The sequence below is a fragment of the Mesorhizobium sp. B3-1-9 genome (assembly GCF_006439595.1).
Taxonomy (GTDB): Bacteria; Pseudomonadota; Alphaproteobacteria; order Rhizobiales; family Rhizobiaceae; genus Mesorhizobium.
The window spans coordinates 110,289-338,011 of the sequence record NZ_VFTJ01000005.1; the positions used below are offsets into that span (position 1 = coordinate 110,289).

Annotated in this window: 210 protein-coding genes, 2 tRNA genes, 1 other RNA gene, 3 pseudogenes and 1 riboswitch (2 of these 217 cut by a window edge); of the genes and pseudogenes, 79 read left to right on the forward strand and 137 right to left on the reverse strand. The window is 64.3% G+C overall.

Annotated features, from left to right (window positions below; genetic code table 11):
• The 16 genes from FJW07_RS11035 to FJW07_RS11110 all read right to left on the reverse strand — a co-directional run.
• Positions 1–293: the 5' portion of an ABC transporter ATP-binding protein gene (locus FJW07_RS11035; protein WP_140856359.1), read on the reverse strand. The gene continues 496 nt to the left of window position 1, outside the view; the window shows 293 of its 789 coding nt (coding positions 1–293); its start codon is at positions 291–293; the stop codon falls past the left edge of the window.
• Positions 290–1,066 (reverse strand): ABC transporter permease, encoded by a 777-nt coding sequence (locus tag FJW07_RS11040; protein ID WP_181182611.1) that lies wholly within the window; start codon positions 1,064–1,066, stop codon positions 290–292. The genes FJW07_RS11035 and FJW07_RS11040 overlap by 4 nt, the downstream gene beginning before the upstream one ends.
• Before the next feature lie 64 nt (positions 1,067–1,130).
• Positions 1,131–2,081: an ABC transporter substrate-binding protein gene (locus tag FJW07_RS11045; protein WP_140856361.1), complete on the reverse strand. Its 951-nt coding sequence runs from the start codon at positions 2,079–2,081 to the stop codon at positions 1,131–1,133.
• A gap of 222 nt (positions 2,082–2,303) precedes the next feature.
• Positions 2,304–3,146, reverse strand: a complete 843-nt coding sequence (locus tag FJW07_RS11050; protein ID WP_140856363.1) for a DUF1194 domain-containing protein — start codon at positions 3,144–3,146, stop codon at positions 2,304–2,306.
• 79 nt (positions 3,147–3,225) lie between these two features.
• Complete coding sequence (locus tag FJW07_RS11055; RefSeq protein ID WP_140856365.1) at positions 3,226–4,167, reverse strand: phosphoribosylaminoimidazolesuccinocarboxamide synthase; 942 nt, start codon at positions 4,165–4,167, stop codon at positions 3,226–3,228.
• A 59-nt stretch (positions 4,168–4,226) separates the two neighbouring features.
• Entirely contained in the window at positions 4,227–4,991 is a 765-nt protein-coding gene (locus FJW07_RS11060; RefSeq protein WP_140856367.1) for a site-2 protease family protein, read from the reverse strand.
• A 107-nt stretch (positions 4,992–5,098) separates the two neighbouring features.
• A complete protein-coding gene (locus FJW07_RS11065; RefSeq protein ID WP_140856369.1) occupies positions 5,099–7,660 on the reverse strand; it encodes an FAD-dependent oxidoreductase in 2,562 nt (853 codons plus the stop codon).
• 156 nt (positions 7,661–7,816) lie between these two features.
• The gene (locus FJW07_RS11070; RefSeq protein WP_140856371.1) at positions 7,817–8,569 is read right to left on the reverse strand and encodes an FkbM family methyltransferase; all 753 of its coding nucleotides are present in this window, start codon (positions 8,567–8,569) and stop codon (positions 7,817–7,819) included.
• Positions 8,566–9,798 carry a hypothetical protein gene (locus FJW07_RS11075; RefSeq protein WP_140856373.1) on the reverse strand — a complete coding sequence of 411 codons (1,233 nt, stop codon included), beginning with the start codon at positions 9,796–9,798 and terminating at the stop codon, positions 8,566–8,568. Before FJW07_RS11075 ends, FJW07_RS11070 begins: the two co-directional genes overlap by 4 nt.
• A 12-nt stretch (positions 9,799–9,810) precedes the next feature.
• The gene (locus FJW07_RS11080; RefSeq protein WP_140856375.1) at positions 9,811–11,286 is read right to left on the reverse strand and encodes an aspartate aminotransferase family protein; all 1,476 of its coding nucleotides are present in this window, start codon (positions 11,284–11,286) and stop codon (positions 9,811–9,813) included.
• A gap of 23 nt (positions 11,287–11,309) precedes the next feature.
• Entirely contained in the window at positions 11,310–12,317 is a 1,008-nt protein-coding gene (locus FJW07_RS11085) for an NAD(P)-dependent oxidoreductase (RefSeq protein ID WP_140856377.1), read from the reverse strand.
• The gene (locus tag FJW07_RS11090) at positions 12,314–12,748 is read right to left on the reverse strand and encodes an EamA family transporter (protein ID WP_140856379.1); all 435 of its coding nucleotides are present in this window, start codon (positions 12,746–12,748) and stop codon (positions 12,314–12,316) included. The genes FJW07_RS11085 and FJW07_RS11090 overlap by 4 nt, the downstream gene beginning before the upstream one ends.
• Positions 12,749–12,870: 122 nt before the next feature.
• On the reverse strand, positions 12,871–14,223 hold the full coding sequence (locus tag FJW07_RS11095) for an FAD-binding oxidoreductase (RefSeq protein WP_140856381.1): 1,353 nt from the start codon (positions 14,221–14,223) through the stop codon (positions 12,871–12,873).
• Positions 14,223–15,656, reverse strand: coding sequence for a UbiA family prenyltransferase (locus tag FJW07_RS11100; protein ID WP_140856383.1), 1,434 nt, complete (start codon positions 15,654–15,656; stop codon positions 14,223–14,225). The genes FJW07_RS11095 and FJW07_RS11100 overlap by 1 nt, the downstream gene beginning before the upstream one ends.
• Before the next feature lie 249 nt (positions 15,657–15,905).
• Positions 15,906–16,169 (reverse strand): hypothetical protein, encoded by a 264-nt coding sequence (locus tag FJW07_RS11105; RefSeq protein WP_027167119.1) that lies wholly within the window; start codon positions 16,167–16,169, stop codon positions 15,906–15,908.
• Positions 16,170–16,359: 190 nt separating this feature from the next.
• The gene (locus FJW07_RS11110) at positions 16,360–18,849 is read right to left on the reverse strand and encodes a mechanosensitive ion channel family protein (protein WP_140856384.1); all 2,490 of its coding nucleotides are present in this window, start codon (positions 18,847–18,849) and stop codon (positions 16,360–16,362) included.
• A gap of 193 nt (positions 18,850–19,042) precedes the next feature.
• On the opposite strand from FJW07_RS11110, the gene FJW07_RS11115 reads away from it, so the two are divergent.
• The 5 genes from FJW07_RS11115 (at position 19,043) to FJW07_RS11135 (ending at position 25,799) form a co-directional block, all read left to right on the forward strand.
• Positions 19,043–20,302, forward strand: a complete 1,260-nt coding sequence (locus FJW07_RS11115; protein WP_140646632.1) for a sarcosine oxidase subunit beta — start codon at positions 19,043–19,045, stop codon at positions 20,300–20,302.
• Between the two features lie 14 nt (positions 20,303–20,316).
• Positions 20,317–20,595 (forward strand): sarcosine oxidase subunit delta, encoded by a 279-nt coding sequence (locus FJW07_RS11120; RefSeq protein WP_140646633.1) that lies wholly within the window; start codon positions 20,317–20,319, stop codon positions 20,593–20,595.
• Complete coding sequence (locus FJW07_RS11125) at positions 20,592–23,600, forward strand: sarcosine oxidase subunit alpha (protein ID WP_140856386.1); 3,009 nt, start codon at positions 20,592–20,594, stop codon at positions 23,598–23,600. The genes FJW07_RS11120 and FJW07_RS11125 overlap by 4 nt, the downstream gene beginning before the upstream one ends.
• Before the next feature lie 7 nt (positions 23,601–23,607).
• Positions 23,608–24,195 (forward strand): sarcosine oxidase subunit gamma, encoded by a 588-nt coding sequence (locus FJW07_RS11130; protein WP_140646683.1) that lies wholly within the window; start codon positions 23,608–23,610, stop codon positions 24,193–24,195.
• A gap of 161 nt (positions 24,196–24,356) precedes the next feature.
• A complete protein-coding gene (locus FJW07_RS11135; protein WP_140856388.1) occupies positions 24,357–25,799 on the forward strand; it encodes an MFS transporter in 1,443 nt (480 codons plus the stop codon).
• Between the two features lie 22 nt (positions 25,800–25,821).
• Here the strand turns inward: FJW07_RS11135 and FJW07_RS11140 are convergent, their stop codons facing one another.
• Entirely contained in the window at positions 25,822–26,526 is a 705-nt protein-coding gene (locus tag FJW07_RS11140; protein ID WP_140646639.1) for a nitroreductase, read from the reverse strand.
• A 236-nt stretch (positions 26,527–26,762) separates the two neighbouring features.
• Here FJW07_RS11140 and FJW07_RS11145 point away from each other — a divergent pair, with 236 nt between their 5' ends.
• The 5 genes from FJW07_RS11145 to FJW07_RS11165 all read left to right on the forward strand — a co-directional run bounded on the left by FJW07_RS11145 (position 26,763) and on the right by FJW07_RS11165 (position 34,426).
• The gene (locus FJW07_RS11145) at positions 26,763–27,350 is read left to right on the forward strand and encodes an XRE family transcriptional regulator (protein WP_246672481.1); all 588 of its coding nucleotides are present in this window, start codon (positions 26,763–26,765) and stop codon (positions 27,348–27,350) included.
• Positions 27,351–27,451: 101 nt separating this feature from the next.
• On the forward strand, positions 27,452–29,905 hold the full coding sequence (locus FJW07_RS11150) for an FAD-dependent oxidoreductase (protein WP_140646640.1): 2,454 nt from the start codon (positions 27,452–27,454) through the stop codon (positions 29,903–29,905).
• Positions 29,902–30,801: a homocysteine S-methyltransferase family protein gene (locus tag FJW07_RS11155; protein ID WP_140646641.1), complete on the forward strand. Its 900-nt coding sequence runs from the start codon at positions 29,902–29,904 to the stop codon at positions 30,799–30,801. The genes FJW07_RS11150 and FJW07_RS11155 overlap by 4 nt, the downstream gene beginning before the upstream one ends.
• The gene (locus FJW07_RS11160) at positions 30,801–31,982 is read left to right on the forward strand and encodes a pyridoxal phosphate-dependent aminotransferase (RefSeq protein WP_140856390.1); all 1,182 of its coding nucleotides are present in this window, start codon (positions 30,801–30,803) and stop codon (positions 31,980–31,982) included. The genes FJW07_RS11155 and FJW07_RS11160 overlap by 1 nt, the downstream gene beginning before the upstream one ends.
• Complete coding sequence (locus FJW07_RS11165; RefSeq protein ID WP_140856392.1) at positions 31,979–34,426, forward strand: FAD-dependent oxidoreductase; 2,448 nt, start codon at positions 31,979–31,981, stop codon at positions 34,424–34,426. Before FJW07_RS11160 ends, FJW07_RS11165 begins: the two co-directional genes overlap by 4 nt.
• A 56-nt stretch (positions 34,427–34,482) precedes the next feature.
• Here the strand turns inward: FJW07_RS11165 and FJW07_RS11170 are convergent, their stop codons facing one another.
• From FJW07_RS11170 to FJW07_RS11210, 9 genes are all read right to left on the reverse strand, one after another.
• Positions 34,483–34,791: a type II toxin-antitoxin system RelE/ParE family toxin gene (locus tag FJW07_RS11170; RefSeq protein WP_246680736.1), complete on the reverse strand. Its 309-nt coding sequence runs from the start codon at positions 34,789–34,791 to the stop codon at positions 34,483–34,485.
• Positions 34,770–35,003, reverse strand: a complete 234-nt coding sequence (locus tag FJW07_RS11175; protein WP_140856395.1) for a hypothetical protein — start codon at positions 35,001–35,003, stop codon at positions 34,770–34,772. Before FJW07_RS11175 ends, FJW07_RS11170 begins: the two co-directional genes overlap by 22 nt.
• Positions 35,004–35,081: 78 nt before the next feature.
• Positions 35,082–35,669, reverse strand: a complete 588-nt coding sequence (locus tag FJW07_RS11180) for an NAD(P)H-dependent oxidoreductase (RefSeq protein ID WP_140856396.1) — start codon at positions 35,667–35,669, stop codon at positions 35,082–35,084.
• Complete coding sequence (locus tag FJW07_RS11185) at positions 35,669–36,250, reverse strand: NAD(P)H-dependent oxidoreductase (RefSeq protein ID WP_140856398.1); 582 nt, start codon at positions 36,248–36,250, stop codon at positions 35,669–35,671. Before FJW07_RS11185 ends, FJW07_RS11180 begins: the two co-directional genes overlap by 1 nt.
• 205 nt (positions 36,251–36,455) lie before the next feature.
• On the reverse strand, positions 36,456–37,853 hold the full coding sequence (locus FJW07_RS11190) for an FAD-binding oxidoreductase (RefSeq protein ID WP_140856710.1): 1,398 nt from the start codon (positions 37,851–37,853) through the stop codon (positions 36,456–36,458).
• Entirely contained in the window at positions 37,853–39,154 is a 1,302-nt protein-coding gene (locus FJW07_RS11195; RefSeq protein ID WP_140856400.1) for a cytosine deaminase, read from the reverse strand. Before FJW07_RS11195 ends, FJW07_RS11190 begins: the two co-directional genes overlap by 1 nt.
• Positions 39,155–39,187: 33 nt before the next feature.
• Entirely contained in the window at positions 39,188–40,039 is an 852-nt protein-coding gene (locus tag FJW07_RS11200) for an ABC transporter permease (RefSeq protein ID WP_140646649.1), read from the reverse strand.
• The gene (locus tag FJW07_RS11205; protein WP_140856402.1) at positions 40,026–40,847 is read right to left on the reverse strand and encodes an ABC transporter ATP-binding protein; all 822 of its coding nucleotides are present in this window, start codon (positions 40,845–40,847) and stop codon (positions 40,026–40,028) included. Before FJW07_RS11205 ends, FJW07_RS11200 begins: the two co-directional genes overlap by 14 nt.
• Before the next feature lie 15 nt (positions 40,848–40,862).
• The gene (locus FJW07_RS11210) at positions 40,863–41,867 is read right to left on the reverse strand and encodes an ABC transporter substrate-binding protein (protein WP_140646651.1); all 1,005 of its coding nucleotides are present in this window, start codon (positions 41,865–41,867) and stop codon (positions 40,863–40,865) included.
• 252 nt (positions 41,868–42,119) lie between these two features.
• Between FJW07_RS11210 and FJW07_RS11215 the strand changes: the two genes are divergently transcribed.
• Both FJW07_RS11215 and FJW07_RS11220 read left to right on the forward strand, forming a co-directional pair.
• Entirely contained in the window at positions 42,120–42,503 is a 384-nt protein-coding gene (locus FJW07_RS11215) for a RidA family protein (protein WP_140653585.1), read from the forward strand.
• 61 nt (positions 42,504–42,564) lie between these two features.
• The gene (locus FJW07_RS11220) at positions 42,565–43,362 is read left to right on the forward strand and encodes a creatininase family protein (RefSeq protein ID WP_140856403.1); all 798 of its coding nucleotides are present in this window, start codon (positions 42,565–42,567) and stop codon (positions 43,360–43,362) included.
• A 12-nt stretch (positions 43,363–43,374) separates the two neighbouring features.
• On the opposite strand, the gene FJW07_RS11225 is transcribed toward FJW07_RS11220, so the two are convergent.
• Entirely contained in the window at positions 43,375–43,884 is a 510-nt protein-coding gene (locus FJW07_RS11225) for a tyrosine phosphatase family protein (RefSeq protein ID WP_140646654.1), read from the reverse strand.
• A complete protein-coding gene (gene cobD / locus FJW07_RS11230; protein WP_140856405.1) occupies positions 43,881–44,936 on the reverse strand; it encodes a threonine-phosphate decarboxylase CobD in 1,056 nt (351 codons plus the stop codon). Before cobD ends, FJW07_RS11225 begins: the two co-directional genes overlap by 4 nt.
• Here cobD and cbiB point away from each other — a divergent pair.
• Complete coding sequence (gene cbiB, locus FJW07_RS11235) at positions 44,935–45,942, forward strand: adenosylcobinamide-phosphate synthase CbiB (RefSeq protein ID WP_140646656.1); 1,008 nt, start codon at positions 44,935–44,937, stop codon at positions 45,940–45,942. The genes cobD and cbiB overlap by 2 nt on opposite strands.
• Here cbiB and cobO read toward each other — a convergent pair.
• The 3 genes from cobO to FJW07_RS11250 all read right to left on the reverse strand — a co-directional run bounded on the left by cobO (position 45,939) and on the right by FJW07_RS11250 (position 47,928).
• Positions 45,939–46,568 (reverse strand): cob(I)yrinic acid a,c-diamide adenosyltransferase, encoded by a 630-nt coding sequence (cobO, locus tag FJW07_RS11240; RefSeq protein ID WP_140646657.1) that lies wholly within the window; start codon positions 46,566–46,568, stop codon positions 45,939–45,941. The two genes, cbiB and cobO, sit on opposite strands and share 4 nt — an antisense overlap.
• 1 nt (position 46,569) lies before the next feature.
• Positions 46,570–47,109, reverse strand: a complete 540-nt coding sequence (gene cobU, locus FJW07_RS11245) for a bifunctional adenosylcobinamide kinase/adenosylcobinamide-phosphate guanylyltransferase (RefSeq protein WP_140856407.1) — start codon at positions 47,107–47,109, stop codon at positions 46,570–46,572.
• Between the two features lie 132 nt (positions 47,110–47,241).
• Positions 47,242–47,928 carry a gamma-glutamylcyclotransferase gene (locus FJW07_RS11250; RefSeq protein WP_140653664.1) on the reverse strand — a complete coding sequence of 229 codons (687 nt, stop codon included), beginning with the start codon at positions 47,926–47,928 and terminating at the stop codon, positions 47,242–47,244.
• Between the two features lie 196 nt (positions 47,929–48,124).
• Here FJW07_RS11250 and FJW07_RS11255 point away from each other — a divergent pair, with 196 nt between their 5' ends.
• Entirely contained in the window at positions 48,125–49,315 is a 1,191-nt protein-coding gene (locus FJW07_RS11255; protein ID WP_140856409.1) for an aromatic ring-hydroxylating dioxygenase subunit alpha, read from the forward strand.
• On the opposite strand, the gene FJW07_RS11260 is transcribed toward FJW07_RS11255, so the two are convergent.
• Positions 49,284–50,483, reverse strand: coding sequence for an MFS transporter (locus tag FJW07_RS11260; protein WP_140856410.1), 1,200 nt, complete (start codon positions 50,481–50,483; stop codon positions 49,284–49,286). The genes FJW07_RS11255 and FJW07_RS11260 overlap by 32 nt on opposite strands.
• A gap of 229 nt (positions 50,484–50,712) precedes the next feature.
• On the opposite strand from FJW07_RS11260, the gene FJW07_RS11265 reads away from it, so the two are divergent.
• Together FJW07_RS11265 and FJW07_RS11270 are read left to right on the forward strand one after the other, a co-directional pair.
• Positions 50,713–51,714, forward strand: coding sequence for a DUF1624 domain-containing protein (locus FJW07_RS11265; protein ID WP_140856412.1), 1,002 nt, complete (start codon positions 50,713–50,715; stop codon positions 51,712–51,714).
• Positions 51,711–52,190: an isoprenylcysteine carboxylmethyltransferase family protein gene (locus FJW07_RS11270; RefSeq protein WP_140856414.1), complete on the forward strand. Its 480-nt coding sequence runs from the start codon at positions 51,711–51,713 to the stop codon at positions 52,188–52,190. Before FJW07_RS11265 ends, FJW07_RS11270 begins: the two co-directional genes overlap by 4 nt.
• A 326-nt stretch (positions 52,191–52,516) precedes the next feature.
• Here the strand turns inward: FJW07_RS11270 and FJW07_RS11275 are convergent, their stop codons facing one another.
• Both FJW07_RS11275 and mgtE read right to left on the reverse strand, forming a co-directional pair.
• Positions 52,517–52,903: a MerR family DNA-binding transcriptional regulator gene (locus FJW07_RS11275; RefSeq protein WP_140856416.1), complete on the reverse strand. Its 387-nt coding sequence runs from the start codon at positions 52,901–52,903 to the stop codon at positions 52,517–52,519.
• Between the two features lie 143 nt (positions 52,904–53,046).
• Positions 53,047–54,465: a magnesium transporter gene (gene mgtE / locus FJW07_RS11280; protein ID WP_140646666.1), complete on the reverse strand. Its 1,419-nt coding sequence runs from the start codon at positions 54,463–54,465 to the stop codon at positions 53,047–53,049.
• Between the two features lie 361 nt (positions 54,466–54,826).
• Here mgtE and FJW07_RS11285 point away from each other — a divergent pair, with 361 nt between their 5' ends.
• The 5 genes from FJW07_RS11285 to sucD all read left to right on the forward strand — a co-directional run bounded on the left by FJW07_RS11285 (position 54,827) and on the right by sucD (position 59,919).
• On the forward strand, positions 54,827–55,498 hold the full coding sequence (locus FJW07_RS11285) for a response regulator transcription factor (protein WP_140705667.1): 672 nt from the start codon (positions 54,827–54,829) through the stop codon (positions 55,496–55,498).
• Positions 55,499–55,633: 135 nt separating this feature from the next.
• Positions 55,634–56,824 carry an aminotransferase class V-fold PLP-dependent enzyme gene (locus FJW07_RS11290; protein ID WP_140856418.1) on the forward strand — a complete coding sequence of 397 codons (1,191 nt, stop codon included), beginning with the start codon at positions 55,634–55,636 and terminating at the stop codon, positions 56,822–56,824.
• A 10-nt stretch (positions 56,825–56,834) separates the two neighbouring features.
• Complete coding sequence (locus tag FJW07_RS11295; RefSeq protein ID WP_140856420.1) at positions 56,835–57,797, forward strand: CoA ester lyase; 963 nt, start codon at positions 56,835–56,837, stop codon at positions 57,795–57,797.
• Between the two features lie 21 nt (positions 57,798–57,818).
• The gene (locus tag FJW07_RS11300) at positions 57,819–59,006 is read left to right on the forward strand and encodes a malate--CoA ligase subunit beta (RefSeq protein WP_140856422.1); all 1,188 of its coding nucleotides are present in this window, start codon (positions 57,819–57,821) and stop codon (positions 59,004–59,006) included.
• Positions 59,007–59,019: 13 nt separating this feature from the next.
• Positions 59,020–59,919 carry a succinate--CoA ligase subunit alpha gene (gene sucD / locus FJW07_RS11305; RefSeq protein WP_140856424.1) on the forward strand — a complete coding sequence of 300 codons (900 nt, stop codon included), beginning with the start codon at positions 59,020–59,022 and terminating at the stop codon, positions 59,917–59,919.
• Positions 59,920–60,073: 154 nt separating this feature from the next.
• Here sucD and FJW07_RS11310 read toward each other — a convergent pair.
• A tRNA-Leu gene (locus tag FJW07_RS11310) sits at positions 60,074–60,158 on the reverse strand.
• A 227-nt stretch (positions 60,159–60,385) separates the two neighbouring features.
• Between FJW07_RS11310 and lipB the strand changes: the two genes are divergently transcribed.
• Positions 60,386–61,129, forward strand: a complete 744-nt coding sequence (gene lipB / locus FJW07_RS11315; protein WP_140856426.1) for a lipoyl(octanoyl) transferase LipB — start codon at positions 60,386–60,388, stop codon at positions 61,127–61,129.
• A gap of 155 nt (positions 61,130–61,284) precedes the next feature.
• On the opposite strand, the gene FJW07_RS11320 is transcribed toward lipB, so the two are convergent.
• The 24 genes from FJW07_RS11320 to FJW07_RS11435 form a co-directional block, all read right to left on the reverse strand.
• Positions 61,285–62,535 carry an SRPBCC family protein gene (locus FJW07_RS11320; protein WP_140856427.1) on the reverse strand — a complete coding sequence of 417 codons (1,251 nt, stop codon included), beginning with the start codon at positions 62,533–62,535 and terminating at the stop codon, positions 61,285–61,287.
• A gap of 579 nt (positions 62,536–63,114) precedes the next feature.
• Entirely contained in the window at positions 63,115–63,795 is a 681-nt protein-coding gene (locus FJW07_RS11325; protein ID WP_140856429.1) for an ABC transporter ATP-binding protein, read from the reverse strand.
• Positions 63,795–65,081, reverse strand: a complete 1,287-nt coding sequence (locus tag FJW07_RS11330; RefSeq protein ID WP_140653614.1) for a lipoprotein-releasing ABC transporter permease subunit — start codon at positions 65,079–65,081, stop codon at positions 63,795–63,797. Before FJW07_RS11330 ends, FJW07_RS11325 begins: the two co-directional genes overlap by 1 nt.
• Positions 65,078–66,406 carry a proline--tRNA ligase gene (gene proS, locus FJW07_RS11335; RefSeq protein ID WP_140856431.1) on the reverse strand — a complete coding sequence of 443 codons (1,329 nt, stop codon included), beginning with the start codon at positions 66,404–66,406 and terminating at the stop codon, positions 65,078–65,080. Before proS ends, FJW07_RS11330 begins: the two co-directional genes overlap by 4 nt.
• Positions 66,407–66,979: 573 nt before the next feature.
• On the reverse strand, positions 66,980–67,264 hold the full coding sequence (locus FJW07_RS11340) for a DUF1467 family protein (protein ID WP_140856433.1): 285 nt from the start codon (positions 67,262–67,264) through the stop codon (positions 66,980–66,982).
• Positions 67,261–67,665: a methylmalonyl-CoA epimerase gene (gene mce, locus FJW07_RS11345; protein WP_140856435.1), complete on the reverse strand. Its 405-nt coding sequence runs from the start codon at positions 67,663–67,665 to the stop codon at positions 67,261–67,263. The genes FJW07_RS11340 and mce overlap by 4 nt, the downstream gene beginning before the upstream one ends.
• Positions 67,666–67,811: 146 nt before the next feature.
• The gene (locus FJW07_RS11350; RefSeq protein ID WP_140856437.1) at positions 67,812–69,482 is read right to left on the reverse strand and encodes a ribonuclease J; all 1,671 of its coding nucleotides are present in this window, start codon (positions 69,480–69,482) and stop codon (positions 67,812–67,814) included.
• Between the two features lie 93 nt (positions 69,483–69,575).
• Positions 69,576–70,397 (reverse strand): biotin--[acetyl-CoA-carboxylase] ligase, encoded by an 822-nt coding sequence (locus FJW07_RS11355; RefSeq protein WP_140856439.1) that lies wholly within the window; start codon positions 70,395–70,397, stop codon positions 69,576–69,578.
• 4 nt (positions 70,398–70,401) lie between these two features.
• A complete protein-coding gene (nuoN, locus tag FJW07_RS11360) occupies positions 70,402–71,838 on the reverse strand; it encodes an NADH-quinone oxidoreductase subunit NuoN (RefSeq protein WP_140856441.1) in 1,437 nt (478 codons plus the stop codon).
• Between the two features lie 14 nt (positions 71,839–71,852).
• A complete protein-coding gene (locus FJW07_RS11365) occupies positions 71,853–73,358 on the reverse strand; it encodes an NADH-quinone oxidoreductase subunit M (RefSeq protein WP_140653623.1) in 1,506 nt (501 codons plus the stop codon).
• The gene (gene nuoL / locus FJW07_RS11370; protein ID WP_140856443.1) at positions 73,358–75,331 is read right to left on the reverse strand and encodes an NADH-quinone oxidoreductase subunit L; all 1,974 of its coding nucleotides are present in this window, start codon (positions 75,329–75,331) and stop codon (positions 73,358–73,360) included. Before nuoL ends, FJW07_RS11365 begins: the two co-directional genes overlap by 1 nt.
• Positions 75,332–75,342: 11 nt before the next feature.
• The gene (gene nuoK / locus FJW07_RS11375) at positions 75,343–75,651 is read right to left on the reverse strand and encodes an NADH-quinone oxidoreductase subunit NuoK (protein WP_027168992.1); all 309 of its coding nucleotides are present in this window, start codon (positions 75,649–75,651) and stop codon (positions 75,343–75,345) included.
• A 1-nt stretch (position 75,652) separates the two neighbouring features.
• A complete protein-coding gene (locus tag FJW07_RS11380) occupies positions 75,653–76,273 on the reverse strand; it encodes an NADH-quinone oxidoreductase subunit J (protein WP_041007645.1) in 621 nt (206 codons plus the stop codon).
• Positions 76,274–76,400: 127 nt separating this feature from the next.
• Positions 76,401–76,892, reverse strand: a complete 492-nt coding sequence (nuoI, locus tag FJW07_RS11385) for an NADH-quinone oxidoreductase subunit NuoI (protein WP_140856445.1) — start codon at positions 76,890–76,892, stop codon at positions 76,401–76,403.
• On the reverse strand, positions 76,889–77,146 hold the full coding sequence (locus FJW07_RS11390; protein WP_140653627.1) for a hypothetical protein: 258 nt from the start codon (positions 77,144–77,146) through the stop codon (positions 76,889–76,891). The genes nuoI and FJW07_RS11390 overlap by 4 nt, the downstream gene beginning before the upstream one ends.
• Positions 77,146–78,189 (reverse strand): NADH-quinone oxidoreductase subunit NuoH, encoded by a 1,044-nt coding sequence (nuoH, locus tag FJW07_RS11395; RefSeq protein WP_140801721.1) that lies wholly within the window; start codon positions 78,187–78,189, stop codon positions 77,146–77,148. The genes FJW07_RS11390 and nuoH overlap by 1 nt, the downstream gene beginning before the upstream one ends.
• A gap of 2 nt (positions 78,190–78,191) precedes the next feature.
• Positions 78,192–80,273: an NADH-quinone oxidoreductase subunit NuoG gene (gene nuoG / locus FJW07_RS11400; RefSeq protein ID WP_140856447.1), complete on the reverse strand. Its 2,082-nt coding sequence runs from the start codon at positions 80,271–80,273 to the stop codon at positions 78,192–78,194.
• A gap of 73 nt (positions 80,274–80,346) precedes the next feature.
• A complete protein-coding gene (locus FJW07_RS11405) occupies positions 80,347–81,027 on the reverse strand; it encodes an NADH-ubiquinone dehydrogenase (RefSeq protein ID WP_140856449.1) in 681 nt (226 codons plus the stop codon).
• A gap of 75 nt (positions 81,028–81,102) precedes the next feature.
• Complete coding sequence (nuoF, locus tag FJW07_RS11410) at positions 81,103–82,407, reverse strand: NADH-quinone oxidoreductase subunit NuoF (RefSeq protein ID WP_140856451.1); 1,305 nt, start codon at positions 82,405–82,407, stop codon at positions 81,103–81,105.
• Positions 82,408–82,417: 10 nt separating this feature from the next.
• Entirely contained in the window at positions 82,418–83,734 is a 1,317-nt protein-coding gene (locus tag FJW07_RS11415) for an NADH-quinone oxidoreductase subunit E (RefSeq protein WP_140856453.1), read from the reverse strand.
• Positions 83,735–84,925 carry an NADH-quinone oxidoreductase subunit D gene (locus FJW07_RS11420; RefSeq protein WP_140856455.1) on the reverse strand — a complete coding sequence of 397 codons (1,191 nt, stop codon included), beginning with the start codon at positions 84,923–84,925 and terminating at the stop codon, positions 83,735–83,737.
• Positions 84,926–84,934: 9 nt separating this feature from the next.
• Positions 84,935–85,540: an NADH-quinone oxidoreductase subunit C gene (locus FJW07_RS11425; RefSeq protein WP_140856457.1), complete on the reverse strand. Its 606-nt coding sequence runs from the start codon at positions 85,538–85,540 to the stop codon at positions 84,935–84,937.
• A gap of 4 nt (positions 85,541–85,544) precedes the next feature.
• Entirely contained in the window at positions 85,545–86,126 is a 582-nt protein-coding gene (locus tag FJW07_RS11430; protein WP_015317338.1) for an NADH-quinone oxidoreductase subunit B, read from the reverse strand.
• Complete coding sequence (locus tag FJW07_RS11435) at positions 86,117–86,482, reverse strand: NADH-quinone oxidoreductase subunit A (protein ID WP_140644309.1); 366 nt, start codon at positions 86,480–86,482, stop codon at positions 86,117–86,119. Before FJW07_RS11435 ends, FJW07_RS11430 begins: the two co-directional genes overlap by 10 nt.
• A 333-nt stretch (positions 86,483–86,815) precedes the next feature.
• Here FJW07_RS11435 and FJW07_RS11440 point away from each other — a divergent pair, with 333 nt between their 5' ends.
• The 8 genes from FJW07_RS11440 (at position 86,816) to FJW07_RS11475 (ending at position 97,139) form a co-directional block, all read left to right on the forward strand.
• Complete coding sequence (locus tag FJW07_RS11440) at positions 86,816–88,015, forward strand: winged helix-turn-helix domain-containing protein (protein ID WP_140856459.1); 1,200 nt, start codon at positions 86,816–86,818, stop codon at positions 88,013–88,015.
• 29 nt (positions 88,016–88,044) lie between these two features.
• A riboswitch (cobalamin riboswitch) is annotated at positions 88,045–88,248 on the forward strand.
• Between the two features lie 39 nt (positions 88,249–88,287).
• Positions 88,288–88,713 (forward strand): DUF1636 family protein, encoded by a 426-nt coding sequence (locus FJW07_RS11445; RefSeq protein ID WP_140856460.1) that lies wholly within the window; start codon positions 88,288–88,290, stop codon positions 88,711–88,713.
• A 2-nt stretch (positions 88,714–88,715) separates the two neighbouring features.
• Positions 88,716–89,753 (forward strand): cobalamin biosynthesis protein CobW, encoded by a 1,038-nt coding sequence (cobW, locus tag FJW07_RS11450; RefSeq protein ID WP_140856462.1) that lies wholly within the window; start codon positions 88,716–88,718, stop codon positions 89,751–89,753.
• A 16-nt stretch (positions 89,754–89,769) separates the two neighbouring features.
• A complete protein-coding gene (locus tag FJW07_RS11455; protein ID WP_140856464.1) occupies positions 89,770–93,528 on the forward strand; it encodes a cobaltochelatase subunit CobN in 3,759 nt (1,252 codons plus the stop codon).
• Positions 93,525–94,997, forward strand: coding sequence for a precorrin-3B synthase (cobG, locus tag FJW07_RS11460; protein WP_140856466.1), 1,473 nt, complete (start codon positions 93,525–93,527; stop codon positions 94,995–94,997). The genes FJW07_RS11455 and cobG overlap by 4 nt, the downstream gene beginning before the upstream one ends.
• A gap of 2 nt (positions 94,998–94,999) precedes the next feature.
• Positions 95,000–95,632, forward strand: coding sequence for a precorrin-8X methylmutase (locus tag FJW07_RS11465; RefSeq protein ID WP_140856468.1), 633 nt, complete (start codon positions 95,000–95,002; stop codon positions 95,630–95,632).
• Positions 95,629–96,378, forward strand: a complete 750-nt coding sequence (locus FJW07_RS11470; RefSeq protein ID WP_140856470.1) for a precorrin-2 C(20)-methyltransferase — start codon at positions 95,629–95,631, stop codon at positions 96,376–96,378. The genes FJW07_RS11465 and FJW07_RS11470 overlap by 4 nt, the downstream gene beginning before the upstream one ends.
• Positions 96,375–97,139, forward strand: coding sequence for a precorrin-3B C(17)-methyltransferase (locus FJW07_RS11475; protein ID WP_140644293.1), 765 nt, complete (start codon positions 96,375–96,377; stop codon positions 97,137–97,139). The genes FJW07_RS11470 and FJW07_RS11475 overlap by 4 nt, the downstream gene beginning before the upstream one ends.
• On the opposite strand, the gene FJW07_RS11480 is transcribed toward FJW07_RS11475, so the two are convergent.
• A complete protein-coding gene (locus FJW07_RS11480; protein ID WP_140856472.1) occupies positions 97,103–97,870 on the reverse strand; it encodes a cobalt-precorrin-6A reductase in 768 nt (255 codons plus the stop codon). The two genes, FJW07_RS11475 and FJW07_RS11480, sit on opposite strands and share 37 nt — an antisense overlap.
• A 1-nt stretch (position 97,871) precedes the next feature.
• Here FJW07_RS11480 and cbiE point away from each other — a divergent pair, with 1 nt between their 5' ends.
• The 7 genes from cbiE to cobT are packed head-to-tail and all read left to right on the forward strand — an operon-like array spanning position 97,872 to position 104,196.
• Entirely contained in the window at positions 97,872–99,113 is a 1,242-nt protein-coding gene (gene cbiE, locus FJW07_RS11485) for a precorrin-6y C5,15-methyltransferase (decarboxylating) subunit CbiE (RefSeq protein WP_140856474.1), read from the forward strand.
• Positions 99,110–99,496 (forward strand): cobalamin biosynthesis protein, encoded by a 387-nt coding sequence (locus FJW07_RS11490; RefSeq protein WP_140856476.1) that lies wholly within the window; start codon positions 99,110–99,112, stop codon positions 99,494–99,496. Before cbiE ends, FJW07_RS11490 begins: the two co-directional genes overlap by 4 nt.
• Positions 99,493–100,257 (forward strand): precorrin-4 C(11)-methyltransferase, encoded by a 765-nt coding sequence (gene cobM / locus FJW07_RS11495; RefSeq protein WP_140856478.1) that lies wholly within the window; start codon positions 99,493–99,495, stop codon positions 100,255–100,257. The genes FJW07_RS11490 and cobM overlap by 4 nt, the downstream gene beginning before the upstream one ends.
• Positions 100,254–101,069 (forward strand): uroporphyrinogen-III C-methyltransferase, encoded by an 816-nt coding sequence (cobA, locus tag FJW07_RS11500; protein WP_140856480.1) that lies wholly within the window; start codon positions 100,254–100,256, stop codon positions 101,067–101,069. The genes cobM and cobA overlap by 4 nt, the downstream gene beginning before the upstream one ends.
• Positions 101,066–102,382 carry a cobyrinate a,c-diamide synthase gene (locus tag FJW07_RS11505; RefSeq protein WP_140856482.1) on the forward strand — a complete coding sequence of 439 codons (1,317 nt, stop codon included), beginning with the start codon at positions 101,066–101,068 and terminating at the stop codon, positions 102,380–102,382. Before cobA ends, FJW07_RS11505 begins: the two co-directional genes overlap by 4 nt.
• The gene (gene cobS, locus FJW07_RS11510) at positions 102,379–103,146 is read left to right on the forward strand and encodes an adenosylcobinamide-GDP ribazoletransferase (RefSeq protein WP_140856484.1); all 768 of its coding nucleotides are present in this window, start codon (positions 102,379–102,381) and stop codon (positions 103,144–103,146) included. Before FJW07_RS11505 ends, cobS begins: the two co-directional genes overlap by 4 nt.
• Positions 103,147–103,170: 24 nt before the next feature.
• Complete coding sequence (cobT, locus tag FJW07_RS11515) at positions 103,171–104,196, forward strand: nicotinate-nucleotide--dimethylbenzimidazole phosphoribosyltransferase (RefSeq protein ID WP_140856486.1); 1,026 nt, start codon at positions 103,171–103,173, stop codon at positions 104,194–104,196.
• A gap of 203 nt (positions 104,197–104,399) precedes the next feature.
• On the opposite strand, the gene FJW07_RS11520 is transcribed toward cobT, so the two are convergent.
• The 3 genes from FJW07_RS11520 to FJW07_RS11530 form a co-directional block, all read right to left on the reverse strand.
• On the reverse strand, positions 104,400–105,236 hold the full coding sequence (locus tag FJW07_RS11520) for a hypothetical protein (RefSeq protein WP_140655244.1): 837 nt from the start codon (positions 105,234–105,236) through the stop codon (positions 104,400–104,402).
• Positions 105,237–105,627: 391 nt separating this feature from the next.
• A tRNA-Lys gene (locus FJW07_RS11525) sits at positions 105,628–105,703 on the reverse strand.
• Positions 105,704–105,863: 160 nt separating this feature from the next.
• Positions 105,864–106,766, reverse strand: coding sequence for a PhzF family phenazine biosynthesis protein (locus FJW07_RS11530; RefSeq protein ID WP_140705783.1), 903 nt, complete (start codon positions 106,764–106,766; stop codon positions 105,864–105,866).
• Positions 106,767–106,898: 132 nt separating this feature from the next.
• On the opposite strand from FJW07_RS11530, the gene FJW07_RS11535 reads away from it, so the two are divergent.
• From FJW07_RS11535 to FJW07_RS11545, 3 genes are read left to right on the forward strand one after another with little or no spacing between them, the layout of a single operon-like run.
• Positions 106,899–108,185 carry an efflux RND transporter periplasmic adaptor subunit gene (locus FJW07_RS11535; protein ID WP_140856488.1) on the forward strand — a complete coding sequence of 429 codons (1,287 nt, stop codon included), beginning with the start codon at positions 106,899–106,901 and terminating at the stop codon, positions 108,183–108,185.
• A 4-nt stretch (positions 108,186–108,189) separates the two neighbouring features.
• The gene (locus FJW07_RS11540) at positions 108,190–108,897 is read left to right on the forward strand and encodes an ABC transporter ATP-binding protein (RefSeq protein ID WP_140655236.1); all 708 of its coding nucleotides are present in this window, start codon (positions 108,190–108,192) and stop codon (positions 108,895–108,897) included.
• Positions 108,894–110,114 (forward strand): ABC transporter permease, encoded by a 1,221-nt coding sequence (locus FJW07_RS11545; RefSeq protein ID WP_140655232.1) that lies wholly within the window; start codon positions 108,894–108,896, stop codon positions 110,112–110,114. Before FJW07_RS11540 ends, FJW07_RS11545 begins: the two co-directional genes overlap by 4 nt.
• Before the next feature lie 41 nt (positions 110,115–110,155).
• Here the strand turns inward: FJW07_RS11545 and FJW07_RS11550 are convergent, their stop codons facing one another.
• Together FJW07_RS11550 and FJW07_RS11555 are read right to left on the reverse strand one after the other, a co-directional pair.
• On the reverse strand, positions 110,156–110,872 hold the full coding sequence (locus tag FJW07_RS11550; protein ID WP_140655291.1) for a hypothetical protein: 717 nt from the start codon (positions 110,870–110,872) through the stop codon (positions 110,156–110,158).
• Between the two features lie 5 nt (positions 110,873–110,877).
• On the reverse strand, positions 110,878–111,990 hold the full coding sequence (locus tag FJW07_RS11555) for an endonuclease/exonuclease/phosphatase family protein (protein ID WP_140705791.1): 1,113 nt from the start codon (positions 111,988–111,990) through the stop codon (positions 110,878–110,880).
• A 166-nt stretch (positions 111,991–112,156) separates the two neighbouring features.
• Here FJW07_RS11555 and FJW07_RS11560 point away from each other — a divergent pair, with 166 nt between their 5' ends.
• Both FJW07_RS11560 and FJW07_RS11565 read left to right on the forward strand, forming a co-directional pair.
• Positions 112,157–112,723, forward strand: coding sequence for a BA14K family protein (locus FJW07_RS11560; RefSeq protein WP_140856490.1), 567 nt, complete (start codon positions 112,157–112,159; stop codon positions 112,721–112,723).
• Between the two features lie 184 nt (positions 112,724–112,907).
• Entirely contained in the window at positions 112,908–113,192 is a 285-nt protein-coding gene (locus tag FJW07_RS11565) for a PilZ domain-containing protein (protein WP_140644262.1), read from the forward strand.
• 126 nt (positions 113,193–113,318) lie between these two features.
• Here the strand turns inward: FJW07_RS11565 and ilvC are convergent, their stop codons facing one another.
• On the reverse strand, positions 113,319–114,338 hold the full coding sequence (gene ilvC / locus FJW07_RS11570) for a ketol-acid reductoisomerase (RefSeq protein WP_140856492.1): 1,020 nt from the start codon (positions 114,336–114,338) through the stop codon (positions 113,319–113,321).
• Between the two features lie 25 nt (positions 114,339–114,363).
• Positions 114,364–115,017 carry a TetR/AcrR family transcriptional regulator gene (locus FJW07_RS11575; protein ID WP_140705797.1) on the reverse strand — a complete coding sequence of 218 codons (654 nt, stop codon included), beginning with the start codon at positions 115,015–115,017 and terminating at the stop codon, positions 114,364–114,366.
• 122 nt (positions 115,018–115,139) lie between these two features.
• Here FJW07_RS11575 and FJW07_RS11580 point away from each other — a divergent pair, with 122 nt between their 5' ends.
• On the forward strand, positions 115,140–115,571 hold the full coding sequence (locus tag FJW07_RS11580) for a DUF1772 domain-containing protein (protein WP_181182619.1): 432 nt from the start codon (positions 115,140–115,142) through the stop codon (positions 115,569–115,571).
• Positions 115,572–115,592: 21 nt separating this feature from the next.
• Here the strand turns inward: FJW07_RS11580 and FJW07_RS11585 are convergent, their stop codons facing one another.
• On the reverse strand, positions 115,593–116,048 hold the full coding sequence (locus FJW07_RS11585) for a MarR family winged helix-turn-helix transcriptional regulator (RefSeq protein ID WP_140856496.1): 456 nt from the start codon (positions 116,046–116,048) through the stop codon (positions 115,593–115,595).
• A 96-nt stretch (positions 116,049–116,144) separates the two neighbouring features.
• On the opposite strand from FJW07_RS11585, the gene FJW07_RS11590 reads away from it, so the two are divergent.
• Positions 116,145–116,450 carry a Rieske (2Fe-2S) protein gene (locus tag FJW07_RS11590; RefSeq protein WP_140856498.1) on the forward strand — a complete coding sequence of 102 codons (306 nt, stop codon included), beginning with the start codon at positions 116,145–116,147 and terminating at the stop codon, positions 116,448–116,450.
• 1 nt (position 116,451) lies between these two features.
• Positions 116,452–117,171: a glutathione S-transferase family protein gene (locus FJW07_RS11595; protein ID WP_181182612.1), complete on the forward strand. Its 720-nt coding sequence runs from the start codon at positions 116,452–116,454 to the stop codon at positions 117,169–117,171.
• Here the strand turns inward: FJW07_RS11595 and FJW07_RS11600 are convergent.
• Both FJW07_RS11600 and FJW07_RS11605 read right to left on the reverse strand, forming a co-directional pair.
• Positions 117,125–118,354 (reverse strand): NAD(P)/FAD-dependent oxidoreductase, encoded by a 1,230-nt coding sequence (locus FJW07_RS11600; RefSeq protein ID WP_140856501.1) that lies wholly within the window; start codon positions 118,352–118,354, stop codon positions 117,125–117,127. The two genes, FJW07_RS11595 and FJW07_RS11600, sit on opposite strands and share 47 nt — an antisense overlap.
• Before the next feature lie 73 nt (positions 118,355–118,427).
• A complete protein-coding gene (locus FJW07_RS11605) occupies positions 118,428–118,835 on the reverse strand; it encodes a helix-turn-helix domain-containing protein (RefSeq protein WP_140705807.1) in 408 nt (135 codons plus the stop codon).
• A gap of 168 nt (positions 118,836–119,003) precedes the next feature.
• Between FJW07_RS11605 and FJW07_RS11610 the strand changes: the two genes are divergently transcribed.
• A complete protein-coding gene (locus FJW07_RS11610; protein WP_140856503.1) occupies positions 119,004–119,897 on the forward strand; it encodes an SDR family oxidoreductase in 894 nt (297 codons plus the stop codon).
• A 38-nt stretch (positions 119,898–119,935) separates the two neighbouring features.
• Here FJW07_RS11610 and FJW07_RS11615 read toward each other — a convergent pair whose 3' ends face one another.
• From FJW07_RS11615 to FJW07_RS11630, 4 genes are all read right to left on the reverse strand, one after another.
• A complete protein-coding gene (locus FJW07_RS11615) occupies positions 119,936–120,976 on the reverse strand; it encodes an aldehyde reductase (protein WP_140856505.1) in 1,041 nt (346 codons plus the stop codon).
• Between the two features lie 73 nt (positions 120,977–121,049).
• Complete coding sequence (locus tag FJW07_RS11620) at positions 121,050–122,966, reverse strand: potassium transporter Kup (RefSeq protein WP_140644240.1); 1,917 nt, start codon at positions 122,964–122,966, stop codon at positions 121,050–121,052.
• 147 nt (positions 122,967–123,113) lie between these two features.
• A complete protein-coding gene (locus FJW07_RS11625; protein ID WP_246680743.1) occupies positions 123,114–124,940 on the reverse strand; it encodes a potassium transporter Kup in 1,827 nt (608 codons plus the stop codon).
• A 173-nt stretch (positions 124,941–125,113) separates the two neighbouring features.
• Entirely contained in the window at positions 125,114–125,854 is a 741-nt protein-coding gene (locus FJW07_RS11630; protein WP_140856509.1) for a pyridoxine 5'-phosphate synthase, read from the reverse strand.
• A 108-nt stretch (positions 125,855–125,962) separates the two neighbouring features.
• Here FJW07_RS11630 and FJW07_RS11635 point away from each other — a divergent pair, with 108 nt between their 5' ends.
• Complete coding sequence (locus tag FJW07_RS11635; RefSeq protein WP_140655184.1) at positions 125,963–126,358, forward strand: STAS/SEC14 domain-containing protein; 396 nt, start codon at positions 125,963–125,965, stop codon at positions 126,356–126,358.
• A gap of 12 nt (positions 126,359–126,370) precedes the next feature.
• On the opposite strand, the gene FJW07_RS11640 is transcribed toward FJW07_RS11635, so the two are convergent.
• The 10 genes and pseudogenes from FJW07_RS11640 to FJW07_RS11685 form a co-directional block, all read right to left on the reverse strand.
• Complete coding sequence (locus FJW07_RS11640) at positions 126,371–127,498, reverse strand: ATP-dependent RecD-like DNA helicase (protein ID WP_140856511.1); 1,128 nt, start codon at positions 127,496–127,498, stop codon at positions 126,371–126,373.
• A 170-nt stretch (positions 127,499–127,668) separates the two neighbouring features.
• A pseudogene (gene fusA, locus FJW07_RS11645) lies at positions 127,669–128,577 on the reverse strand (elongation factor G); the annotation flags it as partial.
• Between the two features lie 97 nt (positions 128,578–128,674).
• Positions 128,675–129,019, reverse strand: a complete 345-nt coding sequence (locus FJW07_RS11650; RefSeq protein WP_140856515.1) for a nitrile hydratase accessory protein — start codon at positions 129,017–129,019, stop codon at positions 128,675–128,677.
• Entirely contained in the window at positions 129,006–129,665 is a 660-nt protein-coding gene (gene nthB / locus FJW07_RS11655) for a nitrile hydratase subunit beta (RefSeq protein ID WP_140856517.1), read from the reverse strand. Before nthB ends, FJW07_RS11650 begins: the two co-directional genes overlap by 14 nt.
• Complete coding sequence (gene nthA / locus FJW07_RS11660) at positions 129,662–130,267, reverse strand: nitrile hydratase subunit alpha (protein ID WP_140856519.1); 606 nt, start codon at positions 130,265–130,267, stop codon at positions 129,662–129,664. Before nthA ends, nthB begins: the two co-directional genes overlap by 4 nt.
• 63 nt (positions 130,268–130,330) lie before the next feature.
• Positions 130,331–133,486, reverse strand: a complete 3,156-nt coding sequence (locus FJW07_RS11665; protein ID WP_140856521.1) for an efflux RND transporter permease subunit — start codon at positions 133,484–133,486, stop codon at positions 130,331–130,333.
• Positions 133,483–134,772: an efflux RND transporter periplasmic adaptor subunit gene (locus tag FJW07_RS11670; protein ID WP_140856523.1), complete on the reverse strand. Its 1,290-nt coding sequence runs from the start codon at positions 134,770–134,772 to the stop codon at positions 133,483–133,485. The genes FJW07_RS11665 and FJW07_RS11670 overlap by 4 nt, the downstream gene beginning before the upstream one ends.
• A 323-nt stretch (positions 134,773–135,095) precedes the next feature.
• On the reverse strand, positions 135,096–135,692 hold the full coding sequence (locus tag FJW07_RS11675) for a LysE family translocator (protein ID WP_140856525.1): 597 nt from the start codon (positions 135,690–135,692) through the stop codon (positions 135,096–135,098).
• Positions 135,693–135,798: 106 nt separating this feature from the next.
• Positions 135,799–136,374, reverse strand: coding sequence for an acetolactate synthase small subunit (gene ilvN / locus FJW07_RS11680; protein WP_140644219.1), 576 nt, complete (start codon positions 136,372–136,374; stop codon positions 135,799–135,801).
• An 84-nt stretch (positions 136,375–136,458) separates the two neighbouring features.
• Complete coding sequence (locus FJW07_RS11685) at positions 136,459–138,240, reverse strand: acetolactate synthase 3 large subunit (RefSeq protein WP_140856527.1); 1,782 nt, start codon at positions 138,238–138,240, stop codon at positions 136,459–136,461.
• 346 nt (positions 138,241–138,586) lie between these two features.
• Here FJW07_RS11685 and FJW07_RS31715 point away from each other — a divergent pair, with 346 nt between their 5' ends.
• Together FJW07_RS31715 and FJW07_RS11690 are read left to right on the forward strand one after the other, a co-directional pair.
• The gene (locus tag FJW07_RS31715; RefSeq protein ID WP_181182613.1) at positions 138,587–138,748 is read left to right on the forward strand and encodes a hypothetical protein; all 162 of its coding nucleotides are present in this window, start codon (positions 138,587–138,589) and stop codon (positions 138,746–138,748) included.
• An 82-nt stretch (positions 138,749–138,830) separates the two neighbouring features.
• Positions 138,831–140,639 carry an NAD(P)/FAD-dependent oxidoreductase gene (locus FJW07_RS11690; protein ID WP_140856529.1) on the forward strand — a complete coding sequence of 603 codons (1,809 nt, stop codon included), beginning with the start codon at positions 138,831–138,833 and terminating at the stop codon, positions 140,637–140,639.
• A 204-nt stretch (positions 140,640–140,843) separates the two neighbouring features.
• On the opposite strand, the gene FJW07_RS11695 is transcribed toward FJW07_RS11690, so the two are convergent.
• Both FJW07_RS11695 and FJW07_RS11700 read right to left on the reverse strand, forming a co-directional pair.
• Positions 140,844–141,434, reverse strand: coding sequence for an HD domain-containing protein (locus FJW07_RS11695; RefSeq protein WP_140856531.1), 591 nt, complete (start codon positions 141,432–141,434; stop codon positions 140,844–140,846).
• The gene (locus FJW07_RS11700) at positions 141,431–142,582 is read right to left on the reverse strand and encodes a gamma-butyrobetaine dioxygenase (protein WP_140856532.1); all 1,152 of its coding nucleotides are present in this window, start codon (positions 142,580–142,582) and stop codon (positions 141,431–141,433) included. The genes FJW07_RS11695 and FJW07_RS11700 overlap by 4 nt, the downstream gene beginning before the upstream one ends.
• A 111-nt stretch (positions 142,583–142,693) precedes the next feature.
• Between FJW07_RS11700 and FJW07_RS11705 the strand changes: the two genes are divergently transcribed.
• The gene (locus FJW07_RS11705) at positions 142,694–143,578 is read left to right on the forward strand and encodes a LysR family transcriptional regulator (protein WP_246680737.1); all 885 of its coding nucleotides are present in this window, start codon (positions 142,694–142,696) and stop codon (positions 143,576–143,578) included.
• Here the strand turns inward: FJW07_RS11705 and FJW07_RS11710 are convergent.
• The 3 genes from FJW07_RS11710 to FJW07_RS11720 are packed head-to-tail and all read right to left on the reverse strand — an operon-like array spanning position 143,501 to position 145,022.
• Positions 143,501–144,109 carry a GNAT family N-acetyltransferase gene (locus FJW07_RS11710; RefSeq protein WP_140856534.1) on the reverse strand — a complete coding sequence of 203 codons (609 nt, stop codon included), beginning with the start codon at positions 144,107–144,109 and terminating at the stop codon, positions 143,501–143,503. The genes FJW07_RS11705 and FJW07_RS11710 overlap by 78 nt on opposite strands.
• A 32-nt stretch (positions 144,110–144,141) precedes the next feature.
• Positions 144,142–144,450, reverse strand: a complete 309-nt coding sequence (locus tag FJW07_RS11715) for a hypothetical protein (protein ID WP_140856536.1) — start codon at positions 144,448–144,450, stop codon at positions 144,142–144,144.
• 5 nt (positions 144,451–144,455) lie between these two features.
• On the reverse strand, positions 144,456–145,022 hold the full coding sequence (locus FJW07_RS11720) for an XRE family transcriptional regulator (protein WP_140856538.1): 567 nt from the start codon (positions 145,020–145,022) through the stop codon (positions 144,456–144,458).
• A gap of 152 nt (positions 145,023–145,174) precedes the next feature.
• Between FJW07_RS11720 and FJW07_RS11725 the strand changes: the two genes are divergently transcribed.
• Positions 145,175–147,007 (forward strand): ATP-binding protein, encoded by a 1,833-nt coding sequence (locus FJW07_RS11725; RefSeq protein ID WP_140856539.1) that lies wholly within the window; start codon positions 145,175–145,177, stop codon positions 147,005–147,007.
• Positions 147,008–147,185: 178 nt separating this feature from the next.
• On the opposite strand, the gene FJW07_RS11730 is transcribed toward FJW07_RS11725, so the two are convergent.
• Together FJW07_RS11730 and miaA are read right to left on the reverse strand one after the other, a co-directional pair.
• The gene (locus FJW07_RS11730) at positions 147,186–147,977 is read right to left on the reverse strand and encodes a GGDEF domain-containing protein (protein ID WP_140655136.1); all 792 of its coding nucleotides are present in this window, start codon (positions 147,975–147,977) and stop codon (positions 147,186–147,188) included.
• Positions 147,978–148,102: 125 nt separating this feature from the next.
• A complete protein-coding gene (gene miaA / locus FJW07_RS11735) occupies positions 148,103–149,047 on the reverse strand; it encodes a tRNA (adenosine(37)-N6)-dimethylallyltransferase MiaA (RefSeq protein ID WP_140856713.1) in 945 nt (314 codons plus the stop codon).
• Here miaA and serB point away from each other — a divergent pair.
• Positions 149,037–149,924 (forward strand): phosphoserine phosphatase SerB, encoded by an 888-nt coding sequence (serB, locus tag FJW07_RS11740; protein ID WP_140785561.1) that lies wholly within the window; start codon positions 149,037–149,039, stop codon positions 149,922–149,924. The two genes, miaA and serB, sit on opposite strands and share 11 nt — an antisense overlap.
• An 8-nt stretch (positions 149,925–149,932) precedes the next feature.
• The gene (locus FJW07_RS11745; protein ID WP_140785560.1) at positions 149,933–150,496 is read left to right on the forward strand and encodes a GNAT family N-acetyltransferase; all 564 of its coding nucleotides are present in this window, start codon (positions 149,933–149,935) and stop codon (positions 150,494–150,496) included.
• Positions 150,497–150,800: 304 nt separating this feature from the next.
• Here the strand turns inward: FJW07_RS11745 and FJW07_RS11755 are convergent, their stop codons facing one another.
• The 6 genes from FJW07_RS11755 to FJW07_RS11780 form a co-directional block, all read right to left on the reverse strand.
• Positions 150,801–152,318: a DegQ family serine endoprotease gene (locus tag FJW07_RS11755; RefSeq protein WP_140856541.1), complete on the reverse strand. Its 1,518-nt coding sequence runs from the start codon at positions 152,316–152,318 to the stop codon at positions 150,801–150,803.
• Positions 152,319–152,463: 145 nt separating this feature from the next.
• Positions 152,464–152,649 carry a DUF2065 domain-containing protein gene (locus tag FJW07_RS11760; protein ID WP_140644189.1) on the reverse strand — a complete coding sequence of 62 codons (186 nt, stop codon included), beginning with the start codon at positions 152,647–152,649 and terminating at the stop codon, positions 152,464–152,466.
• A gap of 6 nt (positions 152,650–152,655) precedes the next feature.
• Complete coding sequence (locus FJW07_RS11765) at positions 152,656–153,597, reverse strand: protease modulator HflC (protein WP_140655123.1); 942 nt, start codon at positions 153,595–153,597, stop codon at positions 152,656–152,658.
• Positions 153,597–154,712: an FtsH protease activity modulator HflK gene (gene hflK / locus FJW07_RS11770; protein ID WP_140644185.1), complete on the reverse strand. Its 1,116-nt coding sequence runs from the start codon at positions 154,710–154,712 to the stop codon at positions 153,597–153,599. Before hflK ends, FJW07_RS11765 begins: the two co-directional genes overlap by 1 nt.
• A 248-nt stretch (positions 154,713–154,960) precedes the next feature.
• Positions 154,961–155,479 (reverse strand): dihydrofolate reductase, encoded by a 519-nt coding sequence (locus tag FJW07_RS11775; protein ID WP_140856543.1) that lies wholly within the window; start codon positions 155,477–155,479, stop codon positions 154,961–154,963.
• On the reverse strand, positions 155,479–156,492 hold the full coding sequence (locus tag FJW07_RS11780; RefSeq protein ID WP_140856545.1) for a DUF4424 domain-containing protein: 1,014 nt from the start codon (positions 156,490–156,492) through the stop codon (positions 155,479–155,481). The genes FJW07_RS11775 and FJW07_RS11780 overlap by 1 nt, the downstream gene beginning before the upstream one ends.
• A 119-nt stretch (positions 156,493–156,611) precedes the next feature.
• Here FJW07_RS11780 and cobF point away from each other — a divergent pair, with 119 nt between their 5' ends.
• Complete coding sequence (gene cobF, locus FJW07_RS11785) at positions 156,612–157,376, forward strand: precorrin-6A synthase (deacetylating) (RefSeq protein ID WP_140856547.1); 765 nt, start codon at positions 156,612–156,614, stop codon at positions 157,374–157,376.
• A gap of 136 nt (positions 157,377–157,512) precedes the next feature.
• Here the strand turns inward: cobF and FJW07_RS11790 are convergent, their stop codons facing one another.
• From FJW07_RS11790 to modA, 4 genes are all read right to left on the reverse strand, one after another.
• On the reverse strand, positions 157,513–157,854 hold the full coding sequence (locus tag FJW07_RS11790) for a winged helix-turn-helix domain-containing protein (RefSeq protein ID WP_140755223.1): 342 nt from the start codon (positions 157,852–157,854) through the stop codon (positions 157,513–157,515).
• Positions 157,855–157,942: 88 nt separating this feature from the next.
• The gene (modC, locus tag FJW07_RS11795) at positions 157,943–159,055 is read right to left on the reverse strand and encodes a molybdenum ABC transporter ATP-binding protein (protein ID WP_140856549.1); all 1,113 of its coding nucleotides are present in this window, start codon (positions 159,053–159,055) and stop codon (positions 157,943–157,945) included.
• Positions 159,052–159,756, reverse strand: a complete 705-nt coding sequence (gene modB, locus FJW07_RS11800; protein ID WP_140644173.1) for a molybdate ABC transporter permease subunit — start codon at positions 159,754–159,756, stop codon at positions 159,052–159,054. Before modB ends, modC begins: the two co-directional genes overlap by 4 nt.
• Before the next feature lie 22 nt (positions 159,757–159,778).
• Complete coding sequence (gene modA, locus FJW07_RS11805; RefSeq protein WP_140856550.1) at positions 159,779–160,573, reverse strand: molybdate ABC transporter substrate-binding protein; 795 nt, start codon at positions 160,571–160,573, stop codon at positions 159,779–159,781.
• A gap of 165 nt (positions 160,574–160,738) precedes the next feature.
• On the opposite strand from modA, the pseudogene FJW07_RS11810 reads away from it, so the two are divergent.
• Positions 160,739–160,947, forward strand: a pseudogene (locus tag FJW07_RS11810) (molybdopterin-binding protein).
• A gap of 13 nt (positions 160,948–160,960) precedes the next feature.
• Here the strand turns inward: FJW07_RS11810 and FJW07_RS11815 are convergent.
• On the reverse strand, positions 160,961–161,755 hold the full coding sequence (locus tag FJW07_RS11815; RefSeq protein WP_140856552.1) for a thymidylate synthase: 795 nt from the start codon (positions 161,753–161,755) through the stop codon (positions 160,961–160,963).
• A gap of 141 nt (positions 161,756–161,896) precedes the next feature.
• Entirely contained in the window at positions 161,897–162,208 is a 312-nt protein-coding gene (locus FJW07_RS11820) for a DUF2853 family protein (protein ID WP_140644165.1), read from the reverse strand.
• 168 nt (positions 162,209–162,376) lie between these two features.
• Here FJW07_RS11820 and ssrA point away from each other — a divergent pair.
• Both ssrA and FJW07_RS11830 read left to right on the forward strand, forming a co-directional pair.
• Positions 162,377–162,737: a transfer-messenger RNA gene (gene ssrA, locus FJW07_RS11825) on the forward strand.
• 100 nt (positions 162,738–162,837) lie between these two features.
• On the forward strand, positions 162,838–163,398 hold the full coding sequence (locus FJW07_RS11830) for an AAA family ATPase (protein ID WP_140856553.1): 561 nt from the start codon (positions 162,838–162,840) through the stop codon (positions 163,396–163,398).
• 45 nt (positions 163,399–163,443) lie between these two features.
• Here FJW07_RS11830 and FJW07_RS11835 read toward each other — a convergent pair whose 3' ends face one another.
• Positions 163,444–164,649 carry a multidrug effflux MFS transporter gene (locus FJW07_RS11835; RefSeq protein WP_140655092.1) on the reverse strand — a complete coding sequence of 402 codons (1,206 nt, stop codon included), beginning with the start codon at positions 164,647–164,649 and terminating at the stop codon, positions 163,444–163,446.
• 209 nt (positions 164,650–164,858) lie between these two features.
• Between FJW07_RS11835 and FJW07_RS11840 the strand changes: the two genes are divergently transcribed.
• From FJW07_RS11840 to FJW07_RS11855, 4 genes are all read left to right on the forward strand, one after another.
• The gene (locus tag FJW07_RS11840) at positions 164,859–165,542 is read left to right on the forward strand and encodes a TetR/AcrR family transcriptional regulator (protein WP_140856555.1); all 684 of its coding nucleotides are present in this window, start codon (positions 164,859–164,861) and stop codon (positions 165,540–165,542) included.
• A gap of 116 nt (positions 165,543–165,658) precedes the next feature.
• The gene (locus FJW07_RS11845; protein ID WP_140644157.1) at positions 165,659–166,189 is read left to right on the forward strand and encodes an SspB family protein; all 531 of its coding nucleotides are present in this window, start codon (positions 165,659–165,661) and stop codon (positions 166,187–166,189) included.
• A gap of 8 nt (positions 166,190–166,197) precedes the next feature.
• Positions 166,198–166,395 (forward strand): DUF4169 family protein, encoded by a 198-nt coding sequence (locus tag FJW07_RS11850; RefSeq protein ID WP_140674572.1) that lies wholly within the window; start codon positions 166,198–166,200, stop codon positions 166,393–166,395.
• Between the two features lie 9 nt (positions 166,396–166,404).
• The gene (locus FJW07_RS11855; RefSeq protein WP_140655086.1) at positions 166,405–166,632 is read left to right on the forward strand and encodes a ribbon-helix-helix domain-containing protein; all 228 of its coding nucleotides are present in this window, start codon (positions 166,405–166,407) and stop codon (positions 166,630–166,632) included.
• 3 nt (positions 166,633–166,635) lie between these two features.
• On the opposite strand, the gene FJW07_RS11860 is transcribed toward FJW07_RS11855, so the two are convergent.
• On the reverse strand, positions 166,636–168,438 hold the full coding sequence (locus FJW07_RS11860; protein WP_140856557.1) for a chloride channel protein: 1,803 nt from the start codon (positions 168,436–168,438) through the stop codon (positions 166,636–166,638).
• Positions 168,439–168,609: 171 nt separating this feature from the next.
• On the opposite strand from FJW07_RS11860, the gene FJW07_RS11865 reads away from it, so the two are divergent.
• Positions 168,610–169,038, forward strand: coding sequence for a helix-turn-helix domain-containing protein (locus FJW07_RS11865; RefSeq protein WP_140644149.1), 429 nt, complete (start codon positions 168,610–168,612; stop codon positions 169,036–169,038).
• A gap of 37 nt (positions 169,039–169,075) precedes the next feature.
• Here FJW07_RS11865 and FJW07_RS11870 read toward each other — a convergent pair whose 3' ends face one another.
• Positions 169,076–173,020 carry an AsmA family protein gene (locus tag FJW07_RS11870; RefSeq protein WP_140856559.1) on the reverse strand — a complete coding sequence of 1,315 codons (3,945 nt, stop codon included), beginning with the start codon at positions 173,018–173,020 and terminating at the stop codon, positions 169,076–169,078.
• Positions 173,021–173,215: 195 nt separating this feature from the next.
• Between FJW07_RS11870 and FJW07_RS11875 the strand changes: the two genes are divergently transcribed.
• Complete coding sequence (locus tag FJW07_RS11875) at positions 173,216–174,184, forward strand: Dyp-type peroxidase (RefSeq protein ID WP_140856561.1); 969 nt, start codon at positions 173,216–173,218, stop codon at positions 174,182–174,184.
• 26 nt (positions 174,185–174,210) lie between these two features.
• Here FJW07_RS11875 and FJW07_RS11880 read toward each other — a convergent pair whose 3' ends face one another.
• Positions 174,211–174,708 (reverse strand): hypothetical protein, encoded by a 498-nt coding sequence (locus FJW07_RS11880; RefSeq protein WP_140856562.1) that lies wholly within the window; start codon positions 174,706–174,708, stop codon positions 174,211–174,213.
• Positions 174,709–174,710: 2 nt separating this feature from the next.
• On the reverse strand, positions 174,711–176,129 hold the full coding sequence (locus FJW07_RS11885; protein ID WP_140856564.1) for an FAD-linked oxidase C-terminal domain-containing protein: 1,419 nt from the start codon (positions 176,127–176,129) through the stop codon (positions 174,711–174,713).
• Between the two features lie 163 nt (positions 176,130–176,292).
• Here FJW07_RS11885 and FJW07_RS11890 point away from each other — a divergent pair, with 163 nt between their 5' ends.
• Complete coding sequence (locus tag FJW07_RS11890; RefSeq protein WP_140856566.1) at positions 176,293–176,778, forward strand: thioesterase family protein; 486 nt, start codon at positions 176,293–176,295, stop codon at positions 176,776–176,778.
• 145 nt (positions 176,779–176,923) lie between these two features.
• Complete coding sequence (locus tag FJW07_RS11895; protein WP_027168755.1) at positions 176,924–177,121, forward strand: hypothetical protein; 198 nt, start codon at positions 176,924–176,926, stop codon at positions 177,119–177,121.
• 32 nt (positions 177,122–177,153) lie between these two features.
• Here FJW07_RS11895 and FJW07_RS11900 read toward each other — a convergent pair whose 3' ends face one another.
• On the reverse strand, positions 177,154–177,630 hold the full coding sequence (locus FJW07_RS11900; RefSeq protein ID WP_140655065.1) for an Lrp/AsnC family transcriptional regulator: 477 nt from the start codon (positions 177,628–177,630) through the stop codon (positions 177,154–177,156).
• 89 nt (positions 177,631–177,719) lie between these two features.
• Here FJW07_RS11900 and FJW07_RS11905 point away from each other — a divergent pair, with 89 nt between their 5' ends.
• Positions 177,720–178,649, forward strand: coding sequence for a DMT family transporter (locus tag FJW07_RS11905; protein ID WP_140856568.1), 930 nt, complete (start codon positions 177,720–177,722; stop codon positions 178,647–178,649).
• 59 nt (positions 178,650–178,708) lie between these two features.
• On the opposite strand, the gene FJW07_RS11910 is transcribed toward FJW07_RS11905, so the two are convergent.
• A complete protein-coding gene (locus tag FJW07_RS11910) occupies positions 178,709–179,611 on the reverse strand; it encodes a dienelactone hydrolase family protein (protein WP_140856571.1) in 903 nt (300 codons plus the stop codon).
• Positions 179,612–179,841: 230 nt separating this feature from the next.
• On the opposite strand from FJW07_RS11910, the gene FJW07_RS11915 reads away from it, so the two are divergent.
• Positions 179,842–180,279, forward strand: coding sequence for a hypothetical protein (locus FJW07_RS11915; protein ID WP_140856573.1), 438 nt, complete (start codon positions 179,842–179,844; stop codon positions 180,277–180,279).
• Between the two features lie 367 nt (positions 180,280–180,646).
• Here the strand turns inward: FJW07_RS11915 and FJW07_RS11925 are convergent, their stop codons facing one another.
• Both FJW07_RS11925 and FJW07_RS11930 read right to left on the reverse strand, forming a co-directional pair.
• Positions 180,647–180,847: a hypothetical protein gene (locus FJW07_RS11925; RefSeq protein WP_140705889.1), complete on the reverse strand. Its 201-nt coding sequence runs from the start codon at positions 180,845–180,847 to the stop codon at positions 180,647–180,649.
• A gap of 616 nt (positions 180,848–181,463) precedes the next feature.
• Entirely contained in the window at positions 181,464–183,779 is a 2,316-nt protein-coding gene (locus FJW07_RS11930; RefSeq protein WP_140856576.1) for a glucose/quinate/shikimate family membrane-bound PQQ-dependent dehydrogenase, read from the reverse strand.
• A gap of 234 nt (positions 183,780–184,013) precedes the next feature.
• Here FJW07_RS11930 and FJW07_RS11935 point away from each other — a divergent pair, with 234 nt between their 5' ends.
• The 3 genes from FJW07_RS11935 (at position 184,014) to FJW07_RS11945 (ending at position 189,974) form a co-directional block, all read left to right on the forward strand.
• A complete protein-coding gene (locus FJW07_RS11935; RefSeq protein WP_140856715.1) occupies positions 184,014–185,654 on the forward strand; it encodes a helix-turn-helix transcriptional regulator in 1,641 nt (546 codons plus the stop codon).
• A 230-nt stretch (positions 185,655–185,884) separates the two neighbouring features.
• A complete protein-coding gene (locus FJW07_RS11940) occupies positions 185,885–187,165 on the forward strand; it encodes an FAD-dependent oxidoreductase (RefSeq protein ID WP_246680738.1) in 1,281 nt (426 codons plus the stop codon).
• A 55-nt stretch (positions 187,166–187,220) separates the two neighbouring features.
• Positions 187,221–189,974 carry a UvrD-helicase domain-containing protein gene (locus FJW07_RS11945; protein WP_140856578.1) on the forward strand — a complete coding sequence of 918 codons (2,754 nt, stop codon included), beginning with the start codon at positions 187,221–187,223 and terminating at the stop codon, positions 189,972–189,974.
• Positions 189,975–189,978: 4 nt separating this feature from the next.
• On the opposite strand, the gene FJW07_RS11950 is transcribed toward FJW07_RS11945, so the two are convergent.
• From FJW07_RS11950 to FJW07_RS11975, 6 genes and pseudogenes are all read right to left on the reverse strand, one after another.
• Positions 189,979–191,310: a P-loop NTPase fold protein gene (locus tag FJW07_RS11950; RefSeq protein ID WP_140856579.1), complete on the reverse strand. Its 1,332-nt coding sequence runs from the start codon at positions 191,308–191,310 to the stop codon at positions 189,979–189,981.
• 145 nt (positions 191,311–191,455) lie between these two features.
• A complete protein-coding gene (locus FJW07_RS11955) occupies positions 191,456–192,478 on the reverse strand; it encodes an ABC transporter permease (RefSeq protein WP_246680739.1) in 1,023 nt (340 codons plus the stop codon).
• On the reverse strand, positions 192,475–193,272 hold the full coding sequence (locus tag FJW07_RS11960; protein WP_140856581.1) for an ATP-binding cassette domain-containing protein: 798 nt from the start codon (positions 193,270–193,272) through the stop codon (positions 192,475–192,477). Before FJW07_RS11960 ends, FJW07_RS11955 begins: the two co-directional genes overlap by 4 nt.
• 87 nt (positions 193,273–193,359) lie before the next feature.
• Entirely contained in the window at positions 193,360–194,373 is a 1,014-nt protein-coding gene (locus FJW07_RS11965; RefSeq protein WP_140705897.1) for a substrate-binding domain-containing protein, read from the reverse strand.
• 116 nt (positions 194,374–194,489) lie between these two features.
• A pseudogene (locus FJW07_RS11970) lies at positions 194,490–195,395 on the reverse strand (sugar phosphate isomerase/epimerase).
• Positions 195,395–196,426, reverse strand: coding sequence for a Gfo/Idh/MocA family oxidoreductase (locus FJW07_RS11975; RefSeq protein ID WP_140856583.1), 1,032 nt, complete (start codon positions 196,424–196,426; stop codon positions 195,395–195,397). Before FJW07_RS11975 ends, FJW07_RS11970 begins: the two are co-directional and overlap by 1 nt.
• 198 nt (positions 196,427–196,624) lie before the next feature.
• On the opposite strand from FJW07_RS11975, the gene FJW07_RS11980 reads away from it, so the two are divergent.
• The 3 genes from FJW07_RS11980 to FJW07_RS11990 all read left to right on the forward strand — a co-directional run bounded on the left by FJW07_RS11980 (position 196,625) and on the right by FJW07_RS11990 (position 200,867).
• The gene (locus FJW07_RS11980; protein WP_140655036.1) at positions 196,625–197,650 is read left to right on the forward strand and encodes a LacI family DNA-binding transcriptional regulator; all 1,026 of its coding nucleotides are present in this window, start codon (positions 196,625–196,627) and stop codon (positions 197,648–197,650) included.
• A 166-nt stretch (positions 197,651–197,816) separates the two neighbouring features.
• Entirely contained in the window at positions 197,817–199,298 is a 1,482-nt protein-coding gene (locus FJW07_RS11985) for an esterase-like activity of phytase family protein (protein WP_140856585.1), read from the forward strand.
• Positions 199,299–199,400: 102 nt separating this feature from the next.
• Positions 199,401–200,867, forward strand: a complete 1,467-nt coding sequence (locus tag FJW07_RS11990) for an MATE family efflux transporter (protein ID WP_140655030.1) — start codon at positions 199,401–199,403, stop codon at positions 200,865–200,867.
• A 7-nt stretch (positions 200,868–200,874) separates the two neighbouring features.
• Here the strand turns inward: FJW07_RS11990 and FJW07_RS11995 are convergent, their stop codons facing one another.
• On the reverse strand, positions 200,875–202,083 hold the full coding sequence (locus FJW07_RS11995) for an MFS transporter (protein WP_140856587.1): 1,209 nt from the start codon (positions 202,081–202,083) through the stop codon (positions 200,875–200,877).
• Between the two features lie 138 nt (positions 202,084–202,221).
• Between FJW07_RS11995 and FJW07_RS12000 the strand changes: the two genes are divergently transcribed.
• Positions 202,222–202,797: a TMEM175 family protein gene (locus FJW07_RS12000; RefSeq protein ID WP_140644099.1), complete on the forward strand. Its 576-nt coding sequence runs from the start codon at positions 202,222–202,224 to the stop codon at positions 202,795–202,797.
• Between the two features lie 3 nt (positions 202,798–202,800).
• On the opposite strand, the gene FJW07_RS12005 is transcribed toward FJW07_RS12000, so the two are convergent.
• The gene (locus FJW07_RS12005; RefSeq protein WP_140644096.1) at positions 202,801–203,082 is read right to left on the reverse strand and encodes a hypothetical protein; all 282 of its coding nucleotides are present in this window, start codon (positions 203,080–203,082) and stop codon (positions 202,801–202,803) included.
• 198 nt (positions 203,083–203,280) lie between these two features.
• On the opposite strand from FJW07_RS12005, the gene FJW07_RS12010 reads away from it, so the two are divergent.
• A complete protein-coding gene (locus FJW07_RS12010; protein WP_140856589.1) occupies positions 203,281–204,147 on the forward strand; it encodes an SDR family NAD(P)-dependent oxidoreductase in 867 nt (288 codons plus the stop codon).
• Positions 204,148–204,250: 103 nt separating this feature from the next.
• On the opposite strand, the gene FJW07_RS12015 is transcribed toward FJW07_RS12010, so the two are convergent.
• The 3 genes from FJW07_RS12015 to FJW07_RS12025 all read right to left on the reverse strand — a co-directional run bounded on the left by FJW07_RS12015 (position 204,251) and on the right by FJW07_RS12025 (position 206,156).
• The gene (locus FJW07_RS12015; protein WP_181182615.1) at positions 204,251–204,682 is read right to left on the reverse strand and encodes a low affinity iron permease family protein; all 432 of its coding nucleotides are present in this window, start codon (positions 204,680–204,682) and stop codon (positions 204,251–204,253) included.
• A gap of 334 nt (positions 204,683–205,016) precedes the next feature.
• The gene (locus tag FJW07_RS12020; RefSeq protein WP_140856591.1) at positions 205,017–205,658 is read right to left on the reverse strand and encodes a DapH/DapD/GlmU-related protein; all 642 of its coding nucleotides are present in this window, start codon (positions 205,656–205,658) and stop codon (positions 205,017–205,019) included.
• A 69-nt stretch (positions 205,659–205,727) separates the two neighbouring features.
• Positions 205,728–206,156: a CreA family protein gene (locus FJW07_RS12025; RefSeq protein WP_140644341.1), complete on the reverse strand. Its 429-nt coding sequence runs from the start codon at positions 206,154–206,156 to the stop codon at positions 205,728–205,730.
• 232 nt (positions 206,157–206,388) lie between these two features.
• Between FJW07_RS12025 and FJW07_RS12030 the strand changes: the two genes are divergently transcribed.
• From FJW07_RS12030 to FJW07_RS12040, 3 genes are all read left to right on the forward strand, one after another.
• Positions 206,389–206,973, forward strand: a complete 585-nt coding sequence (locus FJW07_RS12030; protein ID WP_140644089.1) for an SCO family protein — start codon at positions 206,389–206,391, stop codon at positions 206,971–206,973.
• Positions 206,973–207,845: a 50S ribosomal protein L11 methyltransferase gene (locus FJW07_RS12035; RefSeq protein WP_140856719.1), complete on the forward strand. Its 873-nt coding sequence runs from the start codon at positions 206,973–206,975 to the stop codon at positions 207,843–207,845. Before FJW07_RS12030 ends, FJW07_RS12035 begins: the two co-directional genes overlap by 1 nt.
• 99 nt (positions 207,846–207,944) lie before the next feature.
• On the forward strand, positions 207,945–209,789 hold the full coding sequence (locus tag FJW07_RS12040; RefSeq protein WP_140856593.1) for an aminopeptidase P family protein: 1,845 nt from the start codon (positions 207,945–207,947) through the stop codon (positions 209,787–209,789).
• Between the two features lie 125 nt (positions 209,790–209,914).
• On the opposite strand, the gene FJW07_RS12045 is transcribed toward FJW07_RS12040, so the two are convergent.
• Positions 209,915–210,211, reverse strand: a complete 297-nt coding sequence (locus tag FJW07_RS12045; RefSeq protein WP_140806929.1) for an AzlD family protein — start codon at positions 210,209–210,211, stop codon at positions 209,915–209,917.
• Positions 210,208–210,936, reverse strand: coding sequence for an AzlC family ABC transporter permease (locus FJW07_RS12050; protein WP_140856595.1), 729 nt, complete (start codon positions 210,934–210,936; stop codon positions 210,208–210,210). The genes FJW07_RS12045 and FJW07_RS12050 overlap by 4 nt, the downstream gene beginning before the upstream one ends.
• Before the next feature lie 369 nt (positions 210,937–211,305).
• Between FJW07_RS12050 and FJW07_RS12055 the strand changes: the two genes are divergently transcribed.
• Positions 211,306–212,064 carry an SDR family oxidoreductase gene (locus FJW07_RS12055; RefSeq protein WP_140856597.1) on the forward strand — a complete coding sequence of 253 codons (759 nt, stop codon included), beginning with the start codon at positions 211,306–211,308 and terminating at the stop codon, positions 212,062–212,064.
• A gap of 26 nt (positions 212,065–212,090) precedes the next feature.
• On the opposite strand, the gene FJW07_RS12060 is transcribed toward FJW07_RS12055, so the two are convergent.
• From FJW07_RS12060 to murG, 12 genes are all read right to left on the reverse strand, one after another.
• Positions 212,091–212,783, reverse strand: a complete 693-nt coding sequence (locus FJW07_RS12060; RefSeq protein WP_140856599.1) for a TIGR02453 family protein — start codon at positions 212,781–212,783, stop codon at positions 212,091–212,093.
• A complete protein-coding gene (gene ligA, locus FJW07_RS12065) occupies positions 212,783–214,990 on the reverse strand; it encodes an NAD-dependent DNA ligase LigA (protein ID WP_140856601.1) in 2,208 nt (735 codons plus the stop codon). Before ligA ends, FJW07_RS12060 begins: the two co-directional genes overlap by 1 nt.
• A gap of 132 nt (positions 214,991–215,122) precedes the next feature.
• Complete coding sequence (recN, locus tag FJW07_RS12070; protein ID WP_140856603.1) at positions 215,123–216,796, reverse strand: DNA repair protein RecN; 1,674 nt, start codon at positions 216,794–216,796, stop codon at positions 215,123–215,125.
• An 8-nt stretch (positions 216,797–216,804) separates the two neighbouring features.
• Positions 216,805–217,674, reverse strand: a complete 870-nt coding sequence (locus FJW07_RS12075) for an outer membrane protein assembly factor BamD (protein ID WP_140705943.1) — start codon at positions 217,672–217,674, stop codon at positions 216,805–216,807.
• Positions 217,675–217,875: 201 nt separating this feature from the next.
• Complete coding sequence (lpxC, locus tag FJW07_RS12080) at positions 217,876–218,823, reverse strand: UDP-3-O-acyl-N-acetylglucosamine deacetylase (RefSeq protein ID WP_140644063.1); 948 nt, start codon at positions 218,821–218,823, stop codon at positions 217,876–217,878.
• 374 nt (positions 218,824–219,197) lie between these two features.
• Positions 219,198–220,859: a cell division protein FtsZ gene (gene ftsZ / locus FJW07_RS12085; RefSeq protein WP_140856605.1), complete on the reverse strand. Its 1,662-nt coding sequence runs from the start codon at positions 220,857–220,859 to the stop codon at positions 219,198–219,200.
• Positions 220,860–220,926: 67 nt separating this feature from the next.
• A complete protein-coding gene (gene ftsA / locus FJW07_RS12090) occupies positions 220,927–222,234 on the reverse strand; it encodes a cell division protein FtsA (RefSeq protein ID WP_140856606.1) in 1,308 nt (435 codons plus the stop codon).
• On the reverse strand, positions 222,231–223,175 hold the full coding sequence (locus tag FJW07_RS12095) for a cell division protein FtsQ/DivIB (protein ID WP_140856608.1): 945 nt from the start codon (positions 223,173–223,175) through the stop codon (positions 222,231–222,233). Before FJW07_RS12095 ends, ftsA begins: the two co-directional genes overlap by 4 nt.
• A complete protein-coding gene (locus FJW07_RS12100) occupies positions 223,163–224,089 on the reverse strand; it encodes a D-alanine--D-alanine ligase (RefSeq protein ID WP_140644055.1) in 927 nt (308 codons plus the stop codon). Before FJW07_RS12100 ends, FJW07_RS12095 begins: the two co-directional genes overlap by 13 nt.
• Positions 224,090–224,399: 310 nt before the next feature.
• Entirely contained in the window at positions 224,400–225,365 is a 966-nt protein-coding gene (gene murB, locus FJW07_RS12105; protein ID WP_140856610.1) for a UDP-N-acetylmuramate dehydrogenase, read from the reverse strand.
• Complete coding sequence (gene murC / locus FJW07_RS12110; protein WP_140856612.1) at positions 225,362–226,768, reverse strand: UDP-N-acetylmuramate--L-alanine ligase; 1,407 nt, start codon at positions 226,766–226,768, stop codon at positions 225,362–225,364. The genes murB and murC overlap by 4 nt, the downstream gene beginning before the upstream one ends.
• Positions 226,765–227,723, reverse strand: partial view of an undecaprenyldiphospho-muramoylpentapeptide beta-N-acetylglucosaminyltransferase gene (gene murG, locus FJW07_RS12115; RefSeq protein ID WP_140856614.1) — the 3' portion only. Its footprint extends 166 nt past the window's final position; the window shows 959 of its 1,125 coding nt (coding positions 167–1,125); its start codon lies off the right edge, out of view — the gene reads right to left on this strand; its stop codon occupies positions 226,765–226,767. Before murG ends, murC begins: the two co-directional genes overlap by 4 nt.

The window sequence follows — 227,723 nt, forward strand, 5'->3', positions numbered from 1 at the left end:
TTCTCGGCGACCGTCAGCCAGGGAAACAGCGTATAGGACTGGAACACCATGCCGCGGTCCGGTCCCGGCCTTGTAACCGCCTTGCCGTCGAGCAGCACGCGGCCGGTGCTCGGCGCCTCCAGCCCGGCGACGATTCTGAGCAGGGTAGATTTCCCACAACCGGACGGCCCCAGGATGGTGATGAAGTCATTGGCCGCGACCGCGAGGTCGACCGGCTGCAGCGCCCGCACCGGCTCTCCGCCCCCGACCCCGGCAAAGGTCCGCGAAACGCCTTCGATGAGAAGCTTGCTCACGCCAGGCTCCATGGATAGAGCCAGCGGTTGAGCGCCTTGAAGGCGAAGTCGGACAAAAGCCCGATCAGCCCGATGACGATGATGCCGAAGATGATCTGCCCCGTCGCCAGCCGCGACTGGCTGTTGATGATCATGTAACCAATGCCCGACGACGAGCCGATCAGCTCGGCGACGATCACATAGGTCCAGGCCCAGCCAAGCACCAGCCGCAGCGTCTCGGCGATCTCTGGCGCGTTGGCCGGCACGATGACGCGCTTGACGATGCCGTTGTCGGTCGCGCCAAGCGTATAGGCGGCCTCGACAAGGTCCCGCCTCGTGCTGCCGACCTTGACCGCCACGATCAGAATGATCTGGAACACCGAGCCGACGAAGATAACCAGAAGCTTCTCCAGCTCGCCGATGCCGGCCCACAGGATAAGCAGCGGGATGAAGGCGGACGCCGGCAGGTAGCGGGCGAAGGAGACGAACGGTTCGAGGAAGGCTTCGACCGGTTTCCAGGCGCCCATGGCGATGCCGATCGGCACCGCGACGATGGAGGCCAGCACAAAGCCGCCGAAGACGCGCCAGATGGTGATCAGGATGTCGAGCCAGAAACGATCCTCGACGAGCAGCCGCCAGCCATCCTTCAGCATCGACAGCGGATCGGCGAGGAAGATCCGGTTCACATGGCCGCCAAGCGTGATCCATGCCCAGAAGGCCACGAACAGCACGAAGAAGGCGATGCCGAGCACGGTTCGCGTGCCCGGCGCAACGGGGTGCAAGGGACGCAGCATCAGGCCCTGTCCTTGAAGAGGAAGAACGGCGGCTTGTCGCCGCCGTCGATCGAAAAATGCGCGATCAGTTGGCGACCGCGCTGGTGTCGGCTAGCGTCGACACATCTGGCGCTTCCTTGATCAACCCCATCTGCAGCAGGAGCTCTGCTGCGGTCTTGGAAAAATCCTGGAAATCCTTGGTGAAGAACTGCTTGTTCTCCGCCTTGTCGGCCCATTTCAGGTACTTGGCCGAATCCTCGAACTCCTTGGCCGACTGCTTCACGTCGGCGCCCATGATCTCATAGGATTTCTGCGGGTCCTTCTTGATCATGTCGAGCGCGTCGAAATAGCTGTCGGCGAGCGCCTTGGCTGCGTCAGGATTGGCCTTGAGGAAGTCCGGCGTGCAGCCGACCGTATCCATCACCATCGGGTAGTCGAGCGTGGTCGCCAGGATATGGCCCTGGTCGGCCTTGTCGCGCACGGCGGAGATGAAGGGCTCGTAAGTGACCGCGGCATCGTTCTGGCCGGCGAGAAAGGCCTGCGCCGCCGCATCCGGCTCCAGATTAACCACCGTCACGTCCTTGGTCGACATGCCGTTCTTGTTGAGCACCCAGGCGAGCAGGAAGTAGGGCGAGGTTCCGGGCGCGGACGAGGCGACATTCTTGCCCTTGAGATCGGCGACGGTCTTGATGTCGTTGCGCACGACGATGCCGTCGGCGCCATAGGATTTGTCGAGCTGGAAGATCTGCTTGGTGGTGACGCCGCTGGCGTTCCACACCATCCAGGTCTCGACCGTGGTCGCCGCGCATTGCAGGTCGCCGCTGGCGATGGCCAGCGGGCGGCTCGCCTGCGGCACTTTCTTGAGCGTGACATCGAGCCCGTGCTTTTCGAAAAGCCCGGCCTGCTTTGCCAAGGTCAGCGGCGCGAAGCCGGTCCAGCCGCTGATGCCGATGGTGAGCGACGTAGCGGCCATCGCCGGCGCGCTGAGCACGGCGACCGCCGTCAGCGCCGCCGCGAAGATGGAGGTTCTGTTCATTGTGGTTCCCCTTTTTGTGGTGAGCGCAAATTGTCTCACAGACGCCAAAAGGCTTGTCAATGAAGCAGAAGCCGCACTCGACCTTGGTCCAAGCTGGAGCTTGATCCCGAAAAGTGGATCCGGTTTTCGGAAGAGATCATGCTCCAAAGAGTTAGATCGGGATGACGATTCGTCATTCTGATCTAATGCCGGGCGGCGCGCCTGGAGCCGCTTCTCGATCCGTCACGGCATGCCCCAGCCGCGATTGCGCCACATCTTCTCGCCCGCCATGCAGTCCGCTGCCGGCGCATCGTCGGCGAGCACGACCGGCGGATGCGCGGCCTCTTCCGCCGCCCATCGCGGCGAGGCGGGACCAGCAAGCTCGAGCACCAGCTTGCGGCGGATCGCTTCGGGGAACTGCGTCCAGTCATTGACCGGGATCATGAAAGCGCCCGGTCCGCCGATGACGCAGTCGCTGTAATAGCGGTCGAGATTTTCCACATCGAAGGCGCCGCTGAACCCGCCGCGCGTCATCAGCGGCAAGCCGTTGATGGTGATGCCTTGCTTGACCACCGCGTCGCGCGTGAGGTCGACCGGCGCGCCCTGGTTGTTGGGTCCGTCGCCCGAAACGTCGATGACGCGCTTCGTGCCCTGGAAACCGCTCTCGGCGAACAGGTCGCTGCCGAAGCTCAGCGCGCCGGAGATCGAGGTCCGCCGGGCGCTGTCCGGCGGCCGCGCATTGAGTTGCGCCACCACCTTCTCGGCATCGGCGCGGTTGGCGATCACCGTCCACGGCACGATCACGCGCTGCCAGGTGGTACCCGCCCATTCCACATAGGTGACGGCGATCTTGCCATAGGCGCCGTCGGCGATGGCCTTCAGCACATTCTCATGGGTCAGCGCCGCCGCGTAGCCGTGGCGCTGGATCTCGAGCTCGGCCGGCGACATCGAAAGCGAAACATCGACCGCGAGCACCAGTTCGACATCGACCGGTTCTGCGGGAGAAGCTGGCGGCGTCAGCCAGAGCGCCAGCGCCAGCGCGGCACTGCCTGAAAAGATATGCCTTGCGCGGGCATAAGCAGACATGAAGCAAGGTTAGGCGAAAATCGCCGCGCGCAAAAGCCGGGAATCCGGGGCATCGGATTCTGCCGGCGGCGGAACCTTCCTAAAAATACCGCGCGAGGTTCGAACGGATGCGCTCCAGCACCGTATCGCCGGAAAGGTCGGGCGCGAATTTCGCGCCGGTGATCGCCTCGTAGGCCTGGATATAGACCGCCGAGGCCTGGTTGACGATCTCGTCCGGAATGTTGGGGATCGGATCCTTGTAGGGATCGCAACGCGCCGACACCCATGACCGGATGAAATCCTTGTCGAAACTCTGCGGCCGCCCGCGGCCTTCGAACGCCTCGTCGTAGCTCGCCGCGATCCAGTAGCGGCTGCTGTCGGGCGTGTGGATTTCGTCCGCAAGCACGATGGCGCCGTCCGGCGCCGTGCCGAACTCATATTTGGTATCGGCCAGGATCAGGCCGCGTTCGGCCGCGCGCTGCTGGCCGCGAGCGAACAGCTGCAGCGCATAGCGCGATACGGTGTCCCACTGCGCCTGCGTCAGCAGCCGCTCTGCGATGATCTCGGCTTCCGATAACGGCTCGTCATGGCCGCCATGGGCGGCCTTGCTGGTCGGCGTGATGATCGCTTCCGGCAATTTTTCGTTGTCGCGCAGCCCGTCCGGAAAACTGTGGCCGTAGAAGCTCCGCTCGCCCTTTCTGTACTTGGTCAGGATCGAGGTGCTGGTGGCTCCCGCCAGATAGCCGCGCACCACGATCTCGACCGGCAGCATGTCGAGCCGCGTGCCGACGACGACGTTGGGGTCGGGATATTCCAGCACATGGTTGGGACAGATGTCGGCGGTTTCCTCGAACCAGTAGCGCGCCGTCTGGGTGAGCACTTCTCCCTTGAACGGGATCGAGGCCAGGATCGTGTCGAATGCGCTCAGACGATCGGTGGCGATGATGATGCGGCGCCCGTCCGGCAGATCGTAGTTTTCGCGCACCTTGCCATTGTAGCGGTTGGGCAGCTCGGGAATGAAGGCGTCGGACAGGATGCGCATGGGCGTGTTGCTTTCGCGGGCTTCTGATGCGGCCACATAAGCCGCTGGCCCCTTGCACATCAAGCCGGATGCTGCGGAGCGGGCTTCTTATTGCCGGCAGCGCGAAACGCTCTCCAGTTCGGCCTGAAAGACGGCGGAATCCAGATCAGGATACCGGCTGTGGCCGCGGGCACAATGACCGCAAAACGCAGGATCGAAAGCACGACGCCGCAGAAGCCGACGATCCGCGTGGCGGTCTCCGCGCCGAAGCGCGGCGCGAGCAGATGCCTGGCGATCGCGCCACCATCGAGCGGATAGGCCGGAAGGAGGTTGAGAATGGCCAGAACCGCGTTCACCAGGGCGCCAAGCCAAAGCGTCCACTCAAGAAGCGTGTCCGGTCTCGGCGGCGGCCAATTGAAAAGACCGTCTGGCTCGGCCGGCAACAAGGGCCGGGCAAAAAGGCAATAGGCAGCGGCAAGGCCCGCCGCCAGGACGATGTTCACCAGCGGCCCGGCGAAGGAGATCCACGCCCAGCCGTAAGGCGAAGCCGCGCCGGGCTTGAACCAGGCGATCCCGCCGAAGAGGTACAGATCTATCCGTTGGGTGCCGATGCCTTGTCGCCGCGCTGCCCAGACATGGGCGAGTTCATGCAGAAACACCGACAGGAACAGCAGCGCGGCAAAGATGACCGTATGAGTCAGCGCGCTGCTGGGATGCCTCGACCATTCATGCAGGAACGGCAAGGCGGCGGGAATGGCAAAGGTCCAGCTGACACGAACGGGAATGTTCCCCTTAATCGTGAAGACGAATGCGTTGTTCTTCCTGTCCCAGCCGAACCGTTGCAAGCTTGCCTACTCCGCCCGGCGCAACGCTATGCGAGAATGCCGGCATACAAAAGAGAAAAGCCCGGTCGAAGCCGGGCTTTCGCATCCGTGCTTCAACGTCCACGATCTCAACTGCGCGGCTTGAGGTTCTCCGGGTCGTAGAGCGGTTTGTAGCCGACGCCAGCGACCTCGACCGGATAGGTCTCACCAAAATACTCGACCTGCAGCTTGCGGCCCTCCTGGGCGAAAGCCCAGGGCAGGTAAGCGAGTGCGATGTTCTTGCCGATCGTCGGGCCGTAGGCGACCGAGGTGGTGAAGGAGCGGCGGCCGAGCTCGTCGACCAGCGTCTCGCCGGTCGCAGGATCCTGCACCGGCATGATGCCGACCGGATAGCGCGCAACGCCCTTGGCGTCCTTGTTCTCGGTCATCACCAGCGTGCACAGCATCGCCGGCTGGTGCTCGCGGGCGCGATACTCCAGGTGCTTGGCCTTGCCGCAGAAGTCGTTCTCCTTGACCTTCGGGCGGGCAAGGTCGGCCTCGAGCAAATTGTACTCGGTGAGCAGATCGGCGTTCTGCAGCCTGAGGCTCTTTTCCATGCGGCGCGTGTTGGCGTAGGTCTCGACGCCGAAAGGCATGACGCCGGTCGAGCGCAGCGCGTCCCAGACGGCGAGACCATCCTCGTAGCGCATATGCAGTTCCCAGCCCTGCTCGCCGACATAGGAAATGCGGAAGGCGGTGACGTCCTTGCCGCCGATCCTGATCGGCTTGATCGCCGCGAACGGGAAATTCTCGAGCGAGAGGCCGTCCGGATTCTCGACCACCTTCTGCAGGGTCGCCCGTGCGTTCGGCCCCCAGATGCCGATGGTGACGTATTTTTCCGTCACGTCGGTGACGGTGGCGTCGAAGCCTTTGTCCTGCGCGGTGCGCTGCATGTAGCGGAAGTCGCGCGGACCGGCATCGGCGCCGTCGATCACCCGGCAGCGGTCCGCCATGCGGATGACCGTGAAGTCCGCGCGCACCATGCCTTCCTCGTCGAGGAAGTGCGTGTAGATGCCCTTGCCGATATTGTTGTCGCCGCCGATCTTGGCCGCGCACAGCCATTCCAGCAACGCGACATGGTCAGGCCCCTCGACGTCGTACATGGAAAAATGCGACAGGTTGACGATGCCGCAATCCTCGCTCATCGCCAGATGCTCGGCATTGGAGACGCGCCAGAAATGGCGGTTGTCCCACTCGTTCTCGCGCACGGGAACCCGGTTGGCGTACTTTTCCAGGAGATGCTCGTTGGCAGCGTAGCCATGCGCGCGCTCCCAGCCGCCCAGTTCCATGAAATAGCCGCCGAGCTCCTTCTCGCGCTCCCAGAACGGCGAGCGGCGGATGTTGCGGCCCTTGGAGAAGGGTTCGCGCGGATGCACCGCCGGATTGTAGACCTTCATCGCCGTCTCGGTGCAGCGATCCCAGATGAACTGTTCCTGCGTCTGGTGCGGATAGAAGCGCGAATAGTCGATCGCATGATGGTCGACCTCGGTCCTGCCGTCGGTCATCCAGTCGGCGATCAGCTTGCCCATGCCCGGGCCGTCCTTGACCCAGATGGCGACGGCGTACCACAGGCCCCTCACCTTCTGGCTTTCGCCCATCGACGGGCCGCCATCGGTGGTCACCTGCAGCAACCCGTTGAAGGAATGGCCTTCATTGTAACCCAATTCGCCGAGGATCGGCGTCAGTTCCATGGCGCGCTCCAGCGGCGCCATGATCTGCTCCATGTCGAGGTCGCGCTGCGACGGCGACAGCCGCGCCTGGTCCTTTTCGAGAAGGTCGCGCGGGTGGCACAGACGCGGATTGGTTTCCTCGTAATAACCCCACTCGATCTGGCCGCCCTCGGCGGTCTTCGGATCGCCGGTGTCGCGCATATAGGCCGAGTTGCCCTGGTCGCGCAGCAGTGGCCAGCCGATCTCCTTGCCGGTTCCGGCGAACTCGTTGTAGGGGCCGAAGAAGGTGAGCGGATGGTCGATCGGCATCACCGGCAGGTCCTCGCCGACCAGCGCGGCGGTGAGCCGGCCCCAGATGCCGGTGCAGACCACCACGTAATCGGCCTCGATCGTGCCGCGCTCGGTCACCACGCCCTTGATGCGGCCGTTCTCGACGATCAGCGACTTGGCCGAAGTGTTCGCGAAAGCCTGAAGCTTGCCGGAACCGACGCCCTGATCGACAAGCTTGCCGGCGACCGTCTGCGAGCGCGGGATGACGAGACCGGCATCCGGGTCCCACAGGCCGCCCTGCACCAGATGCTCCTCGATCAGCGGGAATTTTTCCTTGATCTCGGCCGGCTCGATCAGCCGCGCGCGGGTGCCGAAGGATTTGGCCGAGGCGATCTTGCGCTTGATCTCGTCCATGCGGGCATCGTCGCCGACGCGCGCTACTTCGAGGCCGCCGACGCGCGCGTAGTGGCCCATCTTCTCGTAGAAATCGATGGAATAGAGCGTCGTCCAGCACGAGAGGAAATCGTGGCTGGTCGTGTAGCAGAAGTCCGAGGCGTGCGCTGTCGAGCCGATATCGGTCGGGATGCCCGACTTGTCGATGCCGACGATGTCGTCCCAGCCGCGCTCGATCAGGTGATGTGCGACCGATGCGCCGACAATACCGCCCAAACCGACGATGACGACCTTCGCCTTTTTCGGAAACTCTGCCATTGCCCGCGACTCCAAAGGTATAGACGGGCGCGTTTGCGCGCCCTTCGAATGGCGCACAATATGCAGAGGACGCGGATTGAGCTACCGCCTGTTTGCGACACGTCGCAGGTGCGGCGCGACCCTGCGCGCCGGCGGGCCGTCATCGGCAATTTTCGTTCAGGCGAAGGCCCAGATGTCCTCGGCCTGGAAGCCGACCTGGTAGCCGGCGGTCTTCAGCTTGACCACGACCTGGCCGATCTCGGCCGCCGGCAGCGCGCCGATCTCGACCTTGACCATGCCGGGGCGGTAGCGTTTGAGGTCGAGCTGCTCGAACACCATCCAGTCGGCGCCTTCGCAGTCGACCAGGAAGGCGTCGATGTGGGTGATGCCGTTGCGGTCGAGCAGCGTCTGCAACGTCTCCGACGGCACCTCGATATCCTTCAGATGCGGCGCGAACTTGTTGAAGTTGGCATCCGCCTCGCCCCAGGCGTTCTTGCCCGACATCAGATTGGTGTCGGTGACCGACGAGCAGCCGATGAACTCGATCGGCAGCGTGCCGGCCTCGAGCGCGGCGGCATCGAAAGTGTGCACGGTGATCGTGCCCTTGGTCCTCGTCACCGCAACCGGCTCGATGACGAAGCGTTCGGCATCCGGGTAATTGGCGCGCAGCCGCTTCTGGTTATACGGGATCGGTTCCACCAGCATGGCGCGGGCGCCGCGAATGCGGTGCAGCCACGGCGTCACGTCGTCGAACAGCGCGCCGTCGCAGGCGCCGACATTGACCATCTGGAACGGCCGGCCGACGAAGCGGGCCTGCAACGCCGCCTTGGCGAGAAATTTCGTGCCGTGGAGCGAGGGGCTGCGGTCGAGAAGTCCGGCGGGCAGGCCGAGCGACAGGAAGATGCGCGCCAGGTTGGAAAGCGAGCTCATGACTTGTCTCCGGAAATGACCTGCGGCGCGGCGTGGCGGCCGCTTTGGCTTGCCGATGCCCACAGCGCCATGAGCGGCGCGACAAGCAGGAGGAAGGGCGGCAGAAGGTTGGGGAAATAGATGCGGGTGTCGTGGATCGGGAAGACGGCGAACTTCGCCAGCACGCCAAGCACCAGCGCCGCCAGCAGGATGCCGGCGCGGCGGTCGAGCCGGAAGCCGGCACGCTCGAGCCCGAACCAGCCAGCCAGCGCCAGCACCGAAACGCCGACCCAGTTGTTGACGCTGACGGCGCGCACCACCGACGCCGCGAAGGCCTTCAGATAAGCGGCCACCGAGAGCGGCGGCTCGAACCCGTCCATGTTATAGTGCTGCTCGATGCTGGAAAACCAAAGATGCGGCCACCAGCCGGGATGCTGGGCCCAGTGCGAAATGGCGAAATAGGCGGCGAAGGAGGCGGCAAAGCCGGCTAACGCGCCCCACGCCCTCTCGCGGAAAGCGACGAGCAGCACCGCGAAAATGGCAAGGAAGACGATGTTGTCGGGCCTGGCCATGAACGCCAGGAAAAGCAGGACCGCCGTCGCCGCCTCGCGCTTGCGCATATAGGCGAAGAGCCCGCCGAGGAACAGTGCCGAGCAAAACAGGTCCGGCGTCGAAGCGCGTGCCGCGTCGCCGAAATCGGCCATGATCAGGATCGCGCCGACCACGGGCGCCAGCGCCAGCGCGCCTTGCGCTCGCAGCCAGACGAGCGTGACGGCGCCGAACAGCAGCACAGAGAAGACCTGAACCAGCCGCATCGCCTCGACCGGCGACACGACATGGCTGAGACCGGACAGTATCTCGGCATAGAGGAACTTGATGCGGTACATGCCGAGCAGCGAATGGAAGTCGGCGGCGTTCTCCGTCATGTGGCTGCGGAAGCCGCCGCCATCGTCGGTCAGCGTCTTGTAATCGCCTGCCGATACGCCCGCCTTGACCGTGCTATAGGCATAGTCATGCAGCGCCTGCGGATTGGGATAGGCGCCCTCCTCGGCGATCGCCAGATAAGGCAGCATGTCCCAGTTGGCATCGGGCATGAACCAGGCGGTCGCGGCGGTCAGCAGTATATAGAGCGAGAAGGCGATCGCGCCGATCGATGCCGCCCATTTCGCGTAAGCCCCCTCGCCCCACGCCAGGCCGGCGCCGGTTAGCCATTCCAGCGGATTGGTCGGAGCGGACGGCTTGGTCAGCATGCTCAGCGGCCTCTATTTGCCGACCTGGCTTTTCACGAAATCCTTCACGATCGCCACGATGCCGCGCGACAACAGGCTGTCGAAAGCATCGACGAAGCGGTCGACATGCTCGGGCTGGCAGATCAGCGGCGGCTCGAGCCGGATGACGTTGCGGTTGTATTCGGTGAAGGCGACGAGCACGTCGTAGTCGCGCAACAAAAGCGAACCGACGAAGCCCGACAGCGAGCCCTTCAGCTTGTCGTCGAGCACGCTCACCACCGGGCGCAGCACCATCGGCAGGGTCTGCGAGAAATCGTGGAACTCGAGCCCGATCATGAAACCCTTGCCGCGCACGTCCTTGATGATCTTGGGGTATTTCTCCTTGAGCGCCCGCAACCGCTGCAGAAGGTACTCGCCCGTCGACGCAGCATTGTCGATCAGGCCTTCGTCATAAAGCACGTTGATGCCCTCGATCGCGGTGACGCAGGCCTCGCCCATGCCGCCGAACGTCGCCATGGCATGGATCATCGCCGTCTTCGGCGTGCCATAGGCCTTCATGTAGACGTCGCGCTTGGCGATCATGGCGCCGACCGCCGCCTTGCCGGCGCCCAGCGATTTCGCCAGCGCCGTCACGTCCGGCACCACGCCGTAATGCTCGAAGGCATAGAAGCGGCCCGAGCGGCCATAACCGCACTGCACTTCGTCGGCGACCCACAGCACGCCGTGTCGGTCGCAAAGCGCGCGCAGCCTCTGCCAGTATTCTGACGGAGCCTGGATGATGCCGCCGCCGCCCTGGATGGTTTCGAGCACGATGACGCCGATCTCGGGATCGCTCTTGAACAGGCGCTCGACGGCGTCGATGTCGGCAAAGGGAACGCGCACGACATTGTCCGCCACCTTGAAGTCGGCGCGGTAGAGCTGGCCGTCGGTGATCGCCAGCACGCCCTTCGTCTTGCCGTGGAAGGAATTCTCGGCATAGACCACCTTCGGCCGCTTAGGGCCGGCGGAGCGCTCGGCGAGCTTCACCGCCGCTTCCATCACTTCCGAGCCGGAGGAGCCAAGGAACACCATGTCGAGCTCGCCCGGCGAGCACTTGGCGATGTTGTGCGCCAGCGCCCCCGCATATTGCGACATGAAGGCGATGGCTATTTCCTGGCGCTTCTCCTCCTGGAACTTTTTCCGCGCTTCCAGAATGCGCGGATGGTTGTGGCCGAAGGCGAGCGAGCCGAAGCCACCGAAGAAGTCGAGGATCTTGCGGCCGTTCTGGTCGATGTAGAACATGCCCTCGGCGCGCTCGATCTTGATCTTGTGGAAGCCGAGCAGCTTCATGAAATGCAGCTGTCCGGGATTGAGATGCGCCTTGAACAGGTCGGTGATGCGGGCGACATCCAGCGCCTTGGCCTGCTCGACGCTGATCAGGTCGGGCTTGGCGATGGTCGCTGGTGATAGCGCCGGCGCATCGACCAGCTTGCGCGTTCCGGTATGTTCCGGCTTGGCCATGACGGTCATCTGAAAAATCTCCCTTCGTCGCCTTATTCGGCGGGAACGTGTCTGGTGGCGACGGCGTGGCCGTCCTGCTTGGCGCGATATTCGCTGTAGGCGGCGATCAGCATGTCCTCGTCGCGATATTGCGGCACCCAGCCGAGCTGGCGCTCGGCCTTGGACACGTCGAGCACGCATTCCTCGTCGGCGATCAGATACTGTTCCGGATCCATGATCGGCATATTCAATAGGTCGAGCAGGTCGAGCGTGCGCTTGACCGCCCAGCCAGGCGTCGGCAACAGGATCGATCTCGAGCCGGCATGGCGGATCAGGTCGCCGAGCAGTTTTTTGACTGGTGGCGGACTGAGCGAGCCGAGATTGTAGGCCTCGTTCGGCACGCCGGCCTTCCAGGCCGCGCGGGCGGCTTCCGCGCAGTCGAACACCGAGATGAACTGGTAAGGATTCCTGCCCGAGCCGATCATCGGCACAGGCAGGTTCCAGTCGATCAGCTTGAACAGCTTTTCCAGGATGCCGAGGCGTCCAGGGCCGATGATCAGGCGCGGCCTGAACAGCGAGATCGACATGCCGCGCTTGCGCCATTCGCCGGCAAGTTCCTCGGTCTTCAGCTTCGACAGACCGTACTCGCCGAGCGGCGAGACCGGATGGTCCTCGGTCATCGGCAGCACCACCGTGTGGCCGTAGATCATGTCGGTCGTGTAGTGGACGAGCTTCGAGGCGCCGGCCTTGTCCATCGCCTGCATGATGTGCTCGGTGCCGTGGAAATTCACCGGGAAGAAGAAATCATGCCGCTTGGCGCGCACCTGGATCGGCGACAGCATCTTGGCCGACAGATTGTAGACCACGTCGTCGGCCTTGAGCCCGACCGCCGCGACCGAGGCCGGATCGGTGACGTCGCATGTGATGAAGCGCACCGAGCGGTAATGCGGCAGGTCGCTCTTGACGATGTCGGCGACGACGACGGTCTCGCCGTCCGCGACAAGCTTTGGGGCAAGGTGACGGCCGACGAAGCCGTCGCCGCCGAAAATCACATGTCTCATCGAACGATCTCGCTTGCTTGGGTTCTGTCAGGCGCGATGGAAGCCGTCCGGTCCTCATGGCCTCGGCCACTTTGCGCGATCAGTATCGTGCCGACGCAGATGCAGGCGATGCCGGCGATGCGCCAGCCGTTGAGGTCCTCGCGGAAGACGAAATAGGCAAAGATCGCCACGGCGACATAGGCGAGGCTGAGGAACGGATAGGCGAAGCTGAGCTCGACCTTGGACAGCACATAAAGATGCGATGCCATCGAGATGACGAAGGTGCAGAGGCCCAGGAACACCCAGGGGCTGAACACGATCTGCAGGAGCTTGACGAGCGGATTGGCGCCTTCGAAGGAGATCGGGCCTATCGACATCATGCCCTGCTTCAGCATCAGCTGCGCCGCGGCATTGGTCATGACCGTGAAGAGTATGAAGATTATGTATTTCATTGTTGCCACCTGCCCCGTGGGCGGTCCTATTACAAACCCGCAAATATTTCGTGAAGCCCAGATGGTATTTTGCGTAAATCACGGCGTAACGCTTCGTTTACCATGATTTATTTGATTTTTATCTATTCCGCGGCTTCCGAAACTCCACTCCTTACATCCAGTCTTTTCGCCGTCCGCGCCCAGAAGCTCGACAGGAAGGCCGGATCGCGAAGTGCCTCCAGGCGTTGCCATTGCGGAAACGACGCGGCGAACGTCTCTGGACCCATCCGGGCGTCCTTGTAGGGGTTCACCGCCCCACCCGCCTCGACGGCGATGCGGTCGAGTTCGGCAAGCAATCGCAACGTCCTTTCGCCCCGGTTGGGGAAATCGAGCGTCAGCGTGTAGCCCGGCCGCGCGAACGACAGCAGCGCCGGCGAGCGGACATCGCCGAAGCGCTTGAGCACGGTCAGGAACGATCCCTCGCCCGCCCGCCGGGCCGCCTCGAGCAGCGCCGGGACGATGCGGCGCGCATTGGCCTCCGGCACCACGCTCTGGTGCTGGAAAAGCCCGCGCGGTCCGTAGAGCCGGTTCCAGTCGCGGATGCCGTCGAGCGGAAAGAAGAAACCCTGATAGCCCGCCTGGCGCGGAGCCGCGGACCTGCCCTTTTTCCAGCGGTAGGCCGCGTTGAAGACGGTGAGGAAAGGCCGGTTGAGGACATTGAAGGGCGGCTGCATCGGCACGGAAAGCCGGCTGCCGGCACGCGCGGCGGCGTGCGAGCCGTGCTCGGCATGGTTGCCGATGAACAAGAGGCCGCGCCCGCGCCTTTTGCCCCCGGCAAGCTGATCGATCCAGGCGACGGCATATTCGTTGGCCTGGTCGGCAGCCTCGGCAAGATCGAAGAATTCGCCGAGATCGCGAAACCGCGTCGCCTTTTCCGTTATGTCGAGCGAGGGCACCCGCATCAGCTTGATCGATGCCGAAAGGATAAGCCCGGTCAGCCCCATGCCGCCGATCGTTGCCGCGAACAGACGGACATTGTCGGTTTGCGAACAGCGATAGGTTCGGCCGTCGGACCGAAGCAGTGTCAAGGCCTCGACGTGGCAGCCGAAGCTGCCGCGCCGATGGTGGTTCTTGCCGTGGACGTCATTGGCGATCGCGCCGCCCAGCGTGACGAACTGCGTGCCTGGAACCACAGCCGGAAAGAAGCCGTAGGGCGCGGCGTGCGCGATGATGTCGCAAAGCAGCGTACCGGCATCCGCTTCGAGCACGCCGGTCTCGGCGTTGAAGGAACGGATGCGGTTGAGCGGCCGCATGTCGACCACCATGCCGGCATCGTTTTGGCAACTGTCGCCATAGGAGCGGCCATTGCCGTAACCGAGCAGCGATCCGGCTTTCGCCTCGCCACGCTTCAGCAAGGCGATCGCCTCGTCCGCCGGGATCGCCTTGCGCGCCGGCGCCGTCGCCAGTCCGAAGCTGCCGAAGCGCTCGTTCCTCATCACCAGCCTCCGGCGACGAGGAAGACCGCGCCGATGGCGACGACGATCTGGCTGCGCCAGTCGCGGATGATGAAGACGACCGGATCGTCATGCATCTCGTCGCGCCGGGCGAGGATCCAGACGCGCATCGTGAGGTAGAGCACGATCGGCGCCAGCGGCCATATCAGCCAGGGATGCGGATAGAGCTCGCGCACCGCCGGGCTGTCCATATAGAGCGCCAGGACCAGCGCCGAGGAAAAGGCAGAGGCCATGCCGGCCTGGGCGACGATTTCCTGGTCCTCGGTGCGGTAGCCACGACCGGCGATGCGCTCGCCCGGAGGAATGGCCGTGGTGCGCAATTCGACAAACCGCTTCACCAGCGCCAGCGACAGGAAGAAGAAGATCGAAAAGGCGAGCAGCCAGAAGGAGACGTCGACGCCGGTGGCCGCCGCGCCCGCCAGCACGCGGATCGTGTAGAGGCCCGCAAGCGTCAGCACATCGACCAGAAGCATGCGCTTGAACGACAGCGAGTAGGCGGTGGTGACCGCCATATAGCCGGCAAGCACGCCAAGGAATTCGATCGGCAGGAACAATCCGACGGCGATGCCGATCGCGAGCAGCGCGACGATCGCGCCGAGACCGAACGGAATGGACAATGCACCGCTGGCGAAGGGCCGGTTGCGCTTTGTCGGATGCTTGCGGTCGAGCGCCAGGTCGAAGAAATCGTTGAGGATATAGATGGCGGACGCCACGGCGCTGAAGGAGACGAACGCCAGCAGGCACTGCCAGATCATGTTTGGGTTGAAATATTCGTGCGACAGCACCATCGGCACGGCGATCAGCGAGTTCTTCAGCCACTGATGCATGCGCAGCATCTTGACGTAGGTCCTCAGCGTCGGCTTCGGCGCCGGCATGGCCTCGGCGCTATGCGCGGCCTGCCAGCGCCGGGCGCTGCGGTCGGGTGCGACCACGAGCGCGTTGCGCGCGGCGTCGAACACTTTGAGGTCGTGACGGCTGTTGCCGGCATAGTCGAAGCCCGCGTCGCCATAGGCGGCGACAAGTGCCGCGCATTTCCTGCCTGACGTCATGTTGTGCGGGCCATCGGTCGCCAGCACCTGATCAAAGATGCCGAGATGCGCCGCGATCGCCTCCGCGAACTTGTGCGGCGTTCCCGTCGCCAGCACGATCACGCGACCCTCCCGGTGCTCGGCGCGCAACCGGTCGAGCAGGTCTTGGCGGTAGGGCAGCGAGGCCGGATCGATGTCGACGCGCCTGGCGATCTCCTGCTTCAGCCGTGCGGGACCGCCGGTCAGCCAGAGCGGCACAAGAAAGAGATAGAGCGGGTTCTTCTTGAGCAGGATGAACAGCCCTTCCCATAGAAGGTCCGTCGCAATCAGGGTGCCGTCGAGATCGACCGCAAGCGGGATTGCGTTCCTGTCCGACCTCGCGTCCATTGTCCTGCCCCGATCGACCGCAAGATCCCGGAAAGGGACCACGCGCCAACTCAACCCACGCCGCGTGCCGGCGTCCTCGGGTCGGATATAGCGGGTGATGACGCAGCGAACGTTAAAACGCCCGGTTGCAGCGCGTGGTCATACCGGTTTTCGGGCGTCATCGTTAAGCTACGGCTACCGAAAACGATAAAAGGCCGGACATCGGTCCGGCCTTTGCCAAATCTTGCTGCGCCAATCTTGCGGCGACGGTTACTTGATGCGGGCCGCACCGCCCGAAATTTCGACCGTTTCCGAGCCGGTCAGGGCTTCGAGGTCGCCATTGGGCAGGGTGACGAAGCAGCCGTTCGAGCAGAATTCCACCGTCTCGCCGGCGGCAAGCGTCAGCTCGCTCTTGGCGCCGCCTTCGGTCACGACCAGGGTCCGCGTCTGAGCGTCCCTGTTGATCGCGCTGGCGGCGAAAGCCGAACCGCCCAGAGCCAGCAAAGCGATGGCGGCAACGACAGACTTCCACATTGCATTTCCGGTGTTCACACACCGCCTCTGTTCAAATTTGCAAGGCATTCTCGCCCTTTGCATCGAAGCTTATATGAGATGTTACCTGAACCGCAACTGAATGCCGCATTCATGCCACAATCGGTTTCGGCGTCGGATGAGCGCAGCTTGCGTAGTCTGCAGGCCGGCCCCACCCGAATATCGGTGCACCTTAACTAGGATCCGGCTTGCGGCCCTTGCGCTTCATCTTTGCCAGCCGCTCCCGCTCTGCCGCGGCTTCCGCCTCCAGCCTCTGGCGCTCGGCGAATTCGGCCTCGATCTTGTCGTCGTCGATCGGCCAGGCCTCGTGCTTCTTCGTTTCGACCACGGCGCGCGGCGTCGAGGGTATCTCGATCTGCTCCTCCTCGAAGATATCGAAGATGGCGAAGCGAATGTCGTTCTGCACGACGCTGCCGTTCATGATGTCGGCGACGAACACGCGGATTTCGAATTCGAGCGCGGCCGCCCCGAAATTGGCGAAGAGAACGAACGGCTCGGGGTTCTTCAGCACCATCGGATGGGCGCGCGCAATGTCCATCAGGATGGCATGGACGCGCTTGACGTCGCTGCCATAGGCGACGCCGACCTTGATGTCGATGCGCCCGAGCTTGTTGCGATGCGTCCAGTTGCCGACCGCATTGTTGATCAGGTTCGAGTTGGGCAGGATCACCGCCTGGCGCTGGAAGGTCTCGATCTCGGTGGCGCGCACGCTGATCTTGCGTACCGTGCCGCTGACGTCGCCCGCGACGATCCAGTCGCCGACCTTGAACGGACGCTCGGCAAGCAGGATCAGGCCCGAAACGAAATTCGACACGACGTTCTGCAGGCCGAAGCCGATACCCAGCGAAAGCGCGCCGGCAACCAGCGCGAGATTGGAAAGATCGATGCCCGCGGCCGAGATGCCGACCAGGCCGGCAATCGCCACGCCGGCATAGCCGACGCCAAGCCGGATCGAGTTGCGCACGCCGGCATCGACCTTGCCGCGCGCCATCACCGAGCCATCCAGCCAGCCCTGGAACCAGCGCGTCAGGAAATAGCCGATGACGAAGACCACGATACCGCTGAGGATGCCGAGGAAGGAGATGGTCACCGAACCGATCGAGACCCCTGTCGCGAGCTTGTAGGCCCAGGCCTCGATATCGCCGGGCTGGAAGCCCCACATCAAAAGGATCAGCGGCAGGAACACCAGCACGATCATCAGGTTGATGGCGATGCTGACCACCAGGCCGAGCTGGTCGAGGGCGGTATCCTCGTAGCTGGAATTTTCCGAAAGCCATCGCCCGACCGAAGTGTCGGCGAAGCCACCCTCCTCCCCGATCGCACGTGCCGACAGGAAGCCGATATAGGCCGTTACCAGAACGGTGCCGGTCACCACGACCTGGAACGAGACGAAAAGTGCCAGGCCGATATAGCCGAGCAGTGCCGCCGCGATGGTGAACAGGCCGAGCCCGATGGCGATGAAACGAAGCCACGCCGGCCAGGGGCGCCATGAGCCGTCGGCGGCCCTGAAAGGCCGCAGCAACCCCATCAGGATGAGGATGACGCCGACGATGATGGTGGCGACAAAGCCCCTGGCGATCGTCAGCGAAAGCGGCGAACCCATCTTCTCGTTGACGACCGACAGGAAGTAGTTGAACCCGAGCACCAGCGCCATGGCCGTCGTCAGCCCGACGAGCCAGCGCGCGGGACCGGTCGCGACCGGGATCAGCCGCCAGTTGGGCAGGCGCGGTTCGAGCGCCGCGTTGGTCAGCCGGTTGACGCAGAACACCATGCCGATCACCGTCAGCAAGGCATTGAGGAACGTGCCGATATCGCCCCGCAGCACATTGTAATAATTGAAGAAGAACACCGCCGAGGCGAAGAAGACGCCGAGCGCCAGGGTCGGCAGCAGCGTCGACCAGAAGGCCACCGACAGGCGGCTGAGATAGGACGGATCCTCGACGGTCGGGTCGGCCTCGAATATGCGGCCGAACAGGCGCCTGCCGCCGATCAACAGCACCGCCGCCAGCGCCAGGGCCATCAGCGTCGCCGCGAGGATCGCCTGGAACTTGAACCTGACGGCGAAGCTCAGCCACGACGACACCGACTTGTAGAGGCCCGAGAACTGGTCGTGCGCGTCGGAAAAGGCCTGCGGGCTCAGCGCCTCGGTCAGGTCATAGTGCTTGGTGATGACGCTGCGGAAAAGCTCGCTGCGCATGACGGCGATCTTGTCGACCAGCCCGTTGACGCGGATCGACAGGTTTTGCGCGCTGGCGACGACCGCGTTGATCTGAGCCTTTTCCGAGGAGAGCGCGCTGCGCTCGTTGTTGACGATCGCCGGCTCGGCAGGTTGCCCCTGTGCCGGTGGCAAGCCGAGCACCTCGACGCGGTTGTTGATGTCGGTGAGGCGCTGCCGGAATGCCAGCGCGCTGTTCAGCGCCGCCCGCGAAATATCCTCGAGCTGCAACCGGATGTCGACCAGCCCCGCATCGTCCTCATCGGGGTCGCCTAATTTCTTCTCCAGGCCGTCGGTCTTGGCCGTCAGGTCCTGGATGGCCTTGGTCTGGTCGGCGATGAGCTGCGATGAGCCATGGCCGATCGCCTGCGCCGACGCCTCCAGCGCCGGCTGCCCGAAGACAGCGACGACGACGACCAGGATCAGGCGCAGCAGGCGGAAGAACATGAGTTTGTTGGCGACTCGCGGTCGAAAAATCCTCGAAATTTCCGCCCTTGATAAAGACCGACATATCGGGCGGCAAGCCGTCCCGACCGCATCGGCGGAAGTCGGCCTGTCGAAAAGCGATGGCGCAATCTTGGCTTTGCGCTTCCCGCCTGCTCTATAGTCTGCCGCTCGCATCATAAGGACGATAGGAAGAATGGCGGAATATTCAGCCTTCTCGCTGCTCAAGAACGCGCTGACCGGCAACAAGGATTGGAAGCCCGCCTGGCGCAAGCCGGACCCCAAGGCTTCCTATGACGTGATCGTCATCGGCGGCGGCGGCCATGGTCTTTCGACCGCCTATTATCTCGCCAAGGAACACGGCATCACCAACGTCGCGGTGCTGGAAAAGGGCTGGCTCGGCTCCGGCAATGTCGGCCGCAACACCACGGCGGTGCGCTCCAACTATCTCCTGCCGCAAAACACCCGCTTCTACGAACATTCGATGAAGCTGTGGGAGAATCTCTCGCACGACCTCAACTACAACGTCATGTTCTCGCAGCGCGGCTGCCTCAACCTCGCGCATACGCCCGCCCAGCTCGACGATTATGCCAGGCGCGGCAACGCCATGCGGCATCTCGGCGTCGACGCTGAACTGATGAGCGTCGACCGGATCAAGCGGCTTGTGCCGGCGCTGGACGTCTCGGGTTCGGCGCGCTTCCCGGTTCTTGGCGGGCTGATGCAGCCGCGCGCCGGCACCGCCCGGCACGACGCGGTCGCGTGGGGCTATGCGCGCGGCGCCGACCGGCGCGGCGTCGACATCATCGAAAATTGCGAGGTTACCGGCTTCCTGCGCGACGGCGGCCGCATCACCGGCGTTTCGACGACGCGCGGCGAAATCCGCGCCAAGAAGGTCGCGCTTGCGGTTGCCGGCAGCACCGGCCAGGTCATGCAGCTTGCCGGCATTTCGCACATGCCGATCGAAAGCCACGTGCTCCAGGCCTTCGTCTCGGAATCGCTGAAGCCCATCGTCGACACCGTTCTCACCTTCGGCATGGGCCATTTCTACATTTCGCAATCCGACAAGGGCGGCCTCGTCTATGGCGGCGACCTCGACGGCTACAACAGCTACGCCCAGCGCGGCAGCCTGCCGATTGTCGACGAGGTGATGAGCGAGATGCTGGCGCTGTTCCCCGGCCTGGCCCGCGTGCGCATGCTGCGCTCCTGGGGCGGGCTGTGCGACATGACGATGGACGGCTCGCCGATCATCACCACCGGTCCGCTGCCGGGCATGTATCTCAATTGCGGCTGGTGCTACGGCGGCTTCAAGGCGACGCCCGCATCGGGCTGGTGCTTTGCCTACACGATTGCCAAGGACGAGCCGCACGAGTTCAACGCGTCCTTCACGCTCGACCGCTTCTATCGTGGCCTGATCATCGACGACAAAGGCCAGGGCGCGAACCCGCGGCTGCATTAGGGTTTTGAAAGAGAATGCTTATCACCTGTCCCTATTGCGGGCCGCGCGACGTCATCGAATTCACCTACCAGGGCGACGGTAACCGCGAGCGGCCGCAGCCGGCCTCGCAGAACCTCGACGCCTGGAACGCCTATGTCTACGACCGGCTGAACCCGGCCGGCGATCACAACGAGATCTGGCAGCATTCCGGCGGCTGCCGCGCGCATCTGAGGGTCGTGCGCAACACCATCACGCATGAGATCCTGAGCACAGCCTTCGCTCGTGGCGGCCACAAGGCGGGGGGCCGCTCGTGAGGCCTCGCCGCACGGAGACCGGCGGCCGGATCGACCGGCTGCGCACCATCCGCTTCACCTTCGACGGCGCGCCTTACACCGGCCATGCAGGCGACACGCTGGCCTCGGCGCTGCTCGCCAACGGCGTGACGCTGTTCGGCCGCTCCTTCAAATATCACCGCCCGCGCGGTCTGCTTGCCGCCGGCGTCGAGGAGCCGAACGCGCTGGTGACGGTGCTGCGCGGCGAAGTGCGCGAGCCGAACATCCCGGCCACCATGGTCGAGATCTATGACGGTCTCGTCGCCGTCAGCCAGAACCGCACGCCTTCGCTTGCCTGGGATGTAAGCGCGATCAACCAGCTCGGCGGCAAGATCCTGTCGGCCGGCTTCTACTACAAGACCTTCATGGGGCCGGTGATCGGCCCGCTGAAGGGCACGCGCTTCTGGATGTTCTGCGAGCATTTCATCCGTCGCGCCGCCGGCCTCGGCAAGGCTGGCACCGCGCCCGATCCGGCGCGCTACGAGCGCATGAACGCTTTTTGCGACGTGCTGGTCGTCGGCTCCGGTCCGGCCGGCCTGATGGCGGCAAAGGCCGCCGCCGACCAGGGCGCCCGCGTCATCCTCGCCGATCTCGAAGCCAACTTCGGCGGCTCCGCCAATTGGTCGGGCGAAACCATCGACGACATGCCTGCCGCCGACTGGGCCCAGCGCACCGTTGGCCAGCTCGAAGGCAACGACAATGTCCGCCTTTTGCCGCGCACGACGGTGTGGGGTTATTACGACGGCAACACGCTGGCCGCGCTCGAACGCGTGACCGATCACAAGGAAGTGGCCGCCAAGGGTGAGCCGCGCCAGCGCTACTGGGCGATCCGCGCGGGCACCGTGGTTCTCGCCACCGGCTCCTTCGAGCGGCCGCTGGTGTTCCCGGGCAACGACCGTCCCGGCGTCATGCTGGCGCATGCGGCAGAACGCTACGCAGTTGAATATGGCGTGCTGCCGGGACAGCGCATCGCGCTCTTCACCAACAACGACAGCGCCTACCGCTCGGCCCTCGCCTTGAAGAAGGCCGGCGCCGCGATCGTTGCCATCGTCGATGTCCGAAGCGACGTCTCGAACGACATGCGCCGGCTGGCGAGCGAAGCCGAGGCCGAGCTGCTGGACGGCCATGCCGTGATTGCGACCGAGGGCAGCAAGGGCCTCACCGGCGTCAAGGTGCAGCGCTTCGACGCCACGAGCGGTGCGCTGAGCGGAGACGAACGCAGCATTCATGCCGACAGCCTTCTGATGTCCGGCGGCTGGTCGCCGACCATCCATCTTGCCAGCCAGGCCGGAGCGAAGGCCGAATGGAACCTGGCCCGGCAGGCCTTCCTGCCACCGAAGCCGACGCAGCGCTGGCCAAATCAGCAATGGATTGGCGCCGGCGCCTTCACCGGCAGTTTTTCGACTGCTGAAGCCATCGCCGAAGGTCGCGCGGCCGGCCTTCAGGCGGCTGGCGGTGCAGCGTCATCCGCCCCCCTGCCCGTCGTCGAGGCGGCCCCCGGCGATCCCGACCCGGCGCCGGTCTTCGAGATCAAGGCCAAGGGCAAGAGCTTTGTCGACTACCAGCACGATGTCACCGCCGAGGACGTGCGGCTGGCGCATCGCGAAGGCTTCGTCTCGGTCGAGCATCTGAAGCGCTACACCACGCTCGGCATGGCAACCGACCAGGGCAAGAACTCCAATGTGCCTGGCCTTGCCATCATGGCCGAGGCGCTCGGCAAGCCGATCCCCGAAGTCGGCACGACGCGCTTCCGCCCGCCTTACACGGCGGTGTCGATCGGCTCCTTGGCCGCCGAACGCTTCGGCGACCTCAAGCCCGAACGGCTGACGCCGATGCATGACTGGCACCTCGCCAATGGCGCGAGGATGTATTCGGCCGGCCTCTGGTACCGCCCGATGATCTACGGCCTTGCCGGCGAGACGGTCGAGCAGGCCTATGTCCGCGAAGCGAAAGCGACACGCGAAAGCGCCGGCATCGTCGACGTCTCGACACTGGGCAAGATCGCAGTGCAAGGGCCCGACGCGGCCGAGTTCCTCGACCGCGTCTACACCAACATGTTTTCCACACTCGCGGTCGGCAAGGCCCGCTACGGCCTGATGCTGCGCGAGGACGGGCTTGCCTTCGACGACGGCACCACCTGGCGGCTTGGCGAGCAGGAATTCCTGATGACCACCACCACCGCCAATGCCGGCAAGGTGATGCAGCATCTGGAATATTTCCTCGACGTCATCTGGCCGGAGCTGAAGGTCACCGTCACCTCCGTCACCGACGAATGGGCGGGCGCAGCGATCGGCGGACCGAACGCGCGCGCCATCCTTGCCTCCTGCGTCACCGGCACCGCCGTCGACAACGCCAGCCTGCCCTTCATGGGCATCGTCCATGGCCGGATCGCCGGCGTTCCGGTGATGATCTGCCGGCTGTCCTTCTCCGGCGAAATGGCGTTCGAGGTCTATTCCGGCGCCGGCCACGGCACCCGCGTCTGGGAAGCCTTGATCGAGGCCGGCAAGCCTTTCGGCCTGGTCACCTACGGGCTCGAGGCGCTGGGCACGATGCGCATCGAGAAGGGCCATGTCACCGGCGCCGAGATCGACGGCCGCACTACGGCGCGCGATCTCCACCTCGACTGGATGCTGTCGAAGAAGAAGCCCTTCATCGGCTCTGCCATGATGGACCGTGAAGGCCTGATCGCGCCTGACCGGCACGAACTGGTCGGCCTGATCGCCCTCGACAACCGGCCGCTCAACGGCGGCGGACACATCGTCGAGGAACTGGACGAAGCCAATCCGCACGACTCGCTTGGTCACATCACCGCCTGCTGCTATTCGCCGGCGCTGGGCAAATATGTCGCGCTGGCTTTGGTCAAGGGCGGCAAGGCGCGTCACGGAACCCGCGCGTTCGTCTCGGATCCGCTGCGCAACCGGTTCGGGCCGATCGAGATCGTCTCCAACCACTTCTACGATCCGGACGGGAGCCGCATGCATGGCTGAGCACCAGTTGCCCGAACGCCAATCGCCGCTCGAGCCGGACTATCATCCGGGGTCGCACGGCAATTTCGAACATGGCGTCGATGTCATCCTGTCTGAGACGCGGCCGGGCTCGATCCTGCAGCTCGCCGCATGGCCGGGCGAAGAGAAGCGGCTGATCGAAATTGTCCGCAAGGTCACCGGGCTCGCGCTGCCCGACGGCGCCGGCGGTGGCGCGAGCAACGGCGCCCGCGCCGTTTTCGGCTTCGCGCCGGGGAAATTCACCGTGGTGGACGAGGCCGAAGGCCTGGCTCAAGCCTTTGCCGGATCGATCACGCCGGCCATCGGCACACTGACGGACCTTTCGCACGGCCGCACCGCGATCCGCATCGCCGGCCCGAAGGCCGAATGGGTAATGGCGAAATTCTTCGCCATCGACTTCGCCTTGCCGGCCTTCCCGCTCGGCGCTGGACGTTCGACCAACCATCACGACGTCTTCGCGCAGATCCAGCGCACAGGCGCCGACCAGTTCGACATCTACGTCTTTCGCTCCTTCGCGCGCTCGTTCTGGAAGGCTTTGTGCCACGCCTCGGAGGAGGTCGGTTACGAAGTGCAATAGCCCGGCGCGACAAGATCAGGAATTGGTCCAGCCGGCATCTGGCACTACGGACGATTACAACTGCTGCTTGAGTGTTGGGCCAGCAGGGACGATAGATAGGAATCATCGGCGTTTGCCAGGGCAAACGTCCGCTCAGGCAACCAGTTCGACCATACTCTTCCATGACTGTTGAGACTTCGGCGACGGCCACGACCCGCTTTGCTCCGGCGGGCGGTCCGTCGATGCTGTTGCCGGCGACCGTCGCCTGCGGCGTGTTCATGACCAGCCTCGACCAGAATGTCGTGGTTACCGCGCTGCCCGGCATCGGCGAGAGCCTCGATCGCCCGCCAAGCCAGCTTGGCCTGCTGATCACGGTCTACGTCGCGAGCCTCATCGTCACCATGCCGCTCGGCGGCTGGTTGGCCGACCGCTTCGGCCTGCGCAACGTCTATTGCTTCGCGCTGCTCGTCTTTGCTGGCGCCTCGGCCCTGTGTGGCCTTTCGGAAAACATCTGGATGCTGGTCGGCTCGCGCGCCTTGCAAGGCTGCGGCGGCGCGTTGATGGGCACGCTTGGCCAGGTCGTGATCCTGTCCAGCTTCCCGCGCGACCGCACGCTGAAGATCAACATGTATATCTCGCTGGCCGGCCAATCCGGGCCGCTTGTCGGCCCGCTCGTCGGCGGCGCGCTCACCACTTACGTCTCCTGGCGCTGGATCTTCTACATCAACATCCCGATCGCGCTGACCGCCGCGATGCTGGCCGCCTCCATGTTTCCCACGACGACCAAGCCGGTCCGCACGCCGTTCGATTTTCCGGGCTTCCTGCTCGTCGGCAGCGGCATGGGGCTGCTGGTCTTCGGCATGGATTCGCTTGCCGCCAAGGATGCCGCAAGCAGTCTCATCGGCATCGAGCTTGGCCTGGCGATCGTCATCCTGGCGGTTGCCGCCTTCTATTGCCTGCGCGCCCGCAACCCGCTGCTCGATCTCAACCTGCTGCGCATCCGCACCTTCCGCATCTCCTTCCTCACCGGCGGCGCCCTCGACACGATTGGCCTGAGCTCGGTGGTTTTCCTGCTGCCGCTGATGTTCCAGCTCGGCTTCGGCATGAGCGCCGTGCAGGCCGGATCGCTGACCTTCGTCGCCGCGATCGGGTCGTTGATGATGCGCTTCTTCATGCCGCGCCTGTTGAACCGCTTCGGTTTCAGGCGCGTGCTGGTCACCAACACGCCGATCGTCGCTTTGCTGGTCGCAGGCTTTGCCCTGATGCAGGAGGGCCTGCCGGCCTGGATCGTCCTGGCCTACATCTTCGCCTTCGGCGTCTTCCGTTCCGTGCAATGGGCCTCGACCGGCAACCTTTCCTATTCGGATATCGCGCCGGAGCAGCTCGCGCGCTTCAGCGCGCTCTATTACATCTTGTGGCAGCTTGCGGTGGCGATCAGTGTCGGCCTCGCCGCTGCGCTGCTGTCGCTGCTTGCCGGCGGCGGCAAGGCCAGCGTCAACGACTATCGCATCCTGTTCGTCATCGAAGGGCTGATCACGCTTTGCGCGCTGTCGGCTTATCTCAGGCTGACGCCGCAGGACGGCGCCCATGTCAGCGGGCACGGCGCGCATATGAGCACCGATTAGCCGACCGAGAAACTCGGCGCCATTATTCCGCGAAGCTTACCCAGTCCTCGAGCGGCGCGCGGTCGGTGCGGAACTCGTTTTCGGGCTTCGACGTGTCCTCATAGCCGAGCGCCATGCCGCAGACGACGATCTCCTCGTCGGGAATACCGAGCACCGGCCTGATCTGGCGGTGATAGGGCGCGAAGGCCGCCTGCGGGCAGGTATGCAGCCCCCTGCCCCGCGCCGCCACCATGATGTTCTGCAGGAACATGCCGTAGTCGATCCACGACCCCTGGTTCAATCTCCGGTCGATCGTGAAGATCATGCCGACCGGCGCGTCGAAGAAGATGAAGTTGCGGTCGTGCTGGGCGCGCATCCTGTCGACCTCGCGGCGGCCGATGCCCAGCACGCCATAGAGCCCGAAGCCGTTGGCACGGCGGCGCGTGAGGTATGGTTCGAAGAACTGGTCGGGATAGTAGCGGTACTCGTCCCACTCCGCCTTTTCGGCGCGGATGCCGGAATTGAGGATGGCGTCGCTGATGCGCTGCTTGACCTCGCCCTTGGTCACATAGACGCGCCAGGGCTGCATGTTGGTGCCGGACGGCGCGCGCGCGGCGACGGCCAGGATCGCGCGGATCGTGTCATCATCGACCATATCGGGCAGGAAGGCGCGCACCGACCGGCGCGACATGATCGCCTCATCGACGATCTCCGCATCCGACGCGATCCGGATGTTCTTCTCAAGCATGGGTCGTCCCTTTCGGCATGGCCAGAAACCCGCAACCCGGTTTCCTTAACGACCATCCGCAGACTATAAGCTAAAACTGGTCCCCGACCGGACGCCCCACTCGCCGCTCGTGCGCGAGCCTTTGCATCAACCGCCGAAAACGCGCAAGCAAATCTTGTGGCCTATGAAAATCTCCTTGATTTTTTCATGATTTTACCCTCTCATGAAATTTATCCAGATTTTTTCACGAGCAACCTTTGACCCCGACCGCGACCAAATCGGAGCAGGACAATGGCGACCGGCTGCTGGCCGGCGACATCCGTGCGCTCCGCAAGGCGCGCGGCCTCACGCTCGCTGAAATTGCGCTCAAGTTAGGCCGTTCGGTCGGCTGGGTCAGCCAGGTCGAGCGCGGCCTCTCGGTTCCTTCGCTCGGTGACTTGAGGGCATTCGCCAGCCTCTTCGATGTTCCGATCAGCTTGTTCTTCAGCCATGATGTCCCTATCGAGCAGGAGCGCGGCGTGGTCGTGCGCGCCGGCAGCCGCCGTTCGCTTGGCACAAGTGAATCCGGCCTGGTGGAGGAGCTTCTGTCGCCCGATCTCGGCGGTAGCTTCGAGATGCTGCGCTCGGTCTTCGCGCCGGGCGCGGAGCTGAAGACCAAAGCGCGCCGCCCGACGGAAGAAGCAGGCTATGTCGCGTCGGGCACGTTCGAGATCGAGATCGACGGCGTCTGGCATCGTCTCGGCGAAGGCGATTCGTTCCGCTTCGAGGGCAAGCCGTTCCGCTGGCGCAATCCTGGGGTCGAGGCAGCGGTCGTCATTTGGGTGGTTTCACCGCCTGTCTATTGAACACTGCATGCCGCCCAAAAGTGCCCAGCGGTTTTGGGACAACGGCAAGCATCAACAGGAAGCAAAGCGCGACGTGTCGCGCTTTGAGTTGGAGGAAGAACATGGCGGGTTTGCCGACCACGGCACGCGTGGTGATCATCGGAGGCGGTGTCGTCGGCTGCTCATCGCTCTACCACCTTTGCAAGGCCGGCTGGGCCGATTGCGTGCTTCTGGAAAAGAACGAGCTGACTTCCGGCTCGACCTGGCATGCCGCCGGCAACGTGCCGACCTTTTCCTCGTCGTGGTCGCTGATGAACATGCAGCGCTATTCGACCGAGCTTTACCGGGGTCTGGCCGAAGCGGTCGACTATCCGATGAACTACCATGTCACCGGCTCGCTCCGGCTTGCCCATAGCAATGAGCGCATGCAGGAATTCCAGCGCGCCAAGGGCATGGGCAGATACCAGGGCATGGACATCGACGTCGTCGGCCTCGACGAGATCAAGCGCCGCTACCACTTTATCGAGACGCATGAGCTGAAGGGTGCGCTCTACGATCCGAGCGACGGCGACATCGACCCGGCGCAGCTGACCCAGGCGCTTGCCAAGGGCGCGCGCGACATGGGCGCGAAAATCATCCGCTTCTGCCCGGTCACCGGCGTGCGCCGCGAGAATGGCGAATGGGTGGTTACTACCCCACAGGGCGAAATCCGTTGCGAGATCGTCATCAACGCGGCCGGCTATCGCGCCGCCGAGGTTGGAAAAATGTTCGGCCGCGAAGTGCCGATGATGGTGATGAGCCACCAGTACATATTGTTCGAGGAAATCCCCGAACTCGCCGCATGGTCGAAGGAACAGGGCAAGAAACTGCCGTTGCTGCGCGACGTCGACACCTCCTACTACCTGCGCCAGGAAAAGACCGGCATGAATCTCGGCCCCTATGAGCGCGATTGCCGCGCGCATTGGGCGACCCACAACGATCCGATGCCGGAGGATTTTTCTTTCCAGCTTTTCCCCGACGATCTCGACCGCCTCGAGCACTACCTCGCCGATGCCGTCGCCCGCGTGCCGATCCTCGGCACCGCCGGCCTCTCCAAGGTGATCAACGGGCCGATCCCCTACGCGCCGGACGGCAACCCGCTGATCGGGCCGATGCCCGGCGTGCCGAATGCCTTCGAGGCCTGCGTCTTCACCTTCGGCATCGCGCAAGGCGGCGGCGCCGGCAAGGTGCTGGCCGAGTGGGTCACCGAGGGCCAGACCGAATGGGACATGTGGTCCTGCGATCCGCGCCGGTTCACGAGCTTTGCCTCGGCCCCCGACTATTGCGTCGCCAAGGGCATGGAAATCTATGGCAACGAATACGCCATCCAGTTCCCGCGTCATGCCTGGCCCGAAGGGCGCAACCGCAAGCTTTCGCCGCTGCATGAGCGCATCAAGGCGCTGGGCGGCCAGTTCGACGCCTATAATGGCTGGGAGCGCGCCACCTGGTATGCCGGGCCGGGCGACGACACGTCCGAGGAAGCGACGCTGACTTTCCGCCGCGAAGGTCCGTGGCACCGCGCGGTGCGCGAAGAATGCCTCGCCGTACGCGACGCCGCCGGCATCCTCGACCTGCCTGGCTTCTCGCGTTTCAACCTCGAAGGTCCGGGCGCGACCGACTGGCTGGCAAGGCAGGTCACAGGCCTGGTGCCGAAGCCCGGCCGCATCGGCCTCGTCTATTTCGCCGATGACAAGGGCCGCATCGTCACCGAAATGTCGGTGGTACGCCACGGCGAGGACAAGATGACGCTGATCACCGCCGCGGTGGCGCAATGGCACGATTTCGAATGGCTGAAGTCGCGCATGCCCGCCGACGCAGCTTTCACGCTGACCGACCGGACGGAGGAATACTCGACCCAGATCCTCGCCGGTCCGAATTCGCGAAAGATTCTGGGCGAGGTTTGCGAGGCCGACCTGACGCTGCCCTGGCTGACGCATCAGGACACGACCATCGCCGGACGCTGGGCGAAACTGGTACGCGTCTCCTTCGCCGGCGAGCTCGGCTGGGAGATCCACACCAAGGTCGCCGACACGACGGCAGTCTTCGATGCCGTCTGGGCCGCCGGCCAGAGGCACGGGCTGAAACCCTTCGGCATGTATGCGCTGGATTCGCTGCGGCTGGAGAAAGGCTACCGCGCCTGGAAGGGCGATCTCTCGACCGACTATTCGATCCTGCAGGGCGGCTTGGAGCGCTTCGTCAAATGGGACAAGCCCGACTTTTGCGGCAAGGCGGCTTTGCTCAATGAAAAGCAGCAGGGCGTGACGAAGCGTTTCGTCACGCTGGTCGTCGAAAATCCCAGCGATTGCGACGCGCCCTATATGTCGACGCTCTGGCACGGCGGCAGCATCGTCGGCGAGACGACGTCGGGCGGCTGGGGCCACCGCGTCGGCAAGTCGATTGCGCTTGGCATGCTGCGCGCCGATCTCACGCAACCGGGCACGGCCATCGAAATCGAGATTTTTGGCGATCGCTTCAAGGCCGTCGTCCAGAACGACGAGCCGCTGTGGGATCCGAAGAATGAGAGGTTGCGGGCATGACCTCCGTCATCCTCACCGATGGCGGCATGGGCCAGGAACTGGTTCGGCGCAGCAGGTCCGAGCCGACGCCGTTGTGGTCGGCCAGGGTGCTGATCGACGAACCGGACCTGGTGCGCGACCTGCACGCGGAATTCATCCGTGCCGGCGCACGTGTCATCACCATCAACACCTATTCGGCAACGCCGGAACGCCTGGCGCGCGAGGGCGCCGAAGATCTGTTCAAGCCGTTGCAGAAGCGCGGCATCGAACTGGCGAGGCAGGCTCGCGACGAAGCGGGCGACGCAGCCATAGCCGGCTGCCTGTCGCCTCTGTTCGGAAGCTACGCGCCGGCGCTGACCATCTCCTTCGAAGAGACGCTCGATATCTATCGCCGCATCGTCGCCGAGCAGGCCGACAGCGTCGATCTGTTCCTGTGCGAGACGATGGCTTCCGCCGAGGAGGCCCGCGCAGCGGTCATCGCCACCTCGGAAAGCGGCAAGCCCGTATGGGTGTCCTGGACGCTCGCCGACCACGGCACGCCCCGCCTGCGCAGCGGCGAAACCATTGCTGCCGCCGTCAACGCTCTCGACGACCTGCCGGTCGCGGCCCGGCTGCTCAACTGCTGCCGGCCCGAAGCCATCGCCGCCGCCTTGCCCGAACTCGTTGCCCTGGGGGGACAGGTGGGTGCCTATGCCAACGGCTTCACTTCGGTCGAGGCATTGAAGCATGGCGGGACGGTGGACGTGCTGCACGCCCGCCATGATCTCGATCCGCAAGCCTATGCCGACCAGGCCATCGGCTGGGTCGATGCCGGCGCCGGCATTGTCGGCGGCTGCTGCGAGGTCGGCCCCGCCCATATCGCCGCCCTGCGTGACAAGCTCACGCGGGCCGGCCACCAGATTTCGGGAGTTTCCTGATGCCAAAGCCGTCAAAGCGCATTACTGCCATCGTGCCTTCCGGCAAGGATGGTTGGGAGGTCCATTTCGCCGCCTGGAGTCGCAAGCAGGCCGGCGAAGACATCATCGTTCTCTCGGTCGGCGACCATGATTTCGACACGCCGTCTGAAACGATCGAGGCTTGCGTGAGCGCCGTGCGCGGCAGCAACCATCACTACACGCCGCTGCCTGGCCTGCCGCGCCTGCGCAAGGCGATGGCCGCCGCCGCGACCGCTTGCGCCGGCATCCTCACGGAACCCGACGAGGTCATCGCCACGCCTGGCGGCCAGGCAGCGCTTTACGCTGCCGTGCAGGGCGTGCTCGACCCTGGCGACCACGCCATCGTCGTCGCGCCCTATTACGCCACCTATCCCAACACCTTCAGCGCCGCGGGCGCCAGCTTCACCGTGGTCGAGACGCCTGCCGAAGATGGATTTCAACCCCGCGCGGAGATGATCCGCGCCGCGCTCAAGCCCAACACCCGCGCCATCCTGATCAACACGCCGAACAATCCGACGGGCGCCGTCTACTCGCGCGAACGGCTCGAGCAACTGGCCGAAATCTGCAAGGAGCATGATCTCTGGCTGCTGTCGGACGAGGTCTATTGGACGCTTGGCGGCGGCGAGCATATCTCGCCGCGTTCGCTGCCCGGCATGGCCGAGCGCACGCTGGTCATAAACTCCATGTCGAAAAGCCACGGCATGACCGGTTGGCGCATGGGCTGGCTGACTGGGCCGAAAGCGATGATCGCGCTGATGACCGACCTCAATCTGGTCACGACCTATGGCCTGCCGGCCTTCATTTCGATCGCCTGCGCCGAGGCGTTGGAGAACCACTATGGCGTGAAGGACATCGCCGAACGCTATGCCGCGCGACGCACCGTCTTCCTCGATGCCATACGCGGCGCCAACGAAGTCACCGTGCGCGGCTCCGAAGGCGGCATGTACATCATGCTCGATGTCTCTGCCGTCGAGCCCGACGATGAGAAATTCGCCTGGGCACTGCTCGACAAGGAAAAGGTCGGCGTCATGCCCGGATCGAGCTTCGGCGAGGCCGCGGCCGGGCACATCCGCATCAGCCTCTGCCAGCCCGAGCCCATCCTCAAGGAAGCAGCGCTTCGCGTGCGCCGCTTCGCCTCCAACTACGGCCGCGAGGCAGCATGACCAAGGCCATCCCCAGTAAGGCCCGCGCCGTCATCATCGGCGGCGGCGTCTCCGGCTGCTCGGTCGCCTATCACCTAGCCAAGCTCGGCTGGACCGACATTGTACTCTTGGAGCGCAAGCAGCTCACCAGCGGCACCACCTGGCATGCGGCCGGACTGATCGGCCAGTTGCGCGGCTCGCAGAACATGACGCGGCTGGCGAAATACTCGGCCGACCTCTACGTCAAGCTCGAGGCCGAGACCGAGGTCGGCACCGGCATGCGCCAGGTCGGCTCGATCACCGTCGCGCTGACCGAAGAGCGCAAGCACGAGATCTATCGGCAGGCATCGCTCGCCCGCGCCTTCGATGTCGACGTGCGCGAGATTTCGCCGAGCGAAGTCAAGGAGATGTACCCGCATCTCAATGTCTCGGACGTGGTCGGCGCGGTGCATTTGCCGCTCGACGGCCAGTGCGATCCGGCCAACATCGCCATGGCGCTGGCCAAGGGCGCGCGCCAGCGCGGCGCGACGATCATGGAGAACGTCAAGGTCACCAAGGTCCACACCAGGAATGGCCGCGTCTCCGGCGTCTCCTGGGCGCAGGGCGAAGAACAAGGCACGATCGAAACCGACATCGTCGTCAACTGCGGCGGCATGTGGGCGCGCGAGCTTGGCCGGCAGAACGGCGTCACCATCCCGCTGCATGCCTGCGAGCATTTCTATCTCGTCACCGAGCCGATCCCCGGCCTGTCGCGCCTGCCGGTGCTGCGCGTGCCGGACGAGTGCGCCTACTACAAGGAGGACGCCGGCAAGATGATGCTCGGCGCCTTCGAGCCGGTGGCGAAGCCCTGGGGCATGGACGGCATCCGCGAGGATTTCTGCTTCGATCAGTTGCCCGAGGACATGGATCATTTCGAGCCGATCCTCGAAATGGGCGTCAACCGCATGCCGATGCTGGGCACTGCCGGCATCCACACCTTCTTCAACGGTCCGGAGAGTTTTACCCCCGACGATCGCTACTATCTCGGCGAGGCGCCGGAACTTGCCGGCTACTGGATGGCGACCGGCTACAATTCGATCGGCATCGTCTCCTCGGGCGGCGCCGGCATGGCGCTGGCGCAATGGATCAACGACGGCGAGGCGCCCTTCGACCTGTGGGAAGTCGACATCCGCCGCGCCCAGCCCTTCCAGAAGAACCGCCGCTATCTCAAGGAGCGCGTGTCGGAAACGCTCGGCCTGCTCTACGCCGACCATTTCCCCTATCGCCAGATGGCGACCTCGCGCGGTGTGCGCCGCTCGCCTTTGCATGAGCATCTCAAGGCGCGCGGCGCCGTCTTCGGCGAGGTGGCGGGCTGGGAGCGCGCCAACTGGTTCGCGCGTGACGGCCAGGAGCGCGAATACCGCTATTCCTGGAAGCGGCAGAACTGGTTCGACAACCAGCGCGACGAGCATCAGGCCGTGCGCAACGGCGTCGGCCTGTTCGACATGACCTCCTTCGGCAAGATCCGCGTCGAGGGCCGCGATGCCTGTACCTTCCTGCAGCGTCTCTGCGCCAACGATTTGGACGTGGCTCCGGGCAAGATCGTCTACACGCAGATGCTCAATACCAAGGGCGGCATCGAGAGCGACCTCACCGTGACGCGACTTTCCGAAACAGCTTATTTCCTCGTCGTGCCGGGCGCCACCTTGCAGCGCGACCTTGCCTGGCTGCGCAAGCATGTCGCCGACGAATTCGTCGTCATCACCGACGTGACCACCGCCGAAGCCGTCATCTGCCTGATGGGACCGGAAGCGCGAAACCTGATCCGGAGGGTCAGCCCGAACAATTTTTCCAACGAAGCCAATCCGTTCGGCACTTTCCAGGAGATCGAGATCGGCATGGGCCTCGCCCGAGCGCATCGCGTCACCTATGTCGGCGAGCTCGGCTGGGAACTCTACGTCTCGACGGAGCAGGCCGCCCATGTCTTCGAGGCGATCGCTGAAGCCGGCGCCGATGTCGGCCTGAAGCTTTGCGGCTTGCATACGCTCGATTCCTGTCGCATCGAAAAGGCCTTCCGCCATTTCGGCCACGACATCACCGACGAGGACAATGTGCTGGAGGCCGGCCTGGGCTTTGCCGTCAAGACGAGCAAAGCCGGCTTTATCGGCCGCGACGCGGTGCTCAGGAAGAAGGAAGCCGGCCTGTCACGCCGGCTGGTGCAGTTCCGCCTGAAAGACCCTCAGCCCTTGCTCTTCCACAACGAGGCGATCCTGCGCGATGGCAAGATCGTCGGCCCGATCACCTCCGGCAATTACGGTCACCATCTCGGCGGCGCGATCGGCCTGGGTTACGTGCCGTGCGAGGGCGAAAGCGAGGCGGACGTGCTTGCCTCATCCTACGAGGTCGAGATCGCCGGCGAGCGCTTCGCGGCGGAAGCCTCGCTGAAGCCGATGTATGATCCTAAGGCGGAACGGGTAAGGATGTAGCCTTTCTTCTGTTCACTTCGGACAGGATTGCCGCAGGCGTGACCAGGCGACCGTTGTTACTTGTCCGGCATGGTTGAGGGATCGCGAGCACCATGACGAATACCGATAATCACGATTTCGTCGGCGGAAGGCTCGTAGTAGATCAGATAGGGATAAGGTCTCACGACGATCCGGCGCATCGGCCTTTCGTCTGTAGCGACGCCGCTTAGCGGATGTTCAAGCAATAAATCGATGACCGCATGGAGCCTAGCTTGGATCCGCTTCGCTCCTTTGGGTGACTGCAATGCGATATTGCCGAGAACTTCATCTAACTCGGCTAGCGCCGCCAGCGTATAACGAAGCTTCACAGGCCGTGCTTCGCCCAAATAGCACGGACTTCCTCGTCGGTTGCAAATTCACCGCGCGCAGCCTGCGCCCGGGACATTGCGAGCGAGGCTTTTTCCTCTCGGCCCAGTTGATGAACAGGTTCGTCCCCCTCATCACCCGCGAGCCGCAAGAGGACACGCGCATACTCGTCCTGCAATTCAGGAGGCAAGGTGCGGACACGTTGGACAGCATGTTCGAAGAGCTTGGTCATGCTTCTAATATGCACTTCATTTCCGCATAAAAAAAGGCAAGCTCGTTCGGCGCGATCCCGCAGGAAAGTCGAAGTCCCCTAAAACCGCTCCAGCGTCCTTTGAACCTTGACCAGAAACGCCGTCCGGCTCCTGGGCGTCGAGGAATCCATCAGATAGTGGGCGAGAAAAAACGTCCTGCAGCGCCTGGCGCAGAGCGCCCGCATGCCGCGCAGGATGGTCTTGCGGCCGGGCTGGCCAACGACCACGCTCCACCAGGTCGGCGCGCCGCAAGTGGTGATGACGCCGACCTTGGTGACATGCGTCATCAGCGACTTGATGCGGCCCTTTCCGGCCGGCAGCTGGAAGGCGATGTCGGTCGCCCAGACCCGGTCGAACCAGCCCTTCAGCATCGCCGGCAGGCCGTACCACCAGGTCGGATAGATGAAGAGGATCGCCTGCGCCCATTTCAGATGCTCGAAATGCGGCTTGAGCGCCGGGTCTTCCGGCGCCCGGTCGTTGTAGAAGCGCCGCTCCTCGCAGCCCATCACCGGGTCGAAATTCTCGGCATAGAGGTCGAGCAATCTTACATCGCAACCCTTTGCCCTCAGCACCTCGACGGCAGTATCGCGGATCGCCGCGCAATAGCTCTCCGGCACCGGATGGCAATAGACCACCAGCACGCGCATCAGAAGGCGTCCATCGTGGCGGCGACCTTCGCCATGAAGGCGTCGCGCGTCTCGTCGGTGGAGAGGTTCATCGAATAATGCGCGAGATAGGAGACGGAAGCGCCGGGCTTGATCGTGGCCCGCAGCATGCGCTTGACGATCTTGCGCGGCGGGTCGCCCATCAGCATGGCGCGAAAACGGCTGCCGCCATAGGTGGTGATGGCCGCGAGCTTGCGGATGTTGTGCAGCGTCGGCCGCACCTTGCCGTCGACCAGCTTGAACGACACGCCGGGCAGAAAGACGCGGTCGAAGAAGCCTTTCAGGATTGCCGGATAGCCATAGTTCCAGACCGGAAACGACAGCACCAGCGCTTCGGCATTCTTCAGCCTTTCGACATAGCCGGCGACCGCGTCGTCCGGCCCGCGCGGGTCGTGGTAGCCGAGCCGCTCGGCGCGCGTCAGCCGCGGATCGAAATCCTCGGCGTAGAGGTCGCAATCGTCGACAGCATGACCCGCCGCGGCGAGCCGCTCGACGATCGTCCGGTGCAGGCCGGCGTTGAAGCTGGTCTCCACCGGATGCGCGAAGAGCACGAGGATCTTCACGGGACAACGTCCCGAACGTCAGCGCGAGGCACCCCCCTCTGCCCTGCCGGGCATCTCCCCCGCAAGGGGGGAGATCGGACTGCCGCATCGCTTTCGCCAATTATCAGCGTGGCAGGTTGGCCGCAGCGCTCAAGCTGCCAATCTCCCCCCTTGCGGGGGAGATTTCCGGTAGGACAGATGGGGGTGTTCAAGCGCAAACCTCTCCTCACCCGGCTCCCTGCAGCCCCTTGAACAGGAACGGCTTGCCGGAGCGGTAGTCGTAGCCGGGATTCTCCCAGGCGATCATCTTGCCCGGGTTGAGGAGGCCTTGCGGATCGGTATCGCGCTTGAAGGCAAGCTGCACGTCATCGGTCCGCTTCATGCCGCCTTCCTCCAGCGTGTAGCGGTGCGGGTTAAAAATCCAGCAGCCATTGTCCTCATGGATGCGAATGATCTCGTCGAGCCTTTCTTCTGTGGTGTAGCGCACCAGCGGCAGACCTGCGACGCCGATGGCGCCGTCGAAGCGGATGAATTCCAAATGCGCCGGCACCTCGTCGCCGAAACGGTCGACCATCGCCTTGACGTGGGCGAGATGGTGCGGCGACGGATAGCGCGTCTGCAGATAGGTGATCGTCGGATCGACCCGGATCGCCCGCAGCGTCGTGTGGTTCCAGGTCAGCTCATAGGCCGGCGGCAGCCCCTTGAGATCGGCCCCCTGGTCGGCCCGGAACACGATCTCGCCTTTGCCGCTGCGCACGAATGCGACAAAGGCGTCCATCGCGTACGGCGCGATCATGCACACCACGATGCTCTGCTCGCGCCGGAAGAATTTCTGGTGCCGTTTGAAATAGTCGTAAGGGATGGGCGCGGCGATCGGTGTGATCAGCTTGGCCAAAATGCCGTCCTGAACGGCGAGATCGTTGCCGAAACCGGCCGCATCCATGAAATCGTCGAAGCCGACGATGACATCGATCCAATCGTAAGAGGCCGTCAGCGGCATCTCGACCTCGGTGATGATGCCGTTGGTACCATAGGCGTGCATGACCTTGAGCACGTCCTCGCCGGTCAGTTCCATGACGCGCGGCTCGGCCTCCATTGTCACGGTCCGCAGGCGAATGACGTTGCCGAGGTCGCGCAAGCCGCCCCAGCGGATCGAGCCGACGCCGCCCGAACCGCCGGCGACGAAGCCGCCGATCGAAGCCGTGTTGTAGGTGGAAGGCGACATGCGCAGCTCCTGCCCGGAATGCGCCCGCGTCGCCTTGTCGATATCGGCCAGCACCGCGCCCGGCCCGGTCACCACGCGTCCCGGTGCGATCGACTTGACCGTGTTCATCTCGGCAAGGTTGAGCACCACGCCGCCCGACAGCGGCATCGCCTGGCCGTAATTGCCGGTGCCGCTGCCGCGCGGCGTCACCGGCACGCCGTGCCGATGACAGGCAGCCAGAACGCGAATGACCTCGTCCTCGTTCTTCGGCGTGACGATCAGGTCGCCGGTGACATGGTCGAGCTGCGCCTTCAGAACCGGGCTGTACCAGTAGAAGTCGCGGCTCTTCTGCTGGACGACGGCCGGATGGTCGTCGACCTTGATCCCGTCGAGATCGCGCTTCAGCACTGCGATATCCATCATCCCACCATCAGTTCGTCGAGTTCGGCATAGTCGGGCAGTTGGCGTTCGATCGCCCTGCCCTCGCGCACCACGATGCGATCCGATTCGGGCCGCGACAGCAATTCGGTCCAGTTGCGGCCCTTGAAGACGATGAAGTCGGCGCTGCCTCCGGCGGCAAGCGTCCCGGCGCCGTCGAGCCGCATCACCTCGGCCGGCGTCGCCGCCATGGCCTTCGGCCAGTCGCCGACCGGATGATCGAAATGCAGGATGCGAGTCGCCATGCGGTAGACTTCCAGCATGTCGAGATCGCCGTAAGCATAGAACGGATCGCGTGTGTTGTCGGATGCGACCGCCGCCTTGATGCCGCGCGCCTTCATCTCGTGCAGCAGCGTCACGCCGCGCCAGCGCGGCGTCGTTTCGTTGTTGCGGCGATCCTGCAGATAGAGGTTGCACATCGGCAGCGACACAACGGCGAGCCCTGCCTTGGCAACCTTATCCAGCGTGTCGAGCACCTCGAGGTCAGGCTGGCGTGCCAGCGAACAGCAATGGCCGACCAGGATGTTGCCTTCAAAACCGTTCCACAGCGAAGCCTCGGCGATCTTCTTCAAAGAGATCGCCGCGACATCGTCGGTCTCGTCGGCATGAAAATCGAGATCGAGCCCATGCTTGATCGCCTGGGCGAAAACCTGGTCGAGCAGTTCCTCGAGATCGGGCACCATATAGGTGACGACGCCAAGCACCCCCTTGGCCGCGGCGACGCGTTTCGCCAATTTCTCGAACCATTTCTTGTCGCGCACGCCTTCGATGCCGAGCAGGCAGGCGGCCTGCAACTCTATCCGCCCGCGCCATCTCTCCCGCATCGTTTCGAACACCGGCCAGGAGATCTCCTCCTGCGGCGGCACGCTGTCGAGATGCGTGCGCACGGCCTTGGTGCCATGCGCATAGGCTGAGCGCAGCGAGAAATCCATGCGGCGCGCGACGTCCTCGGCGCTCCAGCGCGCGGCGCGGTCGGCGCCGGTGGCATTGAGCGCGCCCATGAAGGTGCCGTCGGGATTGGGCTTTCGCGGCCAGATATGGCCCTTGTCGATATGGGTGTGGCAGTCGACGAAGCAGGGCAGCACGATGCGGCCGGCAAGGTCGATCGCGTCGGCCGGGAGCTTCGATTTGCCATGCGAGGCAATGCTGGAGATCTTGCCGTCGGCGACAGATATGTCGGCAAGCGCGAAGCCGTCGCTGTCGAAGGCCGCGGCGAGGCCGGGCGTCAGCGATGCATGCAGCCGGGCATTGGCAAGCCGGTATGACGCTTTGTCTGGAATCAACTGCAGCTCCCTTGGGTGACGAGACGAACCACCCTAGCGCTCCTGCTTCAGCGCGCTCTCGTGCCAGCGGCGCAGGATGAGATGCGACACCAGCGACAGCACCAGGAAGATCAATATGCCGGTCAGCGAGATCAGGATCAGCGCCGCGAACAGGCGCGGCGCGTTGAGCCGGTAGCCGGCCTCGATGATGCGCGATGCAAGCCCGGACGACTGCCCCTGCGCGCCGGCGACGAATTCGGCCACCACCGCGCCGATCAGCGACAGGCCGCCGGCGATCTTCAGCCCGCCGAGGAAATAGGGCATCGCCGCCGGCAGGCGCAGATAACGCAATTGCTGCCAGCGCGTCGCACCGTTGAGCTTGAACAGGTCGCGCAGGTTCCGGTCGACCGAATTCAGGCCGAGCGTGGTGTTCGACAGGATCGGGAAGAAAGCGACGATCCAGGCGCAGAGCAGCAATTTGACGGTCTGGTTGTTCACATAGATGTTGATCAGCGGGAAGATGGCGACGATCGGCGTCACCTGCAGCACGATGGCGAAGGGGAAGAACGACATCTCCACCCATTTCGATTGCGCGAACAGCACCGCCAGCCCGACGCCGCCGATCACGGCGAGAGCCAAGCTGAGGAAGGTGATCCTGAGCGTCACCAAGAGCGACGAGAACAACAGGCCGGCATCATTGTGCAGCGTCTGCAGGACCACTCCCGGGCGCGGCAGGATATATTGCGGGATCTCGTTCCAGACGCAGATGCGATCCCACAGCACGATCGCCAACACCATGATCGCCAGCGGCAGCACCCATCTGCCGATGCGCTCCAGCCGCTCCTGGCGGGCGCGGCGCGCCTCTTCCGGATCGAGTTTCAGCGTAGCGTCTTCAATGGCCGTCATGGCGCGGTCCGGCGGTTGAGTTGATGGCGTTCACCAGCACGTCCGAGGCCTGCCGGCAAAGCACGGCATAGTCCGGCGAGGTGCGGAACGCTTCGTCACGCGGATAAGGAGCATCGACGGCGAGTTCGCCGAAGACGCGGCCCGGACGCGCGGCCATGACGACGACGCGGCTGGACAGGAACACGCTTTCGAACACGCTGTGCGTGACGAAGACGACGGTGAAGCGCTCGTCCTGCCAAAGCTCCAGAAGGTCGTTGTTGAGCTTGAAGCGGGTGATCTCGTCGAGCGCGGCGAAGGGCTCGTCCATCAGAAGGATGCGCGGCTTGGTCACCATGGCCCGCGCGATCGAGACGCGCATCTTCATGCCGCCCGAAAGCTCGCGTGGCACGGCGTTCTCGAAGCCGGTGAGATGGACGCGCGACAGCATCTCCATCACGGCCGGCTCCGCCTTGGCGCGCGACACGCCCTTCAGCCTGAGCGGCAGCCAGACATTGTCGAAGACGCTGGCCCAGGGCAACAGCGTCGGCTCCTGGAAGACGAAGCCGGTATTCGAGCGGTCGATCGAGCCGCGCCAGTCGAGCTGGCCGGAGGTCGGCGTCGACAGGCCGGCGATCAGCCTGAGCGCCGTCGACTTGCCGCAGCCCGAAGGGCCGAGCAGGCTCAGGAAATCGCCCTCGCGGATCGTAAGGTCGACCTTGCTCAGCGCCGTCACGCCGTTGGAAAAGACCTTGCCGACATTGCGCAGGGCAAGCAGCATCCGGGTCTCTCCCGATGCCGCCGGCGTCTCAGCCACTTTCTCCTGGATCATCTCAGGCAGGCCGCCTTACTTCTTCAGCTCCAGCCCGACACCCTTGTTGATGAAGGCCAGCGTGTAGGCCTTCTTGATGTCGATGCCCGGCTGCGCGACTTTGGCCTTGACCATCTTGTCGTAGAAGCTCTGGATGCGGGCTTCGTTCATGGTGCCGATGCCGAGCTTTTCCGAATCGCCCGAATCGACGACGCCGAACTTCTTCATCTGCTCGATCGAGAAGGCGATCTGCTCATCCGTCATGTCCGGATTGTCCTTCTTGATCATATCGTTGGCGGCCTTGTTGTCACCGTAGAGGTACTTGTACCACCCCTTGGCCGAGCCATCGACGAAGCACTGCACAACCTCCGGCCGCTTGTCGATCGTATCCTGCATCACCTCGATGGTGGTCGAATAGGTATCCCAGCCATAGTCGGCGAGCAGGAACTGGTTCGGCACGAAGCCGCCCGCCTTCTGCACCGCGAACGGCTCGGACGTCACATAGCCCTGCTGGATCGACTTCTTGTTGGCGATGAAGGGCGCCGGATTGAACGTATAGGGCACGCGCTTGGCGGCATCGAAGCCGAGATCTGTGACCATCCACTGGAAGAAGGTCTGCGCACCCTCGTCGCCCATTATGTATTGGTCGGCGCTCTTCAGGTCCTCCCACTTGTCGAGCCCCTGCCCCGGCTGGGACATGATGACCTGCGGATCCTTCTGGAAGTCGGACGCGACGACACGCATCGGAATGCCCTGCTGCACCGCGTCGAAGGCCGAAAGCAGATTGCCGCCCATATAGAAATCGATCTTGCCGGCAAGCAGCATCGGCCGGCCGCTGACCTGCGGGCCGCCCTGCATGATGGTGACGTCGAGGCCGCAGGCGGCATAGGTGCCGTCGGCAACGGCCTGATAGTAGCCGCCATGCTCCGGCTCGGCCAGCCAGTTGGTGCCGAACGTCACCTTCTCGTTCGCGGCCGCGCTCAGTGTGCCCGCCACCAGCAAGGCGATCGAGCCCGCCAGGACCTTCCCATTTCCGATCATAAACTCACCCTCTCTTGGCTCCGGCGCGCAACGCGCTGGGCTCGACACCATTGGTTCAAGAAGCAAGACACATGCCACCGCCCGGGCCGCCCGCTTGCGCGGCAGTCATTGCCGAGACCGGAGGGGTCATGCTGTACGCGAGGCATCGTGCCTATTTTTTGGACGCCTGTCCATAATCGCTCTGGCGGCATGCACCGCATCTTGAAGGTTTCACGAATCGAGCCTTAGTCTGCGGGCGCACAGGAGAATGCCATGCTGAAATACCTCGCCCCCAAGACGATCAAGCCGCCCTTCGCCCGCTACAGCCACGGCGTTGAGATACCCGCCGGAAAACGGCTGGTGCTGTGCTCCGGACAGCTGGGCATCGGGGCTGACGACCATGTTCCCGAGGACGCCGGCGCCCAGGCCGAGCTCTGCTTCAAGAACATCGCCGCGATTCTGAGCGAAGCCGGGCTGACCTTGAACGACACCGTTCGCATCAACGCCTTCGTCACCGACCGCGCATATCTGCAGGCCTATATGGATGTCCGCAACCGCTTGTTTTCGGACCCGGCGCCGGCCTCGACGCTGATGATCGTTTCCGGCTTTGCGCGTCCGGAATTCAAGGTCGAGGTCGAAGTTCTGGCAGCAGGCTAGCTGTTGCCGGGGATAGTCTTTAGACCTCAGGCCGGACAGCAGACCAATCGGGAGACGAAAAGTGACGACAAGACGTGTGTGGTGGGGCGACTACCGGACGACCGAATATGCCTCGATCGACGCCGAAGCGACTATCGCCGTGCTGCCGGTGGCGGCGATCGAGCAGCACGGCCCGCATCTGCCGGTCTCGACCGACACTTCGATCATGGTCGGCATGCTGGAGACGGTGATCGCGCGCCTGCCCGACGATCTCGACATCCGCATCCTGCCGGTGCAGGCGGTCGGCAAGTCGAACGAGCACTTGCACGCGCCGGGAACACTCACCTTGCCGGCCACCACTTTGGTCGATGCCTGGACCGAGCTTGGCCTGTCCGTCGCCCGCGCCGGGGTCCGGAAACTGATCATCGTCAATTCGCATGGCGGCAATGAAGAGATCATGGGCATCGTTTCGCGCGAATTGCGCGTGCGCGCCAAAATGCTGTCGGTGAAGACGAGCTGGCAGCGCTTCGGCCGCCCGGCCGGCATGTACACCGAGCTCGAGGACCGTCACGGCATCCATGGCGGCGATGTCGAGACCTCGTTGATGCTGCACTTCCGCCCTGATCTCGTCGACATGACCAAGGCGGATGACTTCGTCTCCAATGTCGCCCGCGCCGAAAAGGAATTCGCCCTGCTGCGCCACACCGGAACGCACGCCTTCGCCTGGATCGCCAGCGACCTCAACCCGAACGGCGTGGTCGGCGATGCCTCGATCGCCACGGCCGAGAAGGGCCGCCTGACGGCGGAAATGCAGGCCGACGGCTTTATCAACCTGGTCAGGGATGTCCGCAAGGCAAAGCTTGCAGACTGGCTGTCGTAGAGAAAACGCGGCTCAACTTTCAATCGTTAGTTCGAAGGGTATCCCCTCGAACGCGTCGGCGCCGCGCCCGATCGCCTCGATCGCCGCGATCATGCGGCCATCGCGCTGAAGCAGCATGTCGGCAACGGCGATCAGCCGTGGATTGGGCGTCGCCGTCGGCGAGAGGAAACGCAGCGTCCGGGCGAGTTCCATCTCGTCGCGCTTGGGCGAAAGCGCCGCCGCGATGATGTAGGCCGATGCCGTTGAGCGGCTGACGCCGGCATAGCAATGCACCACCAGCGGCTTTGCCCGGTCCCAGCGATAGGCGAAATCGAGCAAGGCCCGCACATGCTCCTCGCCGGGCATGGTCATGCCTTCCTGCGCGACGGCGATGTCGTGCATGACGAGATGCAGGTGGTTTTCCGCCGGGATCGAGGCCGGGCGGAGCACTTCGGTGCCGGCGGCGAGCAGCGACAACAACCGCTGCGCACCGGTCCTTGCCACGGTCTCGTCGACCTTCGACAGCGAACAGACGTGGATCATTGCCCGAACTCCTTCGGCGCATCCTTGCGCCGCGCGGCCCACGTGGCAAGGGCGCCTTCGAGGCGCTGCCATTCCGCCTCGCTGCCCGGCAGTCCGATGCGCAGAACCTGAAGCCGCTCAGCGAAGTGACGGACCAGCACGCCACGCTTGCCGAGCGCCGAAAACAGGCTTGGAGCATCGTTGAAAGACACATAGCGGAACAGTGATGTGCCGCCGGAGATTGGCACACCGGACTTTCCAAGCAGCGCGTCGAGTCGTTTGGCATCGGAGGCGAGACGTACCCGCATGTCCTCCTGCCATCCTGCATCCGACAGCGCGCGGATGCCATATTCGAGCGCCGGACCGGCCACCGCCCAGGGCCCCAGTTGCGCATCCAGCCGCTCGGCCGTCAGCTGATCCGTCAGCGCGAAGCCGAGCCTCACGCCGGCGAGGCCGAAGAACTTGCCGAACGAGCGCAGCACGACGATACCGCCCGCCCCGACATCGCCGGCCAGGCTTTGCTCGATCGGGCCGACATCCATGAAAGCTTCGTCGACGACGAGCAGCCCGCTCTTGGCGCGAAGCCGCGCGGCAAGGTCGAGCAGGCGGGCCTTTTCGATCACCCGCCCGTCAGGATTGTTGGGATTGACCAGCACCGCAAGGTCCGCCTCGCCCAGCGCGTCGAAATCACTGACCTCCGCAACCGCATGGCCGGCGATGGCTGCGGCCCGGGCGTGTTCGGCATAGGTCGGGCCGAGCACCAGCGCCTTGCCGGGTCGCACCAGCGAAGCGACGCGCGGCAGCAAAATCTGCGTGCCGGGCGCCGCCGCCACATGTGCCGCTGACGGCGCGCCATAGGCCGAAGCCGCAATTTCGGCCAATTCACGCAGTTGTCCTGCCTCCGGCAATCGGGACAGGGCGGTGGCGGGCAGGTCGAAAAGCGGATAGGAGTGCGGATTGATACCTGTCGAGAGGTCCACGAAAGGTTTTGGCGCATGAGGAAAAAGCGCGCTTGCGCGGCCAAGGCTGCCGCCATGATCAACCGCTGCAATCGCTCCGCTTAGAAGCTTCATGTCAATCCTGATCGCTTTCCTGTCACTCGCCGTCGAACGTACCCTCGGCTACCCGGACTGGCTGTTCAACGCCATCGGCCACCCGGTAACCTGGATCGGCAGGCTGATATCCTTTCTCGATCGCCGGCTCAACCGCGCGACGGATTCCGACGAATTGCGTCGCCGCCGCGGCGTCCAGGCCTTGCTCGTCATTCTGCTGGTGCCCGGCCTGATCGGCCTGGGGCTGCATGTCCTGCTCTGGATGATGTTCCCCACGGGCCTCGTCATTGCCGCGATCCTCGGCTCCTCGCTGCTGTCGCAGAAAAGCCTCGCCGAGCATGTCGAGGAGGTCGCCGACGCGCTGGAGACCGGCGGCCTGACGCTCGGCCGCATCGCCGTCTCACGCATCGTCGGCCGCGATCCCGAAAAGCTCGACAAAGCGGGCGTCGCGCGCGCCGCGATCGAAAGCCTGGCCGAGAATTTCTCCGATGGCATCGTCGCACCTGCCTTCTGGACCGGCATCGGCGGCCTTGGCGGCGGCGCGGCCTACAAGGCCGCCAACACCGCCGATTCGATGATCGGCCACCGCACGCCGCAATATGAGGCCTTCGGCCGGGCCGCCGCCCGCTTCGACGATCTGGTCAACCTGCCCGCATCGCGGCTCACCGGCCTGCTCATCGTCTTGGCGGCCTTTCTTGTCCCAGGCGCCGATCCGCGCGGCGCCTGGCAGGTCATGCGACGCGACGCCAGGAAACACCGCTCGCCCAATGCCGGCTGGCCGGAGGCGGCGATGGCCGGCGCGCTCGGGCTGTCCCTCGCCGGACCGCGCAGCTATGACGGCGAGGTCGTGGAGGATGCCTTCATGGGCGAAGGCGGCCGCCGCGAGGCCGAAAGCACCGACATCCGCCAGGCGCTGAAGCTCTATCGCGTGGCCGACTGGCTGCTGCTCGGCTTGTTCGCGACCCTGTCGGCGGTTGTGATCTATCTAACCATCCAGATCAGTGGTCAGGGCGCCAGCGCACTTTAGAACTCGATTCCCTGCTGGGCTTTCACGCCCGCCGAGAAATGGTGCTTCGTCAGCCCCATTTCAGTGACGAGATCGGCCGCCTCGACCAGCAGCGGCTTGGCATTGCGGCCGGTAACGATGACATGCAGATCGTCCCGGCGCGCCTTCAGCGCCGCGACCACTTTTTCCAGGTCGAGATAGTCGTAGCGCAGCGCGATGTTGAGCTCGTCGAGCACCACGAGGCTGATCGACGGATCGGCCATCAGTTCCAGCGCCTTGGCCCAGGCGGCTTCGGCGGCGGCGATGTCGCGCTTGAGGTCCTGCGTCTCCCAGGTGAAGCCCTCGCCCATCGCATGCCAGACGACGCGGTTTCCGAACGCGGCGAAAGCGTCCTTCTCGCCGGTGTGCCATTTTCCCTTGATGAATTGGACAACGCCGACGCGCTTGCCATACCCAAGCATCCTCAGCGCCAGACCGAAAGCCGCCGTGGTCTTGCCCTTGCCCGGGCCTGTATTGACGATCAGCAACCCTTTCTCGATCGTCTTGCCGGCCACTTCGGCATCCTGCACCGCCTTGCGCTTCGCCATCTTGGCGCGGTGGCGTTCGACGTCCCTGTCGTCAATGGTCTTGTCTTCGATTTCGGCCATGTCATTTCACCTTGAGCGGCAGCCCCGCCACCATCATGAGAACGCTGTCGGCTACCGCCGCGACCTGCTGGTTGAGCCGGCCGGCGGCATCGCGGAACCGGCGCGCCAGCGCATTGTCGGGCACGATGCCCAGTCCGACTTCGTTCGAGACCACGAACCACGGCCCGCGCGGCCGCGACAGCATATCCGCCAGCCGCTGGCATTCGGCCTCGACATCGTGTTCGGCCAGCATGTGATTGGTGAGCCACAGCGTCAGGCAATCGATCAGCACCGGCTGGTGGTCCGGCAAGGCTTCGATTGCGCCTACCAGTTCGAGCGGCGCGTCGACGGTGACCCAGCCTTCGCCGCGCCGCGACCGATGCAGCGCGATGCGCTCGCGCATCTCGTCGTCATAAGCCTGTGCCGTGGCTATGTAAGCCCAGGGTGACGAAAAGGCCGTTGTCAGACTTTCGGCATGCGAACTCTTCCCCGAGCGCGCGCCGCCGAGGACGAAAGTCAGTTTCCGATTGGAAGCTGCGCTCGCGGCTGTCGCGCCGGTCATTCCCTGCCTTCACCGTTGGATGAATATTGTCGCGGCCATCAGGCCGACGGCGCGACTTTAGGCAGAAGCCCTCCGGCCGGCAAACCAAATTCCGCCACCGCCCGGCGCGATTGCGGCACAGGTCACGGGTTGCTACGCGGCGGCGATCCGCGCCGCGACGAGCTGCTGCAACCGCCACAGATGCGCATCGTGGATGCCGCGCTGCTCGAGATTCTTCACCGTGTTGTAGAGATAGTCGGCGCCCGAGCCCCAATGACCGCAGGAGGTCGCCAGCCTTTCGACAACCGCCTCCTCGCTTAACGGGCCGGCATAGGTGGTGCCCTGGCGGTTGATGACGAAGGCCAGCGCCCGCAGCGCGCCGCCATCACTCGTCATATTGAGCAGGCGCGGATGGTAGCTGGTCGGCTTCAGCGTCACCTCGCGCCGCAGGATCTTGTCGAGTTGCTCTCGCCTGTCGCCGTCGCCGAGCCGAAAGGCGACGCCCTTGCACTGCCCGCCGCGGTCCAGCGCCATCATCAGGCCCGGACTTGCCTTGGTCCCCCGCCAGCGTGTCATGTTCATGCAAAACGATCTATGCCAGCCGCGCAGCAGGGCCACCCGCTCCTCGACATGCTCGATCTCAGGCTTCCAGATCAGCGAGCCATAGCCAAACAGCCAAAGCGGTTCGGTGGCTGGAAGCTGAGCCTCAAGCATGCGCGCCATTGCGTCATAGTCGGCGTCATCCAGATGCGCGGCGTCGGGATCCGGTCCCGCATCCTCGACCGTGCGAAAGCAACGGGCGACCAGTTCCTCCGTAAGCGACATGGTTCTTGGCAGCATGCGTTCGACCTTAAGGTCCTCCCGTGGCCGCCACAATGCGCGGAGCCGGCAATTGACAACAGCTTTGCCCGGGTGTCGGCTGGCATCAGAGCAATTCCAGGAAAGTGCATAACCGTCCGGAATTGCGTAAAAACAAAGAGTTAGAGCAGCTCAGTGATCCCATTGAGCGCTGGACTGCTCTGGCGGGGAGAAGCCGATGCAGCCTAATCCGAGCGAGCGCGACCCTTACAACGGCCTGACCAGCCTGCAGCCGACCTTGCCGTCGGCGGCCTATTGGGACGCCGACGCCTACCGGCGCGATCTGGGCGGCATCTGGTACCGGAGCTGGCTGATGGTCTGCCGCGAGGCCGATCTGGCGGAGCCCCTCGCCTTCCGAACCTTCAGTATCGGCAGCCAGGAGATCGTCGTGCTGCGCGACGAGACCGGCGCCTTGCGCGCCTTCCACAACACCTGCCGGCATCGCGGCTCGCAGCTTTGCCAGGAAAGCGCCGGGCGGCTGAAGGCCAGGCTGCTGACATGCCCTTACCACGCATGGTCCTATTCGCTGCGCGGCGATCTCGTGCGCGTGCCGTCGAAATCCTTGCCCGACGGCTTCGACAAGGCCGATTATCCGCTCTACCGCGTGGCGCTCTCGCTCTGGCGCGGCTTCGTCTTCATCAACCTCGCCGAGGACCCCGAGGGCTCGGCGGAAACCTCTTTCGATCGCGCCTCCGGCAATCTTTCCAACTGGCCGCTGGAAACGCTCGTCACCGGCCACCGGCTGACCAAGGTGATGAACTGCAACTGGAAGATCTTCTGGGAAAATTTCAACGAATGCCTGCACTGCCCGGGCGTCCATAAGGACCTGTCGCGGCTGGTGCCGATCTATGGCCGCGGCCTGATGGCAAGGCATGACGATCCCGAATGGTCGCGCCATGCCGACAATGACGATCCGGAATTCTCGGGCCGCCTGCGCGCCGGCGCCGAAACCTGGTCCAAGGACGGCCATGTGCACGGCCCGGTCTTTTCCGGCCTGACCCCAGCCGAGCGCGCCGCCGGCCAGACCTACGCCACCTCGCTGCCCTCGATGTTCATCGTCGGCCATGTCGACTACATGCGCACGGTGCGGCTCTCCCCGCTCGGCCCCGAGCAGACCGAGCTCACCGCCGAATGGCTGTTCGCCCCGGATGCGCTGGCAGAGACCGACATCGACAACATCGTCGCCTTCGGCACCCAGGTGCTGGAGGAAGACGCCGCGATCTGCGAGGTCAACCAGAAAGGCCTGCGCTCGATGCGCCACGAGGCCGGCGCGCTGATGCCGGAAGAATACGACCTGCACCGCTTCCACGATTGGGTGCGCGGCTGTCACGCGGCGTTCAAAATGCCTTCGGCAGATAGCGCCAGGTGACGAAGCCGCAGAAGGCGGCCAGGATGCCGAGCGTGACGAACACCGAGCCGAGGCCGAAGAAGGCGAGCACCACCGAATAGACCAGCGGCGGCGTCAGTTCGGAGAAGTCGAGATAGGTGCGGTAGACCGCCGCCATCTGCGCTCTTTCATAAGTGCGCACCGAGCGCATGAAGGCGGTCGAGCCGAGCGCGTCGAGCGCGATGGTGAAGAGCGCGCCACCCAGCAGCAGCGCGGCCGTGAGCAGCGGTGCGGCCTCGCCGACGCCGCCTGCCGCAAACAGCATGGCGGCCATGGCGAAATAGGCGAAGGTCATGACCCGCCTTCCGCCGAAGCGCTTGCCGGCCCTGCCCCAGAAGATCGCCACGAACAGAAGCGCGTTGCCGGCCGAAACCAGCAGTCCGCCGGCGAGCTCGCCCTGGCCGGTGATCACCATGAACAGCGGACCGTAGACGAAAAACGTCGTCCAGAAGCAGGAGCGGCCGAAGGCGATCAGCCAGGCGAGCCTGAGCCTCGGCTGCTTCACGAAGCGGCCGATATTGGCAAGCGGATTGGCAGGGCGCGACTTGCCGGGCCGGATCGATTGGTTGTCGGTCAACCGGTAGAACCAGAACAGGCAAAGCAGCGCGAACGCGAACACCACGACCGCGCCATGCGCGGCATAGATGCCGAAATGCGTGTAGAGGAAGATGCCGAGCGTCGGGCCGCCCGTCCAGGCGAACATCGACCAGGCCATGCGCAGCGATTCCGCCTGCATGAAGTCGGTCTTGCGGATGTGGTCCATGATGTAGAGGTTGAGCGTGATCGACAGCGCGCTCGCCCCCATGACGCGGCAGAGCATGCCGGCGATCTGTCCGGGCAGCGTATGAGTGACGAAGAAGGCGGAGCCGATCGCCAGCAGCACGCAGCCGGCCGTGTAGACCCAGCGCCGCGCGAAGCGGCGTATCAGCATCGGCATGAACAGCGTGACCGAAAGGCCCATCAACGACACGATGGTGTAGAGCATCGAGACGGTCCGCTCATTGTGCAGGATCTCGTAGGCCTGGATCGGGATCACGCTGGAGACGGTGGCGCGGGCGAAGGATTCCACCGCATAGAGCGAGGCGAAGGTGCGCGCGTCCGCCGGCCGCAAGGCCGGAAGCCAGATCGGATGGCGCACATGGGTGGACATCGGCCCTCCGGAACGTGAATCACCCCTCAAATCTGGCCGGGCCAGTTGCCGGCCTGTAGCAGGAAACCGACCCCCAGAGGCCGAAAAGCGAAGCTTGCCAAAGGCTTTCCGGCGCTGGCCTAAAGCGAAATTTCATGGCTGCCATGAAACGCATTGATGGCCGCCTGCTTCTGTCGTCGGCTTGAACCGTGATAGTCGTTCGGCAGGACTGAATCGGATTGCGAGATCAATGAGCGTTCAAACGACCGGCGAACCCGTTCAGGATCCCCCCAAGCGCGGCCGCATCCAGGCCATCGACATCCTGCGCGGCATCGCACTGATCGCGATGGCGAGCTACCACTTCACCTGGGACCTCGAAAATTTCGGCTACACCGCGCCAGCCCTCACCGCCTTCGGCTGGTGGAAGTTCTACGCGCGCTGCATTGCCTCGACCTTCCTGTTCCTGGTCGGCGTCAGCCTCTTCCTCGCCCATGGCCGTCAGATCCGCTGGCCAGGCTTTTGGAAGCGTTTTGCCATGGTTGCCGTGGCGGCGATCGCCATTTCGACGGTCACTTATTTCGTCACCCCGGACGGCTTCATCTTCTTCGGCATCCTGCACGAGATCGCGCTGGCGAGCTTGCTCGGCCTTGCCTTTCTCAGGCTGCCCTGGCTGCTGACGGCAATCATCGCCGCGGCCGTCATTGCGGCACCCTACTATCTGCGGTCGGAGTTGTTCGACCATCCGGCGCTGTGGTGGGTGGGCCTTTCCGCCAGCAACCCGCGTTCCAACGACTATGTGCCGCTTTTCCCATGGTTTGGCGCGGTGCTTGCGGGCGTGGCCACGGTGAAGCTCGCTTCGGCGTCGGGCTTGCTCGCCCGCTTGAGAACATGGGCGCCCGACCGCTGGTCGAACCCGCTGACCTTCATCGGCAGGCACAGCCTTGCCTTCTACCTCATCCACCAGCCGCTTCTGTTCGGCTCGGTATGGTTGTTCTCGCAGGTCATGCCCGCCGCCCCTCAGGATAGGGAAGCCGGCTTCCTGCCGGCTTGCCAGGCGCAATGCGAACAGCAGCGGGACAGCAAGTTCTGTACGAGCTATTGTGGCTGCATGCTGGACACACTGAAGGGCGAAGGGTCTCTCGACAAGCTCTACGCCAACGACCAGTCCAGCGTCTGGAAATCGCATCTGGCCGACCTGGCGGAAACCTGCACCGCCGCGACGGAGGACCAGATGGAGGGAGGGCAGCAATGACGGGCATCGTAAAGCCCAGACACGGGATCATTCCCTGGCCGCCGGTGATCTATGTCGTGGCGATCGCGCTCAGCGTCGCCCTCGGCATGCTCTACCCGCTGCCTTGGATCGGCGACATCTTTGGCGATCTCCTGTTCGGCGTCGGCTGGGTGGCGCTGTTCGGCGTCGCCATGCTGTGGATCACGGCCATCCGCGCCATGTTCAAAGCCAAGACGACGCTCGACCCCAATGCCGAGCCGGACCACCTGGTGACGTCCGGCCCCTTCGGCATCACCCGCAACCCGATGTATCTTGCCAACACGCTGCTGTTGATCGGCGTCGCCTTCATCACCGGCATCGCCTGGTTCCTGCTCTTTGCCTTCCTCGCCGCTTTCGCCACGCAAAAGCTGGCGATCGAGAAGGAAGAAAAGATCCTAGCGGCGAAGTTCGGCAAGAAATACCGCGACTACGCAAAAAGGGTGCGCCGCTGGATCTGAGGGCTGCCTCGCTTGGATCGGTGCGGGGTCATGCTTCTTTAGCAGTCAGGTTGCGTGCCTCGCCTTAGCCGCAACGCCTCTCCTGTCGTCATTCTATGGCGAAGCAAGGAGCGAAGCGACGCGCGCAGACCATTCCGTGACATCAAGGCGTTGCAACGGTGCAGACTTCTGCTCTGCTGCACTCTTCGATCAAGGTCACGGAATGGATCCTCGGGTCTCCGCGTCCGCTTCGCTCCCGCTCCGCCCGTGGATGACGAAGCTGAGAGGCACCGGCTAATCTCGAACGTTTGCGATAGTTGCCCTGCAAAACTCCTGCTCACCGCGCTTCACGTATTCACACCCAGCTCAGCCAGCCGCTCCACGCAGGACTCTTCAGCCTGGTCCAGCTCGGCCAGCGTCTCCTCCAGGTCGCGCCGCTTCTGGCGCAGGCCCTCGCGTTTCTCCTCGATGCGCTTGATCATCAGCTTGAGTTGGCCGACCTCGCCGGGCGGCTCCTTATACATCTGGATGATCTCGCGGATCTCGTTGATCGAGAAGCCGAGTCTTTTTCCGCGCATGATCTGGCGGATCAGGTGCCGGTCGGACGGCCGGAACAGCCGTGTGCGGCCGCGCCTTACAGGCTGCACCAGCCCTTCGTCCTCGTAAAAACGCAACGTCCGCGTCGACACGTCGAACTCGCGTGTCAGCTCGGTGATCGTATAATATTCCCGCATTCCTGCTCCCAAGCCCGGGCATCGCCGCTGGAGCGTCGCCCTTCCCTCCGATCAGACCCATCCCGCGCCGGAATCGGCGCGTGACCCAAGGGCAACCTCGCACGGCATTTACGTAAAAGTCAATTAACGCCGGGCATGTTGGTTTAGGGCACTCTAAACCACCACGTCGCCAGCCCCAGGAACGCGAAAAAACCGACACAGTCGGTGACGGTGGTGACGAAGACCGCGGAGGCCACCGCCGGATCGATCTTGAAGCGGTCGAGCACCAGCGGGATGAGTATGCCGGCCAGCGCGGCGGCGAACATGTTGATGATCATCGCCGCCGCGATGATGCCGCCCAGATTGGGGTCGCGGAACCAGAAACCGGCGACCATGCCGATAAGCACCGCGAACACCATGCCGTTGATGAAACCGACGCCGACCTCGCGGCGGATGATGCGCGCCGCGTTGTAGATATCGAGATCCCTGGTCGCCAGCGCGCGCACGGTGACGGTCATAGTCTGCGAACCGGCATTGCCGCCCATGCCGGCGACAATCGGCATCAGCACCGCCAGCGCCACGATATGCTCGATCGTGCGGTCGAACAGGCCGATCACCGAAGCGGCGAGGAAGGCGGTCACAAGGTTGACCAGCAGCCAGGGCACGCGCGAGCGCGAGGTGGCGAGCACCGTGTCGGACAGTTCTTCGTCGCCGACGCCGCCCATGCGCAGAAGGTCCTCTTCCGCCTCCTCCTGGATGACGTCGACCACGTCGTCGATGGTCAGCACGCCGACCAGCCGCACGTTCTCGTCGACCACGGCGGCGGAAAGCAGGTTGTATTGTTCGAACTCCCGTGCCGCCTCTTCCTGGTCCATCGTGGCCGGGATCGCGTGCAGGGTCTCATGCATGACCTCCTCGACCTTGATCGCGCGCTTGGTGCGCAGGATCTGGTCCAGATCGATGGCGCCGAGCAGCTTGAAGCTCGGGTCGATGACGAAGATCTGGCTGAAGCGCTCGGGCAGGTTCTTGTCCTCGCGCATGTAGTCGATGGTCTGGCCGATCGTCCAGAACGGCGGCACGGCGACAAACTCGGTCTGCATGCGCCGGCCGGCGGTCTCTTCCGGATAGTCGAGCGAGCGCCGCAGCCTGATGCGCTCGGTGAAAGGCAGTTGCGACAGGATCTCGTCCTGGTCTTCCTTCTCGAGGTCCTCGAGGATGTAGACGGCGTCGTCGGAATCGAGCTCCTGCACCGCCTGCGCGATCTGCGCGTTGGGCAGGTTGTCGACGATGTCGAGGCGGATCGCCTCGTCGACTTCGGTCAGCGCGGAGAAGTCAAAATCGGAGCCGAGCAGTTCAACCAGCGCGCGGCGCTGTTCGGGGTGAAGCGCCTCCAGCACGTCGCCGAGCTCCGACTGGTGCAGGTCGTCGACTTCGCGCTTGAGGGTGATCGTATCGCGGTCGGCGATAGCCGCGCCGATCTGGGCAAGGAAGGAGGCGCGCACGGCGCCGTCCTCGCCATAGATGTCGGCATGGTGCTCCTCGGCGGGCGCGGCGCCGGTCGTCTGTCTGTCCTGGCCTTCCACCAGCGCCTCCCGCAACGAGGAATCCCGAAATGAGGTCTAGTGCATGATCCCGAAAAGTGGAAACCGCTTTTCGGGAAATCCAAACCCTGTGCGGCAGATAGCGCGGCAATAGGATTCGTCTTGGAAAGATGTCGCTCTAGCGCACGGAATAGCCAAGGAAATGTGGCGGTTGTCTTCGACTCGCACCCCCACAAGAGCAGTATACGGCGCCCGCCTCGCAGGCGTGACAATCGCTTCAGTCGACGCGACAGCGCATGTCGCTGGGGAAAGAGCACCCCTTCCCCATTGAGGCAGAATTGTCATGATGCATGATCCAGCAGGATCAGCGCATCGCTAAACAGTCCGAGGACAAACGCTGCCCTTGAACATCAAGTCCGCAAAGACGAACCAAGGAAATACCGAGCGGCGCGTTCGCGTGGTCGTCGCCGAGCGCAATCCTTTCGTTGTTTCGGCGCTGCGCGAAATGCTGGAATGCGACGGGCGTTTCGATTTGCTCGATGCCGTGCACAGCGGCGCGCAATTTCTGGAACTGGCCGCCGCCACGAAATTCGACGTCGCCGTCGTCGGCTGGAAGCTCGCCGACATGGATGGCGCCGATGTGCTTACGGAAGTTCAGAGCCGCGAGCTCGGTGTGCGCATCACGATCTTTTCCAACGACCACGATATCGGCATTCTGAAGCAATGCGTACGCCTCGGCGTGCAGGGCTACTGCTTCCAGTTCGACGATCCGCCGGTGATCTTCGAGACGATTCTTGCGGTGGCGCATGGCCGCATCTGCATCCCCTATATCGACATCAACAAGGTCAACGACACGCCATTGTCGCGGCTCACCGTACGCGAGCGCGAATTGCTGGCGGTGCTTTCCGACGGCTGGACCAACCTGCAGATTGCAACGCGGACCGGGATTTCCGAGAACACGGTGAAGTATCACCTGAAGAATCTCTACGACAAGCTGGACGTGCGCAATCGCGCCATGGCCGTCGCGCTTTATTCCAGCGAGAAACGCCGCACGTCCAAACCGCCTTTCGGTTAGGCCGCCCGGGTAGGCCAATCGGGTAGGATCAACCCACCCGCAAGGGCCAACAACTTACCCGGCAAGGTGTTGTTGCAAGGCCTCATCGAAACGAAACTGCCTCCACAATCCCAAACGATCGGAGGAATTTCGCGCATGGCTGGGTTCACGCATCTTTTCATCCCGGGGCCTACCAACATTCCAGAGCAAGTCCGGCAGGCCATGAACCTGCCGATGGAGGATATGCGCGCCGCCTCCTTCCCCGACCTGACCTTGCCGCTCTTCGAGGACATCAAACGAGTCTTCAAGAACGAAAGCGGCCGTGTCTTCATCTATCCCTCCTCCGGCACCGGTGCCTGGGAAGCCGCGATGACCAACGTGCTCAGCCCCGGCGACAAGGTGCTGATGTCGCGCTTCGGCCAGTTCTCGCATTTGTGGGTCGACATGGCCGAGCGCCTCGGCTTCGAGGTTGACCTCATCGACTGCGAATGGGGCACCGGCGTTCCGCTCGAAATCTATGCGGAGCGGCTTAAGGCCGACAAGGCCCATCTTATCAAGGCGGTCTTCTGCACGCAGAACGAGACCGCGACGGGCGTCACCAGCGACGTCGCCGGCTGCCGCGCCGCGCTCGATGCGGCGAACCACCCGGCGCTCCTCTTCGTCGACGGCGTCTCCTCGATCGGCTCGATCGACTTCCGCCAGGAGGAATGGGGCGTCGACTGCGCCGTCAGCGGCTCGCAGAAAGGTTTCATGCTGCCGGCCGGCCTCGGTTTCCTGTCGGTCAGCAAGAAGGCGCTGGCCGCCTCGCGGATTTCGACGCACCGGCGCTGCTTCTTCTCCTTCGACGACATGATCCGCGCCAACGATGCCGGCTATTTCCCCTACACACCGGCCACCCAGCTGCTGCGCGGCCTGCGCGCCTCGCTCGACCTGATCGAGGAGGAAGGGCTCGACAACATCTTCGCCCGCCACCATCGCCTTGCCGAAGGCGTGCGCAAGGCGGTCGACGCCTGGGGCCTGAAGCTCTGCGCCAAGGCGCCGAAATGGCATTCCGACACGGTCAGCGCCATTATGGTGCCGGAAGGCATCGATAGCGGCGATGTCGTCAAGCGCGCCTACCAGGCCTACCAGACGTCGCTCGGCGGCGGCTTGAACAAGGTGTTCGGAAAAGTCTTCCGCATCGGCCATCTCGGCTGGCTGAACGAGGTGATGGTCTGCGCCTCGCTGTCGGCGGCCGAAATGGCGCTGCTCGATTGCGGTGTGCGTCTGGCGCCCGGCTCGGGCGTGGCCGCGGCGATCGAGCACTTCCGCCGCACGGCCGGCGTGCCGATCGCCAAGGCGGCGTGAGGAGCGGACCATGAGCCACACCATCAACCATCTGAAGAAACTCAGGCTGCAGCGCAGCGAGCTCGCCGTCCCGGGTTCGAGCCCGGAGATGATCGACAAGGCGGCGAACAGCGCCGCCGACTTCGTCTTCCTCGACATCGAGGATGCGGTCGCGCCGCCCGACAAGGAGCGCGCCCGCAAGAACATCATCCAGGCGCTCAACGACATCGACTGGCGCGCCAAGGGCAAGGCCGTCTCGGTGCGCATCAACGGCCTCGACACGCATTACATGTACCGCGACGTCGTCGATGTCATGGAGCAGGCCGGCGATCGGCTGGATACGATCCTGGTGCCGAAAGTCGGCGTGCCGGCCGACCTCTATATGGTCGAGGCCATGGTCAACCAGATCGAGATGGCCAAGGGTTTCAAGACCCGCGTCGGCCTCGAAGCGCTGATCGAGACGGCGCTCGGCATGGCCAATGTCGAAGCGATCGCCGCCGCGCCCGGCCGGCTGGAAGCCATGCATTTCGGTGTCGCCGACTATGCCGCCTCAAACAAGGCGCGCACCGTCAACATCGGCGGCCTCAACCCCGACTATCCCGGCGACCAGTGGCATTTCGCGCTGTCGCGCATGACGGTCGCCTGCCGCGCCTATGGCCTGCGCGCCATCGACGGGCCGTTCGGCGATTTCTCCGACCCCGAAGGCTACAAGGCCGCCGCCCGGCGCGCCGCGGCACTCGGCATCGAGGGCAAATGGGCGATCCATCCCTCGCAGATCGCCCTGGCCAACGACGTGTTCTCGCCGCCGGAAAAGGAAGTCACGCGTGCCCGCCGCATCCTCGAAGTGCTGAAGGAAGCGGAAGCGCTCGGCAAGGGTGCCGCCGCCCTCGACGGCAAGATGATCGACGCGGCGTCGGAGCGCATGGCGCGCAACGTGCTGGTGGTGAACGAGGCGATCGAGCGCGCCGGTCAGCAGCACGCTGCCGCGCAATAGAAAAAATACCGGGAGGACAAGATGGACATCCACGAATACCAGGCCAAGGAACTGCTTGCCCGCCACGGCGTGCATGTGCCGCGCGGCGGCCTCGCTTACAGCCCCGAACAGGCGACCTACCGTGCCAGGGAGATCGGCGGCGCGAAATGGGTGCTGAAGGCGCAGGTCCATTCCGGCGCGCGTGGCAAGGCCGGCGGCATCAAGCTATGCTCGAACGACGAGGAGATCTCCAACGCGGCCGAAGCCATGCTCGGGCGCAAGCTGGTGACCCAGCAGACCGGCCCGCGCGGGAAGCTGATCTCGCGCCTCTATCTCGAGGAAGCCGTCGACATCGCGCAGGAGCTCTATCTCGGCTTCGTGCTCGACCGCAAGGAAGAGCGCGTCATGATCGTGGCGTCGGCCGCCGGCGGCATGGAGATCGAGGAGATCGCCGAGACGGCGCCGGATTCGATCATCCGCGCCACTGTCGATCCGGGCGTCGGCATGCAGCGCTTCCAGGCGCGCGAGATCGCCTTCGGGCTCGGGCTCGAGGACAATCTGATCGGTAAGGCGACCGAAACCATCCTCGGCTGCTACCGGGTGTTCCGCGACTATGACGCCACGATGCTGGAGATCAATCCGCTGGTGGTGACGCGCGAAGGCAACCTCGTCGCGCTCGACGCCAAGATGTCCTTCGATGAGAACGCGCTGTTTCGCCGCCCGGAAATCTCTGAATTGCGCGACAAGAGCCAGGAAGACCCGCGCGAGACGTTCGCCAGCGACCGCGGCCTCTCCTATGTGGGCTTGGACGGCAATATCGGCTGCATCATCAACGGCGCTGGGCTCGCCATGGCGACGATGGACATGATCAAGATCGCCGGGGGCGAGCCGGCCAACTTCCTCGACATCGGCGGCGGCGCCTCGCCGGAGCGGGTGGCGAAATCCTTCCGCGCGGTGCTCGGCGACAAGAATGTCGAGACCATCCTGGTCAACATCTTCGCCGGTATCAACCGCTGCGACTGGGTGGCCGAAGGCGTCATCAAGGCGATCCGCGAGGTCGGCGTCGATGTGCCGCTGGTGGTGCGCCTTTCCGGCACCAAGGTCGAGGAAGGGCGCAAGATCCTGGCCGATTCCGGCGAGGCGGTGATCATCGCCGACACACTGGCCGAAGCCGCCGAAAAGGCCGTCGCCGCCTGGCGCGAAGCCACCAAGAACAAAAAAGCAGCCTGAGGGAGGTCGAGAAATGGCAATCCTGCTCAACCGCAGCACGCGCGTGATCGTGCAAGGGTTCACCGGCAAGATCGGCAGCTTCCATGCCGACGACATGAAGCGCTACGGCACCAAGCTGGTCGGCGGCGTCACTCCCGGCAAGGGCGGCCAGACGCATCTCGGCCTGCCCGTCTTCAACACCGTCAAGGGCGCGGTGCGCGAGACCCGCGCCGAGGCGAGCATCGTCTTCGTGCCGCCGCCCTTCGCCGCCGATTCGATCATGGAGGCGGCGGACGCCGGGATAAAACTCTGCGTCTGCATCACCGACGGCATCCCCTCGCAGGACATGATGCGGGTCAAGCGCTACATGCGCCGCTACCGCTTCGAGGATCGCATGCGGCTGGTCGGCCCGAACTGCGCCGGCGTCATCACCCCCGGACAGGCGCTGATGGCCATCATGCCGGGCAGCATCTATCTGCCGGGGCGCGTCGGCATCGTCGGCCGCTCCGGCACGCTGGGTTACGAGGCGGCCTCGCAGATGAAGGCGCTGGGCATCGGCGTGTCGACCAGCGTCGGCATCGGCGGCGATCCCATCAACGGCTCGTCCTTCAAGGACATCCTGCAGCTCTTCGAGCGGGACGACGACACCGACGCCGTGGTGATGATCGGCGAGATCGGCGGCCCGCAGGAAGCCGAAGCCGCGATCTGGGCGCGCGACAATATGCGCAAGCCCCTGATCGCCTACATCGCCGGGCTTTCCGCACCGAAGGGAAGGCGCATGGGCCATGCCGGCGCGATCATCTCCGCCTTCGGCGAGTCGGCGCAGGAAAAGGTCGAGATCCTGAAGGAAGCCGGCGTCGTCATCGTCCCGACCCCCGCCTCCTTCGGCGAAGTGGTGGCCGATACGCTGGCGCGGACGAAGAAGGCGGCTTGATCGGTCTAGCCTGATGGCTTTGGATTGGTCGGGAATTCCAGGCGGTGGCGGTCTTCATGACCCGCCGCCGCTTTCGTTTGGCGAGCAAGAAGCACACAGCCGTGGCGACAGTCGCCTGCCAGCGCCGGGTTCCATTGGCTTTTTGCGGAGATTTTGGTGCGGTCGAGAAGACTCGAACTTCCACGGGTTGCCCCACAGCGACCTCAACGCTGCGCGTCTACCAATTCCGCCACGACCGCACGTGGTAGGAGCCGGAACCATCCGGCCCGGGGCCTGTAGCAAATCGTTTCCGGCGAAACAAGTGCGCTGAGCGGAATATTCGCGAATGCGTATCACCGATAGGTGCGCAGAGGTTTTGGGCGGACGAGGTGCTGCCGCCACAAGCCTCCGCAGCCCGCCTTCACGTTGCCGGAACTGGACGTTTTGGCCGATTGCCGCCATATGGGAGGAGCATCGAGAAAGTTCCATGACAGAACGCAGCCAGATCGCCACGTCGTTCCTGCCCCTGCCCGGCTCGGCGCCGGTTGAATGGGTGATCGAGCCAGGCCTTACCGCCTATCCGGATGCCCTTGCCTTCATGGAGGCTCGCGCCGAAGCGATCCGCAGCGGCGCGGCAGGCGAAATGGTCTGGCTGGTCGAGCATCCGCCGCTCTACACCGCCGGCACCAGCGCCCGCATCGAGGACCTGATCGACCCCGACCGGTTCCCGGTCTTTGCCGCGGGCCGCGGCGGCGAATACACCTATCACGGCCCCGGCCAGCGCGTGGCCTATGTCATGCTCGATCTGAAGCGCCGGCGCGAGGATGTGCGCGCCTTCGTCGCGGCGCTCGAGCAATGGATCATCTCCACGCTTGCCGCCTTCGATGTGCGCGGCGAGCGGCGCGAGGACCGCGTCGGCGTCTGGGTGGTGCGGCCGGATCGTCCTGCCCTGCCGGACGGCACGTCGGCCGAGGACAAGATCGCGGCAATAGGCATCCGGCTGCGGCGCTGGGTGAGCTTCCACGGCATCGCCATCAATGTCGAACCGGAACTTGGCCATTTCAGCGGCATCGTGCCCTGCGGCGTCCAGGACCACGGCGTGACCAGCCTCGTCGATCTCGGGCTGCCGGTCACCATGGCCGACCTCGACCTCGCGCTGAAGTCCGCTTTCGAGGATGTGTTCGGGCCTTCCGCCGTTCCGGCTGCAGAGCCTGCTCGCAAGGCCGGCTGAACATCGCTCCGCCTGGAGTGTGTTGAGATTCAGGTCAGGCCGAGCCGAAAACGGTGGGTTCCGAGAACCGGAGCGGAGCGTACTTAAGTACGTGAGCACCGGAAGCGCAGGAAGCTGCCGTTTGCAGGCCGGACTCATCTGAATATCAACATACTCTACATCAGCTGCGCGGATGCCCACAGCATCCCGTAGCCGTGGATGGCAAAGACGGCGAGCAGCGCGCCGGCCATGGCCAGCCGGTCGAAGGTCTTGATCGGCTTCAGCTCGTGTCGGGGCTTCACGCCGCTGCCCATGGTGATCAGGCTGAGGATCGCGAACACTGCGCCGGCGATCAGCAGGAAGCTCGGCGAAAAACCGGCCCGCCAGCCGAGCGCTAGAAGCGCCGAGAGCAGCAGGAAGGACGCCAGCGCGAGTGCTGCCGGACCCGGGCAGATCTGACGCAGCACCTGGCCGCCGTCGAATTTCCACACCGGCACCAGATTGGCGATGTTGAACAGCGATGCGCAGCCGGCGAGCGTTGCCAGGAGCATGGCGACAAGCCGATGTCCCTCGCCGTTGGCGAAACCGCTGGCGGCGATCAGCACCGGCACCAGGAAAGCGGAGAAGCCTGCGCCCATAAGCGCCACGAAGGCGACCTCAAAGCGGCTGTCATAGGGCCTGCCACCGATGGCAATGCCGCCAAGCAGCGGAATGAAGATCATCCGTGCCCGGCGATGCCCCGTCAGCCGGAAGGCCGCCATATGGCCGAGCTCGTGCAGGGCGACCACCGAGGTCAGGATCGCGGCAAGGGCCAGGCCGCCGATATTGAGGCCGAAGAACGGCCACAGGATCAGGGCCGAAAGCACGGCAAAGCCGATCTGGCTCAGCGGATGCTCGAACCAGCCGCCCTTGCGATACGTGCCGGTAGCCGCCCAGACGTCCAGCTTGCTGAGCTCGCGGCGCATGGCGAAGAAACGGAAGACCAGGAACGCGACGCCGCGGTAGCGATCGGTTTGAGTAAGCGTGACCCGCGTCGCATCACCCTTGGGCACGAGTTCGGCGGTCTCGCGATAGTTTGCCCAGAACGACGGATCGAGCGCAGTGTCCTCGATAACCCGCATCGAAAAGCGACTGCCTTCCCTCACATCCTCGAACCGCGCCTTGCGTTCGATCGGCCGGCCGTCGCGCCCTTCCCAGGACAGCTTGATCAGCACCGTCCCCTCGCCGTCCAGCGGCTCGGCGGAAAGGATCTCGCCGGACCATCCGGCGTCGCCGCCGAACGGCCACAGCGTCTGCCAGAGGCGATCGCGGTCGGCCTTGATCACGCGGCTGACCGTCACCGTGCGCAGTCCGAGCGGCACGGTCATCAAAAGAAAGATCAGTCCGAGATTGCCGGCCACGAGGGTGACCGTGACGATGACCGACACCGAATTCGCTCCCTGTCTTGAGGGAACAACCTAGCGTCGGCCCGGCCAAGAAAGACTTAACAAGGAGTGGGCTCTTGCCCATCACCGGGCGGCCCTTGCCTATCCCAGGGCGGGCTCTTGCCCGCCCGAACAGCGGTCGGGCATTTGCCCGTCCCGGCAGCGGCTAGGCCGCCCGATCACATGGCGCCGATCCAGATCGCCATGGAAACGAGGAAGGTGCTCATGCAAACCAGCGAGACGACATCCTGAACCAGATCAGACATAACTCTCTCCGTTGTTAGTATGTTCGTAGTTTGTTCTGATTTTGTTCGAATGTCAACGGCCGCCACACACCGCGCCGAACGAATCCGGGCGGTCCATTTCTGCAGGGTTAAGGAAGGGTTAGCGCACGATTGGGGTATTTGCGCTGAGCCAGGCCAAGCCGAGATTCGGATCGGGCTGAGCCGAGGATGGCGGGTTCCGAGAACCTGCCTACGCCGGCCGTAGCCTTCATAGAGCGGAGACACTTATGAGGGCTTCGGCCGGCGAAGGCCGGAAGCTGCCGTCCGCAGGCCAGCCTCATCCGAATATCGGCTTGGCCTAAAGCGGCACGACCTTACCCTCGGCCAGCGTCACGCGCCGGTCCATGCGCGAGGCCAGCTCATGGTTGTGGGTGGCGATCAGCGCCGCGAGGCCTGACTGCCTGACCAGCGCCTCCAGCGCATCGAATACATAGGAGGCGGTGACCGGATCGAGATTGCCGGTCGGCTCGTCGGCCAGCAGCACCAGCGGCGCATTGGCGACCGCGCGGGCAATGGCGACGCGTTGCTGCTCGCCGCCGGAAAGCTCGGCCGGCCGGTGCTGCGCGCGCTTGCCGATCTGCATGTAGTCGAGAAGCTGGGCTGCCCGCTCCGAAGCGTCCTTGGGGGAAAGCCCCTTGATCAGCTGCGGCATCATGATGTTCTCGAGCGCCGAGAACTCCGGCAGCAAATGATGGAACTGGTAGACGAAGCCGACATCGTTGCGGCGGATCGCGGTGCGCTCCTCGTCCGACAGCCGGCCGCAGGCACGGCCGGCGAGGATCACGTCGCCCGCATCGGGCCGCTCCAGCAGACCCGCCGTATGCAGCAGTGTGGACTTGCCGGTGCCCGACGGCGCGACCAGCGCCACCATCTCGCCGCGCCGGAGCGAAAAGTCGGCGCCGTTCAGGATGGTGAGCTTGCGCGGTCCCTGGACGTAGTGACGCTCGACGCCCTTCAATTCGATAATGGCCTCGGCCATCATTCGTACCTCAAGGCTTCGACCGGATCGAGCCGGGCGGCCCGCCAGGCCGGAAACACCGTCGCGAGGAACGACAGGGCCAGCGCCATGATGACGACGTAGGTCGTCTCGCGCGGATCCATCTTCGCCGGCAGCTGGCTGAGGAAATAGAGCTCGGGGTTGAACAGGATCCTGCCGGTCATCCAGGAGAAGAACTGGCGGATTGATTCGATGTTGAGGCAGATGACGACGCCGAGCAGCACGCCGGCGATGGTCCCGGTGACGCCGATCGCCGCCCCCGTCATCAGGAAGATGCGCAAGATCGCGCCGCGCGAGGCGCCCATCGTGCGCAGGATGGCGATGTCGTGGCCTTTGTCCTTCACCAGCATGATGAGGCCGGAAATGATGTTGAGCGCCGCCACCAGCACGATCAGTGTGAGAATCATGAACATGACGTTGCGCTCGACCTGCAGCGCCGAGAAGAAGGTCTCGTTGCGCTGGCGCCAGTCGACGAGATCGACCGGCCGCTGCGCCGCCTGCTCGACCAGCGGCTTCAGCGCGTCGACATTGTCGGGATTGTCGACATAGATCTCGATGGTCTGCGCGCGGCCGTCCATGTTGAAATAGAGCTGCGCTTCGGAGAACGGCATATAGACGATCGAGCTGTCATATTCGGACATGCCGACCTCGAAGATCGCCGCCACCTTGTAGCCCTTCATGCGCGGCGTGGTGCCGAGCGGCGTCACGTCGCCGTCCGGCGAGATCAGCGTGATCGTGTCGCCGAGCACCAGTCCGAGGCTTTCCGCCATGCGCTTGCCGATCGCCACGCCGTCACCGGTGTCGAAACCGTCGAGCGTGCCCTGCTTGATGTTGCTGGCGACGATCGAAATCTTGCCAAGGTCCTCGCCGCGGATGCCGCGCACCAGCGCGCCCGTGCCGCCCCCGACATTGCCTTGCGCCAGCACCTGGCCGTCGATCAGCGGAATGGCGTATTTGACGCCCGCGACACCGTTGATGCGGCTCGCCACCTGGGCGTAGTCCTCCAGCGGCGAATCGAGCGGCTGCACGATGAGGTGGCCGTTGACGCCGAGGATCCGGGTGAGCAATTCGGCGCGAAAACCGTTCATCACGGCCATGACGACGATCAGCGTCGCGACGCCCAGCATGATGCCGAGGAAGGAGATCGAGGCGATGACCGAGATCACCGTTTCCTTGCGGCGCGAGCGCAGATAGCGCCAGGCCACCATGCGTTCGAAGCCGGAGAAAGCGCCCGCCGCTGACCTGGCCGCTGCCGCCGGCTCGCTCATGCGGCGATACCCAGGTGTTTCTTGGCTTCCGCGATCGGCAGTGTGGCGCGCTCGCCCGACTTGCGGTTCTTGATCTCGACCTCGCCGGCGGCCACGCCGCGCGGTCCGACGATCACCTGCCACGGCAGGCCGATCAGATCCGCGGTGGCGAACTTGCCGCCGGGCCGCTGGTCGGTGTCGTCATAGAGCACGTCCTTGCCGGCCGAAGTGAGCGCCGCATAAAGCTCGTCGCAGACGCGGTCGCATTCGCCGTCGCCGACCTTCATGTTGATCAGGCCGATATCGAAGGGCGCCACCGCCTCCGGCCAGATGATGCCGTTCTCGTCATGGCTGGCCTCGATGATCGCCGCGACCAGCCGCGACGGACCGATGCCATAGGAGCCGCCCGAGGCGTAATGGTCCTTGCCGTCGGGTCCGGTCACCTTGGCGCCCATGGGCTTGGAGTATTTCTCGCCGAAGTGGAAGATGTGGCCGACCTCGATGCCGCGCGCCGAGACCTGCTCGCTTGGCGGAACGTTCGCCCAGGCCGCCTCGTCATGCATCTCGTCGGTGGCGGCATAAGGCGTCGTCCACTTCTTCACGATGTCGCCGATCTCCGCATCGTTGGAGAAGTTGGTGGCGGCGCCCGGCACGTCGAGCGACAGATAGGCGCGGTCGCAGAACACCTGGCTCTCGCCGGTGTCGGCCAGGATGATGAACTCATGGCTGAGATCGCCGCCGATCGGGCCGGTGTCGGCGCGCATCGGAATAGCCTGCAGGCCCATGCGTGTGAACGTCCTGAGATAGGAGACGAACATGCGGTTGTAGGCGGCCCTGGCGCCCTCGAAATCGAGGTCGAAGGAGTAAGCATCCTTCATCAGGAACTCCCTGCTGCGCATGACGCCGAAGCGCGGGCGCACCTCGTCGCGGAACTTCCACTGGATGTGGTAGAGATTGAGCGGCAGGTCCTTGTAGGACTTCACATAGGCGCGGAAAATCTCGGTGACCATCTCTTCATTGGTCGGCCCGTAGAGCATGTCGCGGTCCTGGCGGTCCTTGATGCGCAGCATCTCCTTGCCATAGTCGTTGTAACGGCCGCTTTCTCGCCACAGATCCGCCGACTGGATGGTCGGCATCAGGATTTCCAGCGCGCCGGCGCGGTTCTGTTCCTCGCGGATGATCCGGCAGACCTTGTCCAGCACGCGCTTGCCCAGCGGCAGCCACGAAAAGCTGCCCTGCCCCTGCTGCCGGATCATGCCGGCGCGCAGCATCAGCCGGTGGGAGACGATTTCGGCCTCGCGGGGATTTTCTTTGAGAATGGGCAGGAAATAGCGCGACAAACGCATGGACTGGTCCGTGAGTGAAAATGGCGGCGCGGGAATCGGCGCAACCGAGGCTGCTTGCCCGGGCTTCATAGCCATTTCATGGCCGAATGGAAACCCGAGTGCCCCAAAGTATCGGGGCCTTCTGCACCTTACCAAAAAGGCGATTTTGGCTGCAAAGTGCCGCAAATGGCTTTTTGATCGATTCACAAGCAAGCCCTGCCGCACTATTGTGCAGTGCAGCACGATATTGCCTGTTTCGAGGCAAAATTCTTCGTGACATTTTCACCTGCCTTGGTCTAGTGTGCGCCGATAACCGAGAGGGCGGAGAAAAATCTGCTCTCCTACGCGGTCAAAGTCTTGGGAGGATGCGATCTAGGCGCGGTAACTCGCTGCCGCCGGACACCGGAAACAGATCGGACGCGTTTAAATTGCAAGGCCTTGTGCCTTGCATTTTTTTTGTGCAATCATCTGCTTAGCACAACCATCTGCCAAACAGCATCAGGCGTGATTAGCCGTTGAATCGGAAGCCGGCTTCCGATTTCAACCTTGGCGCGCGTGTGCTGCTCAATACTTGCGGAAACTGTGTTGTCGCCTTCAGTGACTGACGTCCGGCGTGAAGTCCGGCATGATCCGCATGACGTCGTCGAAGCTGTACCCCAGGCCCATCGTCAGGCCGTAGAGGATGCCCATCACGACCACCGTCACGATCGTCGCGCGGATGAAGGCGCGCAGCATATGCGGGCCCCGCGGCGCGCTGGAAACGGTGCCAAGCGTGACATCCTGGTCGTCGTCCTGGGTGCGCAAGCTGAACGGAAGAACAACGAACAGCACCATCCACCAGATGATGAAGAACAGCGCGGCGAACAGTATCCAGTTCATATCTGCTCCAGTTCGACGAGCGTGCCGAAGAAATCCTTCGGATGCAGGAACAGCACCGGCTTGCCATGCGCGCCGATCTTCGGATTGCCGTCGCCCAGCACGCGCGCGCCGCTTTGCTTCAAATGATCGCGAGCGGCCAGGATGTCGTCGACCTCATAGCAGATGTGATGCATGCCGCCGGATGGATTCTTCTCGAGGAACGCGGCGATGGGTGAAGTCTCGCCCAGCGGCTCCAGCAACTCGATCTTGGTGTTGCCGACATCGACGAACACGACGCTCACGCCATGCTCGGGCAGCGCCTGCGGCGCGCTCAACCGCGCGCCCAGCGTATCGCGATAGGCGGCCATTGCCGCGGCCAGATCCGGCACGGCAAGCGCGACATGGTTCAGGCGTCCAAGCATTGGCGGTTTCCCTAGGCAGTAGGCAGTAGGCAGTAGGCAGTAGGCAGTAGGCAGTAGGCAGTAGAGAAGAAGCAAATTTGGCGAGCTAAAAGCAATCGCTTTCCTATTGCCTACTGCCTACTGCCTATTCCCTACTGCCCTACTCTTCATCTCGTCACAAACACAGTCACCAGCGGCTTCTTGCCCCAGGCTTCGTTGGCGGCGCCGCGCACGGCACGGCGCACCGCTTCCTGCACCAGGTCGAGGTCTTTTCGGCGCTGGCGCGGAATGGAGTCCACCGCGCCGATTGCCGCATCGAGCATCAGGTCCTCCAGCGTCTCGCCGCTGGCATCGGACTCGGCGACGCCGATCGCCACCAGGTCGGGGTCGCCGGCAAGCTCATATTTGTCGTCGAGCACGACATTGACGGCGACATGGCCGGCGAAGGAAAGCTTGCGGCGGTCGCGTATGCCCATCGCCTGGTCGGTGCCGATCAGCGAGCCATCCTTGTAGAGCCGGCCGAATGGCACCTGGTCGATGATCGTCGCCGGGCCGGGCCAGAGCCTGAGCATGTCGCCGTCGCGCACCTGCGCCACCTGGCCGATGCCCGACATCGACATCAGCGAGCCCTGCGCCACCAGATGCGCCGCCTCGCCATGCACGGGAACGCCGATCTGCGGCCGGACCCATTCATACATCTTGCGCAACTCGCTGCGGCGCGGATGGCCGGAGACATGCACCAGGGCATCGCCGTCCTCGATGATCTTCATGCCAAGATCGATCAGCCGGTTCTTGATCTCGAGGATCGCCTTCTCGTTGCCGGGAATGGTGCGCGAGGAAAACACCACGGTATCGCCGGCCGTCAGCGCCACCGACTTCATCTCGTCGCGTGAAAGCTTGGCAAGCGCGGCCAGCGGCTCGCCCTGGCTGCCCGTGCAGATGATCACCAGGTTCTCGCGCGGGATATAGCCGTAGTCTTCCTCGGCGATGAACTCCGGCAGGCCATCCATGTAGCCGAGCTCGCCCGCCACATCGATGACGCGCTTCAGCGAGCGGCCAAGCACCAGGCACTGCCGGCCGGCATCGCGTGCCGCCCTGGCGATCGAGACGATGCGCCCGACATTGGAGGAGAAGGTGGTGACGGCAACGCGCCCCTTGGCTTTCTCGATGACGCCCTTGAGGCCTTCGCCGACCGCGACTTCCGACGGCGACTCCCCTTCCCTCAACGCGTTGGTGGAATCGCAGATCAGCGCCAGCACGCCCTTGTCGCCATAGGCGCGGAAACGCGCCTCGTCGGTCTTCGGACCGATCGTCGGCGCCGGGTCGATCTTCCAGTCGCCGGTGTGGATCACGGTGCCGGCGGGCGTGGTGATCGCCAGCGACATCGGCTCGGGGATCGAATGCGCCACCGGAATGGCCTCGATCGCGAACGGTCCGACGGTGAATGTCTCGCCGGCCCGGTAGATCGACGCCGGAATCTTCGGGGCGTTCTGCTCGCCCTGCCGCTTGGCCTCGAGCAGGCCGGCAGTGAACGGCGTCATCCAGACCGGGACTTTAAGCTTCGGCCAGATATCGAGCAGCGCGCCGTAGTGGTCCTCATGCGCATGCGTGATGACGATGCCGCGCAAACCATCGAGATTCTCCTCGATGAAGCGCGTATCGGGCAGGATGAGATCGACACCGGGATGCGCGCTGTCCGGAAAGGTGACGCCGACATCGACGATGATCCATTCGCGCGCGTCGGCAGGCCCATAGCCGTAAAGGGCGAAGTTCATGCCGATCTCGCCAACGCCGCCCAGCGGCGCGAAAACGAGCTCGACGTTTTCCTTATTCGCCATGAATTCTTTCCTTCCTGGCCGTCAGACCAAGCCGTTGGAGCAATTCTGGGAAAAGCGTGTCACGGTTTTCCTCCGGAATTGCGCAAAACAAAATTATACCCGGGCCGAGGCGACAGCGCCGAAATGCACGTCGCCGGCCGCGATCGTCAAAACCGATCCCTCATCGTCGCGGATCACGAAACGGCAGTCCTCGTCAATGGTCTCGAAGACGCCGCGCACCACATTGCCGTCAATTCTGACAGCAACCTCGCCGCCGAGGCCCGCTGCGCGGCCAAGCCAGCGCTTTCTGATGGCATCGAGCCCGCGCCCGTCATCCCACAGCCGGGCATTCTCGCTCCAGGCATCCGAAAGCGCCAGGAACAGGGTTTCGGCGTCGCACTGCGCACCCAATGCCTGCAGCGATGTCGCCGGATAAGGCAAATCTTCCGGGTAGGCCACGACATTGACGCCGATGCCGACCGCAACCGCGAAGCGGCCGCCTTCCAGCATCGTCGATTCCAGCAATATGCCGGCAAGCTTGGCGCCCGAGGCCAGCACGTCGTTCGGCCATTTCAGCTCGAAGCGGTTGCGGCCCTGGCTCGCGCCGTCAACGGCGACGGCGATCCGGCCTTTCGGCACGACGGCGTCGAGCGCGTCGGCCAGCGCCAGCCCCGCGACGAAGCCGAGCGTCGCGGCAAGCCGCAGCTCGCCGCCCGGAACCAGAAGCAGCGTCGCCGCGAGATTGCCTTCGGGCGTGGCCCAGACACGGCCACGGCGGCCGCGGCCGCTTTCCTGCTTCTTCGAAACGACCCAGAGCTTGCCGGGATCGCCGGCGCGCGCGCGTTCCAGCGCCAGCGCGTTGGTCGAGCCGACGCTGTCATGCGCTTCGAGCCGGAACCCCTCCGACGCCGCGGTTGGAGCCAGTCGAAATGCCATCCCGTCAGAAGAAGGTCTTGGCGGCGGCTTCGGCATAATTGCCGATCGGCCCGCCGATCAGCACATAGAACAGCACGAAGGCGCCGCTGACGCCGAGCACAAGGCGCAGCTCGCTGGCCATCGGCACGAAACCGCCGACCGGCTCGTCGAACCACATGATCTTGATGATGCGCAGATAGTAGTAGGCGCCCACCACCGAGGCCAGCACGCCGATGATCGCCAGCGCGTAGAGATGCGCGTTGATGGCGGCCAGAAACACGTACCACTTCCCCCAGAAACCCGCGAGCGGCGGAATACCGGCCAGCGAGAACATCAGGATGGTGAGAATGGTGGCCATGATCGGGTTGGTCGAGGACAGGCCGGCGAGATCGCTGATCTGCTCGACATTGCCCTCCTTGCGCCGCATGGCGAGGATGAAGGCGAAGGTGCCGAGCGTCATCACCAGATAGATCAGCATGTAGATGGCGACGCCGCGCACGCCGGCCTGGCTGTTGGCGGCAAGGCCGACCAGCGCATAGCCCATATGGCCGATCGAGGAATAGGCCATCAGGCGCTTGATGTTGGTCTGGCCGATGGCCGCGAAGGCGCCGAGCGCCATCGAGGCGATCGAGATGAAGACGACGATCTGCTGCCAGTCCGAAGCGATCGGCTTGAAGGCGCCCATGGTGACGCGCACGATCAGCGCCATCGCCGCCATTTTCGGCGCGGCGGCCAGGAAGGCGGTGATCGGCGTCGGTGCGCCTTCGTAGACGTCAGGCGTCCACATATGGAACGGCACGGCCGAGATCTTGAAGGCAAGGCCGGCGAGCACGAACACCAGGCCGAAGACGAGACCGAGCTGGCGCTCGCCGCTGGAGAGCGCCGTCGCGATCTCCTGGAAGCCGGTGTTGCCGGTGTAGCCGTAGACGAGGCTGATGCCGTAGAGCAGCATGCCCGACGACAGCGCGCCGAGGACGAAATATTTCAGGCCCGCCTCGGTCGAACGCAGATTGTCGCGGTTGATCGCCGCGAGCACGTAGATCGCCAGCGACTGCAGCTCGAGCCCGAGATAGAGCCCAATCATGCCGTTGGCCGAGATCATCAGCATCATGCCGAGCGTGCAGAGCAGGATAAGAACCGGGAATTCGAACTTGTCGAAATGCTCCTGGCGCGCGAAGCGCATCGACATGACCAGCGTCACCGCCGAGCCGATCAGTGCCAGCATCTTCATGAAGGCGCTGAAGGAATCCTGCACGAAGGCGCCGCCAAAGGCGGCTCCCCGTCCGCCGGAGAAAGCGAGCCACAGGCCGGCCACCACCAGCACGAGCACGGCCAGGCCGGTCACGGTCGTGGTGTTGTTGGAGCGCGAATAGGCTCCGATCATCAGGAGCACCAGCGCGCCGACGGCCAGGATCAGTTCCGGCGTCGAGAGCGAAAGGCTGGAGAGAAGGTCCGGCGTCATGGTCTATTCCCCAGTCAGTTCGCCGCCGCGGTCTGCGCGGAATTGATGGATGCGGTGACGTTGGTGACGAGCGTCTTGACCGAAGCGGCCGTCGCGTCGAACACCGGCGCCGGGTAGACGCCGAAGAAGATCACCAGCACCACCAGCGGATAGACGATCGCCTTCTCGCGCGGCGACAGATCGAGCAGGTTCTTCAGGCTGTCCTTGGTCAGCGCACCGAAGATCACCCGGCGATAGAGCCACAGCGCATAGGCCGCCGACAGGATAACGCCGGTGGCGGCGAAGAACGCCACCCAGGTGTTGACCTTGAACACGCCGAGCATGGTCAGGAATTCGCCGATGAAGCCGCTGGTGCCCGGCAGGCCGACATTGGCCATGGTGAAGATCATGAACACGGTCGCGTATTTCGGCATGTTGTTGACGAGGCCGCCATAGGCGTCGATCTCGCGCGTATGCATGCGGTCGTAGATGACGCCGACGCACAGGAACAGCGCGCCCGAGACGAGGCCGTGGCTGAGCATCTGGAAGATCGCGCCCTGCACGCCTTCCTGGTTCATCGCGAAGATGCCCATGGTGACGAAGCCCATGTGGGCTACCGACGAATAGGCGATCAGCTTCTTCATGTCCTCCTGCATCAGCGCCACCAGCGAGGTGTAGATGATGGCAACGACCGAGAGCGTGAACACCAGCGGCGCGAACATCGCCGATGCCTCCGGGAACATCGGCAGCGAGAAGCGCAGGAAGCCGTATCCTCCCATCTTCAGGAGGATGCCGGCCAGGATGACCGAACCGGCGGTCGGCGCCTCGACGTGGGCGTCGGGCAGCCAGGTGTGCACCGGCCACATCGGCATCTTCACCGCGAAGGAGGCGAAGAAGGCGAGCCACAGCCAGGTCTGCATGCTGGCCGGGAAATTATGCGTCAAAAGGGTCGGGATATCGGTGGTGCCCGACTGGAAGAACATCGCCATGATGGCGAGCAGCATCAGCACCGAGCCGGCGAGCGTATAGAGGAAGAACTTGAACGAGGCATAGACACGGCGCTTGCCGCCCCAGACGCCGATGATGATGAACATCGGGATCAGGCCGGCCTCGAAGAAGACGTAGAACAAGACGATGTCGAGCGCGCAGAACACGCCGATCATCAGCGTCTCGAGGATCAGGAAGGCGATCATATAGGCCTTGACCCGCTTCTCGATCGCTTCCCAGGAGGCCAGGATGCAGAACGGCATCAGGAAGGTGGTCAGGATGACGAACAGCATCGAAATGCCGTCGACGCCCATGTGGTAGGAGATGCCCGAATCCAGCCAGGCGTGCTTCTCGACGAACTGGAAGCCGGCCTGCGAATTGTCGAAGCCCGTCCAGATGAACAGCGAGATGACGAAGGTGAACGCCGTCGTGATGAAAGCGATGGCGCGGATGTTGCGGCGCGCGTTCTCATTGTCATCGTCGATGAACAGAATGAGCAGAACACCAACCAGCGGCAGGAAGGTGACCAGCGAGAGGATTGGCCAGTCGGTCATCAGAGCATCATCCAGGTGACGAGAGCGGCCACGCCGATCAGCATGGCGAAGGCGTAGTGATAGAGGTAGCCGGTCTGCAGCTTGACGACCCGGTTGGTGACGTCGACGACGCGCGCCGAGATGCCGTCCGGGCCGAGACCGTCGATGATCGTGCCGTCACCGGTCTTCCACAGGAAGCGGCCGAGGCGCTTGGCCGGCTGCACGAACAGGAAATCGTAGAGCTCGTCGAAATACCACTTGTTGAGCAGGAAGCCGTAAAGGCCGCGATGGTTAGCCGCCAGTTCCTTCGGCGCCTCCGGCTTGCGGATATAGAACTGCCAGGCGACCAGCAGGCCGATCACCATGGCGACGAACGGCGCCAACTCCACCCACAACGGCAATTCGTGGATCTCGTGCAGGATGTGGTTGTCCGGCAGCGTGAACAACGACGCCTTCCAGAACTCGCCATAGCCTTCGCCGATGAAAGCGCCGTGGAAGATGATACCCGCGAACAGCGCGCCGGCGGCCAGCACATAGAGCGGCACCAGCATCACAGGCGGCGATTCATGGACATGGTGCATGACCTCGTGGCTGGCGCGCGGCTCGCCGTGGAAGGTCATGAAGATCAAGCGCCAGGAGTAGAAGCTGGTGAAGCAGGCGGCGACCACCAGCAGGATAAAGGCGAAGCCGGCGACCGCATTGTGGCTGGCGAAGGAGGTTTCGATGATGGCGTCCTTGGAGAAGAAGCCGGCGGTGCCGATCACCGTCGCCGGAATGCCGACGCCGGTCAGCGCCAGCGTGCCGATGACCATCATCCAGTAAGTCTTCGGGATCAGATTGCGAAGGCCGCCCATCTTGCGCATGTCCTGCTCGTCGGAGACAGCGTGGATGACCGAGCCGGAGCCGAGGAACAGCAGCGCCTTGAAGAACGCGTGCGTGAACAGGTGGAAGATCGCCGCGCCATAAGCGCCGACGCCGAGCGCCACGAACATATAGCCGAGCTGCGAGCAGGTCGAATAGGCTATGACGCGCTTGATGTCGTTCTGGACCAGGCCGACCGTCGCCGCGAAGAAGGCGGTGAAGGCGCCGATGAAGGTGACAACGGTCAGAGCCGTATGCGACAGCTCGAACAGCGGCGAGAGCCTTGCTAGCATGAACACGCCGGCGGTCACCATGGTCGCCGCGTGGATGAGCGCGGAGACCGGCGTCGGGCCTTCCATGGCGTCCGGCAGCCAGGTGTGCAGCGGCACCTGCGCCGACTTGCCCATGGCGCCCATGAAGAGCAGCAGGCAGACCACGGTCAGCGCCGACTGCTTGTCGAGCGCGTGGCCGAGGAAAGTGAGCACGGCAGCGCCCGCCGGCGCGCCTTCGGCCGGCAGGAAGGAGGCCGCATTGGCGAAGATGGTGCCGAGATTGACCGAGCCGAACAGCACGAAGACGCCGAAAATGCCGAGCGCGAAGCCGAAGTCGCCGACGCGGTTGACGACGAAAGCCTTGATCGCCGCCGCATTGGCTGACGGCTTCTTGTACCAGAAGCCGATCAAGAGATAGGAGGCGAGACCGACGCCCTCCCAGCCGAAGAACATCTGGATGAGGTTATCGGCCGTCACCAGCATCAGCATCGCGAAGGTGAACAGCGACAGATAGGCAAAGAAGCGCGGACGGTTCGGATCGTGGTGCATGTAGCCGATCGAATAGATGTGAACCAGCGCCGACACCGTGTTGACGACGACCAGCATCACCACCGTCAGCGTATCGATCCTGAGCGCCCACGACGCGTCGATGCCGCCCGACTGGATCCAGCGCAGCACCGGCACGGTGAACACCTCGCCATGGCCGAAGCCGACGCTGAAGAAGGCGATCCACGACAGCACAGCCGCGATCACCAGGAAGCCGGAGGTGATGTATTCGGAAGCCTTGGCGCCAAGCGAATTGCCGAACAGGCCGACAATCAGGAAGCCAAGCAGCGGAAGGAAGACGATAGCCTGATACATGGTGGTTCCCGTCAACCCTTCATCGCGCTCACGTCTTCGACCGCGATCGAGCCGCGGTTGCGGAAGAAGACGACAAGAATGGCAAGACCGATCGCGGCTTCAGCGGCTGCGACCGTCAGCACGAACAGGGCGAACACCTGTCCGACGAGGTCATGCAGCGCCGCCGAGAAAGCGACGAAGTTGATGTTGACCGCAAGCAGGATAAGCTCGATCGACATCAGGATGACGATGATGTTGCGGCGGTTCAGGAAGATGCCGAACACGCCGAGCGTGAACAGGATCGCCGATACGGTCAGATAATGTGCAATGCCGACGACCATCTCAGATGCCCTCGCCCGATTTGACCTTGCGGATTTCCATGCCCGTCGCCGGCGTGCGGCCGACCTGCGCGGCGATCGACTGCCGCTTGACGCCTTCCTTGTGGCGCAGCGTCAAGACGATGGCGCCGATCATGGCGACCAGCAGCACCAGGCCGGAAATCTGGAAATAATAGAGGTAGTCCGTATAGAGGATGTCGCCGAGCGCCGCCGTGTTGGAGCGCGTGGCGAGATCCGGCGTTGCCTTGGCGACGGTCGAGGCAAGCTGCGGCGCGAATGTGTAGCCGCCGAGCACTATGATCAGTTCCGCCGCCAGGATCAGCCCGACCAGCGCGCCGATCGGCGCATATTGCAGCGCGCCCTGCTTCATCTCGGCGAAGTCGACGTCGAGCATCATGACGACGAACAGGAACAGCACCATCACCGCGCCGACATAGACGACGAGCAGGATCATCGCCAGGAACTCGGCGCCGGTCAGCATGAACAGGCCGGCGGCGTTGAAGAAGGTGAGGATCAGGAACAGCACGGAATGCACGGGGTTGCGCGACGAAATGACCATGAAGGCCGACGCCACGGCGATAAAGGCGAAGAGGTAGAAAAAGGCCGCCTCTAATCCACTCAGCATGGGTTCCCCCGGGTTCCTGTCGGATTGGACATTCGCCCTCTCCATTGTCTGTGGCTTCGTTCCGCCTCCGGTAGCGAAGCCGCGTGTTCCTTAGACGAGGCCCCTCGCCCCGTCCATGCGTCAAATGTCAGCGATAGGGCGAGTCGAGCGCGATGTTGCGCGCCAGCTCCCGCTCCCAGCGATCGCCGTTCGCCAGCAGCTTTTCCTTGTTGTAGTAAAGCTCCTCGCGCGTCTCGGTCGCGAATTCGAAATTCGGCCCCTCGACGATGGCGTCGACGGGGCAGGCTTCCTGGCAGAAGCCGCAATAGATGCATTTCACCATGTCGATGTCGTAGCGCACGGCGCGGCGCGTGCCGTCATTGCGGCGCGGCCCGGCTTCGATGGTGATGGCCTGCGCCGGGCAGATCGCTTCGCAGAGCTTGCAGGCGATGCAGCGTTCCTCGCCGTTCGGGTAACGGCGCAGCGCATGCTCGCCACGGAAGCGCGGGCTGGTCGGCCCCTTCTCATGCGGATAGTTGATCGTTTCCTTCGGCGCGAAGAACTGGCGCATCGAAAGGAAGAAGGCGCTGACGAAATCCTTCAGCAGCAGCGACTTTGCGGCCTGGGCCAGAGCACTCATTCAGCACCCCCAAATAATTGAATTGCGGCGACAGCGCCAACAAACCCGAACAGGATCGGCATCATAAAGCGATACGCAACTCGCGTGAGCGACGCCACTTTCCGCATGTCCCAACCAAATACGGGAACTTGATAATTTGCGGAGATCCTCTGTCCCTGCTGTCGCAACACGTAAGGCAGCACAACAACATTGCCGAGAAAGGCAACAAGTAAGCCAGCAACAGCTCCCACAAAACCTGCGGAGATATCGCCCATCACGCAAACCCTGTGATCTTGAGGAAGGCCGCGGTGGCCACGACCATGAACAGCGAGATCGGCAGGAATACTTTCCAGCCCAGCCGCATCAGCTGGTCGTAGCGGTAGCGCGGCACGAAAGCCTTCACCATCGAGAACATGAAGAACATCAGGCAGATCTTCAGCACGAACCAGATAACGCCCGGTACCCAGGTGAAGGGCGCGAAGTTGAACGGGGGCAGCCAACCGCCGAGGAACAGGATGGTCGCCAGCGCGCACATCAGGACGACGGCGACATACTCGCCGAGGAAGAAGAGCAGGAACGGCGTCGACGAATATTCAACCATATGGCCGGCGACGAGTTCCGATTCCGCCTCCACAAGATCGAAAGGCGGGCGGTTGGTCTCGGCCAGCGCAGAGATGAAGAACACCACGAACATCGGCAGCAGCGACAGCCAGTGCCAGTCGAGGAAGGTGTTGGGCAGGCCGAGCTTGGTGCCGAGACCGTCCTGCTGCGACATGACGATGTCGGAGAGGTTGAGCGAGCCGACGCAGAGCAGCACGGTGACGATGACGAAGCCGATCGAGACTTCGTAGGACACCATCTGCGCGGCCGAGCGCAGCGCGCCGAGGAACGGGTATTTGGAGTTCGAGGCCCAGCCGCCCATGATCACGCCGTAGACCTCGAGCGAGGAGATGGCGAAGACATAGAGGATGCCGACATTGATGTTGGCGATCGCCCATCCCTCGTTGACCGGAATGACCGCCCAGGCCGAGATCGCCAGCACCGCCGACACCAGCGGCGCCAGAAGGAACACGCCCTTGTTGGCGCCCGACGGGATCACCGGCTCCTTGAAGACGAATTTCAGAAGGTCGGCAAAGGCCTGCAGCGTTCCCCACGGACCGACGACGTTCGGCCCACGACGCAATTGCACCGCTGCCCAGATCTTGCGGTCGGCATAGAGCAGGTAAGCGACGCCGATCAGAAGCACGACGATCAGCACGACCGACTTCAGAAGGATCAGCAGCGCCGGCAGCACGTAGAAGGAGAAGAAGGTTTCCATGCTTATTCCGCCGCCTGCTTGAAGCCGCTCTTGGCCAGCGCCGAGCACTCGGCCATCACGGCCGACGCCCGCGCGATCGGGTTGGTGAGATAAAAGTCCTTCACCGGCGAGGTGAAAGTGCCCTTGTTCAGGCGGCCGCCGAGCTTCGCCACCTTGGCGATGTCGTCGCCGCTGCCCGCCTGCACCTGGTCGATGCGGGCGAGATGCGGGAATTCGCCATAGAGCTTGGCGCGCAACTGCGCCAGCGAATCGAAGGGCAGCTTCTTGCCAAGCACGTCGGAGAGCGCCCGCAGGATCGCCCAGTCCTCGCGCGCCTCGCCAGGGGCGAAGCCGGCGCGGTTGGTCTGCTGCACGCGGCCTTCCGTGTTGACATAGGTGCCGGACTTCTCGGTATAGGCGGCGGCCGGCAGGATGACCTTGGCGCGATGCGCGCCGGCATCGCCATGCGTGCCGATATAGACGACGAAGGCGCCGCCGGTCCTGGCCATGTCGATCTCGTCGGCGCCGAGCAGGAACAGCACATCGGTATCGCCCAGCATGCCGGCGACATCCTTGCCGCCCTCGCCCGGCACGAAGCCGACATCGAGGCCGCCGACTCTTGCCGCGGCGTTGTGCAGCACCGCAAAACCGTTCCAGTCGGCGGTGACCGCGTTGACGGCGGCCGCGAGCTTTGCCGCCTGGCCGAGCACCGCCGCGCCGTCCGTGCGCGCCAGCGCGCCCTGGCCGACGATGATCAGCGGATGCGTGGCCTTGCTCAGCACCTCGAAGAATTTGCCGTTGCCGTCGGCCAGGCCCTTCAGGGATTCGGGGCCGGCGCCGATCAACTCATAGTCATAGCGGGTGTCGCCGATCTCGCCGATCACGCCGACCGGCAGGTTGCCGACGCGCCAGCGCTTGCGGATGCGGGCGTTGAGCACCGAGGCCTCGAAGCGCGGATTGGCGCCGATGATCAGCACCGCGTCGGCCTGCTCGATGCCTTCGATGGTCGGATTGAAGATGTAGCTGGCGCGGCCGAGCGACGGATCGAGCGCGGCACCATCCTGGCGGCAGTCGATGTTCTTCGAGCCGAGCGCCGCCATCAAAAGCTTGAGCGCGTAGATTTCCTCGACCGCCGCGAGGTCGCCGGCGATCGCGCCGATCCGCTCGGGCGCCGCCTTGCCCACCTCGTCCTTGATGGCGGCGAAGGCTTCCGCCCAGCTTGCCGGTGCCAGCTTGCCGTTCTTGCGCACATAGGGGCGGTCGAGGCGCTGCGTGCGCAGGCCGTCCCAGATGAAGCGGGTCTTGTCGGAAATCCACTCCTCGTTCACCGCCTCGTTGACGCGCGGCAGGATGCGCATCACCTCGCGCCCTCTGGAGTCGACGCGGATCGCCGAGCCGACGGCATCCATGACGTCGATCGATTCCGTCTTGGTCAGTTCCCACGGCCGCGCCTGGAACGCGAACGGCTTTGAGGTCAGCGCGCCGACCGGGCAAAGGTCGATGACATTGCCCTGCAGCTCGGAGGTCATCGCCTGTTCGAGATAGGTGGTGATCTCGGCATCCTCGCCGCGGCCGATCAGCCCGAGCTCGGAAATGCCTGCGACCTCGGTGGTGAAGCGGACGCAGCGCGTGCAGTGGATGCAGCGGTTCATCACCGTCTTGACCAGCGGGCCGATATACTTGTCTTCGACCGCCCGCTTGTTCTCGTGATAGCGCGAGGAATCGACGCCGAACGCCATCGCCTGGTCCTGCAGGTCGCACTCGCCGCCCTGATCGCAGATCGGGCAATCGAGCGGATGGTTGATCAGCAGGAATTCCATCACGCCTTCGCGGGCCTTCTTGACCATCGGCGTGTTGGTGAAGATTTCCGGCGGCTCGCCATTCGGGCCGGGACGCAGGTCGCGCACGCCCATGGCGCAGGACGCCTGCGGCTTGGGCGGACCGCCCTTCACCTCGATCAGGCACATGCGGCAATTGCCGGCGATCGACAGCCGCTCGTGGAAGCAGAAGCGCGGCACTTCGGCGCCGGCGTCCTCGGCCGCCTGCAGCAGCGTGTAATGGTCGGGTACCGTGATCTCTTTCCCGTCGACCTTTAGCTTTGCCATTCGCCTCAAATCCCTGCGGATGTCCGCAATCTATCTTTCCGGGCGCGGCTTGAGCCGCGCCCGGTATTTCAATTCACTTGGCCGCGAGCGCCGCCGCTTGCGCAGTCCAGTCGTCGCGGCCGATGCGGCCGGCGAGCGACAGATAATCTTCCACCCAGGCGATCTCTTCCGACGTCCAGGCGGCGATCTGGTCATAAGTCCAGATGCCGAGACCGTTGAGCACCTTCTCCAGTTTCGGTCCGATGCCCGAAATCGCCTTCAGGTCCGAAGGCTTCGCCGGCTTGTCGACGGCCTTCGGCTGCCTGAAATCCTCGGGCATCAGCCCGGTCGCCGCCGGTTGGGCGACAATATCGGCCCCGGTCGCATCGAGCGCCTTCTCGGTCGCGTTCGCCGCGATGTCGGTCACGTCCCTGGCGAAGGTCTGCGCCCTGGCGATCAGGGTCTCGGTCGCCTTGCGCGCCTTGGACGCGTTGGTGGCCGCTTCGCTCTGCGCCTCGAGATCGTCGAGGAACGGCTGGAACATGCGCTGCGAAGCTTCCAGCGCGCCGGTGAAGGCGCCCATCCACATGCCGACGGCATGGTTGGCGAGACCGATGCTGAGCGCCGACATCGCCGCGGCACCCGCGACCGGATGCGCCAGAAGGTTGACGGCGCTGGCCATCTCCTTCGGCATCATCTTGGTCAGGTCCTGGTTCATCTTCTCGAGTTGGTCCAAATCAGGCATGAACGGGTAGGGTATCGAATACGGCGCCATAGAAATCTCCTGGTCGTTTCTTCGTGTGCCCGCCCCAGTTTTTTAGTCTTCGGGCCAAGCCCGTATTTCGAAGTCTTATTCCGCCGCGACCATCACCGGCTCGGCCCGGTGCGCGTTGCGTGAAAACTCGTCGATGCGGCGTTCCACCTCGCCGCGGAAATGCCGCATCAGGCCCTGGATCGGCCAGGCCGCCGCGTCGCCCAGCGCGCAGATCGTGTGACCTTCGACCTGCTTGGTAACGTCGAGCAGCATGTCGATCTCGCGCTTCTGCGCCTCGCCGCGCACCAGACGCTCCATGACCCGCCACATCCAGCCGGTGCCTTCGCGGCACGGCGTGCACTGGCCGCAGCTCTCATGCTTGTAGAAGTAGGAAAGCCTGGCGATCGCCTTCACGATATCCGTCGACTTGTCCATGACGATGACAGCCGCCGTGCCGAGGCCGGATTTGAGGTCGCGCAGCGCATCGAAATCCATCGGCGCGTCCATGATCTGCTCGGCCGGCACCAGCGGCACCGAAGCGCCGCCCGGGATGACCGCGAGCAGATTGTCCCAGCCGCCGCGGATGCCGCCGCAATGCTCCTCGATCAGCTCGCGGAACGGGATCGACATCGCCTCTTCGAAAGTGCACGGATTGTTGACATGGCCCGACACGCAGAACAGCTTGGTGCCGGCATTGTTCGGGCGGCCGAAGGACGAGAACCAGGCGGCGCCGCGGCGCAGGATGGTCGGCGCCACCGCGATCGACTCGACGTTGTTGACGGTGGTCGGGCAGCCATAGAGGCCGACATTGGCCGGGAATGGCGGCTTCAGCCGCGGTTGGCCCTTCTTGCCTTCCAGGCTTTCGAGCAGCGCCGTCTCCTCGCCGCAGATATAGGCGCCGGCGCCGTGATGCATGTAGACGTCGAAGTCGTAGCCGGACGTGTTGTTCTTGCCGATCAGCTTGGCCGCGTAAGCCTCGTCGATGGCGCGCTGCAGCGCCTCGCGCTCGCGGATGAACTCGCCGCGCACATAGATGTAGGCGGCGATCGCGCCCATGGCGAAGCCGGCGACCAGCGCGCCCTCGACCAGCGTGTGCGGATCGTTGCGCAGGATATCGCGGTCCTTGCAGGTGCCGGGCTCGGATTCATCGGCGTTGATGACGAGATAGCTTGGCCGGCCGTCGCTCTGCTTCGGCATGAACGACCATTTCAATCCGGTCGGGAAGCCGGCGCCGCCACGGCCGCGCAGGCCGGACGCCTTCATTTCGTTGACGATCCAGTCGCGCCCCTTGGCGATGAGGCCGGGCGTATCGTCCCAGATGCCGCGCGACTGCGCGCCGGCCAGCGACGTGTCGAAGAGGCCGTAGATGTTGGTGAAGATGCGGTCTTTGTCCTGAAGCATTTTTCGTCCCTCAGACCGGCTTCTTGCCGAAGACGCGGATGTATTCGGCGACGCCGCCCTTGGCGAGCGCCTTGGCCTGTTTCACCCAGTCGTCGCGATCGATGCGGCCGTGGAAGCTGAGATAGCCGTCGACCCATTCGCGCTCGGCCTTCTTCCAGGAGGCGACCTGCGCGAAGGTGTAGATGCCCAACGAATGCAGGGTGCCTTCGATCTTCGGGCCGACGCCGGAGATCAGCTTGAGATCGTCGACCGTTGCCGGGCGCTCGATGCCGGCGGGCCGGTTCTTGTCGTCGAGCGAAGGTTTCGCCGTCTTGGCGACAGGTTGCTTGGTTTCCGGCGCCTTGAAAGCGGAGGCCGGTTCGGCCTTTGTCTTCGGCCCGCTGCGTGGCTTGGAAACCGCTTCGACTTCCGGATCGGCCTGGTTGGCGTTGGCGGCCGAATGGCGCGGCGCCCTGACGCTGGCGCCGTTCTCGGTGGCCGGGGCCACCTTGACCGGCGACGGCGTGTTGAGCGCCGGGCTGGTTTCAGCCGCATGGGTCTTCGGCTTGCTGGATTTTGACGGCGCAACCGGGCCTGAGGCAGCCGGCGCCGAAGCTGCTGGCGCAGTGGATACCGGGGCCGCGGCAGGAGCAGCAGCCGGTGCTGCCGCGGCGGCATCCTTGGCGGCTTTCGCCGCCGCCTTGGCTTCCTTGTCACGCGTCGATTTCAGGATTGCCTTTTCGCTGGTCAGCGTCTTCAAGCCACCGGCCGGCTCGGAGCCGTGGCGGCCGTTCTGCGGTCCAGGCTTGACCTCGGCGCCCTTGCCGGCATCGTAGAGATCGATGATCTCTGCCAACCGCTCGGGCGTCAGGTCCTCGAACGTGTCCTTGAAGATCATGACCATCGGCGCGTTGACGCAGGCGCCGAGGCATTCGACCTCCTCCCACGACAGCGTGCCCTTGTCGTTGGTGTGGAACTGGTCGTGATGGATTTTTGACCGGCACACATCCATCAGCGCTTCCGAGCCGCGCAGCATGCAGGGCGTGGTGCCGCAGACCTGGATATGGGCGCGGGTGCCGACCGGATTGAGCTGGTACTGCGTGTAGAAGGTCGCGACTTCGAGGCCGCGGATGCGCGGCATGCCGAGCATGTCGGAGATCGTCTCGATCGCCGCCTTGGTGACCCAGCCTTCCTGCTCCTGCGCGATCATCAGCAACGGGATGATAGCCGACTGTTCGCGCCCCTTCGGGTATTTGGCGATCCACTGCTGCGCCGCCGCCGCGTTCGCCTTGTTGAAGGCAAAGGAGGCTGGCTGGACACTGGCATCTGCGAGACGGCGGACTGACATTTAGCGATCGACCTCACCAAACACGATGTCGAGGGAGCCAAGCACGGCGGTGACGTCGGCCAGCATGTGGCCGCGGCACAGGAAGTCCATGGCCTGCAGATGCGCGAAACCGGGCGCGCGCAGCTTGCAGCGATAGGGCTTGTTGGTGCCGTCGGAGACCATGTAGACGCCGAACTCGCCCTTCGGCGCCTCGACGGCCGCATACACCTCGCCGGCCGGCACGCGATAGCCCTCGGTGTAGAGCTTGAAGTGGTGGATGAGCGCTTCCATCGATCGCTTCATCGCCTGGCGCTTGGGCGGCACCACCTTGCCGTCGAGGTTAGACACCGGGCCGGCGCTATCCTTGCCGAGCAGGAGGTCGACGCACTGGCGCATGATCCTGGCCGACTGACGCATCTCTTCCATGCGCACCAGGTAACGGTCGTAGCAATCGCCGTTCTTGCCGATCGGGATGTCGAAATCCATCTCGGAATAGCATTCATAGGGCTGCGACTTGCGCAGGTCCCAGGCGGCGCCCGAGCCGCGCACCATCACGCCCGAAAAGCCCCAGGCCCAGGCGTCGGCTAGCGACACGATGCCGATATCGACATTGCGCTGCTTGAAGATGCGGTTGCCGGTCAAAAGCGCATCGAGATCGTCGATCGACTTCAGGAACGGATCGATCCACCTGCCGATATCCTCGACCAGCTTCTGCGGCAGGTCCTGGTGCACGCCGCCCGGCCGGAAATAGGCTGCATGCATGCGCGAGCCGGAGGCGCGCTCGTAGAACACCATTAGCTTTTCGCGCTCGACGAAGCCCCACAGCGGCGGCGTCAGCGCGCCGACGTCCATCGCCTGCGTCGTCACATTGAGGATGTGCGACATGATGCGGCCCATCTCGGAATAGAGCACGCGGATCAACTGACCGCGCTTCGGCACCTCGATGCCGAGCAGCCGCTCGGCGGCCAAAGCGAAGGCATGCTCCTGGTTCATCGGCGCGCAATAGTCGAGCCGGTCCAAATAAGGCACGGCCTGCAGATAGGTTTTGGCCTCGATCAGCTTTTCGGTGCCGCGGTGAAGCAGCCCGATATGCGGATCGACGCGGTCGACCACCTCGCCGTCCAGTTCCAGCACCAGGCGCAAAACGCCATGCGCCGCAGGGTGCTGCGGACCGAAGTTGATGTTGAAGTTGCGGACGGAGGTTTCAGCCATTGTGGCGCCTCAATTCGTCTTGGCTTTTTCATCCCCGGGCAGGACGTAGTCCGTCCCTTCCCAAGGAGAAAGAAAATCAAAATTGCGGAATTCCTGCTTGAGTTCGACCGGCTCGTAGATGACCCGCTTGGCCTCGTCGTCGTAACGAACCTCGACGAAGCCGGTCAGCGGGAAATCCTTGCGCAGCGGATGGCCCTCGAAACCATAGTCGGTGAGAATGCGGCGCAGGTCTGGATGGCCCGAAAACAGCACGCCGTAAAGGTCGTAGGTCTCGCGCTCGAACCAGTCGGCACCGGGATAGACGCCGGTCAGCGACGGCACCAGCGTCTCCTCGTCCGCCTGGACCTTGAGCCGGATGCGCACATTCTGCTTCGGCGACAATAGGTGATAGACGACGTCGAAGCGCCTAGCGCGCGACGGGTAGTCCGCTCCGCAGACGTCGATGATCGAGATGAACTGGCAGCGTGGATCGTCGCGCAGGAAGGTCGCTACCTCGATCAGATTGCCCGGTTCAACCGAAACCGTCAGTTCGCCATAGGCAAGCACGGCTTCGCCGATGCGGCCGGAGAGCTTCTCGCCGAGATAGGTGGAGAGTCCGTTCAACGCCTGGGTCATCGGCTCACCGTTCGATCGTGCCGGTGCGGCGGATCTTCTTCTGCAGAAGGAGAATGCCGTAGAGCAGCGCTTCCGCGCTCGGCGGGCAGCCGGGCACATAGATGTCGACCGGCACGACGCGGTCGCAGCCGCGCACCACCGAATAGGAATAGTGGTAATAGCCGCCGCCATTGGCGCAGGAGCCCATCGAGATGACGTAGCGCGGCTCCGGCATCTGGTCGTAGACCTTGCGCAGCGCCGGCGCCATCTTGTTGGTCAGCGTGCCGGCGACGATCATGATGTCGGACTGGCGCGGCGACGCGCGCGGCGCGACGCCGAAGCGCTCCGAGTCATAGCGCGGCATCGAGGTGTGGATCATCTCGACCGCGCAGCAGGCGAGGCCGAAGGTCATGAACATCAGCGAGCCGCTGCGCGCCCAGGTGATCAGCGCTTCGGTCGAGGTGACAAGGAAACCCTTGTCGGCCAGTTCATTGTTGATTTCGAGGAAGAAGGGATCGTCCTCCCCCACCGGCCTGCCGGTGTTGGGGTCAATGATGCCCTTGGGCTTCGGCGCGACGAGGGTGCCTGAACTGTCGTTCAATCCCATTCCAGCGCTCCTTTTTTCCATTCATAGGCAAAGCCGATGGTCAGCACCGCCAGGAACACCATCATCGACCAGAAGCCGAGCATGCCGACCTTGGAGAAGGAGACCGCCCACGGGAACAGGAAGGCGACCTCGAGATCGAAGATGATGAACAGGATCGACACCAGGTAGAAGCGGATGTCGAATTTCATACGGGCGTCGTCAAACGAGTTGAAGCCGCATTCATAGGCGGAAAGCTTCTCCGGATCGGGATTGCGGTAGGCCACCAGGAACGGCGCTATGAGCAGCGCAAGGCCGACGACCAGCGCCACGGCGATGAACAGGACGATCGGCAGATATGAACTCAGGAGTGCGCTCATGCGGCGGCTTTCCTTAGGCGGGCAGTTCACTTTGATTACAGCAACGAACTCTAATGCGGAAGCGTGACAGTTTAACCGCTGAACCGTTTTAAGGGGCCCATGCTGCAACGCGGCGAGGGTTAGCGCAGCGGTTTCGGTGACGCAAGTCAAACCTTGTTCAAATCGCGGCCCTGGACGCCTTATCGGAAGAAACTGGTCCGATCCGCTCCTGTTTGATTTCCTTCGCTTTTTACTCCACTTTTCTCTCCTGACATATCTCCCGCCATTTGCCTGCTAGCATCGCCGGAATCACCGGCTAAAAATCCGGCAAATGATCAGGGCAAGGGCGCCTCGATGAAGGACAAGATTTCGCTGGCCATGGCGAGGCGCATTGCGCTCGGAGCACAGGGGTTCAACGACCCAAGGCCCGGCGGCGTTCCGGATCGCCGCCACCTTGCGCGCGTGCTTTCACGAACCGGCCTGTTGCAGATCGATTCCGTCAGCGCTGTGGTGCGCGCTCATTATATGCCGCTCTATTCTCGCCTCGGCCCCTACCCGCTTGCGCTGCTCGACAACGCCGCGGTCACCCGCAAGCGCGCGGTCTTTGAGTATTGGGCGCATGAGGCGTCGTTCCTGCCTGTCGAAACCTACCCTTTGATGCGCTGGCGCATGCTGCGCGCCGAGCAGGGCGACGAGATGTATCTCGGCCTGGCGAAATGGGGCCGGGAGCGCAAGGCGATGATCGACGAGATCTATGCGCAGGTCGCCGAACGCGGCCCGATCGCCGCGTCCGACATCGAAGGCCACAAGGGCAATGGCGGCTGGTGGGGCTGGAGCGAGGCCAAGCACGCTTTCGAATGGCTGTTCTGGGCCGGACGCATCACCACCGCCTACCGGCGCGGCTTCGAACGCTATTACGACCTGCCCGAGCGCGTTTTGCCGCAGGCCGTACTCGACCTGCCGGTACCCTCGGTCGAGGACGCGCATCGCGAATTGCTGCGCATCTCGGCCCGCGCCCATGGCATCGCCACCTATGGCGACCTTCGCGACTATTTTCGTCTCGCGCCGGGCGATACGAAAGACCGCATCGAGGAACTGGTCGAAGCGGGCGAACTGCTGCCTGTGAAGGTCGAGAGCTGGGACAAGACCGCCTATCTCCACAAGGACGCCCGCTTTCCACGCCGGATAGAGGCCCGCGCCCTGCTCGCCCCCTTCGATCCCGTCGTCTTCGAGCGCACCCGGACGGAAAAACTCTTCGGCTTCCGCTACCGCATCGAGATCTACACGCCGGCCGAAAAGCGCCAATACGGCTACTACGTGCTGCCCTTCCTGCTTGGCGACCGCATCGTCGCCCGTGTCGATCTGCGAGCCGATCGGCCGGCGAGCGTGCTGCGCGTCCATGCCGCCTTTGCAGAGGCCGGCGCCCCCGCCGAAACGGTCGCCCAGCTCTTCGACGAATTGAAGCAGATGCAGGCATGGCTCGGCCTGGAGGCGATCGAAGTGACGCCGGCCGGCGACCTCGGGCCGGCGCTGGCCGACATCGCGGTGTCGTAGCCGTGCGTTGACATGCACCCGGCCATAAGCCTAAATCCGCCGCAGACGGTCTTCTCCCGGCAAAGGGAGGAGCCAAGAGGGAATGCGGTGCGGGCCAACGCCCAAATCCGCGGCTGTCCCCGCAACTGTAAGCGACGAGCCCCGGCCGAAAACCACTGGGATGTTCCCGGGAAGGCGGCCTTCAAGGCGACGACTCGCGAGCCAGGAGACCTGCCGTCTGAGACTTTAAGTATCCGAATGCCCGGCGGGTTTTCCGGGCAAGGAGCCTGGTTTTGGATCGCAACGGCAGTTTCCCGGCAAATAGTGCGGATATTTCGTCCGAGCCCGACGCGCTGGCCGGCGTGACCGTCATCGTCTGCTCCTCCTGCCGCGACGAAACCGGCTCGGACGCCCATCCGCGTCCCGGCGCGCTGCTGGCTGAAGACACGCGCCGTGCCGCCTCCGGTGAAAACGTCCGCATCCGCACCGTCGAATGCCTCGGCAATTGCAAGCGCCGGCTGAGCGCCGCGCTGCTGCGCGACGGCTGCTGGAGCTATGTCTTCGGCGATCTGACCCCGACCAGCGGCGCCGACCTCATCGCCGGCGCAAAGCTCTTCGCCATCTCGACCGACGGCCTGATCCCCTGGCGCGGCCGGCCCGATTCCCTCAAGCGCGGCCTGGTTGCCCGCATCCCTCCCCTCGACATGCTGAAGGACTGACCATGAACGCTTCCGTTTCCCGTGTTCCCTGCACCGTCGTCACCGGCTTCCTCGGCGCCGGCAAGACGACGCTGATCCGCAACCTGCTCGAGAACGCCAAGGGCAAGCGGCTGGCGATCATCGTCAACGAGTTCGGCGATGTCGGCATCGACGGCGAGATACTGAAAGGCTGCGGCGTCGACACCTGCCCAGAGGAAAACATCGTCGAGCTCGCCAATGGCTGCATCTGCTGCACCGTGGCCGACGATTTCGTGCCGGCGCTCGACCAGATCCTGTCGCTCAACCCCAAGGTCGACCACATCCTGATCGAGACCTCCGGCCTCGCTCTGCCGAAGCCGCTGGTCCAGGCCTTCCAGTGGCCGACGGTGAAGAGCCGCGTCACGGTCGACGGGGTCCTCGCCGTTGTTGATGGCCCGGCGCTGGCCGACGGCCGCGTCGCTTCCGACATGGATGCCCTGCAGGCCCAGCGCGCCGCGGACGTGACGCTCGACCATGACGATCCGGTCGAAGAGGTATTCGAGGACCAGATTGCCTGCGCCGACCTGATCATCCTGTCGAAGAGCGACCTGATGGATGCGGCCGGATCGCAGCGCGCCAACGCCGTCATCGGCAAGCACGTCGCGCGCGCCGTGAAGATCGTTCCGACCGCGCAAGGCAAGGTCGACCCGTCGGTGCTGCTCGGCCTCGGGCTCGCCGTCGAGGACGACATCGAGAACCGCAAGACGCACCACGACGACGAGCTCGACCATGAGCATGACGATTTCGATTCCTTCGTCATCGACATCCCGTCGGTTGCCAACCCCGATGAGCTGGCCAATCGCGTCGCCCTTGCCGCAGAGCAGGAAAACGTGCTGCGCGTCAAAGGTTTCGTCGAGGTCGGCGGCAAGCCGATGCGCCTCCTGCTCCAGGCCGTTGGCCCGCGCGTCAACCACTATTATGACCGCGCCTGGACGGCGGATGACGACCGCCGCTCGCGGCTCGTCGTCATCGGCCTCAAGGGGCTGAACCGCCCGGCGATCGAACGTATCCTCGCCGGCTGAGACCAACACCAAAGCGATGCATATCCTCACCACGACATCCGCTTCGCTCGACGATCTCGCCGAGCCGGTCGACCTCAGGCAGACGCCTGCGGATGTGGTGGCCCTGTCCTTCACCGACAGCGACCTCGCCGGTCTGGCCGCCGCCTGGAAGGCCGATGCCGCGCGGCTGCCCGCGATGCGGCTTGCGGCGCTGCGCGACCTTCGCCACCCGATGTCGGTGGATCTTTGGATCGACAGCGTCGCCCGCCACGCCAAGGTCGTCCTGGTGCGCATCCTCGGCGGCTATGAGTGGTGGCGCTATGGCTGCGACCAGCTCGCCGCGGTCGCGCGCGAGCGCGGCATCAAGCTGGCGCTGCTGCCCGGCGAAAGCCATGACGAGGACCAGCGGCTGATCGAAGGCTCGACGCTGCCGCGTGCCGAGCTCGACGCGCTGCTCGGCTATTTCCGCGAAGGCGGGCCGGCCAATATGGCGGCGCTGGTGCAAAGGCTGGCAAGGCTTGCGGGGGCTGAGGCGGCCGTGGTTGATGCGGTCAGTGTGCCGAAGGCGGGGTATTATGAGCCGGGAGTTGGTGTCGTCGAGAAGTCGAACGTTTCAAGGGTCGGCATTCCTTCGCACCCCCCTCTGTCCTGCCGGACATCTCCCCCGCAAGGGGGGAGATCAGCCGTCACCCAAGCCGGCTCTATCTCTGCTTCGTCAAATATCGAGCTAGCTGAAACATCTACAGTTGGCGAAACCGTCGACCACAGAGCAATCTCCCCCCTTGCGGGGGAGATGTCCGGCAGGACAGAGGGGGGTGTGACGGAACTCGGCGTCGACAATTTCGCAGTCGTCCCCATCCTCTTCTACCGTTCCATGCTGCTTGCCGCAGACATCGCGCCGATCGACGCTCTGGCGGAAGCGTTGAAGCAGCAAGGCATGGCCCCTGTGCCGATCTTCGTGTCCAGCCTCAAGGATCCGGCGTCCTTAGCCTTCGTCGAAAACGCGATCGCCTCGCTGAACCCTGCGGCCATTGTCACCGCGACCGCCTTCGCCTCCGGTGCGGAGCCCGGCATCGAGACTCTGTTCGACCGCGCCGGCGTGCCAGTGTTCCAGGTCATCGTCGCCACAACGAGACGCGAGGTCTGGGAAAAGAATCAGCGCGGCCTGGCGCCCGCCGATCTCGCCATGCACGTTGTATTGCCCGAGCTCGACGGCCGCATCCTGGCCGGCGCCATCTCGTTCAAGGACGAGGTCGAAACCGACCCGGCGCTCGCCTTCCGCGCCTTCGCCAACCGGCCGGAGGCCGATCGCGTCGAGCAGGTCGCCAGGCGGATCGCTGCCTTTATCCGCCTGCAGCGGACCGAGCGGGCCGAGCGCAAGCTGGCGATCCTGATCCCCGATTATCCCAGCGCGCCCGGGCGGACCGGCTATGCCGTCGGGCTGGATGTGCCGTCAAGCGTGCTCGCCATGCTGCATGACCTGAAGGAACAGGGCTATGCGGTTGACGGGATTCCGCAATCGCCGCGGCGATTGCTGGATGTGTTGGAGGTGGGTGGGCTTGGCCTTGCCTTGACGGATTACATTGCCTTTTCAGCCGAATTGCCGGAGGCAGCACGAGCTTTGGTTGAGGCGGCGTGGGGCAAGTTGGAAGGGGTAGGTTTGCGCGAGGCCCCCCTCTCTGTCCTGCCGGACATCTCCCCCTCAAGGGGGGAGATTATTCCTTCACCTCGGCTTTCGCCAATTTCCGGCCTAGCAAGGGGAAAGCCGGCGCCCCAACCGCCAATCTCCCCCCTTGAGGGGGAGATGTCCGGCAGGACAGAGAGGGGGGCGACAGAACGCCTACCTTCGCAGGCCAGCCCCGAAAACCGCTTCCCCTTCCGCGCCGCCACCTTCGGCAACGTCACCGTGGCGCTGGCCCCCGACCGCGGCCGCTCGGCCGACCGCCGCGCCGATTACCACGACCCGACGCTTCCCCCGCGCCACGAGTTGATCGCCTTCGGCCTCTGGCTGCAAAAATCGCTCGGCGCGCATGCCATCATCCATGTCGGCGCGCATGGCACGCTGGAATGGCTGCCAGGCAAGACGGTGGCGCTATCCGACACCTGCTTCCCCGAGATCGTCACTGGGTCGTTGCCGGTCATCTATCCCTTCATCGTTTCCAATCCCGGCGAGGCCGCGCAGGCCAAGCGCCGCATCTCGGCCGTCACGCTTGGCCATCTGCCGCCGCCGCTGACCGGCGCAGGCCTCGACGAGGTCCAACAGAAGCTGGAGCGCTTGGTCGATGAATATGCCCAGGCCGACGGCCTCGACCGCCGCCGCCGCGACCGTCTGGCTAGGCTGATCGTCGAGACGGCGCAAAGGACCGGCCTGGCCTCCGAAGCCGGCGTTGCCGGCACAGACGCTCCAGACGAAGCGCTGCGCCGCATCGATGCCTGGCTCTGCGACCTCAAGGACTTCGCCGTCAAGGATGGGCTGCATGTCTATGGCCGCGCGCCGGAGGACGAGGTCGATCCACTGCGCCGGCAAAGCGCCGAAGCCGAGAAGTCTGCCCTGCTCACCGCGCTCGACGGCCGCCACATCAAGGCAGGTCCCGCCGGCGCGCCGGCGCGCGGTCGCTCCGATGTGCTGCCCACCGGCCGCAACCTCTTCACCTCCGATCCGCGCGCCATGCCGACGCCGACTGCTTACGATCTCGGCCAGGCGGCAGCGGAAGAAGTGGTGCGCAGCTATATGCAAAGCCACGGCGACTGGCCGCGCTCGCTGGTCATCGATCTTTGGGGCTCGGCCTCCTTGCGCACGGGCGGCGAGGAGATCGCGCAAGGGTTGGCGCTGATGGGCTGCCGGCCGCAATGGGATGCCGCCACCGGCCGCGTCACCGGCATCGAGGTGCTGCCGCCGGCGGCGCTCGGCCGCCCGCGCGTCGACGTCACCTGGCGCATCTCCGGCCTGTTCCGCGACATGTTTCCGACCCAGATCGCGCTGATCGACGCCGCCGCCAACGCCGTCGCCAGCCGCGACGAGGACGATACCGAGAACCCGCTCGCCGCGACGACACGCGTTCAGGGCAAGATCGGCCCGCGCATTTTCGGCACTTCGCCCGGCACCTATGGCGCCGGCGTCGAGGACCTGCTGTCGCGCGGCGAATGGGGCGCGCGCGAAGAGATCGGCCGCGCCTATCTCGACGCCACCTCGCATGCCTATGGCGGCGCCGAAGGCGAGGCGGTCTCGGCGCCCGGCGCCTTCGAGGGACGGATCGCGGAAGCCGATCTCCTCGTCCACACCGGCGACGATCCCGGCCGCGACATCCTCGAAGGCTCGGCCGACGTCGCCTTCATCGGCGGCTTTTCGGCCGCCCTTGCCGCGCTCGGCCGCAATGCCGACGTCATCGTGCTCGACACGACCGACCCGAAAAAGCCGAAGCCGCGTTCGGTCGGCGAAGCCGTGTCCCGCGTGGTCCGCGCCCGCGCCGTCAACCCGCGTTTCATCGCCGGCCAGATGCGCCATGGCCCGCGCGGCGCCTCCGAATTCGCCGAGACCGTCGATCGGCTGGTCGGTTTCGCCGAGACCACCCATGCCATATCAGGCGCGCTGATCGAGGCGGTGCATGACGCCTATGTCGGCGACCCGGACGTCCGCGCCTTCCTGCTGCGCGAGAACCCGGCCGCCGCCAAGGTCATCGCCGAGCGTTTTCTCGCTGCGCGGCGGCGCGGCCTCTGGCATCCGCTCAGGAATTCCATCGACGACGACCTCGCGGCCCTGATCGCCGAGGCCCAGGCAAGCGGGGTGGCGGCATGAACGCCTTTTCGCGCCGCGGCGCCTGCCCTGCGCTGAGCGCACCGATGCAAACCGGCGACGGGCTTTTGGTGCGGCTCAATCCGGTTGCTGGAGGACTTGCCCCGAAGTCGCTGATCGGACTCGGCGAATCCGCCTTGCGCCACGGCAACGGCATCATGGAAGTGACCGCGCGCGGCAGCCTGCAGATCCGTGGTTTGACGGCGGACAGCGCGCGGCTGCTGGCGGCGGAGGTGGATGCACTTGGCATTGCCGTGCGCAGCGGCGTGCCGGTCGAAGTCGGGCCGCTGGCGGGAATCGATCCGCAGGAGATTGCCGACCCGCGCCCTCTGGCTGAGCGGATCAGGATGGTGATCGAAGAGGCTGGGCTGACGGCTCGGCTGGGGCCGAAGATATCTGTGGTTGTCGACGGCGGCGGACAGCTGACGATGGATGCCGTGACGGCGGATGTGCGGCTGAAGGCGGTGCGGACCAGCACTAGCCTCCAGTGGAGCGTATCGATTGCCGGCGACGGGCGCAGTGCGAAGCCACTCGCGACAGTCGATGAAGATGCGGCGCGCGACATTGCCGTCGCGGCTCTTAGGATGGTCGCTGAAAAAGGGCGCGAGGCGCATACGCGGGATTTGTCGGAGCGGCAGCTTATTTCACTCGCAAGTTGGCACTCCGTCACCCCCCTCTCTGTCCTGCCGGACATCTCCCCCTCTAGGGGGGAGATTGGCAGTTCCCGCGCCGGCTCTCCACTTTCGGCGTTGGAGATTGGCGAAAGCCGCGATGACAAGGCAATCTCCCCCCTTGAGGGGGAGATGTCCGGCAGGACAGAGAGGGGGGCGCGGGAACGCCAACCCGCGGGACGTCCCATTGGCCTATTCAGTCTAGGCAGCAACACCGCCCTCGGTATCGCCCTGCCCTACGGCAGCATGCCGGCGCAAAACCTCATCGATCTCGCCAGCCAAGCCGCAAACCTCGGCGCCACCGAAATCCGCCTCGCCCCAGGCCGCGCCTTGCTCTTCCTCGGCCTCTCCGCCCTCTCCTCCCTGCAAACCTCCGCCGCCACCCTCGGCTTCGTCACCGACCCCACGGACCCACGCACCCGCATCGCCGCTTGCCCAGGCGCGCCGGCCTGCGCTTCCGGCCGTATCGCCACGCGCGCCATCGCCGAAACCATTGCAAAACAAAGCCCCGGCCTCATCGACGCCTCGCTGACGCTCCACGTTTCCGGCTGCGCCAAGGGCTGCGCGCATCCCGGCGCGGCGGCACTGACCCTGGTTGGCGACGAAAACGGAGCCGGACTTGTCGTGGACGGGACGGCAAAGGCCCTTCCTGCCGCGTACAGGCCGGGCTATGACGCCGCGCGCGGGGTCGCCGGCATTGCGGCGGCGATCCACGACGCACGACATCAAGGCGAGACTGCCGCCGCCTGCCTGGCAAGGCTTGGCGCGGCCGGCATCGCCGAACTCTATCGACGGAACTGAAAATGGCCGCCTACGACTATATCCATGACGGAATGGCGATCTACGAGCGCTCTTTCGCCATCATCCGCGCCGAGGCGGACCTGTCGCGCTTCTCCGAAGCCGAAGCCGATGTCGCGATTCGCATGATCCATGCCTGCGGCCAGGTCGAAGCCGCCAGCCATTTTGTTTTCTCCAATGGCTTCGTCGATGCGGCCCGCACCGCATTCGCGGCCGGCGCGGCGATCTTCTGCGATGCCGAGATGGTGGCCCACGGCGTCACCCGCGCCCGGTTGCCGGCCGGCAACGAGGTGATCTGCACGCTGCGCGACCCGCGCACGCACGACATCGCCAGGGAAATCGGCAACACCCGCTCGGCCGCCGCGATCGACCTTTGGGGTGAGCGCATGGCCGGTTCGGTCGTCGCCATCGGCAATGCGCCGACCGCGCTCTTCTATCTGCTCGAAAAACTGCGCGACGGCGCGCCGAAGCCCGCCGTGATCATCGGCATGCCGGTCGGTTTCGTCGGCGCCGCCGAATCCAAGGATGCGCTGGCCGAGAACTCTTACGGCGTGCCCTATGCCATCGTGCGCGGCAGGCTGGGCGGCAGCGCCATGACCGCCGCCGCGCTCAATTCGTTGGCGAGGCCGGGCCTGTGAACGCGATTGTAAAAGGCCGTCTTGTCGGCGTAGGCACCGGCCCGGGCGACCCCGAACTGCTGACGCTGAAAGCGGCGCGCGCGCTGGCCGAGGCCGACGTCGTCGCCTATTTCGCCAAGCGCGGCAACAACAGCAATGCCCGCGCCATCGTCGAGGCGCGCTTCCGGCCGGACATGATCGAGCTGCCGCTGCTTTATCCGGTGACCACCGAAATCGACAAGGACCATGACGACTACCGCTCGCAGATCGCCGATTTCTACGAGCAGTCGGCCGAACAGGTCGCCGAGCATCTCGGCGCCGGCAGGATGGTGGCGGTGCTGTCGGAAGGCGATCCGCTCTTCTACGGCTCGTATATGCACCTGCATGTGCGGCTTGCACACCGGTTCCCGACGGAAGTCATCCCCGGCATCACCGCCATGTCCGGCTGCTGGTCGACCACTGGCCTGCCGATCGTCCAGGGCGACGATGTGCTGACCGTGCTGCCGGGCACGATGAGTGAGTTCGAGCTGACCCGCCGCCTCGCCGATACCGATGCCGCGGTGATCATGAAGGTCGGCCGCAACCTGCCAAAAATCCGCCGCGCGCTGGAAGCGGCCGGCAAGCTGGCGAAAGCCGTCTATGTCGAGCGCGGCACGATGCCGGGCAGCATCTCGATGCGGCTTGCCGAAAAACCGGACGACAAGGCGCCCTATTTCGCCATCGTGCTGGTCGCGGGCTGGTCGGCCCGCCCCGGAGCCAAAGCATGAGCGGCCGCCTCACCGTCATCGGTCTCGGTCCGGGCAATGCCGACCAGGTCACGCCGCAGGCCAGCCATGCGGTGGCCGAGGCTTCGTTCTTTTATGGCTACAAGCCCTATCTTGACCGGCTTGAGCTGCGGCCGGACCAGACCCGCATTGCCTCCGACAATCGAGAGGAACTTGCCCGCTCCAACGAGGCGCTGGCCAAGGCGGCCGAAGGCCACAGCGTCGCCGTCGTTTCAGGCGGCGATCCCGGCGTCTTTGCCATGGCCGCGGCTGTCTGCGAGGCGATCGAAGCCGGGCCCGACGAATGGCGTTCGATCGACCTGTCGGTCGTACCCGGCGTCACCGCCATGCTTGCGGTCGCCGCCCGCATCGGGGCACCGCTCGGCCACGATTTCTGCGCCATTTCGCTCTCCGACAATCTGAAGCCGTGGGACCTGATCGAGCTGCGCCTGCTGGCGGCGGCTGGAGCCGGCTTCGTCATCGCGCTCTACAACCCGATCAGCAAGGCCCGCCCCTGGCAGCTCGGCCGCGCCTTCGAATGCCTGAAGGCGATCCTGCCTGGCACCACGCCGGTGATCTTTGGCCGCGCCGCCGGGCGCCCCGACGAGCGCATCGAGGTTTTTCTGCTGGCAGACGCCGACGCCGAAAAGGCCGACATGTCGACCTGCATCATCATCGGCTCGCCCGAGACCCGGATCATCAAGCGCGGCGAACGGCCGGCGCTGGTCTACACGCCGCGTTCGGCAACGGGCTCGAAAAGATGATCGACTTTTCCCGCCAGCGCATCGACGGTTTCGGCCGAGGGCACGTCAGGCAGCGTCGGCCGGCGGATCATGATCACTTCGATGCCGAGCGCCCGCGCAGCGGCGATCTTGCCATAGGTCGCCTCGCCGCCGCTGTTCTTGGACACGACCGCGTCGATGGCGTATCTCTCGAGCAGCGCCCGTTCGTCCGCCTCCGGAAACGGCCCGCGCGCCAGCAGGTAAAGCGCATCGGGCACGGCAAGCTTCGGCTCGACCGGATCGACGCTGCGGATCAGGTAGCGATGCTGGGGCGCGGTCTCGAAGGCGCCGGCTTCCTGCCGGCCGATCGCGAGGAAAACGCGGCGCGGCGCCGTGCCCAGGGCACCTGCCGCCTCAGCGACGTCGTCGACCAGCGTCCAGTGGTCGCCTGCGACAGGCTCCCAGCTGGGGCGACGCAGCGCAAGGATCGGCACGCCGGACCGCTTGGCCGCCTCGGCGGCATTGGCCGAGATACGGGCGGCGTATGGATGCGTGGCGTCGATCAGCAGATCGATACGTTCCTCGCGAAGATGGGCGGCGAGCCCTGCCGCGCCGCCGAAGCCGCCGACACGCACCGGCACGCCTTGTGCGGCCGGGCTTTCGGTGCGGCCGGCAAGCGACAGCGTGACCGAAAAATCCTTGCGACGGGAAAGCCTTCCGGCCAGTTGCCGGGCTTCTGTGGTGCCGCCGAGGATCAGGATATGGTGGGTCATCATGCCTGCTAAGGGTCCGCGCGCCGCCAAGCCAGCCTCAAAATGGCTGACCGTCGTCGGTATCGGCGAGGACGGTGTAGCGGGTCTCGGCGACGAGGCCAAGCAGCGTATTGCCGAGGCCGAAGTCGTGTTCGGTGGCAAGCGGCATCTTGCTCTGGTCGCATCCCTGGCCAAGGGCGAGGCGCGCCAATGGCCGACGCCGTTCGATGCCGAAATGCGCGACGTGCTGGCGCTCAAAGGCAAAAAAATCTGCGTGCTCGCGTCTGGCGACCCGTTCTTTCATGGCGTCGGCGTCACGCTGGCGCGCAAGGTCAAGCCGGATGAGATGCTCGTCCTCCCGGCTCCATCGTCGCTGTCGCTGGCCGCCTCCCGTCTCGGCTGGGCGCTGCAGGACGTCGAGACCATCTCGCTGCACGGCCATCCGATCGACCTGATCCGGCCCTTGCTCCACCCCGGTGCGCGCATCCTTGCCCTGACATCGGACGCCGACGCGCCGGCGGCCATCGCCGCACTGCTCGACGAGTTCGGTTTCGGCCCGTCGCGGCTGACGGTTCTCGAAGCGCTCGGCGGTGCCGACGAGGCGCATCGAACCTCCCGCGCCGATGCCTTCAATCTCAAAGACATCAACCCGCTCAACGTGCTGGCGCTCGAAATTGATTCGACGCCGGATGCGCGCGTCCTGCCCTTGACCGCCGGCCTTGCCGACCATCTGTTCGAGCATGACGGCCAGATCACCAAGCGCGAGATCCGCGCCATCACGCTGTCGGCGCTGGCGCCACGCCGTGGCGAGCTGTTGTGGGATATCGGCGCCGGTTCCGGCTCGATCGGCATCGAATGGATGCTGGCGCATTCCTCGCTGTGCGCCATTGCCATCGAAGCCGACGGCGAACGCGCCGCCCGCATCCAACGCAATGCTGCGCATTGCGGCGTGCCCGGCCTTGTCGTGGTCGAAGGCGCCGCGCCCAAGGCGTTCGCCAAGCTCGAAACGCCGGATGCGATCTTCATCGGCGGCGGCGGCAGCGATGCCGGCGTGCTGGAGAAGGCGATCAAGGCGTTACGCTCCGGCGGCCGATTGGTCGCCAACGCAGTGACGCTGGAGATGGAGACGCTGCTGCTCGACCAATACAACAGCCGCGGCGGCGATCTTACCCGCATAGCGCTGTCGCGCGCGGCAGCTGTCGGATCCATGCAGGCGTGGCGGCCGGCCATGCCGGTGACGCAGTGGAGCTGGGTGAAACCATGATGGTCGCGGGCATCGGCAGCCGCAAAGGCGTGACGGCGGGCGACGTTCGCGCAGCGGTCGAGACCGCGCTCGAAGCGCATGGGCTGGCGATGACGGCGCTTTCCGCGCTGGCGACGGGCGAAATCAAGCGCAACGAGCCGGCGATCTTCCTTGCCGGCCGAGATCTCAACCTCCCCGTGCTCATCATGTCCGACGCTGCGCTGCAATCCGTCTCGTCCGGCACGGTCAGTCGGTCCGAAGCGTCGCAGGCCCAGGCTGGCACGCCTTCGGTTTCGGAAGCCTCGGCTCTGGCCGCGGCCGGAAAAGGTGCGAAACTGCTTGGACCGCGCATCGTGCTCGGTCCTGTGACCTGCGCTATCGCTCTTGGCGGAGGTACCGCATGACCGTCCATTTCATCGGCGCCGGTCCAGGTGCGGCGGATCTCATCACGCTGCGCGGCGCGCGGCTCCTGGCCAGTTGCCCGGTCTGCCTCCATGCCGGCTCGATCGTCGCGCCCGAATTGCTCGAGCATTGTGCGCCTGGCACCAAATTGATTGACACCGCGCCGATGTCGCTCGACGAGATCGAGGCCGAATATGTCGCCGCGCATAAGGCCGGCCAGGATGTAGCGCGCCTGCATTCCGGCGACCTCTCCGTTTGGAGCGCGGTGGCCGAACAGATAAGGCGACTGGAAAAACACGGAATCCCTTATACGCTGACTCCAGGCGTGCCTTCCTTCGCGGCAGCCGCGGCCGCGCTGCGCCGCGAGCTCACCATTCCAGAACTGGCGCAGAGCCTGGTGCTGACCCGCGTTTCCGGCCGCGCCTCGAAAATGCCGCCAGGCGAGACGCTGGCCGGCTTCGGCCGCACCGGAGCCACGCTTGCCATTCACCTTGCCATTCATGCCATCGATCGCATCGTCGCAGATCTCACGCCGCTTTACGGCGCCGAATGTCCGGTCGCGGTCGTCTTCCGCGCTTCCTGGCCGGACGAGCGCATATTGACCGGCACACTGGGCACTATCGAAGCGCAATTGGCGGAAAACCCGATGGAGCGCACGGCAATCATCTTCGTCGGCAGCGCGCTTGCAGCGCAGGATTTCGGCGAAAGCTCATTGTACGACGCCCATTACCAGCGGCGTTTTCGCGGACGGGACGGATTGTGAACGGCAGCGCCAATACGAACGGACGGGCAACGGTGGAACAGGCGCTTGCGCGCCTGAACTTCAAGCCGCGCGAGCTTGAGCCCGGCCATGTCTGGCTGGCCGGCGCCGGCCCCGGCGATCCCGGCTGCCTGACGCTGGAGGTGCTGGCGGCGCTCGGGCAATGCGACGCGCTGGTTTATGACGCGCTGGTCTCGCCCGATGTCGTGGCGGTCGCTCAAGGCGCCGAGCTTTTCTACGCTGGAAAACGCGGTGGTCAGCCCTCGATGAAGCAGGACGACATCAACGCCCTGCTGGTACGGTTGGCGCGCGAAGGCCGCCGTGTCGTGCGGCTCAAGGGCGGCGACCCTTATATTTTCGGCCGCGGCGGCGAAGAGGCCTTGGCGCTCGCGAGCGAAACCATTCCGTTCCGGGTGCTTTCCGGCCTGACCTCCGGTCTCAGCGCATTGGCAGCCACCGGCATTCCGACCACCATGCGCGGCATCAACAAGGCCGTTATCCTGGCTACAGGCCATGCGGCCGGCACAGATGACGACATCGACTGGGCGGCGATCGCCCGCACCGGACAGCCGGTCGTCGTCTATATGGGCATGGCCAATCTGCCGGTCATCGCGGCAAAGCTGCTCAGCGGCGGCCTCGCGCCATCGACACCCGCGGCTGTGATCGTCGCCGCGACGACACCGCAGGAACGCACCGTCGTCGCCACGCTCGCAACCATCGCGGACGAAGCCGCGGCCGCCGGGCTCGCTTCCCCGGCGCTGATCGTGGTCGGCGGCATCGTCGCCATGCGCGCAGCACTGACGGGCGGCACATGACGGCGCGCGCGATCATCATCGGCGCGCCGCGCTCCGGCTCGGGCAAGACCAGCGTCACCATCGGCCTGCTGCGCTCGCTCGCCCGGCGCGGCCTGAAAGTGCGCGGCGCGAAGTCCGGACCGGACTATATCGATCCCGGCTTCCACACCGCCGCCACAGGCTTGTCCGGCGTCAATCTCGACAGCTGGGCGATGCCGCCTGCCCTGCTCAACGCGCTGGCCGGCCAAGCCGCCGATGATGCCGAATACGTCATCCTCGAAAGCGCAATGGGCCTGTTCGACGGCATCCCCGCGCCGGAGGGCCGCTCCGGCTCGGCCGCCGATCTCGCCCGGCTCTACGGCTTGCCTGTGCTGCTGGTGCTCGACGTTTCCGGGCAATCGACCACGGCGGCGGCGGTGGCCAAGGGTTTTGCCACCTACGATCCCGATGTGCGCATGGCCGGCGTCGTGCTCAACCGGCTCGGCAGCGAACGCCACCGGCGGCTGTCGGGCGACGCCATCGAGGCGATCGGCCTGCCCGTGGTCGGCGCCATCCTGCGCGATCCGACGCTCAACCTGCCGGAGCGGCATCTCGGCCTCGTCCAGGCCGGCGAATACGAGAACCTGATGGCGCATCTCGACCGGCTGGCCGACATGGTCGAAAAGTCGCTCGACATCGACGCCATCTTGGCGCTGGCGACCCCGCTGGAGCCGGCAGCCGGCGACTTCGCCGATGCCTTGCAGCCGCCAGCGCAGCGCATCGCGCTGGCCGAGGACGCCGCCTTCACTTTCCTTTATCCGCATGTCGCCGCGCATTGGCGCAAGGCCGGCGCCGAGATCGCGCCCTTCTCGCCGCTCGCCGACGAGAAGCCGAGGGAAGATTGCGAGGTCTGCTGGCTGCCCGGCGGCTATCCCGAGCTGCATGCCGGCAAGCTCGCGGCCGCGACGAACTTCCGGACGGGAATGGCGCGCTTCGCGGCAACGAAGCCTGTTCACGGCGAGTGCGGCGGCTTCATGGTGCTGGGCGAAGTTCTGGAAGATGCGGACGGCGAGAGCCACAAAATGCTCGGCCTGCTTGGCCATTCGACCAGCTTCGCCAGGCGCAAGATGAACCTTGGCTATCGCGAGGCGCGGCTGCGCGCCACCTGCCCGTTGGGGCCGGAGGGCACGCTGATCCGCGGCCATGAATTCCACTATGCGCAGATGACCGCCACGGGCAATGACGAGCCGCTGGCTGACCTTGCCGATGGCCAGGGCAATCCGCTCGGCGCCTCCGGCTACCGGCGCGGCCATGTCAGCGGCACCTTCTTCCATGCCATAGCGAGGGGCGCATGAGCGGTCCTTCCGCACCGAAGCAATTGCTCGACGATATCGGCCTCAGCCTCGTCTTCTTCACCCGGCTGAGATTGCCATCGAGCGATTTCGGCGGCCGCAGCCTTGCCGACGCGATTTGGGCGGCGCCCTTCGCCGGTCTCGCGGTGGCGATCATCGGCGCGCTGGTCTACGCCATCGCCACAGTTCTCGGCCTCGCCACCGGGCCGGCCACCGCGCTCACGCTCGCCGCGACGATGCTCGTCACCGGCTGCCTGCATGAGGACGGGCTTTCCGACATCGCCGACGGCTTCGGCGGTGGCCGAACACGCGACAGGAAACTGGAGATCATGCGCGACAGCCGCATCGGCGCCTATGGCGCGGCGGCGCTCGGTGTCTCGCTGCTCATCCGCTGGAGCGCGCTGTCCGAGCTGACCGGTCCCGGCCACGTCGTCCTGGCGCTGCTTGCCGCGCATGCGGCCTCGCGCGGCCTATTCGGCGCCTTCATGTATCTACTGCCGCCGGCCCGAGCCGACGGTCTGTCCGCCAATGCCGGCTCTGTCACGACCGAGACCGCCATCGTCGGCGCGGCGCTCGGCGCGGTGGCGCTGCTGGCGCTCGGCCTTGGTGGCGCGATAGCAGCACTCATCCTGCTCGGCCTGATCTTCATGGCCTTCCGCGCGCTTTGCCTCAGCCAGATCGGCGGCCAGACCGGCGACACGATCGGCGCGCTGCAGCAGCTCGGCGAGATCGCGGTGCTGCTCGTCGCATCCGTTTGCCTTTCCTGATTCTCTTTCGGAGACCTTGCCCCCATGTCCCCCCAAACAACGTCCTTCAAATCGCTCGAAGACCTTCGCGCCGCTTGCCTCGATCTTCCCGTCGGCAGCGACGCGGCCGCCGGCGCCGTTGCCCGCCGCCAGGACACGCTGACCAAGCCGCCGGGCAGCCTCGGCCGGCTGGAAACCATCGCCGCCTGGCTCGGCCGCTGGCAGGGCCGCGACATGCCGAAGCTCGATGCGGTGAAAGTCTTCGTCTTCGCCGGCAATCACGGCGTCACCGCGCAAGGCGTCTCGGCCTATCCTTCGGAAGTCACGATACAGATGGTGGCGAATTTCGCCGGCGGCGGTGCGGCCATCAACCAGCTTGCCCGCATTGCCGGCGCCAAGCTGGACGTCATCCCGCTCGATCTCGAGCATCCGACCGGCGACTTCACGCAGATTCCGGCGATGGACGAGCAGGCGTTCCTCGCCGCCGTCTCGGCCGGCTATGACGCCGTGACCAAGGACCTCGATCTCGTCTGTTTCGGCGAGATGGGCATCGGCAACACGACGCCGGCGGCGGCGATCTCCACCGCCCTCTTCGGCGGCGGCGCCGAGAAATGGACCGGCCGCGGCACCGGCGTCGACGACGCCGGCCTGCAGCGCAAGGTCGTGGCCATCGAGGCTGGCCTCAAGCGTCATGCCGATTCGCTCTCCGACCCGCTGAAGATCGCTGCCGCCCTTGGCGGACGCGAGCTGGCGGCGATCTTCGGCGCCACGCTCGCCGCGCGCAGGAACAACGTGCCGGTGCTGCTCGATGGTTTTGTGTGCACCGCCGCGGTCGCACCATTGGCAAGGCTGCACCCGACCGGCCTCGCCCACACCATCGCCGCCCACGTCTCGTCCGAAGCCGGCCACCGCCGCCTGCTCGAAGCGCTCGGCCTACCGCCGCTGCTCGATCTCGGCATGCGGCTCGGCGAAGGCTCCGGCGCCTGCCTTGCCGTCAACATCATCCGTTCCGCTTTGGAATGCCACACGAAGATGGCGAGCTTCGCCGAGGCCGGCGTTTCGGAGAAGTAGACGACACCCCGGATTGCGTGCGATGCACCCGAAGCGCCGGTGAAGCATTGTTTCTTCCGATCGCTGACGGCCTACCGGTCAGAGCGATCCCAGCAAAAGTGTGAGCGGAATTGCTCCAGCTAAGCCGGAGAGATAGGGCGTTTCGCCGTTTCCGTGAAACGGTGAAACGCCCCAGTCCGTCTTCGAGGCGATCGCGGGCAGGTTCATTGCGAGGCGGCGAACCCGCATTGCTTCTGTTCCATCTCGATCTGCTTCGTGATGCGGATGGCGTTCTGCGCATAGGCCTCCGTCACGGAGCCGCTGTTCACGGTCTTGTCCTTCAACGGACTCACCGCGGCGCAGAGATGGAAAACATGCGGTTCGGAGGACTTCGCGGCTCCGTTTTCCGGTGCGATCCAGTACACGACATCCTGACCGGCAGGGTGACTCGCGTCCTTCGTCGCCGCCGTCACCGCAGAGGTGTCCGTGGCGATCTCCTGAGCCTGGGCGGCGACTTCGGGCGAACAGGCCGTGGTCGGTTGTCCCGCCCTGATCTGGGCCGCGCAGGTGTTCATGTCCTGGGTGTACTGCTCGACCGACGGGGGCTTGAAGCTGACGCCCATTACAGTCGCAAGCACGGCCAGCGCGGCACCTACTCCGCCGGCTACCTTCTTGGTCTGCGGATCCATGTTCTTGTCGGTGAGGATAAGGAAGATCAACGGGAGGAAGGCAATCAGCGTGATGATCGCGCCGAGCTGGTTTTGGAAGAAGAACCTGGCCGTGTCGGATGCCCGGGCCGGGTCGTGCCGGTTGGCTGCCTTCCACAGCAAGTTACCGGCGATTGCGAAAATCGCGATTCCGACCAGAATGCCGATCAACAGCGGCAGATTCCCTTGGTCGAACTTGCGCTGGTAAAACAAGACGATCCCGGCAATCTCGCCGCCAATGGCGATAATCCACGAGAGCGCGGCGAAAAGGCGGAGGCGCGTCGCGGCGGACTTTTGGCCCTGCGTTGCTTGCCAATCCTTGGTGACGTCTGCGCCCGGCTTGTTGTCGGTCATGACCAGTTCCCCTGAAATCGACACTTTGCAGGGCGGCTTCAATCGAAAGGCCAACTCGCCCGGCGCAGCATCATTGAACGAACGTCTCGTCGTCTGCCTTCGCGACGCAGCGAAAAATGTGAGCGCCGCGACAGGCCACGTCCCCATCCATATTGCGCACGAGCGGAAGCGTCCATACCCACGGCGCAGACTCCAGTGTGGCGGTGCCTTTGCCCGTCTTTATCTCCGGCTCGAGCCTGACGCTGCCTTCGCCGGCGATTTTGCGGGAGCGGCCGTGATCACAGGACTGGCCGAAGCAACCCCACCCATGCCTCCGAGCAGCGACCAGCTAAGACCCGGAAAAGAGGAGTTTTCCGCAGGCGTAAAATACTAGCAAAAACAAGAGACTAGATGGTGGGTGTGCACAGGATCGAACTGTGGACCCGCTGATTAAGAGTCAGCTGCTCTACCAACTGAGCTACACACCCACACCGCTGGAAAACCAGCGTCGGCGGCGCATATAGCCGCCGCTTTCGGTGATGTCTAGCCCTGCCGGATCATTTCCCGACAAATCGACATGGCATGAACCCGAAAAGTGGATTCCGGTTTTCGGAAAAGATCATACCAGCTCAAAAAAGGCCGCAGGCGTCAGACGAACAGCTTGCCTTCAGCCATCTTGATCGCATGGCCGCCGATGCGCGCGGAGGCCAGTTTCCCGCCATCGACATTGAGCTCGAGGCGGATGCGCGACGGCCGGCCCATTTCCAGCCCCTGCTCGATCCAGAGCTGCGAGATGCCGTCGGTCGGGGCGTCGAAATGCATGATGGCGCCGGCAAAGGCCGCCGCGGCCGAACCCGTGGCCGGATCCTCGTAGGAAGGCGTGCCGGGCACGATCATGCGCACATGGAAGGCGCTGTCGTGGTGGACCCGCTCGCGGCAGTAGACATAGGGGCTGGCGAAGGCCCAGTCGCTCTTGCGCGGCGCAAGTTCCGACCACGCCTGGTTGTCGAGCCTGATCTTGGCTGCCGCTTCAAGGTCCGCGACCGGAATGGTCACGTAAGGCACGCCGGCAGACCAGAAGGCGACGCGGTGATTCTCGAAGCCGATCTCGTGCGGAGCAAGGCCGAGCGCCGCGCCGATTGCTTCCGGGTCGGCCTTGAGCTCCAGCGGTTCCGGCAGTTTCGCCAGGTCGAACTCGGCGAAGGTCGAGCCGTCGTGCTTGCTCACCGCGCAACGCACCGGCCCGATATTCTCCTCCAGCACGAAGATGCCGGCCGCCTCCCCGGCGAGTTCCGCAAGCGCGATCGCCGAGCCGACCGTCGGATGCCCGGCGAAAGGCATTTCGTAGTCGGGCGTGAAGATGCGGATACGGTTGCGGTGCTTTGGATTGTCGGCAGGCAGCACGAACACCGTCTCGGAAAGATTGAATTCGCGCGCGATCGCCTGCATGCCGGCAGTGTCGAGCCCATCGCTGTCGAGCACCACGGCAAGCGGATTTCCGGCCAGCCTTTCGGTGGTAAACACATCGTAAAGCAAGTAACTGCGCGCCATGGAGAAAACCTTTCACCTCGCCTCGAATTTCTGCCTCAATCCCAACATGAGGGAAATTTAATTTGAAATTCGAACCTTAAGGCCTGATCTGTGCACGGATAGGGACATCGATTTTCAGCATAGGGGTCCGGGGTGGACCAGATTGTCAATCCGCCAAACGCGGAATCCGGTACTTCCATAGAGGCCGCGCTCGGGCTCGACCGCAAGGGCGTAAGCCGCAAGCGACGCCGCTTCTGGCTCTACGCGCTGCTGGCGATAGCGATCGTCGCGGCCGGTATTGCCGTCTATCGATGGTATGCCGCCGCACCCCCCAGGATTGAATACACCGCCGTGCCTGCGGCGATCACCGACCTCACCGTCGAGGTATCGGCCACCGGCACCCTGCAGCCGCTGACCCAGGTCGACATCTCCAGCGAGCTTTCCGGCATCGTCCGCTCGGTCGCGGCCAATGAAAACCAGCAGGTCAAGAAGGGCGACGTGCTGGCGACGCTCGACACCGCCAAGCTGGAGGTCCAGATCGAGCGCGCCACTGCCTCCGCCAAGGCTGCGGCCGCCGCCGTCGAGGACGCCAAGGTCACCTTGCAGGAGAACGAGAACGCGGTTGTGCGCGCGAACGCGCTGACCAAGCGCGGCATGGCGACGGACCAGTCGCTCGAAGCGGCGACCGCGACGCGCGATCGTTCCAAGGCGGCGCTCGACAGCGCCGAAGCCAATCTCGCCATTGCCCAGGCCGACCTCAAGGCACAGCAGACCGATCTCGCCAAGAGCACCATCTATGCGCCGATCGACGGCATCGTGCTGACGCGCTCGGTCGATCCCGGCCAGACGGTCGCGTCCTCGCTGCAGGCGCCGGTGCTCTTCGTCATCGCCGCCGACCTTCGCAACATGGAATTGCAGGCCGCGGTCGACGAGGCCGATATCGGCCAGGTTAAGCCCGGCCAGCATGCCCGTTTTACCGTCGACGCTTTCCCGGACCGGCCCTTCGATGCCGAGATCCGCGATATCTCCTACGCCTCGGTCACCACCGACGGCGTCGTGACCTACAATGCGCGCCTCGAAGTCGACAATGGCGAGCTTCTCTTGCGGCCCGGCATGACGGCCACGGTATCGGTCGTGACCCGGCAGGCCAAGGGCGTGCTTACCGTCCCCTCGACCGCCTTCCGCTATCGTCCGCTGCAACAGCAGGCCCGCGGCTGGAGCTTCAGCGACCTGTTCACCGGCCGCATGGGCCGTCCCAACCGGCAGCGCGAAGCAACGAAAGCACCGACCGACGGGTCGCGCACGCTTTACGTGCTGGAGAACGGCCGGCCGCACCCCGTCAACGTCAAGATCGGCTCGAGCGACGGCGAGTTGACCGAGATCACGTCCGGCCTCGACGAGGGCGCGCAAGTCATCACCGGCGTGCAGCAGCGGAGCTGACGACATGTCGGCTCCCCTGCTCATCACTTTCGACAAGGTCTGGAAAAGCTATGGCGAGGGCGAAGCCCGCGTGCATGCGCTGGCCGGCGTCGATCTCGCCATCCGCAGAGGTGAATTCGTCGCCATCATGGGCCCCTCCGGCTCGGGCAAATCGACGGCGATGAACATCATCGGCTGCCTCGACACGCCGACGGCCGGAACTTACTCCTTCATGGGCGTCGACGCGGGCCGCCTCGACCGCAACCGTCGCGCGCTTTTGCGCAACCTCTATGTCGGCTTCGTCTTCCAGGGCTACAATCTGCTGCCGCGCACGACCGCCGCGGAAAATGTCGAGCTGCCGCTGATCTATCGCGGCGTCGCCGCGCGCGAGCGCCGCGACCTTGCAATGCAGGCGCTGGCCGAGGTCGGGCTTGTCGGGCGCGAGCACCACACCCCGGCCGAGCTTTCGGGCGGCCAGCAGCAGCGCGTGGCGATCGCCCGCGCCATCGTCACCAGGCCGACGCTGCTCGTCGCCGACGAGCCCACCGGCAATCTCGACACCGCGCGCACGCACGAGATCATGGAGTTGCTGACCAGGCTCAACGCCGAGCTCGGGCTCTCGATCGTCATGGTCACGCATGAGGCCGACGTCGCGGACTATGCCGGCCGCACCATCCGCTTCCTCGACGGCCATGTCGCCTCCGATACCTTGAAAGCGGAGGAAGCGGCATGATCTGGGAGACCGTCCGCCTCTCGCTGCGCTCGATCCGCCGCAACGTATTGCGCTCGTTCCTGACGCTGCTTGGTATCGTCATCGGCGTCGCGGCCGTCATCGCCATGCTCACCATCGGCTCCGGCACCACCGAGAAGGTCAAGGCCGACATTTCCAAGCTAGGCAGCAATCTTCTCGTCGTTCGCGCCGGCCGGCCCGCGGGACCGGGCGGACCGGGAGGTCTCGACCAGGCGGTGCGACCGCTGGCCGAAAAGGATGTCATCGCGCTCGTTGCGCATCTGAGCGGCGCGCGCGCGATTTCGCCTGCTTCGCAAAAGCAGGTCCGCGTCATCTTCGGCACCGAAAGCCTGACCTCGGGCGTCACCGGCACCGACAGCGCCTATCTCGACGCCCGCGACTGGAAACTGGTGTCGGGACGGCCGTTCAGCGATTCCGAAACGCGCGCCGGCGCCGGCGTTTGCCTGATCGGCGAAACCGTGCGCCAGCAATTCTTCGGCGCCGGCGATCCGGAGGGCGAGATCATCCGCGTCAACCGCACCTCCTGCAAGATCATCGGCCTGCTCGAGCCCAAGGGCTATACCGGCTTCGGCCAGGACCAGGACAATGTCGTGCTGATGCCGCTGCACGCCTATCAGCGGCGCATCGCCGGCAACCGCGACGACATCGACAACATCTATATCGCCGCCGACGACCGCACGCCGACCACCGAGCTGCAGCCGCGCGTCGAGGACATCTTGCGCGACACGCGCCGCATCACGCCGGACCGCGATTCCGATTTCGCCATCCGCGACATGACCCAGATCGCCGATGCGATGACCAGCGCCACCACCACCATGACCGGCATGCTGGGCGCCGTCGCCGGCGTCAGCCTCCTGGTCGGCGGCATCGGCATCATGAACATCATGCTGGTCTCGGTCACCGAACGCACGCGCGAGATCGGCATCAGGCTGGCGATCGGCGCCCATGAGAAGCACATCCTCATCCAGTTCCTGGTCGAGGCGACGGTGCTGTCGCTCTTTGGCGGCATCATCGGCATCCTGATCGGGCTGTCGCTGGCCGGCCTCGCCTCGATGGCGTTGACGATACCTTTCGCGCCGAGCCCCGCCGTCATCCTGCTCGCCGTCGGCTTTTCGGCGCTGATCGGCATGGTGTTCGGCTTCTTCCCGGCGCTGCGCGGCGCCCGCCTCGATCCGATCGACGCGCTGCGGCACGAATAGCCAGATCACAGCGACTGCTGACGTCCGGACGTCCAGCGTGGTTAGTCGTGGCCGGCGAAATGCCACTCGATCAGCGGCTTCATATGCGGCATCAACCCGTCGGGCAGATCGCCGGCGTGGCGGATGATCACCGGCCCCTCGATCTCCGGGTCCGTCTCGGTGGCGACGAAGGCCGTAATGCGCCGTGCCAGCTCGTCGGCGGGCTCGGCGACCCGGTAACGGCGAAAGATCACCGTGCCGCTCGGCGTCGAGAGCGCGTGATAGTGCCGTCCACGCTCGGCCTCCGACAGGTCGAGCCCGGTCTCTTCCCGCACCTCGCGGATCATGTTGAAGTCGACATCGACCAGCCCGTCGCGGAAATCGATCGGCTCGAAGGAGCCGGCGGCGAAATAGACGCGGCCGGCATTGACGGTGTGCGGCCCCATGCGGATCGCCACCAGCGCGTTGTCGCCGGCGACCAGCATGGCATGCGCATAGGCATGCTCGGCGCCGGAAATTTCGCGCCGCTTGCGCCACAGCAGGAAGGTCGAGTAGTTGACCGCATGGCAGCGGCCGACGAGGCGCCCGCCTCGGTAAGCAAGTTCGGAAAGCAGCACCACGGTGCCGTCGAACAGCGCCGGATTGGCCGCTGTTTCCTGCCGCCAGTTCTCGGCGATCGCCGCCGCATTACTCAGCGCGAAGGGATGCGGGCCGGTATCGAGACGGACGTCGACCGCATCGACGGGCAAGATGACATTGCGCGGCAGGTCGAAACTCAAGACGGTCACGCCATGTCCAGTGTGATCGCCACCGGGCAATGGTCCGACGCTTTCGGCCTGTCCCAGCCGGCGCGCGGGAAACGCTCGACCTCCTGTCCGGGCGGAAAGATGGTGCGCCAGGGCTGGCCGTTGCGGATGATGTCGGGAACGGCGGTGGCGTTCTTCGCGGCAAGCGCCTTCGACAGCAGGATATAATCGAGCTGGCAGAGATGCCGCTCCTCCGGGCCGCGCGTGTGGTAGAAGCTCCAGCGGTCCATCTCCGGCCGCCGTTCGACGACATTCTCGCAAAAGCCGCCGGCGGTAAGCACGTCGATCGAGGACCGGGCTTCGTCGACAACCTCGAAACGGTAGCCATCGATGGCGTCGCCGTCGACCTTCACGCGTTGCCGGTAGTCGTTCAGGTCGCCGCAGACCACCCAGCGCTTGTCGGCGGCATGGTCCTTGCCGAAACGCTCCTCGATGATACGGCGCACCGCCTGCGCCTCGGCGATGCGCAGCGGCATCGACGCCTCGCGGCCGTCCAGCCCGTTGCGCGGCGGGCCCATTGATTTGAAATGCACGAGATAGAGCGTCAACGGCGCGCCGCCGACCCGCAGGTCGATCTCCAGGCAGTCGCGGCGAAAGATACGCTCATTGGCGAGATAGCCGAGCCCGGCGAGCTCCGGCGTGAACAGCCCGAACTGCTCGAAAGTGACATAGGCGTGGCTGGTCATGCGCGAGAATTCGATCGGCTGCCCCTGCGCGGTTTCGTTGCGCATCATCACGGCGACATCGATGCCGCGCGTATCGTTGCCGGCGGTGGTGTATTTCTGCCGGTACCCCCGCCCGACCATCTTGAACAGATAGCCGTATTCGAAGGCCTTCAGCGCCTCGATATTGTCGACCTCCTGCATGCAGATGACGTCCGCGCGGGTGGCCGCGATGGCGAGCGCCGTCAACTGGCGGGTGTCGTCGGACTGGGCGATCGCGCGGGCCTGCTCGAGGATGCGGTATTCGGCCTCGCTCCGGATGTCGAACAGCGCCAGCGTGCGGTCTTCATTGAGCTGGTTGCGGTAGCCCGAGAAATCGAACCTGTTCATCAGGTTCTCGACATTGAAGGTGGCGAGGCGCAGCGACATGGCCGCGACCTTTGCCTGCAAGCGAGGGCGAAAACAAGGGCCAGGCCGATACTCGTCATGGTTGATGGAACCTTTCCGTTCATCCTCCGTTCAGACGGAAAGTTCCAACAATAGGCCTTTCCCCGGGGTGTGCTGGGCGTGGGGCCTTTACTCCTTGGAGAGTGAAATGAAACCGCTTTTTTCTTCCCTGAGATCCGGGCTTCTGGTCCTGGGCCTCGTTACCGGCGTGACGGCGCCCTCGGTCGCCGGACCGATCCTGCAACCCGATCTCGGCGTCGCGACGAACACCGCCGCGCCAAACATCATTCCCGTGCGCGACGGCTGGGCCGGCAACAACAACGGCGGCAACTTCCAGGATTGGCGTTGGCGTAACCGCGGCGGCGACTTCAGGTGGCGCGGCGGCAATCGACATTTCTCGCGCAACTGGGACGGCGGCGGCGATTGGCGCTGGCGGCACCACCACCGCCGGCATTTCCGCGGCGGCGACGCGGCGATCCTTGGGCTGGGCCTCGGCCTGGGCTTGGGCAGCATGGCCTACGGCAACTACTACGATCCCTACTATTACGATCCCTATCCGCGTTACGCTCAGCCGCGGCGCATTTACCGGACCGGGCGGCTGTCCAGCGCGCATGTCCGCTGGTGCTACGACCGCTACCGGTCGTATCGCGCCTGGGACAATACGTTCCAGCCCAACTACGGTCCGCGCCGGCAGTGCCGCTCGCCCTATATCTGAGCTCGTCGGCAGGAATGATGAAACGGCGCCCATCGCGGGCGCCGTTTTATTTTGGCGCAACCTGTGGCTACGACGGGTGGCTACGACGGGCGATAACGCTAAATTCATTGGCGGCTTCTATCCATTCATGCCGATCTCCCCCGACACGACGACTCGCAGGACCAGGTTGCAGGACGTGCCCGCCATGGCCGAAAACGAACACAGAAACCAACACAGGCACCGCGTGCTGAAAGGCGCGGCGATCCTGACCGGCATCAACAATTCCGAGGTAAGGTGCACGGTGCGCAACATGCATGCGAACGGCGCCGAGCTGAAAGTGCCCATCGATGCGCGCGTGCCGGACGAATTCCTGCTTTATGTGCCGGTCAACGGCATCGGCTACAAGGCAGTGGTGCGCTGGCGCCGCGAGGATCGCATCGGCGTCGAGTTCACCGACACCGAGCCCAAGCCGCACTGGCACTACGGCTGAAATCGCGTCCACTTCGCGGAATAAAAAGCCGGCGGATTTCTCCGCCGGCTTGACGCTGCAGCAACCGGAAGCCTGACGACAATTCGCCCTGCCGGTAGCCGGCAGGGTGGAATTGGCGCAGGCCTCTTAGTTCTTGGCCTTGTCGACCAGCTTGTTCTTGGAAATCCACGGCATCATCGCGCGCAGCTTAGCGCCGACTTCCTCGATCTGGTGGCTGTCGTTGTTGCGACGGATGCCCTTGAAGCGCGACATGCCGGCGCGGTATTCCTGCATCCATTCCGAGGTGAACTTGCCGGTCTGGATGTCCTTCAGCACGCGCTTCATCTCGGCCTTGGTGTCGGCGGTGATGATGCGCGGGCCTGAGACGTACTCGCCCCATTCGGCGGTGTTCGAGATCGAGTAGTTCATGTTGGCGATGCCGCCTTCATAGATCAGGTCGACGATCAGCTTCACCTCGTGCAGGCACTCGAAATAGGCCATTTCCGGCGCGTAGCCGGCTTCCACCAGCGTCTCGAAACCGGCGCGGATCAGTTCGACCAGACCGCCGCACAGCACCACCTGCTCGCCGAACAGGTCGGTCTCGCATTCCTCGCGGAAATTGGTCTCGATGATGCCGGAACGGCCGCCGCCGACGCCGCAGGCGTAGGAGAGCGCGAGATCGAGCGCGTTGCCCGAAGCGTCCTGGTTGACGGCGACAAGGCATGGCACGCCGCCGCCCTTCTGGTATTCGCCGCGCACGGTGTGGCCCGGGCCCTTCGGCGCGATCATCACGACGTCGACCGAGGCCTTCGGCTCGATCAGGCCGAAATGCACGTTGAGGCCGTGCGCGAAGGCGATCGCCGCACCGTCGCGGATGTTCGGAGCGATCTCCGATTTGTAGATGTCGGCCTGCAATTCGTCGGGCGTCGCCATCATCATCAGGTCGGCCCACTTGGCGGCGTCCGCCACGCTCATCACCTTGAGGCCGTCGGCCTCGACTTTCTTGGCGGTCGCCGAGCCGGCCTTGAGACCGATGGCGATTTCCTTGACGCCGGAATCCTTGAGGTTGAGCGCATGCGCCCGGCCCTGGCTGCCATAGCCGATAATGGCGACCTTCTTGCCCTTGATCAGATTGAGATCGGCGTCACGATCGTAATAGACACGCATTTGGTGTTCCTTCCCGTTTTGAAGATCAGAGGGCCAGTGGCCCGGTTTTTGCTCCGAAGAGAGCGAGAAACTGTTGCGTCGCGCGCGCGGCATCGCCGCCGATCGTCGCCCCAGTCAATTCCACCCGGTCGCCGAGCAGCAGACGTATCTGCACGTCGCGGCCGACCAGACCGAAAAAGGTTCTGAACGCCGTCTCGGCGTCCTCGAAATCGAGCAGCCCGGCCTGCAGACCGGCTTCAAGCACCGGCTTCAGGCGCTTGGCAAGAGCGAAGCGGCCATTCTGCAGCACGATCGCGCCGAGATCGTCCTTGCCGGAACCGGCATGGCTGACTGCCACACGGTTCAGCGCGATCGAAGTGTCGCTGGAGATAACCTTCAGCCAATCTGAAGCGAAGCGCTCCAGGCTCGCCGTGAGCGAACCGATATCCAGTCTCTCACGGTCGACGGCCGCGACACGCACCTTGGACGCCTGCCATTGCACCGTGGCGTTGAGCAGGCCATCGCGATCGCCGAACCATTTGTAGAGCGTTTCCTTGGAACAGCTTGCCCGCCGCGCCACCGCCGTCATGGTCAGGTTGTCGCCCTCTTCGACCAAAAGGCGAAGTGCCGCATCCAGAACGGCCTGCTGGCGCTCGGTGAGCGCTTCGCTGTTGTCGATATCCTGCACGCTGTGCAACACGTTTGCCCTCGGATACGTTGACAAGACCGATGCGTACCGTACGTTACGGTTCGGTTTCTATGCCGTATTGCCCGAAGGCATGCAAGCCCTATTTTCCATTTCCTTGCCGGAGGGATAAGATGCTGGTCGGCCTGCTCGCCCTGGCCGTAGCCGCCGCCTTCACCGGCGCCGCTGTCTATGTCAGCGTCGCGGAGCAGCCGGCGCGGCTTGGCCTCGATGACCAGGCGCTGCTGCGCGAATGGCAGCCCTCTTATAAGCGCGGGGCCGCCATGCAGGCCTCTATTGCCATGGTAGCCTGCATTCTCGGCCTGATCGCCTGGTGGCTGACCGGCGCGTCAGCCCATCTTGCCGGTGCGCTCTTCATCATTCTGCCTTGGCCATGGACGCTGCTGGTGATGATGCCGACGAACCGGATGCTGGAGGCGATGGATGTCGGGGCCCCCAATTCTCAGGCGAGGTCATTGATCGTCAGGTGGGGCAAGATGCATCTGGTCCGTGTCGCGCTGGGCGCGCTGGCGACGATCGCATTTCTATGGGCCTTGCGCCTGCCCTGAAAGCTCGTCGGCTCATGGATTTCAGTCCGCGACCGGCGGATCGCGCAGCCGCCCGAGCAACCCGGCAAGCATCCCCAGCTCCTTGGCGGAAAGCCTGTCGCCGATCAGTTCCGCGATCGAAGCGCCATAGACGGTCCAGATGCGGCGGCGCATGTCCCGACCGCTTGGCGTGATGCGCACGGTCTGGCCCCGGCCGTCGTCTGAGACGGGCAGCTTTTCGACCAGCCCATCCGCCTCGAGCCGGGACAGCAGCCGTGAGACGCCATACTGCGCCAACAGCACGCGATCGATCAGTTCGAACGGCCTGAGCCCACCCTCGCCCGCTTCGGCAAGCTCGTGCAGCACGTCGTACCAGGCGAGCGGCGGCAGCCCGCCGGCTTTCAGTGCACCCTCGGTCCTTTCGACCAGTTGGCGCGAGACGCGCATCAGGCGCGCCCAGGCGATGACGGCTTCGGGTGATGGTGATGTTTTCGTCATCGGTCCAGCTTAAGCGATAGATGCAATTGCATCAAGCTTGACGATCGATGCAAACGCATCTATATAGATGCAAATGCATTTATATGGAGAGAACCGATGAGACATGAAATCTGCAAGATCGCCGACATTCCTCAAACCGGCAGCCTGATCGCGCCTTTCTTCGGCCGCGAGGTCCATGTCTGGCGCAGCGGCGAGCGCATCCGCGCCGCGGCCAATATCTGCCTGCATTTCGGCGGGCCGCTGGACTGCAAGGACGGCGCTTTCGTCTGCCAGTGGCATGGCGCGAAGTTCGACATGGAAAACGGCGAGCGCCTGGAAGGCCCGGCGCCGAAGGGCTCGCGCCTGATGTTCCTGTCGACCCGCGTCGAGGATGGCGCGCTGAACTATGTCTGGGGAGAGTGAGATGACCGCAAGGCTCACCCTCGTCAGCCATCATTTGTGCCCCTACGTCCAGCGCGCGGCGATTTCGCTTGCCGAAAAAGGCGTGCCGTTCGAGCGGGTCTATGTCGACCTCTCCAACAAACCCGACTGGTTCAAGGCGATCTCGCCGCTTGGCAAGGTGCCGCTGCTGCGCGTCCGGCACGGCAATGCGCAGGATGTGATTTTCGAATCCGCCGTCATCCTCGAATTCCTCGAGGAGACAGAGGCCAATCCCTTACACCCGGCCGATCCGCTGGCGCGGGCCAGGCATCGCGCCTGGATCGAATTCGGCTCGGCCATCCTCAACGCCATAGGCCGTTTCTATTCAGCTGCCGACGAAGCTGCTTTCCTCAATGAAAGCAGAGGCTTGTCCGGGATGTTTGCACGTCTGGAAGCAGAATTGTCTGCAAGGCAAAGCGGTCCGTGGTTCGCCGGCGATCGATTCTCGCTGGTCGACGCCGTCTTCGGGCCGGTCTTCCGCTATTTCGACACGTTCGACCGCATCGGCGACTTCGGCATTCTTGACGGCAAGCCGCTCGTCCAGGCCTGGCGCGAGGCCTTGAGCGAACGCCGATCGGTGACCGAAGCCGTCGGTCCGGACTATCCGCGGCGGCTGCACGCCTTCCTTCTGGCGAAGCAATCTTATCTGTCTGGGATCATCCAGCGGCAGGCCATTGCAACTCCGCAAGCCCGATCCGCCTGAACGGGTCGATCACCGTGCCGGCGACCATGGCGGCGAGGAATTGCGGCCCTGGCGGAATTCGCGCCAAGGCCGCCACCATGCGGTCGCGGACAAAGGGCAAGGCCGCGGAATCCGATTGGTAGAACGGCGTCAGCGACAGCGACAGCGCCTGGAATACGCGCACGTGCCAACGGCGCGCGCTCGCATAGGCCTCCAGCGCGCCGTCGATGCCGTTCGTCCGCGCCAGCGCATGGCTGAGCGCGGCCGCGTCGAGCAGCGCCATGTTCGCGCCTTGCCCGAGTTGCGGGCTGGTCGAATGCGCGGCGTCGCCGATGACGGCAAGCCGTCGGCCGGCTGGCAGCGTCATCGTGTGGTGGCCATAGCGGGCGAGCGAGAGCTGCTCGAAACTGTCGATCTGACTGGTGAAAACCTCGCACTCAGGCCATACCGAAATCACCCTCGCCTTCCAGGCGTCGAGCCCCTTCGCCTTCACCTGTTCGGTGTCGGCCGGCTTGAGGCTCCAGAAGAGCGCCGCCATGTCTTCCGCGCCGGGCTCCGGCCGGCCGATCGGCAGCACGCCGACCATGACGCTTGCCTTGTCGTAGCGCTGCAGCAGCGCGCGTTCGTCGAAGCCGTCGCGCCAGCCGAGCGACGCCCAGAATGCCCCATAGGTGAGCGGCCGCGGCATCGCGGCATCGCCAAGATAGTGCCGCAGCTTCGAGCGCGCGCCGCTGGCATCGACGATGAGGTCGAATGGGCCGAGCCGCCTGCCGTTGCCGCAGACGAGCGCCGCGCGCTCGGCCGCCTCCAGCGTCTCGACCTCGACATTGGTTTCGATGGCGATCGCTTCGCGCAAGGCAGCGCGGTAGAGCACGCCGAACAGCGCCGCCCGGTGCACCGCGAGGCCGAAGCGGCGGCCGCGCCGCGCGTCGTAGCGGACTTCGAGCACAGTGCGGCCGCTGCCGGCGTCGGTGCCGTGCAGCCGCTCGATCCGGCTGCCAAGCGAAAGAATCTCGGCGAGCAGGCCGAGATCGGCGAGCACGGTCAGCCCGGTCGGCTGCAGGATGAGGCCGGACCCGAGGGGCTTCGGCGCGTCGAAACGCTCGAAAATGGTGACCTTGTGCCCTGCCCGGTTGAGATAGAGCCCTGCCGCCAGTCCGGCCGGCCCGGCACCGGCAATCGCTATGTCGTAGGATCTGCTCATCGCCCGCCCAAGCCAAGCCGGCGCGACAATCTCCCACCGGTATCGTCAAATCAAGCTGGCGCTTTGACGCCCATCAAGTTTGGGCATCGAAAGCTGCGCGGGCCGCGCGCACGGCGTCATGGTTGAGCTCGGCCCACTGGATCAGCATCTGCAGGGGTGCGAACATCGAGCGCCCAAGATCGGTCAAGCTGTATTCCACGCTCGGCGGCTTGGTCGGGAATACTTCGCGATGAACATAGCCATCGCGCTGCAGGTCGTGGAGCGTTTGTGTCAGCATGCGCTGTGAGATGTCGGGAACCAGCCGTCGCAATTCGCCGAACCGATAAGGCTTCTCGGCCAGCGCCATGACCAGCAGCGAGCTCCATTTGCCACTGATGCCCTGGATCACGTCGCGGACCGGACAATCGGCGAAATTGGCACCGTTCGTCATGGCCTTATAGATCTCGAGCTTGGCTTTGAGATTGAAGATCTTGCTGTCCATCGCGACATCCGCTGGTCGAAATTTCGGCCGGCCGGGGTGGTTCCCTCGCCGTGCCTACCTCCCGAAAAACTGCCTTCTTTACGGCTTGAGGTCAATTCCTATTTTAGCGCTGGTCTCTTTTTGAGACTACCACAGCACCTGCCAATCGGCGCAATTCAGGAACCTCCCATGACCGAAACACTCCTCGTCACCGGTGCCTCGGGCCAGCTTGGCCGCGCCGTCATCGATTACTTGCTGGAAGCGCAGAAAATTGCGCCGGAAAGCATCATCGCCGCCACGCGCAATCCCGAAAACCTCGCGGATCTCGCGGCGCGCGGCGTTACCGTCAGGGCTGCCGATTTCAACGACAAGGCCTCGCTCGAGAAGGCATTCAGCGGCGCCGACCGGGTGCTGATAATCTCGACCGGCGACCTTGACCTCAAAACCGGCCGGCGCCTGAAGCAGCATGAGACCGCGGTCGCGGCGGCCAAGGCGGCAGGCGTTTCGCATTTGCTTTACACCTCCATGCCCAATCCCGAGCCCGGCTCGCCGGTGCTGTTCGCTGGCGATCACTACGGCACCGAGCAGGCGATCAAGGCGAGCGGCATCCCCTACACCATCTTCCGCAACGGCTGGTACCAGGAGAACCTGTTCATGTCGCTTCCGCATGCCATTTCGTCGGGCAAGTGGTACACGTCGGCCGCCGACGGACGCATCGCCCATGGCGCGCGCGACGACATGGCGGCCGCCATTGCCGCCGGCCTCGCTTCCGGCACGAAAGAGAGCAGGATCTACACGCTGACCGGTCCGCAGGCCCATACCGTGGGCGAGATCGCCGCTCTGGTGAGCGAAGTCACCGGCAAGCCGCTGGAAGTCATCCAACTGCCGGACGAGGCGCTGACCGAAGGGGTGAAAGCAGCCGGCGTTCCCGAAGATTTCGCCCGCATCATCGTCTCCTTCGACGCCAACACGCGAGCCGGACGCATTGCAGAGGTGACCGATGCCGTCGAAAAACTATCTGGCCGCAAGCCGCGGACGCTGAAGCAGTTCCTCGAGACGAACAAGGCTGCCCTGCTCGGCTGAAGTCTGGCGCGCCTGGGGAAGCCGTCCCCCGGCGCGCCTCACTTCGTTTTCTTGAGCAATCCGAGCCGGATCAGGCTCTCGCTGGTCGCCACAAGCGCGTCTTCGCGTGGTCGCGGCGTCCAGCCGAGCAGGCGCACGGCTTTGGCGCTCGTGGCGTTTCTCGGCTTGCCCAGTTCCGTCACGATCTGGGCCGCTTGCCCGTCGAACAGGCCGACGATCCGGACCAGCCAGTCCGGCAGCTCCCTCGTCGTAATACGCGATCCTGCGTTGCCAAGCCGCGCCTTCAGCGTCCGCGCGATCTCGAGCATCGTCATGAAGTCGCCGCTGATGGCCAGGAACCGCTCGCCCCTGGCGGCGGGGTTGGTCATGGCGCGCAGATGCAGGTCCGCGACGTCGCGCACGTCGACCACGCCGAACGCCATGCGCGGCAGGCCGGGCATCTCGCCATCCATCAAACGCCTGATGAAGTCCGTCGAGGTCGAATGATCCGGCCCCAGGACCGGCCCGAAGATGCCGACCGGATTGACGACCGCCAATTCCAAGGCGCCGCTTTCGCGATCGATGAAATCCCAGGCCGCACGCTCGGCCAGCGTCTTCGATTTCACGTAGGCGCTCACCTTCTGCGACAGATCGGTCCAGTTCTCTTCCGTGAACGGATGGCCGGCAACCGGAGCCTGGCCATAGCCGATGGCGGCAAAGGACGAGGTGAGCACGATCCGTTCGACGCCGGCATCGCGCGCGGCGCGCAGCACGCGCAACGCCCCTTCCCTGGCCGGAACGATCAGGTCGTCCTCGTGCTTCGGCACGCCGGGCGGAAAAGGCGAAGCGACGTGCAGGACATATCGGCATCCGGCAACCGCTTCGGGCCAGCCCTTGTCGCTCATGAGATCGGCATAAGCGAAGGAAAGCGCGTCGCCCGGCTCGGCGCCGCCGACCTTCAGCATGGCAAGAACATCGGCTTCGCGCTTGGCCGAGCGCACCGTCGTGCGCACGCGGTAGCCCGCGTTCAAAAGCGACAGGATGCAATGAGCGCCAAGGAAGCCAGACCCGCCGGTCACAAGCACCAACCCGTCGCTCATGCCCCGCCTCTTTCGAAAGCAACTGCGTCTTCCATCCGCAATTGCGGGACGTCAGCCTATGCGGCGCAGTCTGTCAGATCGCGACCTGCGTGCCAATCTCCACCACGCGCCCGGTGGGAATCTGGAAATACTCCGTCGCGTCCGCTGCCGTTTTCGCCAGGCCGATAAACAGCCGGTCCTGCCAGATCGGCATGCCGGAATTGGGCGATGCCTTCAGCGAGCGCCGCGACAGGAAGAACGACGTCGTCATGATGTCGAACTTCCAGCCCTGCTTGCGGCAGATCGCCAGCGCGCGCGGGATGTTCGGCTGCTCCATGTAACCGAAGGTCAAGGTCACGCGCATGAACAGCTCGTTGACCGTCTCCAGCTTCACGCGCTCGCTGTCGGGCACCACCGGTTGCGGCGCCGTCACCACCGACAGGATGACGTTCTTTTCATGCAGCACCTTGTAGTGCTTGAGGCTGTGCATCAGCGCGGTCGGCGCGCTCAGCGGATCGCTGGTCAGGAACACCGCGGTGCCGGACACCAGTTGCGGTTTCTTCTTCAGAAGGTTCCCCGCCAGAAAATCGAGCGGGATCTCGTTGCGGCGCGTCTTGTCGAACAGATAGCGGCTGCCACGCACCCAGGTCCACATGCCAAGGATGATGGCGAAGGCGACCGCGAGCGACGCCCAGCCGCCCTCGAATACCTTGACGATGTTGGAGGCGAAGAAGCCGATATCGATCAGGGCAAACACCGCGGTGAGCGCGATGGCCGGCCAGATGTTCCATTTCCAGATGCGCGTCATGACGATGAACAGCAGCGTCGTCGTCACCAGCATGTTGCCGGTCACGGAGATGCCATAGGCCGAGGCGAGCTTGCTGGATTCGCCGAAGCCGACCACGAGCATCATGACGACGAGCGCGATCAGCATGTTGACGCGCGGCATGTAGACCTGGCCGGACTGCTTTTCCGACGTATGCAGGATTTCCAGCCGCGGCAGCATGTTGAGCTGCACGGCCTGCCGGGTGAGCGAATAGGCGCCGGAGATCACCGCCTGGCTGGCGATGACCGTCGCCGCCGCCGCCAGCACCACCATCGGGATCAGCGCCCAGCCCTCGTTCATCTCGAAGAACGGGTGGCCGACCGTGCCGCCCTTGGCAAGCACGAAGGCGCCCTGCCCGGCATAGTTCAAAAGCAGGCAGGGGAACACGATCGCCAGCCACGCCAGCACGATCGGCTTGCGGCCGAAATGGCCGAGGTCCGCGTAGAGCGCCTCGGCGCCGGTGACCGCCAGGAAGACGGCGCCGACCGTGACGAAAGACACATCCGGTGAATTGATGAAGAAGGCCACGATGTAATGCGGGCTTATAGCCCACAGGATTTCCGGGTCATCGATGATGTGATTGAGACCGGACAGGCCGATCGCGAGAAACCAGACGGCGGTGACCGGGCCGAACACCAGGCCCACGCCGCCGGTGCCGAAGCGTTGCACAGCAAACAGCATCGCAAGGATCAAAAGGGTCAGTGGCACGACATAGGGCTGGAAGGCAGGCGTGACGACATTCATGCCCTCGACCGCCGACAGCACCGAGATGGCGGGCGTGATAACCGCGTCGCCGAAGAACAGCGATGCGCCCACGATACCGATGCCCAGCACGATCGCCGAGCGTGTCGGGAAGGTGCCGCGCGCCAGCGCCATCAATGACAGCACGCCGCCCTCGCCGCGGTTGTCGGCGCGCAACACGAACATGATGTACTTGATCGTCACCGTAATCGTGAGCGACCAGATGATCAGCGACAGCACGCCCAGAATGTCGGCGCGGTTGGCGACGTCGCCGCCCGAGGAAGCATGCAACGCTTCGCGAAACGCGTAGATCGGGCTGGTGCCGATGTCGCCATAGACCACGCCGAGCGCGCCCAGCATCAGCACCTTGGTGCTGTGCTGCTCTATTTCGGGATGGCTCGATTGGTCGACGGGTTCTGCCTCAGCACCATTGGCAAGGGCCATGGACGACACTCCGATAAAACGCGCGGTGCTCTACGCTTGCTGCGGTGCAATATCAAGTGCCCCGACGTAAGGGCTCCCATGCCGCCGACGCAGGGCTTTCAATATACGGTGCGCGCGGGCTTCTTCATCCGGCGTAGATCGAGGCTGTCAGATCGCCACCTGCGTGCCGATCTCCACCACGCGCCCCGTCGGAATCTGGAAATACTCGGTCGCATCCGCGGCCGAGCGCGCCAGGCTTATGAACAGCCGGTCCTGCCAGACCGGCATGCCGGAATTGGGCGACGCCTTCAGCGAGCGCCGCGACAGGAAGAACGACGTCGTCATGATGTCGAACTTCCAGCCCTGTTTGCGGCAAATGGCCAGGGCGCGCGGAATGTTGGGCTGTTCCATGTAGCCGAAGGTCAGCGTCACCCGCATGAACAGCTCGTTGACCGTCTCCATCTTGACGCGCTCGCTGTCCGGCACCACCGGTTGCGGCGCCGTCACCACCGAGAGGATGACGTTCTTTTCGTGCAGCACCTTGTAATGCTTAAGGCTGTGCATCAGCGCGGTCGGCGCGCTCAGCGGATCGCTGGTCAGGAACACGGCGGTGCCCGAGACCAGCTGCGGTTTTTTCTTCAGCAGATTTGCCGCCAGGAAGTCGAGCGGGATCTCGTTGCGGCGCGTCTTGTCGAAAAGATAGCGGGTTCCGCGGATCCAGGTCCACATGATCAGGCCCATGAGGCAGGCGACGGTGATCGACACCCAGCCACCTTCGACGATCTTGACGACATTGGCCGAGAAGAAGCCGAGATCGATGACGCCGAACAGCATTGCCAGCGCCAAAGCAGCAGCAACCTGCCATTTCCACAGCCAGCGCATCACCACGAACAAAAGGATCGTCGTCATCAGCATCTCGCCCGTCACCGAAATGCCGTAGGCCGAGGCCAGCGCGCTCGAGCTGCCGAAACCGACGACCAGGAGCATCACGCCGAGCGCGACCAGGAGATTGACCCTGGGCATATAGATCTGGCCGCTCTGCATCTCGGAGGTGTGCTGCACCTCGATGCGCGGCAGAAGGTTGAGCTGCACGGCCTGCCTTGTCAGCGAGAAGGCGCCGGAAATGACGGCCTGGCTAGCGATGACGGTGGCCGCCGTCGCCAGGCCGACCATCGGCATCAGCGCCCATTCGGGCAGCATCTGGAAGAACGGGTTGGTCGGCTTGCCGCCATGCGAAAGCACGAAGGCGCCTTGCCCGAAGTAATTCAGCAGCAGGCAAGGGAAAACGATTGCGAACCAGGCCATCACGATCGGTTTGCGGCCGAAATGACCAAGGTCGACATAAAGCGCCTCGGCGCCGGTGACCGCCAGGAAGACCGCGCCGACGGTGACGAAGGCGCCCGTCGGCGTGGTGGCGAGGTAATAGAGCGCGTAATACGGGTTGATCGCCAGGAAAACCGATGGATCGTCGACGATGTGATAGAGGCCGGCCGCGCCGATCGCTACGAACCATGTCGCCGTCACGGGTCCGAACACCGCCGCCACTTTGCCCGTGCCGAAGCGCTGCACGGAGAAAAGCACGGCCAGGATGACCAGCGTGATCGGAACCACATAGGCATCGAGCGCCGGCGTGACCACTTCCAGGCCTTCGACCGCGGACAGCACGGAGATCGCCGGCGTGATGATCGAATCGCCGAAGAACAGCGCCGCGCCGCAAAGGCCGATCACCAGGATGAGCTTGGAACCTGGTGGGTAGGCGCTGCGCGCCAGCGACATCAGCGACAGCGTGCCGCCCTCGCCCTTGTTGTCGGCCCTGAGCACGAAGGCGACATATTTGATCGTGACGATGATGGTGAGCGCCCAGACGATCAGCGAAAGCACGCCGAGCACGTCATGGCGGGCAACCGAGCTCGACGAAGCATGCAGCGCCTCGCGGAAGGCGTAGATCGGGCTTGTGCCGATATCGCCATAGACGACGCCGAGCGCGCCAAGCATGAGAACCTTGGTGCTGTGCTGCCGCTCGGTTTCGGCATGGCCCGAACGTTCGAGGGATTCCGTCTCGCTGGTGTTGGCTAGCACCGTGAACCCCACTTCACCGGATTCGCCACGCTCCGGGGTCGCCGCATCGCGCGGGACACACAAAGACTGCCGAAACTACGCAAGGCGCCCTACCATCCGCAGGCCTTCAAGAACCGTCCGATCGTGCCGGCCATGCCATACTCCAGCGCATCGGCTGTCAACCCATGTCCGATCGATACTTCGGCCAATGCCGGAATACGCTTGGCCAATGCCGGCAGGTTCTTCACGGTCAGATCGTGGCCGGCATTGACGCCAAGCCCGGCCGCGAATGCGGCGTCAGCGGTTTTTCCCAATCTTTCCAGCTCCTTGGCCGCCTTTGCGGAATCGGAATGGAAGCCGCCATAGGGACCGGTATAGAGTTCGATGCGGTCGGCGCCGGTATCGCGAGCCGCGTTCACCCCATCCGGATCTGCGTCGGAAAACAGCGACACGCGGAACCCGCCCTTCTTCAGCCGCTTGACGATCGGTGTGAGGAACGCCGCCTGGGCGGTGAAGTTCCAGCCATGGTCCGAGGTTGCCTGCGCCGGGTCGTCGGGCACCAGCGTCACCTGCTCGGGCTGATGCTTCTCGACAAGCGCCAGGAAGTCCTCGGTCGGATAGCCCTCTATGTTGAATTCCGCGCTAGGAAATTCGTCGTCGATCAGCGCCCTGATCTCCGGCAGGTCGGAATGCCTGGTGTGCCGCTCGTCCGGCCTCGGATGCACCGTCAGCCCATGCGCGCCGGCGGCAAGGGCGATGCGGCCAAGTCCGGTGACGCTCGGCCATGGCAGGTCGCGGCGGTTGCGCAGCATGGCGACGGCGTTGAGGTTGACCGAAAGCTTGGCGGGCATGAACTGGGTCCAGTGGATCGGCGGGCATCTATAACGCCTTTAAGGGGAACAGATAGAGGGTTTCGGGTGTTCCAGGGGATAGATGGAGGCTAACACAAGGATTTGCCAGTGAATTTCCTCGAAGCCGTGCCGGCGATCCGCCGCATCGAAACCAACCGCGACGCGCTTTTCGCCATCGACGTCGTCGGCGATGTCTCGCCGGCCGATGCGGAAAACCTGTTCGGCCTGCTGGAGGCTGCCTACGCGCTGCATCCGAGGATCGACGTGCTGGTCAGGCTGACCGACGAGGAAAGCGTGGACTGGGCCAATATCTCGCAGGACACGCTTCGCCAGGGCGTTGCCGACGCGATGCAACATGTCGTGCGCTGCGCGGCCATCGGCGAGCCGAGCTGGGCTTCTCTCGTCACGGGCATTTTCCCCAAGGCGCTGCCCTTCGAATTCAGGCGCTTCGATGTCGACGATGAGGAAGCCGCCTGGCAGTGGCTTGGTGCAAGGCCGACGTGATATTCGCGGACGTCAGCGCACCACCGTCAGCCGCTCGGCGGCGCGGGTGATGGCGGTATAGAGCCAGCGCTGCCGGGTCTCCTTGAAGGCCCAGCTCTCGTCGAACAGCACGACATCGTTCCACTGCGAGCCCTGTGCCTTATGCACGGTCAGCGCGTAACCGTAGTCGAAATCGTCGAAGCGCTTCTTCTGCTGCCAGGGAATCTCGGCATCCGGGTCCTCGAACGCCGCCTTGAGCAGCTTGATCTTGGCGACGCCGCGATCGGGATCGTCCTCCTCCGGCGAAACCAGAAGGTTGATGCCGGGCTTCACCGTCTCGCGCGATGAGGTCATCACCTTCCACAGCGAACCGTTGAGCAGCCCCTTGGCCGGATCGTTGCGCAGGCAGACCAGCTTGTCGCCGGCCTGCGGGAAGTCCGCGTTGAATCCCTTCAACTCGCGCAGCCTTTGATTGTAGCGCCGGCGCGTTCGGTTGGTCCCGACCAGCACCTGGTCGGCCTTGAGCACCAGTTCCTGGTTGACGCCTTCCCTGCCGATCACCTGCGCCGTGCCGTAGTCGCCATGCATGAACTCCCGGCCCTCGCGCACGTCGAGCGCCAGCCGGATGATGGGATTGTCGCGCGCCTGGCGGTGGATTTCCGTCAGCAGCACGTCCGGTTCGTGCTCGGTGAAGAAGCCGCCGCCCGAGATCGGCGGCAACTGGGCGGGATCGCCGAGCACCAGGATCGGCGTGCCGAAGCTCATCAGGTCGCGGCCGAGTTGCTCGTCGACCATCGAGCATTCGTCGATGACGACAAGCTTGGCGCGCGAAATCGGGCTTTGCCGGTTGAGCGAAAAGGTCGGCGACATCGATGTCTTGCCGGTCACCTCGTCTTCGACCGATTCCTCGCCCTTCGGCCTATAGATCAGCGAATGGATGGTGCGGGCGTTGGTCGCGCCCTTGGAACGCAGCACCTGCGCCGCCTTGCCAGTGAAGGCGGCGAACTGCACCTGCCCGTCGACGTGCTCGGCGAAATAGCGCGCCAGCGTCGTCTTGCCTGTGCCGGCATATCCGAACAGGCGGAAGACTTGCGGCCGGCCCTCTTTGAGCCAGCGCCCGACCGCTTTCAAAGCCTCGTCCTGTTGGGGAGAAAATTCCATCAGTGCGACAGACCGGATTCGCTGACGAAAGACAAGGTTGGCCGCCATATCGACCGTTGTCGGCTGCGGGCGCTCACGCCTCCGACAACCCAGGCTATCAGCCGCAAATAGGAACGTAAAGAGAACAAAAGGCCAATGCCGTGGGCGCAACCCAGTCCAGCGAGTGCAAGTCAGCCGTAGGCAGCCACTGCCGGGGGCGGGGGTGGATCACGGTCAGCCGTCGGAACGGGCGCGTAGTGGTCGAACTGCATCGTGTAGGTCGCACGGTCCCGGCTCATCGAGCGCAGGTTGTCGAAGTACTTGAACATAGTGGCCAGCGGCACCATCGCGTTGACGACGATGGCCTCGCCGCGGCTTATCCGACTCTTGACCAGACCGCGGCGGCCGTGCAGGTCGCCGACAACGCTGATGACGTAGATTTCCGGCGTCACCACCTCGACCTTCATGATCGGTTCGAGCAGTTGCACGCCAAGTTTGGGCAGGGCTTCCTTGAAGCAGGCGCGGCCGGCGACCTCGAAGGCCAAGGCCGAAGAGTCGGTATCGTGAGAAGCCCCATCAACCAATGACGCCTTGACTCCGATCATCGGGAACCCGGCGAAGGGACCTGAGACCAGGATGCTGCGCATCCCTTTTTCGACTGCGGCGGCATATTCGTCCGCAACCGCGCCACCAGGAACCTTCGACGAGAATGCGAATTCCGGACTGTGCCCGTTCGGCTCGAACAGGATCTTGACGCGGGCGAACTGTCCTTGGCCGCCGAACTGCTTCTTATGCGTGTAGTCTTGCTCGCGGGCGTAGGTAATCGTCTCGCGATAGGCCACCTGCGGAGCCCAGACCTTGAACGCGACTTCGAACTCAGTGAGCAGGCGATGGACGATGACGTCGAGGTCGAGTTCGGTCATCGCGGCGATGATCGTCTGGCCAGCTTCCTCGTCCCATTTCACTTCAAAGTCAGGCTGCTCCTCCGACAGTGTCGACAAGGCAGCGCGAAGCTTCTGCTCGTCGGCCGTGGACTTTGGCTCGATCACGATTTGCAGCAACGGCCATGGTGCGGCAGGTTTTTCCATAGTGACCGCACGTTGCAGGCTGCTCCGATATTTGCAACCGAATATCGGGCCGAAATCCAGACTGAGATAACAGAAGCCTAAACTTGTCCCACTGGCTGGCAAGTCGCGATCAGAACCCCGGATCATTCTCCAGCAGGATCGGCTTGCCGTGCGGCGTCGCATGGGCGGCGCGCTCCCACGCGGCGGCGAGTTCATCCACCCCGCCTTCTCGGACGATACCCTTCCGGGACAAGAGCTTCTCCAGCGCCGCCAGCCAATGCTCGTAGTAATCGTGGCCGTCGCTCGCCGCGCCCGGCTGCTTCACCTCTGCCGACAAGGCCTCCGCCCATTCGCTCCACGAAAACAGGCCTTTGTCGTGCAGCGCGACGGTCATGGCGAAAGCTTCCGCCTGCCACGGCTCGGCGAAGACCGGCTCGCCAAAATCGGCCGGCAAAGCAGCATCATGCCGGCTCAAGATAGCTCTCCCAGGCGTCGATCGAGACGCTCAGCGTCGGATCGGCGCCCTCGCCCCAGATTTCGACCCCGTCGAACACCACCGTATAGACCCATTGCGGGTTCTCGCCCTTGCCATGCGCATTGGTGTCGGGGAAGACGAAGCCGCCGCGAACGGCATCGATCGTCCCGCTTTTGCCGCGCGCATAACGTGGGAGGCGCGTATGGCCGGTCGGGTTGAAATTCTTCGTCCGCACCTGGTCGCCCGCCTGGAACCGAGCCGGCGTGGCAACCGGCCGGTCGCACGGCCCGCCCTTGGCGAGCACGACCGGCACATCCGCCGCCTTCAGCACCCGTTTCGGCGTCGCGGCCGGATCGACCGCCTTGCCGACGGCAAGGTCGCGCTCGGTAACGAAGCCGTGGCGTTTCAGGAGCGTTTCCAGCGCCTTGATCCAGATCTGGTAGTAGCTCGATGAGTAATAGTCGGCGGGATGCAGCGATTCCCGCGCATGCCGGCTCTCGTCGATGTTCCAGGCGCCCATGCCGCCTGCGGTGAGCGTGACGCCGAGCGCCCGCCTTTCCCATGCGGCGTGGAAATAAGGCTCGACCGTTTCGGGCGCGACCGGCCCGAACCCCATCTGCCCACCGAGATCCTGCGGCCCGTTCATGTCGGTTCCTTCGCGACCGCCGTGCCGATCATCGCATCCCGGCTCACCAGTCCGGCGAGTTGTTCCTCGCTCCAGCCTTCCGTGCCCTTGGGCCGCATCGGCACCACGAGGTAGCGAAGCTCGGCCGTCGAATCCCAGACGCGGATCTTCATCTCCGCCGGCAGCGTCAACCCGAACTCCTGCAGCACGCCGCGCGGATCGATCACCGCCCGCGAGCGGTAGGGCGGCGCCTTGTACCAGACCGGCGGCAGGCCGAGCACCGACCACGGATAGCAGGAGCAGAGCGTGCAGACGACGAGGTTATGCGTCTCGTCGGTGTTGAACACGGCCTGCATGTGCTCGCCCTGGCGACCGGTATAGGAGAGCGATCCGATCGCCGCGGTCGCGTCGCGCTTCAGCCAATCGGCGTAAGCCGGATCGCTCCAGGCCTTTGCCACCACCCGCGCACCGTTGCGCGGACCGATCTTGGTCTCATAGGTGTCGACGATGACGTCGATGGCCGCGGGATCGATCAGGCCCTTTTGCGTCAGGATCGTCTCCAGCGCGCGCACGCGCGCCGCGAACGGATCGAGCTCGTTGTCGTGGTCATGATCGTGGGCCATGTCACGAGGTTACGATTGCCCACACCGCGCCGCAAGCATGACGGCTTGGGCCAGAGCCGCCGCCTACTCGGCGGCGGTCTTTTGCGGGATATCATCGTTGGTGTCGAACAGCGAGGCTTGCTCGCCGCTTTCCACCACATGCAGCGCCGGACTGCTCTTCTTCGAGAAGAAGCCGAGCAGCCAGCCGGAGAAATTCTCGAAATAGACGTAGATCACCGGCGTGACGAACAGCGTCAGCGCCTGCGAGGCGAGCAGGCCGCCGACCACCGCGACGCCGAGCGGCTGGCGAAGCTCGGCGCTGGCGCCGGTGCCGAGCGCGATCGGGAACGTGCCCATCAACGCGGCAAGCGTCGTCATCATGATCGGCCGGAAACGCATCAGGCAGGCCTTGTGGATGGACTCCTTCGCCGACATGCCCTGTCGCCTGAGCTCCAGCGCGACGTCAACCATCATGATGCCGTTCTTCTTGACGATGCCGATCAGCATCAGGATGCCGATCACCGCGATCACCGACAGGTCCATGCCGGCGAAGCGCAGCGCCACCACCGCGCCGAGCACCGCCGACGGCAGGCCGGTGAGGATGGTAAGCGGGTGGATGAAGCTCTCATAGAGCATGCCGAGCACGATGTAGATCGTCAGGATCGCGCCGCCGATCAGGAAGCCTTGGTTGGCAAGCGAATCCTGGAATGTCTTGGCCGTGCCGGCAAAGCTCGTCGAGATCTCCTTCGGCATGCCGATCTGTTCTTTGAGCTGCTCGATGCGGGTCACCGTGTCGCCGAGCGACACGCCCTGCGGCAGATTGTAGGAAACCGTCACCGCCGGAAGCTGGCCGAGCTGATTGACTGTCAGCGCGCCGGCCGTGCGGTCGACATGCGCGAAGGCGCCGAGAGGCACCAGGCTGCCGCTGGACGTCCGCATCTGGATGGCCAGCATTCGCTCGGGCGACCATTCGATCTTGGGATCGAGCTCGGTGATCACCTCATAGCTGTCGGCCGAACCGAAGATCGTCGAAACCTGATCGGTGCCGAAGCCGCCATAGAGGGCCGAACGCAGCGTGTCGGTATCGATGCCGAGCTGGGCGGCCTTGTCGCGGTCTATCACCAGCGATGCCTGCAATGCGTTGTTCTGCAGGTCGCTGGTGACGTCGGTGAAGGTCGTGTGGTCCGCGGCCATCGCGTCGTCCAGCTTCTGCGCCCAGATGTCGGTCTGACCGGTATCCAGGCCCTGCACCACCAGCTGATAGGCGCTGGCCGACGACCGTGAGCCCAGCCTGAGATTCTGCACCGGCTGCATATAGGCTTCGATGCCGGCCACATTCGAAAGTTGCCGCCTCAGGTCGGACTGGACCTTCTCGATGTCGGGGCGCTGGCTCTTGTCCTTCAGCTGCACATAGAGCCGGCCCTGGTTGAGCGCGCTTTGGCTGCCGCCCACCGACCACGCGACATGCGTCACATAGGGAGAATGGGAGAATACATCGGCGACCTTGCCCTGCAGCTTGACCATGGCGTCGAAGGAGATGTCCTGGCGCGCAAGCGTGGTCACCGAGATCTGGCTGATATCCTCCTGCGGAAAGAAGCCCTTTGGCGAAACCTGGATCAGCCACACCGAGGCAGCCGCGGTTGCGACGAAGACGAGGAACACCAGGAAGGTGTTTCGCAGGCAGAAGCCCAGGATCCGGTCGTAGCCGCGCGTGATGAAGTCCGGCTTGTGGCCGGGGGCATGCTTTTCGCGATCGGCCTTGCTCACCGACAGCAGGCGCGAGCAGAGCATCGGCGTCAGCGTCAGCGACACGAACATAGAGGCCAGGATGGCGACGGTCACCACGACAGCGAATTCGTTGAAGATGCGGCCGATGACGCCGCCCATCAGCAGCACCGGAATGAACACCGCCACCAGCGAGATCGAGATCGAGATGATGGTGAAGCCGATTTCGCGCGCGCCCTTCAGCGAGGCGTCGAAGGCCGACAGCCCGTCTTCTTCCATGTGGCGGAAGATGTTTTCCAGCATGACGATGGCGTCGTCGACGACAAGGCCGACGGCAAGCGTCAATCCCATCAACGAGATGTTGTCGATCGAAAAGCCGAACAGAAACATCGCGCCGAGCGTGGCGATCAGCGAGATCGGCACCGCCACGGCCGGAATGATCGTCGCCGTCACCCGCCGCAGGAACACGAAGATCACCATCACCACCAGGGCGATGGTCAGGAGCAGCGTGAACTGGACGTCGTCGACGGCTTGCCGGATCGAGGTCGAGCGGTCGTTGAGCAGCTTGATGCTGGCCGCCGCCGGCATCTGGTCCTGGAAGGACGGCAGCATCGCCTTGACCTTGTCGACCACCTCGACGGTGTTGGCGTCGGGCTGGCGCTGGACCGCGAGGATGATGGCGCGCGTGCCGTCATACCAGCTTGCCGTCGTTGTGGTCTCGACCGAGTCGACGACGCGCGTCACCTCGCCCAGCCGCACCGGGTGACCATTCTTGGTGGCGATGATCAGGTTGGAGAAGCCGGCGGCGTTGTCGAGCTGTGTGTTGGCGGTGATGGTCAGCTGCTGCTTGTTGTTCTGCAGGACGCCGAGCGGCGTGTTGCTGTTGGCCGAAGCGATCGCAGCCTGCAGCTGATCGATCGAGATGCCGCGCGCCGCCAGCGCGGTCGGATCGATCTGGATGCGCACGGCATATTTCTGCTGGCCGTAAATCGAGACCTGGGCCACACCGTCGATGGTCGACAGAGAAGGTGAAATGACGTTTTCGGCGAAGGCGTCGAGATCGGTCAGCGGAACCGTGTCGCTGACCAGCGACATCAGAAGGATCGGCGCGTCGGCCGGATTGACCTTGCGATAGCTCGGCGGCGCCGTCATTTCCGGCGGCAGCGATTTTTGCGTGCGCGCGATCGCCGCCTGGACGTCCGCCGCCGCCGCGTCGATGTCGCGGTTGAGCACGAACTGGATGGCGATCGAGGTCTGGCCGAGCGAATTGGTGGTCGAAATCGAATCGATGCCGGCGATCGTCGCGAATTGCTTGATCAGCGGCGTCGCCACCGATGTCGCCATCGTCTCCGGCGAGGCGCCGGGCAAGCTGGCCGAGACGTTGACCACGGGAAATTCGGCGCTGGGCAGCGCCGCCACCGGCAGGAACTTGTAGGCAAAGATGCCGCCCAGAATGAGGGCGAACGACATCAGAAGGGTGGCGACGGGCTTGCGGATGCAGAATTCGGAGATCATTGGCTCGCCCCGCCGGCCTTGTCGGCCTCCGCGACCTTGGGCGATGCCTGATCAGTGGATCCGGCCACGGCTTTGCCTTCGTGCACCGCCGCGCCGTTCTTCAATCGCGTCTGGCCTTCGACGACGACCTTGTCGCCGCTCTTGAGACCATCGCTGATGGCGCTGTTCTGGCCCTCGGTCAGCGCCACCTGCACCGGCCGCATCTCGACGGTGTTGTCCGGCTTGACCACATAGACGAACGGCCCCTTCTGGCTGGGCTGCACCGCGACCGTCGGAACCGAGGTCATCTGCGGCATCGTGCCGGCCTCGAGCACCACGTTCACATATTGCCCGGGCCACAGCGAAAGATCCGGATTGGGTATTCTCGCCCGCGTGGCGATGGTGCCGGAGGCAGTATCGACACTGGAATCGACGAAATCGAGCGTGCCCTTGCCGATCGGCGTGGGATCGCCGTCCTTGGTCAGAGTCACGTCGCCTTGCTGCGGGTCGGCGAGCGCCTTGTGCAACAGGGCAAGGTTGCTCTCGGGCAGCGTGAAGTTCACCTGCAGCGGGTCCATCTGCGTGATGGTGACCAGCGGCGTCGAACTGCTCGAGTTGCCGTTGCTGGTGGTGACGAGATCGCCCACCGAGACGTTGACGGCGCCGAGCCGGCCCGCGATCGGCGCCGTAATCGTCGCGTAGCTCAATTGCACGGTGTCGGCATCGATGGTCGCCTTGTCGGCGTCGATGGTGGCGGCCGCGGCCTTCTGCGCCGCCAGCGCCTGATCGTAGGTCTGCTGCGTTCCAGCCTGCTTGGCGACGAGGTCCTTGGCGCGCTGCAGGTCGGCCTGGGCGCTCACCAGCATTGCTTGGTCCTTGGTGAGCGTCGCCTGGTCCTTGGCGAGCTGCGCCTTCAGCGCGCGGTCGTCGAGCGAGATGAGAAGATCGCCGGCCTTGACCATCTGCCCGTCCTTGACCGCGATCGACACGATCTGGCTGGAAACACGGGCATTGATGCTGACCACCGCCGGCGACGAGACGAAGCCGATGGCATAGCGGCGTATCGGGAAATCGGCGGTCGTCGCGGTCGCCGAAACGATCGAGGCCGAACGCCCGCTGCCGCCTTTCGCATTATCCGATGCACTGGCTGTCTTGTCACCGCCGGCCGTCTTGTCCGCGGCGGCAGCGCCAGCCTGCTTGCCCGAAATGAGCTCCTGGACCTTGGCCAACGTCGTGGGCGAAAAATAGAGCCCGGCGCCCGCCAGACAGGCGACCGCTACAACTGCAAAGGCGATTTTTCCGCGCATCGACAAAATAAGCCCTCTACCCGACACGCCGATCCCGGTGGTCCATCTTAGCTCGATTCACGGCGCTTCGCCGCGATTTTCGCCGAATAGATAGGACAAGGCTCTGGCGGAAAAGGGCCAAAACGCGGGATTACGAAGATTTAATGTGCAGTGCACAAATGTTGGGCAGCCGGCAAATGAGCAGGATCAGGCGCCCTCATCCGATCGAAAGTAGGCCGAAAATCAGGCCAAACATGCCCCTTCCGGGAACGGGGCGAGCGTATTCAATACAGGTGAGACGGGAAGCCGTGGATCGGCATCACCTGAGTATCAACACATCTTTACTAGCGCAGCATCGGCCACAGCGTCGCCGCCAGCAGCACGCCCATGGCGATGTTGAACCATTTCAGCCGCACCGGATCCGATAGGAAGCCGCGCAGCGCCGTGCCGAAGCCGGCCCACACCGAAACGCTGGGCAGGTTGACGATGGTGAAGGCGATCGAGATCAGCGCCACCGAGACGAACGGGTGATCGGAATTGGTGTAGACGGCCATGGCGGTGATCGCCATCACCCATGCCTTGGGGTTGACCCACTGGAACGCAGCGGCGTCGATGAAGCGCATCGGCCGCCCCTCCGCCCCTTTTTTGTCGCTTATCGAGCGGGACATGGCGATCTTCCAGGCGAGGTAGAGCAGGTAGGCGGCGCCCGCGATCTTCAGTGCCGTATGCAGCGCCGGAAACGCCGTCAGCACCGCGCCGAGCCCGAAGCCGACGGCCAAAAGCAGGACCAGAAAGCCGATGCTGACGCCCAGCATGTGCGGAACCGTCCTGGCGATACCGAAATTGACGCCGGAAGCGAGCAGCATGAGGTTGTTCGGTCCCGGCGTGATCGACGTCACGAAGGCGTAGACCAGCAGGGCAAGGAATGCGTCGAGCGACATGTTATCCTCCCGGATATGTCAGCCTTACTGTCCCTTTAGCAAATGCGCAAAAAGCCAGAGACGGGCAACCGCCGTGCCAAAGCGTGAAACAGGACGGTCGTCCTGTTCACATTCCCTGTGGGCCGCGGTTCATCGCCGCCACCCCGGTGCGGCAGATCTCGACCAGGCCGAGCGGCTTCATGATGGCGATGAACTGGTCGAGCTTGGAGCCCTTGCCGGTGATCTCGAAGATGAAATGCTCGGTGTTGGCGTCGATGACCGAGGCGCGGAAAGCATCCGCAAGGCGAAGCGCCTCGACCCGGGCGTCGCCGGTGCCGGCGACCTTGACCAACGCAAGTTCGCGCTCCAGCGGCCGTTCCTGCCCAAGCTCATGCGAGCGCACGGTCAGGTCGACCACCCTGTGCACCGGCACGATGCGTTCGAGCTGGTGCTTGATCTGCTCCATCACATGCGGCGTGCCGCGCGTCACGATGGTGATGCGCGACAGATGCCGTTCGTGCTCGGTCTCCGAGACGGTAAGGCTCTCGATGTTGTAGCCACGGCCCGAGAACAGGCCGATGACGCGGGCAAGCACGCCCGGTTCGTTGTCGACCAGCACGGAAAGCGTGTGCGTTTCCGGCTTCTCGGTTTCCTTGGCGATGAAATAGGCGGAGCCGGTCGGTTGAAGGTGCTGTGCGTTCATAAGGTGAATCTCGATTTCAGACTTTTTGAGCTAATTCTCTGTTTGCGCACGGCTTTCTCGCGACAGCCCCGCCTTTGTGGCTGCCTACACCAGTTCCCTGCCCTTGGCGTCAATGGCGTTGGCCACCGCCTCGTCGGTCGCCTCGTCCGGCAGGAGCATCTCGTTATGCGCCTTGCCCGACGGGATCATCGGGAAGCAGTTGGCCAAGGTCGCCACGCGGCAGTCGAACAGCACCGGCTTCTTCACCGAGATCATCTCCTTGATCGCGTCGTCGAGCTCGTCCGGCTTGTCGCAGCGTATGCCGTGGCCGCCATAGGCCTCGGCCAGCTTGACGAAGTCCGGCATCGCCTCGGTGTAGGAATGCGACAGCCGGTTGCCGTGCAGCAGCTGCTGCCACTGGCGCACCATGCCCATATACTGGTTGTTCAGGATGAAGATCTTGATCGGCGCATTGTACTGCACCGCCGTGCTCATCTCCTGCATCGTCATCTGCACCGAGGCGTCACCGGCGATGTCGACGACCAGCGCATCCGGGTGCGCGATCTGCACACCGAGCGCGGCCGGCAGGCCGTAACCCATGGTGCCGAGACCACCCGACGTCATCCAGCGGTTCGGCTTGTCGAAATGGTAGTGCTGCGCCGCCCACATCTGGTGCTGGCCGACCTCGGTGGTGATGTAGGTGTCCTTGTCCTTGGTCAGTTCGTAGAGCCGCTGGATCGCGTATTGCGGCATGATCACGTCGTTGTTCATCTTGTAGGCGAGCGAGTCCCGCGCCCGCCATTTCGCGATCTGCTCCCACCATGGATAGAGCGCCTTCTTGTCGGTCTTGGCGGTCGCCCGCCACAGTCGCACCAGGTCTTCCAGGACGCGTCCGACATCGCCGATAATCGGCACGTCGGTGTGAACGTTCTTGTTGATCGAGGACGGATCGATGTCGATGTGGATCTTCTTCGAGTTCGGCGAGAACGCGTTGAGACGGCCGGTGATGCGGTCGTCGAAGCGCGCGCCGATGCAGATCATCACGTCGCAGTCATGCATGGCCATGTTGGCTTCATAGGTGCCGTGCATGCCGAGCATGCCAACCCAGTTCTTGCCCGACGCCGGATAGGCGCCGAGCCCCATCAGCGTCGAGGTGATCGGGAAACCGGTGAGGTCGACCAGCTCGCGCAGCAAGTGGCTCGCTTCCGGACCGGAATTGATGACGCCGCCGCCCGAATAGATGATGGGCTTCTTGGCGGCTGCCATCAACTCGACGGCGGCCTTCACCTTCTCCAGGTCGCCCTGGACCTTGGGTTGATAGCTGGTGCGCGGCGCCGTCTGCGGCGGCACATAAACGCCCTTGGCGAACTGCACATCCTTGGGAATGTCGACCACGACCGGGCCGGGACGGCCGGTGGTCGCGACATGGAAAGCCTCATGGATGGTGGCGGCGAGTTCGTTGACGTCCTTCACCAGCCAGTTGTGCTTGGTGCAGGGGCGCGTGATGCCGACGGTGTCGCATTCCTGGAACGCGTCGGAGCCGATCAGCGATGTCGGCACCTGGCCGGTGAGGCAGACCAGCGGAATGGAATCCATCAGCGCGTCCTGCAGCGGCGTCACCGCATTGGTGGCGCCGGGACCGGACGTCACCAGCATGACGCCCGCCTTGCCGGTCGAACGGGCATAGCCTTCGGCGGCATGGCCGGCACCCTGCTCGTGCCGGACCAGGATATGCTCGACATCGTCTTGTTGAAAAATTTCATCATAAATTGGGAGAACGGCGCCGCCCGGATAGCCGAAGACATGCTTGACGCCGTTGTCCTTCAGCGCTTGCACCACCATTTCGGCGCCTGTCATTTCGCGCCGCTCGTTCTGTCCGTTGCTCATCGGTCTGGTCCCGTACTGTCCGCCATCTGGCGATTTGCTGGTCGTTTAGTCGTGTTTCAGGCAATAAAAAAGGCCCCCGAGGGAGCCTGTGTGATGCGCATGGGAGGTTTTCGCCCGGCGGTTACACCGCCTTGCCCACACGCCTGCCTACGAGAATGAGTGCCGTTTTCATGGGCGCGGACAATAAGGGCGAAAACGCGGGCTCGTCAATGGGGTCCAGCGCGAATTCACCCGCCTGTGAGAACGACACGCTCGCGCGCTCTCACGGTACAGCTACCATAGTACAGTTGAGCGTGCTTCTCCGACGCACCACTATGGACTGGCAGAGGACGTGCGAGGAGGACGCATGGCTGGCGAGCGGGAGCGTATCCGCGAAATCGAACAGGTGCTGTCCGGCGCGCGATCGGCCCGCGACGACATCGTCGTTCAATCCTGGATGCGCCGCATCGATACCCATCGGCTCGGTACGGCGCGGCCGATCGAAATCTACATTGTCCTAACGGATTGATTTCATTGTAATTCTTGATGAACGTCACGATTGGCACGCCGCTTGCTGCTCATGACGGACTCTAGCAAGTGGAGGAGAACAAATGCTCGAGAGAACACCCACGACCAAGGCGCAGGCGCTGCTCGACAAGTTCGGCAAGGCATTGGAAGCCGGCGACATCGACAGCGCCGTCAACTGCTTCCAGGCCGATTGCTACTGGCGCGACCTCGTCACCTTCACCTGGAACCTGAAGACGATGGAAGGCCGCGACCAGATCCGCGACATGCTCCAGGCGACGCTGGCCAGCACCAAGCCGACCGGTTGGGCGGTGGCCAAGGGCGAGGAAGCGAACGAGGACGGCGGCGTCATCACCGCCTGGATCACTTTCGAGACCGGCGTGGCGCGCGGCTTTGGCCTCGTGCGGTTCAAGGGCGACCTGATCTGGACCCTGCTCACGACGATGGCGGAGTTGAAAGACCATGAGGAGAAGGCGGGCTTCACCCGCCCCTTCGGCGCCAAGCATGGCCACGGCAAGGACCGCAAGACGTGGCGTGAAGAGCGCGACGACGAGCTCGCCGAGCTCGGCCACTCCCGACAGCCCTATGCCGTCATCATCGGCGGCGGCCAGGGCGGAATTGCTCTTGGAGCTAGGCTGAAACAACTCGGCGTGCCGGCCATCATCATCGAGAAGAACGAACGCCCAGGCGATTCCTGGCGCAGGCGCTACAAGTCGCTCTGCCTGCACGACCCGGTCTGGTACGATCACCTGCCCTATATCGACTTTCCGAAGAACTGGCCGGTCTTCGCGCCGAAGGACAAGATCGGCGACTGGTTGGAAATGTACACCAAGGTGATGGAGCTCAACTATTGGAGCTCCACTACGGCGAAATCCGCCAAATACGACAACAAGGCCAAGGAATGGACGATCGTCGTCGAGCGCGACGGCAAGGAGATCACGCTCAAGCCCAAGCAGCTTGTGCTGGCGACCGGCATGTCGGGCAAGGCGAACTGGCCGAGATACAAGGGCCAGGACATCTTCAAGGGCGAGCAGCAGCATTCATCGACCCATCCCGGCCCGGATGAATACCGCGGCAAGAAGGTGGTGGTCATCGGCTCCAACAACTCCGCGCACGACATCTGCGCGGCGCTGTGGGAAGGTGGCGCCGACGTGACCATGGTGCAGCGCTCGTCGACCCATATCGTCAAGTCCGATACGCTGATGGATATCGGCCTCGGCGCCCTCTACTCCGAGCAGGCGGTCGAGAACGGCATGACGACGCGCAAGGCCGATATGATCTTCGCCTCGCTCCCCTACCGCATCCTGCACGAGTTCCAGATCCCGCTTTACGAGCAGATGAAGGAGCGCGACGCAACGTTCTACGCGGATCTGGAAAAGGCCGGCTTCATGCTCGACTGGGGCGATGACGGCTCGGGCCTGTTCATGAAATACCTGCGACGCGGCTCCGGCTATTACATCGATGTCGGCGCCTGCGACCTCGTCATCGACGGTTCGATCAAGCTGAAGAGCGGACCGGGCGCCGCGGTGCAGGAACTCACCGAAACCGGCGTGAAATTCGTCGACGGCACGGAATTGCCGGCCGACCTGGTGATCTATGCGACCGGCTACGGCTCGATGAACGGCTGGGCCGCGGACCTCATCTCGCAGGACGTCGCCGACAAGGTCGGCAAGGTCTGGGGTTTGGGTTCCAGCACCTCCAAGGACCCCGGCCCTTGGGAAGGCGAGCAGCGCAACATGTGGAAGCCGACGCAGCAGCAAGCGCTGTGGTTCCACGGCGGCAACCTGCACCAGTCTCGGCACTACTCGCAGTATCTGTCACTGCAGCTCAAAGCCAGGCAGGTCGGCTTGCCGACGCCTGTCTATGGGCTGCAGGAGGTCTATCACAAGGGATAGCCGACTTCCGAACCCTTCCCAGCGAAGGCGCCGCCTTGGCGGCGTCTTTGCTGAACCGTCGACAACACTTTGCCTTCGGCCGGCCGCGATGCGGCTGCGCGCTCGAATGGCTTGGCTTCCCTGCATTCATCCGGCTGATATGCCACCAATGCGTGTTCGCCGTCGAAGCAGTAACACATGGCTTTCTCCCCCAGACTTTCGCCTCTAAGCCGCCTTCTCCGCCGCGAACTTTTTCACGACGCGCTCGAGCAGCGGCACGTAGTCGCGAAAGGCGCGCGTCTTCATGTCGGCGACCTTGCCGCCCTCGTCCCAGATGCGCACGCGCACCGCTTCGTCGTGGAACGGATTGCGGCGGAACTCCTTGACTTCCTCGGCGCTCATCGGCCCGCCCTGCAGTGACAGCGTATGCACCGAGGCCGGCGACAGCTTGCCGAAATAGGTCGGGTCGGTGGCGCACAGATAGCGCTTGGCCGAGACATGCAGCCTGACGCACTCGACGATGACCGGCGGAAAGAAGGGCGCCAGCACCTCGCCGCCCGCCTCGTCATGGTGCTTGTCCTCGATGTCGTCGGGCGAATAGGTGCCGAACTCGCTGGTATAGTGGCCGATATCGTGCAGCAGCGCCGCAGCCACAAGTTCTTCCGGCGCGCCGTCCTGCTCGGCCAGCCATGCGCCCTGCAGCATATGTTCCGACATGGTGACGGGCTCGCCGAGATAGGATTCGGCGCCGCGGCGCTCGAAGATATCGGCGATGAATTCGACGATGTTGCCCGTGTTCAATTCGTTCGGGTTCATTCCGCCGCCTCCTTGAAACCATGCTCGATCGCCGCCAGCGTCGACAACAGGCCATCCTTGTCGGCGTAGCAGCCCTGCAGCCAGCGCTTGCCGCCGCCGGAAAACGCCTTGCGCGCATGCATGACGCGGGTGTTGTCGACGATGAAGGATTCTCCCGGCTCGAGCTTGAAGGTCACCTCGAAGGAAGGATCCTCGATCAGTTCGGCGAAACGGCGATAGGCCGCGTAGTATTTCTCCATCTCGGCGAAGGGCACGTCGACCGCCGGCGCCAGCGAGCGGTTGTTGAAGCGGATGCAGATCAACTCGCCATCGGGCCCGAGCTCGATCATTGGCCGCTTCGACTGCAGCCGCACGCCCGACGAGCCGGCATATTCGAAGCGCGCCGGATAGGAAGAGAGCAGCCGGAAGCCGTCCGGGTTCTCCGCCTGAAGCGCCGCCGCCACCGCGAACCCGTCGACGACGCTGGATTCGCCGCCTTCCACCGTGTTCTCGATGCAGGCCAGGATCTGCAGCGTCGGCACCGGATCCCGATAGGGATTGTCGGTATGCGCCTGCAGGCCAAGATTGGTGTAGGCGAGATTGTTCGGGTTGACCTCGGCGCGCACTTCGAACCAGCGCCCGTAATTGGTCTCCCGGATGTAGCCGAAGAGGTCAGCCACCTTGCACAGCGCGCCGGATTCCGTGGGCAGGCCATCCATGACGGCAAAGCCATAGGCCCGCACCGCCGAAAGCCATTCGCGCAGGACGCCGCGGTCATGCAAGGCCGCCGCGTAGCTGGCGCGCGGCACCGAATTCTGCATTGCCGACTTGGTCCAGCGCTGAATGACGTCGCCCGTCCAGCCGAGCTGCCGAGATTCGACGCGATCATAGGCGTTGGCCCACAGCCACTGGGCGGGGAAGCTGACTGTCTTGTCCTCGGGCACGAACCTGACCTCCAGCGCCCCGCCCTTGATCGAGGCTGAGCCGATCCGCGTCCCGGCCGGAATGTCGAGGATGGTGATCAGCCGCTGGCCGTTGCCGGCGCTGCGCGTCTTGTCGTCCAGCGCATTGTCGCGCAGCCACATGGCGTGGAAGCGGCTCACCGCTCCGTCTTCCCAGCCAAGCTCGATCGTTCGTCCGTCGTCGCCCAGCGTTACCGTCGCCAACATATCCTGAAAGCTCCCATCCTCTAACCGCCACCGCAGGCACGGATTGCATGGTGGCTTCATCGAAGGCATAATTCAAATTATCGTTTTGTGGGCAATGGCACTAAATTTGTGATGGCTGGAAAAGCTTTCGACACGATGCCTCCACTCGACTGGCTGCGCAGTTTCGAGGCCGCCGCCCGCCTGTCGAATTTCACCGCCGCGGCCGCCGAGCTCGGGCTCACCCAGGCTGCGGTCAGCCAGCATATCCGTTTCCTGGAAGAGCGGCTGAAGACGCGATTGTTCGCGCGCCTGGCGCGCGGCGTGGCGCTGTCGCCGGAAGGCGCGGCCTATCTCCCCCACATCCAGTCGGCATTCGCGACCATCGGCAACAGCACGAAAGAGCTGTTCGAGCCGCGCGCCGTGCAGACCGTCAGCATACGTGTTCCCATTTCCTTCGCACTGCTCGTGCTGGTACCGGCTCTTCCCGACCTGACAAAGGCGCTGCCGCGCGTCAGGCTCGATCTTGTGACCATCCATCGGCCGACCGACTACGACCAGCCGGGCTCGGCGCTCGACATACGCTTCGGCAACGGGTCCTTTCCCGGTCGCGAGGCCGACCGGCTGACCGTCGAGCGGCTCGTTCCGGTCGCGGCTCCGCCGCTCGCCCGAGACGCCGATTGGACATCATTGCCGCTGCTCCTGGTGGCAGGCGCGCGCGAAATGTGGGCGGAATGGTTTGCCGCCGCGGGGCTCGTCGGTCATTCCCGGCGCTCGCATCGCTTCGACAGTTTCGTCGCCGCCATGGAAGCCGCGAAGGCCGGCGCCGGAGCGCTGCTCGGCTCGCGGCCGCTCATCGACACGGCTCTCAAGGAAAAGGCTCTCGTCAGGCTATCGGGTTTCGAGCTTTCGAGCCCATCGGGCCATTTCCTGACAAGATCGTCATCGTCGCGATTGTCCGGCGCCGAGCAGGATTTCCGCCGCTGGCTCCTGTCGCGCATCGCCAGGATTTCGGGATAGCGCGTCGGCCGCGATCCCTATCCGCTTCCAGTATATAAGGGTGCCGGTCAGCCCGCCATGTGGCTTGAGCGCGAAATCGGGGATCTCACCGGTCAGCGTGAAACCCAGGTTCTCATAAAGCCCGGCCGCGCCCCCTTCGCTCGCCGTGTCCAGCACCAGCAGCGTACGACCTTTCTCGACGGCCAATTTCTCCGCTGCCCGCATCAGCCCGGTCGCGACGCCTTTGCCGCGATGGTCGCGGCCGGTCATCAGCTTCGCGATCTCGGCGCGGTGCGGTTGATTGGGCGGGAAGTCGAGCAGCAGCGTGACTGTGCCGGCAAGCGCCCCGCCCTGCCATGCACCGAGCACCGCCCGTTCGCCGCGCTTGGCCCCGGCAAGCGACTTGCGCCAGAAGTCCCGCGCCGCTTCCAGCGACAGCGGATGCATGAAGCTCACCGATCCGCCGGCGGCGACCGTCTCGATCAAGAGAGCGGACAGTTGGGCTACGGTCGCCGCGTCGTGGATCAACGCCCGGATTTCAAGGGAGTTCATTCTGGTGCTCTCCAGAGGTCTCGGGAACGAGGTCATTCGAAATGGCTGGTTCGCTTGCGTCGGCGCGCCCGCCTGATTTCGGCGATACGGTCGGCGTCGTCCTCGCTGAGATGGCGCCCGCGCTCCAGGATCTCGAGCGTATATTCCTCATAGGTCAGCCCGAGCCGCTCGGCCCGTTCCAGCCGCATCAGCATGACGGCGTGGCTTGACGCCTTCCAGGCCTTGGCGTGAGCGGCGCGCCAGGCGAGGAAGATATAGGCGTCGCCCTTGCCCCAGGGCGGGCCGTCATAGTCGTCGAGCGGCGGCCCGCCATTATGCGAGCGCTTTGGCCGGCGAGACATCGCAATCAGTCCCTGACCAGCGCCACGAGGTACTCCGCCGCATCCGGTCCGGGAGCATGAAAGACACAATCCGAGGGCGCCCCCAGCGCCAGGCAGTCGCCGGGCTCGAGCCTGTGCACCAAATCGCCCTCGGTGAAGTCCAGCCTTCCGTCGATCAGCCATACCTGCTGCTTGATGAAGGTGTAGGATGCGGCTGGAAGGCTGACCTTGGCGCCCGCCGGCAGGCTGACCCTGATCAGTTCGAGCGGCATCTGCGATGCCGGCGACAGGTGACGTCTGATGTAACCGGTTGCCGGATCCTGCCAGACCGGCTGCTCGTCCTTGCGCGAAACGCCGCCGCCCTGCATCTCGGCTCGTGCGATCAGCGTCGACAGCGTCATGCCGAAAGCCGCCGCGATGCGCACCAGGAGCGCCGCGGTCGGACTGGTCGTACCGCGTTCGATGGCGCTCAGCATCGCCTTCGAAACGTCCGAGCGCTCGGCCAATTCGGCCAGCGACCAGCCCCTCACCGTCCTCTCGGCGCGCATCCGTCTGCCGATCGTGGCACTGATGTCGTTCGATATATCATCCATTAGTCCAATATATCGGAATTCCACACGCTGGGAAGGGGTTGTTCGCTCGAATTGTCGCGGCTGGCTTAACGCTGCCTACACCATTCGACCTCACCTGACTTTAACCCCGGTTGGATAGGGTTGCCGCTCCAGGGGAATGGGACCACGGCATTATGTTTGTTGAACGCGAAGCCTCCGTTGGCGAACCGACTTCGCAGGAGCGCCGCAACATCCAGCAGAACGACAAGCGCGTTCTGGGCAATGTCGTGCAATGCGACGGCGCGCGCGCCACCATCAGCGCCCATGCGGAAGACACCGAAGGCGCGGTCACCGGCCTCTGGACCGTCGGCAAGATGATCTCCATCAATCTCGGTTCGACACGAACGGTCGGCCTTGTCTATGCCATCGGCAAATCGGACCTTGCCTGGAACCACGAAGGGCAGAACCCGATCGAGGTCAGCGTCGAACTGGTCGGCGAGGTACGCGACGGCGCCGAGCCCGGCGCCAAGCCGGTGTTCGACCGCGGCATCACCACTTATCCGCATATCGGCGCCATTGCCCACAGCATCCGCAGCCGCGACCTGCAGGCGGTCTACGATCTGGCCGGGCGCCATTCGGTGACCATCGGCACGCTGTCGCAGGATGAGTCGATCGATGCCCACATCGCCATCGACGATACGCTGGCGCGTCATTTCGCCATCGTCGGCACCACCGGCGTCGGCAAATCGACGGCGGTGTCGCTGCTGTTGCGCAAAACGATCGAGGCGCGCCCGGACCTGCGCGTGCTCATCCTCGACCCGCACAACGAGTTCGCCGGCTCGCTGCCGGAATATTGCGTCAAGGTCGATTCCAAGACGCTCGACCTGCCGTTCTGGATGTTCAGGCTGGAAGAGTTCGCCGAAGTGCTGTTTCGCGGCCGCGAGACGGTGCCCGAGGAAGTGGATGTCCTGCGCGACCTGATCCCGGCCGCCAAGAACCTTTATCGCAACCCGAATTCCGGCACCTATGTCAGGCGCGGCAGCGACGCGCTGACCGCGGACACGCCGGTGCCCTACCGCATGGCCGATCTCATCAAGCAGATCGACGAGCGCATGGGCCTGCTCGAAAGCAAGAACGACCGCCCGACTTTGAAGTCGCTGAAAACGCGCATCGAATCGGCGGCGGCCGATCCGCGCTACCGCTTCATGTTCAATTCGCGGCTAATCGAGGACACCATCCACGAAACGATCGGCAACATTTTCCGCGTCCCCAGCCATGGCCGCCCGGTCACCTGCTTCGAGATGGCGGGCATGCCTTCGGAAGTCGTCAATTCGGTCTGCTCGGTGCTGGCGCGCCTGGCCTTCGACCTGGCCTTGTGGAGCGAGGGCCGGCTGAGGCTGCTCCTGCTTTGCGAGGAAGCCCACCGCTATATGCCGGCCGATCCGCGTCTCGGCTTCGCGCCGACGCGCCACGCGCTGTCGCGTATCGCCAAGGAAGGCCGCAAATATGGCTGTTATCTCGGCGTCGTCACCCAGCGCCCGGGCGAGCTCGACCCGACCATCCTGTCGCAATGCTCTACCTTTTTCGCCATGCGCCTCGCCAACGAGCAGGACCAAGCGATCATCCGCTCGGCGATCGCCGACTCCTCGGCCTCGACGCTGGCTTTCCTGTCCTCGATGGGGCAACGCGAAGCCATCGCTTTCGGCGAAGGCGTGGCGACGACCATGCGGCTGAAATTCGAGAAGCTGCCGCAACAATTCATCCCCGGCACCGCGAAAGGCGAGCAGGTCGAGCCCTCCGTGGATGGCAGCGACGTCGATCTGGCCATGATCGTCGAGCGGCTTCGCAACGTGCCGAAGCCGCAGCAGTCCATGGCCTTCGCCGAGACCGTGGACTCGACCCGCCAGGCCGGCGACCCGGACTACAAGAAGCCGGCCAACGCCCCGCGCGTGCAGCCGGACGACGACTTCGACACTCGCTACGGCCTGAAGCCCTCGACCTTCGGCATGCGCCCGCTGAACGACTGAGTTTCCGCTCTGCCTGAAGCCCCGCTTGAATGGGTAAATCTCGTCAGGAAATTCGTCAGGCTGAGTCGGCTGGAGCCGTTTTCGAGAACCGGAGCGGAGCGGACATTTGGGTCCGTGAGCACCGGAAGCGCAGAAAGCGCCTCCAGACGGCCAGCCTCACGAATTTGATGATGAGATTTTAGGCGCAGACGCGGTTGCGGCCTTGCTTCTTCGCCTCATAGAGCTGGCGGTCGGCGCGGCGGTAGAAATCCTCCGCGCTCTCCTTGTGGTCCCAGACGGCAAGGCCGACGCTGGTGGTGACCTTCAGCCGCACATTGCCCGACATGATGGACATGTTGGCGATCGCCTTGCGGATGCGTTCGGCGAACCTGGCGAGCAATTCGACATCCATGTTGGGGGTGACGACGGCAAATTCCTCGCCGCCCAGCCGCGCCACCACATCGTGATAACGCGTCATGCCCCTCAGACACGCGGCGACGGCCCTCAACACCTCGTCGCCGACGTCATGCCCATGCGTGTCGTTGACCTGTTTGAAATGATCGAGATCGAGGATCATCAGTCCGACCGGCCTGTCGATGCGGCGAAACTCGTGGAGATATTCGCGCAGCGCATCGTCGAAATAGCGACGGTTCTGCATTCCGGTAAGACCATCGGTGAGCGCCGCCTGCTCGAGCGTCTGCGAACGGGCGCTGAGCGAAACCGTCATGGCCCTGAGCTTGCCCTCTTCCCGCACCTGGCCGCGGATCAGCGGGTAGATGAAGAAGGTGCCGAAGAACAGCGCGGTCGCCAGCAGCGCCCCGGTGACGAACAGCAGTTTGTTGAGATAGACGATTTTGTCGACGCGCGATGCGGTATCGAGATCGGCGGCGATGTCCTGCAATTGGCCATAGGCGTGGAAGGTCACCAGGCCCGCGGCCAGGATCACGAAAATAAAGACAAAAAATGCGGATTCCGCCTTATGGAAACGCATCTACTCCCCGCGGCACTGCAAGCCTTGAGGTTATGGCATGGCGGACCTTACGGACAGTTAACCCGGACAACCTTGGCGAGAATTAGAGCCAGGGATTTTAAGGTGCTGATTGAAAAAGCTTTTCGTCAGTCCGGGAGCGCCGGTTCGTCGCCCGGCCGCAGCCTGCGCCACTCCGCGCCCAGCTGGTGCCTGAACCAGGTCGACTGGCGCTTGGCATACTGCCGGGTCGCGATCTTGGCGCGTTCGATCGCATCGGGAAAACCCGACTGTCCGGCCATTGCCGCTTGCAGCTCGCGCACGCCGATCGCTTTCATCGCCGGCAGATCCGCGTCGAGGCCGAGCGCGATGAGCCGGCGCACTTCGTCGAGCGCGCCTTTGTCGAGCATCTGGTCGAAACGTGCCTCGATGCGCCGCACCAGTTGCTGCCGGTCCGGCTCGATGACCAGGAAACGCGCGCTGTCGCGATCGATCAGCGGCCGGCCGCGCGCCGCCTGCCATTCCAGGATCGAGCGCCCCGAAGCGTCGAGCACCTCGAGTGCCCGCACGATACGCTGGCCATCGGTCGGCCTGAGCTGCATGGCGGCGGTCGAATCCTCACGCATCAGCAGGCGATGCAGCCTTTCGGCCCCTTGTTCCTTGAGCTCGTAGCGCCAGCGCTCGCGGACGGAGGCCGGAATATCCGGCATGTCCGAGATGCCTTCGGCCAGCGCGCGGAAATAGAGCCCGGTGCCGCCGACGAAAACGACCGGTCGGCCCGACAGCACGCCGTCTTCTATCAGCTTCGTCACGTCGCGCAGCCAGGCGCCAGTGGAATAGGCCGTGGAGGGATGGACATGGCCGTAAAGGAAATGCGGCGCGCGTGCCATTTCAGCGGCGCTCGGCCGCGCCGTCAGGACATCGAGCACCGAATAGCCCTGCATGGAATCGGTGTTGACGATGACGCCGCCGTCGCGTTCGGCGAGATCGAGCGCCAGCGCCGACTTGCCGCTGGCTGTCGGCCCGGCTATCAGGATCGCGTTCTTGACGCGGCCTTCGCCCGCCTGCCTGCCGGAATGTTCGATGCCGCTGATCGCCACTTTAGTATCCCGTCCAGAAGCCCGCGCCGTGCCGGCCTCGCTTGCGAATATGGCCTTGCGGGCCGCCGGCGCAAGCGCCGTTGATTGGCTGGCCGAGGACATCGCCTGCGATCTCGTTTTGCCGCAGACGCCGGATATCGGCGAAATGACCGCCAATCTGCGCGCTGCATTGGCTTCCGAGCCGGTCGATGTCATCGTCCAGCCCGCCGAAGGCAGGCGCAAGAAGATACTGCTCGCCGATATGGATTCGACCATGATCGACCAGGAATGCATCGACGAGCTCGCCGACGAGATCGGCGTCAAGGATCATGTCGCGGCGATCACCGCGCGCTCGATGAATGGCGAGATCGCCTTCGAGCCCGCCTTGCGCGAGCGCGTCGCCCTGCTGAGGGGCCTCAATACCGCCGTGGTCGACCGCATCATCGCCAACCGGCTGACGCTCGCGGCCGGCGGCCGCGCCCTGGTGCAAACGATGCGCGCCAACGGGGCTTGGACGGCGCTGGTCTCCGGCGGCTTCGACGTCTTCACCAGCCGCATCGCCGCCATGCTGGGTTTCCAGGAAAACCGGGCCAACCGGCTGATCGAGAAAGACGGCACATTCACCGGCATGGTGGCCGAGCCGATCCTCGGCCGCGCCGCCAAGGCCGAAGCGCTGCTCGATATCGCGGCGCGGCTCGGACTGACGACCGAGGATGCCATCGCCGTCGGCGACGGCGCCAACGACCTCGATATGATCCGCCTTGCCGGCACCGGCGTCGCGCTTCACGCCAAGCCGGCGGTGGCGGAACAGGCCCGCATCTGCATCGACCATGGCGATCTGACGGCGCTGCTCTATCTCCAGGGCTACCGCCGGGATGAATTCGTCTTGTGAGGTCTCCAATGACGCCGATACGCACCGAGCGTCTCATCCTGCGCAATTGGGAAGAGCGCGACCGCGCGCTTTTCCATCGCATCAACTCCGACGAGCGCGTGATGGAATTCTTCCCGTTCCGCCGCGACCGTGCCGCGGCGGATGCCAAGATGGACGAGGTCCGCGCCTGGATCGATGAGGATGGCTACGGCTTCGCCGCGGCCGAGATTGCCGCGACCGGCGAATGCATCGGCTTTGTCGGTTTGTCCGGAACGGAAGACATCGACGTGCTGGCGCCCGGCACCATCGAGATCGGCTGGCGGCTGGCACCCGAATTCTGGGGCAAGGGCTACGTTACCGAGGCGTCGGAAGCTTGGCTCGCCTATGGCTTCGGAACGCTTGGCGTCGGCGAAATCGTGTCGTTCGCGGTTGCTGACAATCATCGCTCCATCGCTGTCATGAAGCGGCTCGGCATGCGAGCCGATCCCGCCGCCGATTTCGAGCATCCCGCCGTCCCCGATAGCCATCCGCATCTCAAGCGGCATGTCCTCTACAGGTTGTCGCGCGAGGACTGGCAGGCACGGCGTATCTGATCAATGCCTCTCAGAAGAACGTTCGTCTCCGGACTGTGGCGGACCATCCGGGAGCTGATCGAGAATCCTGGCGAAATCCGCGCCGGATGCATTGCCCGCCCGTCGGCGTAGGAAATCGGCCGCAGTCTCCATGGCACCGATCTTTTGTGCCACGGCCGAGGCGATCACTGATTGAGCGAGACACCGTCCGCTTTTGCCAGGCGCGCCGCCGCTTCCTTGACCGAGAGGGGCAGCTTCAAAGGATATGTTGCCTTGCTCATGTTCGTGTTCCTTCCAGCAACTCGGCCGGGCTAGCAAGCCGGACTCAATCCATCCGGATCGTCACGAAGCGCAGTTCGCCGGTCTTCGAAGCCAGCATCAAGAGCGCGTTCTTGCGGCCTTGCTCCTTCAGCGCGCCGATCCGGTCCATCACGTCCTTCGGCGTGCCGACCGATTCCTGCGCGATCTCGGTGATCACCTCGCCAGGCTGGATGCCGCGCTCGGCCGCCGCCGAATTCTTGGCGACATCGGTGATGACCACGCCGGACACGTCGGCCGCGATGCCGAACTTCTGCCGCGTCTGGTCGTTGAGCTCGCCGACCGTCATGCCGAGCACCGAAGCCGTCGATACCGGAGGCGTCGCCTTGTCGCCCTTGTCCTGGTCGGTGTTGCCGTTCTCGCCGCTGGCCAGCTTCTCACTGTCCTCGAGCCGTCCGAGCGTCACCTTGACGGTCTGCTCGACGCCCTTGCGCACGATGACGACGTCGACCGCCTTGCCGACCGGGCTTTCGGCCACGACACGCGGCAGGTCGCGCATTTCGTGGATGTCCTTGCCGTCGAACTTGATGATGACGTCGCCGGCCTGCACCGAACCGTTGTCGACCGGCCCGCCCTTGATGACGCCGGCCACCAGCGCACCTTTGGCGGTTGCCATGCCGAGGCTTTCGGCGATGTCGTCCGTCACCGGCTGGATGCGCACGCCGAGCCAGCCGCGCCGCGTCTCGCCATACTGGCGAAGCTGGTCGACGACGCCGGCGGCAAGCTGCGAGGGGATGGAGAAACCGATGCCGATCGACCCGCCCGACGGCGAGATGATCGCCGTGTTGATGCCGATGACTTCGCCCTCGGCGTCGAACAGCGGGCCGCCGGAATTGCCGCGGTTGATGGCGGCATCGGTCTGGATGAAATCGTCATAGGGGCCGGAATTGATGTCGCGGTTGCGCGCCGAGACGATGCCGACCGTGACCGTGCCGCCCAGGCCGAACGGATTGCCGATCGCCATCACCCAGTCGCCGACGCGCATCTTGGTGGAATCGCCGAATTTCACTGCCGTCAGCTTGTGGCCCTTGGGGTCGACCTTCAGCACCGCGACATCGGTCTTGGTGTCGGTGCCGACCAGCGTCGCCTTCAGCGTGATGCCGTCGGAGAAATTGACCTCGATATCGTCGGCATCGGCGATGACATGGTTGTTGGTCACGACGATGCCCTGCTCGGCGTCGATGACGAAGCCGGAGCCGAGCGACTGCACTTTCTGCGCGGCACCGCCCTTGTCGCCGCCACGGTTCTTGAAGAAATCGTCGAAGAAGTCCTGGAACGGCGAGCCCTCTGGCAGCTGCGGCATCGGCACCGCGCCCGGCCCTTCCGTGCCTCTCACCGTTTGCGAAGTCGAGATGTTGACCACCGCGCCAAGCAGGCGCTCGGCCAGATCGGCGACCGAAGGCGGACCGTCGGAGGCGATCGTCGGCGTCACGAAGGACGGAACGGCAACGATGCCGACTGCGAATGCCGTGGCGCCGGCGAAGAAGGTGCGCCGCGCCGCGCGCAACAGGGTGTCGGATATCATCGTGGCCTCCCGGTGTTTCAGAAAAGGAACGACGCATCCGCAAAGGCGCCTGTCCGATTCATGTTGGCAAGAAATAAGGCACGTTTGCGGCTATAGCTATCGGCGGAAGATAAATCGTCAATCGCTTCGGCACCAAGGAATTTCATCAACCGCGGACCAGCCAGACGATGCCGACGCCGATGGCGATCGCCGCCAGCCCGCCGATCCGCAGCACATTTTCCGGCACCGACAGCACTTCAGTAGCGAGTTTCCGGGCCAAAGCCGGAAACCCTCCATAGACCAGCCCTTCGATCACGAGGACCAGGCCGATTGCGGCCAGAAAATCCTGCACCGCCCGCTACTGGGCGGTGCCGGGTTGCGTTGCAGGTGGCGTCGCAGGCGCGGCAGGTGCCGGCCCGGGCTTGCTGTCCGGATCGCGGAAGTAGCGGAAGAACTCGGATTCGGGCGAGAGCACCATCGTCGTTCCGGTGTTGTCCAACGCCGTGCCGTAGGCGTTCATCGAGCGATAGAAGTCGAAGAAGGCCGGATCGCGCTTGTAGGCGTCGGCGAAGGTCGCGCTGCGCTGCGCCTCGCCCTCGCCGCGCAGGATTTCCGATTCCTTCTGCGCCTCGGCGATGATCTCGACGACCTCGCGGTCGGCTCGCGCCCTGATGCGCTGTGCCGCCTCGTTGCCGCGGGCCCTCAGACGCTCGGCTTCCGCCAGGCGCTCGGCCTTCATACGGTCATAGGTCTGCTGCGAGACCTCCGCCGTCAGATCGGTCCGGCGGATGCGCACGTCCTCGATGTCGAGGCCGAGCGAGGTCGCGTCGGGACGAAGCTGATCGCGCACCTCGCGCATCATATTGCCGCGCTCTTCCGAAAGAGCGGCTTCGAAGTCGCGCAGGCCGTAGACACGGCGCAGCGCCGCATCGAGACGCGTCCTCAGGCGGGCTTCGGCCAGTTCGACCTGACCGGACACCGCCGCGCGGAAGGTGCGCGGATCCGAGATGCGGTAGGCGATGAAGGCATCGACCTCGTAGAACTTGCCGCCCGAAACCTGGACGCGGATGTTGTCGAGGTCGAAGCGCATCACCCGCTTCTCGACCATTTGCACGCTGTCGGCATCGAAGAAGGCGAACGGCGCCTTGAAGTAGATGCCGGGCTCGCTCTTGACGTCGATGATCTCGCCGAACCTGAGCACGATGGCTTGCTGGCCGGCATTGACCACGAACACCGACGAATAGAGCAGGAACAGAAGGACGGCCGCGATCACGGCGATGATGGGAAGACGGTTGGCCATCACTGGTTACCTCCCGTCGTGACGCCGCCCATAGGGGCCGGCGCCGGCTGTGCTTTCGGCTGCAATGCCGGCAGCGGCAGGTAAGGCAGCACGCCCTGACCGTTGCCCTGTTCGACGACGACTTTGTTCGAGTCCTTCAGGATCTTCTCCATGGTTTCGAGATAAAGGCGCTTGCGCGTGACGTCGGGCGCCTTGGCGTACTCGTTGTAGACGGAGATGAAGCGCTGCGCCTCGCCTTCCGCCTCCTGCACGACGCGGTTCTTGTAGGCGGCGGCGTCCTCGCGGACCTGCGCCGCCTGGCCGCGCGCCTGGCCGAGCTTCTGGTTGGAATACTGGTTGGCCTGCTCGACGAACTTGTCCTCGTCCTGCTCGGCGCGCTGCACCTCGTCGAACGCGTCGGCCACCTCACGCGGTGGTGCCGCGTCCTCGATCGAGACTGCGTTGACCTGGAGACCGGTCTTGTAGCCGTCGAGCGTGCCCTGGATGATCTCGCGCACCCCGGTTGCGATGCCCTGGCGGTCGTCGCGGAAGATGTCCTGCGCCGGCCGCCGGCCGACGACTTCGCGCATGGCGCTCTCGGCGACCTGGGTCAGCATGCCGTCGGGATCGGAGACATCGAACAGATAGGCTTTGGGATCGGAGACCTGGTAGGCCACCGAGAACTGCACGTTGACGATGTTCTGGTCGCCCGAGAGCATCAGCCCGGAGCCGCTGCTCGAGCCGCCGCCGATGCTGACGAGCTGCTCGGAGATCTTTGCGGTCTCGACCGTTTCGATCGGCCACCAGTGGAAATGCAGGCCTGGCTGCGAAAGCTCGGTCTTCGGCTGGCCGAAGCGCAGTTCGACCGCAACCTCGTCGGGCTGCACGGTGTAGATCGCCTTGAAGGCCCACAGCACGATGAGGGCCAGCGCGATCAACCCGAGCACGGCCGGGCTGGCGCCGCCGCCTCCCGGAAGCGCGCGCCGCAGCCTGTCCTGGCCGCGGCGGATGATATCCTCAAGATCGGGGGGCGAACCCTGCGGGCCGCTTGGCCCTTTTGGTCCCTGCCCCCAGGGCCCCTGATTGCCGCCGCCGCCCCATGGGCCGCCGCCACCGCTCTTGTCGTTCCAGGGCATGAATGTCCTTTCGCTCCGGTTCCCTCAGGCCTTGCGGCGCAATCCTAACGCATGACCCGGAAAACCCATATCGGTTTTCGAAAAGGAATCATGCGCCAAAATCAAAGTATTACGTCGGCCTCTTGCGCGTATGGTTGGACGCTGTACCGCTGCAACATCGTTCTTCTATAGGGACGCCTTGACCCGCTTTCAACGCGATGTGTCATCGTCTCCGTGCGATTTGGATCGGTAGCGACCCTTTGTCGTCGTCAACGATCGTCGCGTCGGCGCTCGTAAACCGTGTAACGCGTGGCGTGGCTGTCCTTCTCGCCGGCGGGAAAATCCTCGGCGCTGACGACTTGCCAGACATTTGGGTCGATCGGCGGGAAATGCGCGTCGCCATCGACGCTGGCCAGCACATGCGTCACATGCAGCCGGTCGGCGAGCGGCAAAGCCTGGGCGTAAATCTCGCCGCCACCGACCACGCAGATCTCCTGCGCGCCCGCCATGCAGCGGCCGCGCACCCTGGCCAGCGCGACCGCGTCATCCAGCGAGTGGGCCACCTCGATGCCCTCGGCCCGCCAGGTTTTGTCGCGCGTCACCACGATGTTGAGACGGCCGGGCAGCGGCCGGCCGATGCCTTCATAGGTCTTGCGGCCCATGATGATCGGCTTGCCCATCGTGTCGGCCTTGAACCGCTTGAGATCGGTGGAAAGCCGCCACGGCAGGCCGCCTTCGCGTCCGATCACGCCGTTTTCGGCGATGGCGACATAGATCGCGATGTCCATCAGCCGCCATTCCCGCCATTATCCGACGGCTCCAGCAGCAGGATGTCGATGTCGCGCTCGGGATAGAAATCCTTCGCGGTGATCTCGAACGTCGTCGGTCCGACCTTTTTGACATTGTCGCCGCAGAAGGAGACGAGGTTTTTGACGTTGCCCTTGTCGATCGTCAGCTTGAAATTGCCGATATTGCCGGATGCCCAATTACCCCCCGTGGTCAGGATGTAGGCGATCCGGCTCTCGTAATATTTCGGATAACCATCCGGATTTGCCTTGGCCGCCTTGCGCACCGCGTTCTCGAATGTCTGATCCATGCAATAGCGGGTCTTGTAGGCCGCATACTGGCCCTGGAACTGGCCATCATAGAAGAAGCTGACCGAGGAGGTGCCGCCGACGCTGGGCTTGTAGCGGTGCGAAACATGGACTTCCTTGTTGGCCGGGAAGGTCGAGCGCCACCAATAGGTCGAGCGCAATTGCCAGAACGGCGCAAAGGCGGTTTGCATGCCCGAGCCGTCATCGGCCGTATCCTCGATGATGATGCCACGGTTTTCCCAATCCTCGGCGACATCCTTGGGCAGCTTCGCCAGCGCCGCCTTGGCGGCGTCGCCGAACGGATAGAGCGGCACGTTCTGCGCCTTGAGGTCCGTGGTGATGTCGATGCCCAGCGCAAACGCCCTTTGCTCCAGCTGCGGCTTCGCATCGACGCCGCCGATCGTCACCTCGAAGCCGAGGAAATTGTCGCTCTGTGCTTCCGGGATCGCCGGCATCTCGTTCGGATCGCCCTCGATGTCGGGCATCGGGAACGCGACGATGGAGCTAACATCCTTGTCGGTGTTGTTGCGGAACACATAGTCGACCGCCACCTTCTCCGGCGAGATGAAAAGATCCTCGCTCTGCATGGCGACGGCGTTGCTGCGCGACAGGATCAGGCCGCCGGTGCCGAGCTCAGCGACGGAATCATTGGCGAAGGCCGGAGCGGCCATGATTGCCAGCGCTGCGGTCAGTACGGTGCGTAACATGGACCCCTCCTCGACGGCGATACCGGGCGTCTTTTCATCTACCGTTTCAGTGCGCCGTTTCAAAGCCCTTCGTCATCGGACTTCTGGACACCGCGCCATCGATCGGGCAGGAGAGCGCCATGCGCAAGCTTCTCGTCATCGGCATCGGCGCCGGCAATCCCGACCACATGACTGTACAGGCCATCAACGGCCTGAACCGCGCCGACGTGCTGTTCATTCCCGACAAGGGAACGAAGAAGAACGATCTTGCGGATTTGCGCCGGCAGATATGCGACCGCTTCGTCACCAATCCGAAATCGCGCCGGGTCGAGTTCGATGTGCCGGTCCGGGCCGAACCGACATCGTCCTACCGGGCAACCGTCGACGACTGGCACGAGGCGATCGCCGAGATCTATGAGGCCTTGATCCGCGATGAGCTTGCCGACGACGGTTGCGGCGCGTTCCTCATCTGGGGCGATCCGTCGCTCTATGACAGCGCGCTGCGTATCCTCGAACGCGTTCGCCTCAGAGGCAATGTCGGTTTCGAGCTCGAAGTCGTCCCCGGCATCACCGCGATCCAGGCGCTGGCTGCCGCCCACGCGACCGCGCTCAACCGCATCGGCGATTCGATTCTTGTCACCACCGGCCGGCGGCTGACCGAGGAAGGCCTGGCGGCCAATGCCGGCTCGACCGTGGTCATGCTCGACGGCAAATGCGCCTTCAACACGCTGGCGGACCGAGACGTCCTCATCCAGTGGGGCGCCTACCTCGGCACACCGGATGAGATCGTCATTTCCGGCCGGCTGGGCGATGTCAGCGCCGAAATCGAAAGGGTTCGCGAGGAAGCCCGGCGAAAGAAGGGCTGGATCATGGACACCTATCTGCTGAGGAAGCCAGGGGATTAGGCTGTAGGCAGCAGGGAATAGGTAGTAAGATAATGGAGGCGATAGGGGCCTCGATTTCGAGCATCCAGGACATCATACCCTACTGCCTACTGCCTACTGCCTACTGCCTACTGCCTACTGCCTACTGCCTATTCCCTCATCCCGCATCGATCTCCGCCTGCAGGGCCTGCATATGGATGGCGGCGGCCGATGAAGCGGCTCGCTCTATGGCGCGAAACCGGCTGACGACCGCCAAACCCACCGATGTCAATTGCGCGCCGCCGCCTTTGCGGCCGCCGGTCTGCGCCGCGACCAGCGGCTTGCCGAACACGCGGTTCATGTCTTCGACCAGATCCCAGGCATGCTTGTAGGACATCTCCATGCCGCGCGCCGCGGCCGAGATCGAGCCGAAGGCGGCGATCTGCTCCAGAAGTTCGATCTTGCCCGGGCCGATTCGGCCGTCGGGGTCGAGATTTATCCGCAGGCTGAGCGACGGCATTTCATCTCCTCGGCTTCCACGGCACGACAATAGTCTCTATGCGAAGCAAGCGCTATTCCAAATATACATAGCGACATGATCGAGATCCTCAAACGTCGGCTTCGGCCGGCAGGCCGGCGCCGGTGTTTGCGCGATCGAAGCTCACCGTCTTGATGACCGCGAAGACCTCGCTTCCCAGCTTGAGACCAAGCGCCTGCCGCGATTGTTCCGTGATCCGCGCGATCACAACCGCGCCGTGGCAATCGATGCCGATTTCGACCTCGGGCCCCTCGCCGGGCTTCATGCTGACGATTGTTCCCTCCAGGATATTGAGCGCGCTGAGTCCGGCGGGTTTCTCGATGGCGACCATCACGTCGCGGGCGCGGACGCGTATGCGAACCGAAGCACCGGCCGGCCGCGCCAGTTTCGGCACGCGGATCTCGCCGGCCTGCGAGCCAAGCACCGTCATGCCGAAAGCCTCGTCGTGGCGCAGGACCTTGGTATCGAGCACGGCACCGCCCTCGCCGCGTTCCTCCGCCGGCAACAGGTCGAGCCGCCGCATGATCGCCTCTGTCGGGCCGGCCGCCGCAACCTTGCCCTGCGAAAGCACCATGACGTCGCTCGCCAGCCGCGCCACCTCGGCGACGGAATGGCTGACATAGACGATCGGGATCTTCGTCTCGTCGCGCAACCGCTCGATATAGGGAAGGATCTCGGCCTTGCGCGCCTCGTCGAGCGAGGCGAGCGGTTCGTCCATCAGAAGCATTTTCGGGCTGGTAAGCAGCGCGCGGCCGATCGCGACCCGCTGCCTTTCGCCGCCCGACAGTTTCGCCGGCCGCCGGTCGAGCAGGCGACCGATGCCGAGCAGGTCGACCACCGCGTCCATCTTGGCGTAGCGCTCGGAAGCCGGCGTGAACCAGCGGCCGTAGCGCAGATTGCCGGCGACGCTCATATGCGGGAACAGCCGCGCGTCCTGGAACACCATGCCGATCCGCCGCTTGTGCATCGGCACGAAGATGCGCGCGGCGGTGTCGACCAGCACCTTGCCGTCGACCGAGATACGGCCTTTGTCCGGACGGATCAGGCCCGCGATCAGATTGATCAGCGTCGACTTGCCCGAACCGGACGGCCCGAACAGCGCCGTCAGCCGGCCGGCGCTCTCGAAACGCGCCTCCACGGCGAAATCGCCGAGCCGATGCCGGATATCGACGGAGAGCGTCATTCGATGTCCATTCGCCGGCCGACCCGCCGCGCCAACACTTCCGAAGCGACCAGCGCGACCATCGAGATGACGATCGAGATCAGCGTCAGCCTGAGCGCCCCTTCATCGCCGCCCGGCACCTGTGTGAAGGTGTAGATCGCCGAGGGCAGCGTCTGCGTCTCGTTGGGGATGTTGGAGACGAATGTGATGGTGGCGCCGAATTCGCCCATCGCCTTGGCGAAGGAAAGGACCGCGCCTGCGATCACGCCGGGCAGGATCAGCGGCAGCGTGATGGTGGCGAACACCCAGAGCGGATTGGCGCCGAGCGTGCCGGCCGCCGCCTCGATTCTGCGGTCGACAGCCTCGATCGAGAGCCGGATGGCCCGCACCATCAGCGGAAAGCCCATCACCCCGCAGGCCAATGCCGCGCCCGTCCAGCGGAACGAGAAGACGATGCCGAAATGCTCGGCAAGGAAGGCGCCGGCCGGGCCACGCCGGCCGAAGGTGAGCAAGAGCAGATAGCCGGTCACCACCGGCGGCAGGATCAGCGGCAGATGCACCAGCCCGTTGAGCAGGGTCTTGCCCCAGAAACGCCCCCGCGCGAGCAGGAGCGCGAGCAGGATGCCGGGCGGCAGGCTGGCGAGCATCGCCACCGTAGCCACCTTGATCGACAGCCGGACCGCATTCCATTCGTCGGGAGTGAGGTCCAGCAGCCAATTCATAGCGATGTCTGCGAGGTCTTTCTCAGTTGCTCGGCGCGAGCACCGTAAAACCCTGCTCCTTGAAGATCTCGGCGGCCTTGGCCGACTCGACGCATTTCAGGAAGGCAGCCGTATCCTTGTCCTTCGAATCCGCGGTCTGGGCAATCGGGTAGATGATCGGCGGATGCGAATCTTCCGGGAAGTTGCCGACGACCTTGACGCCCTTTTCGGCATGCGCGTCGGTGGCATAGACGATGCCAAGCGGGGCCTCGCCCGTCGACACCAGCTTCAGTGCGGCGCGCACATTCTCGGCCTGCGCGACCTTGCCTTCGACCGACGACCAGACGCCCAGCGATTCCAGCGCCGCCTTGCCGTATTTGCCGGCCGGCACGGCTTTGAAATCGCCCATGGCAAGCTTGCCGTCGCCGATCAGCTTGGCGAGGTCGAAGCCCTTCTCGACCCTGGTCTCGACCGTGGAATCCTTCGGCGCCACCAGCACGATCTGGTTGCCGAGCAGCTTCACTTCGGTATCCGGCTTGGTCAGCTTCTTGTCGGAGAGATACTTCATCCAGTCGAGGTCGGCCGAGACGAAAACGTCGGCCGGCGCGCCGCCTTCGATCTGCTTGGCCAGGGCCGAGCTCGCCGCATAGGAAATGGTGGCGGCTTCGCCGACTTCCGGCTCGCAGGCCTTGTTGACCGCGTCGAGCGCGTCCTTGAGGCTCGCCGCGGCAAATACGATCACCTTGTCGTCGGCATGGGCCGCCGGTACCGCCGCCATCAGCATTGTCGCCAGACCGCCAATAGCTGCCGCCTTCAACCCAAAACCCTTGCCCGTCATGGAATCTCTCCCTGGTTTCAATCCGTACGGCCCAAAGCCCCGCATCGATATATCCGCATGAACATAACAAGGGAAGGCTTTTCGCCTGCCATGACATTGTGCGCCGTCGTGGTCTCGGCCTACGATGAATGCGAAACGGAACGGCGAAGCTTTAAGGAGAGACGCATGAAGGTCAGCGCCCGCAACATCCTCAAGGGTAAGGTCACCGAGATCGTCAAGGGAGCCACCACCTCGCATGTCAGGATCGACATCGGCGGCGGCGTCATCGTCACCGCCCGATCACCAACGAAGCGGTCGCCGACCTCGCGCTCGAAAAAGGCAAGCAGGCCTATGCGGTAATCAAGGCCTCGGACGTCATGGTCGGCATCGACTGAGCCGAAGGCTGGCTCATACGGCGATCGGCGCCTTGATGCTCGCATCCGCGAAATAATTCTCGAGCCGGAAATCCTCGAAGCGGAAGGCGAAGAGGTCTTTCACCTCCGGATTGATCCACATCGTTGGTAAGGCCTTGGGCGTGCGCAGCATCTGCTCGCGCGCCTGCTCGAAATGGTTCGAATAAAGATGCGCGTCGCCGAGCGTGTGGACGAAATCGCCGGGCTTCAGCCCGGTCACCTGCGCCACCATCATGGTGAGCAAGGCATAGGAAGCGATGTTGAATGGCACGCCGAGGAAGATATCGGCCGAGCGTTGGTAAAGCTGGCACGAGAGCCTGCCCTCCGAGACATAGAACTGGAACAGGCAATGGCAGGGCGGCAGCGCCATCGCCTCGACTTCGGCCGGGTTCCAGGCCGAGACGATCAGCCGGCGCGAGTTAGGATTCCTGCGTATCTCCTTCAAAAGGCCCGCGATCTGGTCGATCTCGCCGCCATGCCCGTCCGGCCATGAGCGCCATTGCTTGCCGTAGACCGGTCCAAGATCGCCATTCTCGTCGGCCCATTCGTCCCAGATGGTGACGCCATGGTCGTTGAGATATTTGATGTTGGTGTCGCCGGCCAGGAACCAGAGAAGTTCGTGGATAATCGATTTCAGATGCAGCTTCTTCGTCGTCGTGACCGGAAAGCCGCGCGAAAGATCGAAGCGCATCTGGTAGCCGAATACCGAGCGCGTGCCTGTCCCGGTGCGATCGCCGCGGTCGGCGCCGTTTTCCAGCACATGCTTCAACAGGTCGAGATATTGGCGCATCGGCTCCGCCTCGATTCGAGTAACAGGCAATCATACCCGACCGACAGCCCGTCGAACACCGCAAAGCAGGCACGGATGTGGGTCGCGCCAAAAACCAACGGCGCCGGCACGGTTTCGTGCCGGCCGCCGGATGGCAGTGCCTTACAGAGATCCGAGTTTGCCGAGGTCCTTGGCGACCAGATAGTAGAAGGTCACGCGGCTCTTGGTGTTGTCGGCATGCATCGCCTTGCAGGTCTTCTCGATCGAGGCATTCGCCTTTGCGGCATCCGCGATGCCGAGCTTCTTGCCGATCCAGTTCTCCCGCACGCGGTCGAGTTCCTTCGGGTCGGTGCAGGATACCAGCGAAGAATCGCGGTTCCTGAGCGCAATGCCCAGATGCTTGACGATCTTATCGACCGCGTCGGCGCTGGCGCCGGCATCGTATTTCTTCACATCCGCAAGATAGTCGGCCATCAAACTTCCCCTCGTCGGCGCCACCGATCCGATCGGTGAGGGTTGTGGCGCGCTACGCAACCTGTGCGTTAGATCAGAGACTCCTCACCGGCAGCGAGATTTGATTGAGTGGGCGCGCAAGTCAACCCTTGGCTGCGCAGTTTGGCATAACCGGACAAGCGCCGGTTTGGCCTTTCTTTTTCCGTTATCGATCCCTATATTCGTTTCGTCGGCTTGACCGACTATGGCGATAAACAGGCGATGAAATAAGCCGTTCGGACCCGGGGGCGGTACCCGGCGCCTCCACCAAAAACCGCTCTGGCTGACGGAGCGGCTTTTGCTGGGGGCGAAATAGGATCGACGAAGGTGTAAAGATCGTACTTTTGCCCGGCATTGTACCACCGTCATCGGGCTAAACTTATAGTTGCCAACGACAACTATGCGGAAGCTCGTCTCGCTGCTTAATGCGGCGCGAACGCTTCAAATCAAGCCCTAGCGGTTCGCACTTCTAGGCGGGGTTCGGAGGTACCTGGCAACAGAAACCTCCACCTTCCCCTCTTTTGCTTCTTCCCACCAACCGAACGGCCAAGGCTCGTCCGGCGCTTGATGCGCGGCGTACAGCCTTGCCGCCCATCCTCAAGGGACAAGCGATGCAAAACGATTGCGGCCGATTCTTCGTGCTGACCGGCGGTCCAGGTTCCGGCAAGACCACCTTGATCGAAGCGCTGCGGGCCCAGGGCTTCGCGACGGCGCCTGAGGCCGGGCGCGGCATCATCCGCGACCAGATGGCCATCGGCGGCCCTGCCCTACCCTGGCAGGATCGCGCGCTCTTTGCCGAGCTGATGCTGTCGTGGGAGCTGCGCTCCTGGCAGGCCGCGCATGCCGAACCTCCTGGCCCGGTCTTCTTCGACCGCGGCGCGCCCGACACCATTGGCTATCTCAGACTCTGCGGCCTGCCGGTGCCGGACCACCTCACAAGCGCTGCGAGGAAATTCCGCTACGCGCGCCGCGTCTTCGTCGCGCCATCCTGGCCGGAGATCTTCACCCAGGAGGAGGAGCGCAAGCAGACGCTCGACGAGGCCGAGCGCACATTCCGCTCGGTGACCGGCGTCTATGTGGAGCTCGGTTACGAACTGGTGCCGTTGCCCCTCGCTCCGGTCGAGGAACGGTTGCGCTTCGTCATCGATCAGGCCGGCTTGCAACAGACATGAAAAAGGCCGGGCACGCCCGGCCTTTTCTGTCTTGTCTGTGATTGCCTACTCCGCCGGCGCCTCGACCGCTTCGCGCTCGCGGCCGAGCGTCAGCTTGGCCAGCGTGAAGGAAATCACCGCGCAGAGCGTTATGCCCGCCACCATCGGCAGCGGCGTGCCGTCGAAGAAGATGCCGGCGACGCCCATCGCCAGCGCGCCGATGGCGAAATGCAGCGTGCCCATCAGCGCCGAGGCCGTGCCGGCGATCTCGCCATGTTCTTCCATCGCCAGCACCGAGGTTGTCGGGATGACCAGGCCAAGGAAGCCGTAGCCGACGAAGAGCAGCGCGGCCATCACGTCGAGCCGGTCGACACCCGAGGCCATGATGGCGAACAGCGCCACCATGACCGTGGCATAGCCGGTGACCGCCACCCAGACGACACGCTTCAAACCAAAACGGTCGGCCAGCATCCCGGTCAGCTGCGACATGCCGATGAAGGCGACCGCGTTGATCGAGAAGAACACACTGTAGACCGACGGCGACAGGCCGTAGTGGTCGATCAGGATGAAGGACGAGCTTGACAGATAGACGAAGAAGCTCGCAATGCCGAAGCCCGCGATCGCCACAAGGCCAAGGAAGTTGCGGTCGCCCATCAGGTAGCGGTAGCCGGCAAGCGCCGTGCCGAACGACGAGCCGGCGCGCTCTTCGACCGGCCGCGTCTCCTTGAGCGAGGTGGCAAGCAGGATGGTGGCCAAAGCAGCGGCACCCGTCACCGTCCAGAACACGGCGCGCCAACCGAAACTCTCGATGATCTGGCTGCCGGTCAGCGGCGCCAGAATCGGCGACACCGAGAACACCAGCATCAAAAGCGACATCAGCTTGGCGGCTTCATTGCCGGTGTGCAGGTCGCGCACGATGGCGCGCGGCACCGCCATGCCGGCGCTGGCGCCAAGCCCCTGCAGGAAGCGGAAGGCGATCAGCCACTCGATGGTCGGCGCCATCGCCGAGCCGACGCCGCCGACCATGAACAGCGCAAGGCCGGCATAAAGCGGCGCCTTGCGGCCGACCATGTCGGAGATCGGGCCGACGACGATCTGCCCGAAGCCCATCGACAGGAAGAAGATCAGCAGGCTCATCTGCACGGCGGCTGTGCCGGCATGCAGATCCTGGCCGATCGAAGGCAGCGCGGGGAGATACATATCGATCGCAAACGGGCCGATCGCGGACAACAAGCCGAGCACGACCGCGATGCGGAGGAATTTTGGACTCATGATAAGGCTCTTTTCGGATCTGGTTGCCGCCGCGAATATCGGCGTCTGAACCCAGGACGTTCCATCCCGCGGAAATCCGACACCTGAGAGCGAATTCATTCGTCACTAAAGCGAACTTGTTTCGTCTCGGTAGCGCAGACTTCCCGTTATCGTGTCCACAAATTTAGACAGGCTTGTCCAATTCGTCAATCACCGCTATATAGATTTTCATGAAACACGGCATTTCTCCTGACACTTTCCCGCCACGCAGCCACGAGGCCAAGCGGGTGTCGGTGGTGGAGGCTGCTGCTTCGGTTTTTTGTCGGGAAGGCTATGCCGGCGCCAATATTGACCTGATCGCGGCCGAGGCCGGCGTTTCACGCCAGACCGTCTACAACCATCACGGCGACAAGGAAAAGCTCTTCGTCGCCGTCGTGCGCGACCTGACGGAGCGCTGCAATGCCGGCATCTTTGCCACCATCGCCACCTTTCCCGACCAGCCTACGGACCTGGAAGCCGACCTGGTCGCCTTTGCGGTGCGCATGAACCGCAACTGCATCTGCAACCGCGACGGCCGTTTCCTGCGCAAGCTGATCCAGGCCGAAGGCGAGCGCTATCCGGAACTGTTTGCCGAATGGCGCGAACAAGGCCCGGGCCGCACCTGGTCGGCGCTTGCCGCGCGCTTCGCCCGGCTTGCCTTCGCCGGTCACCTGTCGATCGGCGACCCCGACGTCGCGGCGCGTCAGTTCCTCGCCCTCGTCAACGCCGAGCTTCAGATCACTTTCATGCTGGGCGGCGCACCGACCGAGGAAGAGGTGCTGCGCTCCGCCGCCAACGGTGTGCGGACCTTTCTCGGCGCCTTCGCCAGGAAGAAATTGCCAGCCGGCAAACAGGCGGCGCTCGTTCACGCCTGAGCGATCAAATCGCCGGCGCCCCTCTTGGCCTCACGGCTTTGCGCCTATATGCGGTTTACGCCGCGCTCAAGCTTGATTACAGCTATGCGGACGATTCAACGGAACCCGACCATCAGATGGCCGACGACCACATCCGCTACGACATTCTGGCCCAGGAGGCTCTGCGCGGCGTCATGCGCAAGGTCCTGGCCGAAGTCGCGCGCACGGGCCTTCCGGGCAATCATCATTTCTTCATCACCTTCCTGACCGGCGCGCCGGGCGTGCGCATCTCGTCCAGGCTGCGCGAGCGCTATCCGGAGCAGATGACCATCGTCATCCAGTTCCAGTATTGGGACCTGAAGGTGACGGATGCCGGCTTCGAGGTCGGACTTTCCTTCTCCGATGTGCCGGAAAAGCTCGAAATCCCCTTCTCCGCCGTACGCGGCTTCTACGATCCGTCGGTCAATTTCGAGCTCGAATTCGACGTCAAGACGGAGAGCGCCGAAGACGAGGCCGCCGCTCCGGCGCCCGAGCCGGTCGCCGTCGTCCCCGAGAAGAAGCCGGAATCCAAAAAGAAGGCCGCCGAGGCCGAGAAGAAGCCGGCGGTCGCCGAGACCGGCGGCAAGGGCGCTGACGTCGTTTCGCTCGACGCGTTCCGCAAGAAGTAGCCAGCGCCATGGGCGAGGTCGTCAATCTCCGCCAGGCCCGCAAGCAGAAAGCGCGCATCGAGAAAGAACGTCAGGCCGGCGAGAACCGGGCGCTGCACGGCCGCTCGAAGACGGAGCGCGAGCGTGACCGGCTGGCATCGGAAAAGGCCGAGAAATTCGTGGCCGGCCATCGCCGGGAAAAACCCGACGACCCCGGCGAGCGCTGAGTCCCTGCAATGGCCGCGGTCGAAAAACGTTCGGTAACGATCCGCGGTCACCGCACCAGCTTTTCCCTGGAACAGCCTTTTTATGACGATCTCATCGCCATCGCCGGGCAACGCTCGCTGTCGCTCGCGGCCCTGGTCGCGGAGATCGACGAGACGCGCACCCGCGACGCCAACCTGTCGTCCGCGCTGAGGCTCTATGTGCTGGCCTGGGCGAAGCGCGGCGGCGCGGCGCCGTGATGCCTAAGCCGGATCGCCCACGCTTTGCCCTGCCTTGCGCTTGGCGCCGAAGCTGAGCAGGGCCGACCGGTCGCGCTCCTCCGCCTGCTTTTTCGACCTTACCCGCATCATGTCTTTCCAGCCGATATAGCCGACAAGCCGTTCATCGTCGCGTGAGACGACCGGCAGATGCGAGACGTTGGCGAGCAGAAGCTTGTCGGAAAGCGCCTCCAGATATTCGTCCGGATAAGCCAGCGTGATCTTGCTGCCGGCGAGCAATTCGCCGAGCGTCGTGCTGCGATGCTTGCCGGCGCGCCGCCAGCGCAGGATCGCGGGCGGATCGATGACGCCGAGCACATGCCCCTCCCCGTTGACCACCGGGAAGCTCGGGTGCCGGGTGTCCGGCGCGGTCAGGAACGTTGCCGCGCCGTGCAGCGTCATCGTCGCCGGCACGCTCTCGACCTTCGTCGTCATCACTTCCTTGACCCTTGTCAAAGCGAAAGGGTCGACGCGGTATTCGCGCACGAGGTGATGCCCGCGTCGCGCCACTTTTTCGGTCAGGATCGAGCGCTTCATCAACAGCACGGTGACCGCGTGGGCGGTGGCGCAGGCCGCGATCAGCGGCACCAGGACATGCGTGTTGCCGGTGAGCTCGGTAGCGAAGAAAGTCGCGGTCAACGGCGCGCGCATGGTGCCGCCCATGGTCGCGGCCATCGCCAGCAGCGGCCAGAAGCCGGGGCTTGCCTCGGGCAGGATGCCCGAGAGCACCGCACCCATCGCTCCGCCCATGATGAGCAGCGGCGCCAGCACGCCGCCCGAGGTCCCGGACCCCAGAGCCACCGACCAGATGATGGCCTTCACCACCAGAAGCAGCAGCGCGGCGGTGGCGACGGTGCGGCCGTCGAGCATATTGGCGATGTTGTCGTAGCCGACGCCAAGCGCGTGCGGCTCGATCAGGCCGCCGATGCCGACCACCAGGCCGCCGATCATCGGCCACCACATCCAGTGTATCGGCAGCTTCAGGAAGGCGTCCTCGCAGGCATAGACCAGTTGCGTCAGCAGGCCCGAAAGCAGCCCGGCGGCAATGCCCACCAGCACCCAGCCGCCCAATCCTGCAATCGAGACCTCCATGCTGCCCGAGAACGGAAAGATCGGACCCGGCAGGTGCAGCAAGCTGCGTTCGACTTCCGCGACGATTGCCGCGACGGCGACAGGGATGAAGCTGCGCGGCGTCCACTCGAACAGGAGCAATTCGACGGCGAGCATGATGGCGGCGATCGGCGTGCCGAAAACCGTCGTCATGCCGGCCGCCGCACCCGCCACCAGCAGCGTCTTGCGCTCATTGTCGCTGACCGGCAGCATCTGCGCGATCAGCGAGCCGATGGCGCCGCCGGTCATGATGATCGGGCCTTCGGCGCCGAACGGTCCGCCCGAGCCGATCGAGATCGCCGAAGACAGCGGCTTCAGCACCGCGACCTTGGCGTCGAGCCGCGAGCGCCCGAGCAGGATCGCCTCGATGGCCTCGGGAATGCCGTGGCCGCGGATCTTCTCGCTGCCGAAGCGCGCCATCAGGCCGATGATCAGCGCGCCGATCACCGGGACGATCACGGCGGCATAGCCCAGCGGCGAGTCCTCGAGCTTGAGTTCGGCCAGCGAGAACTGGCCGAAATAGGCGATGTTGGTGGCAAGACGGATGAGCTGCAGAAGTACGATGCCGGCGAAGAGCCCAGCGGTCGCCACCACGACGGCAATGGCCGCGATCAGCAGAACACGCGGATCGGTCGTGAAGTCGCGGAGATTGCCGTTGCCGGCGTGAGCAGGTTTCATTTTGGGAGCCTGAACTTTCTGGCGGCGCGAAGGCCGTCCGGTTTCAGGCGGCCTAATATCGTAATACGATATAAATCTGCAAGGCTGTTTTCAATCGCTGCACCGCGTCATTTTGGACAGGGATCGGGACGGCCAGTTGAGCTTTTGCGGGAAAAGACCATAAGTCGGGAAATGACGCCGCCGAAACCACGCCCCGCCATCAGCCAGGCCGACTACCAGCGGCTGTCGCAGTTCCGTTATCTGATCCGCCGCTTTCTCGAATTCAGCCAGGTCCAGGCCAACGAGGCGGGCCTCACGCCGCGCCAGCACCAGGCGCTGCTGGCGATCAAGGGATTTCCCGGCGGCGGACCGGTGACGGTGGGCGAGCTTGCCGAGCGGCTGCGCATCCGCCACCACAGCGCGGTGGAACTGGTGAACCGCCTTGCCGAGGCAGGCCTGGTGATACGCGATCAGGACAAGAGCGATCACCGCCGCGTCTTGCTGCAGCTCACCCCTTTGGCCGACGATCGCCTGGCCGACTTGTCGGCCGCGCATCTCGACGAGCTTTCGCGCATCGAGCCGATGCTGCGGCGCCTGCTCTCGCGCCAGGAACAGTCCTAGGCGCGGTGGCTAATTCGCTACGTGTGCGACGCGAAGCTCAACCGCCGTCGAGCGACTTCAGCAGATTGTCGATCGTGAACGGGTTGGCCTTCGGCTTCGCCGGCGCTGAAGTCGAACCATCATTGGCGCCGGGCAGCGCCCCCTCGGCCTTTGGCGTTTGCGCGGCCGCCTTGCGTGCTGCTTCCAGCTTCGCTTGCTCGGCCTTCTTGCGATCGGCCTGTGCCTTGGCCGCCTCGTCCGCGGCCCGCTGCTCGGCCTCGGCCTTCGCCTGTGCATCGGCCTTGGCCTTGGCGTCCGCTTCGGCCTGCGCCTTGGCGTCGGCTTCCGCCTTCACCCTGGCCTCTTCGTCGGCCTTGGCTTTTGCTTCAGCTTCAGCCTTTGCCTGCGCTTCAGCCTGTGCCTGCGCTTCCGCTTCGGCTTTCGCCCTGGCTTCCGCCTCGGCCTTCTGCCGCGCCTCTTCCTCTTGCCGGCGCAACTCTTCGGCCGCGTTGTCGCGCTCCGTCTGCAGCGAGGCGTAATAGCGCACTTCGCGCCGCAGCCGCTGCTTCTCCAAGAGCGCCGCCTGCATCGCCTCGACCCGCTGCTGTTCCTTCTCCAGCGCGCGCTGCGTCAGGAACTGCGCCAGCGGGCCGCTGTCGAACTGGGGCGCGGTCGCCCCAAGCGGACCGGCCAGGCTGAAATTGACGGTCGGCTCGGAACCGACCAGCGCCTCGTCGCCAGCGTGGTAGGTCAGCGCCCCTTTTGCCGTGACGGTGCTCGTGTTGAGATCGGCCGTCACGTCGGCGGACAAGGTCGCGCCGGGATTGTCGAGGCTGATCGGCGGCGCCCGCAACGTGCCGTTGGCGACGGTGAAGGCCACATCGGTATCGCCGGCGGCGAAGCTGCCCTCCCCGGCGATCTGGGGCGCGAACTCCGCCGTCTTGGCCGTGTCGATGTCGCGTCCGATCGCGTCGGCCTTGGCGATCATGGCGGCAAAGCCTGCCGGATTGATGCCGTCCACTTTCAATCCCTTCAGCGCCGCCGTGCCGGATCCGGACAAGGCCGCAATCATGGCGTCAACGGATTTGCCGCTGGTCGACAGCGCCGTCGAAAGATCGCCGCTGCCGCCGATACCGGCGCCGGGCAGAACCGCGGAAAGATCGCTGCCGGCCAGCCTCATCTGGCCGGAGAACAGGCCGGTGCCCTCCGTGTTCTTCAGGTCGAACAGGCCGGTCAGGTCGCCGCCGTAGAGCTTCGCCTTGAGGTCGGAGACGTGGATGCCTTCGCGGTCGAGCTTCAGCGAGAATGAAGCGTCATGCGCCGTGGCGAAGGGCCCGACGGCGAGCGCCGAGGTGTTGAGATCGAGATCTGCGTTGAACGGCAGCGTCGACTTCTGGCTGAACGGCGTCGTCGGCCAGCCGCCCTTGGCGGCGGCGAAAGACTGGTCCCCGAACAGCGAGACCGCCAGCGGATCAAGGTCGAGCTCGTCGAGCACCAGCGCCCCGGCAAGATGCGGCAGCCCATCCTTGGCGTCGTCGATGTTGACGTCGCCGGAAACCGCCGCCTTGTTGATCGAACCGGTAAGACCGCTCAGCACCAGGAGCCCATTGCCGAAATCGGCATCGGCCGCCAGCGACGTTGCCGTCCCGGTTCCCATGCCGGGCAGGCCTACACCCGTCGTCATCAGCCACGGCTCGATATCGGCGGCATCGAGACTGACCTTGCCCTTGGCAGTCGGGCCTTGCGCCGTCGAGGCGACTGTTCCGTCGAAGCCTGCCCTGAAATCATCGGCCGTCAGGTTGAAGCTGGTCGCGAGACCGCCGGCAACCGAGCCCTTCGCCGAGACGTCGGTGTTGGCGTGGCCGAGCATGCCGAGCGGCAGCGCAGGCAGGCCGTAAAGCGCAAGCAGCGTGGTGGCATTGTCGTTGCGGGCGTTGAAGGTGATCGACACCGGCGCCTCGGAGAGCTTGTCCGCGGTCCCCTTGCCGGAAAGCGACGCCGAGAACGCCGAGCCGCCGGCCTTGCCCTGGGCCGAGAGCGCCAAGCCCGTGGTGCCGTCGCCATTGTCGGCGGCGCTGGTCAAGAGATCGATGCGCGCGTCCTGGAACAGTTCGGGATAGGCCGCCGCGCGGCTGGCCAGGCCTTTGAGCACGCCATTGTCGGGATAGTGCTGTGCGGCGACATCGATCAGCGGCTTGAGGTCCACCGCCACCACGGAAGCGTTGAGCTTGCCGGTCGGGCTCTGCGGGAAATCCTTGACCCGGCCCGTGGCGCTGATCGAGGCGCCGGCCAGGCCGCCGATCGAAAGCCGATCGATCTCGAGCAGGCCCTCGCGCAGCCGCAGCGCCGTGTCGACGGTGTCGGCGCTGAGCCCGGCAGCGCTGACTGGGCCCGCCTTGATCTGGAAATCGAGATCGCGGTCCGAAAACCGGTTGGCGCCCTTGTCGCTGATGAAGATCGAGGCGAAGGCGGCGAGCCCGTCCAGGTCCATCTCGCCGCCCGTCAGCCGCATCAGCACCGACGGCCTGGCGCCATCCTGCTGGCTGGAATCGATGCTGCCCGCAAACTTCGCCTTGCCGAGGATGAGCTCGAGATCGCTGAAGGACTGCCGGTTCTCGCTGAGATCGACCTTGGCCTTGAAGCCTGCCGCGGGCAGCCGGCGGATCGCCTCGTCGACATCCTTCGACAGCCAGGCGGCAAAGCCGGACGGCTGTCCGACGGCGAGCAGCAACGAGCCGGTGAAGCCGAAGTGGTCTTCCACGCTCAACATGCCGTCGGCTTCGAGCGTCGTACGGCCCGGCAGCGTCGCGGCGAGCGACTTGACCGACCAGCCCCCTTCGACCGGCTCGGCCGACAGCCGCACGTCGCGCACCGTCGTGTCGCCCGCCACCACCGCCGGCAGCCTGACCTCGACCGTGCCCGGTATGGTCGGCTTCGGCATGTGCTGCAGCGTCCGCTCGAATGCCGCGATGCGCTGGTCGAGCGTGAAGCCGGCGCCAGCGGCCCCGCCGACGGCCTCGTCGAACTGCACCTGCGCGCCGCTGGCCTCGACCGAGAAATGCGGCTTCAGGCCGAGATCGACCGATGCCTTGCCGTCGGCGGTATAGGGATTGTCGAGCGGCCCGGTTTCGAAGCGGAACTCATCGAAATTGAGCTTCTGGTGGTCGAGCGCGAACTTGCCGTTCAACCGGAAGCCTGGGTCGGGCTTGCCGGTGCTGATCTTGACCGGCTGGCCCTCGTTGCCGCGCAGCTCGGCCGAATTCCTGTCGTCACCCGAAATCTTGAACTGGCCGGAATAGACCGCGGCGCCCTTGACGATGCCGGCATTGCCGTCGGTTTCGATGATCAGCGGATAAGCATCGGGATCCGCTTTCAACCTGAGCCGCATCTGGCCGTCCGGCTCCACCTTGCCGGTCGAAGCCGAGACGTCGACGCGCAGGCCGTCGAAGCGCAGCGTTCCGTCCATGCGCCATGGGCCGGTGAGCGCCTTGGCCGAAATGGTCGAGTTGATCTCCGAGATCAGATGGCTGCGTCCACCGGCGGCGTGGCGCAATTCGATCTGCCCTTCGGTTACCGACAGCTTCTCGATCGCGATCTGGCCTGGGTCGAAGGGCGTCGAGGGCCGGAGCGTCCAGTCGACGGTGCCGTCGCCGGCGACATTGATGGTGGCTTTCGGATGCACCAGCCGCATGTCGAAGATCAGCACCTCGCCGCGCAGGAATGGCGCGAGCTCGGCATCCATGGAAAAGGTCTCGACCGTCATTGCCGGCTGGCCTTCCGGCCCCCCCGCGACCTCGACATTGGAGAAGGTCACCGACGGAAACGGCAACAGCCGCGCCGTCGCGTCGCCCTTCACCGTCACCTTGCGGCCGAGGATGGCGCTCGCCTCGCGCTCGAAATCGCCCCGGTAACCCGTCCAGTCGATGAAATACGGCACCACCAGCGCCGCGCACAGCACCAGCACGAACAGGCCACCGAAGATCACGAACAGGCGGGCGAGCATCTGTTTCCCGGGTTGAAAGTCAGCCGCACTCTACCCGCATCCGCGTGTCGATAAAGAGGCAATTCAGCGTGCGACAGCCGCCAATGTCTCCAGTTGCGTGACCGCTCGCGGTCGCGATATCTCTTTTGCAAATCCCTGCCCTTCCGGCCGCGTCCTTGGCCGCCATGAATCTGAACCCAACATGGAGCGTCCCCGATGTCAGGCAAGAACTGGGATAGAGTGCCGATCGACGCGCAGAGCGTCGACGCGCCGCTGTCGCAAGCCGCGATTTTCCTTGTTGTGACCGTCGGCAGCGACAGGGCGGCGCTTTCGAATGTCGCTTCGGTGCTGGGCGAGCTCGACGACCTCGTCAAGAATGTCGGCTTCCGCGACCTGTCGGGCCGGCTGTCCTGCATCGCCGGCATCGGCGCCGGGCTCTGGAACCGCCTGTCGCCCAACCGCCGGCCACGCGAGCTGAAACCCTTCGCGCCGATCGAGGGCTCGGCGCATTCGGCGCCCTCGACGCCGGGCGATCTCCTTTTCCACATCCGCGCCGAGCGGCCCGACATGTGCTTCGAGTTCGAGCGCATCATACTGAACAGTCTTGGTGCCAGCGTGACCGTCGCCGACGAGGTGTCCGGCTTTCGCTATTTCGACGCGCGCGACCTGCTGGGCTTTGTCGACGGCACCGCCAATCCGACCGGCCTCGACCTGCCCGCCTCCGCCTTGGTCGGCGACGAGGACGGCGACTTTGCCGGCGGCAGCTACGTCGTCGTGCAGAAATACCTGCACGACATGGCCGCTTGGGGCAAAACGCCGACGCATGTCCAGGAAGAAATCATCGGCCGCACAAAGATCGACAACATCGAGATCGATGATGACGACAAGCCGCGCAAGTCGCACAAGTCCTTGGCCACGATCGAGGACGACGCCGGCAACGAATACGACATCCTGCGCGACAACATGCCGTTCGGCCGCCCCGGCCAGAACGAGTTCGGCACCTATTTCATCGGTTACACGCGCTATCTCTGGGTGATCGAAAAAATGCTGCAGCGCATGTATGTCGGCGAACCGCCAGGCGCTTACGACCGGCTGCTCGACTTCTCGACGCCGCATACAGGCACGACGTTCTTCGCGCCGACGCGGCCCATGCTGCAGAAGCTGGTCGAGGGCGTTCAGGAATAGCGTCGCCGGGGGCTGCGGCTAGGCGATCAGTCGTTTACCGCTTCGAGCAAAGCCTTCAGCACCGCGCCTTTTCGCAGGCTTACCTGGAAATCTCGAGCGATGAATTCCAGGGTCGAATCGTGGAACGTGAGAATGACGTGCCGCCGACCCGAAAACAGTTCCGGCATATGGCGCGGGTGAACCCGGTTCGCTTCTTCCAGAGAAGCAATCCACGACGAATTGAGAACCTCGAACGCGGAATACGGCTGCAGGCCGAGCGCGTAGAGCCGATGCCCGCTCAGGGCCTCGTCGTTCGGCGGGCCGAATTGGAACGCGACATAAGGGTCCATCGTCAGGACCGCGACGGCCTGCCCCTCCGCAACTGCTGAAACCGAGCGCGGATTGGTGCCGTCGAAGGACGGGACGGGGACATTGGCGATGTAGGCAACCAACAGCCGCTCTTCATCCGCGAAAACATGCGGCAACGGAGCACCGGCCGACGAGGACGGCACGTCGATCGGCAGCAGAGCTTCTGCCGCGGCCATGACTAGTGACCTGCGCCCGGCAAGATCTTCCCGGGATTCATGATGTTCAGCGGATCGAGCGCCTGCTTGATCGTGCGCATGACATCGACGCCATGGCCGAGTTCGTGCCGCAGGAAGCCGACCTTGCCTTGACCGATGCCGTGCTCGCCGGTGCAGGTGCCTTCCATGGCGATCGCGCGCATGTTGAGCCGGGCGACGAATTTCTCGGCGAGCGCGATCTCTTCAGGGTTGTCGACATCCATCAGCACCAGCACATGGAAATTGCCGTCGCCGGCATGGCCGACGATCGGCGCGACAAGTCCCATCTCGGCAATGTCGGCCTCGGTTTCCATAACGCATTCGGCAAGCCGCGAGATCGGCACGCAGACGTCGGTCGACAGCCCCTTGGCGCCGGGGCGCAGCGTCAGCGACGACCAATAGGCGTCGTGCCGCGCCTTCCAGAGTTTTGTCCGCTCCTCCGCGACGCTGGTCCACAGGAACGGCCCTCCTCCATTCTCCTCGGCGATCATGCCAAACATCTCGGCCTGCTCGGCCACGCCGGCCTCGCTGCCATGGAACTCCACGAACAGGCACGGGCTCTCCGGATAGTCGAGCTTGGAATAATTCTTCATCGCCCGCATCTGCAGCGCGTTGACCAGTTCGATGCGCGCCACCGGGATGCCCATCTGGATCGTGGCTATCACCGTGTTGCAGGCGGCCTCCAGGCTGGGAAACGGGCAGACGCCGCCTGAGATCGCCTGCGGAATGCCCTGCAGTCTCAGCGTCAGCGAGGTGATGACGCCGAGCGTGCCTTCCGAGCCGACCAAAAGCCGCGTCAGGTCGTAGCCGGCCGAGCTCTTCTTCGCCCGCTTGCCGGTCGTCACCGTCTCGCCGTCGGCCATGACGGCGGTCAGCGACAGCACGTTTTCGCGCATGGTGCCGTAGCGCACCGCATTGGTGCCGGAAGCCCTCGTTGCCGCCATGCCGCCCAGCGACGCGTTGGCGCCGGGATCGATCGGGAAGAACAGGCCGGTGTCGCGCAGGTGCCTGTTGAGGTCCTCGCGCGTCACCCCGGGCTCGACGCTGCAGTCGAGATCCTGCGGATTGACGGCCAGGATCCGGTTCATGCGCGAGGTGTCGATGGAAATGCCGCCGCCCGGCGCGTTGGTGTGGCCCTCGAGCGAGGAGCCGACGCCGAAGGCGATGACCGGCACGCGGTGGGCGGCGCAGGCGCGTACGATCTCCTGCACGTCCGCGGCTGTCTCGACGAAAGCGACGCCGTCGGGCGCCTGGGTCGGGATATAGGTGGTAGTGTGCGCGTGCTGGCCGCGAATCGCCTCGCCGGTCTGGAAGCGCTCGCCGAAGCGCTGCTTGAGGATGCCGAGCACCGCGGCGATGCCTTCCTCGTTGCGTTCGACGGGATTGAGGTCGCTCAAAGCCATGAATTCCTCCGCGAATGGACCAGCGGCCACCCTTGTTATGCAGCTATGGATGATGCCTAAAGCAATTCCAGGAAAAGTGTGAAGCGGTTTTCCGTCCGGAATTGCGCCACATGAACAGAACCTCACCAACCACGCTCTGTCCAGCGACGATCAAGGAAACCATATGACGATCCCCGCGCCCATCATTTCCCGCCCATTGGCGATCGAGAAGGACTGGATCGACTATAACGGCCATCTCAACATGGCCTTTTACAACGTGCTGTTCGATCGCGGCACCGACGAAGCGTTCGCAATGATGGGAGTGGACTCGAGCTATACCAAGGAGCGCCGCCTCAGCGTCTACACCGCGGAAGTCCATGTCTGCTACGTACGCGAGTTGCATCTCCACGACACGGTCAAGGTATCGTTCCAGCTCATCGACCATGACGACAAGCGGTTGAGAACCTATCAGGAAATCCGCCATGTCGACGGCTGGCTTGCCGCCACATCGGAAACGCTGTCGCTGCATGTCGACATGGAAGGACCGAAGGTCGCCCCCTTCCCCGCCGACGTGATGGCCAAGTTGGAGGCTGTGCGCGCGGCTCATGCGGCGCTGCCGATGCCCGAGCGCGCCGGCCGCTCGATCGGCATCAAGCGCAGGGGCGCTTGAAAACCCGCGCGCCCGCGTTAACCTTACCAAGGTTTTAACGTGAACAAGTCGGTTGAGTCCGTTGAACGACTCACCGGTGCGTTCGAAAACCGCCCTACCGGGTTTACGCGCGGGCGGCTGGCGGAATGCGGTGCGAGGACAGTGCATGAAAACCGACATCAAGGTCGAAGTGGAACGGTTGGCGGCCGATCCACGCATCACCGACTATGATTTCTGGCGATCGCTGAAGAACGTCAACAACGAGATCTTCCACATCGCCAACAACAACGAACCTATCCCGTTCGACATGATCCGCTGGCGCGCGATTCTGAAGCAGGCGCGCATGAAACGCGGCCACGCTTGATCCATCGTCGCTGCCCAGCCATCTCTGCCCAGTCATAGCTGCTTGAATCCGCCCAGCGGCGAGCGCGGCTCGACCGGCGACGACTGGATGATGGCGGTGTTGGTCATCGCATAGGGGATGATCCGGTCGATCACCCGCTCGAGCTCGCTCACAGAGCCGACATGAGCAAGCGCGATGAAGCAGTCCTCGCCGGTGACCCGGTCGCATTGCGCGATTTCCGGCAGCTCGCGGATGATGTCCGCTACCACCGAAAGCTGTCCCGGCACGGGCCTTATTCTCAGCCATGCCGACAGCTTCATGCCGAGAGCGGCCGGATTGATCCTGACCGTATAGGCCTCGATCACGCCGTTCTCCTGCAGCTTGCGGATGCGCTCCGCCACGCTCGGCGCCGACAGCCCGACCGCGCGCGCCAATTCCGCCGTGCTGATGCGCGCGTCCTTTTCCAGCAGACGCAGGACCTTCAGATCGATCGCGTCGATGTCGACATTTTCACTTCGAAGGTTTTTCAAATCAAATCTCTTCCATCAGAAAGCGAAACTGGGCACCAAGCCGTTCATCGCGCATATATTCCGTGAATTTTGCCTGCGATAATGCTCCTATGAAAGCTCAAACGCAAATTCCGGCTGCAAAGCAGGCCAGCGGTGATTTCGATACACGCCCCGCCCTCGCCGGCCCCACCACACTTGCTGGAACGGCCAACGCATTACCGCCGCATGTCTGGTTCTGCGTCAGCGCCGTGTTCCATTATCTGGGCCCGGCCTTCGCGGTGCTGCTTTTCGCTCAGGTCGGCGTCCTCGGCATGGCTTGGCTGCGCATCGCCACCGCCGCTGTCATCTTCGCCCCGCTGACAAGGCCCTGGCGCGTCTTCGCCCGCGCGGATCGCGCTCAGCGGCTGCTGCTGCTGGCCTTCGGCATCTGCCTGGCGGTGATGAACTGCTCGTTCTATCTGGCGCTCGACCGCCTGCCGATCTCGCTGGTGGCGGCGATCGAATTCGTCGGCACGATCGCGGTCGCGCTGGTCGGCCTGCGCAGCCCGCGCAACTTTGCTGCGCTCGCCATTGCCGTTGTCGGCACCTTGCTGCTCATCGACGTGAAATGGTCCAGCGATCCGGTCGGCTTGTTCTGGGCCTTCTTGAATGGTGCCCTCTTCGTCGGCTACATCGTGATCGGTCACCGCGTCGCCCAGGCAGGCATCGGCATCGCCGGCCTCGGCGCCGCCATGGCAGTCGCTTTCCTCATCGTGTTGCCCATTGGCTTTCGCGAGGCGCTGCCTGCCTTCTCGTTGCCGCAACTCCTCGTCGCCGCGATCGGCGTCGGCGTCTGCTCCTCGGTCATCCCCTACATCTGCGACCAGTTCGCCATGGCGCGGCTGCCGCGCGCGAGCTTCGCATTGATGCTCTCGCTCCTGCCGCTCACGGCAACGCTGATCGGCGTCATCGTGCTGCGTCAGGTACCCAGCGTCACCGACTGCATCGGCATTGCGCTGGTCATCGCCGGCGTCGCCTTCCACAAGCCGGCGCAGCAATAATCTGCCGACGGCTGTGGAGGCGCCGTTTCCAGGCCGGGCTCACCTGAATATCAACACACCTAGGCCAGCTTCTCCTTCAGGAAGGCGATCGTCCTCCCCCAGGCGAGATCGGCGGCTTTCTTGTCGTAGCGCGCGGCCGAGGTGTCGTTGTTGAAGGCGTGATTGGCGCCGTCATAGACATAGACGGTGTATTCGACATGCGCGGCGTCGAGCGCCTTCTTGTAGGCGTCGATGCCGGCATTGGTCCTGCTGTCCAGCCCGGCATAATGCAGAAGCAGGGGCGCCTTGATCTTTGCGGCGTCCTCGGCCTTGGGCTGCATGCCGTAATAGGCGACGCCGGCGCTGAGGTCCGGCGCATCGACGGCAAGTTGGTTGACCGCGCCGCCGCCCCAGCAGAAGCCGACCGCCCCGACCTTGCCGTTGCCGTCCTTGAGGCCCTTGAGGTAGGCGATCGTCGCCACGCCGTCGGCCGCGACCTGGGCAGCGTCGAGCTTGGTGAACATGTCGCGCGCCTTGTCCTCGTCGGACGGCGTACCGCCGAGCGGCGACAGAAAGTCCGGCGCCAGCGCGACGAACCCTTCCAGCGCCACGCGCCGGGCGACGTCGCGGATATGCGCGTTGAGACCCCTGTTCTCGTGGATGACGATAACGGTGCCGAGCTTGCCCGACTGATCCGCCGGCTTGACCAGATAGGCTTTCATCTCGCCGCTTGAGCCGGGATAGGTGACGTCCCCGCCCTTAACGCGGCTGTCGTCCTCGGCGACGATCGCGGCCTGGGCGGAATTGGCCGCCAGCATCGGCGCGATCGCAGCCGCCGCGGCGCCCGAGCCCGCCAGCTTGGTCAACTGCTCCATGAAGCGGCGGCGGTCGAGCGTCAGATGCGTGTATTCGTCATAGGCATCGATCATCGCCTGACTGATGACAGGCTGAGTAATGACGGGCTTGGCAACGGGTTCGGTCATGGCTGTCCTCGACGATTGGCGGGTGATCCGCAAGATAGGGTCGAGAATTGCACGGTCCAGTCACGCCCGGGTGATGATCCCTTGGGGAATCTTAGTAGAGCCGCTGCGCCGACAAGCAGCTTGATTCATCACATTTTGGTCATTTCCGAAAGTCTTGATGGTGCTGTCACATTAGGACACGAAGTTGGCTGAGCCGCCTTGCCGATGCGAATGACGAAAAGGGGAATGCCATGAACGTCCAGGACATCATCAACACCGTTTCCTCGAAGGCCGGCCTCGACGAGCCGACCACCGAAAAGGTTGTCGGCACCATCTTTTCCGTGCTCGAGCACGAAGCGGAAGGCACCAGCGTTTCGTCCTTCTTCGACCAGATCCCCGGCGCCGGTGCGCTGGCGCAGAAATACGACGTGATGGCCGCCGGCGCGACGGCCAATTCGGGCGGCGGACTTCTGTCGTCGCTGCAGGGCGCGCTTGGCGGCGTGCTCGGCGAAAAAGCCGGCGCGCTGATCAGCGGCGTCGCCGTGCTGAAGGCGTCCGGCCTCGACATGGCGCAGATCCGGCAGGCCGGCGAGACACTGATCCAGCAGGCGGAAGCCGCCGCCGGCCCCGACCTGACCAATCAGGTGCTGGACCAGGTGCCGAGCCTGAGGGGCCATCTCGGGCTTTGAAGCGTTCCGAACAGGTCTTGAGCGGCTCGGCCATTCGACGGCGGGGCCGATCCGCTTTCTGACGACCGAAGCGTCCTACTGGCGAAGCCGCTTAGTCCGCCTTATGGGGAACAAGATAGTTCGTAGTTTCTGTGCCTCGGGTGATTGTTAGGGCGGAATATCCAGGCGGCAGCGAATCGGTAAACGTAGCGTCAATCTCCCTGCACTGGCCAATAATTTCGCCGACAGGGGACTTGGCCAAACGATCCGCCAAGGCCGCTCTGCATTTATCGACGGAGTAGATTTGAGGCGCGATTTCGAGCGGCCGACAAGCCCAACCCGGACTGCACGAAAGCAAAACCATTATCGCTGACGCCTCCGGTCCCATTTAGCATTTTCCTGAGCACTCATCCGACGTGACAAAGGACAGTGCGATCAGGTCATCGACGTCGATGCCACCGCGACCATTGTCCAAAATGTCGGCGACCTTCTGAAATGCGACCATATCATCCACGCTGACGTTGGCCGTCTGCATCCTCTCATGCAGACCCGCCACCTTGGTCTCCAGGGATCTGGAAGTTTCGATCATGGTTTGCCTCCGTTAGTATGTGTGCCAGACGTCAATTTGGTCTTGCAGTCATCGCAGCTGAAGATGCTTACCGCCTTGAACCATGAACCGGTTTTGATGGTCGGCGAGTGGCGGCTAGGGCGCTCGTAACGGATGCTCACGTCTCGCAACTCATTGGAAATCGACACCGTCCACCTCTTGCCCACCCCTCAACGGATGCCCGCCATCCTGCTGGGGTGACGGGCATCCATAAACTGGCGATGAAGGGACTCATGGCCGCCAGTCGGGGACACAATGAGATAGCGGGCTATATGTTTCGTCCTTGGGACCAATGCTTGTGATGTGCGACTTCAGTCGGAACCGATAGCGGACTGGGGACTTGCGCCAGGAACGAACCAACCGACCCTCCGTTGACCGACTGCCGGAAGCTCCCGCGACGGCGGTTGAGCACGAGCAGAGGCTCCAGCGCTGGCGGGTTACGCGCTGGAGCCGTCTTAAAAGGTTGGAGCGAGAAAATGGAAGACTATCGGAACAGTGTCCTGGAGGCTCGTTGGCTTCTCGCCGTACCCGTGTCGCTTCTCCTGACCGTCCTGCTGGCGGGCTTCTTGCTTTCGTAGCAGACCGGCCTCACCCGCACCTATTTCGGCAGCGTATAGGCCATCACGTAATCGCCCGGTTTGGTGCCGACCGAGCCGTGACCGCCGGCGACGATGACGACGAACTGGCGGCCATCGGCCACCGTATAGGTCATCGGCGTCGACTGGCCGCCGGCCGGCAGCCTCGCCTGCCAGAGCTGCCTGCCGGTGGTGAGATCATAGGCGCGCAGATAATCGTCGACCGCGGCGCCCAGGAAAGCGACGCCGCCCGCCGTGATCATCGGTCCGCCTATGCCTGGAACGCCGACCTTGAAGGGCAAGGGCAGCGGCGTCATGTCGTAGACGGTGCCGTTGCGGTGTTTGTAGGCGATGTTTCCAGTCTTGAGGTCGACGCCGGCGACATAGCCCCAGGGCGGCGCCTGGCAGGGAATGCTGAGCGGCGACAGGAACGGTCCCATCACCACCGCGTAAGGCGCGCCGTCGTTGCGGTTCAGCCCCTGCTCGCTGCCCTTGGTGTTGTCGCCCGGCGCCGGCACGTCCGCGCGCGGAATGAGCTTCGAGGTGAAGGCGAGGTAGGTCGGCATGCCGAACATCACCTGCCGCACTGGATCGACCGCGACGCCGCCCCAGTTGAAGACGCCGAAATTGCCGGGATAGATCAGCGAGCCCTGCAGCGAGGGCGGCGTGTAGCGTCCCTCATAGCGCAGCTTCTTCAACTCGATCCGGCACGCCAGCTGGTCGAACATGGTGATGCCCCACATGTCGGCGCCGGTCAGCGGCTTCGGATTGAATGAAAGGTCCGACGCCGGCTGCGTCGGCGAGGCATGATCGCCCTCGATCGCGCCGCCGGGCGCCGGGACTTCCTTCACCGGAATGATCGGCTCGCCCGTGCGCCGGTCGAGCACGTAGAGATCGCCCTGCTTGGTCGGCCCGACCAGCGCCGGCACCACGCCGTTCGCCGTGGTGATGTCGACCAGCGACGGCTGCGCCGGCACGTCCATGTCCCACAGATCGTGATGCACGGTCTGCCGCACCCAGCGCAATTGTCCGGTGTTGAGGTCGAGCGCCGTGATCGAGGACGAGAATTTCTCGACATTGGCGCTGCGGCCCATGCCGAGCTGGTCCGGCGTCTGGTTGCCGAGCGGCACGTAGAGCAGCCCAAGTTTCTCGTCGGCGCTCGCGGTCGACCACATGTTGGGAGAGTTGTGGGTGTAGGTTTGCCCGGCGGGCAGCGGCGTCGTCACATCCGGATTGCCGGAATCCCAGTTCCACAGCAGCGCGCCGGTATCGACGTCGAAGGCGCGGATGACGCCGGACGGCTCCTCGGTCGAATAATTGTCGTTGACCGCGCCGCCGACGATGATCTTTCCGGCGACGATCAGCGGCGCCGACGTCGAATAGTAATAGCCCGACTTCGGATAGGGCATGCTGGCCATCAGGTTCAACGTGCCCTCCTCGGCGAAGGACGGACACACCTGCCCGTTCGCCGCGTCGAGCGCGATCAGCCTCGCGTCGGAAGTCGGCAGATAGATGCGCGCGGCGCAAGGCTGGCCGGCGGCGATCTTGGCGTCGGCATAATAGGACACGCCGCGGCATGTCTGGTGCTGGCGGTCGGGGTCGAGCTTGATCTTCGGGTCGTAGCGCCACTTCTCCTTGCCGCTCGCGGCATCGATGGCGATGGCGAAATTATGCGGCGTGCAGATGAACAGCGCGTCGCCGATCTTCAGCGGCGTCACCTGGTAGGTCGTCTCGCCGATATCGTCGGGGCCTTTCACGTCGCCGGTTCGATAGGTCCAGGCCGGCCGCAATTTCGCGACATTGTCAGGCGTGATCTGGTCGAGCGGCGAATAGCGCTGGCCGAAGGGCGTGCGGCCGTAGAAGCGCCACTCGCCGGCCGGCATGTCGCCGCCGAGATTGGCCGCCGCCGCCACCTTCTCGGTGCCCAGCGTGCCGCCGGTATCCTTGGGATCGGCGGTCATCGAATAACCGGCGACCGCGAGCGAGGCGAGCACGGCCAGGATCAGCGGCGCGCGTCCGTCCGGCCCCCGCAGGCCTCGCCTTGCCCATGGCGTCAGCAGCCACAGGGCGATGAGCACGATGACACCGCCGCGCGGACCGAGCTGCCACCAGTCGAAGCCGATTTCCCAGACCGCCCAGCACAAAGTGGCGAGCACGAACAGCGCGTAGAGCCAGAGCGAGGCCGACCTGCGCCTGAACAGCAGCCAGGCGGTGATCAGGAAGACCAGGCCGGCGATCAGGTAGTACCAGCTGCCGTCCAGCGCGATGAGCCAGGTGCCGCCGCCGCCAAGAATGAGACCGATGAGGAAGAGGACAAGGGAGGTGATGGTGGTGGCCACGAAAGACTCCCGCAGTTATGCGCAGCAGAAAGATCCCCGCTACAAACCTGGAACCAGTATGCTTCCGATTCTCTTCTGCAGCGGCAGTTTCGGTTGGCCCGTGCGCCGTGTCAATTCATGGCGCCGGTCCTCCCACTGCGCAATCGGCGTTTCGATCCCGCTGGCCGGTGCGTGAGCGCGTGCGCATGCCGGACGGTCTTCCGGAAATCCGTCGGCCGGTGCTATGTCTTGTCGATGGACAGCGTTGCCACAATGCTCCGACGCGCCCGCGACGCCTATGAGAAGCGGGCTTGGGCGGACGCGCTGGAGTTGATGCGGGCCGCGGACGAAGTCACCGCTTTGGGAACAGACGATCTGGAGCGCATGTTCTGGTCGGCTGGAATGCTTGATCGCGATCCCGATATCGTTGCCGCAGCCGAACGCCTGGTCAAAGCGCACAGCGATGCGGGCCGTGACGATAGAGCGGCATATTGGGCCTGCTTCCATGGCTCCCGGCTTCTGGCATTGGGCGAGCATGGCCGCGCAACCGCATGGCTGCAGCGAGCGCAGCGCCTTGTGGAGAGCTTTGGTCGCGAATGCTCGACACAAGGCTATCTGGCTTTGCTGGCGGCACAGAAAGATCTCAGGGCAGGCAGTGATGAAACATCCGCTGCACATGCAAGGCAGGCGCTTGCGATAGGCGAGCGCTGTCGCGATATCGACCTGGTCGCTTTCGCCAGATGCGTTCTCGGTCGCGCCCTGGTACGGCAAGGGCGCGTCGAGGAAGGCATCGCCTCTCTGGATGAAGCCATGTTGCCCGTCATCGGAGGCGAGCTCTCGCCGGTAGTCACCGGGCTGGTCTATTGCAATCTCATCGCCGAGTGCCGCCAGGTCTATGCGCTCGATCGCTCCCGCGAATGGACGGATGCGCTGTCGGCCTGGTGCGGAGCGCAGCCGCAACTGGTTCAATTCAACGGTGCCTGCATGCTGCACCGGGCAGAGATCATGGAAATGAACGGCAATTGGCCGGAGGCGATCGCGGAGTCGCGCCGTGCGGCATCTTCTCCTGTTGCCAAGGCGGCTCGCGACAACACGATCGCGGGCGCCGCCTATCAAGAAGCCGAAATCCACCGCCTGCGCGGCGAATTCGCCGCCGCCGAGGAGATGTACCGGAATGCCAGCCGGCTAGGACTCGAGCCGCAGCCGGGCATGGCCTTGCTGCGCCTGATGCAAGGTCGCACGGAGCAGGCGGCCGCGACCCTGCGCCGTGTGCTCGCCACCACCGAAGCACCGCTCAGCCGTGCCCGCCTGCTTCCGGCGATGATCGAAATTGCAATCGCCGCCGGGGCGATCGAGGAGGCCCGCAACGCCTGCCGTGAGCTGGAAGCGACCGCCAGCCGGTTCGCGACCGAGATACTGGGTGCGATCGCATCTCAGGCAAGAGGCGAAATCGAAATGCACGACGGCAACGCCGCGGCTGCGCTCGGTCACTTCCGCGCGGCGCTCGCGATCTGGCAACGCGCCGGCGCTCCCTATCTGGAGGCGCGGCTGCGCGTGCTGGCCGGCCAGGCCTGCCGTATGCTCGCGGACGAGGATGGCGCGGGACTCGAATTCGACGCCGCGCGTTCGGTTTTTGTGGAACTCGGCGCCGCGCCTGATCTCGATCGCCTTAACGCATTGGCCAGGCCCGTCACGCCATCGGCGCACGGCCTGACGCGGCGCGAGATAGAGGTGCTGACCCATATCACCACCGGCAAAACAAACAGGACGATAGCGGTTGAACTTGGCCTCAGCGAAAAGACCGTCGACCGTCACGTTTCCAACATCTTCGACAAGCTCGCGGTCAACTCGCGCGCCGCAGCGACCGCCTACGCCTTCCAGCACGGCCTGCTCTAGCGCATGTCGCCCAAATTGCGCAGTGTTTTGAGGCAACGACCGGTACCGAAACAAAGACTGACAGAGTCGACCGAATCCATTCGTCGCGACGCGCTGTAGGCCACTACTGGCGCCCGTGGGGAGAAATCCCCATCATCTTTCCTTTGCCGCATGGGGCCTATCCCCGAAGCGTGTCGACGGGCTGGTTCGCTACTCTTCTCCCATGGCTCACCAAGCCGATGGAGACAGAGATGAACGGACGAACGGAAGTGATTTCAATTCAACAGGCAAATCCGCAAGGCACGGGCGCAATCGGCATAGCGGAGACGAAGGCGCGTGCCGGCGCGCTGCTCGAACTCGGGACAGCCTTCATGAAACTTCAGGCTGACACCGCGCAGACGCAGCTGGGCGACGCGAACATCGACAGCGAGCCGCGCCCCGCGCCGCGAGAGGAGCATTTCGACGTCGTCATCGTCGGCGCAGGCCAGAGCGGCCTTTCCGTCGGTTACTATCTGGCCCGCAAGGGGATAAAGTTCGTCATCCTGGAAGCTCGCCAGCGCGTCGGGGATATTTGGCGCGCGCGATGGGATTCGCTGCGCCTTTTCACGCCGGCGCGCTTCGACGGACTGGCGGGCATGCGTTTCCCGACCCCGGCCCATTCCTTCCCGACCAAGGATGAAATGGCCGATTATCTGGAAGCCTATGCCGAGAAATTCGCCTTGCCGGTACGCACGGGCGCCAAGGTTGACGGGGTTAATCGCCACGGCGGGCGTTATGTCGTCACCGCCGGCGCGAGCCGTTTCACCGCCGATCATGTCGTCATTGCCGCCGCGAGCTACCAGAAGCCGAAGCTTCCGGATTTCGCCGCGCTGCTTGATCCCGCGATACGGCAATTCCACTCATCCGCCTACCAAAACCCGTCGCAGCTCAGGCCGGGCGGGGTACTTCTGGTCGGGGCCAGCAATTCAGGTGCGGAGATTGCCATGGACCTGGCCGGCACGCACCGCGTCTGGCTGGCCGGCCGGCATCCAGGCCACATTCCCGTGGCCTACAACGGCACCATCGCTCTCCGTGTGGTGATACCGTTCGTTTTCCGCGTCCTTCTCCACCGTCTGCTTTCCGTGGATACGCCGATCGGGCGCAGGGTAAGACCAGCACATCTCGTCCATGGCCTTCCGCTGATCCGGGTAAAGCCGCAACACATGGACGCGGCCGGGATAAACCGGGTTGCGCGCGTCGCCACCGTCAAGGACGGTAAGCCGGTGCTCGAGACCGGCGAGGCTCTCGAGGTCGAGAACGTAATCTGGTGCACCGGCTTCCGGCCCGGACTGGATTGGATCAAGCTGCCGATTTTTGATGAAAGCGGCCGGCCGGGGCAATATCGCGGGTCCGTTACCGGCGAACCTGGGCTCTACGTCTGCGGCCTGCCATTCCAGCACTCCCCCTCCTCGACAATGATCCACGGCGCGGAAAGGGACGCCGGCTACGTGGCGGATGCGATAAGCGAGCTGATGCGGATCGCCAAAAACTAGAACAAAACGTAGACAGTTCTGGTCTTTCGCTGCCGAATCACTACATTCGGGGGCGATGTCGGGCTTTTCCGAGGACATGCCTTTTTTCGATGAACCGAATGCGCGGCCGGCAGCGGCTCCATCCGGCATAGCCGCGCGCGCCATGGCGGCGCGCAGCGGCCAGACCGGCGCGCCCGATTATCTGAAGGGCCTCAACCCGGAGCAGCGCCTCGCCGTCGAGACGACCGAGGGCCCTGTTCTGGTGCTGGCCGGCGCGGGCACCGGCAAGACGCGGGTGCTCACCACCCGCATCGCGCACATCCTTGCCACCGGCAGGGCCTTTCCCTCGCAGATCCTGGCCGTCACCTTCACCAACAAGGCCGCGCGCGAGATGAAGCAGCGCATCGGCCACCTGATCGGCGAAGGCAATGTCGAGGGCATGCCGTGGCTCGGCACCTTCCACTCGATCGGCGTGAAGCTGCTTCGCCGCCACGCCGAGCTTGCCGGGCTGAAATCGGATTTCACCATCCTCGACACCGACGACGTGGTGCGGCTGATCAAGCAATTGATCCAGGCCGAAGGGCTGGACGACAAGCGCTGGCCGGCCAAGACCTTCGCCCAGATGCTCGACAACTGGAAGAACAAGGGTCTCGGACCCGACGAGATAGCGGAAGGCGATGCGCGCAGCTTCGGCAACGGCAAGGGCCGCCAGTTGTACAAGGCCTATCAGGAACGGCTGCAGACGCTGAATTCCTGCGACTTCGGCGACCTGCTCTATCACCCGATCCGCATCTTCCGCGCCTATCCGGACGTGCTGAGGGAGTACCACCGCAGGTTCAAATACATACTGGTCGACGAGTACCAGGACACCAACACCGCGCAATATATGTGGCTGCGCCTGTTGGCGCAGAGGCCTGGGATTCAGAGAAATGGGGCCCCGGGCGGCCGCGCACCGAGCGCTTCGAAATCGACTATCGATAGAACAGAAGGCGGTCACTACAGACCACCAGTTCCCGAAGAGGAGCCGTTAGCCCGCAGCGATGAATGGGACGTTTCGGCCGAAGGCCGCAAGCCCGACCGGGCGTCCGAGCCGTTGCGAGGCCCTCGCGGAGGGCCCGCGCCGGCAGGCGCGGAACAGCCCGTGAGCGTAAATATCTGCTGCGTCGGCGACGACGACCAGTCGATTTATGGCTGGCGCGGCGCCGAGGTCGACAACATCCTGCGCTTCGACAAGGATTTTCCGGGCGCCACCATCATCCGGCTGGAGCGCAACTACCGGTCCACCGCGCATATTCTGGGCGCGGCCTCGCATCTCATCGCCCACAATGAGGGCCGCTTCGGCAAGACGCTGTTCACCGACCGCGACGACCCCGAGGACGACAAGGTGCACGTCCACGCCGCCTGGGACTCCGAGGAAGAGGCGCGCGCCATCGGCGACGCCATCGAGGCCTATCAGCGGCAGAAGCACAACCTCAACGACATGGCGATCCTGGTGCGCGCCTCGTTCCAGATGCGCGCCTTCGAAGACCGATTCATCACGCTGGGCTTGAACTACCGCGTCATCGGCGGCCCGCGCTTCTACGAGCGCTTGGAAATCCGCGACGCACTTGCCTTCTTCCGCGTCGTCGCCAACGGCGGCGACGACCTCGCCTTCGAGCGCATCGTCAACGTGCCGAAGCGCGGGCTGGGCGAAGCCACCATCCGCCAGATCCATGACACGGCGCGCGCCATGCGCGTCCCGATGCTGGAGGCCGCCGCGACGCTCGCCGAAAGCGACGAGCTGAAGCCGAAGCCGCGCGCGGCGCTGCGCGAGGTCGCAGCCAATTTCGAGCGCTGGCAGAAGGCTCTGGAAACCACCCCGCACACCGAACTCGCCGAGACCATCCTGGAGGAGAGTGGCTACACCGACATGTGGAAGAACGACCGTTCGGCGGATTCGCCCGGACGGCTGGAAAACCTCAAGGAGCTGATCCGCTCCATGGAGGAGTATGAATCGCTGCGTTCCTTCCTCGAGCATGTCGCGCTGGTGATGGAGGCCGAGCAAGGCGAGTCGCAAGATGCGGTCTCGATCATGACGCTGCATTCGGCCAAGGGCCTAGAATTCGAGACCGTCTTCCTGCCCGGCTGGGAGGAAGGCCTGTTCCCGCATCAGCGCGCGCTGGACGAAGGCGGCCGTTCCGGCCTGGAGGAAGAGCGCCGGCTTGCCTATGTCGGACTGACGCGCGCCAAGAAGAACCTGCACATCTGGTTCGTCTCCAACCGCCAGATTCACGGCCTTTGGCAATCGACGATCGCGTCGCGCTTCGTCGACGAATTGCCCGAAACCCATGTCGATATCGCCGACAGCGGCAACAGCTACGGCGGCTACGGCAATCCCTATGGCGGCGGCGCCTTCGCTTCCGGGCGCGGCGGCGGCCGGCAGAATCCTTACGGCGCCTCGCGCTTCGACAATATCGGCGCCAAGGACCAGGGCAGCTTCTCCAACACCTATGCAACGCCCGGCTGGCAGCGGGCGCAGGCGAACCGCACCGAGGCGACCGACCGCAACTGGGGCACCCGCTCCGGCCACCAGGTGGAACGCATCGGCTATGGCGAGACAGACTCCGGCTACGGCGCCGGCCGCACCTCGGTGAAAGGCCGCACCATCGAGGGCGAGCTGGTCGCCAAATCCGTCGCCGATACGCCATCCGCCTTCAATGTCGGCGACCGCGTCTTCCACCAGAAATTCGGCAACGGCAACATCGCGGCAATAGACGGCAACAAGCTCACCATCGACTTCGACAAGGCCGGCCAGAAACGCGTGCTGGACGGGTTTGTCGCGCCGGTGTGAACGATCAAGTCGGGAATGCGAAACGATCTACGATTTTATTTGCCAGGAAGCGAACAACGTCCTCACGGTCTATATTGAACTCAAATGAGCTACTCCTAAATCCGCTCACATCGAATCCCTGGAGCTCTTTATCCGACGACAGGAAGTACCTCCAATTCAGGGCATACCAATCGAGGTCGTTATCTCTTTTATCTGGATCATCAGAGAATTCGTAGTGCGCCTTGACTTCGCGATACGCCAAAGTTCCATCCTTTGCCTTTGCAAATAAAGATGGCATGGAAATCTTTAGATCACAGAGTATATAGATAATCGCCGGATATCGGATCGTCCTTTTGTTCGTGAAAGCCATACACAAACCAAATAATGTGCAAAGGCGCTCAAGTCGACGCAGGGAATAATCACCTCTGCGCCACACCACCGAGGTAAAATCCGCAAAGCTATCCTTTAGCTGACCCGATTGATCGTCGTCCGGCATCTCGTTGAGGATGTTCAGAACAAACCTCTTAAGGAGGCGATCATTCTCTCTTTTTTCGAAGCGTGGGAATGTAACTCTAAAATGAATAAACTTCTCAAGATATAGACTTGCGTCTATCTCAGATCCGTACATTTTTTTCGTCGCAGCCGAGAGCTGATTAAGCTGGCAAACAAGTAAAAAGTGTACGTTTTTGACGGAAAATAGATGCTTTATCGTCTCCAGGACCGACAGAGCATATGTTGGCTTGCACCTATCAAGTTCATCCACAATGAATATAAGAGGTTTTTGATCATCATTTGCCGACATAAGATCTGAAAGGGTCTGGCGAAAACTTTCGAATGCCCTTTGCTCTGCTTTTGCACTTTCCAGTCGGCTGTCAATGATTCTGTCGAGTTCAGCATGGATCTCTTTAGCTACCTCATTGGCTACATCCTCGTTTGCGTCTTCAAAGTCAGAGGCTCGAACCACACCGGCCGTTAATCCGCGAACGGCTCCTTTAATAGCAACCCGTCCAACAATCTTGGCTACGTCTTTTACTCGTTCCTTTAATACTCTCTTTTCTTTTGGCTTTATGCCAGTTTCTTCGATAATTTCTGCCGCCAATGAAACAAAGACGTCTGGTTCATAATCACGTTTGAAAGCATCGAAATAGACAACTTTAAACTTCTGATCCTTAGCCCTCCGAGCCAGTCGTCTCGCGAAAACCGTTTTTCCCGACCCCCATGGCTCGTCAAGCGCGACAACTAATGCATCGTCGCTAAGCTCAAACACCTTTAGGAGCCCATCGCCGAACACGTCACGGCCAAAAATATCTTCGCTGGTTCCAACTGCATGCTCGATATCTGGTGCAAGTATCTTCATCCGAGGCTCCTACGAACAGGAACCTTCTAGCATACGGAATGGTCACTCTAGACGTCGGCCAACCCAATCCACCAGTTATTTTGCTAGTTCCGCAGCAAAACAGAATCGACAAGCCTGATCTTACCTGTACCTTGCCTGGTTCCACTTATGGCCGAGCAGCGACAGGATGATGATCAGCCCGTTGAAGAACTGCACGTAGAAGCCGCTCAGGCCCGCCGCCACCACGCCGGTCTGGATGAAGGACACGGTGACTGCGCCGATCGCGCCGCCAACCACCGTGCCGATGCCGCCCCAGGTCGGCGTGCCGCCGACGAACACCGAGGCGAGCACCGGCAATAGATAGCCGTCCCGCCGTCGGCCACCAGGTGAAGTTGATCATCACCGAAAACGTGCCGGCGATCGCAGCGCCGATCCCGACGAAAACGAACACTTTCACCCGCACCCATTTGACGTCGATGCCCATCTGCCTGGCGCTGTCGGGATTGTCGCCGACCACCTTGACCTGCGCGCCGAAGCGATGGCGGTTGTAGAGCAGCGCCGAAAACACAACGAAGGCGATGGCCCAGAATATCTGCACAGGGATGCCCCAGACCTGGCTGGAGAAGATCTTGTAGGCCGAGCTGTCGGCAAGGCCGGTCAGCGCCATCGACTTGCCCTCGTTGATGATCTGGATCAGCCCGCGCAGCAGGAAATTCATGCCGAGCGTGGCGATCAGCGACGACAGCCCTCCATAGACGACCAGCGATCCGACCAGGAAGCCGAGCAGCGTGCCGGTGGCGAGCGCCGCCGCGATGCCGAGGAACGGGTCGTAGCCGGCCTGCACCACCAGCGCGAAGACCCAGGAGGCGAAGCCCATCGTCGCCGGGAACGACAGGTCGATCTCCCCGCAGGTGACGACGAAGACCAGCGGCACCACCACGAACAGCGCCACCGGAAGCGTCGTCAGCACCGAGCTGTAAAGGTACCAGGTGGAGAACACGGTCGGGTTGGCGATGATGAACACCGCCATCATGACGACGAAGACGGCGAGCGTGCCGAGCGATGCACGGTTGTCGAGGACGAAGCCGCGCAGCCAGTGATCGGAGGGATGGTTCCATTCCTTGCCGACCGCCGCGCCGCGCGCGCTTGCAAGGGGCTTCTGCAGATCGGGTTCCATGGCCTTGCTCATCGCGCTCCCTGCTCCGCTTCGCCGGCTTCCTGCAGTTCGGGCAGCCCGCCCGGATGCGCGACGTCTTCCATGAAATTGATGAGGTCGTCGGCCGACTTGACGTCGCTACGGTCAGCGCTGAGCGCCACCTTGCCGCGGTCGAGCACGACGAAACGGTCGGCGATATCGAAGACATGGTGGATGTTGTGGCCGATGAACAGGATCGAGCGGCCGCTCGCCCGCACCTGGCGCACGAAGTGGAAGACCTTGGCGGTCTCGGTCAGCGACAGCGCCGTCGTCGGCTCGTCGAGGATGATCAGCTCCGCCTGCTTGTAGATGGCGCGCGCGATCGCCACGCCCTGGCGCTCGCCGCCGGAAAGCTGGCCGACGATCGACTGCGGCGTGAACACTTTCGAGGTGAAGCCGATCTCGCGCATCAGCCGGCTCGCTTCCTCGATCTCCTTGTTGACCTTCAGCCAGCCCATGAAGCTGGTGAGCTCGCGGCCCATGAAGATGTTGCGCACGATCGTCTGCTGCACGGCCAAAGCCCGGTCCTGGAACACCGTCTCGATGCCGGCGTCGCGCGAGCGCGCCGCGCTCCATCCGCTGACCGGCTTGCCGCGCACCAGGATCTCGCCGCTGGTCGGCTTGACCACGCCGGACAGGATCTTGATCAGCGTCGACTTGCCGGCGCCATTGTCGCCGATCAGGCCGACCACCTCGCCGCGGTCGACGCTGAGATTGACGCCGCCCAGCGCATAGACCTGGCCATAGGATTTCTTGATGTCGCGCAGTTCGATGATGCGTTCGCCCATGCGATCCTCGCTTGAATTGTCCATCTGCCGGCCTTTGCGCCGGCGATCCGGCCGGCCGGGCCTAATCCCGGCCGGCGGCTTGGGAGGTCAACGCAGCGCCTGCTTGGCGAGCTCGGCGACGATCTCATAATTCTGCGGCGTGACGAAACCCGCGCCGGTATCGACATTCATCGGCGCCAGTCCCAGCACGACCTGCTGGCAAAGGCTGAGGATAGGCAGGTAACCTTGCAGGAACGGCTGCTGGTCGGCCGTCAGCTGCACCCAGCCGCCCTTGAAGGCTTCGACGATCTGCGGGCTGGTGTCGAAGCCGAAATTGAAGATGTCGCCTGGCTTTCGCCCCGCCGCCTGCATGTAGGTGGCGACATTGCCGAGCATCTGTCCGCCGGGATAGCCGACCGCCTTGACGTCGGGATGGTTGAGAAGTGCTGCCGTGATCACCGGAATGGCGAGATTGGGATCGGAAGCCCATTCGCCGCTCGGCGGCGAGGAGAGCTGGATCACCTCGACGCCCGCCTCCTTCAAGGCAGCCACCGTGCCGCGTTCGCGGGCACCGCGGTTTTCATTCTCGAACGGCCCGATCATGATTGCCTTGTCGCCGGCTTTCAGCTTGCCAAGCTTGAACGCCTCGGCGCCGAGCGCGCGGCCCTGCTGCTCCTGCTGCGCGCCGACATAGCCGCCGCCGAACGCTTCCACCACCTTCGGCACCGGCACGTTCTGGTACATCATCTTGATGCCGTCCTTATGCGCCTGCTCGGCCAGCGGCATGATCGCGGCATCGCCCGGATGGCCCATCATGGCGATGCCCTGCGGCTTGACAGCGACCGCCTCGCGCAATTGCTGCACCATTTTCTCGACGTCCCATTGCGAGAAGATGTAGTCGACCTTCGGCCCGAGATCGGCGGCCGCCTGCTTGGCGCCATTGTAGACGATGGTGCCGAAGGCGTCGCCCTCTGCGCCGCCGACGAAGAAGCGGATGTGCACGTCCTTGCACCATTGCGCGTCCAGCGCCTTTGCCGGCAAAGTGGAGATCGAGGCGCAGAGCGCCGTGGCGGCCGCCACGACGGTCGAGCGCAGAACAGTCCTTCTGGTCGTCATGCTCATGCACGTTCCTCCCTTTTGATCCCTCGCATCGGAGGGTTTTCGACAATCGCTCGGCGCGGCGCGCCGCAGTGCCGGCCGGCTCCTCCCGCCGACCAATCCTGACATCAAATTTGGCCTCAAGCCGGATTGGGCAGGTAGCTGGACCCTCCCCTGCATTGCTTCAGATAGTCGAGCGCGCGCGCCTGGCCGGTGATCTCGAGATCGCCGCGATAGACCGGGTCGTGCCAGCCCTCGATGTCGATGGCGCCCTTGTAACCGGCAAGACGCAACTCGCTGATCACCCGCGTCCAGTCGCTGTCGCCAAAACCCGGCGTACGCATCTGCACGAACGGCAGGCGGCCGAACACGCCGTGCTCGCGGATCACGTCCCAGCGCACGGTGGCATCCTTGCCGTGGACGTGGAAGATGCGCGGCGCCCATTTGCGGATCTGCGGGATCGGATCGATCAGATAGACGAGCTGATGGCACGGCTCCCATTCGAGGCCGAGATTGTCGTTGGGCACCTAGTTGAACATCAGCTCCCAGGCATCCGGGTTGTGGGCGATGTTCCAGTCGCCGCTCGCCCAGTTGCCGTCCATCGCGCAATTCTCGAAGGCGATGCGCACGCCCTTGTCGGCGGCGCGTTTCGCCAACGGCCCCCAGACTTCACGGAAACGCGGGAGGCTGTCGGTCAGCTTCTTGCCGCGGATGCGGCCGGTGAAGCCGCTGACCATGGACGTCCCGAACAGATGCGCATTGTCGATGACGGCCTCCCAAGCCGCGAGCACGCCGCGATCGACCTCGCCGCCTTCCAGCGGGTTGCCGAACACGCCGATCGACGACACGGTAACGTCGGCATCGCCGATCGCTTCGCGGATTTCGCCCGCCAGGCGCTTCAGGTCCTTGCCGTCCAGCGTCTGCCAGAAGAAAGGCTGGATGCTCTCGAAGCCGAGCGGCAGGATCTGCCTGACATAGGCGCCCGGGTCGTCGAGATTGGCCCGCACCATGGTGCCGATCCTGATGTCGAGAAGCGGATTTGCCATCATTGTGCTTCCTTGACGATTGCCACGCGCCGCCCGCTCTCCGCGCCCTCGATCGCGCCGAAGACCATGGCCAGGCTTTTGATGTTGTCGGCGCCGCGCGTCTCCGGCTCGGCGCCGGTCTCGATCGCGTGCATGAAATCCTTGATGATGCCGAGATGGCCGTCGACGCGGTCGGTCGGATCGAGCGGCGGTACTTCGATCGGCTGGGTCTTGTCGATGATACCGTCGCGGCCAGACGCAACCACCTCCGCCTTGAGCCCGTCATGGCCGTCCCACAGCACGCTGCCGCGCTCGGCGACGATGCGCCAGCTGCCTTCCCAGCTGGTGCGGAAGCCGTCCGCGCACCAGGAGCCGGCATAGGTGAACACCTTGCCGCCGCCGAGATCGAAGACGGCGCTCGCCGATGAGCCCTGCCGATACCAGGAACTGGCCGGCTCCCATTCCTGGCAGTAGACGCTGGCCGGTTCGCCGGCGACCATGTAGCGCGCGGCGTCGAAAGTGTGGATCGCCATGTCGAGCAGCAGCACGTGGCGCATCTCCTCGCGAAAGCCGCCGAAATGCGGCGCGACGAAGAAATCGGCGTGGATGCTGGTCGGCGCGCCGATGGCGCCGGAGTCTAGGAAGCGCCTGATGCGCCTGACATTGGCGACATAGCGGCGGTTCTGGACGACGGCATGGACGCGCCTGGCCTTGCGCGCCGCCTTGATGATGGCGCGCGCATTGTCCGGGCTGTCGGCCAGCGGCTTTTCGGTGAGCAAATGGCAATGATGGGCGAAGGCCGAAAGCGCGACTTCGCGGCGGGCAGCCGGGACCACGACATCGAATACGGCGTCGGGCTTGGTCTCATCGAGAACGGCGTCGAGGCTTGTGCTGACCACTGCATTGGAGAGCCCGTATTCGCGCGCCCTCGCTTGCGCCCGTTCGGCATCGAGATCGACAAGGCCGGCAATGGCGAGCCCGTCGATCCGCCTTGCGGCATCGAGCCAGTGCTTGCTCATGGCTCCGCACCCGACCAGGACGACCTTCATCATCCAGCACTCCTCCTCGGCTCGGCCCCTCCAGGCCGAGTGTCACGGCATCCGCGGCATCAACCGTAAACGTTTTTCCGTAAACGTTTACGAGAACACACCCGATGGCGTAGAATGTCAATCGGCTGCTTGTCGAAAATTGTCCCGAAGCCTTGGCCTGAGCGGCAGCCGGTGCTAGCCAAGGCAGGGGGAGAACCGTCCTTGGCGTCCAGCATCCACGACCTTGCGCGTCACCTGAACATTTCGATCGGCACCGTGTCGCGGGCGCTGAACGGCCGCGCCGACGTCAATGCCGACACCCGCCGGCGCGTGCTGGAAGCCGCCAAGCTGCTGAACTACGCGCCCAACCAGTCCGGCCGCAGCTTGCGGCAAGGCGCCACCCATTCCGTCGCCTTCATGCTGCAGCCGCATCCCGGTGACCAGCAATATGGCGAGCCGTTCTTCATCCCGTTCCTGACCGGCCTGCAGGCGCGGCTGGCCGAAAGCGGGCTCGACCTGATCGTGGTGATGGGCGCGCCTGGTGACTACCAGCAGGAGCGCCTGCGCCGCGTCGTCGAGACCCGCCGCGCCGACGCGGTGGTGCTGGCCTGGACCCGGCGCGAGGACGAACGCATCGACTATCTGACCGAGCGAGGCTTTCCCTTCGCAACGCTCGGCCGCAGCCGCTCGGGCGGCAAGTCCTACCCTTCGCTCGATCTCGATTTCGAGAAGGCGGGCAGCGACGCGGTCGACCGGCTGGTCGCGCGCGGCCATCGTCGCATCGCCGCCATCCGCCCGGCGCTCAACCTCAATTTCGGATATCTCTTCCTCGACGGCTATCGCAAGGCGCTGAAGCGGCACGGCATCGAGGTCGATCCCGGCCTGATCGCCGACGGCTTCATCAACGAGGCCGGCGGCTACCAAGTGACGCCGCGCGTCATGCTCTCCAAGGACCGACCGACGGCAATCATCTTCAACAACGACGCCATGGCGCTCGGCGGCTGCAAGGCACTGGCCGAGATGGGCATCCGGCCGGGCCACGACATCGCCGTGACCGTCATCGTCGACACGCCGCTCTGCCGCTATTTCTCGCCGACTCTGACAGCCTTCCGTCCATCGCTTGAGCCGATGGGCCGGAGACTGGCCGAGATGCTGCTCGCCTCGCTTCCCGCCTTCGCCGCCCCCGAAGGCACACGCATCATCCGCGAGGTTTGGCCGCTGGAGCTGGTCGTTCGGGAGAGCGATTGAGCGGAAGCGCTTTCCTTCTCCCCCTGTGGAAGAAGGAAAGAACCTCCGCCTGTCACGCAACCATCACGTTCACGTCCTAGACCGCTTGGCGGCCAGGGCTGGCCGCATCGTCGATGCCGCGCCTTTTTGAGCCACTGGCCGCTCTGCTCGTCAAAAGGGGATATCGATGAAACACCTTAACCGAACCGTCGCGCTCGGCGCGGCGCTTGCCCTGTTCACCGCCCTCACCCCGGCGCTCGCCGATGGCGTCGCCTATGTCAACAAGGGGCTGGTCGGCATCGGCCGCATCCCGGCCAGCCAGAAGGACAAGTTCGGCGAGACCTTCGGTTCAGGGTCCGGCATGGCGATCGACACCAAGTCCTGGGCGCGTGACGGCGCCGGCTACAAGGGCTCGCTCTGGCTGCTGCCGGACCGCGGTTACAATGTCGTCGGCACCACCGATTATCGCCCGCGCCTCAACACCATCTCGATCGAGCTGGCCCCGACTGCCCCCGGCGCGGCGCCCGCCGCCGGACAGGAACAGTCTGGCGTGAAAGCGACGCTCGCCGACACGATGCTGTTGACCGACGACAAGGGCGCCGACGCCACCGGCCTCGATCCGTTGAACGGCGTGCGCGAAGCCGCCGGCGACATGCCGATCCTGCCGCAGGCCGACAACGGCAAGCTGGCGTTGGATAACGAAGCGATCGCACGGCTGGCGGACGGCACGATGTTCATCTCCGACGAATATGGCCCCAACATCTACCGTTTTTCGGCCGACGGCCACCTGATGTCGGCGACGCAACCGCCCGCGGCCCTTGTGCCGATGCGCCACGGCAAGCCGAATTTCGCTTCCGACAACCCCGGCCTGGGCGCCGCCGAGCCCGATCCGAAGGACCCGGAGACCGGCCGCCAGAACAACCAGGGGCTCGAAGGCATGTCGATGACGCCCGACGGCAAGTTCCTGATCGCCGTGCTGCAGTCGGCGGCCCGCCAGGACGGCGGCGATTCCGGCTCGACCCGCCAGAACACCCGCGCGCTGGTCTATGATGCTTCCGACCTCGCCCACCTCAAGCTGGCGCACGAATATGTCGTGCCGCTGCCGGTGTTCAAGGATGCCAAAGGCAAGACCAAGGTGGCCGCGCAGAGCGAGATCGTCGCGCTCTCCGACAAGAGCTTCCTGATGCTGGCGCGCGACTCGGGCAACGGCCAGGGTCTCAAGGGCGACGAGTCGCTCTATCGCAAGATCGAGATCGTCGACCTTTCCGCCGCCACCGATACCGCCAACGGTCCGTTCGACCCGGCCGACAAGCCGGTCGCGCCGAAGGGCGTGCTCGACCCGTCGGTGACGCCGGCCAAGCTTACCTCGTTCATCGACATCAACGACAAGGGCGAGCTCGGCCGCTTCGGCCTGCACAATGGCGCTCCGAACGACAAGGACAACCTTTCGGAGAAGTGGGAGGCGATGTCGCTGGTCTCCGTGCTCGATCCAAAGCTGCCCGACGACTATTTCCTGTTCGTCGCCAACGACAACGACTTCCTCACTCAGGACGGCTTCCAGGTCGGCGCTTCGTACAAGGCCGAGGATGGAGCCGACGTCGACACCACCTTCCTCGTCTATCAGGTGACGCTCCCCGGCCTGTCTGGGAACACTGTCGCCGGCCAGTAGGCGCTGACGGGCGATTGCCCGTCATCCCACTGATCCTGAAAAGGATGCATGACCATCAGGCCTGCGATACCATCGCGGGCCTGATTCATTTTCGGTGCTGCCATGGATGACAAGAAGCCCACCCGCCGGCGGACCGGCGACCTGACCAGCGGCCCCATTCCGCGCACGCTGCTTCTGTTCGCCCTGCCGGTGCTGGGCTCCAACGTGCTGCAGTCGCTGAACGGCTCGATCAATGCCGTCTGGGTGGGGCGCTTCCTTGGCGAGGCGGCGCTGACGGCGACATCCAACGCCAATCTGGTGCTGTTCCTGATCCTTGGCACGGTGTTCGGTATCGGCATGGCGGCGACCATTCTGGTCGCGCAGTCCGTCGGCGCCCGCGATCTGCCGGAAGCCAAGCGCATCGTCGGCACCAGCGCCACCTTCTTCTTCCTGGTTTCCGTGGTGTTCGCGGTCTGCGGCTGGGTCTGGGTCGACGCCATCCTCACCGGGCTCGGCACGCCGGCGGATGCCTTGCCGCTGGCGCGCGCCTACCTGCGCATCATCTTTGTCGCCGTGCCGATGATGAACCTTTTGTCCTTCGTCATGACCGTGCTGCGTGGCGCCGGCGATTCGCGCACGCCGTTTGTCTTCATGGCGCTGGCGGTCGTGCTCGACGTCGTGCTCAATCCCCTGCTGATCCGCGGCATCGGCCCCTTCCCCGAGCTCGGCATCGCCGGCTCGGCGACTTCCACGCTCATAGGCCAGACGGTCAGCGTGATCGCCATCCTGATCGTGCTCTATGCCCGCAAACACCCGCTGCGGCTGGCGGGCGCCGATCTCGCCTTGCTCAGGCCCGACCCGGCCCTGCTGCGCATCGTCGTCTTCAAGGGCATCCCGATGGGCCTGCAGATGATCGTCATCTCGGCCGCGGCATTGACCGTGATGGGCATCGTCAATTCCTACGGCTCGCAGGTCGCCGCCGCTTACGGCATCGCAGCCCAACTCTGGACCTATATCCAGATGCCGGCTCTGGCGATCGGCGCCGCTGTCTCCTCGATGGCGGCGCAGAATGTCGGCGCCGGGCGCTGGGACCGCATCGGCAAGGTCGCGGCGTCCGGCGTCGGCTTCAACCTGGTGCTGACCGGCGCGCTGGTGGCGCTGCTTTTCGTCTTCGACCGCGCGGTGCTCAGCCTATTCCTCAGCAACGACAGCGCCGCGATCGACATCGCCGCCCACATCAACAGGATAGCGTCCTGGTCGTTCATCCTGTTCGGCATCACGATCGTGCTGTTCGCCACGGTGCGCGCCACCGGCGCCGTCATGCCGCCGCTCATCATCCTGATCATCTCGGTGTTGATCATTCGCACCGGCTTTGCCTATTCCATGCGCAGCGTCATCGGTCAGGAGGCGCTGTGGTGGAGCTTTCCGGCGGGCTCGATCGCTTCGCTGGTGCTGGCCGCCGCCTATTATCGCTTCGGCCGCTGGCGCACGATGCATATGATCGAGGATCGGCCGGCGGCGGGCGAGCCGCCCGACACCGGCCTTGGCGTGCCCCGCCAACGCGCGCAGCTCCTGCCGGAGACCGAATAGCCAAGACCTACCGTGCGTATCTGACGCCAAAGCCGAGCGCGACCAGCGAGAAGACGATGATCATGCCGGCAAAGGCCAGGCTTGCCACGGTGGCGCTCGCCAGGCTGGACAGGATGCCGATGCCGATCACCGGCAGCGCGTTGCCGCAGAAGCAGCAGATGAAGAAGGCCGACACCACCTCGGCGCGGCGGTCGGCCGGCGCGATCTGATTGACCACTTGCAGGCCGCCACGATAGCCTAGCGCCGCCGCCACGCCGCAGACCGCCGTCGCGGCGATCATGAGCGCCATCGAGGCGTAGACCTGCGCCGCCACGATCAGCGCCACGGCGGGGATCATCAGCGCCAGCGCCGCGAGCATGGTGGAGCGGCTGGAGAACCAGGCGGTGCCGACGATGGTGATGGCCGCCACGCTCGACAGCTCGAAGAAAAGCCCGCCGGCTTCGGCATGATTGGTCACGTGCAGCTGCTGCGCGAGAATGCTCGGCGCCAGCGCGGCATAGAAGCCGACCAGCGCCATGGCGCCGAAACCGGTCACCGCCGGCGCCACGAACTGCGCGCGGATACCGTCAGGCACCGAAAGCCGCGGCCGCAGCGGGACGTCGGAGAACCGTCCAGGCCTGGAGACGGTTTCCCGCGTGCGCCAGATCAGCAGGGTGACGAGCCCAAGCAGGACGAGATAGACGGCAAACGTCAGCCTGAGCGGCCATGGCGCGTATTGGGCGAGCACCCCCGCCACGAGCGCGCCGGCCCCGAGGCCGACAAAGTTGGTGCTGGTGGCGATGACGGCGGCGCGCGACTTGTCCTTGCCTTCGATCAGTTCGGCCAGCCACGCGGTGCCGGCGCCTGCGCCGACGCCGATGCCGAGCCCGCTCAGGATGCGGGCGATGTCGAGCCAGGCGAGGTCTTCGGCGAAGAGGAACGACAACGCGCTGACCACCGCAACAGCCATCGCGGCAAGTGCGGCGGGGCGGCGGCCGACGGCATCCGAGAGACGGCCGAAAAACAGCAGCGCCGCCAGATTGCCGACCACATAGACGGCATAGACCAGCGTCAGCGTGATCTGCGAAAAGCCGAATTCCTGCTTGTAGATCACGTAGAGCGGGGTCAGCGCGGTGCTGCCGGCAAAGAGCGCGGCGATCATGGCGGCGACGGCGGCCTTTGCGGCGGCCCCGTCAAGTTCATTCTCACGCGTCATGGTTTGAGCGTCGCTGGCCATCGGCACCTCCGGCGTTGCAAGCCCAACGCCTATGCAATGACGGCTGTTCCGGTTGCCGAACGCCCTCCTGACAATTCTGGCAGGATGGTCAGGCGCAAAATCCTCTCGTAACGTCCGTCAGCCACCGAGGGAGGAATCATGGGCAAGGGACGGGTCGAGGCATTTACCGATGGCGTCGTCGCCATCATCATCACCATCATGGTGCTGGACCTGAAAGTGCCGCACGGCGAGGATTTTTCAACACTTCTGCCGCAGTGGCCGATCTTCTTCTGCTACGTGCTCTCCTTCATCAATGTCGGCATCTACTGGAACAACCTGCACAACATGTTCCACACCGTGCAGCGCGTCGACGGACGCGTGCTATGGGCCAATCTCAACCTTCTGTTCTGGCTGTCGCTGATCCCGGTGACCACGGCGTTCATGGGAGAGAACCATTTCGCGGCTGCGCCGGTCGCCGTTTATGGCATCGACCTCGCGCTCTGCGCCGTCGCCTACACCATCCTGGTCATCAAACTTCGCCATCTGCATGGCGCCGACACGACCTTCGCCAAGGCCGTCGGCCACGACAAAAAAGGCAAGATCTCGCTGGCGCTCTATATCGTTGCCGTGCTGCTAAGCTTCTTCAACCAGTGGATCAGCGTGGCGATCTATGTGCTGGTGGCGACCGTCTGGTTCGCGCCGGACAAGCGCTTCGAGCGGTTGGTGGAGAAATAACGGCTATTTCCGCATCACTTTCAGCTTTTCCGCCACAGAGGCGGCAAGATCGGCATAGCGTTCCTCCAGCCTTTCTGCCGCCTTGATGATCGGGAAGTCATGGCCGAACTTCTCCAGCGCCAGCCGCAGCTTTTCGGCGAAATCCGCCTGCTTCTCCAGCGCCGCGAACAGCGTTTTCACCTGCGCCTCGCTGATGTCGGGATTGGCGAGCATCTTCGGCACCTCGCGACCCATCTGATCGCCGTTGACGGTTTGCTCTTTCAGGATTCCGATCCAGTCGGTCAAATGCCGAACTCCTTTTTGGGACACCATGCGCGGCGGGCGCCGCCATGGTCAACCCGTTGCGGCCATCGCCGTCAACCCGTTGCGGCTGTTGCCGTCAACCCGTTGCGGCTGTTGTTGCGGTCACATGCGGGACGAACCGGGCTTGCCTCGGCGACGTCCGGCGTTAAGTTCGGCCCGACCCTCATAAGGATGGAAACCATGACCAGCGACGCCCAGATCCAGATCGCCCTGCCCGCTTTCGCTTCCGGCAACGTCGCCGTCATCACTGGCGGCGCCAGCGGCATCGGCCTTGCCGCCGCAAAACGGTTCGCGGCGATGGGCATGAAGGTGGTGCTGGCCGATATCGGCGGCGTGCGCCTCGATCAGGCAAGAGAGGCGGTCGCGGCGATCGCCGGCGACGACGCCGTGCTCCCAATCCCCACCGACGTCTCCAGGGCGGAGGAGGTAGACCGGTTGGCGGATCTCGCCAACGGCGCCTTCGGCGCGGTGTCGGTGCTGATGAACAATGCCGGCGTCGGCAACAATCCGGGCAAGCCCTGGGAGAACCGCGACGCCTGGAAGCGGCTGCTCGACATCAATTTCTGGGGTGTCGTGCATGGCGTCGAGGCCTTCGCGCCGCGCATGCTCGCGGCGGGCAGGCCGGGCACGATCATCAACACCGGGTCGAAGCAAGGCATCACCACGCCACCCGGCAACCTCGCCTACAACGTCTCCAAGGCCGGCGTGAAGACTTTTACCGAAGGGCTGGCGCACGCGCTGCGCAACGAGCCGGGAGCCAAGGTGTCGGCGCATCTGCTGATCCCCGGCTTCACCTATACCGGCCTGACCGAAGGCGCGACGGAAAAGCCCGCCGGCGCCTGGACCGGCGAGCAGGTGATCGACTTCATGCTGGCATCGCTGATGGACGGCGACTTCTACATCCTGTGCCCAGACAACGAGGTGGCGCGGCCGACGGATGAAAAGCGCATGGCCTGGGCGATCGGCGACATCATCGAGAACCGCCCTGCTCTGTCGCGCTGGCATCCCGATCACAAGGACGCCTTCGCGGCCTTCATGGGCCGCTAAGCAATTCCAGGAAAAGTGCGTAGCGGTTTTCCGTCCGGAATTGCGCAAAAGCAAATATTTAGAGCGGTTCGACGTTTCTGCGAAACGCTCTAGCCGACCAGGCTCAGGCGGCTGCTTTCTTCTTGGAACCAGCCTTGCCCGCCACAGCCTTCTTCGCCGCCATCTCGGCAATCTTGCGGTCGTGCCGCTTGGCCGCCGCTTCGCATTTGTCGCGGATCTCCTCGACCTCCGATTCCGTCAGATGCTCGATGCCGATGAAGTGGTTCTGGGCGCGGCCGACCCGGATCAGCTCGTCGAGCTTGGCCTGGATCGCCGCGCCGTCACGGTTCTGCGTGTTCTGGATCAGGAATACCATCAGGAAGGTGATGATGGTGGTGCCGGTGTTGATGACCAGTTGCCAGGTGTCCGAAAAGCCGAACAGCGGGCCGGTTGCCGCCCAGACCACCACGATCAACACGCAGACGGCGAAAGTCGGCGGCATGCCGGCGAGATGTGCCACCCAATTGGCAACCCTTGTGAATAGTTTCTCTATCATCTGGATCCCACAACAGGCCGCATCGGCGCGGCGCTCACAGGAAACAGACAGCCGCGGCTTCCGGTTCCAAGTCGTTGGATTTTCTCGCATGCGTGCGTCCACAATCGGCTGCACGCGAAAGGCGCGAACAGGGGAAAACACACCTTATTTGTTTGTTTGCGATAGTGCCGGAGCAGGCCGAAAGCCTGTTCCTTCCGCTTCACGGCGGTTTACCTCCAGCCCCTTCCGCTGCGCCACCCCCGCATGGCGGAAGGGGCAACTATTCCCGAGAGCGAAGCGTAATACCCAAGTAGCGCCCCTCAGCGTCCTCTGGCGCTCCGCCGCTGGTTCGCCTTTAGAGGGTGCCGTCTTCCCAACGGTCGAGAAAGGCCTCGATCGGCACGGCCTGCATGTCGGGGATTGCGCTCGCCAGTTTCTCGGGCGTCCAGTCCCACCAGGCGAGCGCCTCGATGCGCGCCGCGACGGCGGCCGGGAACCGCTGGCGCAGCGGCTTGGCCGGAACGCCGGCGACGATCGTGTAAGGCGCGACGTCATGCGTCACCACGGCATTGGCGCCGATGACGGCGCCGTTGCCGATCGCGACGCCCGGCATGATGACCGCGCCGTGACCGATCCAGACATCATGGCCGATGCTCACCGATTTTGCCTGGCGCCGCGCGCGGAATTCGGTGTCAACACCCAGCCAGCGGAAATATTCGTTGGGGCGGTAGCTGACCTTGTGCTGCGTCAGCCGCTCGATCGGATGCTCGAGCGCGTTGATGCGGCTGTTGGCGGCGATCGAGCAGAACTTGCCGATCGTCGTGTAGATCGCCTCGGAATGGCGTTCGAAATAGGAAAAGTCGCCGACGCTCACTTCGCGCAGGATCACCCGCTCGCCGATCGAGGCATAGCGGCCGAGCTTGCACGCCTTCAACTCCGCGGTCGGATGGATGCGCGGCTCGGGATCCTTGAGGACGAGGTTTTCAGGGCGGTCCATGACGCGGCTTTACGCCGGCAGGGACGCTCCCGCAAGCGCGGCCTGTCCTCGGCGAGGCCTATCGGGACGCTATTGCGGCTTGCCCTTGGTCCAGACCACGTTCTGGCCGTAAAGCGGCACGGTCGTGACCGACATCTTCGCCGAGCCGTTCTGCACCTGGCGCGAATGCGACAGATAGATCAGAGTCTCGTTCTTCTTGTCGTAGATGCGGTTCACCACCTGCTTCTTCCAGATCAGGCTGAGGCCCTGCTTGAACACCTCTTCGCCGCCCTCGCTCATGTCGATGTCGCCGATGGTGATCGGCCCGGTCTGGCGGCAGGAGATCGAGGAATCGGAAGGATCCTCGAACCAGTTGCCCTTATGCAGCCGGTCGATGATGCTGCGGTCGAAATAGGCGACATGGCAGGTGACGCCGTCGACCTTCGGGTCCTTGATCGCGTCGATCATGATGTCGTTGCCGATCCAGTCGACGCCGACTTTACCCACTTCGTCAGCCATGGCCGCGCTGGCGCTCAGGGCAAGACAGGCAGCGAACAAGCCGATCAATTTTCGCAAGGAGGCCTCCTCGGTTCGGTTTTTGCCGATGTCAGGTGGGGCAGGATCGTGGCGTTTACAAGCCGATCGGCCTGTCCGGCCGCTTGCGGCAACGCGACATCTTTGCGCGCCCGGCGCCGACCCGCTAAGACTGTCGCCGAACCTGGCTTCCAGCCAAAGCAATGGACATTCACTGATGATGCGTTCAATCCTGGTCGGCATTCTCGTCCTGATGGCGGCGGGTATCGGCTGGCTGACATTCGACTGGTACCGGGGCCATTATGGCGGCGAGCCCTTTGGCGCGCCCTTCACGCTGGTCGACCAGAAAGGCGCGCCGATCACCGAAGCGGCGTTCAGAGGGCACCCGAGCGTCGTGTTCTTCGGCTTCACCCATTGCCCGGAAGTCTGCCCGACGACCCTGTTCGAGCTGGCCGGCTGGCTGAAGACGATGGGCGACAGCGGCAAGAACCTCAACGCCTATTTCGTCACCGTCGATCCGGAGCGTGACACGCCGCAGACGATGAACACCTATGTCAGCAACTTCTCCGACCGCATCACCGGCATCACCGGCGATCCGGACAAAGTGCATGCCATGGCCAAGGCCTTCGGCATCTACTGGAAGAAGGTCGACACAGGCGACGGCGACTACACGATGGACCATACGGCTTCGGTGCTGCTGCTCAACGCCAAGGGCGATTTCGCCGGCACCATCGCCTATGGCGAGAGCGCCGACACCGCTGTCGCCAAGCTGAAGCGCCTGGCAGCGGGCGGGCAAACATGATGAGCCAGATCCGGCTCCATCTCACTGCCAACAAGGTCGAGGCCGACCGCATCTTCGCGGCGCTCGACGCCGCTTTCGAGGATGACGGCCTGCCGATCGCCGTGCTGGAGCTCGACGAGGACAACGACATCCACGAAGTGTCGCTCTATGCCGATGGCGACGTCGATCCCGTCGAAGCGCGGGTCAAGGATCTCCTCGCCGGTCTCGGACTGCCGAAGCCCGTCGCGCGCGAGGTCCTTCCCGACGTGGACTGGGTGTCGCGCTCGCTGGAAGGCTTGAAGCCGGTGTGCGCCGGCCGCTTCCTGGTCCACGGCTCGCACGACCGCGCCAAGCGCCACGCCGGCGACCTCGCCATCGAGATCGAGGCCGGCCTTGCCTTCGGCACCGGCCATCACGGCACCACCGCCGGCTGCCTCGAAATGCTGGAGCAGGTGGTGCTGCGCGAGCGGCCGCGCAACGCGCTCGACCTCGGCACCGGCAGCGCGGTGCTCGCCATCGCGCTCGCCAAGCTCGCGCATATCCCGGTGCTGGCGACCGACATCGATCCGGTCGCCATCCGCGTCGCCGCCGCCAATGCCCGCCTCAACCATGTCAAGGCGCTGGTCGAGACGGTGACGGCGGCCGGCTTCCACAATCCGATCTTCGCCAGGCGCGCGCCTTTCGACCTCATCGTCGCCAACATCCTGGCCCGGCCGCTGATGCGGCTGGCGCCGGAGATGGCCAAGCACATCAGGCTCGGCGGTTCGCTGGTGCTCTCCGGCATCCTCGACCGGCAGCGCGACGCGGTGATCTCGGCCTATGTCGGCCAAGCCTTCCGCCACGTCCGCACGCTACATCGCGAGGGCTGGGTGACCATCCACCTCAAGCGCTGAGCCTGGCAAAATCCAGCCTGTCTGGCCCTGCCGAAATCGATTCCGGTTTGAGGGTCTATGCGCTACGCTCTCGGCTCGCATTCGAGGGAGACGCCAAAAATGTTCCAGACCTTTGATTCCGCTGGCGATCCGGCCGTCGGCAAGCCGCGCGTGGCGCTGCTGCGGCGATGGCTGTCCGAGAACGGCCTCGACGGCTTCATTGTCCCCCGCGCCGACGAGCATCAGGGCGAATATGTCGCCGACCGTTCGGCGCGGCTGAAATGGCTGACCGGTTTTTCCGGTTCGGCCGGTGTCGCCATAATCCTGCGCGACCGCGCCTTCATCTTCGTCGACGGCCGCTACACGCTGCAGGTGCGCAACGAGGTCGACCTTTCGATCTTCACCATCGAGAGCCTCATCGACAATCCGCCGGCCGCCTGGATCAAGGACAATCTCGGCAAGGGCGCGAGGCTCGGCTTCGACCCCTGGCTGCATACGATCGGCGAGATCAAGGCGCTGAAGGCATCAGCCGAGCAGTCCGGCGCTACTCTGGTGCCGCTCGACAAGAATCCCATCGACATCATCTGGAAGGACCAGCCGGAGCCGCCGCGCGCGCCTGTCGAGATCCATCCACAAAACCTCGCCGGCGAGCTCGCCAAGGACAAGCTGGCTCGGCTGGCGGGCGCGATCGGAAAGGACGGCGCCACCCACGCAGTGCTGACCGATCCCTCTTCGATAGCCTGGGCCTTCAACATCCGTGGCGGCGACGTGCCGCATACGCCGCTGGCACTCGGCTTCGCCATCCTGGCCGCCGACGGCAAGCATCAGATCTTCATGGACCAGCGTAAATTCCCACGCCAGGTCGCGGCCTACCTCACGCAGTTGGCTGACCTGCACGATCCAGGCGAATTCGAAGCCGCGATCATCGAGCTCGCCAAGGCCGGCGCGAAAATCGCGCTCGATCCCGTGCTGGCGGCGGACAAGCTGAGGATGCTGGTCGAGGACAATGGCGGCACCGTCGTGTTGGCCGCCGACCCGGCGCGCATACCGCGTGCCACCAAGAGCCAGGCCGAGATCGCCGGCAGCCGCGCCGCGCATCGCCGCGACGGCGCCGCGGTCGCCAAGCTGCTCTGCTGGCTGGATCGCCAGAAGCCCGGCTCGCTGGACGAAATCGCCGTCGTCACCAAGCTCGAGGAAGTGCGCCGCCAGACCGGCGAGGAAACGCAGATGCCGCTGCGCGACGTCTCCTTCGACACGATTTCCGGCGCCGGCCCGAACGGCGCGATCATGCATTACCGCGTCTCGCGCGCCACCAGCCGCAAGCTTGAAAGCGGCGAACTGTTCCTGCTCGATTCCGGCGGCCAGTATCAGGACGGCACCACCGACATCACCCGCACCGTGCCGATCGGCCAGCCGACCGAGGAGATGCGCGAACGCTTCACCCTCGTGCTGAAGGGCATGATCGGCATCTCGACGTTGCGTTTCCCTGCCGGCACCCGTGGCTCGGAGATCGACGCCGTCGCCCGCGTGGCGCTGTGGAAGCATGGCTGCGACTTCGCCCACGGCACCGGCCACGGCGTCGGCTCCTACCTTGCCGTGCATGAAGGGCCGCAGCGCATCGCCCGCACCGGCACCGAGAAATTGCTGGCCGGCATGATGCTGTCCAACGAGCCGGGCTATTACAAGGAAGGCGCCTACGGCATCCGCATCGAGAACCTGATCCTGGTGACGCCTGCGGAGCAGATCGAAGGCGGCGACACCGCCATGCACGGCTTCGAGACGCTGACCCTGGCGCCGATCGACAAGCGGCTCATCCGCAGCGACCTGCTGCATCGGGACGAGCTGCAATGGCTCGACCGGTATCACGCCTGGGTTCTGGCCGAGATCGGCCCGATGGTCGACGGCGAAACGCTGGCCTGGCTGGAAAAAGCCACCGCGCCGCTGCCGCACGACGCGAAGATTTGAGAACAGCCTCTTTCTCCCCCGTTCACGGGAAGAAATGCCCGGTTCACCCTCCGTAGCTGCGACGCAGCTGCTGCGGAGGACGGGCAGGGCAATGAGGGGTGGCGCCAGCCACTGAGGATGGAAAGCTATCCGACGAACTGGCGCGCCAGGATCAACACCGCCGCGCCGGCCAAAAACATCGCCATCAGGCCGCCGCGCAGCGATACCAGCACGGTGACGATCAGCGCCGCCCATTCGGCCGGTCCGGCATGCAGCAGTTCCGGCGCGACGAGCGTCGTCAGCACCGCCGCCGGCACGGCGTTGAGCCCGGCCTCGACGCGCGGATGGATGGTCTCGAAGCGCGAGATGACAAGATGGCCGCCGACACGGGTCAGATAGGTGGCGACGGCGCCGGCGAGGATGATCCAGAAGGTCGTGCTCATGGCCGCTTGCCCACGCCGCTGTGGTGTGGCGGCAGGATCACCGCCAGGAGGACGCCGGCGACCGCGCCGATCGAGACATGCCAGGGCGAGCCGACGGTTCTGTAGGCGATGATCGAGGCGACGACGCTGGCGGCGACGACGGGTGCCCAGAGTGGCCGCTTGCGGAAGCCAAGCACTAGGCCGAGGAAATAGATCGGCAGCAGGAAATCGATGCCCAGCGCATGCGTATCCGGGATCATCTTGCCGAACACAGCACCCAAGCCGCTTTCGATCACCCAGAACACGTAGACCGGCAGGCCGAGACCCAGATACCAGACGAAACCGACGGGACGGCCGGACTCGGCCCTTGCCTCCGCGATGGCATATTGCGGGTCGGTCAGCATGAAGTAGCCGAGCGCCTGCCGCAGCACGGGCCAATGCGCGATACGCCTGCCGATGCCGGCCGAATAGAGCACATGGCGGAAATTCACCGCGAAGATCGACAGCACGATCAGCCATGGCGCGACATGCTGGCCGAACAATTCGATGCCGACCATCTGGCTGGCGCCGCCATAGATCATGGCGCTCATCAGAAAGGCTTCGAGCACGGAGAAACCATTGTCGACGGCGATCGCGCCGAACAGGATCGCGAACGGCGCCGAGGCGACGACGACCGGCATCGACAATCGCACGCCGTCCCAGAAATCGCCGCCGGTCCTGCCCCCGGAGATTGCTTCCGCCGCCATCAGCCGCTCCTTAAGCATGTCGCCCAGAAGTGCGCAGCGGTTCTGGGACAACGACATGCATCAACCAAAGACTTAACGCGCGTCGCCTGAATCCGCTCAACGAGACGCGCTTTAAGAGCGGCCTCATTTAGGGAGCGTCGCCTTGCTTGTCACACCAATTCGCTTGACCCAGCGATCAGCGGAACTGATCGCTGGCGTTGCAAAGCGTTGGAAGTTCTCCACGCCTCAGCTGCCGAAATAGCGCTGCCATTCGAAGTCGGTGACGTGCGACGCCTGCCAAGGGATTTTTTGTCCGCCCCTATTGTCGAACGATCGCGCCCTGGCGCAGAGATAGTATCGGGCCTTGCAGCAAAAACCGAGGGGAAATGAATGGTCGTCTATGATTTCACCGGCAGGCATGCGGTCGTCACCGGAGCGGGCGGCGGCATGGGCGAAGCGATCGCGCTGGCGCTGCTCGATGCCGGCGCCTCCGTCACCGCCATCGATATCAAGCCACGCCCAGCCTCGCTTGCCGCCTATGACGACAGGTTGACCTTCGCGCAGGGTGATTTGACCGACGCCGCTTTCGTCGAACAGGTCATCGGCACCGCCGGCCGCGAGCGCGGCGGCATCGACTATCTCGCCAATGTCGCCGGTGTGCTGTGGTTCGGCCGCGACAAGTCTGCGCTCGATATGGACCTCGATGTCTGGGACCAGGTCTTCAACATCAATTTGAAATCCTTCGTGCACACCGCACGCGCCGTCGTTCCTTACATGCGTTCCGGCGGCCGCGGCGGCGCCATGGTGCATTTCTCCACCATCCAGTGGTATCGCGGCGACCCGAACCCGCAGGACGCCTATCAGGCCTCGAAGGCCGGCGTGTGCGCGCTGTCCAAGTCGCTCGCCATGCAGCTTGCCGGCGAACGCATCCGCTCGAACGCGATATGCCCCGGCATGGCGCTGACGCCGCTGCAGGCGCGCTGGGACACCGAGGAGAAGCGCGCCGCCGTGGCGAGCTATGCGCCGCTCGGCCGCATCGGCACGCCGCAGGACATGGCAAACGCGGCGCTGTTCCTGTTCTCGGATGCCGCGAGCTACATCACGGGTATCGAACTCGCCGTCGACGGCGGCCTGCTGATGCGGATGTAAACCCTGACGGCCGCCGGACGACGGCGTCAAGCCGCCACGGCCGTGCCCTGGATCGCCCTGCCCCAGTCGAGCAGCGGCCTGGCGCCAAGCGTGAAATCGACGAGATCGTCGACCAGCGCCGGCGAATGGATCGTCGACGGATCGATGTCGTGCCGGACGACGAAATGCCGGTTGCGCACCGCCTGGGCGAGATCCTCGTCGCCGACATCCTCGAAACCGCGCGGCGCGCGCTTCAGGCGGTCTTCAGCATCGAGTGCCAGGCCGGCCTTCTCGAGCGACGAGACCATGCCGCGGAACGCGGCCGGCTTGGTCACGATCGCCTTGCGCATCGCCTGCAGCAGCTCGGGCGCCGGCTGCCACCAGGCCACACCGGCAAAGCAGCGCTCCAGCCCGATATGCACATAGAAGACCCCTTGCGACATCTTGCTGCCGTCGGGCGAGAGGATCGCCGACAGGTGCCGGTTGTAGGGCCGCTTGTCCTTTGCGAAGCGCACGTCGCGATTGATGCGGAAGAGCGATTTCTTGCGGTCGCCGCGCAGACCGAGCTTGGCCGCCTCGAATCGCTCGCTGAGCGCCTCGACCAAATCGCAGAACGGCCCGTGCAGCTCGCTGTCGAAGAGTTCGCGGTTTTCCTGGAACCACTCGCGGCTCTGGTGGAAGTCGAGCGCCTTGAAGAACGGAATGGCCTTCTGCCCAAAACCCTTGAACGCGCCAGTCATCAGCCGGCCCTACCGATGCGCTGCAGCCAGGTATCCTCGTCGATCACCTCGATGCCGAGGTCGCTCGCAGTTTTCAGCTTCGAGCCGGCGCCCGGACCCGCCACCACCAGGTCGGTCTTGGCGGAAACCGAGCCCGCGACCTTGGCGCCGAGCCGCTCCGCCATCGCCTTGGCTTCGGATCGCGTCATCTTTTCCAGCGAGCCGGTGAACACCACCGTCTTGCCGGAGACTTCGCTGCCGGCCGAGATTTCCATGACGTAGGGTTTCGGATGAACCTGCGCGAGCAAGGCATCCAGCACATCGTCATTGCGCTCATTGCCGAAGAAGTCGCGCAACGCGTTGATCACCGTGTCGCCGATGCCGTTGATCGACGGGAAGACGGTGTGCGGATCCTCCGCCTTCGCCGTCTCCTTGCCGACGCGGATCAATTCCTCGATGGTCGAGAACTGGCGGGCAAGCACGGCCGCGGTCGTCTCGCCGATATGGCGGATGCCGAGCGCGAAGATGAAGCGGTCGAGCTCCGGCTCGCGGCGCGCGTCGATGGCCGAAAACAGCTTGTCGAGGCCTTCATAGTTGCGCTCCTCGACGCTGCGCACATTCTTGCGCGTCTTGCCCGAGGCTTCCTCGCGCAGCCGAGCCTGCTCCTCGCGCCGCTCGGCCAGCGCCTTGGTGACGGCCGGGCGGCGATCCTTCAGCGTGAAGATGTCGGCGGCCGTCTTCACCAGCCCCGAATTGAAGAAGAGGTCGATGTTTTCCGCGCCCAAGCCCTCGATATCGAGCGCGCCGCGCGACACGAAGTGGCGCAGCCTCTCCACGGCCTGCGCGGCGCAGATCAGCTCGCCGGTGCAGCGCCGCCGCGAATCCTCCTTGCCCGTCTTCTCGTTGATCTCGCGCGTCGCCGGCGAGCCGCAGACCGGGCAGGTATGCGGGAATTCATAAGGCACCGCGCCGGCCGGCCGCTTGTCGATGACGACGCTGACGATCTGCGGGATGACGTCGCCTGCCCGCTGGATGACCACCGTGTCGCCGTTGCGCACGTCGATACCGTCGCGGATCGGCTGGCCGTTGCTGTCGAAACCCTTGATGTAGTCTTCGTTGTGCAGCGTGACGTTCTCGACCACCACGCCGCCGACTGTGACCGGCGCCAGCCGCGCCACCGGCGCCAGCGTGCCGGTACGGCCGACCTGGATGTCGATCTTCTCGACCGTCGTCATCGCCTGCTCGGCCGGGAATTTGTGGGCGACCGCCCAGCGCGGCTCGCCGGTGACGAAACCCCAGCGGCGTTGCAGCTCCAACTGGTCGACCTTGTAGACGACGCCATCGATGTCGTAGCCCAACGAGGAGCGCTGCTCCTCGATGCGATGGTAGTGCGCGATGAGTTCGTCGATCGACTTCGCCCGCACCATCAGCGGGCTGACCTTGAACCCCCACTCGGCGAATTTCTGCACCGAATCGTACTGGGTGGGAGCCGGATCCGCCGTCGTATAGCCCCAGGCATAGGCGAAGAATTTCAGATTGCGGCTGGCGGTGACCGACGGGTCCTTCTGGCGGAGCGATCCGGCAGCCGTATTGCGCGGATTGACGTAATCTTGGCCGCCGACGGCCGCCGAGCGCTGCTTCAGCGCCTCGAATTCGGCATAGGTCATGTAGACTTCGCCGCGGATTTCGATCGTCTCCGGCCAGCCCGACCCCTTCAGCGTCTTCGGGATGTCGGCAATCGTCTTCAGATTGGCGGTGATGTCCTCGCCGACGGCGCCGTCGCCACGCGTCGCGCCCTGCACGAACACGCCGTTCTCGTAACGCAGTGAAGCCGACAGCCCGTCGATCTTCGGCTCGGCGGTGAAGGCGATATCGAGATCCTTGTCGCGGTCGAAGAAACGCCGGCCGCGCTCGATGAAATCGGCAACGTCCTGGTCGGTATAGGCCTTGGCGAGGCTGAGCATCGGCACCGCGTGCCGCACCTTGGTAAAGCCCTCCGCGGGCGCGGCGCCAACCCGCAGCGACGGCGAATCCTCACGTATCAGGCCAGGAAAATGCTCTTCAAGAGCGAGGTTGCGCCGCCGCAGCGTGTCATATTCGGCATCGGTGATCGTCGGTGCATCCTCGGCATGATAGCGCCGGTCATGTTCGGCGATCTCCGCCGCCAGCCGCTTCAGCTCCTCCGCGGCCTCGCCTTCGGTCAGCGATTCGACTGGTTTTTCCGACATGCATTGATCCCTGGATTGTGGCGCGCCACTATAAATCAGGATTCGCTGCGAGGGAGTCGGGTTGCGAAGAAATCATTGCTGAACAGCGGGATGCAGCCATCTGCTGACTCAGCCTGCCAGCGTCCAGAAATCTTAAGCCGCGGCGGTATTCTCGCGCAGCAACCGCTCCGCGGCGGCGCGGGCCTCGTCGGTGATGGTGGCGCCGGCCAGCATGCGCGCGATTTCTTCCTGGCGCGCGGCGCGGTCCATTTCGACAATACCGGTGGCCACACGCTCCTTGCCGCCGGATTTCGAGATCAGGAAATGCGTCGCGGCGCGTGCCGCGACCTGCGGCGCATGTGTGACCGAAAGCACCTGCACCCGCTTCGACAACCGCGCCAGCCGCTGGCCGATGGCGTCGGCCACCGCGCCGCCGACACCGGTATCGATTTCGTCGAACACCAGGGTCGGCGCCGAGCCGCGATCGGCAAGCGCCACCTTCAGTGCCAAAAGGAAGCGCGAGAGCTCGCCGCCCGAGGCGACTTTCATCATCGGCCCCGGCCGGGTGCCTGGATTGGTCCGCACCCAGAATTCGACCTGGTCGATGCCTTCTTCCATGCGGCTTTCGGCATCGCTTCCCATCTCAACGATGAACTCGGCCCGCTCGAGCTTGAGCGCCGGCAGTTCCGCCATCACCGCCTTGGTCAGTCCCCCAGCCGCCGCATGGCGCAGCGACGAAAGCTGCGCCGCGGAAATATCGTAGGCCTCGCGCGCCGCGGCGGCCTGCTTGGCCAGCGCGTGCAGCCGTTCCTCGCCGGCATCGAGATCGGCAAGATCGGCCACCATCGTGTCGCGCAGTTGCGCCAGATCGTCGACCGCGACACTGTGCTTGCGAGAGGCGGCGCGCAGCGCAAACAGACGCTCTTCCGCCTTCTCCAGACGCTGCGGATCATATTCGGTGGCACGAAGCGCTGCTTCCACGCCAGACTGCGCGGCGTCGAGCGAGATCATCGCTTCATCGAGCGATTTGACCACATCGTCGAGCAGGCCGGGCGCTTCGCTGGACTTGCGCTGCAGTCGCCGCAACAGGCTGGCGAGCTGCGGCAAGGGCGAGGACGGCCCCGACAGCACATCCTGCGCATCATGGATTTCGGTGGCGATCTTTTCGACGCGCATCATCGTCGCGCGCAATTCCGCAAGCTCCGTTTCTTCGCCCGGCTGCGGGTCGAGCTTTGCGAGCTCGGCGACGGAAGCGCGCAGATAATCGGCCTCGCGCGCCGCCGCCTCGACCTTGGCACGATGCCGCGAAAGCTCCTGCTCGCAGTTTCGCCAGTACCGCCAGGCTTCGCCCGTGCCGCGCACGGCGCCCAGATGGCCGCCGAAACTGTCCAGCAATTCACGATGCGCGCCGGGATCGACCAGCGCCCGCTCATCATGCTGGCCGTGGATCTCAACCAGCGCGCGGCCGACATCGCGCATCAGGGTGACGCTGGAGGGCTGGTCGTTGACGAAGACGCGGGTGCGGCCATCGGCCGTCTGCACGCGGCGCAGGATGATGTCGCCATCGTCCTCGATATCGTTTCCGGCGAGCAACGCGCGTGCCGGATGGTTGCGCGGCACGTCGAACACGGCGATGACCTGGCCTTGCGCGGCGCCATGGCGGACGAGCGAGGCATCGCCGCGGGCGCCAAGCGCCAGCGACAACGCATCGAGCAGGATGGATTTGCCGGCGCCGGTTTCGCCGGTCAGCACCGAAAGCCCAGGCAGGAAGTCGATATCCAGCTTCTCGATCAGGACGATATCGCGGATCGACAGTCTGGACAGCATCGCAAGCTTCAGGCGCCGGTGATCAGCTTCCCGGCCTTGGAAATCCACGACCCGGCATTTTCGCGCGGTTCAAGCCCGTTGCTCTGCAGGAGCTTGTAGGAATCCTTGTACCACGAGCTGTCCGGATAATTGTGGCCGAGCACCGCCGCGGCCGTCTGCGCTTCCGAGGTCAGGCCCATCGCATAGTAGGACTCGGTCAGCCGCGCGAGCGCCTCCTCGACATGGCGGGTGTTGGAATAGTTTTCGACCACGGTGCGGAACCGCTTCACTGCGGCGATGTATTCGCGGCGCTCGAGATAGTAGCGGCCGATCTGCATCTCCTTGCCGGCGAGCTGGTCGTTGGCGAAGCGGATCTTGTCCTTGGCGTCGCCGACATATTCCGAGTTCGGCCAGCGCGTCACCAGATCCTGCATGGTCTGGATGGTCTGGCGCGCTTCCTTCTGGTCCTGGGTGACGTCCTTGATCTGCCGATAGTAGCAGAGGCCGATGATGTACTGCGCGTAAGCCGCGTCGTCGGTCGAGGGATAGAGGGTCAGGTAGCGCTTGGCCGAACCGATCGCCTCGTCATAATTGCCGGCGCGGTAGTCGGCGAAAGCGCCCATCACCATCGATTTGCGGGCGAATTCGGAATAGGGATGCTGGCGGTCGACCGCGTCGAACTTCTTGCTCGCCTCGTCGAGGCGGCCGGCATTCATGTTGGCCAGGCCCTGGTTGTAGAGAACGTCGGCCGGCTCGGTCTGGTCGACATAGGTCGCCAGGTTGACATCCTTCTCGGAGGACATGCAGGCCGACAGCACGAGCGCGGGAGCAATCACCGACAGCGCCAGCAAAACACCCCGACGCGGCGTTGCCGATTGACCAACTCGCGAAAAAAACATGTTTGGATTCCGCCCCTTCGGCGTCGTTTCGGTCCGGGCCGAAGCCTTAAACCATTATCCCCTTGCCCGGCAACGCTATGTCCGGCCAATCGCACATTTTTGTGGCAAGCCCACGCTATGGCCAAAGCCGCGCGTTTTGGCACCCCTGTGATGCAGCCATGCAACACAAGCCTGACCACAAACCCAGAAAACGGTTAAAAATCAGATCACCCAGGGTGCGTAGACCGGCCGGCTGACGGCGATCATCTCGGCGACGCGGCCGCGCTCGCGGCGCCTCGTTTCGACGATCTCGAAGGCCGTGTGGTCGGAAAGCAGCCGGCGTAGCGCCGAGGCGTTCATCCGGTGGCCGCCGCGATAGGAGCGGAAGCAGCCGATGAAGCGCGCGCCGGCCAGCGCCAGGTCGCCCATCGCATCGAGCGTCTTGTGGCGGGCGAATTCGTTGGGATAGCGCAGCCCGCCGACATTGATGACGCGGTTGTCGTCGCCGATGACCAGCGAGTTTTCCAGCGAGGAGCCAAGCGCGTAGCCGGCGGCCCAAAGCCGCTCGACGTCTTTCATGAAGCCGAAGGTTCGCGCCCGCGCGATGTCGCGGCGGAAGATGTCGGGATTGATGTCGGAAGCGAATTGCTGGCGGCCGATCGCCGGGCTCTCGAAATCGATCTCGATCTCGAATCGCGTGCCGTCATAGGGGCGGAACTCCGCCCAGGACGCACCGGCTTCCACCCGCACCGGCTTGACGACGCGGATGTAGCGACGCTTCACCGCCAGCGTCTCGATACCGGCCTGGTCGATGGCTTCGACGAAGGCCATGGCGCTGCCATCGAGGATAGGGACTTCCGAACCGTCGATTTCTATGATGAGGTTGTCGATGCCAAGACCGAACACGGTGGCCATCAGATGCTCGACGGTGCCGATATGCTCGCCGGTCGGATCGCCAAGCATGGTGCAGAGATCCGTGGCGCCGACTTCGGCGACCAGGGCGCGGAATTCTCGGGCTTCGCCGCCGTTCGAAAGATGGAAGACGATGCCCGTGTCGGCGTCGGCCGGCAGGAAATGAACGGTGACGGTTTTGCCGCTATGAACGCCGATGCCAGCCAGCCTCGCGCGCGATTTCACTGTCGTCTGATAGTCGTGCAAGAGTAACCCCATACGCCCAAAATGCCTGCGTCCGCTCCATCGGCCTTGGGTATCTTGCAGCCAGTCGAATGGTCTGGCGCTCGCACAAAGGCGGCAAAATAGTCAAGAGCATGCGGCTCTGTGTGATCGGCAGGCAGGCTACTCCCCGAATCCCGGCAAACCGACTTTAGTCCGTGGCGAAGATAATGGCCCGCTTTGGAGACTCCAAATCACGGTTTCTTTCCCCGTGTAACTGCGGGACTGTGTCAGAAGCAGCTCATAAGCCGCTGTTTTCAATTAATTTTATAAAAGCAACAGGCAGACGATACCTCGTCTGCCTGTTAACAACCGTTATACATCGTTAACGATCGGCGGCCCGTATCGACGATCGGCGGTCCGCCGTATTGTTAGTTGGCCTGGCGGCGCAGGAAAGCCGGGATTTCCAGCTGGTCGTCTTCCTGGACAGTGCGGGCCTGCGGTGTCAGCCGGCCCTGATCGTCGAGCTGGCCGCGACGCGGCGCGTAGAGCTGCGGATCCTGGCTGGCGAGACGGCGCATCTCGGGCGCGGCCTGGCGCAGCTTCGGCTCGCGCGGCTGCGCCGGCTGGAGCCGGGCCGGCTCTTCCTCGCGGCGGGTCAGGCCGTTGGTCAGCCGCTTGATCAGCCCCATCGGACCGCTGTTCTCATGGTCCGCCGGACGGGCCTTGGCTTCGACTTCAGCCCTTACCACCGGCGGAAAGTCCTCCACGCGCGGCATGCGCTGCGGGGCAGCGGCCATCGGCTGCGGCATCTCGCGCTGCGGCGCGGGCTGCTGCATGACCTGCTGCGGTACCACCGGCTGCGGCTGCGGCTGGGCCGGCGGGGCCTGGAAGATCTTGCTCTGCGGCCGGAAGTCGTCGACCGGCGCGGGGCGCGGCTGTGCCATGGCGGCAGCATTCGCCTCGGCAAGCTGGATCGCCTCGGCGACCGGATCGGCCGCGCGCGGCTCATAGGCCTGCGGCTGAACCGGCGCGGGACGGATTTCGGCAACCGGAGCCGCCGCCGGGCGGGCGGCCGGCTTCTGCGGCGCGCGGATCGAGATCGGCGCAGCCGCGATTTCGGCCGCCGACTTGTCGATGCCGGTGGCCACGACCGACACGCGGATCACGCCTTCCAGCTCTTCGTCGAAGGTGGCGCCCAGGATGATATTGGCGTCCTGGTCGACCTCCTCGCGGATGCGGGTCGCTGCCTCGTCGACTTCGAACAGGGTGAGGTCGCGGCCGCCGGTGATCGAGATCAGCAGGCCCTTGGCGCCCTTCATCGAGGTCTCGTCGAGCAGCGGATTGGCGATCGCGGCTTCCGCGGCGGCCATCGCGCGGCCCTCGCCCGAAGCCTCGCCCGTGCCCATCATCGCCTTGCCCATCTCGCGCATCACCGAACGGACGTCGGCGAAGTCGAGATTGATCAGGCCTTCCTTGACCATCAGGTCGGTGATGCAGGCGACGCCCGAATAGAGCACCTGGTCGGCCATGGCGAAGGCATCGGCGAAGGTGGTCTTGTCATTGGCCAGCCGGAACAGGTTCTGGTTGGGGATGACGATCAGGGTGTCGACGCATTTCTGCAGTTCCTCGATGCCCATGTCGGCCGTCTTCATGCGGCGCTGGCCTTCGAAATGGAACGGCTTGGTGACGACGCCAACGGTGAGGATGCCCTTCTCGCGCGCCGCGCGGGCAACGACCGGAGCAGCGCCCGTGCCGGTGCCGCCGCCCATGCCGGCGGTGACGAAGCACATATGGGTGTTGGAGAGATGATCGATGATCTCGTCGATGCACTCTTCCGCCGCCGCGCGGCCGACTTCCGGCTGCGAGCCGGCGCCGAGGCCCTCGGTGACATGCGCGCCGAGCTGGATCAGCCGCTCGGCCTTCGACATGGTCAACGCCTGCGCGTCGGTGTTGGCCACCACGAACTCGACGCCGCGCAGGCCGGCTGTGATCATGTTGTTCACGGCATTGCCGCCGCCGCCGCCGACACCGAACACGGTGATACGGGGCTTAAGCTCGGTGATGTCCGGCTTCTGCAGATTGATGGTCATTGTCTCCGTCCTTTGCCTTTCCCGCCGCCTCGCCGCTGCGGCCGCCTATGGGGCTGTCCCCGTCAAATTAAAAACTGTCTCTCAACCACTGACTCATGCGATGCAGTTTTCCGCCCGTCCCGGTCATCCTGAAACCGGAAAGTCCTTTCGCCGAATGGCTCTCGAAGCTCGCCATCTGCGGATAGATCATCAGTCCGACCGGGGTCGAGAACGCCGGTCCCTTGGCCGCCTCAGGCAGGCCCGCGACGCCGAGCGGCCGGCCGATGCGCACATTGCGCCCGAGGATGCGGCGCGCCGCTTCCGGCAGGCCGGCGAGCTGGCTGGCGCCACCGGTGAGCACGACGCGCTTGCCGACGGCATTGCCGTAGCCGGACTTGTTCAGCCGGTCGCGCAAAAGCTCCAGTGTCTCGTCGATGCGGGCGCGGATGATGCGCGTCATCACCGAGCGCGGAATCTGCAGCGGCACATCGCCTTCCTCGCCGATCGGCTGGATCGAGACGAGGTCGCGGTCGTCGGCGCTGCCGGGCAGCGCCGAGCCATGCATGACCTTCAGCCGCTCCGCGGCATCGAGCGAGGTCGACAGGCCCTTGGCCATGTCGAGCGTCACATGGTTGCCGCCGATGGCGATGGCGTCGCCATGAACGAACTTGCCTTCCGAGAACACCGAAATGGTCGTCGTGCCGCCGCCCATATCGATGCAGGCGGCGCCCATTTCGAGCTCGTCGTCGACCAGCGAGGCAAGTCCGCTGGCATAGGGCGTCGCCACCATCCGCTCGACCGACAGGTGCGAGCGGTTGATGCAAAGCTCGAGGTTGCGCATCGGCGCGGCATCGCCAGTCAAGACATGCATGTCGACGCCAAGCGCATCGCCCACCATGCCGCGCGGGTCGCGTATGCCGCGCTCGCCATCGAGCGAGAAACCGACGGGCAGCGAATGGATCACCTCGCGCTCGGCCCGCAGCGCCTGCTTGGCACCGGCGGCGAGCACCCGCTTGATGTCGACTTCCTCGACCTGATGACCGCCGAGATTGATCGTCGCCGAAAAGGCTTCGCTCTTCAGCCGGCCGGCCGTCATGTTGACGATGAGGGAATCGACCGTGAGCCCGGCCATGCGCTCGGCCGCATCGACGGCAAGCCGGATGGCATGCTCGGCGCGATCGAGATCCACCACCACGCCGGACTTCACGCCTTGCGACTTCTGGTGGCCGATGCCGATCACCTGGATGCGATGCGAACGCCCACGCAGAAGCTTGCCGTCCTCGTTCGGCTTGAGCTTCGCCACGACACAGCAAACCTTGCTGGACCCGACATCGAGCACCGTGAGCGTGCCCGACCGGCGCGAAGAAGCGTCACCGCTGCCGCCAAGCCAGCTCATATCTTTCTCTCCACCTTGCGCTTGGCCAGGTTCTTCGGCTTTTCGCCGAGCGCGGCTTCACGCTGCGTCGCCGCTTCCGGCGAAAGCTCCACGACCAGCCGGTCGGGGAGCCGCATGTCGACGGCGGCGATGTCACGGGTCAGCAACCCGTTGTCATGGTCGAGCTTGACGAGTTCGGCGATCGCCTGGTCCTCGCCGTCTTCCGGCAGCTTGATCGTGATGCCGTTCTCAAGCCTCAGGTCCCAGCGGCGCTCGCCGACACGGATGTAACCTTTGACCCGCGCCGCCAGCGCGGGGTAGCGCTCGATCTTGGCGAGAAAGGCCGGCGCCATCGCCGGCGCGCCCGTGCCGATAATCAGCGGGAGCAGCGCTTGCTTGCCACCCGAAAACGGCGCGATCATCTCGCCCGACCGTTCGATGACAGAAACCGAGGTGCCCTGCTGCCAAAGCGCGAAGGGCTGGCGCTCCTCGATGCGCACTTCCAGCGTATGCGGGTAGATCTTGCGCACAGCGGCACCCTCGACCCATGGCAGCGTCGCGATGCGCTCGCGCGCAGCCTCGGCATCGAAGCCGATCAGCGAGGTCCAGCCGTCGAGGCCCAGCCGGTCCAGCACATCGATCTCGGACGTCTGGCGATTGCCAACCACCTTGACCTGGTCGACGGCAAAACCGGTGCGGGCCGTGATGCCCTGCACGATGCTGTCGGTGTAGCCGCCAAGATAGGCGCCATAGGCGCTGCTGGATGCGATCAACGCGGCGGAAAGGATCGCCGCCGAAAAGCGCGGCGCCTCATACTCGCCACCGCACATGCGCGCCAGCACGCGCATCGGCCGGCGGAGCTGACGGGGCAATACGAAACGGTCGAACGACAGCGACATGCCGAACAGCGCGAAACCAGCCGCGCCACCGCCATTACCCTGTCCCCACCTCAACGCAGACACGAAGCGTCCTCCACCATCCAACTCAACAAATCGCCGAACGAGTGCCCCGCTTGCGCGGCGATTTCAGGCACCAGAGACGTCGGCGTCATGCCCGGCTGAGTGTTGACCTCGAGCCAGACAACCTCGCCGTTTTCGGAGTGACGGTCGTCGTAACGGAAGTCCGATCGGGAAACGCCCCGGCAACCAATGGCAAGATGAGCCTTGAGCGCCAGTGTCTGTATTTTTTGGTAAATATTCGGTGAAATTTTAGCAGGGATTTCGTGTTTTGATCCGCCGGGAACATATTTTGAATCGTAGTCGTAGAAGGAATGCCCGGTCGGAATGATCTCGCAGACGCCGAGCGCCACGTCGCCCATCACCGCGCAGGTCAATTCGCGCCCATGGATGTAGCGCTCGACCATGACGGTCTCGCCATATTGCCATTCGGTCGAACCGATCACCTGAGGCGGATGCGACTGCCCCTCATGCACGATGACCACGCCGAAGCTCGATCCCTCATTGACCGGCTTGACCACATAAGGCGGCCTCATCGGATGCTTGTTCTGGACGGCGAAGCGGTTGACCACCTTGGATTCCGCAACCGGAATGCCGGACGCCTTGGCAATCTTCTTGGCCAGTTCCTTGTTCATGGCCAGCGCCGAAGCGAGCACGCCCGAATGGGTGTAGGGAATTCCGAGATATTCGAGAATTCCCTGAATGGTGCCGTCCTCGCCGAACGGACCATGCAGCGCATTGAAGGCGACGTCGGGTTTGAGCTCGGCAAGCACAGACCCGACATCGCGCGAAACATCGACACGGGTGACCTGATAGCCTTCATTCTCGAGCGCATCCGCACACGCCTTCCCCGAGGACAGAGACACGGGCCGCTCCGAGGAGAATCCACCCAGGAGGACAGCCACATGCTTGTTCTTCATTCCCGTCATCCCCTCTCACGCCGGGTCTGCAACCGATATTCCCACCGTATTTCCAAACATTGAGTCCGAGTCTTCCGGCAGGTTGCCCCCCCAGACGGAAAACGCGGATTCACGCGTCGAACGACTCAAATCAGGAAACGCTTTAGGGCAGAGAATCAGAGAGTCGATTCGCTGGCAAGTGCCTATGATTCCGAGAGATTCACTTTCCGCGAAAACAGCCGCAAAAAGTGAATTGTGAGTCTTTAAGGCAACGGTTTGCGGCCATTTCAGACTGCTGGAAGTTCAAGTATCACATGAACTTCCGCCCAAGCTAAAGAAGCTGCCCGAGGAACTCCTGCACGGCGTGGCCCGGCCTGAAATTGCCGAGGCGCTTGATCTCCCAATGCAGCCGGATGCCGGAATTCTCGAGCACCCGCGCCCGCACCGTCTCGCCGAGATATTCGAGGTCGTAGCCGGTGGCCGTGCCGGTGTTGATCATGAAGTTGCAATGCATCGGCGACATCTGCGCGCCGCCGATCATCAGCCCGCGGCAGCCCGCCTTGTCGATTTCCTTCCAGGCCGAGGTGCCTTCCGGATTCTTGAAGGTCGAGCCGCCGGTTTTCTCGCGGATCGGCTGCACCGTCTCGCGGTGGTTCTGCACGGCATCCATCGCGGTCTTGATCGCGGCCTTGTCTTCCGGAAACCCTTCGAAAATAGCTGAGGTGAAGATCAGGCCGGAAGGCGCGGATGAGTGGCGATAGGCATAGCCCATATCGTCAGTGAGCAACGTATGGAGATTGCCCTTGCGGTCCAGCGCCCTCACCTCGACGACCCGCTCGCGGGTCTCGACGCCGTTGGCGCCGGCGTTCATCCTGAGCGCGCCGCCAATGGCGCCGGGGATGCCGTGGTAGAAATGGAAGCCGCCGATACCGGCCTCGTGGGCAACCGCTGCGAGGCGCTTGTCGGGCGTAGCAGCGCCCGCCTTGATGCCGATCGACGAAACAACTTCGGCCTCACCAAAACCCTTGGCCGAGAGCCTGATGACGAAGCCCGGAATGCCGCCGTCGCGCACCAGAAGGTTCGAGCCGACGCCTACCACCGTGACCGGCACCTCTTCCGGCACCGCGCGCAGGAAGGCCGCCAGGTCTTCCTCGTCGGCCGGCTGGAACAGCGCCTCGGCCAGGCCGCCGGCCCGGAACCAGGTGATCTTGTCCATCTCCGCGTTCGGCATGATACGGCCGCGCAGGCCGGAAAGCTTGTCGCCGAGCTTGTCGATCAGGTCCTGGCCACGCATCATGAGGGCATCCCACCCAGTTCCTTGGGCAGCGCATAGGCCCATTGCGTGATGTTGCCGGCGCCGAGGAAGACGACAAGGTCGCCGGGCTTGGCAAGCTCGCGAATGAGTGGCGCGATCGCCGCCGCGCCATCGATATAGCGCGCGTCGCGATGGCCGCCCGAGCGGATGCGCGACACCAGCGCGTCGGAGGTCACGCCTTCGATGGGCTCTTCGCCTGCCGCATAGACCGGCGCCACCATCACTGTGTCGGCGTCGTTGAAGCAGACAGAGAATTCCTCGAAGAGATCGTGCAGGCGGGTGAAGCGATGCGGCTGCGCGATGGCGATCACACGCCCCTTGGTCGCGCTGCGCGCGGCCTTCAGCACCGCCGCGATCTCGACCGGATGGTGACCGTAATCGTCGAACACCTCGACGCCGTTCCACGAACCGGTATGGGTGAAGCGCCGCTTGACGCCGGCGAAGGACGACAGGCCCTTCTTGATCGCCTCGGCCGAGAGACCAAGCTCATGCGCGACGGCGATCGCCGCCGTCGCGTTGGAGACGTTGTGCTGGCCCGGCATCGGCAGATGCAGGTCCTTTATCGAAGTCGTGCCCCGCCCCTTGCGATCGCGGATCACGACATCGAATTCGGAGATCGCGCCCTGCATCCGGTGGTTGGTGAAGCGCACATCGGCCTGCGCGTTCTCGCCATAGGTGATGACGCGCCGGTCCTCGATGCGGCCGACCAGCGCCTGCACTTCCGGGTGGTCGGTGCACATCACGCCGAAGCCGTAGAACGGGACGTTCTCGACGAACTGGCGGAAGGCCTCGCGCACCTTGTCGAAGCTGCCATAGTGGTCGAGATGCTCGGGATCGATGTTGGTGACGACGGCGATGTCGGCCGGCAGCTTCAGGAAGGTGCCGTCGCTCTCGTCGGCTTCGACCACCATCCACTCACCATCGCCCATGCGCGCATTGGTGCCGTAGGCGTTGATGATGCCGCCGTTGATGACGGTCGGGTCGAGCCCGCCGGCCTCGAGCAGCGTCGCCACCATGGAGGTGGTCGTCGTCTTGCCATGCGTGCCGCCGATGGCAACGGCCTGACGGAAGCGCATCAGTTCGGCCAGCATCTCGGCTCGGCGGACGATCGGCAGCAACTTTTCGCGCGCGGCTTTCAGTTCCGGGTTGGATTTCTTGATAGCGGTCGAAACGACCACGACTTCGGCGTCGCCGAGATTCTCGGCCTTGTGGCCGACGAAGCATTCGATGCCCTTGTCGCGCAGCCGCTGCACATTGGCGCCGTCGGTCTGGTCGGACCCTTGCACCTTGTAGCCGAGATTGTGCAGCACCTCGGCGATGCCGCTCATGCCGATGCCGCCGATGCCGATGAAATGCACAAGGCCGATCGTCTGCGGCATCTTCATGCGCGCGTCCTCCTGTAGTCCGAAACCGTTTTGCCGGACGCAATAGCCTCTGTCAGATCGGCGAGCAACTGCGCCGCGTTCGGTTTCCCGGCCGAGCGGGCGGCGGCGGCCATGGTCGCCAGCCGGTTCGGAGCCTTCATCAGCCCACCGACCAACTCGGCGATCCGCTCCGCCGACAGCGTCGATTGCGGGTGGAGTTCGGCCCCGCCGGCGGCGGCAAGGGCCGCGGCATTCGCCGCCTGGTCGTGATCGAGCGCATGCGGATAAGGCACCAGCAGCGCCGGCCGGCCGATGACGGCGATTTCCGAAACCGTCGAGGCGCCGGAGCGCGACATCACCAGATGCGCCGCCCCCATGCGCGCCGCCATGTCGGTGAAGAAGGGCGAAACCTGGACGTCGACGCCGAGTTCGGCATAGGCGGCCTTCACCCGCGCCACATCCTCGGCGCGCGCCTGCTGGGTGATCGCCAGCCGTTTGCGCAGGTCTTGCGGCAAAAGCGCGATCGCTGCTGGAACCGCATCGGAAAAGAACTGCGCGCCCTGGCTGCCGCCGAACACCAGGAAACGGAACGGCTCGCCCTCGTTCGGTACCACGTAAGGCGTCTTCGCTGCCTCGAGGACCTGCGGCCTGACCGGATTGCCGGTGGTCACCGTCTTTGCGCCGTCAGCGCTGGCGCCCTCCGGCAGGAAGCCGCCGGCAATCGCATCGACGCGGCTGGCAAGCGCCTTGTTGGCGCGGCCCATGACGGCGTTCTGCTCATGGATCAGCGTCGGCACTCTTCGCCTTGTCGCCGCATAGAGCGGCGGCAGCGTCGGATAGCCGCCGAAGCCGACGACCGCCTCCGGCTTGATCCTGGCGATGATCCTTCCCGCTTCGCGCACGCCCTGCCAGATTTTCCAGAAGGCCGAGATCACCGCGACCGGATTCCTCGATCCCAGCGTCGCCGAGGCGATCG

Coding starts and splice junctions, on each gene's coding strand:
- FJW07_RS11040 (WP_181182611.1), bottom strand. CDS start 1,066: ATGCTGCGTCCCTTGCACCCCGTTGCGCCGGGCACGCGAACCGTGCTC.
- FJW07_RS11045 (WP_140856361.1), bottom strand. CDS start 2,081: ATGAACAGAACCTCCATCTTCGCGGCGGCGCTGACGGCGGTCGCCGTG.
- FJW07_RS11050 (WP_140856363.1), bottom strand. CDS start 3,146: ATGTCTGCTTATGCCCGCGCAAGGCATATCTTTTCAGGCAGTGCCGCG.
- FJW07_RS11055 (WP_140856365.1), bottom strand. CDS start 4,167: ATGCGCATCCTGTCCGACGCCTTCATTCCCGAGCTGCCCAACCGCTAC.
- FJW07_RS11065 (WP_140856369.1), bottom strand. CDS start 7,660: ATGGCAGAGTTTCCGAAAAAGGCGAAGGTCGTCATCGTCGGTTTGGGC.
- FJW07_RS11070 (WP_140856371.1), bottom strand. CDS start 8,569: ATGAGCTCGCTTTCCAACCTGGCGCGCATCTTCCTGTCGCTCGGCCTG.
- FJW07_RS11075 (WP_140856373.1), bottom strand. CDS start 9,798: ATGCTGACCAAGCCGTCCGCTCCGACCAATCCGCTGGAATGGCTAACC.
- FJW07_RS11080 (WP_140856375.1), bottom strand. CDS start 11,286: ATGACCGTCATGGCCAAGCCGGAACATACCGGAACGCGCAAGCTGGTC.
- FJW07_RS11085 (WP_140856377.1), bottom strand. CDS start 12,317: ATGAGACATGTGATTTTCGGCGGCGACGGCTTCGTCGGCCGTCACCTT.
- FJW07_RS11090 (WP_140856379.1), bottom strand. CDS start 12,748: ATGAAATACATAATCTTCATACTCTTCACGGTCATGACCAATGCCGCG.
- FJW07_RS11095 (WP_140856381.1), bottom strand. CDS start 14,223: ATGAGGAACGAGCGCTTCGGCAGCTTCGGACTGGCGACGGCGCCGGCG.
- FJW07_RS11100 (WP_140856383.1), bottom strand. CDS start 15,656: ATGGACGCGAGGTCGGACAGGAACGCAATCCCGCTTGCGGTCGATCTC.
- FJW07_RS11105 (WP_027167119.1), bottom strand. CDS start 16,169: ATGTGGAAGTCTGTCGTTGCCGCCATCGCTTTGCTGGCTCTGGGCGGT.
- FJW07_RS11110 (WP_140856384.1), bottom strand. CDS start 18,849: ATGTTCTTCCGCCTGCTGCGCCTGATCCTGGTCGTCGTCGTCGCTGTC.
- FJW07_RS11115 (WP_140646632.1), top strand. CDS start 19,043: ATGGCGGAATATTCAGCCTTCTCGCTGCTCAAGAACGCGCTGACCGGC.
- FJW07_RS11120 (WP_140646633.1), top strand. CDS start 20,317: ATGCTTATCACCTGTCCCTATTGCGGGCCGCGCGACGTCATCGAATTC.
- FJW07_RS11135 (WP_140856388.1), top strand. CDS start 24,357: ATGACTGTTGAGACTTCGGCGACGGCCACGACCCGCTTTGCTCCGGCG.
- FJW07_RS11140 (WP_140646639.1), bottom strand. CDS start 26,526: ATGCTTGAGAAGAACATCCGGATCGCGTCGGATGCGGAGATCGTCGAT.
- FJW07_RS11150 (WP_140646640.1), top strand. CDS start 27,452: ATGGCGGGTTTGCCGACCACGGCACGCGTGGTGATCATCGGAGGCGGT.
- FJW07_RS11155 (WP_140646641.1), top strand. CDS start 29,902: ATGACCTCCGTCATCCTCACCGATGGCGGCATGGGCCAGGAACTGGTT.
- FJW07_RS11160 (WP_140856390.1), top strand. CDS start 30,801: ATGCCAAAGCCGTCAAAGCGCATTACTGCCATCGTGCCTTCCGGCAAG.
- FJW07_RS11165 (WP_140856392.1), top strand. CDS start 31,979: ATGACCAAGGCCATCCCCAGTAAGGCCCGCGCCGTCATCATCGGCGGC.
- FJW07_RS11175 (WP_140856395.1), bottom strand. CDS start 35,003: ATGACCAAGCTCTTCGAACATGCTGTCCAACGTGTCCGCACCTTGCCT.
- FJW07_RS11180 (WP_140856396.1), bottom strand. CDS start 35,669: ATGCGCGTGCTGGTGGTCTATTGCCATCCGGTGCCGGAGAGCTATTGC.
- FJW07_RS11190 (WP_140856710.1), bottom strand. CDS start 37,853: ATGGATATCGCAGTGCTGAAGCGCGATCTCGACGGGATCAAGGTCGAC.
- FJW07_RS11200 (WP_140646649.1), bottom strand. CDS start 40,039: ATGACGGCCATTGAAGACGCTACGCTGAAACTCGATCCGGAAGAGGCG.
- FJW07_RS11205 (WP_140856402.1), bottom strand. CDS start 40,847: ATGATCCAGGAGAAAGTGGCTGAGACGCCGGCGGCATCGGGAGAGACC.
- FJW07_RS11210 (WP_140646651.1), bottom strand. CDS start 41,867: ATGATCGGAAATGGGAAGGTCCTGGCGGGCTCGATCGCCTTGCTGGTG.
- FJW07_RS11215 (WP_140653585.1), top strand. CDS start 42,120: ATGCTGAAATACCTCGCCCCCAAGACGATCAAGCCGCCCTTCGCCCGC.
- FJW07_RS11225 (WP_140646654.1), bottom strand. CDS start 43,884: ATGATCCACGTCTGTTCGCTGTCGAAGGTCGACGAGACCGTGGCAAGG.
- cbiB (WP_140646656.1), top strand. CDS start 44,935: ATGTCAATCCTGATCGCTTTCCTGTCACTCGCCGTCGAACGTACCCTC.
- cobD (WP_140856405.1), bottom strand. CDS start 44,936: ATGAAGCTTCTAAGCGGAGCGATTGCAGCGGTTGATCATGGCGGCAGC.
- cobO (WP_140646657.1), bottom strand. CDS start 46,568: ATGGCCGAAATCGAAGACAAGACCATTGACGACAGGGACGTCGAACGC.
- cobU (WP_140856407.1), bottom strand. CDS start 47,109: ATGACCGGCGCGACAGCCGCGAGCGCAGCTTCCAATCGGAAACTGACT.
- FJW07_RS11250 (WP_140653664.1), bottom strand. CDS start 47,928: ATGCTGCCAAGAACCATGTCGCTTACGGAGGAACTGGTCGCCCGTTGC.
- FJW07_RS11255 (WP_140856409.1), top strand. CDS start 48,125: ATGCAGCCTAATCCGAGCGAGCGCGACCCTTACAACGGCCTGACCAGC.
- FJW07_RS11260 (WP_140856410.1), bottom strand. CDS start 50,483: ATGTCCACCCATGTGCGCCATCCGATCTGGCTTCCGGCCTTGCGGCCG.
- FJW07_RS11265 (WP_140856412.1), top strand. CDS start 50,713: ATGAGCGTTCAAACGACCGGCGAACCCGTTCAGGATCCCCCCAAGCGC.
- FJW07_RS11270 (WP_140856414.1), top strand. CDS start 51,711: ATGACGGGCATCGTAAAGCCCAGACACGGGATCATTCCCTGGCCGCCG.
- FJW07_RS11275 (WP_140856416.1), bottom strand. CDS start 52,903: ATGCGGGAATATTATACGATCACCGAGCTGACACGCGAGTTCGACGTG.
- FJW07_RS11290 (WP_140856418.1), top strand. CDS start 55,634: ATGGCTGGGTTCACGCATCTTTTCATCCCGGGGCCTACCAACATTCCA.
- FJW07_RS11295 (WP_140856420.1), top strand. CDS start 56,835: ATGAGCCACACCATCAACCATCTGAAGAAACTCAGGCTGCAGCGCAGC.
- FJW07_RS11300 (WP_140856422.1), top strand. CDS start 57,819: ATGGACATCCACGAATACCAGGCCAAGGAACTGCTTGCCCGCCACGGC.
- sucD (WP_140856424.1), top strand. CDS start 59,020: ATGGCAATCCTGCTCAACCGCAGCACGCGCGTGATCGTGCAAGGGTTC.
- lipB (WP_140856426.1), top strand. CDS start 60,386: ATGACAGAACGCAGCCAGATCGCCACGTCGTTCCTGCCCCTGCCCGGC.
- FJW07_RS11325 (WP_140856429.1), bottom strand. CDS start 63,795: ATGGCCGAGGCCATTATCGAATTGAAGGGCGTCGAGCGTCACTACGTC.
- FJW07_RS11330 (WP_140653614.1), bottom strand. CDS start 65,081: ATGAGCGAGCCGGCGGCAGCGGCCAGGTCAGCGGCGGGCGCTTTCTCC.
- proS (WP_140856431.1), bottom strand. CDS start 66,406: ATGCGTTTGTCGCGCTATTTCCTGCCCATTCTCAAAGAAAATCCCCGC.
- FJW07_RS11340 (WP_140856433.1), bottom strand. CDS start 67,264: ATGAACTGGATACTGTTCGCCGCGCTGTTCTTCATCATCTGGTGGATG.
- mce (WP_140856435.1), bottom strand. CDS start 67,665: ATGCTTGGACGCCTGAACCATGTCGCGCTTGCCGTGCCGGATCTGGCC.
- FJW07_RS11350 (WP_140856437.1), bottom strand. CDS start 69,482: ATGGCGAATAAGGAAAACGTCGAGCTCGTTTTCGCGCCGCTGGGCGGC.
- FJW07_RS11355 (WP_140856439.1), bottom strand. CDS start 70,397: ATGGCATTTCGACTGGCTCCAACCGCGGCGTCGGAGGGGTTCCGGCTC.
- nuoN (WP_140856441.1), bottom strand. CDS start 71,838: ATGACGCCGGACCTTCTCTCCAGCCTTTCGCTCTCGACGCCGGAACTG.
- FJW07_RS11365 (WP_140653623.1), bottom strand. CDS start 73,358: ATGACCGACTGGCCAATCCTCTCGCTGGTCACCTTCCTGCCGCTGGTT.
- nuoL (WP_140856443.1), bottom strand. CDS start 75,331: ATGTATCAGGCTATCGTCTTCCTTCCGCTGCTTGGCTTCCTGATTGTC.
- nuoK (WP_027168992.1), bottom strand. CDS start 75,651: ATGGTCGTCGGCATTGCACATTATCTGACCGTATCGGCGATCCTGTTC.
- FJW07_RS11380 (WP_041007645.1), bottom strand. CDS start 76,273: ATGCTGAGTGGATTAGAGGCGGCCTTTTTCTACCTCTTCGCCTTTATC.
- nuoI (WP_140856445.1), bottom strand. CDS start 76,892: ATGAGTGCTCTGGCCCAGGCCGCAAAGTCGCTGCTGCTGAAGGATTTC.
- FJW07_RS11390 (WP_140653627.1), bottom strand. CDS start 77,146: ATGGGCGATATCTCCGCAGGTTTTGTGGGAGCTGTTGCTGGCTTACTT.
- nuoH (WP_140801721.1), bottom strand. CDS start 78,189: ATGGAAACCTTCTTCTCCTTCTACGTGCTGCCGGCGCTGCTGATCCTT.
- nuoG (WP_140856447.1), bottom strand. CDS start 80,273: ATGGCAAAGCTAAAGGTCGACGGGAAAGAGATCACGGTACCCGACCAT.
- FJW07_RS11405 (WP_140856449.1), bottom strand. CDS start 81,027: ATGGCGCCGTATTCGATACCCTACCCGTTCATGCCTGATTTGGACCAA.
- nuoF (WP_140856451.1), bottom strand. CDS start 82,407: ATGCTTCAGGACAAAGACCGCATCTTCACCAACATCTACGGCCTCTTC.
- FJW07_RS11415 (WP_140856453.1), bottom strand. CDS start 83,734: ATGTCAGTCCGCCGTCTCGCAGATGCCAGTGTCCAGCCAGCCTCCTTT.
- FJW07_RS11420 (WP_140856455.1), bottom strand. CDS start 84,925: ATGGCTGAAACCTCCGTCCGCAACTTCAACATCAACTTCGGTCCGCAG.
- FJW07_RS11425 (WP_140856457.1), bottom strand. CDS start 85,540: ATGACCCAGGCGTTGAACGGACTCTCCACCTATCTCGGCGAGAAGCTC.
- FJW07_RS11430 (WP_015317338.1), bottom strand. CDS start 86,126: ATGGGATTGAACGACAGTTCAGGCACCCTCGTCGCGCCGAAGCCCAAG.
- FJW07_RS11435 (WP_140644309.1), bottom strand. CDS start 86,482: ATGAGCGCACTCCTGAGTTCATATCTGCCGATCGTCCTGTTCATCGCC.
- FJW07_RS11440 (WP_140856459.1), top strand. CDS start 86,816: ATGAAGGACAAGATTTCGCTGGCCATGGCGAGGCGCATTGCGCTCGGA.
- cobW (WP_140856462.1), top strand. CDS start 88,716: ATGAACGCTTCCGTTTCCCGTGTTCCCTGCACCGTCGTCACCGGCTTC.
- FJW07_RS11455 (WP_140856464.1), top strand. CDS start 89,770: ATGCATATCCTCACCACGACATCCGCTTCGCTCGACGATCTCGCCGAG.
- cobG (WP_140856466.1), top strand. CDS start 93,525: ATGAACGCCTTTTCGCGCCGCGGCGCCTGCCCTGCGCTGAGCGCACCG.
- FJW07_RS11465 (WP_140856468.1), top strand. CDS start 95,000: ATGGCCGCCTACGACTATATCCATGACGGAATGGCGATCTACGAGCGC.
- FJW07_RS11475 (WP_140644293.1), top strand. CDS start 96,375: ATGAGCGGCCGCCTCACCGTCATCGGTCTCGGTCCGGGCAATGCCGAC.
- FJW07_RS11480 (WP_140856472.1), bottom strand. CDS start 97,870: ATGACCCACCATATCCTGATCCTCGGCGGCACCACAGAAGCCCGGCAA.
- cbiE (WP_140856474.1), top strand. CDS start 97,872: ATGCCTGCTAAGGGTCCGCGCGCCGCCAAGCCAGCCTCAAAATGGCTG.
- FJW07_RS11490 (WP_140856476.1), top strand. CDS start 99,110: ATGATGGTCGCGGGCATCGGCAGCCGCAAAGGCGTGACGGCGGGCGAC.
- cobM (WP_140856478.1), top strand. CDS start 99,493: ATGACCGTCCATTTCATCGGCGCCGGTCCAGGTGCGGCGGATCTCATC.
- FJW07_RS11505 (WP_140856482.1), top strand. CDS start 101,066: ATGACGGCGCGCGCGATCATCATCGGCGCGCCGCGCTCCGGCTCGGGC.
- cobS (WP_140856484.1), top strand. CDS start 102,379: ATGAGCGGTCCTTCCGCACCGAAGCAATTGCTCGACGATATCGGCCTC.
- cobT (WP_140856486.1), top strand. CDS start 103,171: ATGTCCCCCCAAACAACGTCCTTCAAATCGCTCGAAGACCTTCGCGCC.
- FJW07_RS11520 (WP_140655244.1), bottom strand. CDS start 105,236: ATGACCGACAACAAGCCGGGCGCAGACGTCACCAAGGATTGGCAAGCA.
- FJW07_RS11530 (WP_140705783.1), bottom strand. CDS start 106,766: ATGGCGCGCAGTTACTTGCTTTACGATGTGTTTACCACCGAAAGGCTG.
- FJW07_RS11540 (WP_140655236.1), top strand. CDS start 108,190: ATGTCGGCTCCCCTGCTCATCACTTTCGACAAGGTCTGGAAAAGCTAT.
- FJW07_RS11545 (WP_140655232.1), top strand. CDS start 108,894: ATGATCTGGGAGACCGTCCGCCTCTCGCTGCGCTCGATCCGCCGCAAC.
- FJW07_RS11555 (WP_140705791.1), bottom strand. CDS start 111,990: ATGTCGCTGCGCCTCGCCACCTTCAATGTCGAGAACCTGATGAACAGG.
- FJW07_RS11560 (WP_140856490.1), top strand. CDS start 112,157: ATGAAACCGCTTTTTTCTTCCCTGAGATCCGGGCTTCTGGTCCTGGGC.
- FJW07_RS11565 (WP_140644262.1), top strand. CDS start 112,908: ATGGCCGAAAACGAACACAGAAACCAACACAGGCACCGCGTGCTGAAA.
- ilvC (WP_140856492.1), bottom strand. CDS start 114,338: ATGCGTGTCTATTACGATCGTGACGCCGATCTCAATCTGATCAAGGGC.
- FJW07_RS11585 (WP_140856496.1), bottom strand. CDS start 116,048: ATGACGAAAACATCACCATCACCCGAAGCCGTCATCGCCTGGGCGCGC.
- FJW07_RS11590 (WP_140856498.1), top strand. CDS start 116,145: ATGAGACATGAAATCTGCAAGATCGCCGACATTCCTCAAACCGGCAGC.
- FJW07_RS11595 (WP_181182612.1), top strand. CDS start 116,452: ATGACCGCAAGGCTCACCCTCGTCAGCCATCATTTGTGCCCCTACGTC.
- FJW07_RS11600 (WP_140856501.1), bottom strand. CDS start 118,354: ATGAGCAGATCCTACGACATAGCGATTGCCGGTGCCGGGCCGGCCGGA.
- FJW07_RS11605 (WP_140705807.1), bottom strand. CDS start 118,835: ATGGACAGCAAGATCTTCAATCTCAAAGCCAAGCTCGAGATCTATAAG.
- FJW07_RS11610 (WP_140856503.1), top strand. CDS start 119,004: ATGACCGAAACACTCCTCGTCACCGGTGCCTCGGGCCAGCTTGGCCGC.
- FJW07_RS11615 (WP_140856505.1), bottom strand. CDS start 120,976: ATGAGCGACGGGTTGGTGCTTGTGACCGGCGGGTCTGGCTTCCTTGGC.
- FJW07_RS11620 (WP_140644240.1), bottom strand. CDS start 122,966: ATGGCCCTTGCCAATGGTGCTGAGGCAGAACCCGTCGACCAATCGAGC.
- FJW07_RS11625 (WP_246680743.1), bottom strand. CDS start 124,940: ATGCTTGGCGCGCTCGGCGTCGTCTATGGCGATATCGGCACAAGCCCG.
- FJW07_RS11630 (WP_140856509.1), bottom strand. CDS start 125,854: ATGCCCGCCAAGCTTTCGGTCAACCTCAACGCCGTCGCCATGCTGCGC.
- FJW07_RS11640 (WP_140856511.1), bottom strand. CDS start 127,498: ATGGAATTTTCTCCCCAACAGGACGAGGCTTTGAAAGCGGTCGGGCGC.
- nthB (WP_140856517.1), bottom strand. CDS start 129,665: ATGAACGGGCCGCAGGATCTCGGTGGGCAGATGGGGTTCGGGCCGGTC.
- nthA (WP_140856519.1), bottom strand. CDS start 130,267: ATGGCCCACGATCATGACCACGACAACGAGCTCGATCCGTTCGCGGCG.
- FJW07_RS11665 (WP_140856521.1), bottom strand. CDS start 133,486: ATGATCTCCGAATTCTGCATCCGCAAGCCCGTCGCCACCCTTCTGATG.
- FJW07_RS11670 (WP_140856523.1), bottom strand. CDS start 134,772: ATGCGCGGAAAAATCGCCTTTGCAGTTGTAGCGGTCGCCTGTCTGGCG.
- FJW07_RS11675 (WP_140856525.1), bottom strand. CDS start 135,692: ATGTCGCTCGACGCATTCCTTGCCCTGCTGGTCTACGCCTTCGTGACG.
- ilvN (WP_140644219.1), bottom strand. CDS start 136,374: ATGAACGCACAGCACCTTCAACCGACCGGCTCCGCCTATTTCATCGCC.
- FJW07_RS11685 (WP_140856527.1), bottom strand. CDS start 138,240: ATGAGCAACGGACAGAACGAGCGGCGCGAAATGACAGGCGCCGAAATG.
- FJW07_RS31715 (WP_181182613.1), top strand. CDS start 138,587: ATGGCTGGCGAGCGGGAGCGTATCCGCGAAATCGAACAGGTGCTGTCC.
- FJW07_RS11690 (WP_140856529.1), top strand. CDS start 138,831: ATGCTCGAGAGAACACCCACGACCAAGGCGCAGGCGCTGCTCGACAAG.
- FJW07_RS11695 (WP_140856531.1), bottom strand. CDS start 141,434: ATGAACCCGAACGAATTGAACACGGGCAACATCGTCGAATTCATCGCC.
- FJW07_RS11700 (WP_140856532.1), bottom strand. CDS start 142,582: ATGTTGGCGACGGTAACGCTGGGCGACGACGGACGAACGATCGAGCTT.
- FJW07_RS11705 (WP_246680737.1), top strand. CDS start 142,694: ATGGCTGGAAAAGCTTTCGACACGATGCCTCCACTCGACTGGCTGCGC.
- FJW07_RS11710 (WP_140856534.1), bottom strand. CDS start 144,109: ATGAACTCCCTTGAAATCCGGGCGTTGATCCACGACGCGGCGACCGTA.
- FJW07_RS11715 (WP_140856536.1), bottom strand. CDS start 144,450: ATGTCTCGCCGGCCAAAGCGCTCGCATAATGGCGGGCCGCCGCTCGAC.
- FJW07_RS11720 (WP_140856538.1), bottom strand. CDS start 145,022: ATGGATGATATATCGAACGACATCAGTGCCACGATCGGCAGACGGATG.
- FJW07_RS11725 (WP_140856539.1), top strand. CDS start 145,175: ATGTTTGTTGAACGCGAAGCCTCCGTTGGCGAACCGACTTCGCAGGAG.
- FJW07_RS11730 (WP_140655136.1), bottom strand. CDS start 147,977: ATGCGTTTCCATAAGGCGGAATCCGCATTTTTTGTCTTTATTTTCGTG.
- serB (WP_140785561.1), top strand. CDS start 149,037: ATGCCGCTGATCGCCACTTTAGTATCCCGTCCAGAAGCCCGCGCCGTG.
- FJW07_RS11745 (WP_140785560.1), top strand. CDS start 149,933: ATGACGCCGATACGCACCGAGCGTCTCATCCTGCGCAATTGGGAAGAG.
- FJW07_RS11755 (WP_140856541.1), bottom strand. CDS start 152,318: ATGATATCCGACACCCTGTTGCGCGCGGCGCGGCGCACCTTCTTCGCC.
- FJW07_RS11765 (WP_140655123.1), bottom strand. CDS start 153,597: ATGGCCAACCGTCTTCCCATCATCGCCGTGATCGCGGCCGTCCTTCTG.
- hflK (WP_140644185.1), bottom strand. CDS start 154,712: ATGCCCTGGAACGACAAGAGCGGTGGCGGCGGCCCATGGGGCGGCGGC.
- FJW07_RS11775 (WP_140856543.1), bottom strand. CDS start 155,479: ATGGACATCGCGATCTATGTCGCCATCGCCGAAAACGGCGTGATCGGA.
- FJW07_RS11780 (WP_140856545.1), bottom strand. CDS start 156,492: ATGTTACGCACCGTACTGACCGCAGCGCTGGCAATCATGGCCGCTCCG.
- cobF (WP_140856547.1), top strand. CDS start 156,612: ATGCGCAAGCTTCTCGTCATCGGCATCGGCGCCGGCAATCCCGACCAC.
- FJW07_RS11790 (WP_140755223.1), bottom strand. CDS start 157,854: ATGCCGTCGCTCAGCCTGCGGATAAATCTCGACCCCGACGGCCGAATC.
- modC (WP_140856549.1), bottom strand. CDS start 159,055: ATGACGCTCTCCGTCGATATCCGGCATCGGCTCGGCGATTTCGCCGTG.
- modB (WP_140644173.1), bottom strand. CDS start 159,756: ATGAATTGGCTGCTGGACCTCACTCCCGACGAATGGAATGCGGTCCGG.
- modA (WP_140856550.1), bottom strand. CDS start 160,573: ATGACGGGCAAGGGTTTTGGGTTGAAGGCGGCAGCTATTGGCGGTCTG.
- FJW07_RS11815 (WP_140856552.1), bottom strand. CDS start 161,755: ATGCGCCAATATCTCGACCTGTTGAAGCATGTGCTGGAAAACGGCGCC.
- FJW07_RS11820 (WP_140644165.1), bottom strand. CDS start 162,208: ATGGCCGACTATCTTGCGGATGTGAAGAAATACGATGCCGGCGCCAGC.
- FJW07_RS11830 (WP_140856553.1), top strand. CDS start 162,838: ATGCAAAACGATTGCGGCCGATTCTTCGTGCTGACCGGCGGTCCAGGT.
- FJW07_RS11835 (WP_140655092.1), bottom strand. CDS start 164,649: ATGAGTCCAAAATTCCTCCGCATCGCGGTCGTGCTCGGCTTGTTGTCC.
- FJW07_RS11840 (WP_140856555.1), top strand. CDS start 164,859: ATGAAACACGGCATTTCTCCTGACACTTTCCCGCCACGCAGCCACGAG.
- FJW07_RS11845 (WP_140644157.1), top strand. CDS start 165,659: ATGGCCGACGACCACATCCGCTACGACATTCTGGCCCAGGAGGCTCTG.
- FJW07_RS11850 (WP_140674572.1), top strand. CDS start 166,198: ATGGGCGAGGTCGTCAATCTCCGCCAGGCCCGCAAGCAGAAAGCGCGC.
- FJW07_RS11855 (WP_140655086.1), top strand. CDS start 166,405: ATGGCCGCGGTCGAAAAACGTTCGGTAACGATCCGCGGTCACCGCACC.
- FJW07_RS11860 (WP_140856557.1), bottom strand. CDS start 168,438: ATGAAACCTGCTCACGCCGGCAACGGCAATCTCCGCGACTTCACGACC.
- FJW07_RS11865 (WP_140644149.1), top strand. CDS start 168,610: ATGACGCCGCCGAAACCACGCCCCGCCATCAGCCAGGCCGACTACCAG.
- FJW07_RS11870 (WP_140856559.1), bottom strand. CDS start 173,020: ATGCTCGCCCGCCTGTTCGTGATCTTCGGTGGCCTGTTCGTGCTGGTG.
- FJW07_RS11875 (WP_140856561.1), top strand. CDS start 173,216: ATGTCAGGCAAGAACTGGGATAGAGTGCCGATCGACGCGCAGAGCGTC.
- FJW07_RS11880 (WP_140856562.1), bottom strand. CDS start 174,708: ATGGCCGCGGCAGAAGCTCTGCTGCCGATCGACGTGCCGTCCTCGTCG.
- FJW07_RS11885 (WP_140856564.1), bottom strand. CDS start 176,129: ATGGCTTTGAGCGACCTCAATCCCGTCGAACGCAACGAGGAAGGCATC.
- FJW07_RS11890 (WP_140856566.1), top strand. CDS start 176,293: ATGACGATCCCCGCGCCCATCATTTCCCGCCCATTGGCGATCGAGAAG.
- FJW07_RS11895 (WP_027168755.1), top strand. CDS start 176,924: ATGAAAACCGACATCAAGGTCGAAGTGGAACGGTTGGCGGCCGATCCA.
- FJW07_RS11905 (WP_140856568.1), top strand. CDS start 177,720: ATGAAAGCTCAAACGCAAATTCCGGCTGCAAAGCAGGCCAGCGGTGAT.
- FJW07_RS11910 (WP_140856571.1), bottom strand. CDS start 179,611: ATGACCGAACCCGTTGCCAAGCCCGTCATTACTCAGCCTGTCATCAGT.
- FJW07_RS11915 (WP_140856573.1), top strand. CDS start 179,842: ATGAACGTCCAGGACATCATCAACACCGTTTCCTCGAAGGCCGGCCTC.
- FJW07_RS11925 (WP_140705889.1), bottom strand. CDS start 180,847: ATGATCGAAACTTCCAGATCCCTGGAGACCAAGGTGGCGGGTCTGCAT.
- FJW07_RS11935 (WP_140856715.1), top strand. CDS start 184,014: ATGGACAGCGTTGCCACAATGCTCCGACGCGCCCGCGACGCCTATGAG.
- FJW07_RS11940 (WP_246680738.1), top strand. CDS start 185,885: ATGAACGGACGAACGGAAGTGATTTCAATTCAACAGGCAAATCCGCAA.
- FJW07_RS11945 (WP_140856578.1), top strand. CDS start 187,221: ATGTCGGGCTTTTCCGAGGACATGCCTTTTTTCGATGAACCGAATGCG.
- FJW07_RS11950 (WP_140856579.1), bottom strand. CDS start 191,310: ATGAAGATACTTGCACCAGATATCGAGCATGCAGTTGGAACCAGCGAA.
- FJW07_RS11955 (WP_246680739.1), bottom strand. CDS start 192,478: ATGAGCAAGGCCATGGAACCCGATCTGCAGAAGCCCCTTGCAAGCGCG.
- FJW07_RS11960 (WP_140856581.1), bottom strand. CDS start 193,272: ATGGGCGAACGCATCATCGAACTGCGCGACATCAAGAAATCCTATGGC.
- FJW07_RS11965 (WP_140705897.1), bottom strand. CDS start 194,373: ATGAGCATGACGACCAGAAGGACTGTTCTGCGCTCGACCGTCGTGGCG.
- FJW07_RS11975 (WP_140856583.1), bottom strand. CDS start 196,426: ATGATGAAGGTCGTCCTGGTCGGGTGCGGAGCCATGAGCAAGCACTGG.
- FJW07_RS11985 (WP_140856585.1), top strand. CDS start 197,817: ATGAAACACCTTAACCGAACCGTCGCGCTCGGCGCGGCGCTTGCCCTG.
- FJW07_RS11990 (WP_140655030.1), top strand. CDS start 199,401: ATGGATGACAAGAAGCCCACCCGCCGGCGGACCGGCGACCTGACCAGC.
- FJW07_RS11995 (WP_140856587.1), bottom strand. CDS start 202,083: ATGGCCAGCGACGCTCAAACCATGACGCGTGAGAATGAACTTGACGGG.
- FJW07_RS12000 (WP_140644099.1), top strand. CDS start 202,222: ATGGGCAAGGGACGGGTCGAGGCATTTACCGATGGCGTCGTCGCCATC.
- FJW07_RS12010 (WP_140856589.1), top strand. CDS start 203,281: ATGACCAGCGACGCCCAGATCCAGATCGCCCTGCCCGCTTTCGCTTCC.
- FJW07_RS12015 (WP_181182615.1), bottom strand. CDS start 204,682: ATGATAGAGAAACTATTCACAAGGGTTGCCAATTGGGTGGCACATCTC.
- FJW07_RS12020 (WP_140856591.1), bottom strand. CDS start 205,658: ATGGACCGCCCTGAAAACCTCGTCCTCAAGGATCCCGAGCCGCGCATC.
- FJW07_RS12025 (WP_140644341.1), bottom strand. CDS start 206,156: ATGGCTGACGAAGTGGGTAAAGTCGGCGTCGACTGGATCGGCAACGAC.
- FJW07_RS12030 (WP_140644089.1), top strand. CDS start 206,389: ATGATGCGTTCAATCCTGGTCGGCATTCTCGTCCTGATGGCGGCGGGT.
- FJW07_RS12035 (WP_140856719.1), top strand. CDS start 206,973: ATGAGCCAGATCCGGCTCCATCTCACTGCCAACAAGGTCGAGGCCGAC.
- FJW07_RS12040 (WP_140856593.1), top strand. CDS start 207,945: ATGTTCCAGACCTTTGATTCCGCTGGCGATCCGGCCGTCGGCAAGCCG.
- FJW07_RS12045 (WP_140806929.1), bottom strand. CDS start 210,211: ATGAGCACGACCTTCTGGATCATCCTCGCCGGCGCCGTCGCCACCTAT.
- FJW07_RS12050 (WP_140856595.1), bottom strand. CDS start 210,936: ATGGCGGCGGAAGCAATCTCCGGGGGCAGGACCGGCGGCGATTTCTGG.
- FJW07_RS12055 (WP_140856597.1), top strand. CDS start 211,306: ATGGTCGTCTATGATTTCACCGGCAGGCATGCGGTCGTCACCGGAGCG.
- FJW07_RS12060 (WP_140856599.1), bottom strand. CDS start 212,783: ATGACTGGCGCGTTCAAGGGTTTTGGGCAGAAGGCCATTCCGTTCTTC.
- ligA (WP_140856601.1), bottom strand. CDS start 214,990: ATGTCGGAAAAACCAGTCGAATCGCTGACCGAAGGCGAGGCCGCGGAG.
- recN (WP_140856603.1), bottom strand. CDS start 216,796: ATGCTGTCCAGACTGTCGATCCGCGATATCGTCCTGATCGAGAAGCTG.
- FJW07_RS12075 (WP_140705943.1), bottom strand. CDS start 217,674: ATGTTTTTTTCGCGAGTTGGTCAATCGGCAACGCCGCGTCGGGGTGTT.
- lpxC (WP_140644063.1), bottom strand. CDS start 218,823: ATGGGGTTACTCTTGCACGACTATCAGACGACAGTGAAATCGCGCGCG.
- ftsZ (WP_140856605.1), bottom strand. CDS start 220,859: ATGACCATCAATCTGCAGAAGCCGGACATCACCGAGCTTAAGCCCCGT.
- ftsA (WP_140856606.1), bottom strand. CDS start 222,234: ATGAGCTGGCTTGGCGGCAGCGGTGACGCTTCTTCGCGCCGGTCGGGC.
- FJW07_RS12100 (WP_140644055.1), bottom strand. CDS start 224,089: ATGAAGAACAAGCATGTGGCTGTCCTCCTGGGTGGATTCTCCTCGGAG.
- murB (WP_140856610.1), bottom strand. CDS start 225,365: ATGATGCGTGGCCAGGACCTGATCGACAAGCTCGGCGACAAGCTTTCC.
- murC (WP_140856612.1), bottom strand. CDS start 226,768: ATGAAGATGCCGCAGACGATCGGCCTTGTGCATTTCATCGGCATCGGC.